This is a genomic window from Ferruginibacter paludis, assembly GCF_030409685.1.
Classification (GTDB): Bacteria; Bacteroidota; Bacteroidia; order Chitinophagales; family Chitinophagaceae; genus Ferruginibacter; species Ferruginibacter paludis.
The window spans coordinates 1-230,686 of sequence record NZ_JAUFQJ010000005.1; the positions used below are offsets into that span (position 1 = coordinate 1).

At 41.1% G+C, this 230,686-nt stretch carries 175 protein-coding genes (1 of these 175 cut by a window edge); 44 read left to right on the forward strand and 131 right to left on the reverse strand.

Going from position 1 to position 230,686, the window contains the following annotated elements:
- Positions 1 to 59: 59 nt before the first annotated feature.
- The 49 genes from QWZ08_RS09375 to QWZ08_RS09615 all read right to left on the reverse strand — a co-directional run bounded on the left by QWZ08_RS09375 (position 60) and on the right by QWZ08_RS09615 (position 55,472).
- Positions 60 to 1,310, reverse strand: coding sequence for a glycosyltransferase family 4 protein (locus QWZ08_RS09375; RefSeq protein ID WP_290337137.1), 1,251 nt, complete (start codon positions 1,308 to 1,310; stop codon positions 60 to 62).
- A 138-nt stretch (positions 1,311 to 1,448) separates the two neighbouring features.
- Complete coding sequence (locus tag QWZ08_RS09380; protein ID WP_290337138.1) at positions 1,449 to 2,624, reverse strand: glycosyltransferase family 4 protein; 1,176 nt, start codon at positions 2,622 to 2,624, stop codon at positions 1,449 to 1,451.
- 86 nt (positions 2,625 to 2,710) lie between these two features.
- Positions 2,711 to 3,604 carry a glycosyltransferase gene (locus tag QWZ08_RS09385; RefSeq protein ID WP_290337139.1) on the reverse strand — a complete coding sequence of 298 codons (894 nt, stop codon included), beginning with the start codon at positions 3,602 to 3,604 and terminating at the stop codon, positions 2,711 to 2,713.
- A gap of 40 nt (positions 3,605 to 3,644) precedes the next feature.
- The gene (locus tag QWZ08_RS09390) at positions 3,645 to 4,388 is read right to left on the reverse strand and encodes a glycosyltransferase (RefSeq protein ID WP_290337140.1); all 744 of its coding nucleotides are present in this window, start codon (positions 4,386 to 4,388) and stop codon (positions 3,645 to 3,647) included.
- A 459-nt stretch (positions 4,389 to 4,847) separates the two neighbouring features.
- Entirely contained in the window at positions 4,848 to 6,110 is a 1,263-nt protein-coding gene (locus QWZ08_RS09395) for a glycosyltransferase family 4 protein (RefSeq protein WP_290337141.1), read from the reverse strand.
- Positions 6,111 to 6,199: 89 nt separating this feature from the next.
- Entirely contained in the window at positions 6,200 to 7,318 is a 1,119-nt protein-coding gene (locus QWZ08_RS09400; protein WP_290337142.1) for an O-antigen ligase family protein, read from the reverse strand.
- Between the two features lie 374 nt (positions 7,319 to 7,692).
- Positions 7,693 to 9,084 (reverse strand): undecaprenyl-phosphate glucose phosphotransferase, encoded by a 1,392-nt coding sequence (locus QWZ08_RS09405; RefSeq protein WP_290337143.1) that lies wholly within the window; start codon positions 9,082 to 9,084, stop codon positions 7,693 to 7,695.
- A gap of 82 nt (positions 9,085 to 9,166) precedes the next feature.
- Positions 9,167 to 10,042 carry a glucosamine inositolphosphorylceramide transferase family protein gene (locus QWZ08_RS09410; RefSeq protein WP_290337144.1) on the reverse strand — a complete coding sequence of 292 codons (876 nt, stop codon included), beginning with the start codon at positions 10,040 to 10,042 and terminating at the stop codon, positions 9,167 to 9,169.
- A 59-nt stretch (positions 10,043 to 10,101) separates the two neighbouring features.
- Entirely contained in the window at positions 10,102 to 10,716 is a 615-nt protein-coding gene (locus QWZ08_RS09415; protein WP_290337145.1) for a GNAT family N-acetyltransferase, read from the reverse strand.
- Positions 10,717 to 10,974: 258 nt separating this feature from the next.
- Positions 10,975 to 12,123: a glycosyltransferase family 4 protein gene (locus tag QWZ08_RS09420; RefSeq protein ID WP_290337146.1), complete on the reverse strand. Its 1,149-nt coding sequence runs from the start codon at positions 12,121 to 12,123 to the stop codon at positions 10,975 to 10,977.
- A 73-nt stretch (positions 12,124 to 12,196) separates the two neighbouring features.
- The gene (locus QWZ08_RS09425) at positions 12,197 to 12,715 is read right to left on the reverse strand and encodes a transcription termination/antitermination NusG family protein (protein WP_290337147.1); all 519 of its coding nucleotides are present in this window, start codon (positions 12,713 to 12,715) and stop codon (positions 12,197 to 12,199) included.
- Positions 12,716 to 12,824: 109 nt separating this feature from the next.
- The gene (locus tag QWZ08_RS09430; RefSeq protein ID WP_290337148.1) at positions 12,825 to 15,143 is read right to left on the reverse strand and encodes a GumC family protein; all 2,319 of its coding nucleotides are present in this window, start codon (positions 15,141 to 15,143) and stop codon (positions 12,825 to 12,827) included.
- 20 nt (positions 15,144 to 15,163) lie between these two features.
- On the reverse strand, positions 15,164 to 15,955 hold the full coding sequence (locus QWZ08_RS09435; RefSeq protein ID WP_290337149.1) for a polysaccharide biosynthesis/export family protein: 792 nt from the start codon (positions 15,953 to 15,955) through the stop codon (positions 15,164 to 15,166).
- 409 nt (positions 15,956 to 16,364) lie between these two features.
- Positions 16,365 to 16,826: a DUF3276 family protein gene (locus QWZ08_RS09440; protein ID WP_290337150.1), complete on the reverse strand. Its 462-nt coding sequence runs from the start codon at positions 16,824 to 16,826 to the stop codon at positions 16,365 to 16,367.
- A gap of 1,102 nt (positions 16,827 to 17,928) precedes the next feature.
- Positions 17,929 to 19,752 carry an ABC transporter ATP-binding protein gene (locus QWZ08_RS09445; RefSeq protein ID WP_290337151.1) on the reverse strand — a complete coding sequence of 608 codons (1,824 nt, stop codon included), beginning with the start codon at positions 19,750 to 19,752 and terminating at the stop codon, positions 17,929 to 17,931.
- Positions 19,753 to 20,121: 369 nt separating this feature from the next.
- Positions 20,122 to 20,865: a tyrosine-protein phosphatase gene (locus QWZ08_RS09450; protein ID WP_290337152.1), complete on the reverse strand. Its 744-nt coding sequence runs from the start codon at positions 20,863 to 20,865 to the stop codon at positions 20,122 to 20,124.
- Positions 20,866 to 20,895: 30 nt separating this feature from the next.
- Entirely contained in the window at positions 20,896 to 21,663 is a 768-nt protein-coding gene (locus tag QWZ08_RS09455; protein WP_290337153.1) for a glycosyltransferase family 2 protein, read from the reverse strand.
- Between the two features lie 2,067 nt (positions 21,664 to 23,730).
- Positions 23,731 to 25,461 carry a carbamoyltransferase family protein gene (locus QWZ08_RS09460; protein ID WP_290337154.1) on the reverse strand — a complete coding sequence of 577 codons (1,731 nt, stop codon included), beginning with the start codon at positions 25,459 to 25,461 and terminating at the stop codon, positions 23,731 to 23,733.
- Positions 25,462 to 25,476: 15 nt separating this feature from the next.
- Positions 25,477 to 26,094: an exosortase/archaeosortase family protein gene (locus QWZ08_RS09465; RefSeq protein WP_290337155.1), complete on the reverse strand. Its 618-nt coding sequence runs from the start codon at positions 26,092 to 26,094 to the stop codon at positions 25,477 to 25,479.
- A 125-nt stretch (positions 26,095 to 26,219) separates the two neighbouring features.
- The gene (locus QWZ08_RS09470) at positions 26,220 to 27,365 is read right to left on the reverse strand and encodes a glycosyltransferase (RefSeq protein WP_290337156.1); all 1,146 of its coding nucleotides are present in this window, start codon (positions 27,363 to 27,365) and stop codon (positions 26,220 to 26,222) included.
- On the reverse strand, positions 27,362 to 28,543 hold the full coding sequence (locus QWZ08_RS09475; RefSeq protein ID WP_290337157.1) for an O-antigen polysaccharide polymerase Wzy: 1,182 nt from the start codon (positions 28,541 to 28,543) through the stop codon (positions 27,362 to 27,364). Before QWZ08_RS09475 ends, QWZ08_RS09470 begins: the two co-directional genes overlap by 4 nt.
- A 218-nt stretch (positions 28,544 to 28,761) precedes the next feature.
- Positions 28,762 to 29,940, reverse strand: a complete 1,179-nt coding sequence (locus tag QWZ08_RS09480) for a glycosyltransferase family 4 protein (protein WP_290337158.1) — start codon at positions 29,938 to 29,940, stop codon at positions 28,762 to 28,764.
- A 91-nt stretch (positions 29,941 to 30,031) separates the two neighbouring features.
- On the reverse strand, positions 30,032 to 30,868 hold the full coding sequence (locus QWZ08_RS09485; RefSeq protein ID WP_290337159.1) for an FkbM family methyltransferase: 837 nt from the start codon (positions 30,866 to 30,868) through the stop codon (positions 30,032 to 30,034).
- Positions 30,865 to 32,154 carry a glycosyltransferase family protein gene (locus QWZ08_RS09490; RefSeq protein WP_290337160.1) on the reverse strand — a complete coding sequence of 430 codons (1,290 nt, stop codon included), beginning with the start codon at positions 32,152 to 32,154 and terminating at the stop codon, positions 30,865 to 30,867. Before QWZ08_RS09490 ends, QWZ08_RS09485 begins: the two co-directional genes overlap by 4 nt.
- Positions 32,155 to 32,982 (reverse strand): FkbM family methyltransferase, encoded by an 828-nt coding sequence (locus QWZ08_RS09495; protein WP_290337161.1) that lies wholly within the window; start codon positions 32,980 to 32,982, stop codon positions 32,155 to 32,157.
- Complete coding sequence (locus QWZ08_RS09500) at positions 32,979 to 34,148, reverse strand: glycosyltransferase family protein (protein ID WP_290337162.1); 1,170 nt, start codon at positions 34,146 to 34,148, stop codon at positions 32,979 to 32,981. Before QWZ08_RS09500 ends, QWZ08_RS09495 begins: the two co-directional genes overlap by 4 nt.
- A gap of 69 nt (positions 34,149 to 34,217) precedes the next feature.
- The gene (locus QWZ08_RS09505) at positions 34,218 to 35,219 is read right to left on the reverse strand and encodes a glycosyltransferase family 2 protein (RefSeq protein ID WP_353960479.1); all 1,002 of its coding nucleotides are present in this window, start codon (positions 35,217 to 35,219) and stop codon (positions 34,218 to 34,220) included.
- Positions 35,220 to 35,260: 41 nt separating this feature from the next.
- A complete protein-coding gene (locus QWZ08_RS09510) occupies positions 35,261 to 36,118 on the reverse strand; it encodes a glycosyltransferase family 2 protein (protein ID WP_290337164.1) in 858 nt (285 codons plus the stop codon).
- Positions 36,119 to 36,177: 59 nt separating this feature from the next.
- Positions 36,178 to 37,110, reverse strand: a complete 933-nt coding sequence (locus QWZ08_RS09515; RefSeq protein ID WP_290337165.1) for a glycosyltransferase family 10 domain-containing protein — start codon at positions 37,108 to 37,110, stop codon at positions 36,178 to 36,180.
- A gap of 40 nt (positions 37,111 to 37,150) precedes the next feature.
- Positions 37,151 to 38,347, reverse strand: a complete 1,197-nt coding sequence (locus QWZ08_RS09520) for a glycosyltransferase family 4 protein (RefSeq protein ID WP_290337166.1) — start codon at positions 38,345 to 38,347, stop codon at positions 37,151 to 37,153.
- Between the two features lie 37 nt (positions 38,348 to 38,384).
- Complete coding sequence (locus QWZ08_RS09525; RefSeq protein ID WP_290337167.1) at positions 38,385 to 39,113, reverse strand: FkbM family methyltransferase; 729 nt, start codon at positions 39,111 to 39,113, stop codon at positions 38,385 to 38,387.
- A gap of 19 nt (positions 39,114 to 39,132) precedes the next feature.
- Positions 39,133 to 40,176, reverse strand: a complete 1,044-nt coding sequence (locus QWZ08_RS09530; protein WP_290337168.1) for a hypothetical protein — start codon at positions 40,174 to 40,176, stop codon at positions 39,133 to 39,135.
- Positions 40,177 to 40,193: 17 nt separating this feature from the next.
- The gene (locus QWZ08_RS09535) at positions 40,194 to 41,111 is read right to left on the reverse strand and encodes an FkbM family methyltransferase (RefSeq protein ID WP_290337169.1); all 918 of its coding nucleotides are present in this window, start codon (positions 41,109 to 41,111) and stop codon (positions 40,194 to 40,196) included.
- A complete protein-coding gene (locus QWZ08_RS09540; RefSeq protein ID WP_290337170.1) occupies positions 41,108 to 42,079 on the reverse strand; it encodes a glycosyltransferase family 2 protein in 972 nt (323 codons plus the stop codon). Before QWZ08_RS09540 ends, QWZ08_RS09535 begins: the two co-directional genes overlap by 4 nt.
- The gene (locus QWZ08_RS09545; RefSeq protein WP_290337171.1) at positions 42,076 to 43,143 is read right to left on the reverse strand and encodes a glycosyltransferase family 2 protein; all 1,068 of its coding nucleotides are present in this window, start codon (positions 43,141 to 43,143) and stop codon (positions 42,076 to 42,078) included. Before QWZ08_RS09545 ends, QWZ08_RS09540 begins: the two co-directional genes overlap by 4 nt.
- Before the next feature lie 9 nt (positions 43,144 to 43,152).
- A complete protein-coding gene (locus tag QWZ08_RS09550) occupies positions 43,153 to 43,806 on the reverse strand; it encodes a DUF1919 domain-containing protein (protein ID WP_290337172.1) in 654 nt (217 codons plus the stop codon).
- Positions 43,807 to 43,820: 14 nt separating this feature from the next.
- Positions 43,821 to 44,960, reverse strand: a complete 1,140-nt coding sequence (locus QWZ08_RS09555; RefSeq protein ID WP_290337173.1) for a glycosyltransferase family 4 protein — start codon at positions 44,958 to 44,960, stop codon at positions 43,821 to 43,823.
- Positions 44,933 to 45,832 (reverse strand): NAD-dependent epimerase/dehydratase family protein, encoded by a 900-nt coding sequence (locus QWZ08_RS09560; protein ID WP_290337174.1) that lies wholly within the window; start codon positions 45,830 to 45,832, stop codon positions 44,933 to 44,935. Before QWZ08_RS09560 ends, QWZ08_RS09555 begins: the two co-directional genes overlap by 28 nt.
- 8 nt (positions 45,833 to 45,840) lie before the next feature.
- Positions 45,841 to 46,731 (reverse strand): class I SAM-dependent methyltransferase, encoded by an 891-nt coding sequence (locus tag QWZ08_RS09565; RefSeq protein ID WP_290337175.1) that lies wholly within the window; start codon positions 46,729 to 46,731, stop codon positions 45,841 to 45,843.
- A gap of 87 nt (positions 46,732 to 46,818) precedes the next feature.
- Complete coding sequence (locus QWZ08_RS09570; RefSeq protein ID WP_290337176.1) at positions 46,819 to 47,433, reverse strand: acyltransferase; 615 nt, start codon at positions 47,431 to 47,433, stop codon at positions 46,819 to 46,821.
- Positions 47,434 to 47,450: 17 nt separating this feature from the next.
- Entirely contained in the window at positions 47,451 to 48,398 is a 948-nt protein-coding gene (locus QWZ08_RS09575; RefSeq protein ID WP_290337177.1) for a sugar transferase, read from the reverse strand.
- Positions 48,395 to 49,357, reverse strand: coding sequence for a glycosyltransferase family 2 protein (locus QWZ08_RS09580; protein WP_290337178.1), 963 nt, complete (start codon positions 49,355 to 49,357; stop codon positions 48,395 to 48,397). The genes QWZ08_RS09575 and QWZ08_RS09580 overlap by 4 nt, the downstream gene beginning before the upstream one ends.
- A complete protein-coding gene (locus QWZ08_RS09585) occupies positions 49,354 to 50,259 on the reverse strand; it encodes a glycosyltransferase family 2 protein (RefSeq protein ID WP_290337179.1) in 906 nt (301 codons plus the stop codon). Before QWZ08_RS09585 ends, QWZ08_RS09580 begins: the two co-directional genes overlap by 4 nt.
- The gene (locus QWZ08_RS09590; protein WP_290337180.1) at positions 50,249 to 50,668 is read right to left on the reverse strand and encodes a GNAT family N-acetyltransferase; all 420 of its coding nucleotides are present in this window, start codon (positions 50,666 to 50,668) and stop codon (positions 50,249 to 50,251) included. The genes QWZ08_RS09585 and QWZ08_RS09590 overlap by 11 nt, the downstream gene beginning before the upstream one ends.
- Positions 50,665 to 51,372 carry a WbqC family protein gene (locus tag QWZ08_RS09595; RefSeq protein WP_290337181.1) on the reverse strand — a complete coding sequence of 236 codons (708 nt, stop codon included), beginning with the start codon at positions 51,370 to 51,372 and terminating at the stop codon, positions 50,665 to 50,667. Before QWZ08_RS09595 ends, QWZ08_RS09590 begins: the two co-directional genes overlap by 4 nt.
- 2 nt (positions 51,373 to 51,374) lie before the next feature.
- Complete coding sequence (locus QWZ08_RS09600) at positions 51,375 to 52,448, reverse strand: DegT/DnrJ/EryC1/StrS family aminotransferase (RefSeq protein ID WP_290337182.1); 1,074 nt, start codon at positions 52,446 to 52,448, stop codon at positions 51,375 to 51,377.
- A gap of 4 nt (positions 52,449 to 52,452) precedes the next feature.
- Entirely contained in the window at positions 52,453 to 53,715 is a 1,263-nt protein-coding gene (locus QWZ08_RS09605) for an ABC transporter ATP-binding protein (protein WP_290337183.1), read from the reverse strand.
- 207 nt (positions 53,716 to 53,922) lie between these two features.
- Positions 53,923 to 54,795 (reverse strand): ABC transporter permease, encoded by an 873-nt coding sequence (locus QWZ08_RS09610; RefSeq protein ID WP_290337184.1) that lies wholly within the window; start codon positions 54,793 to 54,795, stop codon positions 53,923 to 53,925.
- Positions 54,796 to 55,205: 410 nt separating this feature from the next.
- Entirely contained in the window at positions 55,206 to 55,472 is a 267-nt protein-coding gene (locus QWZ08_RS09615) for a hypothetical protein (RefSeq protein ID WP_290337185.1), read from the reverse strand.
- Positions 55,473 to 56,035: 563 nt separating this feature from the next.
- Between QWZ08_RS09615 and QWZ08_RS09620 the strand changes: the two genes are divergently transcribed.
- Positions 56,036 to 56,674, forward strand: a complete 639-nt coding sequence (locus tag QWZ08_RS09620; RefSeq protein ID WP_290337186.1) for a DUF6266 family protein — start codon at positions 56,036 to 56,038, stop codon at positions 56,672 to 56,674.
- Between the two features lie 134 nt (positions 56,675 to 56,808).
- On the opposite strand, the gene QWZ08_RS09625 is transcribed toward QWZ08_RS09620, so the two are convergent.
- The 9 genes from QWZ08_RS09625 to hutU all read right to left on the reverse strand — a co-directional run bounded on the left by QWZ08_RS09625 (position 56,809) and on the right by hutU (position 74,919).
- The gene (locus QWZ08_RS09625; protein WP_290337187.1) at positions 56,809 to 57,375 is read right to left on the reverse strand and encodes an acyltransferase; all 567 of its coding nucleotides are present in this window, start codon (positions 57,373 to 57,375) and stop codon (positions 56,809 to 56,811) included.
- 418 nt (positions 57,376 to 57,793) lie between these two features.
- Positions 57,794 to 58,903 (reverse strand): glycosyltransferase family 4 protein, encoded by a 1,110-nt coding sequence (locus QWZ08_RS09630; RefSeq protein ID WP_290337188.1) that lies wholly within the window; start codon positions 58,901 to 58,903, stop codon positions 57,794 to 57,796.
- On the reverse strand, positions 58,896 to 60,683 hold the full coding sequence (gene asnB, locus QWZ08_RS09635) for an asparagine synthase (glutamine-hydrolyzing) (protein ID WP_290337189.1): 1,788 nt from the start codon (positions 60,681 to 60,683) through the stop codon (positions 58,896 to 58,898). Before asnB ends, QWZ08_RS09630 begins: the two co-directional genes overlap by 8 nt.
- Before the next feature lie 934 nt (positions 60,684 to 61,617).
- On the reverse strand, positions 61,618 to 62,145 hold the full coding sequence (locus tag QWZ08_RS09640; RefSeq protein ID WP_290337190.1) for a UpxY family transcription antiterminator: 528 nt from the start codon (positions 62,143 to 62,145) through the stop codon (positions 61,618 to 61,620).
- A 239-nt stretch (positions 62,146 to 62,384) separates the two neighbouring features.
- Complete coding sequence (locus tag QWZ08_RS09645; protein ID WP_290337191.1) at positions 62,385 to 64,796, reverse strand: GumC family protein; 2,412 nt, start codon at positions 64,794 to 64,796, stop codon at positions 62,385 to 62,387.
- A 19-nt stretch (positions 64,797 to 64,815) separates the two neighbouring features.
- The gene (locus QWZ08_RS09650) at positions 64,816 to 65,640 is read right to left on the reverse strand and encodes a polysaccharide biosynthesis/export family protein (RefSeq protein ID WP_290337192.1); all 825 of its coding nucleotides are present in this window, start codon (positions 65,638 to 65,640) and stop codon (positions 64,816 to 64,818) included.
- A gap of 200 nt (positions 65,641 to 65,840) precedes the next feature.
- The gene (locus QWZ08_RS09655; RefSeq protein WP_290337193.1) at positions 65,841 to 66,074 is read right to left on the reverse strand and encodes a PID-CTERM protein-sorting domain-containing protein; all 234 of its coding nucleotides are present in this window, start codon (positions 66,072 to 66,074) and stop codon (positions 65,841 to 65,843) included.
- A gap of 2,024 nt (positions 66,075 to 68,098) precedes the next feature.
- A complete protein-coding gene (locus QWZ08_RS09660; RefSeq protein ID WP_290337194.1) occupies positions 68,099 to 72,823 on the reverse strand; it encodes a beta strand repeat-containing protein in 4,725 nt (1,574 codons plus the stop codon).
- 410 nt (positions 72,824 to 73,233) lie between these two features.
- A complete protein-coding gene (gene hutU / locus QWZ08_RS09665) occupies positions 73,234 to 74,919 on the reverse strand; it encodes a urocanate hydratase (RefSeq protein ID WP_290337195.1) in 1,686 nt (561 codons plus the stop codon).
- 930 nt (positions 74,920 to 75,849) lie between these two features.
- Here hutU and QWZ08_RS09670 point away from each other — a divergent pair.
- Complete coding sequence (locus tag QWZ08_RS09670; RefSeq protein WP_290337196.1) at positions 75,850 to 76,458, forward strand: sugar O-acetyltransferase; 609 nt, start codon at positions 75,850 to 75,852, stop codon at positions 76,456 to 76,458.
- A 2,136-nt stretch (positions 76,459 to 78,594) separates the two neighbouring features.
- Here QWZ08_RS09670 and groL read toward each other — a convergent pair.
- On the reverse strand, positions 78,595 to 80,235 hold the full coding sequence (gene groL, locus QWZ08_RS09675; protein WP_290337197.1) for a chaperonin GroEL: 1,641 nt from the start codon (positions 80,233 to 80,235) through the stop codon (positions 78,595 to 78,597).
- Between the two features lie 86 nt (positions 80,236 to 80,321).
- Positions 80,322 to 80,603, reverse strand: a complete 282-nt coding sequence (locus tag QWZ08_RS09680) for a co-chaperone GroES (protein ID WP_290337198.1) — start codon at positions 80,601 to 80,603, stop codon at positions 80,322 to 80,324.
- A 283-nt stretch (positions 80,604 to 80,886) separates the two neighbouring features.
- Here QWZ08_RS09680 and nusB point away from each other — a divergent pair, with 283 nt between their 5' ends.
- The 4 genes from nusB to coaE all read left to right on the forward strand — a co-directional run bounded on the left by nusB (position 80,887) and on the right by coaE (position 83,533).
- Complete coding sequence (gene nusB, locus QWZ08_RS09685) at positions 80,887 to 81,819, forward strand: transcription antitermination factor NusB (RefSeq protein WP_290337199.1); 933 nt, start codon at positions 80,887 to 80,889, stop codon at positions 81,817 to 81,819.
- A 109-nt stretch (positions 81,820 to 81,928) separates the two neighbouring features.
- Positions 81,929 to 82,363, forward strand: coding sequence for a DUF1573 domain-containing protein (locus tag QWZ08_RS09690; protein WP_290337200.1), 435 nt, complete (start codon positions 81,929 to 81,931; stop codon positions 82,361 to 82,363).
- 36 nt (positions 82,364 to 82,399) lie between these two features.
- Complete coding sequence (gene yajC / locus QWZ08_RS09695) at positions 82,400 to 82,741, forward strand: preprotein translocase subunit YajC (protein WP_290337201.1); 342 nt, start codon at positions 82,400 to 82,402, stop codon at positions 82,739 to 82,741.
- Between the two features lie 171 nt (positions 82,742 to 82,912).
- The gene (coaE, locus tag QWZ08_RS09700) at positions 82,913 to 83,533 is read left to right on the forward strand and encodes a dephospho-CoA kinase (protein ID WP_290337202.1); all 621 of its coding nucleotides are present in this window, start codon (positions 82,913 to 82,915) and stop codon (positions 83,531 to 83,533) included.
- Positions 83,534 to 83,689: 156 nt separating this feature from the next.
- Here the strand turns inward: coaE and QWZ08_RS09705 are convergent, their stop codons facing one another.
- Positions 83,690 to 84,880, reverse strand: coding sequence for a pyridoxal phosphate-dependent aminotransferase (locus tag QWZ08_RS09705; protein ID WP_290337203.1), 1,191 nt, complete (start codon positions 84,878 to 84,880; stop codon positions 83,690 to 83,692).
- Between the two features lie 289 nt (positions 84,881 to 85,169).
- Between QWZ08_RS09705 and QWZ08_RS09710 the strand changes: the two genes are divergently transcribed.
- Positions 85,170 to 85,898 carry an MORN repeat-containing protein gene (locus tag QWZ08_RS09710; protein WP_290337204.1) on the forward strand — a complete coding sequence of 243 codons (729 nt, stop codon included), beginning with the start codon at positions 85,170 to 85,172 and terminating at the stop codon, positions 85,896 to 85,898.
- Between the two features lie 38 nt (positions 85,899 to 85,936).
- Here the strand turns inward: QWZ08_RS09710 and QWZ08_RS09715 are convergent, their stop codons facing one another.
- A complete protein-coding gene (locus QWZ08_RS09715) occupies positions 85,937 to 86,425 on the reverse strand; it encodes a hypothetical protein (protein WP_290337205.1) in 489 nt (162 codons plus the stop codon).
- A 180-nt stretch (positions 86,426 to 86,605) separates the two neighbouring features.
- Positions 86,606 to 86,935 (reverse strand): hypothetical protein, encoded by a 330-nt coding sequence (locus tag QWZ08_RS09720; RefSeq protein WP_290337206.1) that lies wholly within the window; start codon positions 86,933 to 86,935, stop codon positions 86,606 to 86,608.
- Positions 86,936 to 87,259: 324 nt separating this feature from the next.
- Between QWZ08_RS09720 and QWZ08_RS09725 the strand changes: the two genes are divergently transcribed.
- Positions 87,260 to 87,952 carry a 3-keto-disaccharide hydrolase gene (locus QWZ08_RS09725; protein WP_290337207.1) on the forward strand — a complete coding sequence of 231 codons (693 nt, stop codon included), beginning with the start codon at positions 87,260 to 87,262 and terminating at the stop codon, positions 87,950 to 87,952.
- A 276-nt stretch (positions 87,953 to 88,228) separates the two neighbouring features.
- On the forward strand, positions 88,229 to 88,855 hold the full coding sequence (locus QWZ08_RS09730; protein ID WP_290337208.1) for an endonuclease III domain-containing protein: 627 nt from the start codon (positions 88,229 to 88,231) through the stop codon (positions 88,853 to 88,855).
- 113 nt (positions 88,856 to 88,968) lie between these two features.
- Here the strand turns inward: QWZ08_RS09730 and QWZ08_RS09735 are convergent, their stop codons facing one another.
- The 6 genes from QWZ08_RS09735 to QWZ08_RS09760 all read right to left on the reverse strand — a co-directional run bounded on the left by QWZ08_RS09735 (position 88,969) and on the right by QWZ08_RS09760 (position 94,493).
- On the reverse strand, positions 88,969 to 90,210 hold the full coding sequence (locus QWZ08_RS09735; protein ID WP_290337209.1) for a M24 family metallopeptidase: 1,242 nt from the start codon (positions 90,208 to 90,210) through the stop codon (positions 88,969 to 88,971).
- A gap of 233 nt (positions 90,211 to 90,443) precedes the next feature.
- Positions 90,444 to 91,280, reverse strand: coding sequence for a rhomboid family intramembrane serine protease (locus QWZ08_RS09740; protein WP_290337210.1), 837 nt, complete (start codon positions 91,278 to 91,280; stop codon positions 90,444 to 90,446).
- A gap of 256 nt (positions 91,281 to 91,536) precedes the next feature.
- Positions 91,537 to 91,734: a hypothetical protein gene (locus tag QWZ08_RS09745; protein WP_290337211.1), complete on the reverse strand. Its 198-nt coding sequence runs from the start codon at positions 91,732 to 91,734 to the stop codon at positions 91,537 to 91,539.
- A gap of 158 nt (positions 91,735 to 91,892) precedes the next feature.
- Positions 91,893 to 92,267, reverse strand: a complete 375-nt coding sequence (locus QWZ08_RS09750) for a hypothetical protein (RefSeq protein WP_290337212.1) — start codon at positions 92,265 to 92,267, stop codon at positions 91,893 to 91,895.
- Positions 92,268 to 92,511: 244 nt separating this feature from the next.
- Positions 92,512 to 93,756, reverse strand: coding sequence for a PQQ-dependent sugar dehydrogenase (locus tag QWZ08_RS09755; RefSeq protein ID WP_290337213.1), 1,245 nt, complete (start codon positions 93,754 to 93,756; stop codon positions 92,512 to 92,514).
- A gap of 62 nt (positions 93,757 to 93,818) precedes the next feature.
- Positions 93,819 to 94,493, reverse strand: coding sequence for a DsrE family protein (locus QWZ08_RS09760; protein WP_290337214.1), 675 nt, complete (start codon positions 94,491 to 94,493; stop codon positions 93,819 to 93,821).
- A gap of 101 nt (positions 94,494 to 94,594) precedes the next feature.
- On the opposite strand from QWZ08_RS09760, the gene QWZ08_RS09765 reads away from it, so the two are divergent.
- Positions 94,595 to 95,560, forward strand: a complete 966-nt coding sequence (locus tag QWZ08_RS09765) for a c-type cytochrome (protein WP_290337215.1) — start codon at positions 94,595 to 94,597, stop codon at positions 95,558 to 95,560.
- Positions 95,561 to 95,815: 255 nt separating this feature from the next.
- Here QWZ08_RS09765 and QWZ08_RS09770 read toward each other — a convergent pair whose 3' ends face one another.
- Positions 95,816 to 96,292 (reverse strand): nuclear transport factor 2 family protein, encoded by a 477-nt coding sequence (locus tag QWZ08_RS09770; protein WP_290337216.1) that lies wholly within the window; start codon positions 96,290 to 96,292, stop codon positions 95,816 to 95,818.
- A 51-nt stretch (positions 96,293 to 96,343) separates the two neighbouring features.
- On the opposite strand from QWZ08_RS09770, the gene QWZ08_RS09775 reads away from it, so the two are divergent.
- From QWZ08_RS09775 to QWZ08_RS09785, 3 genes are all read left to right on the forward strand, one after another.
- Entirely contained in the window at positions 96,344 to 98,215 is a 1,872-nt protein-coding gene (locus QWZ08_RS09775) for a CocE/NonD family hydrolase (protein WP_290337217.1), read from the forward strand.
- Between the two features lie 254 nt (positions 98,216 to 98,469).
- Complete coding sequence (locus QWZ08_RS09780) at positions 98,470 to 99,408, forward strand: cation diffusion facilitator family transporter (protein WP_290337218.1); 939 nt, start codon at positions 98,470 to 98,472, stop codon at positions 99,406 to 99,408.
- A 240-nt stretch (positions 99,409 to 99,648) separates the two neighbouring features.
- The gene (locus QWZ08_RS09785) at positions 99,649 to 100,089 is read left to right on the forward strand and encodes an SET domain-containing protein-lysine N-methyltransferase (RefSeq protein ID WP_290337219.1); all 441 of its coding nucleotides are present in this window, start codon (positions 99,649 to 99,651) and stop codon (positions 100,087 to 100,089) included.
- Positions 100,090 to 100,108: 19 nt separating this feature from the next.
- Here QWZ08_RS09785 and QWZ08_RS09790 read toward each other — a convergent pair whose 3' ends face one another.
- The 3 genes from QWZ08_RS09790 to QWZ08_RS09800 all read right to left on the reverse strand — a co-directional run bounded on the left by QWZ08_RS09790 (position 100,109) and on the right by QWZ08_RS09800 (position 105,782).
- Positions 100,109 to 100,774 (reverse strand): ABC transporter ATP-binding protein, encoded by a 666-nt coding sequence (locus QWZ08_RS09790; protein ID WP_290337220.1) that lies wholly within the window; start codon positions 100,772 to 100,774, stop codon positions 100,109 to 100,111.
- Positions 100,775 to 100,938: 164 nt separating this feature from the next.
- Positions 100,939 to 103,326 (reverse strand): ABC transporter permease, encoded by a 2,388-nt coding sequence (locus QWZ08_RS09795; RefSeq protein WP_290337221.1) that lies wholly within the window; start codon positions 103,324 to 103,326, stop codon positions 100,939 to 100,941.
- A gap of 50 nt (positions 103,327 to 103,376) precedes the next feature.
- Complete coding sequence (locus tag QWZ08_RS09800) at positions 103,377 to 105,782, reverse strand: ABC transporter permease (RefSeq protein ID WP_290337222.1); 2,406 nt, start codon at positions 105,780 to 105,782, stop codon at positions 103,377 to 103,379.
- A 183-nt stretch (positions 105,783 to 105,965) separates the two neighbouring features.
- On the opposite strand from QWZ08_RS09800, the gene QWZ08_RS09805 reads away from it, so the two are divergent.
- Both QWZ08_RS09805 and QWZ08_RS09810 read left to right on the forward strand, forming a co-directional pair.
- On the forward strand, positions 105,966 to 106,193 hold the full coding sequence (locus QWZ08_RS09805) for a hypothetical protein (protein ID WP_290337223.1): 228 nt from the start codon (positions 105,966 to 105,968) through the stop codon (positions 106,191 to 106,193).
- Positions 106,183 to 106,593: a putative toxin-antitoxin system toxin component, PIN family gene (locus QWZ08_RS09810; RefSeq protein ID WP_290337224.1), complete on the forward strand. Its 411-nt coding sequence runs from the start codon at positions 106,183 to 106,185 to the stop codon at positions 106,591 to 106,593. Before QWZ08_RS09805 ends, QWZ08_RS09810 begins: the two co-directional genes overlap by 11 nt.
- An 84-nt stretch (positions 106,594 to 106,677) precedes the next feature.
- On the opposite strand, the gene QWZ08_RS09815 is transcribed toward QWZ08_RS09810, so the two are convergent.
- The 27 genes from QWZ08_RS09815 to QWZ08_RS09945 all read right to left on the reverse strand — a co-directional run bounded on the left by QWZ08_RS09815 (position 106,678) and on the right by QWZ08_RS09945 (position 161,774).
- Positions 106,678 to 109,062, reverse strand: a complete 2,385-nt coding sequence (locus QWZ08_RS09815; protein WP_290337225.1) for an ABC transporter permease — start codon at positions 109,060 to 109,062, stop codon at positions 106,678 to 106,680.
- 154 nt (positions 109,063 to 109,216) lie between these two features.
- Positions 109,217 to 111,655 (reverse strand): ABC transporter permease, encoded by a 2,439-nt coding sequence (locus QWZ08_RS09820; RefSeq protein WP_290337226.1) that lies wholly within the window; start codon positions 111,653 to 111,655, stop codon positions 109,217 to 109,219.
- Positions 111,656 to 112,053: 398 nt separating this feature from the next.
- The gene (locus tag QWZ08_RS09825; RefSeq protein WP_290337227.1) at positions 112,054 to 114,504 is read right to left on the reverse strand and encodes an ABC transporter permease; all 2,451 of its coding nucleotides are present in this window, start codon (positions 114,502 to 114,504) and stop codon (positions 112,054 to 112,056) included.
- Between the two features lie 157 nt (positions 114,505 to 114,661).
- Positions 114,662 to 117,046, reverse strand: coding sequence for an ABC transporter permease (locus QWZ08_RS09830; protein ID WP_290337228.1), 2,385 nt, complete (start codon positions 117,044 to 117,046; stop codon positions 114,662 to 114,664).
- A 192-nt stretch (positions 117,047 to 117,238) separates the two neighbouring features.
- Positions 117,239 to 119,662, reverse strand: coding sequence for an ABC transporter permease (locus tag QWZ08_RS09835; RefSeq protein WP_290337229.1), 2,424 nt, complete (start codon positions 119,660 to 119,662; stop codon positions 117,239 to 117,241).
- Between the two features lie 276 nt (positions 119,663 to 119,938).
- Entirely contained in the window at positions 119,939 to 122,356 is a 2,418-nt protein-coding gene (locus tag QWZ08_RS09840; protein WP_290337230.1) for an ABC transporter permease, read from the reverse strand.
- Between the two features lie 221 nt (positions 122,357 to 122,577).
- Positions 122,578 to 124,953 (reverse strand): ABC transporter permease, encoded by a 2,376-nt coding sequence (locus QWZ08_RS09845; protein ID WP_290337231.1) that lies wholly within the window; start codon positions 124,951 to 124,953, stop codon positions 122,578 to 122,580.
- Between the two features lie 219 nt (positions 124,954 to 125,172).
- On the reverse strand, positions 125,173 to 126,216 hold the full coding sequence (locus tag QWZ08_RS09850; protein WP_290337232.1) for a DUF4097 family beta strand repeat-containing protein: 1,044 nt from the start codon (positions 126,214 to 126,216) through the stop codon (positions 125,173 to 125,175).
- Positions 126,217 to 126,619: 403 nt separating this feature from the next.
- Entirely contained in the window at positions 126,620 to 126,865 is a 246-nt protein-coding gene (locus QWZ08_RS09855; RefSeq protein WP_290337233.1) for a VanZ family protein, read from the reverse strand.
- Positions 126,849 to 127,235 carry a VanZ family protein gene (locus tag QWZ08_RS09860; RefSeq protein WP_290337234.1) on the reverse strand — a complete coding sequence of 129 codons (387 nt, stop codon included), beginning with the start codon at positions 127,233 to 127,235 and terminating at the stop codon, positions 126,849 to 126,851. The genes QWZ08_RS09855 and QWZ08_RS09860 overlap by 17 nt, the downstream gene beginning before the upstream one ends.
- A gap of 139 nt (positions 127,236 to 127,374) precedes the next feature.
- On the reverse strand, positions 127,375 to 129,798 hold the full coding sequence (locus tag QWZ08_RS09865) for an ABC transporter permease (RefSeq protein WP_290337235.1): 2,424 nt from the start codon (positions 129,796 to 129,798) through the stop codon (positions 127,375 to 127,377).
- A gap of 397 nt (positions 129,799 to 130,195) precedes the next feature.
- Positions 130,196 to 132,601 (reverse strand): ABC transporter permease, encoded by a 2,406-nt coding sequence (locus tag QWZ08_RS09870; protein WP_290337236.1) that lies wholly within the window; start codon positions 132,599 to 132,601, stop codon positions 130,196 to 130,198.
- 67 nt (positions 132,602 to 132,668) lie between these two features.
- A complete protein-coding gene (locus tag QWZ08_RS09875) occupies positions 132,669 to 135,128 on the reverse strand; it encodes an ABC transporter permease (RefSeq protein ID WP_290337237.1) in 2,460 nt (819 codons plus the stop codon).
- A 398-nt stretch (positions 135,129 to 135,526) separates the two neighbouring features.
- Positions 135,527 to 137,887, reverse strand: coding sequence for an ABC transporter permease (locus tag QWZ08_RS09880; RefSeq protein WP_290337238.1), 2,361 nt, complete (start codon positions 137,885 to 137,887; stop codon positions 135,527 to 135,529).
- A gap of 106 nt (positions 137,888 to 137,993) precedes the next feature.
- Positions 137,994 to 139,421 (reverse strand): ABC transporter permease, encoded by a 1,428-nt coding sequence (locus tag QWZ08_RS09885; RefSeq protein ID WP_290337239.1) that lies wholly within the window; start codon positions 139,419 to 139,421, stop codon positions 137,994 to 137,996.
- Entirely contained in the window at positions 139,412 to 140,374 is a 963-nt protein-coding gene (locus QWZ08_RS09890; RefSeq protein ID WP_290337240.1) for an ABC transporter permease, read from the reverse strand. The genes QWZ08_RS09885 and QWZ08_RS09890 overlap by 10 nt, the downstream gene beginning before the upstream one ends.
- Before the next feature lie 362 nt (positions 140,375 to 140,736).
- On the reverse strand, positions 140,737 to 143,166 hold the full coding sequence (locus QWZ08_RS09895; protein ID WP_290337241.1) for an ABC transporter permease: 2,430 nt from the start codon (positions 143,164 to 143,166) through the stop codon (positions 140,737 to 140,739).
- A 120-nt stretch (positions 143,167 to 143,286) separates the two neighbouring features.
- The gene (locus QWZ08_RS09900; RefSeq protein ID WP_290337242.1) at positions 143,287 to 144,027 is read right to left on the reverse strand and encodes a GIN domain-containing protein; all 741 of its coding nucleotides are present in this window, start codon (positions 144,025 to 144,027) and stop codon (positions 143,287 to 143,289) included.
- A gap of 322 nt (positions 144,028 to 144,349) precedes the next feature.
- The gene (locus QWZ08_RS09905) at positions 144,350 to 146,716 is read right to left on the reverse strand and encodes an ABC transporter permease (protein WP_290337243.1); all 2,367 of its coding nucleotides are present in this window, start codon (positions 146,714 to 146,716) and stop codon (positions 144,350 to 144,352) included.
- Between the two features lie 180 nt (positions 146,717 to 146,896).
- On the reverse strand, positions 146,897 to 149,260 hold the full coding sequence (locus QWZ08_RS09910) for an ABC transporter permease (RefSeq protein WP_290337244.1): 2,364 nt from the start codon (positions 149,258 to 149,260) through the stop codon (positions 146,897 to 146,899).
- 169 nt (positions 149,261 to 149,429) lie between these two features.
- A complete protein-coding gene (locus tag QWZ08_RS09915; RefSeq protein WP_290337245.1) occupies positions 149,430 to 151,859 on the reverse strand; it encodes an ABC transporter permease in 2,430 nt (809 codons plus the stop codon).
- Positions 151,860 to 152,034: 175 nt separating this feature from the next.
- Positions 152,035 to 154,425, reverse strand: coding sequence for an ABC transporter permease (locus QWZ08_RS09920; protein ID WP_290337246.1), 2,391 nt, complete (start codon positions 154,423 to 154,425; stop codon positions 152,035 to 152,037).
- Positions 154,426 to 154,578: 153 nt separating this feature from the next.
- Positions 154,579 to 156,993, reverse strand: coding sequence for an ABC transporter permease (locus QWZ08_RS09925; protein WP_290337247.1), 2,415 nt, complete (start codon positions 156,991 to 156,993; stop codon positions 154,579 to 154,581).
- Positions 156,994 to 157,197: 204 nt separating this feature from the next.
- Entirely contained in the window at positions 157,198 to 159,570 is a 2,373-nt protein-coding gene (locus QWZ08_RS09930) for an ABC transporter permease (protein WP_290337248.1), read from the reverse strand.
- A gap of 32 nt (positions 159,571 to 159,602) precedes the next feature.
- The gene (locus QWZ08_RS09935) at positions 159,603 to 160,280 is read right to left on the reverse strand and encodes an ABC transporter ATP-binding protein (protein WP_290337249.1); all 678 of its coding nucleotides are present in this window, start codon (positions 160,278 to 160,280) and stop codon (positions 159,603 to 159,605) included.
- A 38-nt stretch (positions 160,281 to 160,318) separates the two neighbouring features.
- Positions 160,319 to 160,492, reverse strand: coding sequence for a hypothetical protein (locus QWZ08_RS09940; RefSeq protein WP_290337250.1), 174 nt, complete (start codon positions 160,490 to 160,492; stop codon positions 160,319 to 160,321).
- A gap of 34 nt (positions 160,493 to 160,526) precedes the next feature.
- Complete coding sequence (locus QWZ08_RS09945; RefSeq protein ID WP_290337251.1) at positions 160,527 to 161,774, reverse strand: efflux RND transporter periplasmic adaptor subunit; 1,248 nt, start codon at positions 161,772 to 161,774, stop codon at positions 160,527 to 160,529.
- Between the two features lie 237 nt (positions 161,775 to 162,011).
- On the opposite strand from QWZ08_RS09945, the gene QWZ08_RS09950 reads away from it, so the two are divergent.
- The gene (locus tag QWZ08_RS09950; RefSeq protein WP_290337252.1) at positions 162,012 to 163,388 is read left to right on the forward strand and encodes a sigma-54-dependent transcriptional regulator; all 1,377 of its coding nucleotides are present in this window, start codon (positions 162,012 to 162,014) and stop codon (positions 163,386 to 163,388) included.
- A 179-nt stretch (positions 163,389 to 163,567) separates the two neighbouring features.
- Positions 163,568 to 164,608 carry a patatin-like phospholipase family protein gene (locus QWZ08_RS09955; RefSeq protein WP_290337253.1) on the forward strand — a complete coding sequence of 347 codons (1,041 nt, stop codon included), beginning with the start codon at positions 163,568 to 163,570 and terminating at the stop codon, positions 164,606 to 164,608.
- Positions 164,609 to 164,727: 119 nt separating this feature from the next.
- Here QWZ08_RS09955 and QWZ08_RS09960 read toward each other — a convergent pair whose 3' ends face one another.
- Together QWZ08_RS09960 and QWZ08_RS09965 are read right to left on the reverse strand one after the other, a co-directional pair.
- The gene (locus QWZ08_RS09960) at positions 164,728 to 165,207 is read right to left on the reverse strand and encodes a threonine/serine exporter family protein (protein WP_290337254.1); all 480 of its coding nucleotides are present in this window, start codon (positions 165,205 to 165,207) and stop codon (positions 164,728 to 164,730) included.
- 8 nt (positions 165,208 to 165,215) lie between these two features.
- Positions 165,216 to 165,989, reverse strand: a complete 774-nt coding sequence (locus tag QWZ08_RS09965) for a threonine/serine exporter family protein (RefSeq protein ID WP_290337255.1) — start codon at positions 165,987 to 165,989, stop codon at positions 165,216 to 165,218.
- Between the two features lie 339 nt (positions 165,990 to 166,328).
- On the opposite strand from QWZ08_RS09965, the gene QWZ08_RS09970 reads away from it, so the two are divergent.
- Entirely contained in the window at positions 166,329 to 166,670 is a 342-nt protein-coding gene (locus tag QWZ08_RS09970; RefSeq protein WP_290337256.1) for a c-type cytochrome, read from the forward strand.
- 164 nt (positions 166,671 to 166,834) lie between these two features.
- Here QWZ08_RS09970 and QWZ08_RS09975 read toward each other — a convergent pair whose 3' ends face one another.
- On the reverse strand, positions 166,835 to 167,929 hold the full coding sequence (locus tag QWZ08_RS09975) for an amidohydrolase family protein (protein ID WP_290337257.1): 1,095 nt from the start codon (positions 167,927 to 167,929) through the stop codon (positions 166,835 to 166,837).
- Positions 167,930 to 168,280: 351 nt separating this feature from the next.
- On the opposite strand from QWZ08_RS09975, the gene QWZ08_RS09980 reads away from it, so the two are divergent.
- A complete protein-coding gene (locus QWZ08_RS09980) occupies positions 168,281 to 168,883 on the forward strand; it encodes a hypothetical protein (protein WP_290337258.1) in 603 nt (200 codons plus the stop codon).
- A gap of 301 nt (positions 168,884 to 169,184) precedes the next feature.
- On the forward strand, positions 169,185 to 169,460 hold the full coding sequence (locus tag QWZ08_RS09985; RefSeq protein WP_290337259.1) for a DUF6582 domain-containing protein: 276 nt from the start codon (positions 169,185 to 169,187) through the stop codon (positions 169,458 to 169,460).
- Between the two features lie 27 nt (positions 169,461 to 169,487).
- Here QWZ08_RS09985 and QWZ08_RS09990 read toward each other — a convergent pair whose 3' ends face one another.
- Positions 169,488 to 170,447 (reverse strand): ion channel, encoded by a 960-nt coding sequence (locus QWZ08_RS09990; RefSeq protein WP_290337260.1) that lies wholly within the window; start codon positions 170,445 to 170,447, stop codon positions 169,488 to 169,490.
- Between the two features lie 330 nt (positions 170,448 to 170,777).
- Here QWZ08_RS09990 and QWZ08_RS09995 point away from each other — a divergent pair, with 330 nt between their 5' ends.
- Positions 170,778 to 170,993 (forward strand): hypothetical protein, encoded by a 216-nt coding sequence (locus tag QWZ08_RS09995; protein WP_290337261.1) that lies wholly within the window; start codon positions 170,778 to 170,780, stop codon positions 170,991 to 170,993.
- Positions 170,994 to 171,035: 42 nt separating this feature from the next.
- Positions 171,036 to 171,509 carry a Dps family protein gene (locus tag QWZ08_RS10000; protein ID WP_290337262.1) on the forward strand — a complete coding sequence of 158 codons (474 nt, stop codon included), beginning with the start codon at positions 171,036 to 171,038 and terminating at the stop codon, positions 171,507 to 171,509.
- Positions 171,510 to 171,768: 259 nt separating this feature from the next.
- Here QWZ08_RS10000 and QWZ08_RS10005 read toward each other — a convergent pair whose 3' ends face one another.
- Both QWZ08_RS10005 and QWZ08_RS10010 read right to left on the reverse strand, forming a co-directional pair.
- Complete coding sequence (locus tag QWZ08_RS10005) at positions 171,769 to 172,425, reverse strand: hypothetical protein (protein WP_290337263.1); 657 nt, start codon at positions 172,423 to 172,425, stop codon at positions 171,769 to 171,771.
- 184 nt (positions 172,426 to 172,609) lie between these two features.
- A complete protein-coding gene (locus tag QWZ08_RS10010; protein WP_290337264.1) occupies positions 172,610 to 174,145 on the reverse strand; it encodes a M20/M25/M40 family metallo-hydrolase in 1,536 nt (511 codons plus the stop codon).
- 343 nt (positions 174,146 to 174,488) lie between these two features.
- Here QWZ08_RS10010 and QWZ08_RS10015 point away from each other — a divergent pair, with 343 nt between their 5' ends.
- Positions 174,489 to 175,487, forward strand: a complete 999-nt coding sequence (locus tag QWZ08_RS10015) for a phosphotransferase (RefSeq protein WP_290337265.1) — start codon at positions 174,489 to 174,491, stop codon at positions 175,485 to 175,487.
- Positions 175,488 to 175,644: 157 nt separating this feature from the next.
- On the opposite strand, the gene QWZ08_RS10020 is transcribed toward QWZ08_RS10015, so the two are convergent.
- The 5 genes from QWZ08_RS10020 to QWZ08_RS10040 form a co-directional block, all read right to left on the reverse strand.
- Positions 175,645 to 176,112 carry a serine hydrolase domain-containing protein gene (locus tag QWZ08_RS10020; RefSeq protein WP_290337266.1) on the reverse strand — a complete coding sequence of 156 codons (468 nt, stop codon included), beginning with the start codon at positions 176,110 to 176,112 and terminating at the stop codon, positions 175,645 to 175,647.
- Positions 176,113 to 176,169: 57 nt separating this feature from the next.
- Positions 176,170 to 176,904 carry a pepsin/retropepsin-like aspartic protease family protein gene (locus QWZ08_RS10025; RefSeq protein WP_290337267.1) on the reverse strand — a complete coding sequence of 245 codons (735 nt, stop codon included), beginning with the start codon at positions 176,902 to 176,904 and terminating at the stop codon, positions 176,170 to 176,172.
- 270 nt (positions 176,905 to 177,174) lie between these two features.
- Positions 177,175 to 178,845 carry an N-acyl-D-amino-acid deacylase family protein gene (locus tag QWZ08_RS10030; protein WP_290337268.1) on the reverse strand — a complete coding sequence of 557 codons (1,671 nt, stop codon included), beginning with the start codon at positions 178,843 to 178,845 and terminating at the stop codon, positions 177,175 to 177,177.
- Between the two features lie 224 nt (positions 178,846 to 179,069).
- Positions 179,070 to 179,552, reverse strand: coding sequence for a methyltransferase family protein (locus QWZ08_RS10035; RefSeq protein WP_290337269.1), 483 nt, complete (start codon positions 179,550 to 179,552; stop codon positions 179,070 to 179,072).
- A gap of 156 nt (positions 179,553 to 179,708) precedes the next feature.
- Positions 179,709 to 181,058 (reverse strand): vanadium-dependent haloperoxidase, encoded by a 1,350-nt coding sequence (locus tag QWZ08_RS10040; RefSeq protein WP_290337270.1) that lies wholly within the window; start codon positions 181,056 to 181,058, stop codon positions 179,709 to 179,711.
- 266 nt (positions 181,059 to 181,324) lie between these two features.
- Here QWZ08_RS10040 and QWZ08_RS10045 point away from each other — a divergent pair, with 266 nt between their 5' ends.
- Positions 181,325 to 182,449 (forward strand): sensor histidine kinase, encoded by a 1,125-nt coding sequence (locus QWZ08_RS10045; protein WP_290337271.1) that lies wholly within the window; start codon positions 181,325 to 181,327, stop codon positions 182,447 to 182,449.
- Positions 182,450 to 183,166 carry a LytR/AlgR family response regulator transcription factor gene (locus tag QWZ08_RS10050; RefSeq protein ID WP_290337272.1) on the forward strand — a complete coding sequence of 239 codons (717 nt, stop codon included), beginning with the start codon at positions 182,450 to 182,452 and terminating at the stop codon, positions 183,164 to 183,166.
- Positions 183,167 to 183,422: 256 nt separating this feature from the next.
- Here the strand turns inward: QWZ08_RS10050 and QWZ08_RS10055 are convergent, their stop codons facing one another.
- The 4 genes from QWZ08_RS10055 to QWZ08_RS10070 all read right to left on the reverse strand — a co-directional run bounded on the left by QWZ08_RS10055 (position 183,423) and on the right by QWZ08_RS10070 (position 187,132).
- Positions 183,423 to 183,860: a DoxX family membrane protein gene (locus QWZ08_RS10055; RefSeq protein ID WP_290337273.1), complete on the reverse strand. Its 438-nt coding sequence runs from the start codon at positions 183,858 to 183,860 to the stop codon at positions 183,423 to 183,425.
- A gap of 19 nt (positions 183,861 to 183,879) precedes the next feature.
- Positions 183,880 to 184,239, reverse strand: a complete 360-nt coding sequence (locus QWZ08_RS10060; protein ID WP_290337274.1) for a cupin domain-containing protein — start codon at positions 184,237 to 184,239, stop codon at positions 183,880 to 183,882.
- 95 nt (positions 184,240 to 184,334) lie between these two features.
- A complete protein-coding gene (locus QWZ08_RS10065; protein WP_290337275.1) occupies positions 184,335 to 185,123 on the reverse strand; it encodes an AraC family transcriptional regulator in 789 nt (262 codons plus the stop codon).
- 122 nt (positions 185,124 to 185,245) lie between these two features.
- Complete coding sequence (locus QWZ08_RS10070) at positions 185,246 to 187,132, reverse strand: gamma-glutamyltransferase family protein (protein ID WP_290337276.1); 1,887 nt, start codon at positions 187,130 to 187,132, stop codon at positions 185,246 to 185,248.
- A gap of 371 nt (positions 187,133 to 187,503) precedes the next feature.
- Between QWZ08_RS10070 and QWZ08_RS10075 the strand changes: the two genes are divergently transcribed.
- Positions 187,504 to 189,801, forward strand: a complete 2,298-nt coding sequence (locus QWZ08_RS10075) for a hypothetical protein (protein WP_290337277.1) — start codon at positions 187,504 to 187,506, stop codon at positions 189,799 to 189,801.
- A gap of 29 nt (positions 189,802 to 189,830) precedes the next feature.
- On the opposite strand, the gene QWZ08_RS10080 is transcribed toward QWZ08_RS10075, so the two are convergent.
- From QWZ08_RS10080 to QWZ08_RS10090, 3 genes are all read right to left on the reverse strand, one after another.
- Positions 189,831 to 190,241 carry a hypothetical protein gene (locus QWZ08_RS10080; RefSeq protein ID WP_290337278.1) on the reverse strand — a complete coding sequence of 137 codons (411 nt, stop codon included), beginning with the start codon at positions 190,239 to 190,241 and terminating at the stop codon, positions 189,831 to 189,833.
- A 435-nt stretch (positions 190,242 to 190,676) separates the two neighbouring features.
- Complete coding sequence (locus QWZ08_RS10085; RefSeq protein WP_290337279.1) at positions 190,677 to 191,024, reverse strand: hypothetical protein; 348 nt, start codon at positions 191,022 to 191,024, stop codon at positions 190,677 to 190,679.
- A 276-nt stretch (positions 191,025 to 191,300) separates the two neighbouring features.
- Entirely contained in the window at positions 191,301 to 192,941 is a 1,641-nt protein-coding gene (locus QWZ08_RS10090; protein WP_290337280.1) for a glycoside hydrolase, read from the reverse strand.
- A 440-nt stretch (positions 192,942 to 193,381) separates the two neighbouring features.
- On the opposite strand from QWZ08_RS10090, the gene QWZ08_RS10095 reads away from it, so the two are divergent.
- Positions 193,382 to 194,032, forward strand: a complete 651-nt coding sequence (locus QWZ08_RS10095) for a YdcF family protein (RefSeq protein ID WP_290337281.1) — start codon at positions 193,382 to 193,384, stop codon at positions 194,030 to 194,032.
- A gap of 34 nt (positions 194,033 to 194,066) precedes the next feature.
- Here QWZ08_RS10095 and QWZ08_RS10100 read toward each other — a convergent pair whose 3' ends face one another.
- Positions 194,067 to 194,720 (reverse strand): VOC family protein, encoded by a 654-nt coding sequence (locus QWZ08_RS10100; RefSeq protein ID WP_290337282.1) that lies wholly within the window; start codon positions 194,718 to 194,720, stop codon positions 194,067 to 194,069.
- 64 nt (positions 194,721 to 194,784) lie between these two features.
- Entirely contained in the window at positions 194,785 to 196,242 is a 1,458-nt protein-coding gene (cls, locus tag QWZ08_RS10105) for a cardiolipin synthase (RefSeq protein WP_290337283.1), read from the reverse strand.
- Positions 196,243 to 196,933: 691 nt separating this feature from the next.
- Between cls and QWZ08_RS10110 the strand changes: the two genes are divergently transcribed.
- From QWZ08_RS10110 to QWZ08_RS10130, 5 genes are all read left to right on the forward strand, one after another.
- Positions 196,934 to 197,365: a small multi-drug export protein gene (locus tag QWZ08_RS10110; RefSeq protein ID WP_290337284.1), complete on the forward strand. Its 432-nt coding sequence runs from the start codon at positions 196,934 to 196,936 to the stop codon at positions 197,363 to 197,365.
- 212 nt (positions 197,366 to 197,577) lie between these two features.
- Positions 197,578 to 197,955, forward strand: a complete 378-nt coding sequence (locus tag QWZ08_RS10115) for a hypothetical protein (RefSeq protein ID WP_290337285.1) — start codon at positions 197,578 to 197,580, stop codon at positions 197,953 to 197,955.
- A gap of 104 nt (positions 197,956 to 198,059) precedes the next feature.
- Positions 198,060 to 198,551, forward strand: a complete 492-nt coding sequence (locus tag QWZ08_RS10120) for a hypothetical protein (RefSeq protein ID WP_290337286.1) — start codon at positions 198,060 to 198,062, stop codon at positions 198,549 to 198,551.
- A gap of 70 nt (positions 198,552 to 198,621) precedes the next feature.
- Entirely contained in the window at positions 198,622 to 199,596 is a 975-nt protein-coding gene (locus QWZ08_RS10125) for a YitT family protein (protein WP_290337287.1), read from the forward strand.
- Positions 199,597 to 199,771: 175 nt separating this feature from the next.
- Positions 199,772 to 200,266, forward strand: coding sequence for a YdeI/OmpD-associated family protein (locus QWZ08_RS10130; RefSeq protein WP_290337288.1), 495 nt, complete (start codon positions 199,772 to 199,774; stop codon positions 200,264 to 200,266).
- Between the two features lie 12 nt (positions 200,267 to 200,278).
- Here the strand turns inward: QWZ08_RS10130 and tpx are convergent, their stop codons facing one another.
- Both tpx and QWZ08_RS10140 read right to left on the reverse strand, forming a co-directional pair.
- Positions 200,279 to 200,872 carry a thiol peroxidase gene (tpx, locus tag QWZ08_RS10135; protein WP_290337289.1) on the reverse strand — a complete coding sequence of 198 codons (594 nt, stop codon included), beginning with the start codon at positions 200,870 to 200,872 and terminating at the stop codon, positions 200,279 to 200,281.
- Positions 200,873 to 201,037: 165 nt separating this feature from the next.
- Positions 201,038 to 201,802: a YdcF family protein gene (locus QWZ08_RS10140; protein WP_290337290.1), complete on the reverse strand. Its 765-nt coding sequence runs from the start codon at positions 201,800 to 201,802 to the stop codon at positions 201,038 to 201,040.
- Positions 201,803 to 202,117: 315 nt separating this feature from the next.
- On the opposite strand from QWZ08_RS10140, the gene QWZ08_RS10145 reads away from it, so the two are divergent.
- Positions 202,118 to 204,016, forward strand: a complete 1,899-nt coding sequence (locus tag QWZ08_RS10145) for a T9SS type B sorting domain-containing protein (RefSeq protein WP_290337291.1) — start codon at positions 202,118 to 202,120, stop codon at positions 204,014 to 204,016.
- A 75-nt stretch (positions 204,017 to 204,091) separates the two neighbouring features.
- Here QWZ08_RS10145 and QWZ08_RS10150 read toward each other — a convergent pair whose 3' ends face one another.
- The 3 genes from QWZ08_RS10150 to QWZ08_RS10160 all read right to left on the reverse strand — a co-directional run bounded on the left by QWZ08_RS10150 (position 204,092) and on the right by QWZ08_RS10160 (position 206,545).
- Entirely contained in the window at positions 204,092 to 204,220 is a 129-nt protein-coding gene (locus QWZ08_RS10150; RefSeq protein ID WP_290337292.1) for a hypothetical protein, read from the reverse strand.
- Between the two features lie 701 nt (positions 204,221 to 204,921).
- Entirely contained in the window at positions 204,922 to 205,656 is a 735-nt protein-coding gene (locus tag QWZ08_RS10155) for a YqjF family protein (RefSeq protein WP_290337293.1), read from the reverse strand.
- Positions 205,657 to 206,065: 409 nt separating this feature from the next.
- Positions 206,066 to 206,545 (reverse strand): VOC family protein, encoded by a 480-nt coding sequence (locus tag QWZ08_RS10160; RefSeq protein WP_290337294.1) that lies wholly within the window; start codon positions 206,543 to 206,545, stop codon positions 206,066 to 206,068.
- 526 nt (positions 206,546 to 207,071) lie between these two features.
- On the opposite strand from QWZ08_RS10160, the gene QWZ08_RS10165 reads away from it, so the two are divergent.
- Positions 207,072 to 208,901 (forward strand): 3-keto-alpha-glucoside-1,2-lyase-like domain-containing protein, encoded by a 1,830-nt coding sequence (locus QWZ08_RS10165; RefSeq protein WP_290337295.1) that lies wholly within the window; start codon positions 207,072 to 207,074, stop codon positions 208,899 to 208,901.
- Positions 208,902 to 208,920: 19 nt separating this feature from the next.
- Complete coding sequence (locus QWZ08_RS10170) at positions 208,921 to 210,840, forward strand: hypothetical protein (RefSeq protein WP_290337296.1); 1,920 nt, start codon at positions 208,921 to 208,923, stop codon at positions 210,838 to 210,840.
- A gap of 169 nt (positions 210,841 to 211,009) precedes the next feature.
- Here the strand turns inward: QWZ08_RS10170 and QWZ08_RS10175 are convergent, their stop codons facing one another.
- Together QWZ08_RS10175 and QWZ08_RS10180 are read right to left on the reverse strand one after the other, a co-directional pair.
- Positions 211,010 to 213,100 carry an alpha-L-fucosidase gene (locus QWZ08_RS10175; RefSeq protein WP_290337297.1) on the reverse strand — a complete coding sequence of 697 codons (2,091 nt, stop codon included), beginning with the start codon at positions 213,098 to 213,100 and terminating at the stop codon, positions 211,010 to 211,012.
- A 383-nt stretch (positions 213,101 to 213,483) separates the two neighbouring features.
- Positions 213,484 to 213,918 carry a nuclear transport factor 2 family protein gene (locus tag QWZ08_RS10180; protein WP_290337298.1) on the reverse strand — a complete coding sequence of 145 codons (435 nt, stop codon included), beginning with the start codon at positions 213,916 to 213,918 and terminating at the stop codon, positions 213,484 to 213,486.
- 394 nt (positions 213,919 to 214,312) lie between these two features.
- Between QWZ08_RS10180 and QWZ08_RS10185 the strand changes: the two genes are divergently transcribed.
- From QWZ08_RS10185 to QWZ08_RS10195, 3 genes are read left to right on the forward strand one after another with little or no spacing between them, the layout of a single operon-like run.
- A complete protein-coding gene (locus QWZ08_RS10185; protein ID WP_290337299.1) occupies positions 214,313 to 215,893 on the forward strand; it encodes an L-serine ammonia-lyase, iron-sulfur-dependent, subunit alpha in 1,581 nt (526 codons plus the stop codon).
- Between the two features lie 37 nt (positions 215,894 to 215,930).
- Positions 215,931 to 216,824, forward strand: coding sequence for a sulfite exporter TauE/SafE family protein (locus QWZ08_RS10190; protein ID WP_290337300.1), 894 nt, complete (start codon positions 215,931 to 215,933; stop codon positions 216,822 to 216,824).
- Positions 216,793 to 219,315 (forward strand): glycoside hydrolase family 95 protein, encoded by a 2,523-nt coding sequence (locus QWZ08_RS10195; RefSeq protein ID WP_290337301.1) that lies wholly within the window; start codon positions 216,793 to 216,795, stop codon positions 219,313 to 219,315. Before QWZ08_RS10190 ends, QWZ08_RS10195 begins: the two co-directional genes overlap by 32 nt.
- 330 nt (positions 219,316 to 219,645) lie before the next feature.
- On the opposite strand, the gene QWZ08_RS10200 is transcribed toward QWZ08_RS10195, so the two are convergent.
- Together QWZ08_RS10200 and QWZ08_RS10205 are read right to left on the reverse strand one after the other, a co-directional pair.
- Complete coding sequence (locus QWZ08_RS10200; RefSeq protein ID WP_290337302.1) at positions 219,646 to 220,239, reverse strand: dihydrofolate reductase family protein; 594 nt, start codon at positions 220,237 to 220,239, stop codon at positions 219,646 to 219,648.
- Between the two features lie 354 nt (positions 220,240 to 220,593).
- Positions 220,594 to 221,418, reverse strand: a complete 825-nt coding sequence (locus QWZ08_RS10205; protein WP_290337303.1) for a glycoside hydrolase family 16 protein — start codon at positions 221,416 to 221,418, stop codon at positions 220,594 to 220,596.
- A gap of 325 nt (positions 221,419 to 221,743) precedes the next feature.
- On the opposite strand from QWZ08_RS10205, the gene QWZ08_RS10210 reads away from it, so the two are divergent.
- The gene (locus tag QWZ08_RS10210; protein WP_290337304.1) at positions 221,744 to 222,853 is read left to right on the forward strand and encodes a glycoside hydrolase family protein; all 1,110 of its coding nucleotides are present in this window, start codon (positions 221,744 to 221,746) and stop codon (positions 222,851 to 222,853) included.
- A gap of 748 nt (positions 222,854 to 223,601) precedes the next feature.
- Complete coding sequence (locus QWZ08_RS10215; RefSeq protein ID WP_290337305.1) at positions 223,602 to 223,937, forward strand: DUF6616 family protein; 336 nt, start codon at positions 223,602 to 223,604, stop codon at positions 223,935 to 223,937.
- A 309-nt stretch (positions 223,938 to 224,246) separates the two neighbouring features.
- Here the strand turns inward: QWZ08_RS10215 and QWZ08_RS10220 are convergent, their stop codons facing one another.
- Both QWZ08_RS10220 and QWZ08_RS10225 read right to left on the reverse strand, forming a co-directional pair.
- On the reverse strand, positions 224,247 to 224,630 hold the full coding sequence (locus tag QWZ08_RS10220; RefSeq protein WP_290337306.1) for a response regulator: 384 nt from the start codon (positions 224,628 to 224,630) through the stop codon (positions 224,247 to 224,249).
- 14 nt (positions 224,631 to 224,644) lie between these two features.
- Positions 224,645 to 225,796, reverse strand: coding sequence for a sensor histidine kinase (locus QWZ08_RS10225; RefSeq protein ID WP_290337307.1), 1,152 nt, complete (start codon positions 225,794 to 225,796; stop codon positions 224,645 to 224,647).
- Positions 225,797 to 226,597: 801 nt separating this feature from the next.
- Here QWZ08_RS10225 and QWZ08_RS10230 point away from each other — a divergent pair.
- The 4 genes from QWZ08_RS10230 to QWZ08_RS10245 form a co-directional block, all read left to right on the forward strand.
- Entirely contained in the window at positions 226,598 to 229,213 is a 2,616-nt protein-coding gene (locus QWZ08_RS10230) for a PAS domain S-box protein (RefSeq protein WP_290337308.1), read from the forward strand.
- Positions 229,210 to 229,842: a response regulator gene (locus QWZ08_RS10235; protein ID WP_290337309.1), complete on the forward strand. Its 633-nt coding sequence runs from the start codon at positions 229,210 to 229,212 to the stop codon at positions 229,840 to 229,842. Before QWZ08_RS10230 ends, QWZ08_RS10235 begins: the two co-directional genes overlap by 4 nt.
- A gap of 156 nt (positions 229,843 to 229,998) precedes the next feature.
- Positions 229,999 to 230,379, forward strand: coding sequence for a response regulator (locus tag QWZ08_RS10240; protein WP_290337310.1), 381 nt, complete (start codon positions 229,999 to 230,001; stop codon positions 230,377 to 230,379).
- Between the two features lie 276 nt (positions 230,380 to 230,655).
- Positions 230,656 to 230,686, forward strand: the 5' portion of a protein-coding gene (locus QWZ08_RS10245; RefSeq protein WP_290337311.1) for a response regulator. The gene runs 398 nt beyond the window's last position; only the first 31 of its 429 coding nucleotides appear in the window; its start codon is at positions 230,656 to 230,658; the stop codon falls past the right edge of the window.

Here is a 230,686-nt window from a genome sequence, read left to right on the forward strand (position 1 = left end):
CTTCGCCTAACATCCCGCCGCAACCGGCCAGGTAGATTCTTTTTTTCATTGCTGAGGGTTTATATAAAAAGGTTGTCCAGAACAGCCTGGAGCTTTTTCCAGTGTGTTGTAAAATTTACCATATCCCAGGCGTGCTTTCTGGCCGCTACTCCTAACTCTGCCAACACACTTTCATTATTCCACAAATAGTTCATTTTTTCGCAAAGGTGGGCTGCGTTCTCGGGTTCAAAAAGCAGACCAGTTTTTCCATCAATCACCAGTTCAGGAATGCCACCTATTTCCGCTCCGATTACTGGTTTAGAAAACAAAAAGCTTTCGATTACTGAAAAGGGCAGGTTTTCATAACAGATGGAGGGACACACCACAAACAGAGAATCCATCGTGAGAGAAAATACTTCCGCCTTATTTTTAAAGCCAAGAAATTCAATGTTGGTGCAATCTTTCGCCATAGCTTTTAGCTTAGCTTCTTCTGAACCGGCTCCCACGATCTTCAATCGCATTCCTGTGTCTGCGATTGCTTCAATCAAAGTATGTACTCCTTTAATTTCTTCCAGGCGGCCTACATACAGCACATATTTTTGTTTCGCAACCTGAAGATCATCCTTTTTATTTTCGACGATAAATTCATCGATGATTCCTATGTCGTAGCAGGAATTGGCTACGCAGAATTTTGATTCATTAAAACCGAATTGAACGAATTTTTTCATCAAAAATTCAGAAGGACACAAATAAAAGTCAACGAGGTTATACGTTTTCTTTTTATGGTAATAATAGGCTTCAAAACTGGCAAGACTACTTGCGAGGAAAGATTTTTTTTTGCAAAGATTTACGGCACAATGATAGAAATCGCCGGTTATGCACTTTTCACAGAGTTTTCCATTCGATATGAAACTGTTTTCAGGACAAATGATCTTGAAATCATGCAATGTCCATATTATTTTGATGTTTCGCTTGTGTAACTGTTCTACAATAACCGGGGTAATATAATGATGTATATTATGCAGGTGCGCTACTTTAATATCATTGTGGTCGTTAAAAAAATGATCGAACTTGATTACGGCATCTCTGGAAATAATGGAAGTTCTTAAAACTTTAATGCCGTTGGACAAATTTTTCCTTTTGTTTAACTCTTTAAAATCATACGATTTTACAAAATAGTCATTGTACCCGGAAGGCTCATTTTTTATATTCTGGGTAGAAAAAGGAATTACCTCATGACCATTTTGTTCATATAATTTTTTTAAATTCTCAATATAGGTCCAATCTCCGCCAGTGGCATACCAGGACCAGTTTACGAGCAGTATTTTCATTGATAATAAAAGTTAAGGATAATGAACGGATTAAATATCATTCCGACAATAATTGCCGTGAATTGAAGATTTTTTAATTTAAAAATCATTAAAAGCACTTAAACCATCAGATAATTCACGCGCTTCTTATGTTCACTGTTAGACTGATTCAAAAATGTCAAACAATTTTTTGCTGAGCACGGCATCATCAAAATATTCGAGTGCCGTTTTCCTGGCTTCGGCGCCCAGTTTTTGCCTTAATTCATTTTTATTTTCAATGCATAAAATTAAAGCGTTCACTATCTCGTCTGTAGATTCCGGTGATATTAAAAGGGCATTGCGGTTATTTTCAAGATAAAGCGGAACATCTCCTACATTTGTTGCAATGATGGCTTTACCAGCAGCTAAAAACTCGCCCAATTTAAACGGAAAGCCTGCATTAGCATATAGAGAATTATTCCTGGTCATGCAGCAGATATCACTACTTTTTAATGCTTCGTAATATAGATCGGTAGAAAGAAACCCGCGGTAATCTACCTTTTCATTGTGCTTTACCATGTCAAAAAAAAGTTCCATATCCGGCGCCTGGCCCACTCCCGTAAGTATCAACTTTAAATTGGAATATGTTGTACAAACCTTATCAAACGCCTTAAGCAAATATTCCAACCCATCTTTTGGTGCAAATGATCCCCCGTAGAATATGCTGATGCCGTTCTCCTTCGAAACGGGAGCCTCCGGATTTTCAAATTTTTTTATATCGACTGTAATTGGTATGTTGTAAACAGCTATTTTATTAAGATACATGGCATTCAGCCATTTTTCCAGTGGATTGGAAATGACAACTATTGCATCTCCAAAATGAGGAATTTGTTTAACCAAAAATAGTGCAGTATTATTACGGATTTTGCCGGCAATTCCATGAAAATTTTGCTGGTGCCGGTTATCTTCCACTATATCAAAAATGACTTTGCAGTTTTTAAATTTCGCATACAATATAAACAGTAAGTTTTTTAGATCAGGGTATCCATAATAGTAGATGACATTTTTTGACTGAGACCTTAAGTTTTTCCTGATAAACCGGATGCCCTGCCGGTAGAATTTAATGACAGAAAATAAATTGACAAAAGACGAATAGCCAACATACCGATATTTTATTCCATCAATAGTTCCGTTTTCTCCAATTCTGTCCTTTTCTGAAATATCTATGATGGCAAGATTACTTATAGTGATTTGTTGGCTTTTATACAAAGGCAGCATTAAATTTTTTACCCGCTTTGTACCAGCCATTCCTTCATGAAAAGGAACATCAAGAACTAATACATTTATTTTTTCCATCTATTATATTTAGAATAATGGGTTAGCGATTAAGGCTAAATTATTGTTTAAGCTATATAGCCCCGGGAAATAAGAATGTGTTGAATTCAGGGAATAATTGTAGTATAAGATTTTTTTACAGTTACTACATTGTCCGCCAAGTCAATATAATCAACGGGTTTAAAGTAGTAAACACTGATCAGGTAGTAAAAGAATTTATATTTAAAAAGGTGTTTCAAAATATACTTATACAGTAAGCCATTGAATTTCCAATAGGATGTTTTACTGCCCTGAATAATTGTATCACATTCCTGCATGTATTTTTCCAAGGCGCCCGATTTCTGATCTGCGTGTATCCTGAAGCAACTTGTATAAGTTGTCAATTGAATTAATGTTGCATGTTTTGCGAAATTATGCCAAAGGTAAAAATCCCCTGCATATCTGTAGTTAATATCTATCCCAACTTTTTTTGTAAGGTCTTTTCTCCAAAACATGGTTTCCTGACTGGTAAAAGAATTAAAAAAACCATGATAACCGTTTACAATATACCTGTTTAAATAAATTAATTTCTTTTCAAACTTTTGCACTGCAGAAAATTCATCTATATAACAAACATTTCCCCGAATCCATGAGAATGAAGTATTTGTAAAAGCTGTATGTACAGATTCCAGCGCCCCGGGCAAAAACAGGTCACTTGCATTGAGGTAACAATGGATATCCCCTGTGGCGATTCGTAATCCTTTACTTAGTGCATCATACATGCCAGTATCTTTTTCAGAAATATGTATGATAGAAACACTGTTGCATTGAATAAAGGCACTTTCTTCCTTAATACTTTTTTTATATCTTTCAATAATCAGGTTGGTACTATCTGTTGATTTACCATCCACAACAATATATTCAATATCGAAATTTCCTTTCTGAAGAATAATTGACTGGATGGTTTCCCCAATATATGCTTCGCTGTTATATACCGGTGTTATAATTGATATTGTAGCCATAGTACTTTAAAACTAACAAACCATTTTATTCTGGGCGGGTTTAAACCGCCGGTAGAGAATCAATAAATGCTTTTAATTTTTCTCCCTGGCCCCTGAAATCAAAGTTGGATTTCCCGATAGCTTGACCTTCCCGGCCGATTTGATCCAGTTTTTGCCTGGAAGAAATGAAAGGCAGAATTTTATGATAATAGGATTCCACACTGTAAGCGTCCGCAAGTATGGCTGAAACCCCGTCTGTAAAATAATTCTTTAATTCGCCCACATTGGTGGAAAGCAGGGGGCGACCAGCGGCAGTATATTCGCCAATTTTATGCGGAAACCTGGCAATATCCTGAACGGTATCTCTTAACGGGATTAATAATACATCTGCAGACTTGTAATAGCCGAATAGTTCAGTTTCAGGAATATCACTTTTGATTATAATGTCCTTTCTGAAGCTAACATTTTTAAGAAATTCGTCCAATTTATCCTGGTTTTCCGAATGATCGCCTGAAACAATCAGTAGCAGCGCCCCTTCATATACGCCATTGCTCTTTAGCAATACAAACAGTGAAATTATAAATTCTATCACTTCTTCGTAGTAGATAGTTCCACAGTACATCAGGTAATTTTTCTCCTTGGAAGCAGCAAGTTCGGCTATTTTCGCATAGTCTGAATTGACCGGGATTTTTATCACAGGGGTGAGCGGGCTTAGCAGCGTCAGATGTTCAACAAGATAGTTACTGATCGCAATAACGCCATCGCAAAACCGCCAAAGATAGCGGTCAATTAATCTGTCATTCATTTTTGTGAAAAAAGAATTTCGTCCGGGAATGGATGAAAACATTTCCACATATTGAACAACCAACTTAAAGCGGAAAAGTCTGGAGAGTATGAAATAATAGGGATACTCCAAAAAATACGTGCTATATAATATTGCAGACTGGATTTTTTTCCTTTTCCTGTACAAAAAATACAATTCCCCAATATAACCTGAAAGCTTGTTAAGATTTCTTCCGACAAAGGAAGCTGGCTTTGAATCAAGTAGCGAAGTATTGATATAGACAATATCCTCGAATTGGTAAACCTTCTTATTGGCTGGAAACTGGTGATGACTTATTTTATTTATCACCAAAGGATCTTCTCCGGACAATTTCAACCCCTTAAAGGTTAACATTGTTCGCTGTACAGACGCCCGGCCGTATGGAAAGCCAGAAAATCCCAAATGTATTATGTACATAACGCCGTTTTCATTGTAGCGATTCTATATAATTTCATTTTTTACATCATAATACATTTTATTTATATCTGCAATAATAGTATCGCTGTCATGTCTTTTCACAGCGGTTGCTCTCGCGTTTTTCCCGGCATCCGTTGCTTTATTGTAATTGTGTATCAGATGAACAATAAGGCCAGCTAAGTCATATTTATCGTGTGGATTAAATAAGTAGCCATTCTCACCATTATTGATAAGTGTTTTTATACCTCCCACGGAGGAGGCCAGCACCGGCATTCCCAGTAACATGGCTTCACAGACACTGTTCGGGCTGTTGTCGATATATGAAGGATGAATAAAAAAATGACATTTCTTTAATTGCGTAACGAGCGTATCCGCATTGACAGAGCCGTGAAAGCGAACAGATGGTATCCTGATTTCCGCAGCTAGCGTCTTTTTTATCACCCTATTGAAATTATTGCTTTCAGCTACCCCAAAAATATTCCATTCTATATCATAGTCATCCAGCAAGGCAAGTGCCCTGTAAATTACGTCCAGGCCCTTATAAATATTAGGATTAACAGTTGTCCCGATAACGATTCTTGCTTTCGCTGCTGGTAAACCCGGAGATCTCCACTCCGTTTTAAAAAATTCCGGCCTTAATAATTCCTCACAATGAAAGTAAGTGGCGGTGCTATGTAACAATTGTACATAGTTTCGGTCAAAGTCGGTTCTCCCGCTAAAATATTTCCAGGTTTTGACTATATTTATTTCCCGTTGCACTCTTTTGCTGAAAATATGATATCCATGAAAAAAGGTCAATCCTCTTATAATATTGTTCAAACTGTCTTTGCGCAGTGCCTGCCATTTTGAGACATTCGGTGGGAAATAGACTTCGTAATAAGGCGCGGCAAGTCCTTGTAAATGAAAAATAACCTTTTCGAATTTGTTCTGCAAAATTTTGCCATAACCGTTTTCTGTTCCAAAGACGTGAATCAGATCGGGCTGAAATTCTTTTATAACTTCATCATATATGGGCGATTCAAATTCATCTTCAATCTTAAAAAGTTGCCTGTTGAGAATGCGCTCCAGTCCATTTCTTTTTTTTGACGGAATTCCGTAATAAACAACCTTATCCTTTATGATCTTTTTATACTCATGGCCTTCGTATATAAAACAGATGCCCAATTCATGTTCTCCGGAACCAACTATAATTGTTTCCAAAGCAGATATCCATCCGCATCCCTGGTGGGAATAGCCAAATTCGGCCGCAGCGTTCGACGGCGACGTGGTAAACCACAAAACTTTCATGTATTTATTTTAATGTATATTGAATTATAAAGAAACAGCTCATATTGTCAAGGGCAAAAAGCAATTTGACCCTGGCATTTATTCTCCAGTCAATTTAATCCGACTGCGTCAAAACATTCTGCTATCTCATCGTCCGTTTTGTTTCTGAAACTCTTTTTATAACAGATACCGACACACATCCAGACCAAGATATATTGCAGCAAAAGACGTGGCATCCCATATACACTCATATCCACTAACCAAAGTAATATCATAATACCACAAATCCGTGTAAGTTGGTTCTTTGCTTTAAATAGACCTAAAACACCAGCAGGTAAGAGTGTTAGCCCAAAAAGGATCACATTTATATAGCCTCCGTTTAACACCAGCTGCAGATACCCATTTTCAATAACATCCCTGTTATTTACTGCATCATACACTACACCATCGTCCGTAACCTGGTGGTCAATGGGGCTGTAATAGGTTCCCCTCATTCCGCGCCCGAAAAACATATCTTCTTCCATACTCTTGAAAAAATTATCAAATACGTAGGATCGGGAATCTTCTGCAAGACGGTCATTGAGTTTTTCTGTAAGCGATAAAGGTAATTTATCCGCAGATGAAAGACCAACAATAGCTATCAGGCAAAAGATTGGTATAAATCTTATAAACCTTCCAGCATGCATGTTTCGCAACAAGAAATAAAAGCCAGTAAGTAACAGGACTGCAAAGGATCCCAGGGCATTGCGCCTTGCAAGATAAGTAAACGATAAAAGCCCTATCAACAAAGAAACAAAAGCCACCCAGGTTATTTTGCGGGAAGTATATTTTGAACTTAAGAATAAAAAACCGCAAGTAAAGGCAAACGGCAGTATAAAACCTTCAGCAGTACCCCGCTGAGTTATCAGGAAGCGATCAAGCAAGCTGAACAGAAGAAAGACGACGGCGAGCAAATAAAAAGATCTGATCAAATAAAAAAAAGTGAGATCATCCTTGTTAAAAAATACAATAAGCGGGATAATTAACGGGTAAAATATGTAGTCAATCTGAAAATAATATTTCAGTGCCTGGTAATCAAACTGAATTCCCCGCACGAGAATACTCAGCTGGTAAGCCATAAACAGAAAAAAAATAAATTTGAAATATAAACTTTCAAAAGTAAAATCAGTAAGAAATTTCCTGATATTGGCGATCATTACCACTGCAGCAGCAGCCTGTACAAACGTCATCAGTTTATCGTTTATAATGCCAAATTGAAATTGTATGACTTGTACAAATGAGTAAAATGTAAGTGCAAAAACAAAAACATAAACAGGATTTTGCTTTGATGATATGTGTTTAAAGTAGAACAAACTTATGTTTTATTAATGGCGGTGAAAAGAAGATAACTGTTTGGTATTATTTAATGCCCCGGTGTTGACTTTCATGGATAGGCGGCTACATCCCTGTCTCAACTTAAGTAAGAAAAGGATGGATTTTATATGGCTTCGCCTGTCTAAGTCACATTCGGGGTGCTTAAATCGTTCAATTCCAACTTTGTCCCTTGCTTAAATATTCCATCTGCACCGGCTAAAAACCCGGAGGGAACACTTATTACAACCGGCTAAAAGGCCATTTCATCGCCCTTGAATACCTTATACACCGTCAAAAAAATAATTCTTATATCCAGCCAGATATTCCAGTTCTCCAGATACCACAAATCGTTGTTAACCCTCATTTTAAGCTGTGTTTCATCGGTTATTTCCCCACGATAACCATTTATTTGCGCCCAGCCTGTAATGCCGGGTTTCAAGAATTGGCGAATCATAAACTGGTCAATTATTTTCGAATAGTCATCGGTATGTTTCACCATGTGAGGCCGGGGACCCACCAAACTCATCTCCCCCTTTAATACATTAATGAATTGTGGAAATTCGTCCAGGCTGGTTTTCCTGATAAATCTGCCGATCCTGGTGATTCGCTGGTCATTTTTAGTAGCCTGTTTAAGATCCGAATCTTTGTTAACCTTCATGCTTCTAAACTTAAGGCAGCGAAAGCCCTTGTTGTTTTTGCCAGTGCGAATTTGGGAAAAGAAAATTGGTCCCTTTGACTCGAGATAAATAAGCAGGCCCAAAATTGGCACCAACCAGGAAAGTATAAATACTACAACAAACAGACTTACTGTAATATCAAGAATCCTTTTTTTAATCCTGTTACCTACATCGTCCAGCGGCTCACTTCTCAATGACAATACAGGCATATCCCTTATATAATCAATGTGTACAGGTTTATCTATAAAAACAGAAAAATCAGGCACCACTTTAAAACGGATACATGCCTTTTCTGCCTCTTCAATCATATTATAAACGTACCTGTTTTGTTCGGGCGTTATAGTCGAAAAAATTTCCTGCACGTCCATTTGCTTTGCAATATCAATGGTATTATTTACCGAAGACAGGATGGGATAACGGGTTAGCTCGGTCACATTTTTTGCATCTTCAGTAAAGCCAATCAGCTTGCTGTTAATACCTTCTTCTTCAAAAAACGCCTCCAGCTTTTTAGCCGTTTGGTTATAGCCTATAATCAATACCTTGTTAATAAGGTAGTCTTTCGATTTAAAATGGTAGTATATACCGAGGTATAAGAATCGGTTGAAGATTAAACCGATGGCAAATGATGACAATAATGCAAATAGAAAGTAGCGGGATATCTGAAACTTACGTAAAAAGAAAAGGTAAAAAAGGACGGTAATTACCCAAATAATATAAATTTTCAATGTGCGCTTTGTAAAAGCTTCAAAATTGATTATAATATTGTCTGAATACGATCTGCTTCCAATAGAGATCAAAAGCCACACCAGATTTAACACCGCCCATAATTCAAAATATGCTTTTACATCCTCCGGATATATCACTGCCCTTAATATAAACCTCAGCATAAAGAAAGCAAGATTAAGCACTATCACATCCAAAACTACCAGCGAGAGCTGCAAATAATATCTAAACTGTTTGTTCATTCCGGTGTATAATTACTTTTTGGCATTGACAGGACGAATTTGATTCATTTTTATTTTGTGGATTTATAAAAATATTTAATAGTTAGATTTTTATAACTTTTTTGAACACTTTCTTAAGAAAAAGCCGTGTTTTAGTAAAAGGCATAAATAATAACTTAACGCCATCGATCACAATAATATCTCCCAACACGTTGATTGTATGTAATCCGGCACTGTATTCACTTTTATGGTCGGCCGAAATTTCGCAATGATGCCTCTCTTCGAATTCATCCGGCGTGAGATGTATTATCTCGCTGATCGTTATTGATTTGCCATAATATTTTCCACAATTTTGCGATGGCCGGTATAAAATACCATCAACCACAATAAAATTACCCGCAGGCCTCGTACCATCTAAATTATTGCGGACGGGGTTGAGTGAATGAGGTTTATACTCACCACGCAAGGCATCCGAATAGTAAATGTAGAGTTTATTGTTGTCATCAATGCCATCACCATAATTAGCAAAAAGCCAATAGGTATCTTTTATCTTAACGATCGTTGTATCCAGCAAGGGTAAATCCACCAGTATTTTTCCGTTTACCAACTCATCTTTTAAAAAATCATATTCATAAACAAATACCTTGCCCTGCTGGTGCGACTCTGGAATTACATACGTAATTCCGTTTTCCCTGAATACAAAAGGGTAAGAAAGATGACTGCTGCTTTCCAGTACCTTCTTTTCAGCAATCAAGTTGTATTGATCATCAAGCACCTTGAGACCAATAAATCCATCTCTTTCTACTGAAAAATCCTCAAATAACAAATTAATATTATTATCCTGATTTCTAAAAATAAAAGGGTCTGCAATAAAGTGCAGTCTCTCATCGTGGGCTATCCAGGTAAAATTGCCATCCAGCCGCTTATTTCTTATGACGTCTTCTATGTTAGCCCTGCAAAAACCGATGCCCCATTGCATCACGCTGCATTTTTTTTGAAATATACCAAGTAACCCCATCGGCAAAAATTATCAAAAATTTAAACTGTTCCGGTTAATCCCATTAGTTTACCTATTCTTTTTATTACCCAATAAGGAAATGAATAATAATCCCTGCACTCTTTTATTTGTCCGCCAAACTTAAGCTTGTAATTGTTGATGCCTAAAAGACTTGGGTTTGTTGTATTGGCCGCATAGCCCCCGAAATCAAATATATTATAGCCTTCATCCTTAAATTTCAACAAATTATGCACCAGCAAATATTTGTTTGCCTGCCCTACAAAATTCTTATTCAGGTCGTTTTCAAACCGTTTGTTGGCGGTTTGATAATGCCTTACAATTTTTAACTCCTTATCAACCAAATAACTTTGAGCTGCAATAATATTATTCTCAAATTTGGCAAAACTCAATACCAGATAATCTTTTTTCTCTAATATCCGGTTTTTTGATGTTTGAAATGTTCCCTTTTTTGCAGCGAAATCATTAAAAAATGTGACAAAGGAGTCGATATCGTTACAAATTTCAATTACAACCCCTTCCTCTTCGGCCTTCCTTATTTGTTGCCTGTTAGCTTTTGAAAAATTAGCCAGAATAGTCTGTTTATCATTTTGCAAATCTAATTCTATCGTATGGCTAATCTCAGGTACCGCAAACATTTTTTTCTCGGTCTTCAAATGATATATAACCTTAAATGTAAATAAGTCCCAAAAACCAATATTTCCGTCAAACCAGGACTCTTGAATATTAAGAAAAGATATTTTTTTATAATATTTGATCATTCAGACTTTGCTTTTAATTTCTACTTAATTGGACCTATACTATCTTTTGGTAATGATCAGATGGTAAACGGCATTATTTTCTTTATATTGGATAAATTGTAACATTGCTATTTAAATTATAATAAATAAGTAACATTAATTCCGATGTTTATTATGAAGACTTCTGTAAAACTCAATTGTTCGGTCTGCAACGCTCCCGCAATGGTATACTGAGACAGCAGTTTGCTTCGCAGCCAACTGAATGGTCTGCATAAGTTGATTATTATTATACAATCTTTCCAATATATCGATGGCCATTTCCGGCTGGTTAAGATCAAACAAAAAGCCATTCATTCTATCAGTGATCATTTCGGGTGTTCCCCCGGTAATAGATGACACTACTACCTTCCCTGCGCTCATGGCTTCTGCAATTACCATCGGAAGAGACTCCTGTCTGGAAGAAACCATCAGTATATCGCATTTTACAAGTTCACGCTGAAAGTTTTCCTGGCTTAGCCAGCCATGAAACATGACGTTTTGTTCCAATTGATTGTTGCTTATATAATCCAATACTTCTTTTTTATAATGGTCATCGGTAAAATCCCCCACCACATTTAGAAAATAAAAAATATTTTTGGCTTTCAGGGAACTTAAGGTTTTTAAAAGGAAAATGATATTTTTATTAGCATCAATGCTACCTGCATAAATAATTCGACTGTCTGTTGCTGTTTTTAAAGGCAAATCAAAAAAAACCGGATTCACAGCATTGGGTATGATAGTGACACAACCTTTTTTACTGGCCGGCAACAGGGAATAAGAATAGTTTGAAAGATGGATGATATTTGCAGGGCGCAATAACAACTCTACAAGTCCATTAGAATACCACACCAGTTTTTCCCTTAATCTTTCCTTTTGCCTGGCCTCCTTAAAGGCGATTCCATGTATAGTTACGAGCGCGTGTTTTTTTCTAAGGCCAAACAACCCGGTAAGCAAAATATAACCACTCATCGCAAAGTGCACTACATCGGGATTAAATTCCTTTATGTGCCTCCTTACTACGCGGGATCCATTAAATGCAAAGTTAAATACATGTGGCAGACCACTTTCCGGAATGTAGTAAATTTCGACGTTGGGAGAGAATTGAGTTAAGCTTACCGATGTCATATCCCTGTTGAATGACAGTACCCTTACGGTAACCATTTTTTTTGAAAATCCGGTTAAAAGATTGATTAAGGCTGAATTAACACCACCTTTTATATCGTTTATATTAACCGGTAACCCCGGAATGAGAATTAAGACTTTCATTTATTTTCAGTCTGCCATGTCAGCTGTTATATATCCTGGCGATAACAAACCCACCACCTTAGTTTTATTAATCTCACATTGCAAAACTACTTTTATTTTCTTCCGCCAGTGGATCGATCACCTTAACGGTAGCTGTTTCAATCAACGCCATCAATAAAAAGCCAAGAGACGGAAGCAGCATTTTCACCACCGTATGGCCTGCTGACATGTTATCCTTGTGAGAATAACTCGTTATTTGTGATTGCAATTGAGGGTTAACAGTTGTTTTTTCTATTTTAATTTGATTGTAATCGTTGGCAAACCTTTCCAGGTTGCGGATTTCTTCATCACTTATCTGTGCCGGCCCTCCGAGCCAAAAGAGGAAATTTACCACGTCGCCCGTTTGTTTAACCAATTGCATTTCTGCCTCTGTAATACGCACAAAAACCAATTGTTGAAATAAAGGAACAGCGGTCCACCTTCGTTTAAAACCCGTATTTACACTTAGGTTATTTACCGGACATAAATTTTCTATTTTTTTTCGGCTCAACTGGGAAGAAACCCTTAACTCGCAATTTAATTTTGTGTAAACCGCGTACCAATTTTTTTTCATCTGTAATTTTTTTTAATTAAAAAAAAAGCAGATTTTCAATGGATTAGATACTTAGGTTGTTTAATGAGATATTGGAGTATGACACAGCCAGGGCTTTGCTTGTATTTAATTAGACCCTGGCACTTTTTTTATTATTGTAACTATATACATAATTGTATCCGTAACCATAATTGTTTTTAAAAAATCCCCTGGTATGCACACCGTTAAAGATAATGCCAGGATTTTTTATAGGGTTAATTTCCATATTGCCATCCATTCGCTTAATCAGCATTTTTGGCGTAAATTTATGCCTTACCACAAATAAGGTAGCATCACAAAGGGATGACAACAGGTAGGCATCGGTAATTAGTACAACCGGTGCTGTATCAATAATCACCATATCAAAATCAGCATCCAGGCGGGAGATTAATTGGTTTACTTTACCATTTTCTAATAATTCTGATGCATCCTGTTCCAAACTTCCGGATGAAATATAGTAAAGGTGGTCATTTGAAGGAACGGAGTAAATAATGTTCTCCAGGGAGGCTTTCCCCGCCAGGTATTCGCTTACACCAGTTTGCTGTTTTATATTACATATTTTTCCCAAACCAGGATTGTGCAAATCTAAATCTACTAATATTACCTTTTTGCCGGTTAATGCAATACTGTGGGCGAGGTTTGCGGCAATAAAACTTTTGCCCTCCCCGGAAATATTAGATGTTACAAGTACTTTTTTATGTTGGGCATTAATTCCCAGCGATAAAAGTGACACCCTCACCTTTCTAAATTCTTCAGCAATTACTGTACGTACTCCTTTTTGAACAACCAACCCTTCCTTGGATTTATTATTAGATACTTCTCCAATAACGGGAATTTTCGTCAGGTCTTCTATTTCACTCCGGTACAGAATTTTCGGGCTGAGAGATTCCCTGGCCGTTATAATGGCGATCGGGCAGCCCAGCGCAAGGGCAAAAGCGATGGCATATATCATCAGCCTATTGGGGCTAACCGGGGAGTTGGATGCCATCGCATAGTTAACGACCTTGCTATCTGGTATATTTGAATTGAAGGAAAGCTGGCTTTCTTCTCTTTTTTGCAAAAGGAAGGCATATATGCCATTTTTTATATTCTGATCTCTTGTAATTTCTACCAACTGACGTTCTTTTTGAGGGATTGCTGATAATACTGCATTATCTGACCCCCTTGCCGCATACAAATTCTCCCTGCTTTTCTCCAGGCTTCTTTGCTGACTTTCAATATTACTTAAGATGGTAGGCTTTATCTGGTTAATTTGCTCTTTAACTGATAACAAAACAGGGTTATTTTCAGCTACAGTCGTTTTAAGATTTTCATACTCCGACTGTAGAGCACTTAACTTGTTTACCTGGTTAATTAATGCCGGATCGGTAACTCCCAGGGTAGAAGGCAATACCCCTGTATTTCCCGGCGTGGTGGCTGATTTTTTTAACTGGTTCATTATATCAGCCTGCATATTCAAATCGCTGATCCTTCTATCGTTGGCACTCACATTATCCAGATAAAGCTGCCCCTGCCTGCTAATGTCGACTGCTCCTTTTCCTGCTTTATACCGTTGCAGTTTTGATTCGATAGAGTCAAGATCTTGTGAAACAATATTTAACCTCTCTTCAATACTCACCAGTGCATTTTTTGCCAGGTTATTTTTTTCCCTTAGCGCAGCCTCTCCATACGAAATCAGCAGCCCGTTTAACACATCTTCGGCCAGCGTTGGAGATTCTTCGCGGTAGCTTAAATTGATAACGCTGGACTGTTTGCTGGACGCTGCCACCTTCAAATTGCCCAGCAGCCAGGCGGCCATATTTTCCACCGGAATAAGAGAAAAATAGTAGGGCTTATTATTGGGTGCAGATGGAATGTATTTTGAATTATGGACAAATTTCAATGTGCCATAGGGCGTTTTAAGCCATTCATTGATTGAACCTTTGAATGTTTTATTCAGTAAAACTGTGCCCTGGGCTTCATCAATATCAAGGCTTATTTTCTTTGCCGGAACAAGAGAGTCCGGATTGCTTACCTCTATCTGCAAAGGTGAAACCTGGTAAGCAGAAATGGTTTTGATCTTTCCTTCCTGAGAAACGGGCGCATATAAATGGAGTTTCTTAACCACGTCGCTCATTAACGACCTGGATTGCAATACCTCAATTTCATTTTCAATAATCTTATTGGAATTTACCAGGTTAAGAGATTGCACCAGCCTTGAATCATCTGCTCCCTTTCTTTCATCCTTTATAATGATGGTTGCATAGGCTTCGTACTTGGGATTAGTATACCGCAGGTATAAAAATGCGCCCACAGCCGACAGAATGAAAAAGATAAGAAAAAGCGGCCAGTAGGGCACGTACGACAATAACGACAGAATAATGGAATTATCCTGTTTTGATGCCGCGGGTTTATGTTGTTTTTGTTGCATTATAAGTGATCCGGCTATTATTATTTTTTTATCAATTGAATAGTTATTAAAACTACCGATAAGGCAGACAGCAAAGTTGGTAAGGACTGCCTGAAAGAACTGGAAAGTGCCACCTTATCCTTATTTGCTTCTACGTAAACCAAATCGTTGGGTTGCAGGTAATAATAGGGAGAGGTAAGAAAACTGGCTTCGTTTAAATTAACGCGTTTAACTACCCGCTTTCCACTTATTTCTCTTATCAGCAGCACATTGTCTTTTTTTCCAAAAATGGTAATATCACCCGCTAAGCCAATAGCCTTTAAAAGCGATATTTTTTCACTCGGTACATTTATCACGGCTGGCTTACCAACTTCACCCAATACAGTTACTTCATAATTTAAATGCCTGATGTTTACAATAGGGTCCAAGAGCAATTTCTGATTAGTCAGCATATCTATAATTATATTTTTCACCTCATTGCTGGTCCGTCCTGCAACTTTTATTGCTCCCAGGCCCGGTACCTGGATATATCCTTCTGAGTTAACCAAATACCCGGCCCCACTCTGGCCATTGGTGCTGGTTATTGTGCTGCTGTTAAAAGAACTGTTGGGCAAATTAAATAAAGCAGATGCCTTTTCATTGGGACTGGTAATAGTAATGCTCAGGATATCATTTTTTTGAATGATTGGCATTATTGTATCCGACAAATTAGGAACAATAACAGCATCCTGGGCGTTATTGAAATAAGTTGTCTTCTTTGTATTGGTACAGGCTACCATAAAAAGCATAGAACCAGCCAGCAGCCAAAAGTTTACATATTTTCTGTACATCATTTTTTATTATTATTTCCAAACGAAATAAGTATCATTTTATTGGGAACGCCAACCAACTCTCAATATTACATATGGCTCATCATAACCATTAATGGGGATATTCGTAGGAATCAGGGTAACACATGAAGCAATGCGGTAGTAACCGGTCTTTAGGTAAGATTTGGATCAGAGTGTAATTAAGTAAGTGTCCATTACTATTGGTCAAAAATAGTAATAATTGATCAACATTCCAAAAACGCCCTATTTATTAATTGTTACCGAATGTTTTAGCCGTACCACAATTATAAGTCGTACAGGGTTCATAAAAAACCGGACCGGTTCCTTATGAACATTCCCAATTACTACTTATGCCAGCGCATTAGCCAACATCGTACCAGAAGTTAAAATAACTATATAGAAGCGTATAATATTACCATTTGTCCACTTCTTCCGTACTGCCATTATCAAGCGGAGGCTGTTCTGTTACCGGGGCTGTCACAGCAACTGGTTCACTGTCTGTAACTGCAAGGGGCGCTGCTGTCGTGGCGGGTTCATTTTCAGCAGCAAAGGTGGAAGGTTGTCCATCCTCCCCTTCGTAAGGTGTATCATGATTAAAGGCATCAAAGTCAAAATCAGGCATCAACTCTGTTTTTACATGGTCAATGGCTTCTGCTAACCCTTTAATAAATTTATTGAAGTCTTCTTTGTAAAGAAAAATTTTATGCCTGTCATACCCGTCGGAGTCAAAACGTTTGCGGCTTTCTGTAATAGTGAGATAATAGTCACTTCCCCTGGTTTCTCTAACATCAAAAAAATAGGTTCTTCTTTTGCCAGCCCTGATACGTTTGCTATAAACGCTTTCCATTTTTTTGTCATTGTTGTCGTACGCCACAGTTATAAAATTTTTTATTAAAAGATGTTACAAAATAATCAGATACTCAGCAAAGATAAAATTGTTTTCCAAATAGCAAAATAAACCTGCAAAAGGGCATTTATATATTGTTGCCTTATAGTAAGTGAAGCTATTCACAAAGGCTTTCGTTTATATGTTGGTCGTAACAAGTTTAAAGCTGAATTACCAAAACTGCAATCACCACACACAAAACTTCAACAAAGCTATACGGCAGCAAGGGAAAATCGGTTCGCCATCATTTAATTGTTGAAATTAAACACGAATGCTGTTACTGCACGTTGGCCTTAACGACCTGACAGTAGAATTATCAAAGCTGAATTTACCATGTACAAAAGTTTAATAAAACTGCCCGGCAGCAACGGGCTGTATTCGTTGCTGCCTTGACTTTTTTTTGTTAGTTTTTTTGTGTTCAAGACAAAAAAAGTAACAAAGAATCATTGATCAAATAAAACACCTGCGATCCCAATATCCAATCTATACAAATCAAAAAAACTAAAAAAACAGCTTCTGGATTACGCTAATAATAATAAGACTTTTATTTATACTTCGGCCGTAACAATCCTAACAGTAGAATTACCAAAGCTGAAATTACCATGCACAAAAGTTCAACAAAGCTACCCGGCAGCAACGGGCTGTATTCGTTGCTGACCTGACTTTTTTTTGTTACTTTTTTTGTGTTCAAGACAAAAAAAGTAACAAAGAATCATTGATCAAATAAAAGACCTGCGATCCCAATATCCAATCTATACAAATCAAAAAAACTAAAAAAAATAGCTTCTGGATTACACTAATAATAAGACTTTTATTTATACTTCGGCCATAACAATCCTAACAGTAGAATTACCAAAGCTGAAATTACCATGCACAAAAGTTCAACAAGGCTACCCGGCAGCAACGGGCTGTATTCGTTGCTGCCTTGACTTTTTTTGTTACTTTTTTTGTGTTCAAGACAAAAAAAGTAACAAAGAATCATTGATCAAATAAAAGACCTGCGATCAGAACACTCATTTTTGACAAAAGGATACAGACGTTACTTCATAAAAGGTGCTGCGATCTAAATACACCATGCTGTATAAACGCATCAATGATGTGCCTGTTGCTGTTGCCGGGCGTACATTTCTGCATAGTAGCCTTTCTGCTGCAGCAAGGTTTCATGCTTTCCCTGCTCTACAATCCTGCCATCATCCAATACAATGATTGTATCAAAATCAAAGAGCGAAAAAATACGGTGCGTAATAATAATAGCCGTTTTATCCTGGAGGTAGACGTTCAGGTTGTTGAGCACCGCTTTTTCTGTTTTAGCATCTACGGCACTGAGGCAGTCATCAAAAATCACAATGGACGGATCTTTAATAAGTGCCCTTGCGATGGATATCCGTTGTTTTTGCCCGCCGCTCAGGGTTACACCCCGCTCCCCTATCATGGTTTGGTATCCCGCCGGAAACTGTTCTATTTCTGTTGCAATATGTGCCTGCCGGGCTGCCTGTACAACCTGCTGATTTGTTGCAGCCGCTACACCAAAACCGATATTGTTTTCGATGGTTTCACTGAACAAAAAAACATCCTGCGGCACATAACTGATATTGCTGCGCAGGTAGGCTGTATCTATCCGGGATATTGGTACACCGCCATAGGTAATCAGGCCACTGTCGGCGTCGTACATACGCAGCAGCAATTGTGCTACAGTTGATTTGCCCGAACCTGTTTTACCAATGATGGCAATTTTTTCTCCGGCATTGATGTGCAGGGAAAAATCTTTTAACGCCTGTATGCCCGTGTGCTGGTAAGTGAAATTTACCTTGTCCAGCAGGATGGATGTATTCAGTGGAGGCCGGGCTGCATTGCCAGGTAATTGTATATCAGCCTTCGTGTCTAAAAATTCGTTGATGCGCTTTTGGGATGCGGCTGCCCGTTGCGTCATACTGGCCGTCCAGCCGATGGCGCTTACGGGGAAAGTAAGCATCTGTATGTACATCACAAATTCGGCGATGGTACCAACCGTGTTATGTGCAGGATCTTTTATTACATCCAGCGCCCCTACCAGGATAGTGATCAACGTACTCACGCCAATCAGCAACGCCATACTCGGAAAATAGATGGCTTCCGTTTTGGCCAGGCTGAGTGCATTTTTTTTATATGCTTCACTGTTTTGGGCAAAGAAACCCAGCATGGCTTTTTCCTGTACAAATGATTTAATCACCCTGATGCCGCTGTAAGACTCCTGAGCATTGGTAGTAAGGTCGCTTAACAGCGCCTGTATCCGTTCGCTCTTTTTATGGATGATGGTATTTACAAAATAAATAGTAATGGCCAGTATCGGCAGTGGCGAAAGTGCCACCAGCGTTAATTTAGGGCTTGATTTCAGCATAAAAAAAATACTGAACCCCAGCACCGCTGCCAGGTTAATAAAATACATAATGGCCGGGCCTACATACATTCTCACCCTGCTTACGTCTTCAGATATACGGTTCATCAGGTCGCCCGTACTGTGGGTTTTATAAAAACTGCTGTCCAGTTGCTGATAATGGGTAAACACCTGGTTCTTCTGGTCATACTCAATCAGCCTGCTCATTACGATGATGGTTTGCCGCATAAAAAACATAAACACACCACTGATGATGGCCATAACCAGTAAGGTGATACCGCACCATAAAAATTGCTGCCCAAAACTCTTTGTATCAAGAATAGCAATGATTTTATATACAATGAAATCGTATTTTTTTTGCTCCCCGGCAAGACGGGCCGCCTCACCGCCCGCTTTTTGCACTACCGTATTTACCACATACCCGGTAAGCTGGGGGGCGAGTATTTTAAAATAGTTACTGAGGATAATAAACAAGATGCCCAATAGTAGCCGCACACGGTATTTCCAAAAATACGGATTAAGAGATGCCAGGTATTTCATTGTGTAAAATTAATGCAAAAGGGCTGGAAAATTGTGAGTGGTGAATAGTCAATGGTCAATGGTCAATAGTCAATGGTCAATGGTGAGTCAATGTTGTTTATTTAAGCTTCGTCTCGTGTCTAATCAACCGCCGTGGGTGTGAACGCAGCCCGTCAGGGGTTGAAAGCCCTGGCGGCGGCTTCGTTAAGTAAATGACATTGGCTAGTGGCCAACGGACTATTGCCTATTGCCTATTGACTATTGCCTATTGACTATTGCCTATTGACTATTGCCTATTGCCCATTGCCCATTGCCTATTGCCTATTGACTATTGACTATTGCCTATTGACTATTGACTATTGCCCATTGCCCATTGCCTATTGCCTGCCCTCATATCTCTGCCAGGTTATTCCACTTCTTTTTACCCAGCAGTTCATTCAGTGTTTGCAGGTTCTTTTTGTCTTTCAGCATATCCAGGTGACGTGTATGGTGCATATCAGTCCCTACCAGGTCGGCCAGGTTATTTTCAACAAGGTACCTGGCTGCTTTAGCCACCGGTTTGCCGTAATACCCGGTTAGGGACAGGAGGTTCACCTGTAATAAAAAGCCAATGTCTTTTAGCGTGCCGTAAGCACTATAATCATCATGGTAAAAATGATACCGCTCCGGATGCGCCATAATGGGGCGATAGCCCGAGGTAACAATTTCAAAGGCAATACGGTGAACGTTGGGTGATGGCGATGCAAAAGGCTGCTCGGTTAAAATAATATTGTTGTATATGGTGAGCAGCGGTGCCGGGCCTTTTAACAACTGCACAAAATAATCATCCAGCATGTATTCGGCCGCAGCGGTTATTTTTATATCCATGCTGTTGTGGGCACAGGCGTCAGTCAATTGTGCAAGCGCATTGTGAATCGTGTCAGGCGTATTGCGGTATAAATCGCAAATAACGTGCGGCGTCGCCACCGTTTCCCTGATGCCCAGCTCATAAATACCCCTTACCAGTTGCAGCGATGTATTGATATCCGGAGATCCGTCATCAATGCCCGGCAGAATATGGGAATGGATGTCTGTTGTAAAAGGCAGCGTGTCGTAAACAGTACGCTTATTGGCAGACTTAAAAAAATCGAACATAGTATAGAAAGAGAATCAGAAAAACCGTGACTAAATATTTTTACGAAAAAAAGTATAATAATACTGATGCAGTTTAATGATCGGTTTTAAAATGGATGCTGCTAAAGGAAAAGGTATTTTATTTTTTTTCATGGCCAGGTAATCCCGCCTGTTGGCCCTCAGCCTGATGGCAAGGGTTTTATTGCTTTGCCCGCCGCTCCGCATCTTTACAATCAGTTTGGGCAGGTACCGGGCATTGATACGAAACCGGTACAGGTACCGGGCCATAAATTCATAATCTGCCGCCGTATAATAATGCGATTCGTATCCCCCAAGTTCTGCAATCAGGCTGGTTCGTACATAAAAAGTGGGATGTGCCGGCATCCAGCCGTAGTTAAACCGGTATCGTTTGTAGCTAAACCCTTTCCAGTACCGCAGCACGCGGGAGGTGTTCTTTTTTTCTACATATACCAGGTCACCGTATACCGCATCCACGTGCTGATCAGTAAAACAATGAACAATATCACTGATCACGTCAGGCGCCGCCAGTTTGTCGTCACTGTTGAGAATACCAATGATACCACCTGTAGCCATTGTAATACCCTTGTTGATGGCATCATACATACCATTGTCTTTTTCAGAAACCCATTGCGCAATGTGGCCATTGTATTTCCGGATAATTTCCAGTGTGCCATCGGTTGAAGCTGCATCTACAATAATATGTTCAATGTCGGGATGTGTTTGTGCTATGACAGAATTGATACATTCTTCCAGGTAGTTTTCAGAATTATACGTTACTGTAAGCAGTGTGACTTTCATTGCAGATTTACCCTCTTTAATAAGAGATAAATTTTAATTTGTCACCAAATTTAAACAATAGGCAGAGAAAACATTTATTTATCGATACAAATATTTAAAGCAATATAACATGCATGTTAGCGAAGTATGGGAAGAGATGCTGAATAGTCCATGAGATGAAATTGTATAAGTGCGACGTGCAGAACATTGCATCATTCAAATAATAATTTCAGCTTTAGCTAAAAACCATATTTCTTTCTTTTACAAGGGCAGTGATTGTATTTCACAGACCTGCATGACAACTGTCCATAATGGAATTTTTACAAATTCTGCAGGGTTTCAACTGGCGTTGCAACCTCATCCGCCCTCCGGGCACCTTCTCCTGAAGGAGAAGGACGATTTGCAGCTTATTAGTTTATCAACCGCGTTTGATTGGGATGGCTTCGCTTCCCAGGAGCCGATTTTTTCCTCCTGGCACTTCTACCAATAAATCAGCAAGAGTTTATTTACACTCCATCTGTAACAATGCTAAGATTAGAATTACCAAAGCTCAAACTACCATGCAAAAAAGTTAACAAAGTTATCCGGCAACAACGGGTTGTATTCGTTGCTGCCTTGACTTTTTTTGTTTCTTTTTTTGTGTCAAGAAAAAAAAGGAAAGAGTAGTCTGCAATTAAATAAAAGAGTTGCTGACCTGAACACAATGCATAAAACTGAAATAATAAACAGAAAACAGTTATCTATATACGGGCTGTAACAATCCTAACAATAGAATTACCAAAGCTGAAATCACCATGCATTAAAGTTCAACAAAGCTACACTGCAGCAACGGGCTGTATTTGTTGCTGCCCTGACTTTCTTTTGTTATCTTTTTTGTGTCAAGATAAAAAAAGGAAAGAGTAAACATTGATTAAAAAGATATCGACCTAACTGTCTATTTTCTACAAATCAAAAAATATAAACCATTCAGAAAATATTTCGGCAATCTCAGCAATTAGGCGGATAAAATGTGCTCCGGCAGATCACGCCGATAAACGCAGATAAGAATAAGACTGTTGTTAATACTTCGGCTGTAACAAAACTAAGAGTAGAATTACCAAAGCCGAAACTACCATGCAAAAAAGTTCAACAAAGCTACACGGCAGCAACGGGCCGTATTCGTTGCTGCCTTGACTTTTTTTTGTTACCTTTTTTTGTGTCAAGACAAAAAAAGTAAAGAGTAGTCTGCAATTAAAGAAAAGAGTTGCTGACCTGAACACAATGCATAAAACTGAAATAATAAACAGAAAGACGGTTATCAATACTGGTACTGTAACAAACCTAAGAGTAGAATTACAAAAGCCGAAACTATCATGCACAAGAGCTCAACAAAGCTACACGGCAGCAACGGGCCGTATTCGTTGCTGCCTTGACTTTTTTTTGTTACTTTTTTTGTGTCAAGACAAAAAAAGGAAAGAGTAGTCTGCAATTAAAGAAAAGAGTTGCTGACCTGAACACAATGCATAAAACTGAAATAATAAACAGAAAACAGTTATCTATATACGGGCTGTAACAATCCTAACAATAGAATTACCAAAGCTGAAATCACCATGCATAAAAGTTCAATAAAGCTACACGGCAGTAACGGGCTGTATTCCTTGCTGCCTTGACTTTTTTTTGTTACTTTTTTTGTGTCAAGACAAAAAAAGTAAAGAGTAGTCTGCAATTAAAGAAAAGAGTTGCTGACCTGAACACAATGCATAAAACTGAAATAATAAAGACGGTTATCAATACTGGGGATGTAACAAAACTAAGAGTAGAATTACCAAAGCCGAAACTACCATGCAAAAAAGTTCAACAAAGCTATACGGCAGCAACGGGCTGTATTCGTTGCTGCCTTGACTTTTTTTTGTTACTTTTTTTGTCTCCAAGACAAAAAAAGTAAAGAAGAGACTCCGATTGAATAAAAGAAATGCCGACCTAAATACAACAAGCTGTATGGAAGTTAATCAATTAAATACTTAATGCCGGCCCTTACACAATTGTAAAGCATGCCACAGAAAGAAAAAAGCCAACCCAAATAACAGGAATGCTTCAGTAACGATGTTTCTACCGGGAAGAAACAATAATATTCTCCATCACCAGCATATCCATACTGGTTCTAAGATAACAATTCAACGCCTCTTCCGGTTGATTCACAATCGGTTCGTTTTCGTTAAAAGAAGTATTCAATAAAATGGGGATGCCCGTTTTTTGCCGGAAGGCTTCAATGAGGGCGTAATAGCGGGGACTGATATTTTTATCTACTGTTTGCAATCTGCCGGTACCATCCGCATGCGTAACGGCAGGGATCAGCGGTTGTTTGTCTGCCTTTATCCGGAACACTTTTTCCATAAAAGGCACTTCTTCTGTGCGTTCAAAAAAATCAGCAACGTACTCTTTTAAAATGGAGGGTGCAAAGGGGCGAAAACTTTCCCTGCGTTTTATTTTGGTATTCAGTATCGCTTTGGCGTCGGCCCTGCGGGGGTCCGCAATAATTGACCGTCCTCCAAGCGCCCTGGGCCCGAATTCTGCCCGGCCGCTAAACCACCCCACTACCCCGCCGTTTACCAGGCAGTTGGTGATGGTGTCATAGAGGTCAGCATCATAGTATTCTGTAAAAGCAATCCCCCTGCCGGTTAATAATTGTTTAATCTGTTCGTTGGTAAAATGGCTGCCGGTGTAGGCACTCATGATGGCGGGTTGCCGGGACATTTTTTCCAGCTGGTGCTGTACATACAAGGCAGCACCCATCGAAATACCGGCATCATGACCTGCCGAAGGAATATAGACGTTTTTGAAACCGGTATTGCTGGTAATCTTGCCGTTGGCCACACTGTTCTGCGCAACGCCACCTGCAATACACACGTTCTCCAAACCAGTCTTTTTGTGCAGGCTCTCCAGGATATGAAAAATTACTGTTTCGGTGGTCCGTTGTACTGAAGCAGCCAGGTCTTTATGATATTGTGTCAGCGGCTCCTCTGGCTTCCGGGGCGCACCAAACAAAGCCACCATTTTTTCGCTGTACATGGAGGCTACCACCGGCACGTTATTATCTCCATAACTAATCACGCCCTGCACTGCGCTCCTGAAATAACTAAGGTCCAGTTTAAACAAACCATCGGTTGTGAGCTGAATTACTTTTTTTAATTGCTCCGTGTGTACCGGTTGTCCATAAGGCGCCATACCCATTACCTTATACTCATCACCATAGTGCGGAAAGCCGAGCAGTTGCGTAAACGCAGTATAAAAAATACCCAGTGAATGCGGAAAGTCTACTGAATCCAATATGGTGATATCATTGCCATTACCAGTGCCAATCATGGTGGTGGTAAAATCGCCGGATCCATCAATGCTGCAGCAGGCTGCTTTATCAAAGGGCGATGCAAAAAAAGCGGAGGCAATATGACTGCGGTGATGCTCTACCTGCCTGATCTTACCGGTAAAAAACGCTTTCGGCTTGCCCGAAATAAGGGCCAGTTCCGTTTCAATGGAAGCTACTTTTTTGCTGTTGGCAAGTCGGTCTTTTATCACACCAACACTGCCAGACGGATTAGATGCCAGGTAAAATAGCTTCTTAAAAAACTTGGCTTTCGGGTCACGGCCGATGGCAAAATAATTAACCTGGTCGAACCAGATGCCTGCTTCCTGTAAACAAAATTGTATAGATAATGCCGGAAACCCGGCCCAGTGTTTTACTCTTGTAAACCGCTCTTCCTCGATGGCTGCAATCAGTTGGCCGTTTACAAAAATGGCCGCAGATGCATCCGCATGATAAGCGTTGATTCCGATAATGATCATTGATTGTGGAATAGGTTAGTTGGGTAAAATGTTATTGTGGTCACTCACTGGTGCCTGCTCTGCAGCTTCTTTGACTGCCTGCTTTTTTTCTGCCCGGTTAAACAACCAGATCATACAAAAGATAGCAATGTAAACCGTAATATTAAATAAGGTATGATGATCCATGGTAACGGGCGTTTTCCATTGCTGATAATTGGAAATCAGTACCAGCGTAATTCTTACTACGTTAATCAACCAGATAAAAAAACAACCGGCCAGCATCCATCCTGCCTTTTTTAACCAACTCCCATTATTGGCGAAAATAAAGGCAATCCAAAAGCTCAACAATCCATATCCCAGGCAACTGTACACTAACCGCACACCCGTACCATTTACAATGCGGATAACATAACTGTCAACCTTGAAAGTATCAAATCCTGCAATGGCAGCCAATACCCTCGTTCCCTGCAACAGGGAAGATCTCAGCAGGCCGGGGTAATCAAAATAACGGGCAACAAACGGACTATAATAACCGCCGGGTACAGTGATCCCGATAATGAATTTGGTACCAAAATACAGTACACAAAATGCCCCGGTAAATTTAATAAAATAAGCGCTGTTGCTATAAAGCGTCCTGAAGTTAAAAGCTTGCACAGTGGTTATTTAAAAAGAAAAGAAGATTGTTAGATAACTGCAAAACCGCCCTATTCAATAATGTATAACTCAGCTATTCAAATACATCAAAAATGAGCAAACACTAACCACTCACTACTCACCATTCACGATTCACCATTCACCACCTCCCCCCCAAACATCCCATCATACTGTTTCTTTAAAACAGCCAGGTCCACTTGTTTGATTGCATACACATGTGCACCCTTATTCCATGCCGAAAACTCAGTTGCAGACATCGCCGCGAAGGTATCCACTGCAGCAGTGATTTCCAAAGCATTTTCAATGGAAACATTTTTGCCGGCTTTGTTTAACTGCAATTCATTGAACGGGGTAAAATGGCTGGTGATCACCGGCTTTCCTGCGGACAGTGCCTCGAATAACGCATGTCCAAAATTCTCGCTTTTACTGGGCAACACTACCACTTCATAAAGCCCCAGCGTTGCTGCTGTTTGCGCAGGTTCAATAGCTCCCTTGAATTGAACCCGGATATTGTCCGGCATATTCCTGATCAATGCAACACATTGCTGCCAGTAAGCCTGGTCTTTAACGGGTCCGTAAATGTCATAGTCAACTTGCAGACGGCAGTGTTGCAATGCCTGCAGTACCAGCAGGATATTTTTCATGGGGCTTATCAGTGCGATGGAAACCATTTTCAGTACACCTGCTTTTTTTTCTGATGCCTGTTGCCAACTAAATATACGTGGATAATTGCCTGCTATCAGTACATTGGTTTGGTTGCCAAATGCAGCCTGTATAAAACCAGCTTCAGTATCATCTGTCGCATGAAATGTACAACGTTGTTGAACGCCTGAAAGCTTTAACAAAGCCAGGTAGATTCGTTTCTTAAATCCCTTCTGAGAAAGCGCACCGGGGTGCAGCATGCCCCTTGCCGAAAGAATTTTCATTTTTGTATCGCCAAAGAGTAGCGGTACAATATTAAAATACCAGGAATAAATGCCAATGATAAAAAGTACCGTTGCACCTGAATCCTTTATTTCCCTCCGGATCGTTTTTACATTCGTGCTCTTTTTAGATGCGTACCAAACCTGAGTGCAATCATTATAGCTGGTCCAGCAATCAAATGCCACACCTGCCAATTCACTGCCATCCAAATCGGTATTGCCGCACAATATTCTGAACCTCGTCTCGGGCTGCTGATATTGCTCTACCAGGTTGGCAATTGATTGCACCGGGCCGCCGGCTTTGTAGGCGGGGAGAAACCAATCGATGGTTATGAAAATGGTTTTCAATTAGCGGTAGCCGTTTGTACCCGAAAAGTCTTTTTGAAAAAATAGATGATACAGGCAATTAAAAAGCAGGATTTAAACAAATGGCCTAAGATGGTTTGCAGCTCACAATCCGGACGAATCGGGTAATAAAAAACCAATGCAGTAAATAATATTAATACAGGATAGTTTTTACTCTGTTTATAAAAAATATTTAAAATAGCGCTGTACATCAACCCCAGCAGGAACATAAAAAAGCACCCCCCGTAGATACCATAATTTAAATAGGCGTCGCCCAGGGAACTAAGTCCCATTGAAGTACCGGCCCTAATCTGAAGTCCGGAATACTTCATAAATATGGTTCTATCACCGGCATTTAATTTGTTAGGCGCCAATATCCTCGGCATGATAGCAGCCTCAAATAACTGGTACATTTCTTCACCATTGGAAAAAGGAATTCTCGCCGGAACATTAACCATTATATTGGTAATAATAAATCCCTGGTTGATGCGAACAGTTGCAGGCGCCAATTTTGCAGCGCTAAAAATGCTGCCGTTTTCATTCTGCTTTTCGTATAAATTTGAAAAGGTTTCAATACCTGCTTCCTCTTTTCCAGTTCCGGTAGCTGCACGGTAACTTGCTTTTAAAACCTGGATAGTAACTGCTAAAAATATAAAGACTGCGCAGGCAATCACTTTGGTATTAAATCCTATCTTATACTTTATGGCAAATATTGATCCCGTAAAAATGATCCAGGTTATAAGGTCATGAAACATTCCTTCACCCAATGATGAGGACACAATAGAGCCGATGACTACTACTAAAGAGAGTGTCTTTAATTCCTTCGTCCCTAGTATCAATAAAAATAAACCAATGAACTTAAAACTTCCCAGCAAGTAAAAAACAAATGCTAATTCCGAACCAAAAAATCCGGACAGAACGCTGGTCAAAAATCCTATAATTATAAAGAGGTAGGGTAATTTAGGATTCTTTTCGACAAACAAAGTTATTTTCCGCTCATCCACTATTTCACCATCTAACTTGCCTGCTTTGATATGTAAACCCATTATAAATAAACAAACAGCTGGGATAGCATAAGCGAAATAGTCTGATTCCGGAATTTTCATTTTATAATGGAAGTATTGATAGGCGTCCAGGCCATTGTATGCGAGTATAGGGCCAATAAAAAACTGTACACACATAAACGCACCTAATAAATAACGAACTGGCACTACATAACCAATTGAATTAAATAATAGTGCAAATTGGTGAAGCGACAACAAAAGTGCGAAATACGAAGGCCAATTCATGTCTAAAAATATCACCCGTAATGAAATTGCGATTAAGACAAAAAGGGGCCAGTTTATATTTGTTCGAAAAAGCGTTTTCAAGTTAGTAGAAATTATGTTCCTGAGATATGTTATAGTTTTGCCATGGCACGCTCAATTCCTGAGCATATTTCACCAAAATTCCACTGTGATATCTTATTTAAGGATTGGATTCCCATTTCTTGTAGTTTAGAACGGTGTGATAAAAGTGATTTCATTTTAGCAATCAGGCCTTCCTTATCAGTGCTCTTAAATGTATAACCATTTACTCCTTCATCAATAAGATCTGGAGCACAACCGCATTTGTCACTCACCAGTACAGCTTTCCCACATGCCATCGCCTCATTAACAGCCAACCCCCAGGTTTCACCGGGCCCTTTGGAAGGCAAAACTAATACATCTCCCACATGGTATATGGAAGGCATTTGCAATTGATTTTGAAAAGGAAGAAAGTGAATACGTTCACTCAGTAAGGCGGGCAGGTTATTTACTGTCGTTTTTAATTCCGTCTCCAATACCCCATTGCCAACGAACAACAGGTGTGCAATAGCATCGTCAAGTTCTATAAAAGAATTCAATAGCAAAAACGGATTCTTCTTTCGTTCCATTTTTCCAACAAAAATAAAAACTGCCGCGGCATTTGGTATACCTAATGCCATCCTGTCTATTTTTGACACGGGCTTCATGAATCGCTCATTGTCGATCGCATGCGGAGCAAAAATCAACTGGCGCTCAGCCAAACCATATTTATTGTAATATGCCTTGTTTGCTGTTCCTACATACAGGGCGATATTTATGTGACTGTATATCCAGGATAAAAACGTTTTTCTCGCCATCTTTTTTATAGAAAATGCCGGCACTTCATCTATTAAAGTAGAGTCTCCCCGAAATATAACAGGCTTCTTTCCCTTGAAATGTCGTAACACTTTCAAATGACTTTTAAAACACCATCCCAATATTAATATCGCATCAGGATACCAGAACTCAATTTCGTTTATTAGCCCCGGATTATCAATGCCATTAAAGTGATGTGAGCCCGGTTTAGCTGATACATTTTCCACAAACTGATATGGATAGCCGTCCAGCAGCGGGATATCCCAGTCTACGTTTTTACCAAAGTCAGGATCAAGTTTCTGCTGGTGCTCCAATTGCCCCCAGGTATAAAAAACTTTCACATTAATAGTTCCCCTTTCGTTCAGTAGTTTAAACCAGGGGGCATTATACTGGATAGGATGAGTGGTTATAATCGCAAGTTTTTTCAAAGGCGGCATGCTGTGGCTTTAAAATATATCACTTGATAAAAAAAAGAATTGTGAAAGCCGATAGGAAAACAATTAAATGATATAAATACCTATCCAACAATTAAAACAATTTCTCATTTTTGCCTGATGGCTTTCCCCAAATCATCGCTCTACCTTCCCGAATTGTCTCTGTTAAGGCAACTCCATCCATAGTAAACAATGAATACCCCATTGCTTTGATGTAGTCCTGTGCGGCGCCTTTTTCCAACCCTGCGTCCGCTTCTGCCCAGTATTCAAACTCGAATAAAATATTATCCACCTGCTTATTTTGTAACAGCCCATGCATACCTTTAAAAACAAATAATTCAAATCCTTGTACATCTATTTTTATCCAGCTGATATGTTGGATTTGTTTAGCCGAGCAAAATGAATCCAGTGAAATGGAATTCACTAAAATAGACTTCTTCGTATAGGTCGGTGCCAGTGAACTTTTACCATAGTGTTCACTCTGATAAAATCGCATGGGGTGCATATCATTGTCATACACTACAAAATTGTGTAATTCATAATTGGTTATTTTGTTTTCGCTAAAATTTTTCTCCAGGTAGCTATATGTTAATGGCGATGCTTCAAACCCGATGTACTTTATGCCCGGTTTTTGTTTCACCACTGGCAAACCGAGTGCGCCTATGTTAGCGCCGATATCAAAATAAAAACTGCCTTCTTCTATGTGTTTAATTAAAAACTCGACTTCCTTTTTTTGATATACTCCTGATATTAATAAAACAATTCCCAAGCTTTCAACCGTGTTGGGAAGATTGTAAAGAAGGTCATAATGTGCAGTAAAAGAAACGGGATCTGGTTGATGGATATAATCATTAAAAAAATATTGCCCAATCCTTAATTTGCCTCTAAACCATGGCAGTTGCCTGAATTGGTTCAACAGGGTTCTGCTCATTTGGTTTCATTTTTTAAAATAGCACTGTTTAGTAATTCTGTTAGCTGCCCGGTAATAGATTTTGCTGACCAGTCATCAAATACTGTTTGATTGATCTGTTGAGGACTGAATTGTCTGGCAAAAACAAAAAATCTTTGTAAAAAGGAAGGAAATTTATCTGCAATTACCACCGCATTACTTTCTTCATCAATAGTCAGTACAATCCCCGCATTGGACTGCTGCAATACATTTACTGCCGTGCTTTTTTTATGCAAAACTGCTAGTATGGGCTTGCCCGACAATATGCCTTGGTAGGCTTTGGACGGTGTATAATGGGGCTCGGTACTTCCTAAAATAAATACTCCATCCGCCTGCTTCAAGTGAACCAGTACATCCAGGTAGGGTATGCGTTTGGGATATTCAAATACAACCGATTGATATAGGCCATAGTTTTCCGCAAGCGGCTTTATATTAAATCCTTGCGGATCATTGGTTGCTTTACCAGTACCAATAAAATGAAACTCAACCTGCCCAACCAATTCCGGCTGCGCCTGCATGCTTTTAAAAATCGCCTCCAGTAAGCTGTAAGCCTTGGGAAGCATTGCACCGGCATAAACCAATTGTATTTTGTTTGTTTTCTTACTAAACAAATATGGTTGAATATCCAGTTGGGTTAACTGATCATGATCCGCTCGCTCACCTCCATATGGCATTGCACCACATACAGCTTGATGTTTCAATTTCGGATTACGATCCAATACCGGTTCATAATAACCAGCTGCAACACCCGTAATTAGTGATGCCTTCTTTACCGCAATCGGTTCTAATAATTGGGCAACTTTTGTACTAAACCAATGACGGGAAAATAAGCGATCGCTTCCGGGAAAATAATGTACCCAGGGATCAATATAATCAATCCCGTATTGAATTCCAGTTGAATGATGCAACCTGCGCCCCAATAACGCACAATAAAAAGACGGAATGGGGATGTATAAAAAATCAATCCTTTCGGATTGAATCATTTGTTTGGCTCTTTTGTACAATTGAAAAAAAGCACGCAAGCCTATGTCTCCTATGATCCTTGGACGGATAACTTGGAATGCTTTTACTTTTTCAATTCGTAAACTGGATGGTAAGAGTTTTACTAAATTATAATCCAGCGGCTCTTCATAATATTCCTCATTCACTGTTAATATGACGGGCTCCCATCCAAAGAACGGCAGGTGTTGTGCAAATAGCCTGGGGCGATGCACACCTGCTAGATTACTTGGTGGAAAATGAGGATATAAAATAAGTAGCTTTTTCACTTAAACAGACGCAATATAATGGCAGATTTCCGGTGATCCTTGGTCGGGACTTAAACCGGTTTCAAGTACCGTGATGTTGGAATAATGATTTGACAGTATAGCCTGGCATCTTTTACCTATTTCAGGTGAATGGACTTCTATCATCAAATAGGGCCGCTTCCTTTGCAGTAATTCAACAGCACCCTTTAAAACAAATTCTTCAGCTCCTTCCACATCAATTTTGATAAAGTCAGGCTCAGGAATACCCCTTTTCATCAATTCGTCAAGGGTGACACATTCCACTGATAATTTTTTTATCTCCTCATCTTCCCTTTGAAAAGAACTGGCTTCAAGTTTTCCCATTGTTTCTTCCGGCATTAGTTTAAACACAGCTTTACCGCAGGTATCCGAAATGGCCAACTCTTGTAACCTGATTGGCAAAGAAGCATTTAATTCAATCAGCTTCTTTATTTTAGTTGCGTTGGCCGGCATTGGTTCAAATATAAATACCTCCGAAGCGCCCTTAAGCGCCATCACGCCTCCGTAATATCCCTTGTATCCACCAATATCGAAGCATACCCAACCCGGTTTTACAGCATTGCGTAATGCCTCCGCAAATTCAATTTCCCATGTACCAATCCACATCAATTTGTCCTGTGGCATCTGCACGGGAAATACCAGCCCTTTTGCCGGGCCCCCGGAGATAACCGCTACGAAGGCTTCATTATTGATCCATTTGCTTAAAAGTATTGACTGTAACTGTTTTAGCCCTGGCATATTCTTTATTCTTGTCCTCAAACTAAACGGAACCATTTCAACCAGTTTAATTACCCAATTTTGTATAATCATAAAAACTTTTCTATCAAACTATTTAATTTAATCTCCTGGGCTTCCCATGAAAATATCGATTCAAATTTTTCCTTTTGCTGACAGGTATTGATATCCTTTTTCTTGCTTAATTGAACAATCGCCATTGCCAATGCTTCAGGGTTATGGATATCCACAATAGTTACGGCCCCAGGAAACAGCTCAGCCACCTCCCGCTGGCCTTTGGTATCGGATGCCAGCACCATCAAACCTGCCTGCAAATATTGTAAAATTTTATTTGATACCGTAAGTCGCTTATTGTCATTGATATTCTCTTCAATGGCTAACCCTATTTTAAACTGGCTTATAAAATCATCCAATTTAGCATGAGGTATAAAAGGATGTATAACCAAATTATGTAAAGATTGATTCGCAAATTCCCTTTCTAAAAAATCCAGATATCCTGCTTTCATTTCTCCCAATAAATGCAACTCAATGCCAGCATTACAAACCAACAAACCCTTTAATAATAATTCAAGGCCCCTGCCGGCTCCAATAGTCCTCGAAAACCAAAGCAATTTTATTCTTTCATTGCCTTCATCTTTAATGAAATTGCTTCGTATCTTACTTTTTATTGAAAAGCCATTGTAAATAACAGTGATTTTATTTTCTGAATTGTAGCATTCTTTTAAAGCAATTGCCATGGAGTTTGATGCAGCGGTGCAAAACAAGCCATTTTGCAGGGCATATTTTTCAGCAGCTTTCAATAATTTCACCGGTCTTGCAGGCACAAGGTAATCTCTGGAATACCAATCCTCAAAATCGAAAATTACTTTTTTTCCCGCTTTAATTAGATCCCTGCCAACATAAAAAGCACATTCCAAATGAGCTACATACAAGACGGCATCTTCCTGTAGAGCTTTTTTAAACATCAATCCGGGAGAATAACTAATAGCCCAGCCCGTTCCATATTTACCCAAACGCTGCAATTCGCCTGCTAACCTTTTTCTTAACCGATAAAAAAAAAGTGACAGGGGATTGATTTCACCAGGTATAAGATTAAGATAAGCCTTATATTTTATGAGATGGCCATCTACTATTTGCCAATCCTTTTTCAACGATTCTTTTGAATGCCACATGGAAAGAATCACCACATCAAATCCCTTTTTTTCATAGAAGAACGCCTCCTTCCACAAACGCGGGTTCATGCACAAATGATGATCGGAGAGAAAGCAGATTTTCCGCTTACTTAACATATTGGTATCGTTTTTTTGTCCTCACTTAAAATTATTGACTGGCTTATACCCCATTTTGTAAAAAAGGGCTTGCATTCTGCTTGCGATTTTCCAACCAACAATTGCCTTTATTAATTTAAATATCCTACCCCCATTTGGTTTTACTGTGCCAAATCCATACAATTTAATTTTTTCTTCGTGTGCACGAATAAGATCGGGAAAATGAGGATACATGCGATAATACTGGTTTAAATAAGTATTGGAAATGAGATTCCTTATGCGGTAAGTATCTTCTAAAGCCAGGAGCTGTTCAGCGATTAAATTGGTTGCCAAAAAAGTGGACTCAAAAAATTTACGTGTAACCTGGGCGGAGATGCTACCGTTTTGAGCTGAACGATAAAATAGTCTAGCACCTTCGCAAAAAAGAACTCCCTTTGATTTAAGTATCACCCTGTTAAAAAATTCAGTATCATTAAACAGAATCAATCTTTCGTCCCATAAGCCTGCTTTTTCAATTAGCTTTCTTGGTATTAACATAATGCCACATTGTAGCATCACACCTTCAGGTCTTGCCGTTAAAAAATCCAGGGGACTCATGTCCTTCCAGTAATCAAGCTTGGTAAAATCAGCCAAGCTTGGTTCATCATTATAAAATCTTCCCCACTCGCCATATGCAACATGATCAGTTGAATAATTAAGAATATTGATCTGTCTTGAAATCATTTCAGGGTTAATAAGGTCGTCAGAATCCATGAATTTGATATAGTCGCCTTTGCAATTAGAGTAACCGAAATTTAGGGCGGCGTCTTGTCCCTTATTAGTTTGACTTAACACAGTAATCCCCTTTTTTTTATATCGTTCTAGTATAACTGCCGTGTTATCTGTTGACCCATCATTTATCACTATAATCTCCATGGATTGCCAGGTTTGATCTAAAACGGACAATAATGTCTGTTCAATATGTTTACCTGCATTATACGCTGAAATTATAATTGAAACAAATGGTTGGCTATGCAAGTTTTGGGTATTAAAATGATGGGACAAAACGATTACAAGAAATAATCGTGAAACAATCCTGAGTAGATTTAATGGAAAATTCCCTCCAAAAAATCAAAAAATGTAAACTTTGATTTAGCACACGCTGATCTTATCTTCGAAACGTCTAGGGAGGTAGCAAATACCTTTATCAAATTAACTGCAAAACGCCGTTTATTTTTTTTGATAATCCATGCTTTTTGACTATCATTTAACGGTAATGGAAGTTCTGCAATTGCATCTTTTAGATATAGGTATGTATTATGAAGATAACTTGTGGTGTTGTTGATTTCTTGACCCGCATGTCTGCGATACCACATAAATTCAAAAGGCAACAGAACAATTTCCGAATAACAACAAACTTTCAAATTATAGTACATGTCATTTGCAGGTCCATATTTTTCAGGATATCCGTTTACTTCTCTAAAAAAACTAAGGCGTTGAATAGTGCCGCCGGGCCCCATCATTAAAAAAGGCTTTTTAAAAAAATGTTCATGAATTGCTGCTGTAGAATTAAGTACAAATGGGGCGCCCGATAATCGAGAATACATTCCAAATGAAGCAAGAGGAAAAGAATTCATGCATTTTACCAAATTCGAAATTCCGTTAGATAATATTTTATCGTCTGAATCCACATAAATAATAAATTCTCCGTTTGCTAAGGACGCTGCATAATTCCTGTTCGGATAATCCCCCAAATTTTTTTTGTTTTCATATATCTTTATGCGGGCATCACCTTTTGCATATTCGCCGGCAATTTGGACAGTTTTATCCTTAGAACAATCATCAATTATAATCAGTTCCCAATTTTTATAAGTAGACACCAAAACACTTTCGATCGCTTCCCTGATATAATGTTCGCGGTTATAGGCAGTCATCAAAATGCTCACCAATAAATTCTCTTCCATTTTATTTCGGCCTAGCTTATTTGTTATTAATAATTAACTATTATGGGAATTACATATCCTCATTTTCTATGTTCAACCCACTGCTTAAGCTCGGATATTTTTGTATGAGTTTTATAAGCTAAATATTCAATCCTATCCTTAAAGCAATTTATAAATTTCCTTTTTCCTGTCGTACAAAAAATATGATTAAAGAATGCGATGAATTTCTCAACGCGGAATTTTGATGGTATTTCATTACCTAAAAAAGGGCTTTCCTCTAACATGAGTTTATATGCTTCTGTATTTTCATCCAGATACTGAATGTATCTAATGAGTGCTTCGGTAGATTCAAAATTGTGAACATTTATAAACGCCCTTGCATTAAAATCTTCACTGACCCTTGGATTACCCCAATAAATAGGAATGGAATTAGCAAGAAAAGCATCAAATATTTTTTCTGTTGTATATCCCAAAAACGAAACGTTTTCAAATGCGATATTAAATTTTGATTGTTTTAGGAAATCTAGTTTGTCATTAACTGGTCCTCCAATGTTATTTAAAAATCTTCCTCCAGAATCAACCTTTTTATAGTCACTTAGCTTTAAAAAAAAATCAATGCGCTTCTTTGCATCCCCATTACTTACGACAAATGAACAAAATCTTTTTTTCTCTGCCATTATTTTATCAATATCTTTTTTGTTTAAAAGATATTCTGGCATAAAACGTCCCATCAGAAAAAGGGGCCATCTCAAATAGGTAGGACTGTCAATATAATCAAAACCAATATGGAAATCGCTTCGCTTAAAGTCGGGTCTAATATTTTCACCACTGATACAAATGCGGCAACAATTATATTTTAAAAAATTTTTTCCATATACAGAATGAATTAAAAAATCTGGTTTAGGATCAAATTCAATATTAAAATTTCGGCGTAAATGAATGGTAAAATAATTATTTTGAACATCAAAACCACTCCACATATCCGAGAACCAAATTTTTATAGGTTTTTGCAATACTTTCTTAATTTATTTGACCACTATAATTTTACTGATTTCATTTTAACTCAATCAATTCTTTCATCAAGTTGCTGACAATAATATCCCATGAATATTTTCTTTCAACCAGTTCTCTTGCATTTTCGCTAATACATTTTAGCACTTGTGGTTTGTCAAAAAACTTAATTGCCCTATTAAATTCACATGGACTATTTGCAATCAATATATTTTTATCGGCTTCATATTCCAGCCCCTCTGCTCCAGCTGTTGTACTGATTACGGGTATACCTAAACTCATTGCTTCCAATATTTTCATCCGGGTTCCACTACCATGTAATATTGGAACTATAGCGAAATGTGCTTTACGATAGTATTGAACAACATTATCAACTTCACCAATAAAAATAATCCTTGAGTTTTTTTGCAAGAGATTTTTCAAAACAATACTTATTTTGCCACGTCCTACAATCGATAAATTTATAGACGGATGTCTTTCAACAATAGCTGGCCATATATTTTCTAAAAACCAACATAGACCTTGAATATTCGGATCATAATCAAGCGATCCACAAAAAATCAAATTTAAATTTTCCGAAAAATCAGGAAAGTTATAAGAATTCATCTTGGTATCTATTCCATTAGGAACAACCCTAACAGGTATTTTATACTGATTTAATTGAGCAAAAACATTTGCATCATTAATACTACATGCTATAATCAAATCGCATTTTAAAAACAAAGATGATTCTTGTGCCCTGATTCTGTTAAGTTGGGTTTTTGTAAGTTTCCCGGATAATAGCACATGATCAACATTATGTGCATCAAAAACTATAACGGCTGTTGGAAATATTTTTTTTATTTTTCTCCATAGCATTAATGACTCAAGATGCTCGAAAATAATTAAATCATATTTATTATTTTCTATATTTTTTACTATGGGTATTATTCTTAAAAAATTTGAGTCTGTACTTGAAAACGTACGATAAAACCAGCGATAAATAAACCCATCTAAAACTTTCGTAACAAATGACTTTTCGGGTATTAAAGATTTCTTTGCGGGAAATAAAAAATTTGTAGAAGAGTTAATTACTTCATGACTACTTATTTTTTCTTGGATATCGCTTTGCAAGGTCAAAACATCAAGTTCTGTATATTTTGAAAGTTGGTTCACCAGATTCCAGCATCGCAGCATGCCTCCATTCATTGGAGGAAACAATTGTTCATAGCCAATAATATGAAGAACTTTTAATTTCATTATGTGCTAACGATATCTAATAAAATACCCTGTTTCATTAAGGTTTGCCTGGCTTTAATAGCTTTTTAATGTTCTGTTTTTGCTGCTTAAAATAATTATTGAACAGTTTAACTTTTAACATGATCATCATGTGATACCTAACCGATTTTCTTTCGTAAACTTCGTCAGCACCCAATATTTCAATTAGCGAATATCCATGGTTTTTTAAAAAATTTCTTACACTATTGGAGCGATAATTATTTTCAATTGTAAAAATCTTTATATCCACTTTCGAAAAATCAATTGAATTCAAAACGCTAATTTCCCCTCCTTCAACATCTATATTGCAATAATCGATAGTTTTAAGGCCATAATTTTCAAATATATCACTTAGTGGCAGTCCTTCTATATCGACAATTTCCTTTTTACCACCATGATCATTTATAGTTTGGTCAATTCGTTCAAGGTGCCTTTGGTCAAACATTTCAACTATCCCACTTAGCATAATACCCCATCCACTCACTGACAGAAATTTTAATATCCCTCTTTTATTTAAAATACAGCAATTAAGAGTAATGCAGGTCCTATTCTTCTTCAATTGCTCGTATGCTTGAGGGTTTGGTTCAATGCAAATCCCTGTCCACCCTAAGTGTTTTTCCAAACAATAAGTATTACTTAATGCAACTCCATCGTATGCACCTACATCTACAAAGCACCCTCCAACTTTGTACTTAACCAATTTCTCAACAATAAATTTGTCCTGACCATCCTGAGAGTAAAATTTCATTTTTATTAAATTTAAAATTCTATTTTTTTACTGTATACTTTTCCTTATTGAAATGCTTGATAAATTTTAATATTTCGGCAATTCCGGCTGTGTTTCCAAAATAGGACGTATGGTAATGTTTTATAAAATCGTCATATACTTTTTGTGGCGTTTTTACTAAATCATAGCCCCGCTTAAATTCATTTAGTTTATTTGCAAGATCATCATCTGTGTCGTATACAGAAAAACATTTCGGAAGTTCGCCCTTTCCATGTGGCATTGGCTGTTCATCCAATCGCCATGACATTGGCCAGCCGGAATCCGGCGTAAATATTTGCACCCCACATGCCAAACATTCTGCAATTGGAAGCCCAAAAGCTTCAGGAAACTGTATAAAAAAAACTGAAGCCACTTTATACAATCCTCTTATTTCTTCAATTGTATAATGTCTGTCAAGAATGATCGTTTTTATTTTAAGCTGAGTAAGGGTTGCTATTTGCAGAGCGTGAATATGTTCGTACCCTGGTTGTTTAAAATCAACCAAAGCAATAAATTCCTCTTTAGAAACAGGTTGCAAACCTGTATCTGATAAATCAAACCCAACAGCGGTATAATCTTTGCCTGGTTCTGTTTTGATCTCTGTTACATCAGTTACCGATAAATGCCAATCATATCGTTCAAATAGAGGATCACCCGAATTGATTAATTGAGCAATTTGTGATGGTGCATTTCCTAAATAGTAAACTTCATAAAACAAAACAGGTTTTTTAATGATTGCTTTTAATCTTTCAACATTGTACAATCGTTTCCAAAAACCATTAGGTATACATTCGCTGATAACAACAGCATCGTATTTTTTCAATCTCTTTAAAATCCGTCTATCTGAAAAATAATTAGCAATTTTTTCCCCTAACCAAAAATGAAAACTAAGTGTATTATTTTTAAATGAAACCAGGCGGTTTAATACATTTATTTCATCAAATAAATCAATTTGTACACCAGCTTCTTCAAACTGCTTTTGTAGTGATTGAGCCAATATCAATGGGCTACTATTTTCTGGTCTGGTTAAAATAGCTATTTTCACAACTTTAGTTGGTTATACTAATTTACAATTGATTTGTATTGAGCAAATTTTGCAATCGGTATACATAAAATATCGTATTGGTGATCCTTTAGTTCTGTATTATTAGAGATTTCCTTGATCTCTTCTCCCGCAATAAAAATTCTGTAAGCTTGCTCACGATAAAAATTTAGAACATTTGATGCTGATTCTCCCAATTGCTGTAAATAGCAATCTGAAAGTTCCATTATAAAAATAGGTCGATCTCTTTTTATTAGATTTTTCATACCCTTCAATGCCATCGCTTCTGCACCCTCAATATCCATTTTTATTAAATGAACAGGCTGGATTTCATCTAGAATGGAATCCAGTGTGATCGTTTGCACTTCAACTGTTAGATTATTTTCTTCAATATTCCTAAAAGAGGCACGACCGCTATTTTTAACCATGCCTATCGGAATTTTAAACAATGCTTTTCCATTATGATCAGATACCGCTTTGTTATAGACCATTATATTAGAAGAATTATTTAGACTAATATTTTTATTCAATTTGTGAAGTGTTAACGGTGTAGGTTCAAAGGAATAAACTTTTCCTGACACCCCCACAAGCTTTGATGCGATCAAAGAGAAATAACCAATGTTAGCTCCAATATCCAACACATTATTTCCTTTCTTCAATATCTTAAGAAAAAGTCTAACTACATGTGGTTCAAAATCCGCGCCGGTATATAGCCAGTGATCAATGTAATCATTGGTTTGCAACTCCATCTTTCCTGCATGTCGCAGAACAATTTGTTTCGAACCAAGCTCATTGACAAAACGATCATTTCTTTTAATTATATTTTTTAAAAAACTACGACTTCTGATCACCAAAAACTGCAGATACCGATTTTGGGAATTGCCGTATCTTAAATTTCGGTTGAAATAACAAACAATTGGAAGAAATGCTTTTCTCATTTTTTCTTCAATAATTTTAAACATATCTCTTTAAAAAAAACGACGCTCTTCAATGGAGTAAGAATAATTTTCCCTATTTTAAAAGTCACGCTATTTTCATAACTGGCTTGTAGACTGTTTAATTGTTTAATTTTAACGAGCAGGGCTTCTTCGCAAGACTCTAATTCTAGTACTTGTAATTCTTTCTTCTTTTCCGGAATTAAAACATCAATCCCTTCATGAATATCTTTATATATTATTTTCGAAAGCAGTTGCCAGGAGTAGGCGTATTTTGCATTCTTTCCAGCGCTTTGAATTTGAGTAAATGATCCCTCTCTTACAGAATAATTGTATAATACTTTATCAACAGTGCCCCCCTTGAACTCCTTTAATATGCGGTAAATCCATTGAATATCTTCGGCTACTCTACCTGCAAAGTAAGGATGATATCCACCAGTACTCTCCAGCGCTTTTTGGGTAATCATCATCGTTGGGCAACTGGTAGGATCAAAGTCCTTATTTTTTTTATTGCCAAATTGTAGAAATTCATCTCTAAGCTCCTCATTTGATAGAGCTACCCGGCCTGGTAAACCTTTTTTTAAACCTGAAAAGCGATACCGGGTAAAACAAATACCCAATTCTGGCTGTAACTTAAACTCACTCAACTGTAACTCTAAACGCAATGGCTCCGACCAATCATCTGCATCCTGAAAACAAATGTATTCTCCCTTTGCGTGGCTTAAAGTTTCATTAACAGCTCCTACTTTTTGTGTGTTTTTTTCGTAGGCAACTACCCTGATCCGATCATCTTTAACAGAGCGTATTTTTTGAAGTGTATCATCTGTTGACGCATCATCAATTACCAGTATCTCCAGGTTGCTATATGTTTGCACCACAATAGACCTAATGGCCCTTTCCACAAAAGCACTCACATTGTAACAGGGAATAATTACCGAAACCAATGGCTGCTCAGTATTCTTCGGTGTCATCGTTTCCAAAGTAATTTTAAAATACTCTTAACTAGAAAATAATCAAAAGCCCTATTTTCCATCAGTTGCTTTATTCCCCAATAAGCACGGGCACGATTATTCCGTCTAAACTGTTTCATCACATACTTTTGGGTAAAGTAAAGCCATAAATGTCTTCTTGTAATGACCGATTCATTCAAAATCCATTTCCTGTCCAATTGATATACTTTAGGACTTTTATAAATAGTATCCACATAGTAGTCTACGATGTCATCGTGTACCCCCGCAAAACGTTGTAGATCTGTTACAATACTACATCGCTCAAAAAGAAAATTATTTACAAGACTGTTACTGACTGTTTTTGAATTTTCATGAAAACGAAAATTTACAACTGTTGTTTTCAGTTTTCTAAAATTAACCTGCCCATACATCAATAAAAATTTCACCCACATCTCTCCATCCATAATATAATGCAGATCTTCGGAAACGCCATTTACCTTCATTATACAACTTAGCCTGAAAAATGTAGAAGGCTGCGAAATTTCGCAAAGTTCAATTGTTTCCTCAAGCGTTTCAGCTAACACGGTGCCCTGGTACAAACTTAACTGACCGGCGCTACTAATATGATTTTCAAAACCGGAAACTACTTTCAAATCCGGGTCAGCAATAAATGCATTGGCTACGTTGTAAAATGTGTCATGCAAATAACTATCGTCACTGTTTAGCCAATTAAAAATCTCTCCGGTGCATTTTTCAAGCCCTTTGTTTATTGCATGGCTTTGCCCACGATCGGGTTCTGTTTCCCAGTAGGTAATCCATGGCTCGTACTTTTTTATGATGGATACAGATTCATCTGTGCTACCCCCATCAATTATTATATATTCAAGATTCGGATAATTCTGTAATAAAACTGAACGGATGGTTTCTTCAATATATTTACCCTGGTTAAATGAAGGAGTTACGATCGAAATTTTTGGCCATGTTATTAAAGGGTCAAAACTAATTCCATCCAGATTTCCTGTCCATGGCCAACCAAAAAGCTCTTGCGCCGGAGTTGGTAATTCATAAAAAACGTTGCTGCTCATTTAACTCTATTATACACCCGAATTTAACCAGTTTACTACATCAAAATATTGCCTGTGATGCCATCTGTTATCATACATATCACCCACAACTTGTTGCTTGCGGAATGACTTTATAAAGATCAATGATTTAATCCCCAGTATTTTTTTTGCACTAAAGAATACCTTTTTACCCGGTAGTTGATCAAAAGCCTCAATCTCATCAATACCACATTCCTCATTGTCGGAGAACGAAAAAAACAGGTTATCAAAGTTAACGCGACTGACTCTTCTATTCCATTTTTCCATTGCCTCAGCCTCAGATTGATAATGTAAAAAATGAATTTCAATCTCTTTATTTAACAGGCCAATCGGGTACGCATTCAATGTTTGTAAATAATTACCCTTTTCATATTTTGATTGTTTTACAAACTCCAGTTCAGCATTCAAGTTTTCACGCAAAGCTGAAATAAACCTGATATAACAGGGAGCAAAAAAGAAAAGGCCTATTGTTGGGCTGGTGTAAGGGATACTTAAATCTTCATATATACTCCCACCCCAACAATTATTTGAAATGATCGTAAAGTTTTTGTTCCTGATATTTCGCCTGATTCTCTTCAAATAGAAAGATTCTCTAACTGCATTAATCTGATGAATAATTGCTCGCCGATAAAAGCCAAATTTCATTTTAAAATACCCAATCACTTCAGTACATTAATAAATGAATGACCAAATTTTTTAATTGAATCAACATATTCGAGCTTCAATACGGGAAGCTGCTTTAACAAAGTTGTACAAATCAATTCCGCAAGGAAATCACTGTCATGTGGTGCAAAAAAGCAACCACCCCATGGCAACTGCTCTCTATGTACAGCAATATCTGATGCAATAACAAATTTTCCCAATGATTTAGCATCTTCAATTACAGTACTCCAGCCTTCAAATAAAGATGGTTGAATAACTGCAATTGAGTGTTGCATTAACTTCAATTGCTTTCTGCGATCTATCAGGCCAAGCATTTTTATATTATCATTCAAACGATGCTGATCAATAAAATGAAGGATGGAGCTAAAGTATCCCGGATTGCGATAATCATCTTCTTTACCGGTAAATACAAATTGAAATTTGACCCCCCTCTTTAGTAGTTCCACCGCTGCATTTAAAACTACCTGGTGGTTCTTATGTTTCCAAAATTGATTGGATATTATAAAATAGTCTTTATCAATTTCAAGCTCTTTCAACAAGTCATTAATCTTCAAATCGGCAATTGCAGGATGAGTTACCGCAAATGGTATTACATGCACTTCGCAATGGCCGGTTAGCTCAAGAGATTCCCAATCACTCTTTGCAGCCTCGCTGCTTAAAACCAATTTTTTATTACTATCTGCAATTTCCTTAATCACATGATTGCGTGCCGCTAATTCACTGGCCTTAAAAAAATCAGGATAAACAATATGTTGGAAATCGGGAAACCAAAATACTTTATTTGCTATTCTGTCAAAACAAGTATCATTGCTCGCAGGAAAAAGTACATCGATCCTTTTTTCTGAAATTCTTTTATCTATGATATCCCTTCCTGTAAAAAACTTTGCCAGTTTATTGATTGCAGCCTCCGCCAGGTTTCTTTTATAATCAAATGGATTTTGATAATCCAAATATGGATACCCTGTTTTTTGTGCTGCTGTTAAATCTGTTTTCCTTTTACTTAGAATAGTAATAAATGGTTGCTTTTCTACCGGTAGTGTACTTAAAGCACTGATAAGATTTAAAATATAATAAGTACCCCCAATCCAGTTTTCATCCACCGAAAATATTAATCCAAGTCGAATTCTTTTATCCATGCTATATACCCTTTTAAACCTTCAGAAAGTGTTATTTTATTTTCGTATCCCCAGTTGCGGATGGCAGATATGTCTGCACACCAGTTAAGCGGATCACCTTTTTTTATTTCACCCGAAAATGCATAGTCGCTGTTTAGCAGTCCTAAATAAAGCGCTGCTATATCTTTTAAAAACACCTCTTCCCCATTCCCAACATTTACTGCTTCCCCATTAAATCCTCCATGTTGTATGGCCAGTTCAAATACCTGTACAAGGTCCTCTACATGAATAAAGTCCCGGCTTTCATTGCCCGTGCCATAAATTTTCACGGTGCCCGTCAATCTTGATTTTTGATACAGGTCCCAAAACAATTGTTTTTTTAAGCCAGGGCCATATGCTGAAAATATACGAAGGCAAAGCGTCTGAACGCCAAAAAAATCGTGATACTCCCGGCACAGTTGCTCGCTGTATAATTTATGCCAGCCGTAAGGCGAAAGCGGCTGCGGTGTTGAAAGCACATTAACAGGCAATACTGAAGGATTACCATACACGGCGGCGCTCGACAAATGAATGTACTTGCATAATGGAGCATACCTCCGAATGGCTTCCAGAATTTTACCTGCCGTAAAAACATTCAATGTAAAATCTCTCAATGGATGCACCAGTGAATCGGGTACACTGGCTGCGCCGCTACAATTAATACAAACATCAAATCTCTCCTGTTCAAAAAGGTCATTGAAATCACTGTTGGTACTGTCAAGTAAAATATAATGATCATCAATATAATCTACCACTACATCGCAGCCCCATGTTTCATCTTTGTTTAAATTAGAAAAGTGATGATAGGCATGGCTGCCAATAAATCCTTTTGAACCGATGATGAGTATTTTCAAAACAGCGACTATTTATTTTTTTGAATTTTCATAAAGCAAATTGCCCGGCTATGAGCGGCATTATCACTCCCTTTACCACGGCCGGTATGTGGGTTATAAGAAATGGCGTTTTCACTTTCACTTTGTAATACAAATTGCCATCCATCTTGATTGTACTTTGCAAATGACTTTTTACACATACACGTAGCAATGATAGCATCCTCTATTTTTTGAACCATTTCTGAATTAAATTGCTGAAAAAAGCCATGATTCTCGAATTTGCCATAAGGAAAAGTTAGTAATATTTGTCCACCTGGCTTTGCTACCCTTACCAACTCTTCAATAACATTCAAATACTCGAAGCTTTTATTTTGAGAATCCTGCAGATGGGCAATATCATATCCATACATTGAATTGTCCATATCGATATGCTCCAGTGTTGAATGGCAAACTATCTGATCAAAACAATCATTTTTAAAAGGTAATTCCCTTAGGTCCCCATACACATAAGATATACGTTTGTTCGCAAAATTATTACTCTCAGGATAGTAGGTATAAATGTAAACATCCTTATCGGTTAACACAGAATGAGCCAATATATCCCCGAAATTAAAGGTTGAGCCTGCATCAAGAAATTTACCGTGACCTGGCCGAATATGGGATAATAACCAAGGATATTCAATTACTCTTTCATCTAATCCAACACCATAACCTGATGGCAACAGTTCATTTTCAAACTGTGTCAAAACATCTTGAGAATGAATCGCACCTTCAATATATTTCCATTTATATTCATGATACCCCACTGACCAAGGTTCAGAACCTGATGCTTTGTAAGAAGCAATAATCTCATCTTTTGACTTCCCCTTTTTAGCCTTCACAAATAGATGTTTCAATTTATTCTTTATTCTCGACTTCATAATTTCAGTAACAAGTGATAAACGCTATTCTATTTTCTATTTTTAAAGAATTATCAACGAGAGCAAATAATAATAAAAGATAAAAAATCATTTTAAATATCTAACAACCCTCCCTGGATTCCCAACAACAAGAGAATATGGAGGCACTTCCCTAGTTACAACACTATTGGCACCTATTATAGCCCCCTTTCCAATTTTTACTCCTTTAAGGATAGTAACGTTAAAGCTTATCCATGAATTATCTTCAATAATAACAGGTGCTGTAATAACACTACCTTTCTCACTCCATGGGCCATTTTTTAGCAAATCCTTGTATCTGTATGCACGTTCCCCCGAATCAAACTCGTGGGCACTAGTATCTATAATATTTACATTATGAGAAATCAAAACATCGTTGCCAATTATGACATTTTCTCCAGACCATATTCTCGAATGGTCACCGATATAGCAATTATCCCCAATCAATATTTTACCACCATATTTAAAAATCAGCAACAGACCAGCTACATTGGTCCCTTTACCAATAACTATCTTACCTGGATCATTCTGTTGATTTTCAACGCTGGCACCGGCCAGAAAAGTTCCACCATTATTAGTAACCCTTTTGTTACAAGCTTTGATATTATCTTCAATCTGCAAAGCTTCAACAACCTGTTGCAACTGGTATCGTTTGATAATCCATATAAGAAAATTTTTAATCATTCTTTAATTATACGATTTCAAATAATTATTAAAAAATTGCCTTTAAAAAAGGACTTCAGTTTAGTTAATAAAATTTGATTATTACTTTTCTCGTGGCCATTAATTAAGTAGCCCTGCAATTTCCTTAACATGTTCGTATCCGGGGCAATTAGTTGAGGAAAACTACTGATTTGATAATTGCAATCAAATTCCACAACCGAATGCCCGTTATCATATTTTGTATGAGTACCTTCCTCATCATACCCAATATTATTAACCAGACTTTTATCAGGAAATAGCGTCAAAGCATTATGAATAAAAATTGACCACCACCAGCGGATTGCCCAGGAATCAATATTTTTTTGTTCCATTTGGTTAAGTAACATAGCGGTGTAAGGATAACTGCCATTTATATCAAAATGATAAGCAAGTTCCTTTTCAGTTTTCAGCCGGCTGTAGCCTTCCGATAGTGGGTCAAAATGCTTCCATGCCCTTTGCCAGGTAGCCCATCCCCAGGAAGAGGCAAAGGTTAAAAAAAATGAACTACTACTGCTCCTGATATTTTTTAGTGGGAAAAAATATCCGGATACCTGCCATACTCTTTCTTCGTTTTCATACTGCTCCAAAGCATCATTCATAAACCGTAGAAATCCGCTGCCCGTTACCAGGTCGTCTTCCAATACAATGACTCTACCAAATTTATTTACTATTTCCGTAACTCCGGAAATAACAGATGCGGCAAGACCAATATTGTTATCCCGTTCGATAATATGAACCTCCTTACACCAGTTTTTGTTTCGTATTACTTGTCTTGTCTTTTCTACTTTTTCTATGTCCTTATCAGTAGCATTCGGTTTAATACCATCTGCAAAAATGTACAACACAGATTCAGCTGCCAGTTCATTTACTGCAAGAGCTTCCAGCGTTTGCTGCGTATGCAAGGGCCGGTTGTAAACGAATAAAACTATGGGAGCCAATTCTTTCATAAAAACGATATCCCTTTAGTTCCTGTCCGAATTATCCTTGTTAAAAAACGAAGCATCTGGTTATATCCGATCATGTTACCTGCATAACGCCTGAACGCATTTGAATGAAAAAAAACATAACCGGGATCTGCAATAATTATTCTCAGAACAAGATGCATTTTATTTATTCCATTCCTGTTTATCTGTGCTAAATGAAAAAATAAACTACTCAATACCATGTCTTTTCGTGAATTTACCAAATGCACCATTTTGCAATATTCAAACAACTTAAACCACATCAGCTCAAAGTTCTTTTCAACTAATTTACTATTAGAAGTTAAACTAATAAAGCCTCTTTCGGCTATAGTAACGGGAAACCTGATATTACCAGGAACCAATTTGGCAACCGCCGCCATCTTAAACCATTGTAAAGTATCTTCAGATGTTTTTAAGGTTTCATCAAAAAAACCAGCCTTGTTGAAAATTGTCTTTTTTACAGTAAGCCCGTCTATGCTAAACCATAGTTTATTTCCCAAAGGTTGCAAGTTTTCAAAAAGTTTACCGGGTTGAACGTCCTGTATTTCCGAGTAATTTATTATTCCACTAATTGAATGCACACCTATCATTTCATATACTCCGTCCACCGTTTCATCTTCTTCAAAACACAGAGAAGTTGCACTAAAACGAAGTGGCAGATAATAATCATCTGCATCTAAAAATGCAATGAAGGGTTCACTTGCTTTTTGAATTCCTAAATTTCTAGTCGCCGATACGCCCTTGTTTTTATTGCCAGGATGTTGCAGGATTAAAATCCTTTTATCCACCTCAGCTTGCTGCCTGCATATTTGCAAACTGCTGTCTGTTGACCCATCGTCAACTAAAATCAACTCAGTTACTTCAGGTTGAATAAGTACAGATTCAATGGCTCTAAACAGGAAATTTTCAGCATTAAAAACAGGAATAATTACTGAAATTTTCATTTAATAAAAAGCTTTTTTAATATCCTCCGAAATACTAGCCAGGCCTTTCCGTAGTGCCCGGCAAACAAACAAAATTTCAGGTAATTATAATTGTATCGGTACCAGTAGCCTGGCGAATCAAAAGAAACGGCATCTACTGCCGCCATTTCGTAAGTATTTACATATTGGTCAAAAACCTCATTCCGGAGCTTTCTATTCAAACTCTTAAAAATTAAAAACCTTGTATGTAAAATTTTACTCCATTTTTCAGGAAGTTCCCTTGTACTCCAAAGGCCACCAGCATGCACCCTTACAATAGCTTCCTTTATTTCACTATGGTATTTTGATTTACCTTTTTGGGTTAAGAAGGATAGTAAAAGACTATCTCCATTATCTGATTTTTTAAAGGCCCCCGGTAGATCTTTAAATACATTTCTATATACAAGCGTTGGTGTGGGCAGATAAACTCCCAACAATTCATTTTGATCAAAATTTCGCTTATTTGATGTTGGCTGCCGGTTATCATCTTTTGGGGTACCGTTTTCATCCAATATTTTTATATCATGAAAACTAAGTACATAATCTATATTGGTCTCTAAAAAATCTACCTGCTGCTGAAGCTTGTTTAAGTCAGTCCAGTAATCATCTCCTTCGCACATGGCAATATATTTGCCTGTTGCCTGTGAATATGCCTTTATAAAATTAAATCTCGGTCCCAGGTTCTTTTCATTGCAAAACCCTTTTACGATTACCGGGTACTTCATGCGATATTGCTCAATAACCTGCTCAGTTTGGTCCTTAGAATGATCATTGGCAATTATGAGTTCAATATCGAAATTTGTTTTTTGCAATACAACTCCTTCAATAGCATCTTTAATAAACTTTTCATGATTGTATGCCAACATAATTACACTAACCTTCATGGCTCAAATCCTTTTTCATTAAAAATAGTTTGTCCATAGAACTGATAACTTCAAAACCTGCACGTTCATATAAATGAATAGCAAGCTGGTTATCTTTACTTACTTCCAGGTGGAAACTTGTAAACCCTTTACTCTTTACATCCTCAATTGAACAGTTTAGCAAATGTTGCCCGATTCCCTTTCCGGCAAATTCAGGCTTCACACAAAGCAGCGTTAAAAAGGCAATCTTACTTACAATATCATTACAATAATAGGCAATGAATCCAGCAAGCTGTCCCTGTGTATGATACGTTACAAGGATGGCAAAATTTAAAATCTTTTCAACATAAGGCACCACAGGTTTATCAATGAACCTGCCATTCGTCACTGTATTTTGGTCATTGATAATATCTATTAATTCCTGTTTCAAACAAGTGAATACATTGGTAAAAAATCATTTTTAACCTTTTCAGGTGAGTTAAACATCATCACATCTATAATTGATAAGCCATTTATAAATTCCCTGTCAAATTGCTCATATGCTGGCAATGTCGATTTTATAAAATACAAATTGATCTTCTTTTGGGCAAAGGTTTCCTGCTTATAGAGCTGCTGCCCTCCGATGGCATTTATATATGCGATGGCATTTTCTTTTGTGCAAATATCAATAACACGGTCTGTATTTTTTAAATGATCGTTTTCATAAATGGAGGAAGACAACTGTATATCCGTTTTAATGGACAGATATTTCACTACGGCTTCAATACTTTCGGTTGCAACCTGCGCTATCGGCTTATCTGTGCTTTGTGAAATTATTGACTCCACCATTGGAAACACGTCTTTAAAAAAAGGAGCCTTTCTATAGGCCTGAATAATGGTTTGTTGTAATTTTTGTTGCCAGTTAAACGGGGTTTTCGATACAAACGTTTCATTTATCGGGGCATTTGAACTAATACTTTTTACAGGAAACGTGAATAAATATTTCCGGCCATTGAGCAGCAAAAAATTCCTGTTGATCCAGCCTTGCTTTATAAAAGCAACATCATCATACACAACAAATTTATCAACGGCATTGATTAGTTGAAAATATCCCAGGTAGGGGAATAAATAAGGCTGCATAATGGATAACTTCAAAACTACAGTTGCTGATTTATAATTGCTGCAATACGCCTTGTATCTGTTTCAGAAAGATCGTAAAACAGGGGAATAGTTAACACACACTTACTAGTAGCTTCCGATATTAAACAGGGCTGGTATTCTTTCAAAAAAGGCAATTGATTCAATGAAGGATAAAAGTATCGCCTGGCAGCAATATTGTTTTGAAGTAAGGCATCCAATACCCTTAAAACTATTTGCTCGCTTTTGAAAATCACCGGATAATAACCATAATTAAAAACAGTTTCAGCCGGAATTACCGGCTTATTTATCTCATTAAAATTAAGCAGCGTATCATATAATTCCGAAACGGCTTTGCGTTTTAATATAATATCACTTATTTTGGGCAATACTGCTAACCCCATGGCAGCATGAAATTCAGAGTTTTTGCCGTTGATGCCCATGGAATAATAATCCTCGCCAATATGTCCGAACTGGCGATATAACAATAGCTTTCGGGCAAGTTCGTCATCATTGCAAATAATGCAGCCTCCCTCTACTGTATGAAATAATTTCGTTGCATGAAAACTACATGTCGTTATATCCCCAAAGCTCAATAATGACTTCCCTTTATACTTTGCTCCAAATGCATGGGCTCCGTCATAAATAACTTTCAGCTTATGTTTCACAGCTATTACTTCAATTTTATCGACATCACACGGAAATCCATAAACATGAGTTACCAAAATAGCCTCTGTTCTTTCTGTTATTGCCGCTTCTATTTTAGATACATCTATGCAACATGCCGTAGGTTCAATATCTACAAAAACTGGTTGACATCCCTCCCATAAAATTGCATTGGTAGTCGCCACGTATGAAAAAGGTGTAGTTATTACTTCTTTCGTAATATTTAATGCTTTCAATGCTATTTGCAGTACGACTGTTCCATTAGAAGTAAATAACAGGTGATTGACACATAATTGCTCCTTGAGTTTTTTCTCCAGTTCCTGAACTAACTCCCCATTATTGGTTATCCAGCTTTTATCCCATGCCCGTTTAAGAATATCAGTATATTCTCCGAATGGCGGCAGATATGTTTTTGTTACGTTTATCATTCAACTAGTCTAAAGTAAAATCAAGTTGTGGTCTTATAAATCCGGGCCATTTTCCATGCCACCCTCCCGGGGTCCTGTTTTCATTTACTTCAAAAGAAACGGCGTTTTCATAGTTAAACAATGCATGTGACCGATCAATCACAATCATCATAGAAACCATATACAAGCCATCATTTAGTAAATTGGAAGGTATTAAGCAAATGCCCTTATGGAGGCCCTTTGTTAATATTTTAGCAGGAGATCCAACGTTGAAAACACATTCCTGTGCAATGGTAAACAAATGCAGGCTTAGGTTAATTTCTTTATCATCCACCTCATTCCAAAACTCAAACTCAACATTTATGTGGGTATTTACCGTAATTGGTTCATTTAATTCATTGAGTACAGGACAAATTTCCAATCGCTTTACTTTGACAAATTCGTTTCCAGGTGCTGTTAACTGGTCGTCAAAAGATTGCAGCAAACTACTATTGGCATTGTGAGAAAGATAATTATTGATAACTTTTTCTGTATGATCGTATTGTATTTTTTGCCCATTGCCCAGGTACAAAACTTTACTGCATAAACTTTTAATGGCCGTCATATTATGACTTACAAATAAAACAGTCCTCCCATCCTGTCTACTGACATCCTTCATCTTTCCCAATGCCTTCTTCTGAAACTCAGCATCGCCCACAGCCAAAACCTCATCCACGATTAAAATTTCAGGTTCCAAATGGGCCGCCACTCCAAAAGCCAGACGCACATACATCCCTGAAGAGTATCTTTTAACCGGCGTGTCAATGTAACGCTCTACACCCGCAAAATCCACGATCTCCTCAAACTTACTTTTTATTTCCTGTTTGCTCATGCCCAGAATAGCTCCATTTAAAAAGATGTTTTCCCGGCCACTTAACTCAGGATGAAAGCCGGTACCCACTTCCAATAAGCTGGCTACCCTTCCTTTTATTTTCACGGAACCTGTTGTAGGTGTAGTGGTTCGGCTAAGAATTTTTAAGAGTGTACTTTTACCTGCACCATTGCGGCCTATAATTCCCAATACTTCGCCATGGTTCACATCAAAATTTATATCCTGTAACGCCCACACGTAATCGCTGTTGCCCTTCTGCGTACGGTCATTTACTTCTCCAATTTTAAGATAAGGATCTTCTTTGCCCCGCACAAGGTACCATGTTCTGTTTAGATCTTGAATCAACGAGCCTGTACCAACACTGCCCAACCTGTACTGTTTACTCAAATTTTCAACTCTGATTACTATATCGGTCATTTGAGTTTTTTCATTTTACTTTCTTATAATATCCATCATTGGTGAAACGTTGCTGCAAGGAGAGCGAATTTCCGCTGAAGGCGGTCTGCCAGCGGCTTATCACCGGTGCTTGCAATATACTTAAGCGCCAAGGTTAGAATTTGGAGGTTTCCAGGTTTACAAACGACTGGTAGGGTAATTTGTTGCAGAGGTACCGACACCGCAGGCCTATACCGTATCCATAAATGTCCTTTCAACTTTACTAAAAACTAACAAACCTAAAAATAGTAACAGAGCAATTACTCCACCGCTATACACCAGACCCGTACCATAAGCAGACCCCGTGCCGAACAAAGCAAAGCGAAATGCCTCTACAATAGGCGTTAATGGATTCCAGGAAATCCAGGCAGCAAAACTTTTCCCACTTAAATAGGATAATGGATATGCTACCGGGGTGGCATACATCAGCAATTGAACAGCGAAACCTATCAATACACTAAAATCGCGATACTTGGTGGTAAGGGACGAAATGATAATACCCAACCCAAGACCAAGGCCAGCCATCATTAAGACCAATAATGGTATTAACAACCAACTTACTCCAAAATAAAAATGCCCCGTTTTTATGCCATACCAACTCATAACTGCAAGTAGCAAAAAGAACTGGATTACAAACTTTACAATATTGCTCAATACAGTACTCAAAGGAATGACCAGCCGGGGAAAATAGACTTTACCAAAAATACCGGCGTTGGCAACAAAAGTATTACTGGTAGCAGTAAGGCAGGCGCTAAAGTAATTCCAGATGCTGATTCCACTCATATAAAACAAAACGGGGTTTATGCCATCTGTTGGAATATTGGCTATTTTACCAAATACCAGTAGAAATACGATGGTTGTAAATATGGGTTGTATAAAATGCCAGAGTGGGCCCAGAATGGTTTGTTTGTATTGGGCTACAAAATCACGTTTTACAAACAGCACCAGCAAATCGCGGTATTTCCATACTTCCTTTAGCTGCAAATCGAACAACGCGGCTTTAGGTTTTAAAATCAGGTCCCAATGCTCTGTGGGGTTTTCGGTGTTAGAGTGTTTTGACAAAGTTGAAAGTGAAAATTAAAAAGTAAAAAGTAAAAAAAGCGGAACGCTCAATCCTAAAAGCACAACCAAATTATTTGAAATTGATTTTTATGATCAATTCATTTTATGATTGGCAATTTAAAACTTCTGGCACACGTGGCCAGTTTGTATGAAAATGCTAGGATTCCGTACTTTCTTATCAAAGCGTTTTCCCTTCAGACTTGCGATCGTCAATTAGAAAAGCTGTGCTGAAAATGACCCTTATAAGGGCCGCCCAGAATATTTGACAGGCATTATTTTTTATCTAAGCTGCACATTGCCACCCGCAAAACTTGCAGGAAAAAATATGTTTAATGCAATAATAAATTGTAAAAGCACAGCGGTTTGCAGCCTGGGAATCGTACCCCGGAAGGGGCTGAAAAGCTGGTACTTTATTCTTCGGGCTTTTCCCCCGGTTTTTTCCCTGGCTTTCTTTTTGGTATTCTCTTCGATTTGTTAGATTCCATATACTTTTTCAATTCAAGCATGTCGTACATTTTTTTTCCACCTAAATCTCGGGGCACCAATATGTTGGATTTTTCCAGATAGTAAAGTTTGGTTCTTCCAATTCCAACAATCTTTTGAAGTTGAGACGAGTCCACAAATCTGATTGCAAAGGGATGTTTTGGCTGTTCAGGTTGATGTTTTTTGTCAGGCATCTGGATGCATTTTTAAGTTATAAATAGGGATAAATAACAATCCTGTGTAACCGGAACAACTCAGATTACAGAAGATAATGCATCAAGATAAAAATTATTTTTAATATTTACAATATTTCATATTATTTATTTCTAATGTCATGTGGGGCACTGTTTTAAATTGTCTTTTCCAAGTTGTTGAAAGGAACCAAAAAATGCTTCGTGTTTGCTTCGGACCTGCTTCGGGAATGCTTCGGGAATGCTTCGGCAATACTTTTCACTGTTTTGAAGCGGTATTGAATGAATTACAAGTAACCTGTAAAACTAATTGATTCGATCTAATGCACTGACTGCCTGCCTGGAATTCTACATGTATTGCTGTTGTTTAAAACTGTTCATAATTGGTTATCTGTGTTCTACTTTGTTCAATATTGTTCAACCATGTTCTAAATTGTTCACTTGCAAACAACTACATATTAATTGTATGTTAACCGCGTTATACTGTAGAACAACTGTGTGCCTTTACACGATCGGGTAAAATAAGTATACAGTATTTTTTAAAATCTAAAACCCAATTAAAAATCATGGGAAAATTTTCAAAAGGAATCCTTGGCGGATTCTCAGGCAAAGTAGGCAATGTAGTCGGCGGCAACTGGAAAGGCGTTGATTACATGCGAAGTAAAAGTTCTTTCAAAAATCTCAATCCCAGCGATGCCCAACTGGCGCAGCAGCTGAAATTCGGGATGTGCATCCGTTTTGTACAAAGCATGAGCGGTTTGCTGGAAATGACCTTTAACAACTTCGCCGTTAAAAAAACAGGTGTTAACAGCGCCCTGAGTTATACACTCAAAAATGCTGTTACTGGTGTGTACCCCATTTTCAGCATTGACTATGCCAGTGTGCTGGTAAGCCGCGGCGATTTGCCGAACGTGCTGGCACCGGGCGTTATAATGGGAGTAGGCAGCCAGCTTGTTTACAGCTGGACGGACAACACAGGCGTGGGCGTAGCAAAGGCTACCGATAAAGCCGTTCCGGTTGCTTACTGCCCCAGCCTGAACCAATGCATCTACGTTACCAGTGGTGCAGACCGTAGTTCACTAACTGAAACCCTTAACCTGGCTGCCTTTAGTGGCAGGGCGGTAGAAACCTACCTGGGTTTTATAAGTGAAACAGGGTTGAATATTGCCAGCAGTTTGTACACTGGCTCTGTTCTGGTATCCTAATCCTATGCTGAAAAACCGCCAGCATTACTATGATGCGCTGCCTTACCCGTGGCGCATCATTTTTTTGTTTTAAAGCGGAAGGCTGAAAGCCGAAAGCTTAAGGCTTAAGGCGAAGGCAGCAGACGTTTATTCGATTATAACTTTTTTACTGTTTCGTTTTTTAGTTCGTATTGCTCGCCGCTTTCGGGGCAGGTGGCTTTTCCTTCGGGTGAAAAATGCAGGGTGTGCCCGTACTCACTTACCCAGCCTTTTTGCCGGGCGGGGTTACCCATCATCAAGGCATAGGGTTTTACCGGTTTGGTAATTACAGCGCCTGCACCAATCATACAAAACTCCCCGAGCTCATTACCACAGATGATGGTTGCATTCGCCCCAATACTTGCGCCTCTTTTTACCCAGGTTTTTTTAAATTGATTTTTGCGTTCAATGGCACTGCGGGGATTGATGACATTGGTAAATACCATCGATGGCCCCAGGAAGACGTCGTCTTCACACACCACGCCGGTATAGACTGACACATTATTCTGCACTTTTACTTTATTCCCCAACACCACCTCGGGCCCTATGAATACATTCTGACCAATATTGCAATTACTGCCCACCGTACATCCGCTCATCAAGTGCGTAAAATGCCAGATACTGGTACCGTCGCCGATATTGCAGCCTTCTTCTACTATTGCGGTATCGTGTTTGAAATACATCGTTGTGAGTGGTGAGTGGTCAGTTGTGAGTGTGAAGTCGGCTGGTTAGGAAGACTCCCCTTTCAAACCGGTCTTTCTTCTTTTAAAATCTTCGTTTTATTGAAGAACCTGTTCCCTGGTAATCATTTTAATCAAATTAATCATCCAAAATCACAGTTCAGACCCCCTTTTAAGGTTATAAGTTATAAGTTCTTGGGCGTTTGCTGATCGGAGATAATACTTTTTCATTGCACACCTGGTCCGTTATAAATTGTCGTATTACTGAAAGAGTTTGAAGTTAGATAGATCATGTAAATCAAGTGAATCCTATAAATCATGTTCAGACAATGTTAGCAGTTATAAGTTGTAGGTTATAAGTTATAACTTTTGGGGCCTTTGCTGATCCGAATAATAATCCTAACAATAACCTTAACAAAAATTATTGCAGCACCGCCTTCAACTTTTGTTTGTATGCTTCAAAACCAAAATAACGCTGCACCTCTTCTGTTTCCGGTGTTACTTGTTTGCTGCCGTTTAATACTGCTTCAATGGCCTCCGTTATTTGATGCTGGTTATTTGGATCTACCAGTATCCCCAACCTTCCGTTTTGCAATGCATCTACCGAACCGTCCACATTGCCAGCTATTACCGGCTTACCGTAAAACATAGCTTCTATAAATACAATACCAAATCCTTCCTTCTGGCTGGGCATGATGTACAGATCGGCGAGGGCGTAATGCGCTGCCAGTTCTGCATCGGGGATGAATCCGGAAAAAATAATATTTTGTTGCACACCTAATTTGGTGATTAAGGCATCCAGTCTCGCTTTTTCCGCGGCATCGTATTTACCTACCAGCATGTATTTTATGCAAGGGATGCTTTTCTTTAAATCACTCACAGACCGGATTACCTGCTCATAGCCTTTGTACTGTTCGTTGTAAGCCATGCGGGTGAGTGTTAAAACCACTTTATCAGCCGCTTCAATTCCATATCTTGCCAGCAACGATGCAGGTTTGCCACCGGTTAACGGAACGGGGAGAAATGGATCCAGGCAATTGTTCAGCACCGTAATTTTATTTTCAGGCAAATTGTTTTCACTGATCAGCTTCTGCTTTGTAAACTGGCTTACAGCCAGGATCAGATCACATTTACGTAAGGCCATCCGCTTCCACCAGGGAAAGGCCTGCCATACTTCGATGCCGTGCGCCATTAATACAAGCTTAGTTTTCGGCGAACATAATTTAATGATATAACCAATCAGCAATAAGTTAACGTGACTTAACAGTATGCGCTCGCACCCCATTCCCATTTTGAAAACGCAATTAAAGAACCGAAACCGGTTTTTACCAAAACCCCTGAAAATAGTGGCGGGGAAATAGGCTGTATTGATATCCGCCGACTCATCGTACAACGAATAAATTGTTATCTTTTTAGGGCTGTCCTGCTCAAACAACTCCTGCATGGCTTTACCAGCCACCCTGCAAACTTTTTCAATACCACCCGTGGCTGAAAAAACCCGGAGCGTACAAAATATAGTGGTATTATGCATGCAACTGGTTTTCCATTAAATAGATAGTAAAAAACTGCGACCAGTGCAGGTTGCCACGGGTAAACTCCTTATGAAACAGGGCAGTCTTTGACCCTGGTTTACCTTCGGAATACCGGTTGTTACCCAGCCATTCTTTAAACGGAAAAGAAAAACCCATCTTGGGCCGGTTCCAGACTGCTGCCGGAATTTCCTCCTTAAAACTATCAATCAGTAATTGCTTGTTAAACGACCCTGAATATTTGATATTACTGCACAATTGCAGCACCAGTTTCACAAAGTTAGCGTCTAAAAAAGGTACCCTGATCTCTACCCCGTGTGCCATACTCATTACATCTGCATCCCTCAGTAACTGGTTTTGCATATACAGGTTGGTCTCCAGCCAGCTTGCCTGGTTTTTAGGGGTTAAATTCGCAATGTCGGGCACCTGTGGTTGTTGCTGCAAAATGTCCCAAACGGCCGGTTCCGGCATATCCAGGTAGGCGGCTATCTCTGATGGGATAAATTGGCCCCGTAAGAACAGATACATACCCACCGAACCCGGTAAACTAAGGTAACAGAGCCGGCGCAATTTTTTCAATCCCGGCAGCCTGCTGTTTCTTAACATTGCTGGCGGCAGGTATTGTTTTACCTGCAATGCGGTGGCAATGCGGTTAAATGAAGGATACCCTCCAAACAACTCGTCTCCGCCAATACCAGAAAGCACCGCTTTCAGGCCTTGCTGCCTGGCATATTTACTGATAAACCAGGTATTGATACCATCACTGCAGGGCAGGTCCATCGCCTGCATGATCGCTGGCATATCTGCATGGAAGTCGGCCTCTTTTAACAGGTGCTGGTGCTGCTTTCCCTGTAAGCCCAGCTGCACCATGTCCTGGTATTTTTTTTCGGAGTACAAAGCCTCGTCAAAAACGAGTGAAATGGTATTGAGATCGGTTATTTCTTTATTGGCCAGGCTGGCAATTATACTTGAATCCAGACCGCCGCTTAAAAAAACGCCGATGGGCGCATCGCTTAACAAGTGCCGTTTTACCGAAGCAGCCAGGGACTGCTGCACCAGTTCGATGGCCTGCTGCCGGTCATTGATTTGCTCTACATAATTAAAGCGGTTGAACGGCTCCTGGCGGCATTCGCCGGACTGCACACTGTAGTGCAGGAACCAGCCTTTTTTCAACGGTTGTACTTCTTTTAACGTAGTAACCGGTTCGGGCAGATGGCCATAAGCCATCAGGTAAACCTGCCAGTGCGGGTTAGTATCCTGCAGGTAAGCCAGTCCTTTAAAGGCCCTTACTTCCGAAGCAAAAGCCAGCCCTTCTTTTGTATGTGCAAAATATAGCGGTTTGATACCCGCTGGATCTCTTACCAGGTAGACAGCGCCTTTTTGATTGTCCCAAAGGGCAAAGGCAAACATGCCGTTGAATTGCTGAAAAGCTGCTACGCCCCAGTATGCAAATGCCGCCAGTATTACTTCCGTATCGCTGTGCGTGGTAAAGGCAGCGCCAGCTTTTTGCAGTTTGGCCTTTAACTCCAGGTAATTGTACAATTCTCCATTGTAGCTGATAGTATAACGTCCGCTGCCATAACTCATCGGCTGGTGCCCGGCAGCAGACAGATCAATTAAACTCAGTCGCCGGTGCCCCAATACCAAATGGTTATCCACATCGGTAAACATCCCCTCATCATCCGGCCCGCCGTGCTTTTGCACCGTACACATCTCCTTAACCGCAGCTTCAATTGCAGCAACAGGCATGGAGGGGTTTATAAGGCCGGCGATTCTACACACTTTTTGAGTTATGAGTTATAAGTGATAAGTGACAAAAAGTTATGAGTTATAGGTTGTAAGTTATAAGTTGTTCGGTTCGGGAACCCTTGCTTATTCCTGAAACAAAAACAGTTTTAAGTGATAGGTGATAGGTAATAAGGTACGGGTACCCCGTCTGGATCAACAGGATCTTTAAATATATTGTTATTTTTCAGGGCATAAAACCCAAAAGCTCTTATCTAAACTTTGGCCCTAACAATCCTAACAGTAGAATTACCAAAGCCGAAACCACTATGCACAAAGGTTCAACAAAGCTGTACGGCAGCAACGGGGTGTATTCGTTGCTGCCTTGACTTTTTTTTGTTACTTTTTTTGTGTCAAGTAAAAAAAAGTAAACTGGAAAATAACGATTGAATAAAAAGCTTGCGACCTAAATATTCAATCCGAAGTGAACCAATTACCTAACCTATCCTTGAGTGGTAGCAAGCCTAACTATAGAATTACCAAAGCCGAAATCACTATGCACGACAGTTCAACAAAGCTGTACGGCAGCAACGGGGTGTATTCGTTGCTGCCTTGACTTTTTTTTGTTACTTTTTTTGTGTCAAGAAAAAAAAAGTAAAGTGGAAAATAACGATTGAATAAAAAGCTTGCGACCTAAATATTCAATCCGAAGTGAACCAATTACCTAACCTATCCTTGAGTGGTAGCAAGCCTAACTATAAAATTACCAAAGCCGAAATCACTATGCACTACAGTTCAACAAAGCTGTACGGCAGCAACGGGCTGTATTCGTTGCTGCCTTGACTTTTTTTTGTTACTTTTTTTGTGTCCAAGACAAAAAAAGTAAAGAAGAAACTGCGAATAAATTAAAGCGGTTCTGACCTAAATACAACTAACTATATTTTCGCCTTCCTGAATAATTTTAGAAAGGAAAATTTGAAAGCATTATCAATTAAATACTTTCCAAATTTCGTTTATCAAACTGCGCACTCAACTGTAACCCCATACTCTCAATTCTAACCCTCGCCTTATTACCCACCAGTTCTACCAATATACCCTGGTAATTCATCAACACCCCCGTTTTAATACGCACCGTACTATTTACTTTCAGCGAAAGATCAGTTACTTCCACATCCGTAAATTCATTTAAAAACTTACGAATGGTTTGAATTTCGTCTTCGCGGATAGTAGCGGGCTTGCCCAGCCAGTATACATAGTTAAGTACACCATTTACTTTCCGTATATCCCATTTATCCTCCTCGCTCACTTTTACAAAAACGTAGCCTTTGAAAACAGGTTCAAGCACTACTTTTTTGCGGTCGCTCCATTGCCGGGTAACCTTGTTAATGGGACAGTAATTTTCAATGCCCTGTTCATCCAGCAATTTCGCCACTTTTTTCTCCCAGCGTGGCTTTGTATACAGTGCATACCATTGTCCGTTATTCTCCGTCATCGCATAGCTTCGCTTAGCCTCAGTCACATTGTTTTTGTAAGAAGCTGATGAAATAATATTTTTTATCCGCTGGTCCGCAGTTGATTACTGCTTTGTTTTAATTAAATAGCGCTTCAAATTTACCCAAATTAAGATCCGCTCGCTTCTTTAAAAAACGGTGAATACAGATCAACTCATCAAAAGAGGTTGGGAAATATTTGAAGGGTGTTATAAACCAACTAAAGCCAGTATTTTTCTTAAATTGTCGTCTCTTCCCCACATTTCAATTATCTTCCATAAATAACGCCCTTTATCTTGCGCCACCAGCGTTTCATGTTAAAAAAGCCGGGTTGGGCATCATCCACGGCATAACCATACCCATAGCCGTATCCATACCCATATCCATATCCGTATCCATATCCGTAACCATATCCATAACTCTTACTGATATTGCCGATATTGATGCCCCGCTTTTTAACCCCGTTAAACACAATACACATGTTATTGAACTTTTTCGCCTCGTGCAATTCATTGATGGTTTTGATAAATACTTTGGGCGTACGGTCATGCCGGGTTACATAAAGTGTCACATCGCAATAATCTTTCAGTAACAGCGCATCTGTAACCGGCCCAATGGGAGCAGTATCTAAAATAACATAATCAAAGTCTTTTTTCAATTTTTCCATCAGGTCGGTAAAGCCGGGTTTGCCAATCAGTTCTGTAGGATTGGGTGGTATTACCCCTGCCGGAACGATAAATAAGTTGGCGATCGAAGACGCATGTACAACCTGCTGATAGGTCGCTTTACCAACAATATAATTGGAAATACCCGGATCACGGGTTATGCCCATCAGGTTACTGAGTTTAGGTTTGCGCAGATCCATTTCCATCAGCGCCACTTTTTTACCGGTCAATGTAAGGCTGATGGCAAAATTGATGGCGATAAAACTCTTGCCTTCACCTGATATGCTGGAAGTGACCAGCATGGTTTTATTTTGTTCATTTAAACCGATATAAGCCAGGTTGGTACGCAAAGCCCTGAACTGTTCAGCAATGACCGTTCTTTTGCCTTCCAGGATGACAACTGGTGTTTTGGTGCCGGCTTGTACAATTTCACCGGCAAAAGGCACAGAAGTTTTCCCCTCAATTTCGTCCCGGAATAAAATCCTGCTTTTAAATTGCTCCTTCAATAAAACCAGGAATACTGCTGACAGCAGCCCCACGATAAATCCGGTTAAATAAAAGTTTTTAGCTACCGGACTTACAGGGCCGTAAGAATTAGCTTTTTCAATCACTCTTAGATCTGAGGAAGTCGATGCGGAGGACAATGCGGTCTCCTCTCTTTTCTGCAGCAAATAGGAATAAATTGTGCTTTTTACTTCCTGTTCCCGGCTTATTTCCAACAATCCCCTTTCTTTTTGAGGTATCTGGCTAAGTAAGCCATTGTTTAAGTTGGTTTTGGCAACGATATTATTTTTTACTGTCAGCAGGTTGGCCCTGATATTGTTCAGGTTCTCCTGAACATCGGATTTTAACCGGTTCACTTTTTCTTTGGCAATCAGCACGGGTTCACTCTGCTCGCCGGTAATTGAAATGGCATTGTCCCGGTCAAACTCCGCCTGGTATAACTGACCAAGCAATGTGCTCAGTGTTGCATCAGTAATCAGGTTCAAAGATGGAACTGTTCCATTATTTTTTCCTTTTCGCTGAATATAAGTCTTTACATCATTTAATATTTCTAATTGTAAATCAATTTCCCCTTTCTGCTTGTCTAAATCCTGCACTTTATCTAAAAAAAGTTGTGCCTGCGATCCAACGGCATATAAAGATTCCTTAGATTTAAAAGAAACGATGTTTTTTTCTACACTATCCAGTTGTCCGTTCAATAAACGCAGCCTGCCATCAATAAAATTGAGTGTACGCAACGCAATTTGATTCTTATCTTCAATACCTTCCTTGTTGTACACCGCAAAAAGCTTGGTTAAAATGGCTTCTCCTTTTAGCGGTTCCGGAGTGGAAAAAGAAACATCCAGCACAGTAGAAGCATTGGAGAGTGGAACCGCCTTAATCGCACCTGATATTCCCCCGGCTACTGCAGCCACCGGTCTGAATAAGACAAAATAGTTTTTCCCGGTAACAGCCTTATTATAATTATCGTTAATCACAATTCGATAACTGGTGTTGCCTAATAAAACCGTGGAGCCAAAATGTATAGATTGATTATTAATAGAAATTGTTCTCTTTTGCCAATCTATAGAGAAAAAATATTTATTGTAAGAAAGTATACTGTCTTCATCGAGGGCAATAAAACTTACAGGAGAGTTTTGACCATACAATTCTTCCAGTCTTACCTTGCCTTGGTTGTATACTGTAGCGTACAGGTCCAGTTCCTTTACTACCTGCTGCACTATACTGGAAGATTTTAATACCAGTATTTCATTATCTACAATCTTTTTTTCACTGAATATATTCAAGGCATCCAGTACTTTACTGTCGCCGGAACCTTTATTCGGGTCCTTTAATAATACTTTTGCAGAAGCAACATAAACAGGAATTTGTGAACGCAGGTAAACATAACTCACACTCATGGCAATGGGAATGGTCAACGCAAACAACGGCCAAAAAGGCAGGTATTTTTGCAACACCTGTATAAAAATATTGGTCTCCTGTTTTTCCTGAAATAATGGTTGATCATTCATGCTAAATATGGCTCTTTAGTTATTTAACAAATCTATTCAGGAGAATTAAAGTAATTGATATCAGCGATAATGTAGTCGACAATAGTTGAATGTTTCTTGTACGTCTTGCTTCCGTATATAGTTTTTCTTCATTTGGATTTACTATCAATACATCTTTTGGCTGTAAATAATACCATGGAGATGTAATGATAGAAGCATTTTCCAGGTTCAGGTGCTTGAACTGCTTAGCTCCTGCTGTTTCCCGTATTACCATGACATCTTTTAAGGTGCCATTTATTGTGACATGCCCGCTTAACGCCAGTGCATCCAAAATGGAAAGCTTTTCTGCGGGCATATTTAATTTTTGGGAAGTACCGGCTTCACCCATAATCGTAATAAAATGATTGGCAAAACTTACATTTACGATAGGGTCTTTTAAATAGGGCAGCAGGTCTTTTTCGAGGCTACTTTTAACCTCTTTAGTCGTCATACCCACTACAGCAATCGATCCCAGTTTGTGCATGTAAATATTCCCCTCTTTACTAACCAGGTAACCTGCCCCGCCAGCATCCGATTTACCTGGAGCAGCTGCAGCCCCCATTGCCGAATTAAATAAAGCATCTTCCGCCGGATTAAGACTGGAAATGGTGAGATTCAGCAAATCATCTTTTTGAATTTTTAATTCTACATTGGTATCAACAAACCCCTGTATGGTGGTATCTTTTTTGATGTCTTTAAAAATATAGGTAGGTTTTGTAATGGCGCAGGAGGATAATAGAGCAGCTGCCAAAAATATACCTGCAAATAATTGTACACCAGTAATAAAAGCCTGTTTAGCAAATGGACAAAATGCAGGTATTTCCATAATGAATTCTTTAGGATGCGCAATAATAGTTAAATAATAAATAACTACCGGCTGCACAACAATCTTTGTATTTAAATAGTAAAAGATTATGGTCAAATTTCGCATAAAAAAATGACTGTGCCAACAAATTGATGAGGGTTGTTTTAGTGATGAAAAAAGATGATAGCAGCTATCAGCTTCAAGGGCTTTAATGTCCCGGGTTATATAGTATTAACGGCATTTTTATTGCGGGTATCTCTTGCTTTTTTTGCACCATAGGCAATGCCTGCTACCACAAGCAAACTTAATCCTCCGTCAACAGGGCAAGGTGGCAAATCCGGATCCTGGTTACCACAATCGCCGGGATTAGGCTGAGCCATCATAACAGCGGGCATACAGGTCATTGATATAAAAATTAGTCCGCACACCAGCCAGTATCTGTAATTTCTTTTCATGTACATTTTCAGTTTTTCATCCTTTAAAATTCCATCCACCCCGGTAAAATTAACGATTGTTTTGATATTATAGTTTTCATACAGCTACTGCAAGGCTTTTTGTTTTCCCCACCTGTGGGAATCTTGCTGTATTATCAAGGCAACCGTTTTGCTGCTGGTCGTGTCTGACTCAAAATAGCGACAGGCAGGCAACAGCATAGTAAAGCGCAACTACAAGACAGGGCGCCCTGCAATTACATACCTGGCTGGCTATCCTTTGTTCCCTGCAAGGCTCAACGAATTAAAATGGTTTTTATTACTTAGAGGGTCTCGAGCCATCTTTTAAGAGACTGTCTAGCAACGAGTGCTATCATTATTTTTGTTCCGGATAAAAAAAGAATAAACCATGATTAAGTAAAAAACTGACAAGCTGAATACCAATCTCCCCAATCAAAGAATAAGGGTGTAACCTATACTTTGACTGTAACAAACCTACCAGTAGCATTACCAAAGCTGAAACTACCATGTACCAACGCCCAACAAAGCTATACGGCAGCAACGGGCAGTATTCGTTGCTGACTTGACTTTTTTTTGTTATCTTTTTTTGTGTCAAGACAAAAAAAGTAAAGAAGAGATTGCTGGCAAATAAAGCGCTCTGTCACCTAAACACTTCAGCCCACAGAACTATCAAAAAATAAGAACACAAATATAATCAGTACGCAAAACACGTTAACAGTCAACCAGAAACCTCCAATCTATACCCGGGCTGTAACAAGTCGAAGAGTAGAATTACAAAAGCTGAAACCACTATGCACAACAGTTCCACAAAGCCACCTGTCAGCAACGGGCCGTATTCGTTGCTGACTTGACTTTTTTTTGTTACTTTTTTGGTGTCAAGACAAAAAAAGTAAAGAAGAAGCGACGATTAGCTAAAAGACTGGCAACCTGAATAACCAATCTCTGAATCAAAAGAATATAAACCCATTATCAAATAGCGCCGGGAAATACACCAACGAGAATAAGACTTTAAATCTTATTTTGGCTATAACAAACCAAAAGTAGCATTACCAATGCTGAAACTACCATGCACCAATGCTCAACAAAGCTATACGGCAGCAACGGGCTGTATTCGTTGCTGCCTTGACTTTTTTTTGTTACTTTTTTGGTGTCAAGACAAAAAAAGTAAAGAACAAGCGACGATAAACTAAAAGACTTGCAACCTGAATAACCAATCTCTGAATCAAAAAGTATAAACCCATTATCAAATAGCGCCGGGAAATACACCAATGAGAATAACACTTTAAATCATTTGTTGGCTGTAACGAACCTAACAGTAGTATTACCAATGCTGAAACTACCATGTACCAACGCCCAACAAAGCTATACGGCAGCAACGGGCTGTATCCGTTGCCGCCTTGACTTTTTTTTGTTACCTTTTTTTGTGTCAAGACAAAAAAAGTAAAGAACAAGCGACGATAAACTAAAAGACTTGCAACCTGAATAACCAATCTCTAAATCAAAAAATATAAACCCATTATCAAATAGCGCCGGGAAATACACCAATGAGAATAACACTTTAAATCATATGTTGGCTGTAACGAACCTAACAGTAGTATTACCAATGCTGAAACTACCATGTACCAACGCCCAACAAAGCTATACGGCAGCAACGGGCTGTATCCGTTGCTGCCTTGACTTTTTTTTGTTACCTTTTTTTGTGTCAAGACAAAAAAAGTAAAGAACAAGCGGCGATTAACTAAAAGATTTCCCGCAGGAATACCAATTTCCCAATCAAAGAATCAGGATGTAAGCTATGCTTTGACTGTAACAAACCTAACAGTAGCATTACCAAAGCTGAAACTACCATGCACCAACGCCCAACAAAGCTACCTGTCAGCAACGGGCTGTATTCGTTGCTGCCTTGACTTTTTTTGTTACCTTTTTTTGTGTCAAGACAAAAAAAGTAAAGAACAAGCGGCGATTAACTAAACAACTTGCGACCTGGATAACGAATTGCCACAAATCAAAAAAAATATAATCAGTGATCACCGCATTGTAATTTTCAGCATTTTAACCCGATTATCCGGACTGACAATTTGCAATAACCCAACAGTTGTACAGGCGATATCCGCAGGCAAAGCGATGGCCACATGACGGCCAAATCCATTGTAGTCAACTTTTCTTTCCATGATTAATTGCCCCGTTTCACTATACATTTTTATAAGGTAGGCACCGGCGGGTTGTTTCAAAAAATGCAGGTTGATGATATAATTTGTTACCGGGTTGGGATATACAAGCATGTCTTTTTCTTTCTCCTGCCAGCGCAAAGCAACGGTAGCGGTATAGGTCGCTTCTCCATTTTGGTTAATGGTCTGCACCCGGTAAAAATTATTACCGGCAACGGGATTTTCATCCAGCACAGCATAGCGCAGTGGTATAGGTTTACCTGCAGCCTTCACCAATCTGAGCGTATTAAAAATGACTCCGTCGAGCGATTTTTGTACTGCATAACGGGATATGCCGGTTTCATTTTCAACTTTCCATGATACCTGAATCGTTTGACCCAGTTTTTCGGCGCTGATACTGGTACTGATTATTGCCAGTGCTTTGGCAGACCTGGTAAGTACAATGCGGAAGCGATCAGGGGCTGCGCTGGATTTTTCCCCGGTGATGGTAAATGAAATTTGCGTATTTCCCTGCGTGTTGATGGGTGTACTTGCGCCAGTGTACTTGTCTGACAGGCGTGCAGTAACCAGGGGATCTATATTCGTTGCGGTGAATACAAACTGGTAACTACGGGCCGTAGTTCTGGTGAGGTTTAGTACCAGGGTATCAGTTACCGCAAAGACGCTTCGTCGCTCTACGGTGATTGATTTATTTTGTCTGTATAAAGCAAGGACCTCGCCGAGGTTGGGCATTTTTGCTGCATCATTGTAATCAATACCATTGTTGTAACCTTCGCTATATTCAGCCAATATCCCATCGGCTAAAGTTGTTGTGCTATCAGTATTAAGCAAGTATAAATCTGTGCGCAAAGAAAATCCTGCTGGCACGCTGCCGCCCAGTGGGCGAAAAACCGCGGGATTGCCCGTGCGCCATTTATCTGCCTCCGTAAACGCAATGGTGGCCGAAGGTGCAGCCGCTTGTACAAAAAAAGCCTGGCCTGACTGTATAATGCTGTCCTGTTTGCCAACGGGGCTGGGTGGTGTGGCTATCCAGTTGCCTCCGGCAACGTCACTATAAGTCATTGCGATATAGCCCCCGTGTTGTGCATTCAGATTGGGATCCCAGGTGTAAAATATGCCGTTGTTGATACCCGTTGTTGCAGCCACCAGGCGGGAGGCATACACTGGTGAAGCGTATGGATTGCCGGCCAGGTAATAGGCGCCTGGCGTTAGACCGCTAAATGTGAATGACTGATTTTTGATTAAGATTTTGCCGGTGTCTCTCAACACGGTTGCATTGGCAAAGGGTGGGTTAAAAAGATTGTTTGTACTCCGGTCGCCCCTGACAAAAATAAAATAGCCCCTGTTATCCGCTGAGCCCGTAGTGCCTGAAATCAATTGTGTCCTGGTGTTCGTGACTTCTTCCAGTAACTGCGTGGCGGCATTAAATGTTTTTAAAGAACTGTTGTTAAAAGGAGATGGATCCAACCCATTCACCGCGGGAGCAGGATTTTTGCCGGTTATAAATGTGCCGCTTTGGCTGGTTGCCAATCCCCGGTTTTGCCAGGAATTAAAGATAGTGCCGGTAGATGCATCCGCTGTAACAGGGGCAGTAATCAATCGCCAGGCACGTTTGGGGGGATAATATCTTTCTATTACAAACCGGCCATTGGTACCGTAATTTATTTTTACGCCGGCTACATCAGGGATGGCCCCCACCCTGGCAGTATTAGTGGCGCCGGATAGCAACGTAATATAATTTTCACCCAGCGACAATTCTGTTGCCGGTGTAGTAAGCAGGTTACTGATTTGAATGGAATCGGCAATGCTGGCGTTACCTGTGAGTGTTTTAACTCCGGTATTATCAAGCAATAGATTATTGTATGGCAGACCTGCAAAAGACTGGTTGCCGCCATTCAGCAACACCGTGCCATTATTATGTGCAAATACGGGTGTACCGGTTTTTATAAAATCACCTTTTACAGTCAGTATACCTGCAGGCGCTGTTTTAATACCGGCTGAGCCAGCAATCACGAGGTGCTGATAAGGAATGGTATTGGTGATTGACTGATCGCCACTTACCTGCGGCGGATTGGATCTTGAATAATTGACGGTGCTGCCGGGCTGTAAAATAATCGTCTCTATATTATCCCTGATAGCCGGCGAGTTTAACCCGGACAGCGGGCCGTTGAAGCCAAGGGCGTTGCCGCATTTAAAGGTGGCGCCGGTTTCCACCGTAACGGTTTGAATGCCGGAAGGGCCAATGATGGCATTGTCATTCATCTCAAACACGCTGCCGGTTTTTACCGTAAAGGTTCCGTTTGAACTCAATGTGATGTTGCCGTTGGAGTTACCGGTGTACAAGCCGGTAGTTTCAATATTTTTATAGGTTTCACTGCGGATGGTTTGGCCGCTGGCACTGTTGCAATCAAATTGCACCACGCCACCCGTCAGGTTGTAAGTGCCGCCCATGTGGGGTTGGGGATTGCTGGTACCCCTTAAAATCAGGCGGCCATTATCCATAGAAAGACTGGTTAACAGGTTTCCAAACACATGAATGCCCGCATCTACAGTGGTATTGCCTTTTATAAAAACAGTTCCGGCCGGGCTGCAGGCATTGGCCAGCGCCTTTACTCCGCCCCCGGAAAAAACAACATCATTATAATCGTCCCGTTTGGTGATCACCTGATTTCCTGCGAGGGCATACTCAACGGTACTGCCGGGCATCAATGTAGTCGTAACCCCGGGTATGGCTCCATTGGTGCCGGTAAAATTATCTTTATCACGATTGATAAATGTACCGCTAACGGTAACGAAACCACCATTGTATATAACCTGGCTTTCACCGCCGTTGTCAAAAACAGCACCGGCATCAACCAATAAACTGCCGGATAAAGTGAGATTGCTGGTACCGTTTAGTGCCAACGTTCTTGTACCACCAACAGTAACATTTTTCAGGCTGATATTGGACGGCAATACAACAGTGCCACCTGTTACACCTCTTACTGTAAAGTCAGCCGAAGCATTGCCTGCAAGCGTCCCTGTGCCAACAATTAAATCTGCACCATTTAAATCAAGCAAACCACCTGCTCCGATGGTAAAAGTTCCGGCAGATAATACAAGACTGCCGGTGACGGAACCTGTAATGGGTAATGCGACACCGGCGCTGTTATTACAAATCACCGTGGCAGGCACATTTACCAGCGGCCATTCTTCTGCACTAATAATTGTAGCATTATTTCCTGAGTATTTTAGGATGCCGGCGGGGCCATAGGCAATTTTTCCGCTGCCCGTGAGGGTTATAGACGCTGCGGGAAAATAATCCAGCGTGCCATTAATAGTTAGCGTAACACCATTATCTACAGTGATATTGCCCGCCACCAAACTCATATTATTGAGTGTTTGGTTACGGCTTATTTGCAGCACGCCACCATTTACCACTACATCATTTGTTGCAGGAATGGTATTGCCCCCAATTTTATTTAACTGCAGGGTACCTCCCCGAGCCGGGAGCATTGTTGTACCGGTAAAAGTATTCGCACCAGTTAATGTTAGTATACCAGCACCTTTTTTTATAAGGTTTCCGGCACCAGATTTATCAGCGATTGTGCCGCTGATTGTGAGGTTACCTGCAGGGGTATTTATTGCAGTTCCGGGCGCCGGGCCCAACTGAAGATTGTGTGCAAGGGTAAATGTGGCGTTGGTACGCAGAACGCCGCCATCCATTACAATCACGTTCGCCGGATTGCCGAAACTACCATCGGCAGCAAAACGTACTTCACCACCATTCAGGTTTACCGGTCCGGAAAAAGTATTGGCTGCATTGGTAATATCAAATAGTCCGCTGCCATTGCTGTTGGCTGAAAAGCTGATACCGGCCGGAGCGCTGTTGGAAATAATTCCACCAAAAGATACCGTACCGGCATTGCCTAAAGTCAGGGTACGGTTGGCATTGCCGAGATCAATGTTATCGCTGAAAATCAGACTGGCTGCTGCTGCAGCAGGAGCAGCAGTTTCTCCAAATTGTACATTGCCTCCAATGGTTATGCCCCCGGGGTATTTTGCTGCAAGGGCCATATTTCCAGTTGAACAAAGTGTACCACCGTTTAAAGTAAGCGTATTGCCTGGAGTTGCCCCCATCGCATTGATACCATTTACTACCATGGTTCCTGCAGTCAGCGTAAACCCTCCACTGTAGTTGCCACCAGTGCCGAAAACCAGCGTACCTGTGCCTGTTTTATTAAAACCCGTACCTCCAGCAGTTGATACAGCCTGGTTCATATTCAGTATAGCCCCGGCTCCTACTGTTATTGGAATGACCGTTCCGCCGGTACCTAAAGTACCCCCGTTCGCCCAGGCGGATACGTTGGCATTGGCGTTGATACCCGCCACAGTTATAGTTCCACCGGTTACTGGTGCGGGGTTATTGAAATAGATGATGGCGCCCCCGCTTGTATTTAACGCAGCGGTATACGGGCCTACGGGTGCTGTGCTCCAGACATTTCCGTTCAGGATGCCGGAAGCACCGAAATAATTGTTTGTCTGGCCTGAGCTGCAAATGCATAACAGCAGGCCAACTGCAGGGAGGAAAATATATGTTTTCATGACGACTTATTTTCACCGGAACAGGACATACGATTCCCCTGTAAAAAAGTGAGTTTTTTTACATAGCGTATGCTCAGGAACTTATCTTGGAAGGGAGGTAGAGCAGCAGGATCACAATTACAGGTACACTATTTCATTCAGCAGATATATGGATTAACTTAAAAACGACGAGTGAATGTGAGGTAAGAAATTCAGCCCAGTGGAGTTTGCCTCCTAAAGCATTTGACGAACTGATATGGACGAACGGCTATAAAAATATAAATTATTTTGAATAATGTATATAAATTATAAAATATTTTTTACAAATAATATAATATGCCCATTCTGAAATTTATAACCAATTGATTTTTGGCTAATTAGCAGGTGTGGGCTGACAAAAAATAGTTGTAACAACGGAGCAGCAGGGTCGCTTAAAGATTATTTTCAAGCCGGTCTTTGATATCCAGTCCAAATTTGCGGCTGGTATCTTTCGCTACATCATAGCCTGCATCTGCATGGCGGATTACGCCTAAGCCGGGATCGTTACGCAATACACGGCTTAACCGTGCGGCAGCTTCAGGTGTGCCATCTGCCACAATTACCATGCCTGCATGAATACTGTACCCCATGCCAACGCCGCCACCATGATGGAGACTTACCCAGCTTGCTCCACCGGCCGTATTTACCAAGGCATTTAGCACGGGCCAGTCGGCAATTGCATCGCTGCCATCCAGCATCGCTTCTGTTTCGCGGTTAGGACTGGCTACCGAACCCGTGTCAAGGTGATCTCTTCCAATAACAATCGGTGCTTTTACTTTTCCCGTGCGTACGAGCTCATTAAATGCAAGGCCGGCTTTTTCTCTTTCCCCCTGTCCTATCCAGCAGATGCGTGCCGGCAGGCCCTGGAATGCGATGCGTTGCTGTGCCATTTTTATCCAGCGGATCATGCTTTCATTTTCGGGAAACAATTCCATCATAACGGTATCAGTTACCCGGATATCTTCAGGATCGCCACTCAGTGCTACCCAGCGAAACGGGCCCATCCCCAGGCAAAACAATGGCCGGATATAGGCCGGCACAAAACCAGGAAAATCAAACGCATTGGCCAGCCCCTTCTCCTGTGCCCTGGCCCTTATATTATTGCCATAATCGAATGTAACGGCGCCGAGTTGCTGTAACTGCAGCATCAGCGTTACATGCAGTTTCATACTTTGATAACTTAATTCAATATACTGCTGCGGATTTTGTTTACGCAATACATTCGCCTGTTCATTGGACAGCGTATGCGGTACATACCCTACCAGCGGGTCATGTGCCGACGTTTGATCGGTTAAGGTATCAGGGATAATATTTCTTTCTACCAGTCTTTGCAAAAGTGTAACGGCATTGCACAACACGCCTATAGATAAAGCTTGTCCCTGTTGTTTTGCTTCCAGCGCAGCGTCAATGGCAGTGTCTATGTCCGTAATTTTTACATCCAGGTACCTGGTTTCAATGCGTTTATCGATGCGCCATTCTTCTACCTCTGCAATCAGCGCCACCCCTTCATTCATGGTAATGGCCAATGGCTGAGCTCCTCCCATTCCGCCAAGCCCCGCAGTAACATTCAAAGTGCCTTTTAATGTGCCCCCGAAGTCTTTATTGGCAGCGGCGGCATATGTTTCATAAGTACCTTGTACTATGCCTTGCGAACCGATATAGATCCACGAGCCGGCCGTCATCTGACCATACATGATAAGACCTTTTTTTTCCAGCTCATCAAAATGATCCCAGTCGGCCCATTTGGGTACCAGCTGGCTGTTGGAGATTAATACCCTCGGCGCATCTTTATGCGTCTTCAGCATAGCAACCGGTTTGCCGCTTTGTACCAGCAGGGTCTCATCTTCATTCAAATCTTTCAATGCTTTTAAGATCAGGTCAAGGCTTTCAAAATTACGTGCCGCCTTGCCGCGACCGCCGTATACAATCAACTCTTCGGGCCTTTCCGCCACTTCAGGATCGAGGTTATTCAACAGCATTCTGTAGGCTGCTTCTGCGATCCAGTTTTTACAGGTCAGTGTAATACCAGCGGGCGTTTTGTATTTTGCTGCGCTGTATTGTGGTTGAATGGTTGGCATATGATTTTATTATTTCGATTTACTGTTCATACCTGCAAACTTCTGATGGTATGCGCTTACTATAATTGAACTGTGATGATTTGTTTCCCGTGTGAATACTCAAATTTACATTTATTTTTACCGGGTTGAATGGTTAGAATAGTTTTACATTGAACAATACGGTCAGCGGTTATTAATCCCGCCTTAATGAACAGGAAAACCTGGGAGCGGCAGATTAAAACGAATCTGCATACGCGCCGTCAGCGGTTATAAACCCTGACGGCAGTTAATGAAAAAGGCTGCCTTATCCACTTTTAGCATTGATAAAACCGGGACGACCTGACTAGCCCGGTTGAAGTTAATCAATCAACGTATATCCGAAGATATCACTTAACCGCCGCCGGGGCCGGAAGCCGCCGGCGGGGTGTTTGAGAAGTCTGTCGTTTAGATGGATAATACACCCAAACACTTGAAAAATTCAGGGCAATAAAAAACCTCCACTGGGGAGGCTTTTCAGGAGTAATATTCAATTCAGGACAAACTCAGGGACGGACACGGTTTTGAAATAGTATTGGATTTTTGCTTTAGTAAAATTGGTTGATTTAAAGAAGCTAAATTGTAGAGAAGAAAGTATATTGAGGGTAAGTGTTTTTCGATTTTTATGCCGGTTGCTGCAGTTTAGTGAGAATAACTAAGCATGGATCAATGATAAAGAGCTTTCTAACAATTGCAGCACTATGATCTGTCTCTTCAATAAACCTTAGTAGTATTATTTTTAGAATATGGTAACCTTATTACATTATTAGCCTTCAGAATATGGTAATAAGGTTTATCAGTTCTTTTGTTAATTTCTACTAAGGTTGTTAAAGACGAAGTTGTCAGATTTTCAGAAAGCTATAGCGGGCATTACCTTCAAAATAAATGACCACTCTATCAAATAAAAATACTCTTATGCAAAGTGAAAAAGACAAGATGTTATCCGGTAAATTATACAAGGCATCTGATGCAATGCTTACAGCAGAGCGGTTGCACGCCAAAGAACTGGTGTTTGATTTCAATAACCAGCGGCCCGCCGAAGCTGCTGCCCGGATACAAATTATCCGGCAATTGTTTGGCAGAACAGGTACAAATTTTTTGATTGAGCCACCCTTTCATTGCGATTACGGGTACAACATTTTTGCAGGAGACAATTTCTATGTCAATTACAACTGCGTGATACTGGACTGCGCCAAAGTGACCATTGGTAACAATGTTTTTATTGCACCCAACGTAAGCATTTTTACGGCCGGCCATCCCATTAATGCGAGTACAAGAAATGCGGAATGGGAATATGCTTTTCCTGTTACCATTGGCAATGATGTATGGATCGGTGGTAATACGGTAATCAACCCTGGCGTAACTATTGGCGACAATGTGGTGATTGGATCTGGTAGCGTTGTTACAAAAGATATTCCTGCTGATTCAGTCGCAGCAGGAAATCCCTGTAAAGTACTGCGGCCGATTAATGAAGCAGATGCGTTGTATTATTTTAAACAACATCGCATTAACAATGTTGATTGAACAATATTATCGATATCCTTGCTTTAATCTTTTAGGATCAGGCTTTTATTCGCAGCCTGAATTTTTTGTTTTTTTATCAAAAAGTAAAATATGGTTTATCGAAGCAAATATTGTTGACAAACATTAGGCAATACGCACAGCTTTCTAGTTGTAGATTCGCCTCTGCCGCCGGCGGGGCTGCGTAACTGCAACGATGCTGCTTTCGCTTCTTTCAAAAAATATTGCTGCGCATTTTTTGAATTCCGGCAAGCCGTCACCGAACCGAAAGAGGCATCTTAAGCAGTTACTGTGTTCAACCCGAAGGAAGGATTGAAGCGCTTTATTTTTCCCAATCTCTTTAAGGTCGCAAACTCCATATAAAGCCTTTCTGTAACGCATACTCTTCAAACGGCCTCGAATAAAAAGTGCTAAAAATTAGCAGGATAGGCCGTCAAGAAGTGAACGCTGTCTGAGCCAGCGTAAAGCACAAAGTGTTAATCTCTTACGGCGAGATCCTTGATTGCAGGATTGTGTTGGAAATTTCAGCCTTTTTATTCGCAGCCTTGATTTTTTTTGTTTCTTTTTTGTATCAAGACAAAAAAAGAAAAGTAAGCAGTACCAAAAGCAAAAGGTCTGCCTGCGACTCACGGCAATCTGAATATCTTTCTGTGGGAGGATTCGCCTCTGCCGCCGGCGGGGCTGCGTAACTGCAACGATGCTGCTTTCGCTTCTTTCAAAAAATATTGCTGCGCATTTTTTGAATGCCGGCAAGCCGTCACTGAACCGAAAGAGGTATCTTTTGCAGTTACTGTGTTCAACCCGAAGGAAGGATTGAAGGGCATTATTTTTCCGTAATTTCTTTAAGCACGCCAACTTCATACACATGCTTTCCACAAGCCATACTCTTCAAACGGCCTCGAATAAAAAGTGCTAGAAAATTTCCAACACAAGCCGTTAAGCAATCAAGGCTGTTTGATCCGGCATAACCTGCAAAGTATTTTTCTCTGGCGGCGAGTTCCCTGATTGTAGGATTGCATTGAAAATTTCAGCCTTTTTATTCGCAGCCTTGATTTTTTTTGTTTCTTTTTTGTATCAAGACAAAAAAAGAAAAGTAAGCAGTACCAAAAGCAAAAGGTTTGCCTGCGACTCATGGCAATCTGAATATCTTTCTGTAGGAGGATTCGCCTCTGCCGCCGGCGGGGCTGCGTAACTGCAACGATGCTGCTTTCGCTTCTTTCAAAAAATATTGCTGCGCATTTTTTGAATGCCGGCAAGCCGTCACTGAACCGAAAGAGGCATCTTATGCAGTTACTGTGTTCAACTCGAAGGTTGTATTGAAGCGCTTTATTTTTCCCAATCTCTTTAAGGTCGCAAACTCCATATAAAGCCTTTCTGTAACGCCTACTCTTCAAACGGCCTCGAATAAAAAGTGCTAGAAATTTTCAATGTAATCCGTTAAGCAATCAAGGCTGTTTGAGCACGCATGTACTGCAAAGTATTATACGCTTCAAGCGAGTTCCTTGATTGTAGGATTGCATTGAAAATTTCAGCCTTTTTATTCGCAGCCTTGATTTTTTTTGTTTCTTTTTTGTATCAAGACAAAAAAGAAAAGTAAGCTGTACCAAAAGCAAAAGGTTTGCCTGCGACTCACGGCAATCTGAATATCTTTCTGTAGGAGGATTCGCCTCTGCCGCCGGCGGGGCTGCGTAACTGCAACGATGCTGCTTTCGCTTCTTTCAAAAAATATTGCTGCGCATTTTTTGAATGCCGGCAAGCCGTCACTTAACCGAAAGAGGTATCTTTTGCAGTTACTGTGTTCAACCCGAAGGAAGGATTGAAGCGCTTACATTTATGCAAGTCTGTTAAGCCTGAAACTTCATACGCCCGCTTTCCGACATGAATACGCTTCAAACGGCTCCGAATAAAAATTTAAGCCTTTTATTCGCAGTCTTAATTCTTTTGCTTCCTTTTTGTATCAAGCAAAAAAAATGAGGACTAAAACATATGCCTAAGAACTTTGCCAGTGAATACCTGGTCTATAATTTTATTACAGACCGCTGACCATTTAATAATACCAGTTTGGCGTCAAACGTTTAAACAAAAAAAATCCCCTCCAAAAATTGAAGGGGATCTTTTATATTTTGAAATGCGGTTGTATTAGTAACCTCCCATTCCACCCATATCAGGAGCACCACCATGACTATGGCCTGCATCTTCTTTAGGTTTGTCGGCTATTACACATTCTGTTGTTAACAACATACCTGCAATAGATGCTGCATTTTCAAGGGCAACGCGGGCAACTTTAGTTGGATCAATTACACCAGCCTTAAACATATTTTCATATACTTCAGTGCGGGCATTGAAACCATAATCTCCTTCGCCTTCTTTAATATTCTGTACAACGATTGAACCTTCGATACCGCAGTTGGCAACGATCTGGCGCAATGGCTCTTCAATAGCACGGCGAACAATCGCAATACCAGTTGCTTCATCCGCATTCAATGCACCTTTCAGTTTTTCCAAACCTGCAATGGCACGAATGTAGGCAACACCACCACCTGGTACAATACCTTCTTCAACCGCAGCTCTTGTAGCATGCAATGCATCATCCACACGGTCTTTCTTTTCTTTCATTTCTACTTCTGTAGCAGCACCTACATACAATACAGCAACACCACCGGCCAGTTTAGCCAAACGTTCCTGTAATTTTTCTTTATCGTAATCAGAAGTGGTATTTTCTACCTGTGCCTTGATTTGATTGACACGTGAAACGATATCGGATTTTTTTCCTTTACCACCAACGATCACGGTATTGTCTTTATCAATAGTGATAGATGAAGCCTGGCCCAAAGAAGTCAGTTCAACACCTTCCAGTTTATTACCCAAATCTTCACTGATAACAGTACCGCCGGTTAAAGCAGCCAGGTCATTCAACATTTCTTTTCTTCTGTCACCAAAGCCTGGTGCTTTTACTGCAGCCACTTTAATGGTACCACGTAATTTGTTTACCACCAGTGTTGCCAGTGCTTCACCATCCAAATCTTCTGCAATGATCATCAACGGACGACCACTCTGGGCTACTTTTTCCAGTACGCTCAAAATATCTTTCATAGCAGAGATCTTTTTATCATAAATAAGGATAAAAGGATTCTGTAATTCAGCCTGCATTTTTTCGCTGTTGGTAACGAAATAAGGAGAAATGTATCCCCTGTCGAACTGCATACCTTCCACTACATCAACTGTAGTATCTGTACCTTTTGCTTCTTCAACAGTAATAACACCTTCTTTACCTACTTTAGCCATTGCCTGAGCAATCAGCTTACCGATTTCATTATCATTGTTGGCAGAAATGGTTGCAACCTGCTCAATCATTTTACTGTTGTTGCCAACATCTTTTTTCTGGGCAACCAGGTTTTCAACTACGGCTCTAACTGCTTTGTCGATACCACGTTTCAAATCCATTGGATTTGCACCGGCTGCTACCATTTTCAATCCTTCGCTGATGATGCTCTGCGCCAAAACAGTTGCAGTTGTAGTACCGTCACCGGCAATATCTGCAGTTTTAGAAGCCACTTCTTTCACCATCTGGGCACCCATATTTTCAATCGGGTCTTCCAGTTCAATTTCTTTTGCAACCGTAACACCATCTTTAGTTACCTGCGGTGCGCCGAACTTTTTTTCGATTACCACGTTGCGACCTTTTGGTCCAAGGGTTACTTTAACTGCATTAGCTAAAGTATCCACGCCCTTTTTCATTTTGTTGCGGGCTTCTATATCGAAGAATATCATTTTTGCCATAATACTTAATTTGAAAATTTAAAAAATTTGAAAATTTGAAAATGAGGAAGACAATGCTTTACTTTTTACATTGAGCCATTTTCGCTTTAAACTATTGCCAGTATATCACTTTCTCTCATGATCAGGTATTCAACACCTTCAAATGTAATTTCTGTACCGGAATATTTGCCATACAATACAGCATCTCCGGCCTTTACAGTTACGGGTTCGTCTTTTTTACCTGGACCTGCCGCCACTACAATACCACGCTGTGGTTTTTCTTTAGCTGTATCAGGAATAATAATACCTCCTGCAGATTTTTCTTCCGCAGCCGCTGGTTTCACAATCACCCTGTCATGCAAAGGCGTAATGTTTAACTTCTTAGCCATAATAATGTTGATTTTTTGTTTGTTTAAAGTAGATGCCTCGTTTATTACGGGCAATGCACTTGCACTAATTTTATACCAAACATGAATATTGGCATAGTTGTCAGTTTACAAGGATGATTGTCAGTAATAAGACAGGTATTGGCAGACATTTTTTCATAGGCCGGACAGTTTGCTGCTATAATAGCTACCTGTGTCAACCGCCGCTGGAATGGTTTGCCGCCGCTAGTTTGGGTTGCCAAATTTTAATCCCTTAAATTTGCCATCCAAATAAAGTTCTTTTAGCATGATCAGCAGACGAAATATACGGGTTAAGGTAATGCAGAGCCTGTACACAATTGACAGTATGAGCAATGAAGTAGCTCCTGCAGAGGCCGTTCGCCTTTTAAGAAAACAAATAGACCAGAGCCGTAAATTATTTGTTTACCTCGTTTACTTTGTAAGCGAAGTAGCCCGGTACTCCGAGAAAGACGCACTCAAAAAAGCATCCAAACATTTACCTTCCGAAGAGGACCTGAATATCAATACCAAAATAGCCGGTAACGAGTTACTCTGGAAAATTGTTGAAGAACCTGGTTATGCGGCGGCATGTGCTGAAACCAAGCCGCAGCTGATGATGGATGAGGAATTGCTGAAAAAGACCTACCAGGCGATGGCCCAGTCTGAAGAATACGCCGATTACACGGAGGCACAAAGCAGGGATAAGAAATCAGAAAAAGATATCCTTGAATTCATTTTCACTAACCTGATGCTGCCCAACGAAAATTTCATCAGCCATGTAGAAGAACATTTTATTAACTGGGATGATGATGCGGAAATGATGAACATTCTGATGCTGAATTTTTTACAAAAGCCCGGCAGTTATAATTTCAATGAATTCGTAAGCAAAGAAAAGTGGGACTTTGCAAAAGGCCTGCTGGAAACCACGCTGGAGAAAAAAGAAGTGAGTATGGAATTGCTGAAACCCAAGTTAAAAAACTGGGATGCAGACCGTATTGCCGCCCTCGACCTGATCATTATCCAGATGGGCATTTGTGAGTTTCTATTTTTTGAAACCATCCCTACCAGGGTAACCATCAACGAATACATTGATCTGGCAAAAGAATACAGCACCCCGCAGAGCGGCCAGTTTATCAATGGCATCCTGGATAATATTCATAAAGAGCTGAGTGCCGAAGGAAAGATTAACAAGAAGACATTTAAGAACAGCACGCTTTAATGGATAATTTTTTAATGGATAATTGATAATGAACGCACTGATGCCTTGCTTTTCCGCTTTCAGCCTTTTGCTTTCAGCTTTTAAATTATAACTTTGCAAAAAACTACGAATGAAAAAATATGTTTTATTCTTTTTAATAAGTGCCGGTATTGTTAGTTGTGATGTGCGGAGAAAAGATAAGGTGGCAGATGGCATGGCTTCTATGGCAGAAATGGCAGCAATGGATAGTACTACCGTTCAGATCATTGACACCGCTTATAATTTTGGTACTGCCACTGAAGGAGAAAAAGTATCCTATAATTTCAGGTTTAAAAATTCAGGTGACAAACCTTTGATAGTTACCAATGCCCATGCCAGCTGTGGTTGTACGGTTCCCGAAAAACCTGAAAAGCCGGTAATGCCCGGTGAAACAAGTTTTATAAAAGTTGTATTTAACAGCCAGGGTAAAGTGGGACACAATGAAAAAACGATCACCGTAATTTCGAATGCCAACCCTGCCTTTCCTCCCTTGATTTTAAGAGGAGATATCACAGCCAAAAAATAAAAAACATTTCATTTTTAATAATCAATTTCACAACACATGCATTCACTTAGTATTTTTTTGATGATGGATCCCCAGGGAAAAGGCAGCAGCAGTTTTTCTTTAATTTTTATGGGCCTGATGATTTTAGTTTTCTGGATGTTTATGATTCGTCCGCAGGCGAAAAAAGCAAAGCAACAAAAAACCTTTATATCCGATCTTAAAAAAGGCGATAAAGTAGTAACCATCGCGGGCATACATGGCACGGTTAATAAAGTAAACGAAGACGGTACCCTGAGCCTTGAAGTGAGCCCGGGCAGTTATCTTAAAATTGAGAAGAGCACGGTAAGTATGGAAATGACTGCAGCGATCAATAAGCCGGCAGCTGAAACAAAAGCATAATCTCTGTTCCCGGAAAGGGAATTAATACAGGAATACAATATTTAATTAATAATTTTAACCGGTCGTAAAACGACCGGTTTTTTTAGCAGTTACCATCCGGGAAAATGCTGCAAACAATAATACACGGGTTTTAATTATCAATTATCAATTAAAAAATTATCCATTAAAACGTTGGTTTTAAAAGTTGGCATAACAGGAGGCATCGGCAGCGGTAAGAGCACGGTTGCAAAGATATTCGGGTTGCTGGGCATCCCTGTTTTTTATGCAGATGATGCTGCCAAAAAATTGATGAATGAAGATGAGCATCTTAAAGCAAAAATTATCGGCGCATTTGGCACAGATAGCTATAGGAACGGCACATTGAACAGACCATTCATTGCAGAGAAAGTGTTTAATAACCCGGCACAGCTTACCTTGCTAAACAGCATTGTACATCCCGCCACAATTGCCAATGCGGACAAATGGATGCAGCAACAAACCGCTCCCTATGCCATCAAAGAAGCCGCCCTGATATTTGAAAGCGGAGCCGAAAAATGGCTGGATAAAGTAATCGGTGTATTTGCCCCTGCTCCCCTGCGGATACAACGGGTAATGCAAAGAGATGGTATAACGGAACAAGAGGTTACGGCCCGGCTAAACAAGCAAATGAACGAAGATGACAAAATGCATTTATGTGATTATATAATCAACAACGATGAGCAGGAACTTTTAATACCACAGGTGTTAAAGCTGGATGCGATTTTAAGGGAGGAAGCTGGAAGCAAAAGCAAAAGGCTGAAAGCTGAAAGCTAAAGGCTGAAAGCTGAAGGCTAAGGCTGAAGGCTAAAGGCTGAAAGCTGAACGCTTGTGCAAATACAAAGGCGGAAGACGATCACTTTTTACGACCGTCTTCCGCCTTTGTATTATCCTTTTGCTTTAGGCCTTCAGCCTTACGCTTTAAGCTTTCACTTACTTCAATTTAGCCAACGCATCAATAATACGTACCCAGGCTCTTTCAATGTTTGTCATGCTGTTGGCGAAAGAAAAGCGAACACATTTTGGCTCGCCAAATGCATCCCCCATTACAGAAGATACATGCGCTGTATTTAACAGGTACATCGAAAAATCGGCCGAATTGGTAATTACATTTTCACCGTCTGATTTACCAAAATAAGAAGATACATCAGGAAAAATATAAAAAGCGCCTTCCGGTTCGCTGCATTTAATGCCGGGAACATCTTTTATTATTTCCATTACTTTAGCCCTTCTGCGGGTAAATTCAGTCGTCATATCCATAGAAGGTTTCAGATCACCGGTTAATGCTGCTACTGCGGCTTTTTGGGTGATAGAACAAGTGGCACTTGTGAACTGGCCCTGTAATTTTTCGCATGCCTTAGCTACTTCCACATTGGCCGCGATATAGCCAAGTCGCCAGCCGGTCATGGCAAAACCCTTACTCAGACCATTGATCAGGATAATCCTTTCTTTCAGGTCGGTAAATTGCGCAATGCTTTCATGCTTGCCTACAAAATTGATGTATTCGTAAATCTCATCTGCAATGATATAAACATTCGGGTATTTTCTTAACACGTTGGCCAGACCTTCCAGTTCCGCTTTACTGTACACTGCGCCGGATGGGTTGCAGGGAGAGGAAAACATGAACAAGGTTGTTTTATCCGTAATGGCTGCTTCCAGTTGTTCGGGTGTAACTTTAAAACCACTTTCCAGGCTGGTACTTACCTGCACCACAACACCACGGGCTATTTTAACCAGTTCTGAATAAGTAACCCAGTATGGCGTAGGAATTACCACTTCGTTACCGTCGTCTACCACCGCTAAAATGGCATTGGCCAGGCTCTGTTTTGCCCCCGTAGAAGTAACAATATTTTCAGGCTTATAATCCAGGTTATTGTCGCGTTTTAATTTGGTGCAAACTGCTTCTCTTAAATCTGCAAAACCCGCTACCGGAGTATAATGACTCCAGTTGTCGTTGATAGCTTTTATAGCCGCATCCTTGATGAACTGAGGTGTATCAAAATCAGGTTCTCCAAGGCTAAGGTCAATTACGTCAACTCCTTTTGCCCTTAATTCACGACCCAGTTTGGCCATTTTAAGTGTTTCAGGTTCTGCAAAGCGATCCAATAAAGAAGAAATGTGCATGTAGTTTAATTTTAGGATTGCGAAATTACAGGAAACCAGACATTTATTGCATAGATAAATACAGAAATCATTTTTTGGGTAAAAGTTTTTGAACCGGCAAGGTGAATTCTTAGAAAAAATCTACAGGATGGCTACCAATTTCATCCTCCGGATGAACATAACGTGCACCTGTTTTCCTTCAACCTGATTAGCCGGCCTGCTTATGAGTTGAGAGTATTATCCGGCTAATCGTAATAATCATTATCTTTAAAAAATGCGCAGCTGATTCGCTTCGCTAACCCATTGTCATATGAAAAATAGCTTTGCAATCCTTCTTTTAGTTTTACTGCTCCATTGCGGTGTGATTGCCGCACAGGATTCCTCCCAGGCCTGTAAAGTACTTACTCCAACATTGAATATGCGCTACACAGGTGAGTGTAAAAACGGCCTTGCCAGCGGGCAGGGCGAAGCCTTCGGCCAGCATCATTATAAAGGCACATTTGCGAATGGCAAACCAAACGGAGCCGGTGTTTATTATTATGACGACAGTACTTACCATGCCGGCTTTTTCCAGGACGGCCAAATGGAAGGCAAAGGCGAAACGCATTATATGCACAATGGAAAAGCTGACAGCACCATCAAAGGGTTCTGGAGCGGCAATACCTACCGTGGTAAAGATTATAAAACCTACGATTTTAACGGCGCCACCATGTTTGACCGGTATGAGATTAAAGCTACACCTCAGTCAGGCCGCACCATCAGCTTTGAAATATCTACAACTTCAGGTTCTCCAACCGGTGTCCCTTCCGATTTTCAGGGACAGCCCGGCTATGTTTTAAGACTGGAAGATATTGTTGCGGGTGACCAGGCGATCATAAGAAAGTTATCTACAGTAGAAACTCCTACCAGGTTTCATGTTACATATGATATTGACAGGTTCCCCGTAAAGTTATACGTCACCATGTCGAACGGAAACAACTTTACGCTGAACCTGTATAAAGCGGCCACCTGGTCGGTACGGTTGTATGTAAATAAGTAATATTCCAGTCTGAAAACGGTAAACCCCACTCCGATCCTCTATTCACACAATTTCAATGTGGCTGCGTTGCGGTTGCTCATTTGTATTTTGTTGATTTTTGAAGCCTTGTCGAAATATACAATCAGGATACCGTATTTGGTTTGGTAAGCATCCCAGGTTACATCTTTTATAGAAGGGTTACCCAGCACATTAAATAAACTGGTTCTGGCAGCCCCTATCAGCGGAATGCTTAGCTTGCCTTTAAAATGTGCCCCGATCTCTATATAATTCCTTTCAGTAAAAAAAGAAATGTCTTTGTCTTTAAAAAAAACACCGCCACAGGTGCTGCCATTGGTTTCAGGCGTGGCACTGGTAAAACAGGGGAATTGCTTTTCAACATCTGCCAGGGTTGAATAAGTAAATATCCGGTTCACAGTACCTTCCAGCACATCCACGTCAAATGGCGGGCAAACGACAGTGGTCTTAAGCTGAGCCTGCAAAAGCATTGAACTTATTAACCCTGCCACTAAAAGAATACTTGTTTTCATACTGATATTGTTTTAAATAATGATTGAACCAATTTTGAAATTAACTTGTGCAATGCCCTGTAATGCAAATTCCTTGCTACAATTCATTTAAACAATTATCTTTTTTAAAAATGGAATGAAACTCAATTCAGGCGCATCCTGCTACGAGTTCCAGGTAAAACTTTGCGGATTAAATTTATGTTACTCAAATACCAGGTACATCCCCAGGCAAATTATGCAAATGGCTACGGAAGTAAGTCCGAATAAAATAAGATTGTACAAAGCAGGAAAAGGATTTAGGATGGTAAGCAGACAACTTACAAAGCCCAGAAAAGCGCCTGCTGCCATACAAATAAACCCTGCCTGTAATTTTTTAGCATTTTTTAATTTTCTGAACGCCCTTAAATGAGTGCTGATGGAAGCTGCATCCAGCCCGCTTTCTTTTAATTTTTGTTCTACGACTTCTGGTTCCAGTTTAGCGGCTATCCATTGCCGAATAATGGCAAGATCAACTGATAAAGTATCTGACATGGCGGTGGATTTGACAATCGTAAATGCGTAATGGCTTCTGAAATTGACAATTAAAATAGCAAGATTTTTTTAAACTGGCAAATTGGCCGGCATTTTTTTTAAACGAAAAAAGTAAACCGATGAAGTCTGGTCAGTCACTGAAACTTTCTTATTAACCCGGTGCCCCTGCTGAGTTATTCATTATGACGCCCAGTTTAGGAAGAACAACATGCAACTCTTTTTCAACATTCGCTCCCGGTATTGATGCGTATGCAAATGGGAATCATTGAAGCTTATTTTACCAAGATGTGCTATCTTTAGTTGAACGGTTTAAAAAATTGCAATATGAAAAAAATCACACTGCTTGTCCTTGGCTTTTGCAGTTGCTCTGTTACAAAAGTAGCGGCACAGGATACAGCATACATACATCCCAATACAAAAGAAAAAGGCTGGCAGGATGTTTTTACAAAAGGGCTCACCAACGCTGTTTTCCCTGCAGGTGTATGGAAAGATTCTGCCGGTATTTTTACCGCGTCAAAAGATGAAGCATTGTGGAGCAAAGATCAGTATGATGATTTTGTTGTTGACCTGGAATTTCAAACAGCTGAGGGTACCAATAGTGGTGTGATAGTGCATGCTACTGATATTAAAGACTGGATACCGCACTCCGTTGAAATACAGATTGCGGATGATTATTCAAAAGAATGGAGCAACGTATCACCCAACTGGCAATGCGGCGCCGTGTTCGGTCATAAACCGGCTACCAATAAAACATTAAAGCATCCGGGAGAATGGAATCATTTTACCATTACCTGCCGTGGCAAAATGATCTGGATTGTGTTAAACGGAACGCTGGTAAACGAATGCAATATGGAGTTGTTTACTTCTGCCAAAACAAATCCGGATGGCTCGGAAGTACCTGCCTGGCTGCCTAACCCGATGTCAACACTGCCGCTGCATGGTTATATCGGCTTCCAGGGAAAACATGCGGGTGCTCCTATTTATTTCAGAAATATTAAGATCAAGAAACTCAGTTAGCATTTTCACACCACGGAACGACGGATACAAAGGGAACAACGAAATACAGCGAAAGCTTATATACTCTTTCGGAGAGACCCCGTCAGCGGTTATAAACCCCTGACGGTGGTTGATAAAACTCCTTCCTATTTTACTGAGCTTTTCTAACCGCCGACGGGGCATGGAGCCGCCGTCGGGGTTATGCGTTTCCGGTTACGATAAGGTGATAAAAAATTGTCCTTTCTTTTCCAAAATGATTGCAATTTATTGTAGGTTTAACTTCATAAAAATTTATACATGGCAACAGTAAACTGGCCGGAAGCAGTAAAACCTTTATTAAAAAAATACCTTGGCAAAAAACACCCGCTGGAGTATAAAAGTGTGTACCAGTTAATGGTGATGGTGGTGTTGTCTGCACAGGATTCTGACAAACATATTAACCAGATAGCGCCTAAGTTTTTCACAGCTTTTCCAAACATGAAAGCGCTTTCACAGGCCACACCGGAAGCCATACAGGAGCAAATAAGTGATGTAAGAAATTTTGGCAATAAATCTAAATGGCTGAGTGAACTGTCGAAGAAAATAAAAGACGATAAAAACATTCCGCTTTCGCTCGATGAGTTGACAGAGCTGCCGGGCATTGGACGTAAATCTGCCAATGTAATCAAGCGGGAAGCTGGCGCCGCTCCTGAAGGCATTATCGTAGACTTACATGTGGTGCGTGTAGCGCCACGCCTGGGGATTGCTACCGGAGCTGACCCAAAGAAAATTGAAAAACAACTGATGGAAGCATTGCCTGCCAAACAATGGGACGCAGGTATGGCCATGTCATTTTTAGGGAGAGAAATCTGCCGGCCAACCAACCCACAATGTGAAGTATGTGTGATGAATCCGGTTTGTGCTTATTATAACGGAAGCAAATAAATTGCCTGGCTATGCAAAGACACTTATAAACGAATACCTCCCGCAAAATGCAGGAGGTATTTTTGTTTTGATGGTATTCGATACTAGTAAATGTATAGCAGCTAAAGTGAGTATTAAAAAGGTTCCATAATAGATTTGCTTTGTCCTGAAAACCATTTGGGTCCTTCCTCCGTCATGTAAGCGCAATCTTCCAGCCGTATACCAAATTCGCCTGGTATTGAAATTGTTGGCTCTATACTAAAACACATGCCCGGCTGTAATTTTTGCTGGTTGTCTTTTACCATATTGCCCCATTCGTGCCCGTCCATACCAATACCATGACCGGTACGGTGCGGCAAGCCGGGGAGTTGATATCCGGGCCCAAAACCTGCATCCGTAATTACTTTCCGTGCAGCAGCATCTACCATTCCACAGGCGCCACCAATTTTAGCGGCAGCAAATCCGGCAGCCTGCGACTGCTTTTCCAGGTTCCATATGTCTGTTTGCCTTTTCGTTGGTTCAGCTCCAAACACAGTCGTACGCGTAATGTCGGATGTATACCCTTCTACCCTGCAACCACAATCCATTAAAACAATATCTCCCTTCTTTAATAGCCTTGGTTTGATGGTGCCATGCGGAAATGCAGCAGCTTCTCCAAAAAGACACAATGCCCCATCGGCATCGCCGCCTAAATCACGTTGCGCTTTTCCAATGATGGAAGATAATTCGCCCGGCGACATGCCTTCCCGCAACTGGCTGATGCCAACTTTAATGCCACCCAGTGTAATGTCACTTGCCCTTTGCATCAAGGCTATTTCAGCTGCCGATTTTATCATCCGGCAGTTCATGGTAACAGGTGTACCGCTTGCAAAATTCAGGTGGGTCGCTTCTTTCCTCACGCCATCCATAATAAAAAAACGTACCTGCTCTTCAATGCCAACAGTGCCCGATAAAACACCGGCATCTTTCAACACTTTTGCTATGAGTTTATAAGGACTTTCATCTTCCTGCCAGGCGTATACATCTTTACCGATGATGATCTGCTCCCGAAAACGGGCTTCTTCAAAACCAGGGCATACATATCTTACAGGGCCACTTGCCGGAATAATGGCCACCATCGTACGCTCACTTGGCCACCAGCTGATACCGGTAAAATATTTCAAATTTGTACCGGACTCCATAATCAATGCTCCCATCTTTTGTTCCGTCAGCAGGCGTTGCGCCTTCTCAATCCTTGCCTCCCGTTCTTTTACAGTAATGGGTGCCACATCCCCGGGCATGAATGGAAGCTGATTTGCAGCACCTGCTGCTCTTTCTTTTTCTTCAGGCGTTGTAAACGAGCTCATGCCTGCAACTACTCCTCCGGCAACTGCCATAGCAGACAGATTTATAAAATTTCTTCTTTTTAACGTCATAATAATTGGGATTGTTCGTGATTGATTCCTTTGTCTGAAGATAGTAATTTTATTGTTTCAATAATCCGGTCAGGTAAAACTGTCATTTCATTAATCAACGCAGCGGAAATGAATGTAATTTGTTCGATTGAAGGAAGGCCAAATAGCAGCGTTCTATATTGTTGTAAAAACTTAACAGGCAAAAATTCGTTGCCTCACCTGCTATATTTTTTCAGCTTTTCTTTTTCCGCCTGGCTTAAGCTGTCCATACCGTTTGAATTTATTTTATCCAGAATTTTATCTATCTCTTTTTGCCTGCTGGTTTTTTCAGCATTGTATTTATGATCTATGGAAAAATAATCATCGTGCTTTTTAAAGAAGAAATTGTCTGCCAGTAAAAAATGCGGCTTTGTAATAATCAAATAAATCAAAGCAATTGTTGGAATACAGATGACGAGGATAGTAATATAATTTTCTTCGATAGCCGTCGGCTCAAAAAGCAGTGCTGTGGCCATTCCAACGAGGGCGCCACCCAAATGTGCGTCATGCCCTATATTTCCTTTTTTAGATTTAATTCCATAAATGGCATAGCCAACATACACCATACCGTACAACCATCCCGGCATGGAAAAAGGCAGGCCGAAAAAACCAACACTCATACCAGGATACAAGACGATGGAAGCAAAGATAATTCCGCACACCGCACCTGATGCACCCACAGCACTATAATCACCATGGTTTTTATGTACCAGTAACGAAAGCAAATCTCCCCCGATTAAACTGGCAAAATAGATCACTAAAAATGGCAGCTCCCCAAGGGTGTTTTCAATGTGCCCGCAAAAAGCATACAGGCTGAACATATTAAAAAGGAGGTGTGTCCAGCTCACATGTAAAAAGCCCGAAGTAACCAACCGCTTGTAATCTTTATTGATGAGAATTTTATCTACTTCAAAAGTATAGGCATCAAAAAAACCGGGGTTGGTAAATCCCTTGTACGAGAAAGCGATATTGGCAACAATCATCAGCAAGCCGGCAAGACCAATGTTTGTCATAAGTGGGGCGGTTATTATATAACACAAAAATTTCCGGTGCTCAATATACACTTAATACAAATTCAAAAACAAGCTGTCATATGCCATATCTTAAAATGAAATACCCGGGATTGTACGTGGAACATCTGAAATGCAGATTGCTTTAAAAATATTTTATGCATTGACTCAACGGTAAAAATAAAGGTTGCCAGTCTTCCGGGAATATCATTTTTTCCTTTGACTGACAACATTTCAATCAGCAGTGACGCTGCGTTATTTATTTATCCCTGCGGTCGCCTCTGTCGCGATCGTGACCGTAATCCCTGTCATAATCTCTGTCATATCCGCGATGATGATGATGCCGTTCGTGGCGTTCATCGCTGTAATCCCGGTGGCGGTAATTGTATTGTGTACAACTGGAAAACGATATCACCGCAACGATGGCAATTGCAAAGCCGGTAAGTAATTTTTTCATATCGATCGATTTTTATACCCTTATGACTAAAATTACTTACCAGCGTTACTATTGATATTTCTTATTAACGAAAGTTTACCAGTGGAGATGGCGTTACTACAGTTGTAAATACGTGGGATCAAATTTCAACTTTTGTTAATACCTATGCCGGACGTGGTTTACCATACTATTTGTTCTGTCGTAGGTTTGTTGATATAATCTTTAAAATCTTTTACTTTAAAAATATTGATTGGGTTTTCTAATATGTTTACAGGGCTTGTTAATTTGATCGAATCAATTTCTATTTTCCAAATTGAAGCTTTCTGTGACCAAGGATTAATCAATATTTGAGCTGAGTAATCATTAACTATTTTAAACTGGTAAATATTTTTAAAATCATGAAAAATCCTTACACAGTCATCAGCCAATGTCCTTAGAACTAGAACGTTTCCTCCCACTAAACACCAATCATTATTTCTCCCAATTAACCCACATGTTGGTTTTCTTTTAAATTTAAAAATGCTGTATTCTTCAGAGGTTTGTTTATTAAACATAAAAGATGAATTAAAAACATGCCCCAGGACCATAACTGAAGTTTCAGTCAACTTTATGAAGTCGGGATCAGTTTTCATATGCATCGTACTCACATGGACTATCATGTTATCTAAATTATTTTCAAAGTTTAACCCATTTTTTAGTCGAAATGCCAACTAAAACACATTCCGCTACCTGTTTATTTGCTCTAAAATAAATTCTCCATTACAATTAAAATTATCTGATTGCTCAATCCAAATCTCCCTACTTCTTATACTTCACCTGATAAACATTTCCCGTAAAATCATCAGCTATGTAAATACTGCCATCAGGGCCTTGTGCCAGTCCGCAGGGTCTTGGCTGGCTGGTGCCGACTGCAAAATTGTCTGCAAAAATTTCCCATTTACCGGAGGGTTTGTTTTTATTAAAAGGTACAAACGCTACCAGGTAGCCCTTTTGCAGTACCGGCGATTTACCATGAAAAGCAATAAAAGCACCCTGCCGGTATTTTGCCGGAAATTGGTTGCCGGAATAAAATAGTAATCCATTGGGGGCCAGATGTGCCGGAAAATCCATCACGGGGTTTTGGGCTTTTGCACCACCTGTTTTTTTACCGTCGCCGCCATATTCTGGTGCCAGTATTTTTTTGTGCAATTTAGCATCATAATACACATACGGCCATCCGCCATCACTGCCCTGGTGTACCTCGTACATGGTTTCTGCAGGCTGACTTTTGGAATCTTCTTCGCTGTACAGGGCAGGGTAAAGGTCATGAAACTGATCCCGGCCATGCTGCATAATAAACAACGAATGGGTATTGACGTTCCAATCTAATCCCACTACATTTTTAAATCCGGTGGCATAGCGAATACCTTCTTTATAGCCCTGGTTTAAACGGTTGGTTTTAAATTTCCAGATGCCACCTACTGAATCCAGCAAGGGGCAGGGCATTGGCGCCTGCAGTGAAGTACCATTAATTAAACAACTGTTGCTATAGGATCCGCAGTTTACATACAGGTTACCTGCATCATCTACAGCAATGGATTTGGAGTTATCGCGGTTATGGTTCACCAGGCCGGTAATAATTTTTTCCGGTTTGCCGCGGTCAATCACTTCCCCCATGGCATTTAATTTATACCGGTATACATCCTCATTGCTGGAAGCATAGAGATAATTATTTTTTACGAAAATACCTGTACCGGCATAGTCGCCAAAACCATACTGCACGTTGATGTGGCCCTGTTTATCCGCTTTTAAAAAGTAAATGCCTTTACCATCCTTTAAACGCCCGAGTTTAACATAGATGCCGCCTTGTTTGGTGACAGCCAAATGACGGGCTCCGTCCATTCCGGTGGCAATGACGGTTGATGTAAATCCTGCGGGCAACTTCAACCCTTCAACCAGCTGATGGGTTGAATCGGTCAAAACATTTTCAGGGTTAGCGGCAAAAATAGTTGTTGTACTAAGAAGCAAACAGAGACAACTGGTAAGCAAGGCTGATTTTTTCATTGGTTTATTTTTAGAGCGCAAAGATGCGCTTTTAAATGATTTATGAACAGCAGAAGAAGTTGTTATTTTCTTTCACTCAAATTATAGAGCACATAACCCTTAAGCTGGTAGCCGGATAAAACTGTTTGGGCAGTAAGTGATATTTTCACTTCCGGCAACATATCTTCTTTAGCAAATTTTTTGAAAGCCATTGCCTGGCCACAGGCAATAAAACGGGCGCCGATATTTTTAAGTTCACTGATTAATTTCAGGTTCGGATTACCTGTTTTATATTTTTCTTTATACCGTTCACTGGTGCAAAATGCATTCAGTGCGCCGGCATGCACCACAATTACCGGCAAAATTTTGGCAATTGGTATACCGGAAGCCACGTGCAGGTTGATGATACGTGCCACTTCAACCAAACCATAATTGGCTTCCTTAATTACAGAGTCTGCATTATTGTCTGTCAGTTCAAAAAGTAATTTATAAGTAATGGTGGGGTCGGGAATTTCTGCCGGATCTTTTACCGGCACCACTCCGGAAAACTCACCTGCATTAAAAACAGGATAGACTGCACTGGCTCTTAGTTTATCCCAGCGTTCTATTTCGGCATACTGTTTTTCAATTTTTAAAGAGTCTGCATGTAACAGTGCCCTCAGGCTGCTGTCTTTTGAAAACTGGATGGAAGGCGGTGTTTGAGCCATACCTGTAAAACATAGTACAGCACCAGTGATGGTAGCGATTATTTTTTTCATTCGTTGCTGGTTTAAAAAGAAAGATACATTTTTTTGTCCTGCATTTTTTACCGGATTCTGGTTAAATTTGTTCAGCAGCCTGAAGCGCAGCGCAACGTATTATGATGTACATACTAAACAGCCGGCAAGGCGGCATTTGGGGTTTATTGTTTTTGATAGTGGTTATATCTGCAGGGTGTGGTGAACAATCCGGTCACAAACAAAACTTAACAACAGCGTCAACGGATGTGTGGCAGGCACCCGATACCGCTGCGCTTGCATCCATGCCGGACGGTAATTTAATAAAATATGGCAGGGAGCTGATTGCTAATACGGCGGCCTATCTTGGCCCTAAAGGCAAGGTGGCCCAAATAAGCAATGGAATGAACTGTGGCAACTGCCACCTGGATGCCGGCACCCGCCCAAATGGAAATAACTTTGCATCGGTAGCATTTACTTATCCCCGGTTCAGAATGCGCAGCGGCAAAAAAGAGTCAATACAGTTTAGAGTAGAAGATTGTATGCAGCGAAGTTTAAACGGAAACACACTCGACAGCAATGGCAAAGAAATGAAAGCCATGGTGGCCTATATCAAGTGGCTCGGTAAGGACGTTACTTCGAATACAGTAATAAAAAAAGATCCTGATTTACCATTCATCGAAAGGGCTGCTTCCATAAAAAACGGAGCTGCTGTGTATGCCTTGCGTTGCACCACTTGCCATGGTGCAAATGGAAATGGCCTGGCGAAACCAGATTCTACCGGGTACATTTATCCGCCATTGTGGGGTCCTGACAGTTATAATACTAGTGCCGGTAACTATATGCTTTCGCGGCTGGCGGGTTTTGTAAAACACAATATGCCTTATACCGTTGCACCACAGGCACCGGTACTCACAGATGAAGAAGCATGGGATGTGGCTGCATTCATCAATTCACAAAAAAGACCGGTTAAAGTTTTTCCCGGCGACTGGCCAGTGTTAGCTACCAAACCTGTGGACTATCCCTTCGGTCCTTATGCAGATACTTTTTCTGAATTGCAACATAAGTATGGGCCGTTTACGGCGATTAAAAAAGCATCCCACAAATAGGCAGGTGATAGCTTGATTGATTTTTGATGATTGGTGAATCAATGTCGTTTACTTAGCGAATGAAGGTGGTCGACCTTTTTATAGTTGTCAGTTTTTAATAAGGTCGGCCACCTTTTCCACGTCACTGAAATTCCTTAAGTAAACGACATTGATTGGTGAATACTTACGAATTGGAAGCGATCCACAAAATTATAAAAGCACAAGAGTGCGACGCCAATGCAGTTCCACAAAGCTTCTTAGCCCGGTTAAAAAAAACTATTTGTTCTTTGCTTCCATAAATTTCATCAGATTTTTTCGGGCGGTATTTTTAATTTTATTTTGAAAGAAGCTGTTCCAGCCGAAGAGTGTGCCGGTTAGACCAAATGCCTGTTTGCTCCATTTGTGTACACTGAAGCCATCACTATGTTCAATAATTTTGCCGCCGGCGAAACGCATGTTGGCCTTTACTTTATTTACAACCTGCTTACCGGTAGCAGAAAAAATATAAGTCGCCGTCCAGTCGCAGGTACTGTACTCATCATCCAGCGCAACAATGTTGCCGTAGGTTAACGAAAATTGCCTGGCATTTTTACACAGCATTTCCCACATGCTCCTCACCTCTCCTCCTTTCAGCAATCCAAACACGGGATCAAAAAAAACAATGTCTTCACTGTAACAACTATTCATGGCAGCTGCATCCAGTTGCTGAAAAGCGGTATAGAATTTTTCAATCAGTTGCGTGTTGGTGTCCATCTTTTTTTATCTGGTATGTTTCGCTAAATTGAGCAATCTAAATGATGTAACATGAAAAAATGGGTATTTCTTTTTTTACTGGCAGGCTTTTCTTTTTCAGCAACGGCGCAAAATGAAGACAGCAGCTGGTTTGCAAACAATTATTACAAGATAGAACGTATGGTGCCGATGAGAGATGGCATCCGTTTATTTACTGCTTTTTATATTCCGAAAGACAGCGCAGCGAGGCATCCCTTTCTGATGACCCGTACGCCTTATTCCTGCGCACCTTATGGTGAAAATAAATTTTCGGGCTTATGGAGAAGTTACCGCATGGCCTACCTGAAAGAAAAATACATCATCGTTACACAGGATGTACGTGGCCGTTATATGAGCGAAGGCGTGTTTGCGGATGTGCGCCCGTTTAATAAAAATAAAAAAACAAAGAAGGATATTGATGAGGCCAGCGATACATACGATGCCATTGCCTGGATGCTGAAAAACATCCCGGGAAACAATGGTAAAGTAGGTGTGCTGGGTACCAGTTATCCCGGCTTTTATGCAACAGAAGCTGCGCTGAGCGGGCATCCGGCGTTAAAGGCGGTGAGTCCGCAGGCGCCGGTTACTGATTGGTTTATCGGGGATGACTTTCACCACAATGGCGCTTTCTTTGCGCTGGACGGATTTTCTTTTTATTCTTCATTTGGCAAGCCGCATCCGGTACCCACCAAAGATTATGGCCCCGGATTCAGCACACCCATCAAAGACAATTATCAATTTTACCTGCAGGCTGGTGCGGTAAAAAACTTAGCTGCTATGATTGGGGACAGCATTAAGTTCTGGCACGAGATGTACAAGCACCCCACTTATGATGCGTGGTGGCAGGCCAGGAATGCAAGGGTTGGTTTATACAATGTGCAGCCTGCTATGTTGTATGTAGGCGGATTGTTTGATGCCGAAGATTGCTTTGGTGCCTGGAACTGTTACAAGGCAACCAGGAAACAAAGTCCGGCTACCAATACCAAAATAGTAATGGGCCCCTGGTTTCACGGGCAATGGAGCGGTGAAGGAAGTTATATGGGCAATGTGCGTTTTGCTTCCAACACCAGCGCCTGGTACCAGCAAACCATGGAAGTGCCTTTTTTTAACTATTACCTAAAAGGGATAGGCAATGCGGATACCATCTCGCAGGCCAATATATTTTTCACGGGGGAAAACAGCTGGAAAAAACTACCCCAGTGGCCACCGGCAAATATTGAAAACAAAGCCCTGTATTTTCATGCCGGTGGTAAATTGTCTTTTGATAAACCTGTTGTAAAAACTGCTGCCTTTACAGAGTATACAAGCGACCCGGCTCACCCCGTGCCTTACGCTGATGGCGTTCATGAAGGAAGGACAAGAGAATACATGACCGATGACCAGCGTTTTGCTTCCAGGAGGCCCGATGTGCTTAGCTTTGAGACCGACACACTTACAGAAGAACTGACACTGGCCGGACCGGTGCTTGCTGATTTAATGACCAGCATAACCACAACAGATGCTGATTTTGTTGTGAAGGTAATAGATGTTTTTCCGGATGATTTTAAATATGATCCTTCTTTAAAAGGCAATGGTAAAGACTACCCGATGGGCGGTTACCATATGCTGGTGCGGGCAGAAATTATGCGGGGCAAATTCAGGAACAGTTATGAAAACCCGGAACCTTTTGCACCTGATAAAATAACGGAAGTGAAATATGCTTTGCCGGACGTGGCGCATACATTTAAAAAAGGTCACCGCCTGATGATACAGGTACAAAGTACCTGGTTTCCGCTGGCAGACAGGAACCCGCAAAAGTTCATCAATATTTATACAGCCAATGACAGCGACTTTCAAAAGGCCAGCATTAAAATATACCATGATGGAGTAAATGCATCGGCTGTTATTTTACCTGTTTTAAAATAATAGCGACTAGTAGTTTGTTGGTAAATCGTTTGATATAAACAGCTTACATTCTTTTTTTTCTTGAAAAAAAAAAGAAACAAGATCAAGGCTGCGAATAAAAAAAGTGTTTGATTAATGAAGGCTTAGCAAACCTCTTTTTCAATTGTTAACCCATTTTCTGCAATGATAAAAACAACAAAATATCAAGATTGCTAAAAAAATAATTTAGTGAAGCAGTAATCATTTATAAAATTGAGAACTGTTTTTGCTATGGGATGAGGAAAGCAAATAGTTCCCCGCTAAGAGGTATGGCTAAATCAAATCTTTCTATTTACAGTGCATTACTGGCAAACCTGGTGATTGCCGTTACAAAATTTGTTGCGGGAATTTTTAGTAATAGTTCGGCTATGATCGCCGAAGGCGTGCACTCACTGGCTGATACCATCAACCAGTTACTGATATTATTTGGCATCCGGCAAAGTAAAAAACCGCCGGATGCGTTGCGGCCTTTTGGTTATGGCAAGGAATTGTATTTCTGGTCATTTATTGTTTCTATTATCATTTTTGGGTTGGGTGGCGGTGTGTCTGTTTACCAGGGCTATGAGCATATCATTCATCCAAAAATGTCGGGCGATATCACCTGGAATTACCTGGTGCTGGCCATATCGTTTGTTTTTGAAGGCAGCTCCTTAATAATAGCTGCTAAAGAATTTAATAAGGTACGCAAAGGTGAAAGCTGGTGGCGGGCCATTGTAAAAAGTAAAGATCCTTCTGCATTTCTGGTATTGTTTGAAGATGGTGCGGCCGTGCTTGGACTCATCATTGTTGCCATTTGTTTATTTGCCGGGCACCAATTAAACCTTCCATACCTGGATGGCGTTGCTTCGCTGCTGGTGGGTATTTTACTGGTTGGGGTTTCCCTTATACTTGCAAGAGAAAGCAGAAGTTTGTTGATGGGTGAAGGCATTGCTTCATCAACACGTCAACGGATCAGCACACTGATACAACAAGACCCCGCTGTAGAAAAAACGGTGCATATTTTATCCACCTATCAATCGCCGGAGGAAGTATTGCTGATGCTGATTGTTGCATTTAAAGCCGATCTTGATACAGCAGAAATAAACGATTCCATTGTGCGGATAAGGGCAGCTATTAAAAAGGAATTTTCTTTTGTACGCTTCATTATTATTCAGCCGGAATTATTTGAAAAATAAAAAAATGATTTTTAGATTTGGTAATACATTGCAATACCATTCCAAAATTCATTTTATCTGTACCCTTCGAAACTGAAACTGGTATGTTACTTGCCTTGTTGATAAAAATAGTATTCCCCATAAAAACAATAACGCATTTTTAGCAAAGGTTCTGTATCTTTCGCCGGATTGTACCACACGACGACAGATGCAGTTGCCTGCCAGCTACATGCAGTATTATTAACCAATACATTTTACCATATGAACGTAGCAGAACGCAAGCTGGTCGTTAAAGAATCTATGTTGCCTGGCGCAGGCAAGGGGTTGTATACAGAAGAATTAATTGAGAAGGGCAGTTGTATCATTGAGTACAAAGGCACGGTTACAACCTGGAAAAATGTGGCACACGATGATGGAAAAAATGCCTACGTTTTTTATGTAAACCGCAACCATGTTACGGACGCAAGGGATCATCCGCATGAACTGGCCCGCTATGTAAATGATGCAAAAGGCATTCAGCAGGTAAAGGGGATTACCAACAATGCGGAGTATGTTGTTATTAAGAGACGCATTTATATCTACGCTACTAAAAATATTCCTGCCGGCGCTGAAATTTTTGTTGGCTATGGAAAAGGTTACTGGGATACTATCCGGGGCTACCTGAAAGAGGCAGCACAAAACAGTACCGCAGCAACCGTTTAATGTTTATTAAAGTTTAACCTTAGCGCTGTATCAATCCGTCTTTCAGGCGTATAACCCGGTTACCGTACGTGGCGTTATGTTCACTGTGCGTAACCTGCACGATGGTTACTTTTTCCTGTTCATTTAATTTTTTAAACAGTTCCATAATTTCAGTGGCCTGGTCGCTGTGCAGGTTACCCGTAGGCTCATCTGCAAAAATTACTTTGGGATTACCGGCGATGGCCCTTGCGATTCCCACCAGTTGCTGTTGACCTCCCGACAGCTGTGACGGAAACAAATCTTTTCTTCCCACAATGTTGAATTTATCCAGCAGCTCTGCTACCCTGCTTTTTCTTTCAGACGAATTGAGGCCTTTGTACAACAGCGGCGTTTCAATGTTTTCATACACCGTCAGTTCATCAATCAGGTGATAGGCCTGGAACACAAAGCCAATCTGGTTGCGGTGCAGTTCGGTTCGTTTCTTTTCTGTAAGCTTTGAAACGTTTTCACCCAGAAACAAATATTCGCCTTCATTGGCTTCTTCCAGCAGCCCTAAAATGTGCAGCAGTGTTGACTTTCCCGAACCTGAAGGTCCCATGATGGAAACAAATTCGCCTTCAGCAATATCAAGGCTTACATCGCTTAATACATAAGCTTTTTTTGAACCGGTGTTGTAGTACTTGTAGATCTTTTTTAGTTGTATCATGTTTTATTTTGCCATTCAGGCGTTTAGATATTTATGTTTATGTGTTTGCGGTTGTCAGGTCATTGTCTTTTTTGATGACAATACTTATTTTTTTGTGCTTCAAATTTCTCATTATTTCAACAAACCTGCGTGTGAATTTTCTTCCGCAACGGCGGAGATGGCGCTCATTCTGTTTTTAAAGTTTTTACCGGATTGGCAATGGCAGCTTTTACTGACTGAACACTGAGTGTCAGCAATGCAACCAGCATAGCCAGCATCCCGGCCATTAAAAAATATTGCGCCTTTATCGGGATATGATACGCAAAATCATTCAGCCAATACTTCATGCTAATTGCTGCTATTGGTGTTGCGACGACCAACGCAATCAATACCATCCCTATAAATTCTTTTGTAAGCAACGCAATAATGCTGGCAACAGAAGCACCCAATACTTTTCTTATGCCAATTTCCTTTGTACGCTGAACAGTACTAAAGGAAGTGAGGCCAAGCAAACCGAGGCAGGAGATGAAGACAGAGAGCACGGCGAAGCAGATAAATAATTTTCCAAACTGGTTGTCGGCCTTGTACTGCGCATTAAATGTATCGTCTGCAAAATTATAAACCAGCGGTAATCCTGGTGCGATAGCAGACCATTTTTTTTGAAGGGCACTAACCGTTGATGCCATATTCTCTGATGCAACATCCAGCGTTAAAAACGTAAAGAAACCCGGTGATACCTGCATGGTGAGTGGCATGATCGCCTCGTGCAGCGAATGAAAATGAAAGTCTTTGATCACGCCGATAACTAAGCCATTGCCGCCCCGCTGTGAAAATGGTTTTCCGATTGCATCCGCAGCATTATTAAAGCCAAGCCGCTTTACGGCAGACTCATTAATCACCATGGCATCCCGCATATCGCCGGCAAAATCTTTAGAAAATCCCCTGCCGGCAACTAGTTCCAGACCATATTGTTTTAAAAAATTATAATCAACAAAATAAGCATCTGCCTGAAGTTCCTGCGGCTCTTTATTTTCACCTTCAATGGTGGTAGGATATTTTGTATTGCTGCGGCCCGGGATGCTGGAAGATATACTTGATGAATGTATCCCCGGAATGCCGGTTAATTCAGCCATTACAGTTTCTCCGTGTTCGCTAATCCTCTCATCGTAGTGGAAATCTATTACAAGGTTATGCTCTTTTTTAAATCCCAGATTTTCATTTTGCATAAAGTTCAACTGGCTGTAAACAACAATGGTCGCAATGATCAGTACAATTGAAATTGTGAACTGGGTAATCACCAATCCCTTTCTTAAAATCAGTCCCTTTACATTGTTGACAAACTTGCCCTTAAGATTGCTGACTGGTTTAAAACGGGCAAGCACCAACGCGGGGTAAAGTCCGGAAAGCAGGCCCATAGCAATGGCCAGCAGTAAAAACAATCCGGCAAATTTTATATTACCAGCCATCCCGGTCGTGATAACTTTACCGGTTATGTTATTGACAAAAGGTTGCAATGCAGTACACAAAATAACTGCTATTGCAAATGCAATCAGGGATACGGTTAAGGCGTCGGTAAGAAACTGGTAAGTCAGCTGTTGTCTTGTTGCGCCGGTCACTTTTCTTACACCAATTTCTTTTGCTCTTTTTAAAGAAAGTGCAGTGGTAAGATTGATAAAATTAAAACAGGCGATAAACAATACAAAGATGGCTACAATTGAAAAAACATAGATGTTGGTGTAGTTACCCGAAGCAGTGGCACCCGCCTTGTTGCCTCTTGCCTGGCCATGCAGGTAAAGACTGTTAAGCGGCTCTGCCACCAGCGAATACTGCAAATTATTTTTTAACGGATGTTCTTTTGCAAAGCCGGCTAGTTTTGCGGTAAAGCCCGCTGCACTTGTATTTTCCTTTAAGAGAACATAGGTTGAAAAACCGAACCTGCTCCAGTTGGTCATCCAGTTTGTGCCTTCTTTAATTAAGGAAGACATTGAGAGAAAAATGTCAGTCCGGAAGTGCGAATTTTGTGGAATGTCTTTCATCACGCCTGTCACAGTCGCCGTGATTTTACCATCAAGCGTTAATGTTTTATTGATGCAATCGGTGGTGCCAAAATATTTTTTGGCAGCTGTTTCCGATAGCACCATGGCATAGGGATTATTAAAAACCGTTGCAGCATTGCCACTTATCAACGGAAAAGAAAAAACGCTGAAAACAGAGGGATCAGCATAAGCCAGTGTTTCCTCCCCGTAAGCATCCTGATCCTTTTGAACAATATAATAATCCAAAAAAATCCGGGTGGTGTTTTCTACTTCGGGAAAGGTGCTTTGCACTGCACCGGCAACAGCACCCGCCGATGTTTCGTGCGTAATTCCAGCCGGAGTTTCAACGTTGGTGCTTAGCCGCAGGATACGGTCGGCATTGGTATTAAACTGATCATAACTCAATTCGAAGTGAACAAAAAGCACGGCATAATAAACTACGGAAAAGGCAACCGCCAAACCAACCAGGTTAATGGCTGAAAACAATTTGTATGCCCTGAGATACCTGAACGTTGTTTTAAAATAATGTTTAATCATAACTCCAATTGAAACCCGTTATGCCGTGTTATTGTTACTAAAAATGCTTCCTACTCACTCTTTAAATTTTTCATCGGGTTGGCCAGTGCAGCTTTTAATGTTTGCAAAACAATCAGTAAAAGCGTTATCAAACCTAAGGCAATAATGGGCAACAAAAAAGGTTGTGCTGTTAAATTAATGCGGTAAGCATAATTGCTTAGCCAGCCGCTCATCAGGTAACAGGCAATGGGCACCGCCACAAAAGCTGCGAGTAGTACGATTGCCGCGAATTCTTTTATAAATAAGATTGTGATATGGGGTACCGATGCGCCTAATACTTTGCGGATGCTAATCTCCTTTACACGTTTGTGCACACTTAATGAAATTAAACCCAGCACGCCCAGCAACACAATGATGAGCGACAGAATGGTAGCAGTAAAAGCCGCTTTCTTTAATTGAATTTCATTGGCGTACAGGTTCTTCAATGTGTCATCCATAAACTGGTACTCGAAAGAACTGCCGGGCATTAACTGCGACCATTTTTTTTGAATGGCATCAATACTGGCCGTTGTGTTGCCGGGCTTCAATTTAAAAGAAAGATAGCGATGCACAACTGCCGTGTATACATTAAAAAATATGATCGGGCCCATTGCATTTTGCATACTGAAGAAATGAAAATTACCCGTAACGCCTTTAATGGTAAATGTAGTAGGATCGCCTGGAATACGCAGCTGCTGGCCAATGGCGGCGCCGGGCGTTTTATAGCCCAAGGCTGCAACCGCCTTTTCGTTGATGATTACTTTGCCGGAGTCTAACATACGGCTGTCAAAAAATTCACCACTCTGTAAAGGTATCTGGTAAGTGCTGAGGTAATTTTCATCCGTCACCAATGCCTGCATGCCGATTGTTTTGGTTGAATCGCCCCCGCTTTTATACACCTGCGGTTCATTGCCATTGTTGCCATTGGGTATTTCATAACTCAGTGTAACCGCACTTACCTGTGGCATCGCGGCAAACTCATTTCTGATGGTTTGCATTTTCTTTACACCGGCAGGGCTCCAGTCCCTCGGCACCTGCGACGCCACTACAAATTCTTTATTGTATCCTAAACTTTTGCTGAAAAAAAGTGATACCTGTTGTGTAACAATCACTGCCGCTATCAGCACAACCAATGCAATGGCGAATTGAAAACCAACGAGTGATTTGCGGAGTACAATATTTTCTTTTACCGTTTTTAATTTTCCTTTCAGTGAGCTGACCGTGTTATTGGCAGATAATACAAACGCAGGGTAAACGCCCGCCAGCAAAGCGATCAGCAATACCATCACCAACGGTACCATTAAAAAATAAAGTGGCAAAGATGACAATGCCGGAATTGCTTTTCCAACTATCCCTGCGAAAACAGGGCTTGCCAAAGGGTAAGCAGCCAGTGCCAATAATGTGGCCACCAACACCAATACAAACGACTCTGTGAGGAACTGCATGATAAACTGAATGCGCAAACCACCCAGCACTTTTCTTACACCAATCTCCCGCATGCGGCTGCCTGCATTGCTGATGGAAATATTGATAAAATTCACAACGGCCATCAGCAAAATAAACAGCGCAATAAAGGAGAGTGTATACAACATGCGTTTCACCAAGCCATTGTCTTTTTGAAGATAATACTCAGTTAGCGCAATGGGCCGGATGGTTAGATTTGCTCTTATTCCATCAGGCGCATTGGTTTGTATCAGTTGTTGAATGGCTTTTTCAACACCGGCGATGGTGGCTCCTTCCTTCAATTCAATGTAAGAAGGAATCCAGGTGTTGTTCCAGTCTTCAAGACTGGTACGTCCGAAAAAAGCATAAGTATTCGTCGGGATAAAGATGGTATTGTTGTTATTGTTATTCAGGTTGGTGACAGAGTTTTTTGGCGGGTCTTTTAAAACGCCGGTGATAGTAAAATCATTTTTACCACCGGAAAAGCTTTGGATGGAAATGGATTGTCCTACCGCATCTTTTTTTCCAAAATATTTGATGGCGGTGGCTGCTGTAATAACAGCTGTGTAAGGTTCTTTCAAAGCCGTGGCCGGATTGCCAGCTAACAATTCAAAGCCATACATGGATAGCATCGTACTGTCGCCTAATTGTATGCTTTCCCTGAAAGCCTTATCACCTTTGGTCACTCCAGAAGTAATGCCATCCCAACGGTAATAGTTCGCAACCAAAGATGGATAATCTTCTTTCAATCTTTTGGCAATGGGGGAAAGTGTTGTAACAGCATAATGTATATTCTCCCCTTTCCACTCGCTTTGCAAAAAGTATTGTCGTCCGGAATGATTTAATTTTTTATTTACCTGCAACTCTCCCCACACATACGCCCCTATAAGCAAGGTAAATGTAATGCCGGCAAAAAGCCCCAACACGTTTACAATGGAATAGAAACGATGTTTAATAATGTTTCTCCAGGCTGTTTTGAAATAGTTTTTTATCATGGCTGATAATTAAAATTAAGTTAACGTTATAATACCTTACAGGCACTTATACAAAATATGGTTGAAATTTTTGGACGCTACTATGGAGCAAGCCGGTATAACAAAATGGCTAAATTCACTTTGTAAAATTCTCATTTCAAAGGATTTATTTTTTTGTAATTTTATAAGAACAAAATGTTTTTTATGGAACGCATTGTAATTGAAGTAGCTGATGAAACCGCAAAAAAATGGCAGAATGTTTCTCCTAAGATAAAAAGCCATCTTGAAAAAAGTTTTGAAAAACAAATTGATGAGATTGTTCAACAATTGAAAGTAATTGAATTTGATAATCTGCTGCAATCTGCAGGCGAAGAAGCTGCCAGAAATGGCCTTACCGAAGAAACGCTTCAACAACTGCTGAATGAAGAATAATTTTTTCATCATAGATACCAATACACTTATCAGTGCATTTTTACTTCCCGATTCAGTAACAAAACAAGCATATAATAAAGCTGTACGATTGGGGAAATTATCGGCAAGTATTGAAACATACGACGAATTGCGGGAAGTATTTTTACGGCCTAAGTTTGATAAATATGTTTCGCCTGAAAAAAGATTGCTTATCATCAATGACATAAAGGAACTCCTGGTATTTATTGAGCCAACTGAAAAAATATTGGATTGCAGAGATCCAAAAGATAATAAATTTCTTGAGCTCGCAATCGTTGCAGGTGCATCCTGCCTTATCTCCGGCGACAAAGACCTGCTGATACTCCATCCATTTCGCAATATTCCCATTTTAAATGCCATCGATTTTATAAATAATTTTTGATTCCTCAAGGTGAACAGATTGATCATCCTGATTTATTCGGATGCCTTACATTATCAATTATCAACTAAAAATTATCCCATTAATTTACTCTGCTCTCAAACTTTTCACTGGGTTATGAATTGCTATCCGGAACGTTTGCCATACGATGGTAAAGCCGCCAACCAGCAGCATTGAAAAAAAGCCGGTCAGCAAAGTACCTGCACCAACCGCTACATGATAAGTAAAGTTGTGTAAAAATAATTGTGCTGCAATGTATCCAACAGGCACTGCAATACAACCTGCAATCACCAATAACCAGACAAAGTCTTTTGATAACAACAGCAACAACTGCACGATTTTGGCACCCATTACTTTTCTTACACCCACTTCTTTTGTTCTTATTTCTGAACTATAAGTTACCATGCCCAATAAACCAAGACAGGCGATGCAAAGCACGATACTGCATAACAACACCATTAATAACTGGTCGCTTCCGTGAAAATGATGAGCGTACAATGCCTTGTCATACCATTGCGCGGTAAATTCCTGGTGAGGGTTCAATTGCTTCCATAGGGCAGCAACAGAGCTTTTAAATTGATCTGCATTTACAGCCGGATTTGCTTTCACCTGCAGTACCGAAAAGTAAGCCGGGGTCTGCCGGATGATCATCGGAAAGATCGGGAAGAACATACTCATGGAATGAAAATCTTTTAACACACCTGCGACACGGACTTCACTGCTGTCACCTAAACGTATCAATTGTCCAACGGCTGACTGCGCATTGTCAAAATGAAGGCTGGCAACCGCCCGTTCATTGATCAGCACCGAACTCCCTGCAGAATCATTTGTTGCGGGCAATATATTATTTCCCGCGACCAGCTTCAATTGCATTACTGAAATAAAATGCTCATCGGCAGAAAGTATTTCCGCTGATGAGTAAAAATCTTTTTCTATACGAAATGCTTTTTGCTGATTTCCCCCATTTATCCCGAGTGTGTAAGACGTGGCTGTCACTTCCTCCACGCCGGGAATTTTCTTCAGTTCATTCGCCAGTTTTTGATGATCACTTCCGTACAGTTCAATATTTAAAATATTGCTTTTTGCGAAACCGTATTCAGCGGTAGCCATAAATTTTTGTTGCTGGTACATGGCCAGCATAAAGATGATGCCGGTGAGTAACATGGCAAATTGTGTTACCACTAGTGCTTTGCGGATTGTAATACCTTTCATCACCGTCAACGCCTTTTGCCCTTTTATCGCTACCGCGGGGCGGATGGCTGATAATATTCTTGCCGGAATGCAGCCAGCAACAATGCCAGCTATGATTGCAAATAAAAACAAGCTTGAATAAAAGGCTATCGAAAGTTGAGCGTCATTAAAAACATCCTGGATAACGTTCATAGGTTTCAACAGCCCCAGCACCAGCAAAGCCAGTAATAAGGCCAGCAAACTGAAGCAAACAGATTCTACAATAAACTGCGCAAAAACCTGCCCTGGCCCTGCACCGATCACTTTGCGCAAACCAATTTCTTTAGACCTGGTAAGTGATCTTGCCAATGTAAGATTGATATAATTAAACCCGGCCAGTATCAGCGTGATCAACCCGATGCCTATTTCAACCAGCAGTTTTCCGTAAGTAGTGCCTGCAGGAAAATTTAAAAGGTCTTCACGGGAAGGGTTGATGTCATTTAGCAATTGACACCGGTAAGCAAAAGAGCGCTGGTCATTATTTGCGCCGATAGCAGATGTAGAGATATTGGCCACTTGTGCAATGGCTGCATCCAGGCGACTTTTTACACCACCCCGTTTTAACAGCACATACGTGTACGATGCCCAGGGGTTCGTCCAGTTATTGGTTTCTGCGATGTTGACACCGTTTTTTTCAATCGCTGTAATAGTACTGGAAGCAGCCAGCATATCAAATACCAAATGCGATTTTTTAACGGGTGTTGCAACAATACCCGTCACTAAAAAATCGCCCCAGTCTTTATGGTGTAATATTTTCCCAACGGCATTGGCGGTGCCAAAAAAGCGGCTGGCTGTTTCGGCGGTAACAACCGCTGTATGTGGCGCATCGTTAAATGCCCCCAATAACAATTTAAATCCGAAGACCTTAAAAAAAGAGACGTCAGCAAAAGAAGTGGATGTTTTTAGTATCTTACCCGCTGCCTCAAATTCCGCTTTCCTAGCCGGTACCACATGTACAATCTCTTCAACAAAAGGATAATTATTTTTTAATTGTGTTGCAACCGGATAGGGCGTACTGGCGTACGCCTCCCGTTGATTTTCTTTAAATGTTACATCCGTTATAATGCGGTAAGTACGTTCCGGCATCGGATGGAAAGTATCATAGTTATATGCCTTATTAAAATCAATCAATGCAATAATGCAGATCACCATCCCGGCGGCCAGACCAACAATATTGATGAATGAAAACAACCGGTGTTTCCACAAACTCCGCAAGGCGATTTTAAAATAGTTTCTAATCATTAGTTTGGCCGCTACGGCGTTTAAACGTTTATTATTTTTTGCTCTGCCGGTGAGATGTTAAGACGTTTTTAATTTTTAATTTCCAGTATCTAAAAACTCTTCACCAAATATGCTACGCCTTTCACCCCCCTTGTGGGGCAGGAGGGGTTCGCTTCTACTCACTCCTCAAACTCTTCACCGGGTTAGTCAACGCCGCTTTAATACTCTGGTAACTCACTGTAAGCAAAGCAATCAGCATCGCCGAAAGACCAGCCGCAACAAATACCCACCAGGGCATATTGATGCGGAAGGCAAAATCTTTTAACCAGAAATGCATCAACGTCCATGCAACTGGAACGGCTACAATCAATGCAATTAAAACCAGCCGTAAAAAATCAGCAGACAATAATTTCACCAGGCTTTCTGTAGTAGCACCCAGCACTTTCCGCACGCCCATTTCTTTGGTGCGCTGTTCAGCCATATAAGTAGCAAGACCAAATAATCCAAGACAGGCAATCAATATGGCAACAATGGAAAGACTGAGGCCCAGCTTGCCTGTGCGCTGTTCTACCTTATACATTTCATTAAAGGAGTCATCTAAAAACTGGTAGCTGAAAGGCATTGCCGGCGACAATTTTTTCCATTCTGTTTCTATGTTAGCAACCAACCCTTTTACATCCGCAGTGCTAACTTTAAACGCAGTCGCCCAGCCCGCATCACCCAAACGAAAACAAAGTGGCGCTACCGTTTGCCGCAATGATTCGTAATGAAAGTTTTTCACCACGCCGATGATATTGTATGCAAAAAGTTGCTTTGAAAACTGTCCTTCCCCATAACTATAAATCTTATTACCAATCGGATCTTTATAGCCCAGCAATGCTGCCGTACTTTCATTAATGATCACTGCGCCGGAGTCTGCACCAAAGTCTTTTGAAAAATTTCTTCCCTGTATAATCTCCATCCCCATCGTTTTGATGTAGTCATAATCAATGCGCCAGGTCTGCATGTTCAACCCACTTTTAGAATCCATCACGGCACTTTTCGAATAAGTAAAATCGCTTCTTGAAGAATTGGATACCGGTAGAAAGCCCGCAGAACTGGCGCCGTTTACGCCGGTGATTTTGGCTACTTCATTCTTAAACACTTCACTGTTCTTGCCAAGTGAACCAGTACCGTTTACAATCAGCAACTGGTCTTTATTAAAGCCCAGTTTTTTTGTCTGAATATAATTGAGCTGGCGATATACCACCATCGTTCCAACAATCAAAATAATGGATGTACTGAATTGAATTACAACAAGCGCATTTCTTAAGCCGCTCTTTTTTACGCCTGCATTCATCTTTCCCTTTAATACTGTTATTGGCTTAAAGCCCGATAAATAAAATGCAGGGTAACCACCGGCCACTACGCCAACCGCTAGCGGCAGCAAGATTAAAAATGTAAGATAACCCGGTCGCAGCAAGTCAGTAATAGCAAGGCTTTTACCAGATAGCGCGTTAAAATATTGCATGCAAAAAGCAGCAATCACCAGGGCGATTAACAGTGAAACAAAAGTCATTAAAACAGACTCGGTAAGAAACTGCCCGATTAACGCTTTCCTTTGCGTGCCCATCACTTTCCGCATGCCCACTTCCTTTGCCCTGCCAGCTGAACGGGCCGTTGACAGATTCATAAAATTGACACAGGCCAGCAGCAACACAAAAAAAGCAACGGCAGAAAAAATATACACATACTCCACGCTGCCATTAATACCCAGCTCCGGACTGCGGTCGGAATGCAGGTGAATATCCGTTAACGGCATCAAAGTGTATTCTAATTTATTACCGGCTTTTTTAAAGTCTGCCAATGAACTGATATTCAAAAATTGACTGGCCTGTGGCAGTACATATTTCTCGGCTACCTGCGCAAAGTTTTTTTCAAATACCTTGTAGTCTGTACCTTCTTTCAACACGATATAGGTCTGGTGATTACAACTTAAATAGTTGCCAAAATCGTACTGCACATTGTCCATCGAAAAAATAAAATCAAAATTAAAATGGGCGTTGTGGGGTATGTCTTTTATCACTGCGGTCACCTTGTATAAGGTGCTGTTGTTTTCATTGGTTTCAATGGTTTTACCAACAGCATCGGTGGTGCCAAAATATTTCATTGCCGTTGAAGCGTTGATTACCACCGTGTTTGGCTCGTTTAAAGCAGTCTTCGTATTACCCCCAACAGCTGGTAATGTAAACACATCAAACAGCGTCGAATCCGCATGCACCACATTGTTTTCATTGATAAATTCATTGCCTTTTTTTACCAGCTTCGAGCCATTCGAATTGTAAAACCGAACATATTCTTCCACCTGCGGGTAATCTCTTTTTAAGGTAGCGCCCATCGGGTCGCAGGTGGTGGCCATGTGCAGGTTCGTGCCTCCAAAAACAATATCTGTATTCACCCGGTAAATCCGGTTGGCCTTTTCATTAAACCGGTCATAGCTCAGCTCATCCGCCACATACAACGCAATCAGAATAAAACAAGCCAGGCCAGATGCAAGGCCGGTAATATTGATGACAGAGAAGGCTTTGTTTTTCACCAAATTTCTCCAGGCTATTTTAAAGTAATTTTTCAGCATCGGTTACAATTTTATTGTTTAAAGTATTTGTTTTAAATCATTTTTTGCCCAAACTAAAACCACAGCAATGGTCATCATCGTTGCGTCGCCCTCTTGTACATTTTAAGCTTTGTGGTACTGCCCCTCAATTTGCTACTGCCTTAATTTTATTTATAATCATTTTCAAAAAAACGGAAACTCCTGCGGAGTTAAATACAGAAAAACAATGTTCACATTCTACAAAGCCGTAGCTCCGATGGAGCCGAAAACTATCAGGTATTTGCAATCCACACCTGACTCAAAAAATAGCCAACAAAAAATTGAACACCCAAAATCAGCCCCGCCCGACCGTGTCATCCGGGCGGGCATCGAAAAATCAGACCCGTCCTACCGGGCCATCCGGGCGGGCATCAGACATCTCACTCACTTCGCAAACTCTTTACAGGATTCACCGTCGCCGCCTGGAAACTCCGGATGCACAATATCAGTAGCGCCATTGAAAACATAATCATCCCTCCTGCCAGAAATATCCATACACTGATATCCGTTTTATAAGCAAAGTTGTTGAGCCATTGAACAGAACCCCACCAGGTAATGGGCACCGCAATCACAAATGCAATAATAACAAGCCGTAAAAAATCTTTTGACAAGAGCGTGACGATTTGCGTTACCGTTGCACCTACTGTTTTACGGACACCTATTTCTTTTGTACGTTGGTTGGTGATGTAAATAACCAGTCCCAATAAACCAAGACAACTGATAAAAATAGCAAGACCAGTAGCCCACATCAGCAGGCTGGCAATGTGCTGCTCAGCGGTATAATATTGGGCGATACTTTCATCAAAAAAGCTGTATTCAAAATCGTCTTCAGGATATAATTTTTTCCACTCCACTTCCATTTTTGCCAGCGCCTTCTTCCAGTCACCGGGTTGCTTTTCAGGGTGCAGGGCTATATTGAATGTACGCTGGCTTCCGGGCCAGGTACCCATTGCAATGGGCCGCACCTTTTCCCGTAAAGACCGTTGATTAAAGTCGGCGACAACCCCTGTAATTTGTATCTTTTTGTTACTCCATTCAACAAATTTCCCCACAACATCCTGTGGATTTGTAAAACCAAGAGCGTGCAGGTAAGTTTCATTTATTACAAAAGCATTTACCGAATCAGAAGCAGGATAATTGGTGCCGGCCAGCAATTTTATTTTGAACAGATTGAGGTAATTGGTGTCTGCATATTTCTGCTCAACATCTGTTTCTATTTCTTTTTTACCATCGTTATATTTCATTGTGCCGCTCCAGGTACTGTTGGATGATGGCGGGCTTGTACTCAGGCTGATATTTGCAACTGCCGGTATGGCTTTAAAGGCATCCACCAATACAAGTCTTTTTAACCTTGCTGTATCATAGAAGTTAGTCTGGAGCGTAACGATGGCATCTTTTTTAAAACCCATATCCTTGCTGAGGGAAAAGCTGATTTGCTTGCCGACAAGTATGGTTGCAATGATGAACACCTGGGCAATTACAAACTGCGAAACAGTCAGCGATTTACGTAACCACGCACTTCTTGATTTTCCTGAACTAACATACGCCTGGTTTTTCAAAACTTTCACAGGTTGGTACGAAGACAAAATCAAGGCAGGATAAAAGCCTGAAAACAAACTAACCAAAGGTATTAGTAACAATAAAAAAATAATGACAGCAGGTTCTTTAGTCAAATCAAAATGTAAGCCGGGTGGAATAAAATCTGCAAACACTTTTAATAACAACGGCGCAATCAGCAGTGACAAAACAGTCGCAATCAATGTTAGCAAAAAGGTCTCACTTAAAAACTGCTGAATCAATTGTTTCCTGGAGCTTCCCATTGTTTTTTTAACCCCGATTTCTTTAGCTCTTTGGGATGCCTGGGCGGTGGTTAGATTGATAAAATTGATACAAGCCAGTAATAATAAAAACGCGGCCACTGCAAGTAACCCATACAAAGTGGGCTTATGACTGAGTGGCAAATCATATCCCCCATAAGTTGCGTTGTAATGCAGGTCACTTAACGGTTGCAGCGAATGATTGGTGATGCTGTGATCCTGTACTTTTGGTTTATAGTTCTTATTAAATAATGTTTTAAGCGCCTGCTCCACCTGCGTTTTTTTTGAACCGGGAGATAGTCTCACCAGCAATTGTGACGATCCACTGGTATTGCCCCACTCCTCCCAGTCAAAAGGTTTTAAGGTGGTTTGTGCCAGCGTGGCCCTGGAAATAAATACCTTGAAGTTAAAATCAGTATTGTAAGAAAGATCTTTTACAACACCCGACACAGTCGTAATAACCGTATCATTAAAATAAAGCTGCTTACCTATAACCTGGTCAGCGCTCAATTGAGGAAAATACGTAGCAGCAGCCGAGGATGTCAAAACCACTTTTGATGGCGCAGTCAGCGATGCAGCAGGACTGCCTGCGATCCAATCATACTTAATAAGATCAAAATAATCCGGATCTGCAAATATGATATTCTTCTGCTTTCTGAAAACAACAGCATCCTCTTTACCCGGCGCAGCCAATGATATTTTTGCCTCATCATAATTGGTATTAAAAGGAACGGCTTTATCTATGCCGGTAAGCTCTTTACCAACAGTATTCGCCAGCGGAAGTGGCACACCAGCGTTGTGATAATCTTCCCCGGAAAATTTAAAATCCGACACGACCCTGTAGATGCGGTCTTTATCCGGAATGGATGTATTAAAACTATAATCGTAACTGACAATTAAAAATATTACGAGCGATGCACTGATGCCAATGGCCAGGCCAATGATATTAATAAAAGAGAAAACTTTGTTCTTACGAAAACTTCTCCAGGCGGTTTTTAGATTATTTTTTATCATAGTCAGGCCATTTTGATGTTTATATTTTTTGCCGCTAAGGCGTTAAGACGTTTTTTGTATTTTACTTAGAACATCGAAGATCAGGCGGATATGAGCAGATTGTATTGGTTAAAAAATCCGCCCAAATCGGTTCAATTCCGTGTCATCAGCGTTCCCATCACTCACTCTTCAAACTCTTCACCGGGTTCATCAGTGCAGCTTTAATGCTTTGATAACTCACCGTTAGTAAAGTAATCAGCAATGCGCCCAAACAAACCACCACAAAAATCCACCCCGAAATACCGGTTTTATACTCGTATGTTTTTAGCCAGTTGTGCATACTGTACCAGGCAATGGGTGTAGCAATTAAAAAAGAAATAAATACCAGCACCACAAAATCTTTTGAAAGCAACTGCCACAGATTAAATACAGAAGCGCCATTTACTTTGCGTACACCAATTTCTTTGGTGCGTTGTTCTGCGGTAAAGGAAGCCAGTCCGAAAATACCGAGACATGAAATGAATGTAGCAAGAATAGCAAAACAACTGGCCAGTGTACCAATGCGTTTTTCATCACCAAATTTCCGGGCATATTCATCATTGGTAAACTGGTATCCAAAAGGCTGATCGGGATTGTAGGCTTTAAAGACCTTCTCAATTTTTGCAAGCGCAGCAGCTGTGCTGGCAGCGGGATTGATTCGGATATTGATAACAGACTGCGGATCGGTGTTGGTTACAAAAACCGTCCGGAACACCGGTTCATAGGGCGATTGCATTACCATATCTTTTACAACACCTACTACATGATATGCCTTACCATCCCAGTTGATGACTTCATCTACCGGATGCTGCAGGCCCATAAATTTCACGGCCGTTTCATTGAGTATAATTCCGGAAGAATCTGTTTTAAATTCTTTGGAAAAATCTCGTCCTTCTTTAATATGCCAGCCGATGGTTTTACCAAAATCGGGCGACACATACACTACGCCAAAATCCCCCTGAACGGAAGGCGGCTTTCCTTTCCAGTCAAATCCATTGTCCTGCTCATCAACATAAGTAGTTGCACCGGAAGCTTCTGCAATTTCGGAAACAGCTCCGGAGCTTTTCAATTCGTCGCTTACGGCATCAAAATGCTTGTGTATATTTTCAGTGCGCAGGTAAATGCTTAACAAACCGTCCCGGCTGTAACCTACGGGGCGGTTTCTTGCATATTGTATCTGGTTAAAAACAACGATGGTACCAATGATGAGCACCACCGAAACCGTGAATTGCAGTACCACCAGTACTTTGCGGGGAACAGCAGCAAAACGGCCCACCTGGAAAGTACCCTTTAAAATCTTTACCGGCTTAAAAGAGGATAAGTATAAAGCAGGATAACTGCCGGCCATAAAACCGGTGATCAATACAAAGGCAGCACCAAGCGACCAGAACAATGGATTGCTCCAGAGAATGGCCACTTTCTTATCAGCTATCTCATTAAAAAATGGCAGCACGAGTTGCACGATCAGCAAGGCAAACAAAAAAGCCAGCGAAGTCACCAATAGTGACTCAGCAAAAAATTGGCCTATCAGCTGCCCGCGCTGGGATCCTATTGCTTTTCGGATACCCACTTCCTTTGCTCTCTTTTGAGAACGTGCCGTGCTGAGGTTCATAAAATTGATACAGGCAAGCAGCAAAACAAAAAAACCGATGATAGCGAACAACCAGACAAATTGTATTCTTCCGCCGGACTGAATGCCATTTTTAAATTCAGCATACAAATGCCATTTACTCATAGGATGCAGAAATACCTCCGGTTTAAATTCGGCATCAGCTTTGGAAACCCTTCTTAATTTCAGGTCTTTTATTTGCGTTGAAACCTTATCCAGGTCTACATGATCGGCCAGTTGCACAAAAGCCTGGAAAGAATTATTGCGCCATGGATTGGTCGCTTTCTCCGACCAATAATTATCATCAATATACAACTGCCAGGGTGCTATAAAAGTGAGGTTGCTGAAGTCAGAGTTATAAGGAAGGTCTTCATACACACCAGTCACTTTTACATCAAACTTGCTGTCAAGTTTGATTATTTTATCAACAGGATCAACCGTTCCAAACAACGCTTTAGCGGTTGATGCAGACAGAATAACTGAATGAATATCCTTCAAAGCAGCACGGGTACCGCTGAGCATTTTCAACGACAACATCTCCGTAATCTGCGGTTCTAAAAAATTGCCGCTTTTGGTTATTTTCTGTTCACCAAAAGCAAGGATATGATTATTCGTCCACGTGGCCATGGAGACATACTTAAAATTATCGCCGTAATTTTTTTTAAGTTCTTCACCGGTTAAATACGGCAGGGAAGTTTGCGTGCCAACATCACCGTTGAAGGTTTGGTGCTGCATCACTTTCGCAAGGCGGCTATAATTGTCAAAATTTTTGTTGAAGGTCACTTCATCCCAAACCCACAAGCCAATCAGGATAGCAACGCTCATACCCACCGCAAGTCCGCTGATGTTAATGAAAGAATAGCCCATGTTTTTCAACAAGCTTCTCCAGGCAGTTTTGAAAAAATTTTGTATCATGATCAGCCGTTTATTTTTTGCCGTTAAGGCGTTAAGACGTTTTTACTTTTTTGTTGGACTTCCTGTTTAAAGTATAGAATCGCTGATTAAGCTGAAGGGGGTAATTTGAATAATTCAATTTAGACGTAGATTCTGCATTATCAATTATCAATTATTAATTATCAATTATCAATTAAATAATTATCCATTACCCTACTCCGCTTTTAAACTTTTTACCGGGTTCATCAGTGCCGCCTTCACCGTCTGGAAACTTACGGTAGCAGCGGCTATCAGCATGGCTGCTACACCTGCAATAAAAAATATCTGCCAGTGAATGCTGATGCGGTAGGCATATTGCTTCAGCCAGTTATCCATTACAAACCAGGCCACCGGGAAAGCAACGAGGCAGGAAAATCCAACCAGCTTTAAAAAATCTTTTGACAGCAAACCTGCCAGGCCGCTTGCGGATGCACCAAGCACTTTACGCACGCCGATTTCTTTAGTCCTCCGTTCGGCTGTATATGCTGCCAGGCCAAATAAACCAAGACAGGAAATAAGGATGGCCAGTGATGCAAACACCTGCGACAGTTTACTGATGAGCATTTCACTCATAAACATTCCATTAAACTGGTCATCTACAAATTTGTATTCAAAGGGATAAGCAGGATTGTCTTTTTTCATCACCGTTTCCATTTTAGCTAACAACTGCTCAGGATTGCCGGATGGTTTTGTACGCACATACATCAGTGTGGTGAATTTTGGGATACAATAAAATATCACGGGCGACGACTTGCCGTACATATTGCCGTACACATAATCATTTACAACACCGGTGACATTTAAATGAAAATATTCATTTTCTTTCTGCCCTGGCAATTGCATTGTTTTGCCGATGGCACTGCCATTGCCCAATATTTTTTCCATGGATTGGGTGATGATCACATTGAAAACCTGGTTAGCATCTTTAGGTGTAAAGTTATCACCCATCTCTACGATATCCGTTTCCTGGAAATCCCTGCCGGATGCAATATGCAAACCAGCAGTGGAAATAAATTCAGGACTCACCACACGTTGGGATATTAATATGTTGCTGTTAGGCGCTTTGCCCGGCCACTCAACAGCCGTGGTATTATTGCCGTCGTAAATGGTTTCATGATCAGTGACCGCTACATTTTCTGCAATGCCTGCACTCATCATATCCTGTTTGATAACGCTGAAATTTTTAAGCATATCACCCTGCAGGTTCATCTGCACCAGGTTGTTTTTATTAAAACCGAGGTTACGGCTTTTTACATGCTGTATCTGCTGATAAATAACAACCGTACCAATGATCAGTACGATGGAAACAGTAAACTGCGCAATCACCAAACCTTTTCGGATATAGGCTGCACTGCCAGTTTTTAATTTCAACCCTTTTAAGACAAATATGGGGTTAAAGGAGGATAAATAAAACGAAGGATAACTGCCCGCAACAAAGCCGCAGACGAGTATCAGCGCGACAATTGAAATAATATGCATTGGGTTGTTTAATCCCGGTGTTAGCTGTTTTTGTACCAGTGAATTGAAAGCCGGCAACAAAAGTATCATAATAACAATGGCAGCTATCGCTGCAAGAAAGGCCATCAAAAATGCTTCGCTGATAAACTGGATAACAAGTCTTTTTTTACCTGCACCCATTACTTTTCTTACGCCTACTTCCCTTGCTCTTTTTTCACTGCGGGCGGTTGCCAGGTTCATAAAATTGATACAGGCAATGAAGAGGATGATCCAGGCGATGGTTGAGAAAAGCCGTACATAAACGATACGGCCGTTACCGCTTTTTTCACCGTTATCAAAATCGTCGTACAGGTGCCAGTCGTTCATGCTGAATAAAAAAGCGTGTGACGTCGCCGTAGTGGTTCCCTGCTTTTGTTGCAGGTAATTGTACAACTGTTTATTTACTGAAGCCAGATCAGCGCCTTGTTTTAGTTCAACATAACTGCTTACGCAGGAGTTACCCCATTTTTGCGCCCAGGGTGATTGCTTATAATACACTTCAAATGGCGCCACCCACTCAAACTGCAAGGTGGAATTTGGAGGCAGGTCTTTTAAAATACCTGTCACGACATAATCCTGTTTGTTGTCAATTTTAACGGTTTTGCCAAGTACATTTTTGTCATCACCAAAAAATTTTGTCGCCGTTTTCTCCGTTAAAACAATTGAATACAGCTGGCTGAAAGCTACAGCAGCATTGCCTTGCACAAATGGCAATGTAAACATGCTGAACAAAGATGGATCCGCATATTTACCGGAGGCATACACCGCTTTATCACCAATCTTAAACAATAACGAAGTCTGATCTTCGGTTACCCGGCAGGTATTTTCAATGCCGGTGATGTCCGCCTGCATGGCCGGCGCCATTACGCCTGGCGTTGACCCAAATGTAGCAGTATACGTATCGTATTTTTGATTGACTTTGGTGAAATAGATACGGTCTTTTTTCTGATTAAACTTGTCATAATTCACTTCATCTTCTACCCATAAAAAAATAAGGCCCGCACATACCATACCTACAGATAAGCCCAGAATATTGAGGGAATTGTAGACTTTGTTATTTAAAAAACTTCTCCAGGCTATTTTAAAATAATTATACATCATGCGGTGGGTGTTTTGGCGCCTGCCTGCCGGACAGGCAGGTTTAAACGTTTTAACAAGTGTTACAACAGCCATGCCACGCTACAACCCTTTACTGCAAAGGGTTACAGACAGCCCTTAAAATAAAGTGTACGAAAACGGACAGCCGGTGTCTGATTTCGTACATAGAATTATTGCTTAAATGCCGGCTTGATAAGTTGAGGCTCGTTATCGCCGTACACTTGCTTTATAAACACTGCGGCAAGTTCCGGATGAACTAACACCAGAGGCGATACTTTATTATTCTGATTGCAAACTTTTAACCGGGTTCATCAATGCAGCCCGCATACTCTGATAGCCGACTGTAAGTACAGCGATAGCGATTGCCAAAACTGCCATCAAGACAAACACCCACCACTCAATAGTTATTTTATAAGGAAAAGTTTTTAGCCAGTTACTCATCAAAAACCAAGCTCCTGCTGAAGCAATAAGAATCGCAATTAATACAAGTTTCAGGTAATCTTTTGATAGTAATAAGAGGATAGCCGGTATTCCTGCACCAAGTACTTTCCTTACGCCTATTTCTTTGGTTCGCTGCTGAATGATGAGCCAGGCGATTGCAAATAATCCCATGCAGGATAAGAGGATTGCAACAAAGGAAGATGCCCCGATTACTTTTCCCACCATCTGATCTTCCGTAAACCATTTGTCTACATTCATGTCCATAAATGAAGCTTTGAACACACTGTTGGGTGCAATGTCTTTATATAATTTCGTTACCAGGTTCATGCTGCTTTCCATATTTTGTGGCAGCACTTTTACAAAAACATAGTTCACATTCGCGTCCTGAAAAATATGCAGGGTAACCGGTGTCATTTTATTTTTAAGGGAGTACAAATGAAAGTCGGGTATCACACCAATCACCTCTAATTTGGGACGGCTGCTATCAGGCCATAGAAATTTTCCAACGGCGTTTTTTTCACCCATGGCATCCGCCATACTTTGTGTAATGATGACGGAACTGGATGTGTCAGTAGTGTATTGCGGATTAAAATCCCGGCCCTGCAGCAGCGGAATGTTGAGTGTTTTAAGGTAATCAAAATCTACCCTCAGCCAGTCTGTACTTACATTTCTATCCTTGTATTCAAAGCCAACTGTTGCCCTTGCTGTGCGGTTATCCAGGCCTTTGCCTATATTAATATCGCTGCCCGTTACGCTCACAATACCCGCCTGCCCGGCAAGCGCCTGCCGGAATTTTGTCAATACCAGGTTACCGTTATCCTCATTGGTAACGGGTATGCTGATAATTTGTTCCTTATTAAAACCCAGCGGTATTCTACGCATGTAAGCTGTTTGCTGAGATACAATGATGGTACAGCAAATAAGCAAACAGGCAATGGTAAACTGGGTGATGATGATGGTATTGCGCAAAAGGCCGGGCCGCTTTAATGATAGCTTTCCTTTTAAAACTTCCAGCGCATTGAAGCGGCTGACCGACCATGCCGGGTAACCACCTGCCAGCAATGTAATAGCCGCAAAACCTGCCAGCTGCAACGCAATAATTTGCGGCTGAAAAATAAAACCCAATGACATATTTATTTTAAAAACCTTTGCTGCTTCTATCAGCAGGACAGCGGCTACGATAACTCCGATTAACCATCCCGATAAAAACACCAGGAAAGATTCGCCAAACAACTGGTAAAACACCTGCTTCTTTTGCGCACCCAGCGACTTGCGTACGCCCATTTCTTTTGCACGGGTGAAAGACAAGGCGATACTGAGGTTGATAAAGTTAAAACCCGCAATCATTAAAATCACCAGTGCGATGCTCATCATGGTATACACCAATGGCTTTGCAGAACCATCGCCCAAAATATCACCTGCAAAATGAATCTCATTCAGCGGCAGTAAACCCAGGCTTTTATAGTGGCCATTTTTATCCGGTGCTATCCCATCTTTTTTTACATCTTCCGGCGAAGTGGGTAAATATTTTTCAACAAATGCCTGTACTTTATTTTGAAAAACCGCTGCATTTACACCGGACTTTAATTTTACGTAGGCGGCATGGTTGTAGGCAGTCCATTGATTCTGCTGACCAGCATAGTTGGAAGCATTTTCAATCCGCACCAATGCTTCAAAACGAAGCGAAGAATTTTCGGGCGGGTCTTTTAGTACACCTGTCACCATAAAATTCTGCCAGTGATGATCTATCTGCAACTGGATGGTTTTATCCATAGGATCTTCCTTGTCAAAAACTTTTTTAGCCATCTGCTCCGTGATTACAATATTGCTAAAGCCTTTAAGGGCGGAAGCTTTGCTTCCCTGCAACAACGGGAAACTAAAAATATCCAGCATGTCTTCATCCGTGCCTGTCACAAAGTCTTCATACACTTTATCCTTATACCTCACAATACCTGCAACATTCATTACCCGTGCGGCTTTTTCAACATCAGGATATTCCGCTTTTAAATTAGGCGTGAGCGGAAAGCACATGTTGCCGCTCTTTTTTATTCCTTCTTTAGAGCTAAAATTAAAATAGAGTTGAAAAATACGGATACCATCCGCATGAAAATTATCGAAAGATAACTGGAAAGAACAGAATAAAAAGATAATGATACTGCACGCAAAAGCAATACCCAACCCGGCGATATTGACGAACGTGTAACCCTTGTTTTTACCAAGATTACGCCACGCTATTTTAAAGTAATTTTTTATCATGATATGGTCATTTAGACGTTTTGCCCCCATCCCTAAAGGGGGGTAATTTGAATACTTCGGTACGCTTGTAGTCGCTGCATTTTAATTATCCATTATCCACCTGCCAGCCGCACAGGCAGGTCAAGACGTTTTCATTTGTTATTATTTTTTTACTCTTCAACGCTATCAACCAACACCAAAATTGAACGATGCATTTCACTGCTCCCTTTAGGGGATGGGGGTTACTCGCTTTTCAAACTTCTCACCGGGTCTAACAATGCCGCCCTGACGGCCTGGAAACTCACTGTCAGAAACGCTATCAGCAATGCAAACAAACCAGCCAATGCAAACATCCACCAGCTGATATCAATGCGGTAAGCGAAGTTCTGCATCCACCTTTGCATAACCCACCATGCAACCGGTGACGCTATCACGATGGCGATACCAACCAGCTTTACAAAATCTTTTGTCAACAGCTTTGCGATGCCTGCAACCGTAGCACCCAACACTTTTCTTACACCAATCTCTTTGGTGCGTTGTGCTGCTTCAAATGCAGCAAGGCTAAACAATCCCAGCGCTGAAATCACGATGGCAATAACAGCAAACACAATCATGAGGAAAGAAGTCTGCTGGTCTTGTTTATATAAATTATTGAACGTGTCATCTAAAAAATTGTATTCCAGCGGACTGTCGCTCACATATTTTTTCCAGACAGTGTTGATGGCGCTCAATCCCATTGCAGCTTTTTCCCCGGCAATTCTCACCGTAAAAAAATTTCTCCATTTAGCATTGTTGAATATTACCACCGGGCCCGACTTTTCATGCAGGCTCTTATAAGAAAAATCATTTACCACGCCAATTACACGGCCGGTATCCCCTTTAAAAACAAACCAGGTTCCTGTTGCCGGTACCGGCAGTTTAAAATCTTTCACGGCTGTTTCGTTCAATATAAAACCGTGTGCTCCGTTGTTGTTGCTTTCGCCAAACCACTCTCCTTCTTTCATTTTCAGTTGCATGGTATTTGCAAAATCCATGTCGGCGGAAAGTTGTGTGATCTTAGGATTGTAGCTGGTATCACGCCCTTTCCAATCGGCGCATTCCGTACACACGCTGCCAAGGTTTACCAGTGGCTGGTTGGAAGTGGCCACTTTTTCGATGCTGCTTTCAGCAAGCAGGTCCTGCTTCATCGCCGCCATCACCGATTCCCGCTTTCCTCTTTCGATGGTTTGAGGCAACATAAACGACAGGGTTTGCGACCTGTTATAGCCCGGGTTTTTATGCTGGATAAACTGAAGCTGGGAGTAGATTACAATGGTGCCCGCAATTAATATCACAGAAACGGTAAACTGCAATACCACCAGGCCTTTGCGGAAAGTGGCGTCTTTTACTTTCAGTACCGTGTTGCCACGGAACACATTCAATGGCTTAAAAGAGGATAGCAACAAGGCAGGATAAATACTGTTGAGCAGCAGGGCCGCCAATAATGTGCAACCCAATACCTTCCATATGTTCAGGGAGGTCAGCGGCAGTTCAAATGATTTTTCTGTTAGCTGGTTAAATACCGGCAGGCAGCATTTTATCAGCACCAGTGTTGCAAACAACGACAGGAGACTGATCAATAAAGACTCCGTAATAAATTGCAGGAAGAGGTGTGACTTATCAGCTCCATTTATTTTTCTTACGCTCACCTCTCTTGCCCGCAGGCTGGCCCTTGCCGTGGTAAGGTTTACATAATTGATACAGGCAATCAGCAACAGTAAAAAACCAAGTATGGAAAATACATACACCGTATTGAGGTTGCCATGTATAAAAACAGAATTGTCTATTTCTGTTTCAAAGTGCATGTCTTTTAAAGCGATCATCGATATCGGCGTGGCATCTCCCTTGCTTTTTGAGGCCATCAAATCCGTTATCTTTTTTTCAATAATGCCCGGTTTACTCCCCGCACTGGTTTTTACAAAAGTGATGTAGTTGGCATTGCCCCACTGCTCATCGTTTTCCCTTATCTGCGCATTGGTAAGCAGGGCACTAATAGGTATAAAAGAAGTGTATTGAAAACTGGAATTGGTAGGTGCATCTGCCACCACACCTCTTACCTGGTAATTCACTGAATCCACCCTGATCGTTTGCCCTACAGCAGCCGAATTACCAAAATATTTTTTGGCTTCCGCATTCGTTAAGATGATGCTGAAGGGGTTGGAATCAAACGCAGCGGCATTGCCTTCTTTAAAATCGTACTTAAAGATTTTGAACCAGGCCTCATCAACATAGGCACAGCCTTTACTGTAAAACTGGTTGTCTTTAATGGTAAATATGGGCCAGTTGCTGGTGTACAAGCGAGCTGCATTATTAATTTCAGGCACTTCTTTTTTTATGGCGTCTGCCAGCAAAAGCGGGGTGCTCTCCCAAACCCAGCCCTGTAAGGGCAGCCTTGTGGTAAGCCGGTAAATACTGCTTTCTTCTTTGTGGTAATCATCAAAATTCATTTCGTTCTGTACCCACAGCAGTATAAATACCGCAGCCGTCATACCCACGGATAAACCAAGTATGTTGATGGCTGTGGTGCCTTTATTTTTCAGCAAACTGCGCCAGGCAATTGTAAAGTAGTTTTTTATCATGCTGTTGCCACTTGGATGTTTGCAGATTGGTTACAACAGCCATGCCACGCTACAATGCTTAACTGCAAAGGGTTTCAGGCATCTCTTAAAAAAAAGTGTACGAAACCGGACAGCCAGTGTCTGATTTCGTACATGTGTATATTTATAAAAGGCAGTCTGTCAGATTATCAATGTCGGGGAATTATTTACTTATCACTTGTAGATTATCCAATCCATCTGCTATTTAAAAGTAAGCACCAACTTACCACTATTGGCATTCACTTTTACCTGCGTGCCACCGCCATTTACCTGGCCATTGATTTCATTTTCATCAATCTTTCCTTTAAAATTTCCCAGGTCATCAGCTTTAATTTTATCGGCACTTAAATCCATATCATAGCCTTTGCCGGCAGGCAATTGCAACTCAACTTTACCACTGCTGTTACCAATCTTTATAAACTTGCCGGCTGTTGTGATGGCCACTTTTATATCTCCGCCACTGGTGCCCGTTGTAAGGTTGCAGGCAAGGCCAGCCATATCAACATTACCCCCCGAAGTATGAGCGGTCAGATCACCTTTTATATCATTGGCCCTTACATTGCCACCACTGGTAGTTGCCTTGATGTCACCATTTAAGTTAACCAGTTTTAAATCGCCACCGGAGGTAGAAAGTTCTACTTTGCCGGTACAATTATTGGCTTCAATATTACCACCACTTGTGGTTAAATCAATATCATCATCTGAATCTTTCACGTCAATATTTCCACCACTTGTTACGCCTTTTAATTTTCCTTTCACATTGTCTATATTAATATTTCCGCCGCTGGTAGTAACGCGTTGCTGACCTGCGATGGCTTTCAGGTCAATGTTTCCGCCACTTGTTGTAAGGTGCGTGGCAATATTCTTATTGGTATAAATCCTGAACGAAATAGACAACCCATTTTTCCAGTTCATGTTCTGACGTTTGGGTTTTGCGGTGGCTGTTAATTTATTGCCAGCAACCTCAACCGATAAATCATAGTATTCATCCAGTCTTTTTTGTATCTCTTCTTTTGAAACAGATGCGCCCTTGTTTCTGTTGGAGGGCCAGATAAATACGTCAACTTTTTCCTGGCCTGCAGCCACGCTTTCCACCGAAACATTGCCGCCCGATGTGGTGGCTTCTACTTCGCTTACATTTTGCCCCGCCAGCGATTTGGTTGAGTATGGCGTTTCATACTCCTTTTGTGCCCATGCCATGCTGCAGCTGCAGCTTACCAATAAAATCAGCAATATTCGTTTCATGTTGTGTTGTTTTTATGTTTTAAAGAGTGTATTTATTTTTTTGTCCGGGCTAAAAGCCTTGTGGATCATCGTTGCGTCGCCCTCTTGTACTGTTCCAACTTTTGGCAACACGTTTTCAATTTGAGGTTTATTGCTTTCCCCGGCACTTCAACTTTTTATAATTTCGTTCCTTCCCTTTCAGCCGCCGTCAGGGTTTATAACCGCTGACGGGGCTTCGTTTCCGTTCAGTCTTCGCCAGTACCTATAAATATCAACCGTTGACAGATTTCGTTTGGCTTTACGTTTATCTTCCTTATTTGTTACAGAACAATCCACTTCTTTTCAAAAAATAATTCTAAAAAAACTAACTGGCTGCAAACCGACAGAAATCAGACATCAGACATAGTTTGCTATTTCCCTGTGTTCACAAAGGCTCCGCCAGTTGACCATTCCTTTTGGCACCCGGCCCGAAATCTCTCTGGTGCTGCCCCTTTGGATAAAATGCATATACCGCAGCAGCGGCAACAGCAATAACAATGAGTGCGGCAAAAACAATCGTTTTAAATTTCCCCGAACGCACCCAGTTCATCACCATCAAAAACGTCCAGTAGCCAACCATAACACCCAACCCATTCAGTATTACATCGTCGATATCAAATATGCCAAACATGTAACACCACCTGCATTCCTTCAATCAACAAACCACTTGCAACAGCAATGGCCAGCATTTTCTTCCACGTCATGCTCCTGAAAATCAGCGGAACAAGAAACCCTATGGGTACAAGCAAGACAATGTTTCCCACAATATTAAGGCCACCGATAATCAATCCCTGTCCGCCAAACAGGTAAGGCAAAATAGTCTTGAACGGCACTAAGTTGGCAGGCCCTTCGTGCGTTCCTCCAAACTTAAACATCAGCGGGCCTATCCTGATCATTGGCAGATCTTTAAACACCATGACCTTAATCAGCAGCAGACTATAAACTATGAGCAGTAAGGCAGATAACAAATGTTTCTTCACTGTTTTCAGGTTATCGTCCATTATTATTTTTTCATTGCTATTGGGTAATTGCTACATTTTTAAATCCCCATCCTTTAAAGGGGGTAATTTTAATAGTTCAGTGCTTTTGCAGTTACTGCATTTCTAATTATCCATTAACCCATTATCAATTATCCATTGCTTACTCCGCTTTCAAACTCTTCACCGGGTTCACCAAGGCCGCCTTCACTGCCTGGAAGCTTACCGTTGACAAAGCAATCAGCGAAGCTGCAACGCCTGCCCCTGCAAATACCCACCAGCTGATAGTTGTCTGGTAGGCAAAATCCTGCAGCCATTTGTGCATGGCCCACCAGGCCAGCGGAAATGCGATGATGCAGGCGATCAGCACCAGTTTTAAAAATTCTTTGGAAAGCATATTGGTTACTTCCAGCACACTGGCCCCAAGCACTTTTCGTACGCCAATTTCTTTGGTGCGTTGTTGTGCTGTAAACATGGCCAAACCAAACAGGCCAAGACAGGCAACCAAAATGGTAAGGCCTGCAAAAATGCCGAGGATGGTTCCGATTTTTTGTTCGCCTTTATAGGTGTTGTTAAAACGATCATCTAAAAAAGAATAGCTTAACGGATCTTCCGAACCCAGTTCTGTCCAGCGTTTAGCCAGCATATTGGTTAAGCCTGCAACATCTGTCGTTTTCAGTTTTGCAATCAATGTACCGCGGTTGGGCGCATACGACATCACCAGCGGAGAAATACGTTCATGCAATGATTTGAAATTAAAGTCCTTCACTACGCCTATCACATGATAATTAATTTTTTCGCCTTTATTGTTGCTGTATAAAATGTTCTGTCCTACGGCGCCTTTCTCCCAGCCCATTACTTTAGCGGCTGTTTCATTCAATATAACAGCAGATGAATCAGTAGAAAAATCTTTTGAAAAATTTCTGCCGGCTTGCAGGTGAATGCCCAACGTAGCGATATAATTTTCATCCACATCATAGCGCAGCGTCTTTATCATCTGCCCGGGATTCTGTTCAGGCGATACAAAGAAATTATTGTTATCGCTTGGCCCCGCTGGTAAATAGCCCGAGCCACTCACACTCGCCACGCGGCTGTCATTCACCAGTTGCTGATAGAATGTTTCCTGGTTTTTTCCAAGTGTCCATACGTTGGGTATGATGAGCACCTGGTCTTTGTTATACCCGATATCTTTATGCTGCAAAAAGTAAAGCTGTTTAAAAACCACTGTGGTACCCACCGCCAATATAATGGAAATAAAAAACTGGAATACTACCAAACTGCCTCTTAAACCAAGCCCTTTTTTACCGTTGATAAATTTGCCTTTTAATACCGCGATTGGCTTAAATGAAGAGAGATAAAAAGCGGGATAACTTCCGGCCAACACGCCTGTAAACAATACAAATAATACCAGCCCGGGTAATAAGAACGGATGATCTGCAAAGCGAAGGCTGAGGCTCTGCCCGGTTAATTTATTAAAGACGGGTAAGGCTGTGTAAATACAGGTAATAGCCAGCAATAAGGCGATTGCAGAAATGATAATGGATTCAAACAAAAACTGCTTTACCAATTCCGATTTTAATGAACCCAGTACTTTACGAATACCTACTTCACGGGCACGTTTAGATGCTCCCGCGGTTGAAAGATTCATAAAATTAATACAGGCTATCAGCAGCATGAAAACCGCAATGGCACCAAAAATATACACGTTGCGCACATCACCCGCCGGGCTCATTTCGTTGGGATAATCAGGATCCAGGTGAATGGCGGTAATTGGTTTTAAATGAAAGCTGATGTCGTTGCCTTTTTTCCTGAAGTCTGTAAGGCTGGTTCCCATGGCCTTCAGCATTTGCGGGCCGATGTACTTATCCACCACCTGCGGTAATTTCACTTCCAGCTTTTTATAGTCATAATTCTTTGCCAGTAACAGGTAAGTGTGAAAATTAGACCTCATCCAATCATCTACTCCAGCTTCAGCAAGACCCGACATGGAAGCAAAAATTTCAAAATGAAAATTGGAATTCACCGGCACTTCATTGATCATCCCGGTTACTTTAAGCACCGTATTTTTATCGCCATTTAAAGTGATGACTTTTCCTATCGGATCTTCATCGCCAAAATATTTATGTGCCATCGCTTTTGTAAGCACAACTGTATTGGGTTCCCGTAAAGCGGTTGCTTCATCACCGGCTATCAGCGGCAAAGTAAACACCTGGAAAAAATTGGCATCAACAAAAGCAAAGGCATCTTCTTTAAAAGACTTGTTGCCAACGGTAATTTTAGGTGTGCCGAAATTGCGCAAACGAGTAGATGCTTCTACTTCCGGATAATCTGCTTTTAATGTTTGTGCTACCGGCGGCATTACCGTTCCTTCATTCATTTTTTCTCCCTGTATATTTCCCTGGAAGGAAACGGCAAATATGCGGTCTGCCTTTGTATTGTACCGGTCAAAGCTCAGTTCGTTGTTTACAAAAAGCATGATGATCAGGCAAGTAGCAATACCAATGGCCAGCCCAAGAATATTGATGGCAGAGAACGCTTTGTTTCTCCAGAGGTTGCGCCAGGCGATCTTGAAATAATTTTTTATCATGGTGTGGTTGTATAGATGTTTACTGCAATCAATTGCTTACAACAGCCATGCCACGCTAAAACCCTTGCCAGTAAAGGATTGTGAAATGGCGGACGCTAAAAGGTGTACGATTGCGGACAGTCAATGTCTGATTCCGTACAGCGGAGGATGGGTGTGCGGAGGATGGAACGCGGATGACATGGATTTGGGCGGATGGCCGCAGATTTTAGATGGAACACGGATGACACTGATCAGACAGATGCACACGAATTTTAATAGATACGCTGATTACGCAGATTCTACCAGATGTGTACGGATAAGAAAACGGATAAAAACAAATCCGGTCAATCTGCTTTTATCCGTGTCATCTGCGTATCTATCATTATCAATTATCCATTAAATAATTATCCACTAAAAACTATTCTGCTTTCAAACTTTTAACCGGGTTGGCTACCGCTGCTTTTATTGCCTGGTAACTTACCGTTACAAAGGCTATGGCTACCGCGATCAGGGAAGCAATGGCGAATTGCCACCAGCTGATATCTATTTTATAAGCGAAGCCCTGCAACCATTTGTGCATGATGTAATAGCCGGCGGGTACTGCTATCAGTGTTCCGATGAGCACCGGTTTCAGCAAGTCTTTCGATAGCAGCAATACTATTTTTTGAACCGATGACCCCACCACTTTCCTGATGCCGATTTCTTTTGTTCTTTTTACTGCCGTGAAAGATGCCAGTCCGAATAAACCCAGGCAGGCGATACAAACTGCAATGATGGAGAAGATGCTTAAGAGTGTTTCCTGCCTTACTTCTGACTTATAGAGCTGGTTGAATTTTTCATCCAGAAAAGTATATTCAAAAGGATAATCGGGTGCAGCGGCAGAGTACATTTTTTTGATGCGATTGATGGCCGGTGAAAGTTCAGCTGTTTTTAACTGCACCAACGCAAGGCGCCGGTCACCTGCTTTGGTTGATATTACCAACGGGTTGATGGGCTCTTTGAGAGAGGTAAAATGATAATCTTTTACAACACCAACGATGGTACGGCGCAGGCTGTCCTGCGAAATATTCTTTACCCATTTGCCGATGGCCTGTTCCGGCGAATAGCCCAGTTTTACCGCGGCAGATTCATTGATAATAACAGCATCTGTAGAATCTGTTGGAAAGGAGGAGGAAAAATCCCTGCCCGCTACAATTTTAAGCCCCAACGTTTTTACATATTCAAAATCCGCGAACTCGGTATTGAGACTTAACTTTTCACCAGGCTTTCCTTCTGCTTCAAAACCATAACTATCATGAAAGCCGCCCGGCTCTCCCGACATTAAAGACACGTTGCTTACCGATGGATCTCCCTGCAGCTGGTTTTTAAAAAGCTGTTTGTTGTCATAAATTTTACCATTGTCTATGCGCACAATCATCGTCTGTTCTTTATTAAAACCAAGGTCAGTACTTTTTACATAATGCATTTGATTCACCACGATCGTTACGCTGATGATAAGCAATACCGAAATAGCGAATTGAAAAACAACCAACGCCTTCCTGAAAAAAGCCCCTTGCTTACCGACCTTCAATTTTCCTTTGAGGGATTCAATGGGAGAAAAAGAGGGCAGCAGCAAAGCCGGGTAACTGCCGGCCAATACACCCACCACAATGATGACACCCGCGATAAAAAGATAGAAACGGGCATCTTTATAATAAGGCGGCAATTGGTAGCCAAGAAAATTAGTATACGCCGGCATCAGCACCTGTAACAAACCAACCGCCAGCAAGGCGGCCAGTACTGCAAATAACAGCGATTCAAATAAAAATTGTGTTGCCAGCTGCCCTTTTACCGCACCCAATACTTTGCGTAAGCCCACTTCCTTCGAACGGTCGGAAGCCCTTGCTGTAGAGAGGTTCATAAAATTGATGCAGGCAATCAGCAGTATTAATATTGCGATGCTCATGAAGATATAGACCATTTTTTTACTGCCATGCTTTACATGATCAAATGGCGATTCACCTTCAAAATAAATACCATTGAGCGGGTTAATGGTAAGGCTGGTTTTAAAACCATTTTCCCTGTAAAACTTACCCATGTATTTTTCCATAAAATCAGGAAAAAGACTTACCAGCTTAACTGGATTTACTGCCGGATTCAACTGCACATACACAAACAAACTGTTGGAGGGCCATTGATTAAACCAAGCCTCATTGCGCCAGTTGGAGATTGGCACTACCATATCAAAATCAAGATGGGAATTTACCGGCACATCGGCAGCAACACCGGTCACAGTTAATTTCAATTTTTTGTTCAGCTCAACTACTTTGCCAATAGGTTCTTCATCTCCAAAATATTTTTTAGCCGCAGATGCCGTCATCACAATACTCTGTGGATTATTCAGCACGGTCGCAGGATCTCCTTTTAATAAATGAAAGTTAAAAAACTGGAAGAAATTGCTATCAGTGAGATAAATCTTTTTCTCGTTAAACGAAACCTCTTTATAAGTCACCAGGTCATTATCCGGCGATACACGCAAAGAATTTTTAATGGCATCGGGATAATCATTCTTCAGCGCAGTCGCATACGGTGGTGACAGATAAGGTATCTGCCGGGTAACGCCATTCATGTTACTCACCCGCATTACCCGGTAAATATCTTTTCCATTTTTATGAAAATTATCATAACTGAATTCATTCATGATAAAAAGAAAAATCATGAGGCAACAGGTAATGCCAATGGTTAACCCAAGAATATTAATCAGCGAAAACAATTTTTGTTTCCTGAAATTTTTTACTGCGAGTGATAAATAATTTTTAAACATAGTTGTAAGTTTTGTACCCATTCCCTGACGGGCATAATTTGACGACTTCAATTAGTTTGCAGTGTTTGCAGTATCAATTATCTATTAATTAATCTGCTTTTAAACTTTTTACCGGGTTAACAATGGCTGCTTTGATCGCCTGGAAACTTACCGTCATCAGGGTGATCAGCATGGTGCCGGCACCCGCCAGTATGAACATCCACCAGCTAAGGCTGATACGGTACGGATAATTCTGTAACCAGTTGTGCATAAAATACCAGGCAACCACCGATGCTACTACAAATGCAATTATTACGAGCATGATAAACTCTCTCGAAAACAAATACACGATGCTTCCTTCCGATGCACCAAGCACTTTGCGGATGCCTACTTCTTTGGTGCGTTGCACCGCCATGAAGGAGGCTAGTCCGTATAAACCAAGACAGCTAAGGAATATAGCGATGGCCGCAAAGATTTTATACAACTGTGCTAACTGGCTTTCCTGCTTGTAAAAGCTTTCAATTTTATCATCCAGAAACCTGTAGTCATATACCTGGTTCGGCAATGTTGTCTCCCATATTTTTTTGATGGCTTGCATGCAAGAAGCAATGTTTGTGGTAGACAATTTTATGGAAGCCTGCCGGTACATAGTTGAGTTGGTGGCAATAAGCAATGGAGACAAATCCTGTCGCAACGACCTGTTGTTAAAATCTTTCAATACACCTACAACAGGGCATTTTATCAGCCCTCCCATTATGCTGACTTCCTTGTTCAGTACATCTGCCGGATTTTTAAATCCCAAACTTTTAACGAATGATTCATTCACTAAAAATTCTCTCGTCCATCCCGAAGGCTGCAAATTTCTTCCGGCTACAAGTTGCAATTTATAGGTCGGCACATAATCTTCATCGGCGAATTTGGTGATCGCCTGGAAGTCTGCATCTTTCGCCGCATGATCAAATTTGAAATTGCTGAACATGTTGTTATTGTCTTCGACCGGCGTGTTGGAACTGAAGCTGACCGCCTGTATACCGTTTGATAATAACTGCTGTTTTAAATAGTCTGTCATCTTACCACCGGTACTGTCTGCACGAAAAGCAACATTTACGATGGCGTCCTTATCGAAGCCCAGCGGCTGTTTCATAAAATAATTCATTTGCTGTACAATGGTGAGCGTGCCAATAATGAGTGCCTGTGCAATGATGAATTGAAACACCACCAATCCCCTTCTCAATGAAATACCCCCGGCGGTATTGGCGGCTTGTTTACTCTTTAATGCTGTTACAGGATTAAAACGGGATAACACAATAGAAGGATAAAAACCGGCCAATGCGGTTACCACAATGGCCACAACCAACAAAAATAAAATAACTGTTGGATTGCTCAGTATGCTGAATGAAAGCGACAATTCCAGCAACTGATTGATATAAGGCAACGCAAGCAGTGTAATGCCTGTCGCCAATATTACAGCAACGGTCACTATCATAAATGTTTCAACAACAAACTGAATTTGCAGTTGCGATTTATTGGTGCCCAATACTTTTCTTACACCCACTTCTTTTGCACGATTGACGGCTTGTGCAGTAGACAGGTTGATGAAGTTTACACAGGCGATCAACAGGATAAAAGCTGCAATCAGCCACAATACATTAATCAGTTGATGGCTGATGATTTTACCGCTGTAATTACCTGCTGCTGCGTCGTAATGCACCGCATTGATTGGCTGGAGGATATAGCTGTCCTTATTGTCGGCTGGCTGCACCTTTCTTGTAAACGCACTCAATTGCTGATTGAAATTTTCAGCAGACATATTTTGCGGCAATAGCATATAGCAACCAAAATCAGGCGCTGACTGATTCCAAAGCGGCTGATTAAATCCGTACTGTTTATCGCCGGTAAAATCTGTTCCGTAAGCAACCACCAATTTTAGCTGAAAGTCAGTATTAGCAGGTATTGTGGCGAGAATTCCCGAGACTTTAAGCGGCGTCGCCGGGAACTGAAACAATCCAGCGCCCATGCTATAATAACCTTTTATTTTAATTATTTTACCGACGGCTGTTTTCCAGTCGCCAAAATAATTTTCGGCAACTTCTTTTGTAAGCAATACATTGTCCGGATCTTTTAATGATTCGTATGAACCGGCAAGCAGTGGAAAATTAAACATCTTAAAAAAAGCCGGCGATGTATAAAACACACCACTTTGTTCTTTGAAGTTTTTTACACCTGTGCCGGTAGCATCCACTACCTGTAATTCATCATTGTGGCTTGCATACACCGGGGCAACTTCTTCCAATTGAGGGAACTCCGTTTTCAAGGCGGCGGGCATCGGAAAGGGTACGCTTTTTCCATAAGTAATTGTCGCAGCGTCCGCATGATGAGATTCTGTCAACACCCGGTAAATGCGATCTTTTTTTGCATGAAAATTATCATAGCTGGTCTGAAATTGTATAATGATAAAAATTATCATGCAAACGGCGATACCGGCTGCAAGACCGGTAATATTTACAATAGCAAATCCCTTGTTACGGGATAGATTGCGCCAGGCTATTTTGAAATAATTTTTTATCATGGTTTAGTTATATCGATGTTATTTTCTGCAACTGAATGGTAACAACAGCCATGCCACGCTAAAACCTTTACCAGTAAAGGATCATAGAGTGATGAACAAAGAAAGGTGTACGATAGCGGACAGTGAATGTCTGATTCCGTACATACATCGGTGGATGGGAACACGGATGATGCTGATTTTTACGGATGTGAATGAATTTTAATGGGTACGCTGATTATGCAGCTTTAACGGATATTGACGGATAAAACTACAGCGGTGGATTGGAAGACGAACGACACGAATTTCAACAATGTGCACGGATAAAAAAAAGTATAAACCAAATCCGGCAAATCTGTTTCTATCCCCCTTACCTGCGTTGCTGTCATTATCAATTATCCATTAAAAAATTATCCATTCAATCAGTCTGCTTTTAAACTCTTCACCGGGTTGCGCATGGCTGCACTGATCGTATTGAGGCCTACCACCGCCATCGTTAACAGCAACATTAAAATGCCGACGATTACAAATACCCAAATACTGATGTTTACCCGGTAATCGTATTTCAACAACCAGTTGTGCATAAACCACCATGTAAGCGGAACTGCTATGATGAATGCTATAGCAACCAGCTTTAAAAATTCTTTGGAGATGAGGAGCAGCAATTGCTGAATGGTAGCACCCAATACTTTTCTTACGCCAATTTCACGAAGGCGTTTAATAATGGTGAAAGAAGCCAAGCCAGCTAAACCAATACAACAAATAAAAATGGCGAGCAGCGCAAAAATGTTCGCCAGCTTACTGATGAGATCTTCCGTTAAAAACTTGCGCTGAAATTCTTTATCAACAAACCGGTACTCAAATGGTACTGCAGGATTGTACTTTTTGAAAACCGTTTCTATGGCCGTAAGCGCTTGCTGTGGTTGTACATCCTTATTCAACCGCATACTGATCCAGTTGGAATTGTCAGGGTTATAAAAAGCCATCATCGGATCAACCGGAGTAAAAGGAGATTCCATCACGATATTATCTACTACCCCAATCACCGTAAACTCCTTATTGCCGTTACGTATCTGCATGCCAACCGGATCTTTTATATTCATAGCTTGTACAGCCGCCGCATTCAACAAAACGGAGGAACTGTCAACCGGGGCGCCTGAAAAATCTTTGCCCTGCAATACCTTAATACCCATCGTTTTTGTAAAATCATTGTCAGTTGTAAGGCCTGTAAAAATAAGATTGAGATTGGCCGGTTTGCCCGTCCAGTCTGGTGCAGGCGACTTCCAGTAAATTTCAGTAATGGGCGACATGGTTCTTGTTACCGAACTAATCAGGCCAGTCTGTAACAGTTCATTTTTTATAACTGTATAATTTTTTTGCGTTTCGGGTGAACCAGGAATGGAGATCAGGTTATTGGGGTTGTATCCCGTTGCCCTGTTTTTTACGAGGTTGATTTGCTGGTATACGATGATGGTGGCAGAGATGAGCAGGATAGAAATTACGAACTGACCGACGATCAAAAAATGCCTTGGCAATACCGCATTTTTCCCGGGATTGAAAGTGCCCTTCAACACTTTGATGGGGCTGAAAGAAGACAGGTATATTGCAGGATAACTGCCCGCTACCACACCGGTAAATACAATGATGGCAAAGGCTGCCAGCCAGAATTGAGGTTGCGTAAAATCAAGAAACAGTTGCTTCTCAACGAGGGTATTAAATGCCGGTAACAACAGGTATACCGCCAAAATTGAAAACACAAAAGAGATAAGCGCCAGTATGATGGATTCAAAAAAGAATTGTATCACGAGCTGCTTTTTTTCTGAACCCAGTGTTTTACGGATGCCGACTTCTTTCGCTCTTTTTTCTGAGCGGGCGGTTGACAGGTTCATGAAATTGATGCAGGCTATCAGCAATATTATGATGGCGATGATGGTAAACAACCGCACATACTCTATCATGCCGCCTACATTTTTTCCGTCTTTAAAATCACTGTACAGCCGCCACTTACTCATAGGGAAAGCAAAGTAAGATGTGATCTTTTTATCACCGGGATCATGCAACACTTTTATCTCGTTGATCTTTTTTTCTATAGCAGCTATACCAGCGCCGGGTAAGGTTTGCAGGTACACCTGCCAGGATGAATTTTGCCAGTTGGCCATGGATCGCTTCAGGCTTTCGTCTGAATAATTGAACGGCATAATGCAATCGAATTGTATGCTTGAATTACCGGGCACGTCTGCGACAACAGCGGTTACTTTAGCATCCCTTTCATTATCTACCTTCACTGTTTTGTTGATTGGGTCGGCGTCACCAAATAAAGCTTTGGCCGCAGATTCCGTGAGCACAATAGAAGCTGGCTCCCGGATGGCATTGATCGCATTTCCCCTGATAAATTTATAAGAGAACACATCAAAGAAATGTTCACTTACAGTATAACCATCTTTCTTCAGTTTGGCTTCACCATTGGTCAGTATATAAGGCTGACGAAAGGTAGTAACAACTGCGTGTTTTACCTGTGGTATCTGTTGCTCTAAAGATGCGGCCAACGGCAGCACCATGGCCTCATCTGTAAAAATGGTATTGTTGAAATTGCGATGGCCCATTACCTTGTACACTTCGCTGTAGTTCTTTTGCGACTTATCGTAATTCACCTCATCCTTTACCCATAACAGGATGAGTATGGCACAAGTGATGCCAATGGTTAGGCCAAGCAAATTGGTAAGGGAGAAACCCTTATTCCTGAATAAATTTCTCCAGGCAATTTTGAAATAATTTTTTATCATGGTGATTTGCCGTTAATGCTTTTAGACGTTTTTATTTCCAACGATTAATTTGACAACTTCAGTTTATGTGGGTCTTTACATTATCCATTAAAAATTGTCTATTACCCTAATCTGCTTTTAAACTTTTTATTGGATTGGCTACAGCTGTTTTTATTGCCTGGAAACTCACTGTCAGCAATGTAATGACGAGCGAGCCAACGATCGCTACACCAAAGATCCACCAACTGATAGCCGTTCTGTAATCGTATTTCTGCAGCCATTGGTGCATACCATACCATGCCAGCGGCATTGCTATTATACAGGAAATGATGACAAGCATTAGAAAATCCCTGGATAGTAATTTCCATAAAGTAAAAACAGAAGCGCCTACTACTTTTCTAACACCGATCTCTTTTGTACGTTGCTCGGCAACAAACGATGCCAGACCAAATAATCCCAGACACGAAATAAAAATGGCCAGTATGGCAAATACACTTGCCAGTTTACCAATGCGTTCTTCATCGCCGAATTTCTTGGCAAAATCATCGTCTACAAATTTGAATTCAAATGCAGTGGCAGGATCAAACTTTTTAAAAACCGCATCTATTTTACTGATGGCGTCATTGGGCGCAAGTGCAGGATTTATTTTTAACGTCATGATATTGCCCTGTTCATAAGTGCAATGAAACATAGCCGCACGAACAGGCTTGTAAACAGATTCCGTGAGCATATCTTTTACAATGCCAATTACCTTAAAGGGTTTACCATCCCAGGTAATGATCTTATTGATGGGATCTTTTATACCAATGAATTTAACCGCAGATTCATTTAAAATAAATGCAGCAGAATCGGTTTTGAATTCCCTTGAAAAATCACGGCCTTCTTTTATTTGCCAGCCGATCACTTTGCCATATTCCGGCGTAACGCCTGAATTGGGAAAGTCAACCGCCAGATTAGGATCTTTCCCTTCCCAGTTAAAACCACCGTTGCTGTTCCATACATCTGTAACGGGGCTGGTAGATTGCGTCATCTCAACTATCACATTACTGCTCTTCAATTCATTTCGCAGCGCTTCATATTTTCCCTGCAACGCTTCATTCATACCGGCAGTAACAAGGCTTTCCCGGTTGTAACCAACAGGTCTGTTTTTGGCATGCTGTATCTGGCGGTGCACTACCAGGGTTCCGATAATTAAAATAACCGACACGGAAAACTGTAACACCACCAATACTTTGCGGGGGATGGCAGCAAAACGGCCAGCCCTGAATGTTCCCTTTAAAACTTTTACCGGCTGAAAGGAGGATAAATACAATGCCGGGTAGCTGCCGGCAATTAAACCGGTAAAGATGCTAAACCCGATTCCCATTGACCAAAACACCGGGTTGAGCCATAACATCGTTAATTTTTTATCAGCGATCTCATTAAAGAAGGGAATAAATATTACTACTAGGAACAAGGAGATAATAAAAGCAATAGCCACCACCAAAAACGATTCACTGAAAAACTGTGCGATCAACTGACCTCTCTCCGAACCAATAGCTTTTCTTACACCCACTTCTTTCGCCCGTTTTCACTACGTGCCGTACTCAAATTCATAAAATTGATGCAGGCCAGCAGCAATACAAACAGGCCAATTATTCCAAACATCCATACATACTGTATCCGGCCACCGGAGTTGATGCCATTTTTAAAATCGGCATACAAATGCCATTTTTTCATTGGCTGCAAAAACATTGCTGCATTAAATTTTTTCTCCTCAGCCCCAACAGCATTCAGTTTTACATTTTTAATTTTGGCAGATACTTTTTCCATATCTGCATTATCTGCCAACTGTGCAAAAGTTTGTGTAAAGTTCCTCCCCCAGGGTTGTTCCATTTTTTTTATCCAGGGATTTTGAATCAGATATAATTCCCAGGGCATAATGTAAGTAAGTTCCCTGAAAGAAGTGTTGTAGGGCAGGTCTTCGTAAACAGCAGTTACTTTCAGGTTTACTTTATTATCAAGTTTCAATACTTTATCAATGGGGTCTTCATTACCAAAATAAGCATTGGCCACTGATGATGAAAGTATGATCGAATAGGGATCTTTTAACCCATTATCGGTTCCTTTTATAATTTTTAGCGACAGCATGTCCACAATGCCTGTCTCAATAAAAGAACCCGTCTTTAAAAGTTTCTTTTCGCCATACGCCAATGTATGTTGGATATTCCAGGAAGACTGAATTACATATTTAAAATCGCTCCCGTATTTATTTCTAATCTCCTGGGAGAGTACAGCCGGGTTAGAAAATTGGGTACTGACCTCACCATTAAAATTCTGGTTCTGCATTACCCTTGCAATACGGTCATAATTCTTGTGGTATTTATCATAATTGATTTCATCATAGATCCAAAGGCCGATCATCATTGCCACGGCCATACCCACAGCAAGGCCGCCGATATTTATAGCACTATACCCTTTGCTGTTTATAAGGTTGCGCCACGCAATTTTGAAATAATTTTTTATCATAGTGATTTACCGTTAAGGCGTTTAAGACGTTTTCATCCTACTACCATGAAGCATAACAACAGCCATGCCACGATAAAACCCTTGCCAGTAAAGGATTGTAAAATGACGAATGTTAAAAGATGTACGATAGCGGACAGTTAATGTCTGTTTCCGTACAGAGGAGAATGTTAACTCTGATGACACGGATATGGGCGGATGTACACTAATTTTAATAGGTACGCTGATTGCGCAGATGTTATTGGATATGTAGGAATAAGAAAACGGATAAAAATAAATCCGGTAAATTTGTTTTTATCCGCTTCATCTGTGTATCGATCATTAACCACCCCCTCCCGCTATCCACTAAAAAAATTACCGATCAACTACTCCGCTTTCAAACTCTTAACCGGGTTGGTAACTGCCGCCCTTACTGCCTGGTAAAAAACAGTAGACAAAGCAATCACCACAGCAATGCAACCTGCCAAGGCGAAAACCCACCAGCCGATGTTGATTCTGTAAGCAAAATCCTGAAGCCAGCGGTGCATAAAATACCAGGCCAGCGGTGATGCAATTAATAAGGCAATTAATACGAGTGATAAAAAATCTTTTGACAAAAGCGTTACAATACTCTGCACACTTGCACCCAATACTTTTCTTACACCAATCTCTTTAATGCGGCTTTCAACTGTAAAAGTGGTTAGACCAAATAGCCCAAGGCAGGCGATAAAGATGGCCCAGATGGCAGCCGTCGAAAAAAGGTCGCCATACTGTTTTTCAGACAGGTAACTTTTGTTGTAGTTATCATCCACAAAAAAGAATTCAAAAGGATTGCCACTGAAACTTTTTTTATACAGCTTTTCCAGGAAAGCCATTTTTTCCTGCATCTTATCAGCCGTTAAACGAACGGTAAAAAACGTGCTGTTGTTTTGCGGATAAAAAATAACCGGGTCGATGGCATTCTGCAGGCTTTTATGATGATAATCTTTTACTACGCCCACCACATCCAGCGCCCGTTCGTCCCATTGAATTTTGGTGTGTAAGATATCTTCGGGGTTTTGAAAGCCCAGTTGCTTTACTGCCGTTTCATTCATCAGCACTTTGCTGTTGGCATTCCATTCCACATTACATTCTGCTGCGGTAAAATTTCTTCCGGCAACCAGGCCAATATCATACGCCTTTAAAAACCGGTCGCCAATGATAGCAAAGGCATAGGTTTTTAATTCATCTCCTTTTTTTGAGTTGGGCTGCGTAAATCCACTGGTGGCAAAGTTGTAGCCTTTGCTGGGTACGGCGCCGGAAGTGGCATAATCTTTTATGAAACTTTGCTGCGACAATTCATCCCAGAAAGCAGAACGGCGGTTTTTAAATGTACTGTCCTTGCCGGTTTCAGGCCCTTGTATTACCAGTAGCTGACTGGTATTGATGCCCAGTTGCTGATTCTTCATGTAGCTGAGCTGGGTGTAAATAAGTATGGTCGCAATGATGAGCACAATGGAAATAACAAACTGCGCTACCACCAGCGACTTGCGTAAAAAAATACCTTTGGCAGTAGAACCTATTTTGCCTTTTAGCGTCTCAACAGGGTTGTATTTTGACAAAGAAAAGGCAGTGTAGGCACCTGAAAAAACAGAACCCGCCACCAGCAATGCCAAAGCAAACAACCATGTTTTTGTGGTAGCCAATGTTTGCAGCGAAATGGTTTTGTTGATGAGTTGATTAAACAAAGGTTGTATCAGTATTACCAGCGCAATCGCAACGGTAAATCCAATTAAATTGATCAGTACAGACTCGCCCATAAATTGTGCTACCAGGCTTTGCCTGCTGGCACCAATTGCTTTCCTGATGCCTACTTCACCCGCCCGTTTGATGGAGTTGGCGGTGGATAAGTTAATATAGTTGAACCAGGCAATCAGCAGAATTAAGAATGCAATAGCACCCAGCATGTACACATATTTCAGGTTGCCGTAAGTAAGGTAACGGTCACTTAAAGAAGCAGCCAAATGAACATTGGAAAAAGCCTGCAAATGAAACTGCACACCATCTTTATCCTTCTTTAATTCATTGCGCATGGCAGTAAGCTTTTTTTCAAAGCTGGCTGCGTTTACGCCTTCATTCAATTCAAAATAGGTGTTGATGTATTGCGATGAAAGATTGTCTAGTCTGGCCCAATCGTTATCATTTAAATTGGCTGGATTTTTTAAGGTTTCCAGCGAAAACACCATGTCGTAATGGATGTCACTGTTGTTGCCCATATCGGCATATACACCTTCCACTGTATAAAGTGCAGCGCCAAACTGGTTGTTTAAAGTAAGCATTTTGCCAATCGGGTCTGTATCGCCAAAATATTTTTTGGCAGCTGATGCAGACATAAAACAGGTATTGGTTTTATTGAAGTCCGCAGGCGATCCCTGCTTTAAAGGAAAGCTGAAAAAATTGAAAAAATTACCTTCTGCATAACCAATTTGGTTTTCCCGGTAAGCCTGGTTGCTGTTGTCGTTTTTACTTACAATGCCTTTGGCAACATCATCAGCAAAGCGGCAATATTCTTTTACTTCCGGAAAACGCTGCCTGGCCTGCAAGGCCCAGCCAGGCTCCTGTTCAGGCCATGTTTTACCGGCTGCATCTTCATTGATGAGCCGGTATGTGGTGGATAAATTTTTATGAAACTGGTTAACACTTTTCTCCAGGCTAATATACTCTGCCAGCAATAAAAAAGCCGCAATGCCCATGGCCAATCCGGCGATGTTGATGGCCGCATATACCTTGTTACGGAAGATATTTCTGAAGGCGATTTTTAAAAAATTTTTAAACATGGCAGTTGGTTGATGTGTCTTTAAATTGATTACACTGATTTTTTTAATTACAATAATTCGTGTAATTGATTTTAATTAGTGTAATAAAAAACGCCGTTACAGATAATATGTCAGTAGCCTTTAGTTTATTTTATCTATCAGCATGTCGCCGATATGTATTCCCTTTACAATTTCGGGATCGCCTTTGTAATGCAATTTTGCATCGCCGAATGCGGTCACTTTAATTTTATCTGCTGCGTTCAATGTAAAATCTGATTCGCCATAACTTACCACATAACCACTGCGGCCGTTAACAGCAATCGTGTTTATTTTGCTTTCGCCATACGATGTATAGTGCTGCTCCTTGATGGTGCCGGCTTTTATTTCCAGCGTATTTTCACCGTATAATTTGGTGTGCAGTTCACCAAAATTCACCTCGTTCATGGTAAATTTTGTGTCACCATATAATTTCAGATCAAATTCATCTGCAGCAACAGGGCTTTTAAACAATTGCGTTTCATCACCCCGGATAGAAAGGCTGTTCAGCGTTTTATACGTGATGGTTGCTGTGACCACCGTACCATTGTAAATGGAATGTTTCTCCTTGTATCCATTTTCATAAGAGGTTTCATTTTTTGGAATTTGCTTGGCGCCATCGAGGTATACCCAAAGCGTTTTATTATTGACTTCCATGTGCAGTTTACTCTTGTCTACCGAACAGTTTTCAACATTTACTTCTTCCTTATCGCCCTCCACAAATGTTACCCGTATGTACGGACTTACAATAATCTTTTCAAAATGCTTAACGCTTGTAACCTGCGCCTGCAGGGCGGATGAAGTCATCATCAGCAAGACTGCGGCAAAAAATTTGATCTTTTTCATATCTGTCAATTTATTAGTTGTTATAAAATATTATTCGGTTTGTAAACTTTTTGTCCGGGCTAAAAACAGCTTTATTCAACATTGTTGTGTCACTCACTTGTACTTTTTCAGCTTTGTGCCACTCGCCCTAAATTCGCACTCTGTCTGTTTTATTTGCTACCAAGCGATAACTCCCCGGAGTTAAAAAACAATGGCAAATTTCCACAAAGCGGCAGATTCTACGGAGCTAAAAACAAATAACATCAACAGCCTTCCTATTTTAAAAACTCAACCGGATTTAAAAAAATCAGACATTAAAAAATCAGACATCAGACATAGCATTTTATTCGCTTCTCAAACTTTTAACCGGGTTTAACACCGCCGCTTTGATGGCTTGAAAACTTACTGTAACAACCGTAATGAAAATGGCCATCATGGCTGAAACAATGAACACACCTGCGCCAATATTGATGCGGTACTGGTACTGCTGCAACCAATGTTGTAAAAAATACATGGCAATGGGTGATGCAATCAAACAACTGATTACTACCAGCAAAATGAAATCTTTGGACAACATGAGCCATACCTGCGGGATGGATGCACCCAATACCTTTCGTACACCGATCTCCTTGGTTTTTTGTTTGGCCGTGTAAGCCGACAAGCCAAACAATCCGAGGCAGGAAATAAAAATAGCGAGACCGGTAAAGATGCCTGCCAGTCTGCCTATCAGCACTTCCACGTTAAATTTAGCCGCATAGCTGTCATCTGCAAACTGGTACTTGTATGGATATGCTGCATTGTATTTATTAAAAATGGTGGTCAGTTTTGCAATGGCATCCTGGGTGGGTATGGATGGTGATAAACGATACAACAATACACCCGCCGGCCCGTCGTTGCAAAAAAACATGGTAGGGTCTGCCGCACCAAAAGGCGACACCATCAGGGCATCTTTAACCACACCCTTTATCAGCGCCTGCCTTCCCTGCACGGTGATCATTTTATTAACCGGATCTTTTAACCGCAACCTTTTAACGGCTGCTTCATTAAACAATACGCTCGTGGTATCGTGCTCACCGGAAAAATCGGAGCCTTCCTTTATCGACATGCCAAGCGTTGCGAAATAATCTTTTGTTACACCGATCATACCCATCTCTACCGTTTCACCGGCATTTTTACCGGGCCAGTTATCTATATCAGAATGCCAGGAAATATCGGTGGCGTTGCTGGTGGCGGTGGCCACATCAGACACCACTCCATTAGCAATCAGTTCATCTTTAAGCGCTGTGTAATTGTGACTGAGCTCATCACTCATATCAGTCACCATCAGCCGGTTTACATTGTAACCGCTTGGCCTGTTGCGGGCATGTTCTATTTGCTGGTAAATAATTACGGTGCTGATGATTAATGCAACAGAACAGCTAAACTGCAAAACCACCAGCACTTTGCGGGGAAGCGTTGCCAGCCTGCCCAACTGCATGGTGCCTTTCAACACTTTTACCGGACTGAAAGATGACAGGTAAAATGCAGGTCTGCTACCGGCAAGGATGGCCGTTGCAATTAAAAATGCCAGCATGCCGGCCCAGAAAAAGATGCTGGAAAAAGGAATGCTGATGGAAGTACCGGCCAAAGAATTAAAGAATGGCAATGCCAGTTGTACCATTGCCAGGGCAAACAACAAAGCAATCGCCGTGAGCAGAAATGACTCCATTAAAAATTGAAAAATGAGTTCTTTGCGTTTGGATCCAATGGCTTTTCTGATGCCAACTTCTTTGGCTCTTTTTTGCGAACCAGCGGTGGTTAAATTAATGAAATTGATGCAAGCAATCAGTAACACCAGCAGCCCAATGACACTGAACATGCGTACATAATCCAGAAAGCCTCCTGTTTCTTTTCCATTAACATAATTGCCATAGAGGTGCCAGTTAAGCAGAGGTTGAAGAATTACAAAAGACTTCATTGCATTGTTGCTTTCTTTTTCTGTGTGCTCTATGTTCCTGATTTTTGGTGCGACCTGCGCATAGGAAACACCAGGTTTTAATTGGACAAATTGTTGCCAGCCATTGCTGCTGTAACTTCCGTAAGGGTCCGTTACACCTGCTGTTTGCAGCAAATAGGTAAAAGGCACTAAAAATTTAAACTGAAAACTGGAAGCCGCCGGCAGATCTTTTAAAACCCCGGTCACTTTCAGTTCATTTTTATTATCGAAGCGTAGCGTTTTGTTGATGGCATCTTCTGTACCGAACAAGGCTTTGGCGGTGGAAGCGGTCAATACAATTGAATAGGGATCCGTAAAAACAGTATTTGCATTTCCCTGCACGAACGGGAATTGAAACATCATTAAAAAGTCGGTGCCTACCTGGCCACCATTCATGTACAACTTTGTAGTGCCCACTACCAAACCATGTGAGCCCATCCAATCTGCCTCCGTTACATATTCAATTTCGGGTACCTGGCTGCGTAATGTTTGCGCCAGCTTTAAAGACGTGCTGGCAAAAGTGAGTGTATCTCCATTGCTGTTGAAGTTACGCTGCACCCGGTAGAGTTGTTTGTTATTGGGTAAAAACTTGTCGTATGAAAACTGGTACAATACCCATAAGCCGATGATCAATGCCACGGCCATACCCGTAGCAAGGCCAAGAATATTTAATGCACTATAGCCTTTACTTTTCAGGATATTGCGCCAGGCAATCTTTAAATAATTTTTCAGCATACCAGTTCTTTTAATTTTTTTGATCTCTCAATTTTCTTCGCTTTGATAAAAGTTTATCAAAGCTGTTTTTGTACAAGAGGGCGACGCAACGATGATCCACATTGGTTCTTAGCCCGGACAAATATTTTTAAAACTTTTAGCCGCCTCCCCCCTGCATTGCTCCCCTTTAGGGGACGGGCGTTATTCGCTTCGCAAACTTTTTACCGGGTTTACAAGTGCCGCTCTTATTGCCTGGTAACTGACCGTACTCAGGGCTATAAAGACTGATAACAAACCGGTAGCTACAAACACCCACCACTCTACGCTTATATGATAGGTAAATGCCTTTAACCATTTTGTCATTGCCCACCATGCTATCGGTGATGCGATGACAAAGGATATAATCACCAGCCTTAAAAAATCTTTAGATAAAAGTGTGGTGATATTGGAAACACTTGCGCCCAGTGCTTTACGAACGCCGATTTCTTTGATGCGGTTTTCTGCCATGTAGGTGGCAAGTCCAAATAAACCGAGGCAGGATATAAAAATGGTGAGACCAGCAAACAGCGCCGCCAGCATTCCAATCCGTTTCTCATCGTCAAACTTTTTGGCGTAACTATCATCCACAAATTTGTATTCAAAGGGATATTGTGTATTATACTTTTTAAAAGTATTTTCCATCAATGCTATATCTTCCGTAACGGGTTTTGCAGGATTAAGTTTTACATGAATTGTGTTGAACCATGACTTTGGCCCCATGACTACCAGCTGCGAAATCTTCTCATACGGGGATTGATAAATGAAGTCTTTTAAAACACCTACTATATGCCATTCCTGACCATCTGCTCTGATGATTTGCCCAAGCGGATCCTTTAACCGCATAATTTTTACCGCAGTTTCGTTTAGCAGCATAGCAGTGGAATCAGCTACATTACTGTTGACATCAATATCTCTTCCCTGCACCAGCTGCACCCCCATTGTTTTTACAAAATCCGCGTCTGAAGACATCCTGATAAAATCAGTTTTTTCATCTTCTTCGTTACTGCCCGGCCATTTAAAACCCCACCCATCGCTGTAGTGTTGTGTGATGGGACTCATTGATTTTGTTACGGCCACTGCAGCACCTGTGCTAAGCAATTCAGTCTTTATAAGATTATAATTTTTATCAGCTTCGCCCTGCAACGAAGTGTACACCAGGTTACTGCGGGAGTAGCCGCTATCCCGCTGCTGTGCATACCTGATTTGATTGCGGACAATAATTGTGCAAATGATGAGCGCAATGGCAAATGTAAATTGCAACACTACCAAAATTTTACGTGGCGTAACCAATGCGTTCTCTGCCTTAAATGTGCCCTTCAACACTTTAACCGGCTGATAAGCAGAAAGGCAGAATGCAGGATAACTGCCGGCAAGCAGGCCTGTAATTAAAATAAAACTGATGGCAAGCAACCAGTACCATGGATTCAGGAAATCGATGAACAATTGTTTATCGACCAGCTTATTGAAACTACCCAATGTTAGTTGTACGATTACAATGGCGATGATACCGGCAAAAAACGAAAGCAAAATACTTTCGCCGATGAACTGCCCGATGAGCGAGCTTTTATTTGCGCCTACTGCCTTTCGCACACCCACTTCCCTGGCTCTTTTTTCACTTCGGGCTGTACTCAGGTTCATAAAATTAATGCAGGCAATCAGCAAGATAAATACAGCAATGATGGAGAACAATCTGACTCTCTCTATGCGACCTCCGACATACCTTCCATTCTCCGAACGTGAATACAACCAGGAGTCGCTGAACAATTGTGTGAATACCTGTGTGGTTGATTTCTCCGTGCTTTTGGTGTGATCGATTGTGATGTTCCGGATCTTTGCATCAAAGGCTGCCTGCGTTGCATGTGGCTTCAGTGATACAAAAGTCCTGATCCCGTTATTCGTCCAGCTGCTATCATCGCCACCAATTTTACTGAGGTAAGGCCAGGGAATGATGTATTCAAAATTAAAGGAAGTGTTGTTTGGTAAATCCTTCAGAATACCGGCCACGGTAAAATAATCTGTGCTGTCAACCCTGATAGATTTGCCCATGGCTTCTTCATCACCGAATAATTTTTTTGCCAGCTTTTGCGTAAGCACAATATTGTAATTGCCCTTCAACGCATCCGGATTACCCTTGATCAACGGAAAGCTAAACATGTGTAGAAATCCGGTGTCGCTGAAGATGCCGGAAACGTTCAGGTGCTTTTCGCCCAGGGTTAATAAAAAATCAGCATTACGCACCCGTACGGCATCTTCCACTTCCGGATAGCCCTGTTTTAGTGCAGGGCCGAGGGGTTTTGATGTAGTACCCCATGCCCATACCTCGCCATTAAATTTATCCCTGTTATTGGCAACATACAAACGATCCTTTTTTGCATGAAACCGGTCGTAACTCAGCTCATTATCGATCCATAAAAAAATAAGAATGGCACTGGCCATACCAATGGCCAGTCCTAAAATGTTGATGAAGGAAAACCCTTTGTTGCGACCTAAATTGCGCCAGGCAACCTTGAAATAATTTTTCAGCATACAAGTTCTTTATTTTTTTAGTTCGTTTTTTTTACGCTTTAATAAAAGTTCATCAAAGATGTTATTGTACAAGAGGGCGACGCAAGGATGATGCACATTGCTTCCCGGCCCCGACAAATATGCTTGATTTATGAACACCACATTTTTTCCCTTTAGGAAATGAATAGAATTATTCGCTTCGTAAACTTTTTACAGGATCTGCCACCGCTGCTCTTAATGCCTGTGCGCTCACCGTAAAGAATGCTACCAATGCAGCCAATACTCCGGCAACAATAAACACCCACCATTGTATATCGATGCGATATGCAAAATCTTTCAGCCAGTTATGCATGGCGTACCATGCCACGGGGAAGGCCAGTATGGCTGCCACTGCTACCAGTATGAGGAAATCTTTCGACAGCAGTCCGACGATGCTGTTGACATTTGCACCCAACACTTTTCTTACGCCAATTTCTTTTATACGTTGCGTGATGGCAAAGGCTGAGAGTCCGAACAAACCAAGGCAGGCAATGAATATGGCGATGCAGGCGAAAGAAATGAAGAGCGTTGCCTGGCGCTGTTCTGAATCGTATAGCTTATCAAACTGGTCGTCTAAAAAATGGTACTCAAAAGGTGTTTCAGGAAAATATTTTGTCCATATACTGCTTAAATGATTGAGTGACGCAGTCAGATTACTGCTGGCAATTTTTACAGAAAAATTATTGAAGTAAACCTGGCTGGGTGGCAGCAATAACAACACCATGGGAACAATGGGCTGGTGCATGGATTCAAAATGAAAGTCGTTGATGACACCAATAATATGGCCCTTTGTATTGCCGTATTTGAACTCTTTATTGACTGCTTCACCGGCATCTTTAAAACCCATTGCCTTTACTGCAGATTCATTCACTACAAAGCTGGAAGTATCGGTACCATAGTTTCGTGAGAAGAAGCGGCCCTGTTTAACGGGTATACCAAAAGTGGATACAAAATCATGATCGACACTGACGAATTTAATATCGGTGGTGATGGGCATGGCTGAATCATTGGCAAACAAAAATGCCCCCATATTATCCAGCAAGCGGCCGGTTGGTATTCTTGATGAACGGGTAACATCCTTAAATGCCACATCCTGCAGCAGTTCATTTCTGAATGGTTCGTATTGCTTGCTGATGGCATTGGTGTATGACATGGTAACAATGCGGTCTTTATCAAAACCCAGCGATTTTTTTTGCATGTAGTGTAGCTGCTGAAACACTACAATTGTTGTGATGATGAGAATAATGCTTACTGCAAATTGTGTAACCACCAGTGCCTTTCTAAACGAAATACTTCCGCCATTTACTTTAAATAAACCTTTAAGTGTTTTAATAGGCTGGTAAGAAGACATGAACAGCGCAGGATAAATACCTGAGACGATGCCAATGAAAAAGGGCGTTAACAGCAAAGGAACAATCACCTGCCATTTTAAAAGCACCGATAATGAAATGGATTTGCCAGACACAGTATTCAGCAGCGGCAAACTAAAGTAAGTGCATGCGAAAGCCAGCAACGTTGCCACCCAGCAAATTAACACAGACTCACCAAGGAACTGGAGAATGAGTTCTTTTTTGTTTGCTCCGATTACTTTACGGATACCGATTTCACGGGCACGTAAAGCAGAACGGGCTGTAGATAAATTAACGTAGTTGATACAGGCGATCAGCAGGATAAACAAGGCGATGATGGAAAAAATATACACGCGGCTGATGTCGCTATTTTGTTCAGCTTCATAATCTGTATGCGAGTGCAGGTGGATGTCGGTTAATTTTTGCAGTTCCAGTTTTGTAAACAGGGATGGATTTTTGCCCTGGTAATCTTTATGATCCATGTGCTTGTCAACGAAGGCCGGAAACTGCGCCTCTATGCGTTGTGCGGTGAATTTATCCGGCAACAGCAGGTAGGTAAAAAATGCATTATTGCCCCAGCTGGTACGCAGCGCTTCTTCGCCATACAATACAGAATCCCGCAGGGAACTAAACGACAATAACATGCCAGGATGCATGTGGGCGTTGGATGGAAAGGCTTTATAAACGCCGGTTACTTTAAAATCGAACTGGCTGTTTACCCTTACCAGTTTATCGATCGGGTCTTCATCGCCAAAATATTTTGTTGCTTCTTCTTCTGACAGCATCATTGAAAACGGATCTGTCAACGCTTTCTTCGGACTGCCTTTTACCACCTTCACTGTAAAAACATCAAACAGGTTTTCATCCGCAAAAAAGATGCTCTTTTCATTAAACTTTTTTTCACCATAACGTACCGGTGTAAGGCCATTGTCCAGCAACCTGGTCATCTTTTGTATCTCCGGAAAATCGGTCGGAAAATAATAACCAAAAGCAGGCGCCACGGTGCTCAGCTTGAGCGATACAGCGCCATTGCCATTATTAAAAGTCCTGGTTACGCGGTAAATATTGTCTGCGTTTTTGTTATACCTATCATAACTCAGTTCATCTAAAATATATGTTGTAATTAAGAGGCAACATGTTAAACCCACAGTTAACCCAAACAGGTTGATGAAAGAAATAAATTTATATTTCATCAGGTTGCGCCACGCAATTTTGAAATAATTTTTAATCATTTTTTTTGGCCTTTAGAAGTTGAGATGTTTTAAAGTTTTGTTTTTGCCGGTAAAACGTCAGGGTGATGTTTTAGTTACTATATTTTAATGTTTATTTTATAGTTATTCAATTTTCTCGATGCATCCAAAAGTTGGCTATGCATTCCACAACCCGTTGGGGGCAGGGGCTCCGCTCCTACTCACTCCTCAAACTTTTCACGGGGTTCATCAGTGCGGCTTTAGCTGCCTGAAAACTTACGGTTATAATGGTGATGAGCATAGCCATTACTGCAGGTAACACAAACATCCACCAACTGATAGTGATGCGGTATTCATAATCGAGTAACCATTTATGCATAAAATACCAGGCCAGCGGAAATGCCAGCAGGCAGGAAATACCGACCAACCTTACAAATTCCTTTGATAAGAGTGAACCCAGGCTTTGCACAGAAGCGCCCAGTACTTTCCGTATACCAATCTCCTTTACTCTTCTTTCTGCTGTGTAAGCCGAAAGACCAAACAAACCAAGACAGGAAATGAAAATCGCCAGCACGGCAAAAAGGCCTGCGAGCTTTCCGATTAAATTTTCGTTGATAAATAATTCTTTAAAACTGTCACTGGCAAATTCGTATTCAAAAGGGTAAGTTGGGTTGTAGGTTTTAATAACGCTTTCCACTTTGGCAAGTGCGGTTTTATAATCCTGCCGGGGTTTAAAACGGATGAGCAGGTTGCTGGTATTGGCTGCTTTTTTATCGTTAAAAATAATTAATGGCGCTACACCGCCATACACATTATTGTATACATAATCTTTTATTACACCTACTACTTCAAAGTTTGTACTATCCCTTTCAATCTGCGTACCTACCACAGCCGACTGTTTTGGTGTTATCATTTTTGCAAGTGTTTCATTGATGATCACCGTATTGCTGTCAGCAAAGCCATCCTGGTGAAAGTCACGTCCGGCAAGCAACTGCATGCCCATGGTATTAATGTAACCTGGCGTAACCCAGTTCATAGAAATCAATACGTCTTTTGTGGCTTCCTTTCCTTTCCAGTTAAAACTGGAAGAATTACTGCCGACAGAAAACGCCCCGCTGCTGCTGAGTGCGGCCTGCTCTACGACCCCAGTCTGCACCAGGTCATTTTTGATGTTTTCAAAATGTGAACCGATGTCACCCTTACCGGAAGTACTGATGATTTGCTGGTTCAGCATTACCAGGTTATCCTTGTTCATGCCAAGCTCGCGGTTTTTGGTATGCATTACCTGCTCATAAATAATGATGGTACAAATGATCAGTGCTACGGAAATAACAAACTGTGTAATCACCAGGCCCTTGCGGATAAAGCCGGCTCCATTGCCCTGTAGCTTCAAGCCTTTTAAAACAGCCAGCGGTTGAAACGAAGAAAGATAAAAGGCAGGATAACTGCCCGCAATGAAACCGCACAACAGCCCGATTACAACCAATGAAATAAAATGCGCTGGTTGCAACAATCCAAGTGACAATTGTTTTTCCACCAGCAGATTAAATGCAGGTAAAAGCAATGCAACAATGCCGACGGCAATCACCACACCTATAAAAGCCATGAGTATAGCCTCGCAAATAAACTGCCATACCAGCATGCTTTTAGCCGAACCCATTACTTTGCGTACGCCCACTTCCTTTGCCCTCGGGCCGCTTTTGGCGGTGGACAAATTCATAAAATTGATGCAGGCAATTATTAAGATGATCCAGGCAATAATGGTAAACAGTTTCACTATTTTTATTTTGCCACCGCTTTGTTTACCATCTACAAAATTGCTGCGCAGCCGCCAGTCTTTAACGGCCAGCAAAAAGGGCATGGCGCTGGCATCTTTATCTTTTGCTTTTATAAAACCATACATTTTGCTGTTGACCGCGGCTTCATTAGCAGTAGGTTCCAGCTCAATAAAATTCTGAATGCCATTGTTGCCCCAGCTTGTCAGCCAGTTGTTTTGCTTTTCAAAAATTTCAAATGGTGCCAGCCATTCCTGCCTGGCAAAGCGGGTGTTTAAAGGCATATCCTTTACAACTGCAGTAATGGTATAGTCCTGCTGGTTTTCCATTTTCAATTGCCTGCCAATTACATCCGTGCTGTTGAATATTTTTTTTGCCATTGATTCGGTAACTACCAGCGAGTACAACTGGCTGAATGCATTGGCAGCATTGCCCTGGATGAATTCATAGTTAAACATTTTAAGAAAAGCTGAATCTGTATACATGCCATTGGCATACACACCTTTTTCCTGGTAGTTAAAGAGTGCCCGGTTGCCCCAGTTAGTTCTAACTATATTTTTAATACCAGGAATTTCTTCTTTAGCCGCCTTTGCGAACGGTCCGGGCAAAGATGCAAACGTATAGGTTTTTCCATCGTACACCTGGTTATCCATTACCTGGTACAGGTGATCCCTGTTGGTAAAATAATCATTGTAAGTATACTCATCTTCTACCCATAAAAAGATCAATGCGGCACAGGATATACCAACCGCCAACCCTGAAATATTCAACAGGCTGAACGTGCGGTTCTTCCAAAGATTTCGCCAGGCTGTCTTAAAATAATTCCTGAACATAGATATGATGTTTACATGTTTTCAGTTGTTAGTTTACCGGCACGACGTTAGGTCTTGGCAGAGATACTGGAGTTTGAATTTTAAACTTTTCTATTTTCTACCGAGCCCCCGATACAGCGGCTCCTGGCCCCCATGGCGGCAGGGAGCCGCTTTTTACTCACTCCTCAAACTCTTCACCGGATTCATCAGCGCCGCACGAATACTCTGATAGCTTACTGTTAGCACGGCAATAGTAATGGCCGTCAGACCGGTTAACACGAATACCCACCATTGAATACTGATGTGATATGCAAAATCTTTCAACCAATTATTCATGGCATACCAGGCAATGGGTGATGCGATGAGGATGGATACCAGCACGAGTTTTATAAAGTCTTTACTAAGCATGGTTACGATGGCCTGCACACTTGCACCCAACGATTTGCGGACACCAATTTCTTTAATGCGCTGTTCTATCATCAGCAAGGCAATGGCAAATAAGCCCATGCAGGAAATGATGATGGCAATGCCGGCAGCAATACTGTAAATAGTTGATAGCTGTTGTTCTTTCCTGAACCAGCGCTCCGTATTTTCATCCAGGAAAGAGCCGAGGAATTCTTTATCGGGCAGTTCGCTTTTCCAAAACTTTTTAACCTTATCCATCATAGTGACCATATTGCCGGGCTTAAGCCTCAGTAATGCATAACTCATTGATGAGCCTCTGCCAATTTGCATTGTAAGCGGGTCTACTTTTTCATGCAGCGAATACAAATGAAAATCAGGGATCACGCCAATCACCTGCATTTTTGGTTGCGCAGTATCAGGCCACAAAAATTTTCCCACTACATCTTTATCGCCCATTTGCTTCGCCATGCTTTCATTTACCACTACTGATGTAATGGAATCTGTCGCAAAATTTCTGTCAAAATCCCTTCCTGCTTTTAACGGAATATCCAGTGTTTTCAAATAATCGTAATCAACATACAGCCAATCGGTTTGTACATTTTTATCTCCGTAATTAAATCCATAACTCTGTCGGTTGCCACTGTTGTCAAGCCCGTCACCAATATTGATATTTGTACCAGAAACCGCTACCACGTTGGGGTCCATTAAAAACTCATTTCTCATTCTTTGAATAAATGTACCGGCATCTACCGTATTACTAACAGGCACACTGATCACCTCCTGTTTGTTATACCCCAGTGGCATACTGCGTAAATAATTCAATTGCTGTAGTACAATCACCGTGCTGCAGATCAATAAAACAGCGATGGAGAATTGTACAACGATCAGGCTGTTGCGCAGGCCTCCTCTTTTTTTCAACGTAAGTTTTCCCTTTAAAATTTCTATTGTATTAAAACCAGACATTATCAATGCCGGATAGCCGCCGGATATTAACGACACCAGTACAAAACAAGCCAGGATACATAACAACGTAACAGGCTGCGCAATGAATGAAAATGGCAATACCGTATTAAACAGTGACCGAAAGCCGGGCAGTAAAAAGTAAGCAACCGCTAAACCAATAATAAAAGCAATAGCACAAATCAGCAGCGATTCGCCCCATATTTGCAAAAACATCTGGCCCTTGTTGGCGCCAATTGATTTGCGAACACCCACTTCTTTGGCTCTTGTAAAGGAGCGGGCAATGGATAGGTTAATAAAATTAATACTCGCTATCAGCATAATAAAAAATGCCAGTAAAAACAACGTGTACACGTAGCCTTTTTTTGTACCACCGGTGCTATCATCGTAAAAGTGAACGTCTTTCAGGGGCGTTAGTAAAAGCGTTGCGTAATTGCCGTTGGCGTCGGGCTTAAGATGCGCCTTTTGAATATCATCCACACTCGGCGGATTATTTTTTAATAAAAAATGGAGCGCTTTTTTTTCAAATTGCGCCTGGTCTACATTATCAGCCAGCTGAATAAAAACGTTGTGATTCTGCATATTCCATTCGTTTTTATTGGCAACATAATCCCCCGAATTTTCAATACGAATAAGCCCATCATATTCAATGGAAGAATTTTGCGGAAAATCGTCAATAATGGCTGTTACAATAAAGTCTGTCCACTTGTTATTCAGCTTTAACTGGATGGTTTTGTTAATTGGTTCTTCGTCACCAAAAATGCTTTTTGCAAAAGACTTACTTAAAACAACATTGCTCAGTTCGTTTAACGCTGTGTTGGCATCGCCCTTAATTACCGGAAACGAAAACATCTTCAAAAAATCAGGATCAGTTGTGCGGATGGATTTGTTGTAATCTTTCCCTTTATACCGTACGGCACTGCCTCCGTATTTAAGCCTTGCAGCATACTTTACTTCAGGAAATGCTTGTTTTAATGCCGGAGCCAACGGATAGGCACTTGAATTACCGTAGCGGACGCCTTCGGGTGTCTGCACTTTGCTATAAGTACGAAAAATATGGTTACTGTTGGTATGAAAACGATCAAAAGACAGATCAAAATAAGCCGCTAAAAAAACGAGTATACTACTGCTGAAGGCCACCACCAGCCCCACTAAATTGATGGCAGTATAAGCTTTGTGTTTTTTAAGATTGCGCCAGGCAATTGTGAGATAGTTTTTAAACATGGTATTATGCCGTTAAGGCGTTTTTAATAAGCTGAAAGCAAACGCATAAAGCTGAAGGCTTTCCCCTTGTAGTTATTTATACTTTTTTTCAGGTTATATATTTTAGGTCTTAAGACTTTCGCTTTTTAATCACCCGAATCTGCAAACAGTTTAAATCATGGAACTATACAAAAGTCCTCTGCCGCGGCGGAGATTTAGGAGGCCCTACTCGCTTCTCAAACTTTTAACCGGGTTCATCAGGGCTGCTTTTACACTTTGAAAACCCACGGTAAATAACACAATCAAAATTGCGATCACGCTCGTCAATACCAGCATCCACCATTTTATTTCAATGCGGTAAGCAAAATCATTCAGCCAGTTATGCATGGCGTACCAGGCAACAGGCAAAGCGATGATGCTCGCCACCAATACCAGTTTTAAAAAATCCTTCGACAGCATCGCTACAATATTTTGTATGCTTGCACCCAACACTTTCCGTACGCCTATCTCTTTTATTTTTTGTTTTGCCAGCAAAGCAATCAGTCCAAACATACCCATGCTTGCCACCAATATTGTCAAAAAGGCGATGAAGTTGGTGGTAGACAAAATACCGTTCAATAGAATATATTGTTGATTCACCAAATCGCTCATGTAATCGTATTTAAACGGTCTCCGGCTGGGCATCGCGGCAAAGTCTTTCTGCAGCCGTTGCAGCAACTGCTGCTGATAAGCAGAAGTTGCATTAATACTTAAGTAATTATTACCTGCCAGCTTTTGTTTGCCTGTGTACCAGTGCAGTAATGGTTCAATCGGCCCCTGTGTGTTCTGATAGTTGAAGTCATCCATTACACCTACAACTGTAGCTGTCTCATCACCTCCTTTTGATGTAAGCTTTTTACCAATTGCCGAGGTCCAGCCAAAAGCCTTCATTGCTGTTTTATTAATGATGATCGAACTGCCTTCTGTGGCAGCCAGGGCATCATCAAAATCACGGCCTTCTACCAATGGTATTTCAAAAGTCTTCAGGTAACCTGCGTCGGTACCGGCGTGTTTTAATTTTACCTCTTTGCCACTCGCTGTCTCAATATAAGTATTGTAATTATCCCAATAAGCTGTAGGTATGGTACTCGTAGTTGAAAAGGATTTTACATTCGCATCTGCTTTCAACTGGTTTAGCAAACTTTCAAAGTGAACTCCGGCGGCAGCAGGATTTTTGAATGCCAGGTCTGTTTTTACCACCACCACATTTTCCCTGTTGAAGCCGATAGATACCGACCGCATATAATTGATCTGCCGGTTAAGAATGACCGTAATACCAATAAATACAATGGCCAACGTAAACTGAACGGTAATGAAAACATTACGCGTACCGTGCCCGCTGTTAATATTACCCAGTTTACCTTTTACAACATCGATTATTTTAAAAGCCGTAAGCCTTGAGGCAGGCAGGCTACCGGCTACCAGGGTAATCACCGCACCTACTAAAATAAAGAGGAGTAAAAAAGGATAATCCTGCTTTATATTCAGCACGCTTTCGGCTAAGTTGTCACCGGTAAATTTGTTCATCTGCGGCAGCAGCAGGTATATAAACAATAACCCGCCGCATATGAGTGAAAACAGCACCAACAGGCCATTCTCCACACAAAACTGCAGGATAATATTTTTCTTTCCGCCTCCCATCATCTGCCGCACGCCCACTTCTTTAGAGCGGGTGTACATAGTGGCGGCATTCAGATTAACCAGGTTAACCACAATGATGAGCAGGATAAAAATGGCAGCACCAACAGAACCCTTAATGATGATACCAATCAATGGCCCTGACTCCTCTTTTATGTTACTATAGGAGACTGCCTTTATGATACTCTGCTTGTTTTCAGGCGCATAATTGGCAGCTACAATTTTTGCAAGTTTGGCTTCAAAAGCTGGTATACTGGTACCCTTTTTTAACCGCAAAAAATTGCTGGCAAAAGTGTTATACCAGTTGGCTCCCCCAATAAAATCTTTATTATCCTTCAGTAATGCGATAGATAATAAAACATCGGCTTTAACGGTGTTATTATTGGCCTGTGGCGCCAACACGCCGGTAACAGTTAGTTGCAGGGAGTCGTCGGCAGTAATGGTTTTGCCCATTGGATTTTCGGTACCAAATAATTGCCGCGCAATTTTATCGGATATCACTGCCGAAAATTTATCACCCAATGCATTGGCAGCGTTGCCAGCCGTTAAAGGAAAAGTAAACACTTTAAAAAAGTCTTTTTCTACATACATTGTTCTTTCCTGCGCTTCCTTTTCACCATACTTCAACCAGGGAGTGTTCCATGTTTGCGTATGGGTGGCCGCTTCCACCTCAGGGCAAGTTCTGACAACTTCATCCAGGAGCGGAAAGGTTGTCTGCATATAATTGTCACCAGAAGGCAGGGACGTTTTAAGGTAATACAAATCTGCCTTTCCCTTAAAAACCCTGTCAGTAGTAATGTACTGGTAAACCGAAAAAGACAAGGCCATTACGCTGGCAATACCAACTGATAAACCGATGATGTTTACGGCCGTAAACAGTTTATTTTTTTTAAGATTGCGTATCGCCAGTTTAAAATACATGTTACCTGATCTGTATTGTTTTGAAAATTAATTTATACATGAAAGTTTTCTGTTACCACCTTACCATCAAACAAATTCACAATGCGGTGAGAAAATCCAGCATCATAAGGACTGTGCGTTACCATGATGATAGTAGTACCTTCTTCATTCAACTGCTGCAATAACTTCATTACTTCTTCCCCGTTTTTACTGTCGAGGTTACCGGTAGGCTCATCCGCTAAAATCAGTTTTGGTTTTGCTACAACGGCCCGCGCAATCGCTACACGTTGCTGCTGACCACCACTTAATTGCTGCGGAAAGTGATTGCGGCGGTGCATGATGTTCATTCGTTCCAGCACAGTTTCCACTTTTGCTTTTCGCTCTTTGGCAGGCATGTTCATGTAGATTAAAGGCAGTTCTACATTTTCAAAAACAGTCAGCTCATCAATCAGGTTAAAACTCTGAAAAACGAAGCCTATATTACCTTTCCGCAACTGGGCTCTTTTACGTTCCGTCATTTTGGCAACTTCGGTTCCAAAAAAATTGTAATCGCCGCCGGATGGATTATCCAGCAACCCGACAATATTGAGCAGGGTTGACTTACCGCAACCGCTCGGCCCCATGATGGCAACAAATTCACCTTCTTTAATTTCCAGGTTGATGCCGTTAAGGGCAGTGGTCTCCACTTCTTCGGTTGAAAATAATTTCTGCAGTTCTTTAATCTGAATCATATTGTTTGGTTTTTGTCGGCCCTGTCAGGGTATAGTTATTAAAAAAAATATTTAATGAAAATAAGATTGTGATTTTCGTAATAATCATCCGCAGCAGCTACGCTTTGCTTTTTTACGCAGCAGGCAGCTTTGGTTGTTTTAATGGCGCATTCGGTCGCTGTTCCAACAGATACGAATGCCAGCATCGCAGATAGTAAAAGGTATTTTTTCATAACCATCATTTTATAATAAATTAACAGTCGGTTGCTAAAATTGGAGTACATCATTTTTGCCATAATTTTCATAGCTGCTGGTGATTACTTTTTCGCCCGGTTTCAATCCTTCCAGCACCTGGAAAAATTCGGGGTTGCGCATGCCAAGCGTAATGTTTCGTTTAACGGCTTTTTTGCCACTGGCATCCATCACATATATCCAGTTGCCGCCGGTTTCAGAAAAGAATCCACCTACCGGAATCAGTATGGACTTGGATGATTTACCCAGCTCCATACGGATAGAAGCAGATTGTCCGCGGCGGATGCCATCCGGTGTTTTTCCAGCGAACGTCATGTCTACTTCAAAACGCCCAGCCTTTACTTCGGGGTAAACTTTGGCTATTACCAGGTCGTAGTTTTGGTTGTTAAATTCCATCGTACCCTTCAGGCCTACAAAAATTCTGTTGATATAATGTTCATCTACACCGGCACGCATTTTAAAACCATTCAGGTCATCAATCTGGCCAATGTTCTGTCCTGCTGTAATGCTGCTGCCGACTTCAGCTTCGATAGAAGATAACAACCCGCTCACCGGTGCTTTTACTACCAGGTTGCTTAAATTTTCCTTCATCAGTTCCAGGTTTTTCTGCGAGTGCTGCAGCGTTCCTGTCAGCTGCTGCACCTGTAATTTACTGTTGTCGTTTTGATAGGTCTGCGATTCTACTTCAATGGTTTGCTGCGCCTTCAATTTTTCGTAGTCTCTTTTTGTTTTCAGGTATTCCTGCTCACTGATTACTTTGTCTTTAAAAAGCTTTTCGTTACGGTCATTGTAGTCTTTTGCCTGCGACAACTGATAGTCTACATCGTTCATGGTGCGTTGCAATCCAAACTTATCCGTTTTCAGTTTCAGGCGGGTATTTTGCAGTTCATTGATCAGCCTGTTGATCTCAGTCTCCTGCTGTACAAATTCCATTTGCAGGCGGTTATTTTCCAGTTTCAAAATCACATCGCCGGCTTTTACAGTGTTGCCACCTTCAATCACTTTTTCCTTTACATAACCGCCTTCAATAGCATCGATGCGATACGTTTTAATTGGGTTCACTACCCCGCTAACCACGATAAATTCATCAAAAATTCCCTGGGTAACATCGGATACGGTAATCTTTTCCTTGTCTACATTTAAACTCGATCTTCTGTCTGCAAAAATCAATTGATACACCAGCAAAGCCACCACCAGGGTACCGCCGCTGATCCAAACAATCCGTTTAGAATTCCAGAATTTCTTTTCAATTTTTTTGTCCATTGCTGTTGTTGATTATTTTCTGGTTCACCTGTGCCAATAGCTATGCCAAACCATATAACCCTTTACAGGCAAGGAGTATGCTTTTTACAACCCTTTAAAGTGTCCGCTATCGGACACCTTGTTGTACAGCAGCGAACAGCAATAAAAACTTGCCTGATTGGAAAATTTTTGCAATACTTTTAACCGCATATCAATATTTTTGAACCCAAGAGCTACCGGCTAAAAATTACAGGCAACATGACAGCAAACATTGAAGGAAAAATATTAATTGTAGATGATGATGCCGGCGTATTGAGTGCCGCCAATTTACTATTGAAACGGCATTTTAGGCAAGTGGATACAGAAAAAAATCCCTTGCGGATTCCATATTGGGTGAACAGTGGCGGGTATGATGTAATACTCCTGGATATGAATTTTACCCGCGACCTCAGCAGTGGCAAGGAAGGCTTTGAATGGCTGGATAAAATACTCGATCTTGACCCTTCGGTTTCGGTTGTATTATTTACTGCATATGGCGATGTTGAAATGGCTGTACGGGCCATCAAATCGGGCGCAAAGGATTTTGTTTTGAAACCCTGGCAAAATGATAAACTGGTAGCGACCTTAAAAAACGCAATGGAAGCGGCGAGAGAAAAAAGGGCTTCCAAAACAAAAGTTACCGGCGACCGCAATCAAAGAAACACCTCCTCTTTTGCCGAACATCCCTTTATTGGTAACAGCGAAGGCATACTGCAAATTCTTACAACCATCGAACGGGTTGCGGCAACAGATGCCAACATTTTAATACTGGGTGAAAACGGAACTGGTAAAGACCTGGTGGCAAAAAACATTCACCAGCAATCCAAAAGAAAAGACAAACCTTTTGTAACGGTAGACCTTGGCGCCATTTCTGAATCGCTGTTTGAAAGTGAATTGTTTGGTCATGTAAAAGGTTCCTTTACCGATGCTAAAGAAGACCGTACCGGCAAGCTGGAAGAAGCTGATGGCGGCACTATTTTTTTAGATGAAATAGGTAATATTTCTCTGCCGATGCAGGCTAAGTTACTTACCGTTTTACAAAACCGCACCATAACAAAAGTAGGCAGCAATAAAGCAAAGCCCATTGATGTAAGGCTTGTGTGTGCTACCAATAAAGCGGTGTATAAAATGGTAAACGATCAGCAGTTCCGGCAGGATTTATTGTACCGCATCAACACCATTGAAATTCAGTTGCCGCCGCTTCGGGAACGGAAGGATGATATTCCCCTGCTGGCAGATTATTTTGTACACGTGTATGCAAAAAAATACAACCGTACCGTTGCCTCTCTGAATGCCACGGTGGTAAAACAATTACAAAAACATCACTGGCCTGGTAATGTACGGGAATTGCAGCATGCCATTGAAAGAGCCGTGATCCTTTCTCAGGGTGATACATTGCAGCCAGAAGATTTTAAAGGGTTCCGCATGGCCAATGAAGATGCGCCGGTAATTGAAACGCTGCAGCTGGAAGATATGGAAGTGTTACTGATAAAAAAAGCCCTGCAAAAATTTAATGGCAACATCACAGAGACCGCACGGGAACTGGGTTTAACGAGGGCTTCATTGTACAGAAGATTGGAGAAGTATGGTATTTGACTGCGTTTTTTTAGCTTTTAAAACTCCTGATTGCAGCTACCGGCATTTTGTACTACTACATAACATTCTTGTTTTTGCAATTATTTTTCCTCCTGATAAATTAAAAAGAACACTTGTAATTGCACCCATAAAAAAGTATATTTAGTAAACGTATTTTTTAGTCTAATCAGTTACGGCGTATGAAAAAAATAAGGATCTTATCAATTGATGGTGGCGGCATCAGGGGCATTATACCAGGCACTATCCTGATGCAGTTGGAAAAGATTTTACAAAAGATGGATAATAACAGCTCCTGCAAACTCGGGGACTATTTCGATATGATTGCAGGCACCAGCACCGGCGGCATTTTATCATGCCTGTATTTAGTACCCGGTGAAAATGGTAAGGCCCGCTACTCCGCACAGGAAGCGCTTGATCTCTATTTAAAGAAAGGGCATGTCATCTTTGACCGGCCGCTGATAGAAAAAATAACCAGTGCCGGCGGCATTATACATGAGCGCTATTCTGCCGGGCCTTTGTACGGTTTATTAAAACATTATTTTGGCGAAGAAACCCTGGACAATTTTATAAAACCCAGCCTTATCACCTCCTACGAGATCACAGACCGCAACGCCATTTTTTTTACCAGTACCGATGCACGCGAAAATGCGCTGTACAATTTTAAGGTAGCTGATGTGGCAAGAGCCACTTCCGCAGCGCCTACTTATTTTCCGCCGGCACATATTGAATCTGTTTCCGGTCAGTCATTTACTTTGGTAGATGGCGGCATGTATGCCAACAACCCTGCACTGTGCGCTTATGCGGAGGCGAGGAAAATTGACTTCTCGAAATTTTTAAATGATCCGGAAAAAACAAACAAGCCTTCTGCCAAAGACATGATCATCCTCTCGCTGGGAACAGGTTCTGTAAAGAAAAAATACAGCTACAAACATTTTGAACATGCCGGGGAAATTCAATGGCTGGAACCTGTGATCGATATCCTTATGTCGGGCAATTCTGAAACCGTTTCTTACCAGTTAACACAAATGTTTCTAACCCTGGACAAAGAGAACCAGGATAATTATTACCGCGTGGAGCCGGGATTAAAAGAAGCCTGTTCGGAAATGGATATTGCCACACCTGAAAACATCAGCAACCTTTACCAGGCCGGGCTTACCTATGTGCATGATAATTTTAGCAAACTGGAAAAAATTGCACGGGTTCTGCTGGAGCATCAATAGGCTCAGCAAAAATGGACGGCCATTCAGCTGATATAAAGAAAGTAAGACAGGTTTGTCACATTGTAATACTTCCCGGACTTATTTGGTTTTAACTCCGGGAGGCACTATCAACCGGCTGTTTACCGCAGGCGAATGTTCTTTACAGATTCTTTGCGCATCAAATGCATTGGCACGGCCACACCCATGGCGAGGGACATAATGACGAATAGTGTTTTTGCGCCATTGTTTACGGTGTCAGAAATGATCGCCTGGTAATCGGGGCCGATGGCTCCTGTTAGTTTGATTAACCCCAGCATGGTACGGTAGGCGAATACTCCCGGGATAAGTGGTATTACAGATGGAATAGCAAATACCATCGGTGGCGCATGCCTGAAATGAGCCGTAGGAATACTTGAAATACCAATTGCCAGCGCACCGGCAAATGAAGCAGATACAACGCCCGCCCCCAGTAGCAGCAGATTAAATTTCAGGAAGCCACCGAGTGCGCCACATATCCAGATAGCAAATAAAGTTCTTAGTGGTACATTAAATAAAATGCCAAAACCCACAGCGCCCCAGCCACACCAAAAAGCTTTAGCCAATATTGTTATCCAGTCCATTCCACGTTTTATTTAAGATTATAAATAAACATTGTTGTCAGCAAGCCCAGCGCAATAGCCAATGCAAACATCACAGCATTGATGCCCCGTACAATTCCATTGAGTGTATTGCCATCAATCAAATCGGTAAAACAATTAATCAGCGGTACGCCGGGGATTAAAAATAAAACGGAGGTCGCAAAAGCATGTTCAAAATTAATATTAAGGCCAGCCTTAATAAAAGCGCCGGCAAATAACGACGCCACCAGCGAACCAATGTATACACAGATAAAGGGATTAAAGCGGTGCTTTACAGCTTCCTGCCGAACAAATAAGCCACAGCATGTTGCGCCAAAAGCAATCACCATTTCAGGCAGCTTGCCGCCAAATGAAAAGCAAAACCCTGAACCGGCAAGACTTACAAAAAACAGTATTACCAACCGCGGATAGTGTGGCAGGGCCATCAGTCTATCCAGTTCATCCCTTACCTGCTGAATGGAATATTGTTTTTCAAGTACATCCCAGCTAAGCCTGCTGATACCGGATATAGTTTTAAAATTTACACCTTGTGCGGTAATGCTCCGCATGCCGTTAAATACCAAGGCATCTGCTTCATTATTCAGTGTAAGGGAAACTGATTTGGGCGCTATGGAAATGTGTGCTGTGTACTTAAAAGAGGCTGCCAGCCTTTTCATCGTAAGTCGTATCCTGGCACAACTGGCGCCGGAACTTAACAGGTTGACACCTGCTTCCAGCAATACACCTCCCAATTCATTTATATCCTTTTCATGTGGATGGTTCATTCAAAAAATTGTATAAAATGGCAAAGCTTTACCACGGTTAAACATCCGGCACTCAATTGCCTGCGCAGGCTGCTTTTTTTAAAATTATTCACAGCAAAGATCCCCGAAATTATTGTCCCCGTACCTTCTTATGAATCACTACCACGAATGATACAGATCATATATGGCCATGTTGAATGCCTGCTATGTTTCAATAATGCTACCTGACATTTTCAAATGAGATGCCGTATTGCGGTATTCGTCGCATCATTTCTGATTTTCATCTCTTTTTTTTGTACATAAAATAAAAGATGCTATTTTCAATATGTCAATACTTTTTCATTACTAAAACATTCACTCATGCGAAAAATTGTAACAACCTTGCTGCTGCTAACTGCGGTATTATTTTTTCAGTTTTGTTCCCATTCAAAAAAACTCGCCGCTCCGGTTGCCGTTAATTACCAAACTAACGTACTACCAATCATTCAGACAAGTTGTACTCCCTGTCATATCGCTGGTAAGGGCAACAAAAAATCGCTGGATAATTATTTAGCCGCCAAAGACAATGTGGATGAAATTCTGGCACGCATTCAAAAAAATCCAACAGAAAAAGGATTTATGCCTGCCATGCATGATAAATTACCCGACGCAACAATTGCCGTTATTGCTGACTGGAAAAAAGCGGGCACACTGGAAAAATAATTTACACCTGCCATTTTATATATTAAAAAAGCTGGTTTGCGATTGCAAGCCAGCTTTTTTAATATGGGGATGAAATATAAAAATTCCCATTGGTGCGACAGGGAGAAAACGGATTTCAACTCTACCCGGAATACCTGCACACTTTACATCGCATTAAACTTACTTTAATCCGGAAACCTTGCCCGGTCGATATTCGGGATGACACGGAGGGCATTTTTGTAATATACTTTTTTCAGAATCGAATCCTGCAGCCCCATGCCATACATGCGCCAGAAGGCATGGTACTTTTTATGATAAGGAAAGTATTCATCTTCCGTTTCCAGCACCCTGAAATAGGTGGTGTATTCTTCCGGTGCCCAACTGTCTTTACCAAACAAAATCCTGTCCTGGTATTTTTCAAAGAATTTTTTGGCAGTTTTGGGTTGTCTTCCCAATTCTGCAATCACCGCACCAAACTCAACAACTACATTGGGCATTCGGGTAAGCAGGCTATCGAGCTTATTTAAATTATTGGCATACCATCCAAAATGCGCCGCGATAAAAGTTGTGTTCGGATGTTTCATAAACAAGCGGTGCTGTTCTTCTATCAACGTTTCCCAGGGAGCTGGGTCGGTGGCACTGCGCTTGCGGCCGGGATGTGTTTTAATTTCCAGCCAGCGTTCATTGTGTTCATCTTCGGCGTCCCAAAACGGTTTTGGATCAGCGGTATGAATGATGACCGGTATTTTAAGTTCACCGGCTTTGTCCCAGATAGGATCGAGCCTGGCATCATCTACAGTTACCCTCTTCCCATTCACATCCTTTACATTCAAACCCAGATCTTTAAATATTTTCAAACCATTGGCCCCGTTTTGTACATCCGTTTCCAGTTGGCGCACTGCTTTCTCCGTCCACCCGGGTGCACCCACATTATCAAAACTGATGTTTGCAAAAATGATAAAGCGGTTTGGATAATTAGCCTTTACATCGCCTGCCATTTTTTTCAATCCATTGCCATTGCCTCCGCTCAGGTTAACCATTACCTGCATATTCAATTTGTCCATATCTGCAGTCAACGTTTTTAGATTGGAGGGCGACATCGCATTGCCCCATTGATGATTGTGAACATCTATAAAAGGGAATTTTGCCCTGGTAACCTGGTGGCCCGGAACAACCAAAGTTGAAACCGGATCATAGGATTCAAAATCCATTTTGTCATCCGATTGTGCGAGGGCTTGCAATGTGGTAACAAAAGCCAGTAATGTCAATACATGTTTCATTATAAAAATTGAATTGCAGTAAAGCTATCGATAACCTGTCTACAATAAAAACCAATCATCCAATTTTCCATGGTCCGGCAGTCAGCTTGACTAATTACCGGCCGGGAAACCTGTAGTAAAGTGTCGAATGCCTACCTTAAAATAATGACATTTACTTTCCCTGATTTGGAAAATGGCTCCGCCACATAGAAAATCGTACAGAGAAGCTAAATATAACCGATTGGTTATCAAACCAAAATACAGTTGGCATGAAACTGTATGATGAGTTGTAACCTTAAAATGTACACTACAATGAAAACGTTTCAACAACTTGTTTTACCTCTTGTTCTTGCCTTAATGACCGTATCATGTATGGCCCCTAAACAAATGGCCAGCCAGATGAAAGAGGAACTTAAAAAAGGCAGGGATACCAGTTCAGGATTATTTATAATTAAGACTGACGGTGAAGTAGTGGAAGCAAAAAAAATAAGCTACCAACACAGGTCACCGTTATTTAAAAGTGCGGCGCTGGCTGATAAAGCTGTGATGGCAGATGGAAAAAAAATCAACCCCGGTCAGTATGAGGCCATCCAAACCGCAAAGGCATTTAAGATTTTATATTTCCCCGAAGACAAGGGTGAAATATGCAAAGGCATCTACATTAACCGGTTAAGATTCGGTAAAATCAGTCTTTATCATTATGAGTCTGTATTGCCTGCCAGCCGCAGTTATCAAACCAAACACTTTGCACAGAACTATGTTTTTCAGAAAGAAAATGGCAGGCCTGTTCCACTGGATTACAAAGCGTTTTTGAAAGCAGTAAAAGACAACAGAACTGCACTAAATAAATTGAAAGAGTTGTTTCCTTCGGGCTCAATACCAACAGACAATGGAAAGCAAACACTGAAAGACTTAACCACTGTTGCAGAAATTTACAACCATACAGAGACTGATCCCTTAAATGTTAGTTTATAGATAGAGAAGCATACAACATCAAATCATCCCCGGCTTAATATCGGGGATGATTTGTTTAATTGAACATATGCAGTACGGCCAGGCATTTATTAAGAACAAAAAATAGCAGTGGTTGCCGGCAAAACTGGCTGATTATTTTTAAGCCGGGTACAATAATATTTTCAGTAAAGCTGCTGGTATTTTGAAAGCGCCGGGAGATAATTGTCCCCCCAGGTTCGAAAAAAAAGCATTTTCAATATTGTTTGCGGCATACAATATGTATTGGAATTCGTAACCTTTTTATTATTTAAACGAATAAACCATGACAACAAAATCAGCCACAAAATCTGGTGGTAAATTAGATGCTGCCGACAAAAAAACATTGAAGGATAGTGCCTATGCATTTCCTGCAAAAAGAAAAGAGCCACTTAATAATGCCACGCACGTTCGTAACGCTATGGCCCGTTTTGACCAGGTAAAAGGCGTAACCGATGAAGAACGGAAAGCGGCTTTTGACAATATAAAAAAAGCTGCCAAACGTTTTGGTGTAGAGGTAAATGAAAAAGACTGGAAAGAATTAGCACATAAAAAACAGTAAGACTTTACGTTTCGGTTGGCCACCTGTTTAATTGTCGACTGCATGGTGCATATTTATTTTGTGCAGTTCCAGGATCGTGGTTTTACCATCCTCACTTTCCCTGTACATGGGCGCAAATTTGCGGTTATGGTGAATTTCACTAAATGTATAGGATGTGCGTTGCTGTACATAATTGCTAAACACATCATCAAACCCACGCAGCATTACATACAACTCCAGGTCAGCAGTCTTCATATCTTCTTCCGTAAACCCGTGCAGCGGACTATTTTCATCAATAGGATGTACCACCGTCCAACTCATCGGCATACTTTCCACGCGGCTACGTTCCAGGTTAAGGCTGAAATATTTATAATCCGCTTTACCCTCTTCTGCCACCAATAAACCTGCGTTCACCCTTATTTCCACATCGGTCAGTGCATGTTTGTCTTTAAATGCCGCAAAGCGAAACATCAACGCCTTGCCCTCTTTATATGGCGACACCAATGCGTTGTCACTAAAGATCAGATAACTTCTCGGCCTGGAGAAACGGCCATAGATTAAACCCGTTGCAATAGCAAGTGACAGAAAACCGGTAAGTGCTTCAATACCAGCAACCATATTGGCGCCATCCCCTGAGGGATTTACATGGCCATACCCAACGGTGGTAAAAGTTTGGGTACTGAAATAAAATATCTCCCTGAATATTTTCCAGTTACTGCCCCTGATCAGTCCGTCAAGCTGTTCATAGCCAATTAACAAATAAAGAGCTGTAAACAAGCAATTAATCAGCAGAAAAAAAATAAAAATGACAGAGATAAACTTCCATAAAGGCAGGTTAAGCATATCGTTAAAGATGCTAAACCGTTTATGGAACGGCATGCCTTCTTTTATCAGGTTATAGCTGCCATCTTTATTGATAAAGCGGCCACCGGTATCATTGCTGTTACTTGCAAAACCGGTATCATTGTTTCTTTTGGAGAAAGGGTTTATGTTTTTATAAGCCGCCATTGTATTGTTCGTTTATGCAAATTTAAAACGCTGTGCAATTTAACCGCAATACCTGGTGTACGCACAAGCTCAATTTTAAGAAAAAAGTTGTAATGAATATTTGCCAGATTGCGGTTGAACCCCCTACGCAGTAATTAACTGTGACCAGAAAGCTTCCGTTGCAGCACAGGCTGCTCATTTCAAGCGACGGGTTTTGTCATGTCTTGCTATGTGCCCTGGTAAGTGTAGATTTTTTTGCCCATTAATTTTTGAATGCTTTAAAAACGAACCTTATTCTATGTGCTTTCAATATGGCATGGTATTTTAACATGATGCATAAAATAATTTAAAATGAAAGTATTCGGAATTATATTAATTGTTGCAGGCATCCTTATGTTCGTGTTTGGAAAAGTAAGCTTTACCAAAAAAGAAAAAGTAGTAGACCTCGGACCGATTGAAATAAACAAGCAAGAAAAAAAGACGCTGAACTGGCCGGATTATGCGGGCGGCATTGCCCTGCTGGCAGGCGTAGTTGTACTGGTAATGGATCGTAAAAATAATGCCTGAAATATTTTAGCTCACCCATAATTAACCCTTAAAATAAACACCATGAATGCAAACATTGGAATTTCGCAAAAAAACCTGAAAGGCGTAAACGACGTTTTGACGGCAGTACTTTCAGATACCGTATTGTTGTACATGAAAGCAAGAAAATTTCACTGGAACGTTAGCGGCAACAGTTTTATGGAGTTGCATAAACTGTTTGAAAAACACTATGAAGAATTGGACGAAGCGATGGACCTGATTGCTGAGCGGATCAGTAAACTCGGTTTTATAGTTCCTGCAACACTGGCTGAATTTTTACAGATGACTTCAATTAAAGAAACGCCGGGCAAAAACCCCGACCAGGCTGGCATGATCAAAGAACTATTGAAAGATCATGAAAGCGTTATTGTTGGTTTACGTAAGGGAATTGATGACTGTGAAGATAAATTTAAAGACAAGGGAACAGCCGACTTTTTAACCGGGCTGATGCAGCAACATGAAACGCTGGCATGGACGTTAAGGCGCTACGTTAAATAACATTTCAGCATCAGGCAATAAAGCTCCAGGGTATGGCCCCGGAGTTTTTACTGCTATTTTTTTGCAAATAAATTACGTACCTCTTTGTCACACATTGTTTGTAAGCCGGCAAACTCATAGGGTGGATCATTTTTTTTGGCGTAACTGCAAGCTCAACTGCATGCAGGACGCTAACGGCCACATATTCTACACCATTATCTTCAGAACACTTTATGTCATAGCAGTTTCCACCTTTTTTACAGGATACTTAATACGGAATTTAATGATAACTACCATTAACCTTGTTTTCAGATTTTTTAAAGAAAATTGCCAGCATTAGCATGGCCGATGGTGCTGTAATACCCCAGGGAAAACCAAGTAACAAAAGCCTGTCAGAAAAATCAGGGTAAAAGTAAACCACGGCAATTAATGGCGTAACTAAGCCGTTCGCTAAAAATGCAAACCTCACCCATTTTTCAAATCCTGTTTTGCAAAACACCTGCAACGCCGCAAGCATTGCTATTCCCATAAAAATATAACCAATGGCGTCAAAGTCCCAAAAAAGTGAGTGTGGTGTCTGGTCCAGTATTTTTACCAGCTCATAAGTACCCTTTAATTTATTGGGCAGCACGGTAGCCAGCTGAACAATGTAGTTTGCAGTAACAAATACCGCATACATCGTTGTAAAAATCAATGCTGCATGGCTCCAGAATTTTTTATCCGGAGGCGTTATATAGTGCAATGCAAGCATTTCAAGCGTAAAGGGAATTACAATGCCAAGAGAGGTGCCATAAATCAATACTTCATCCAGAGGAAAATCAATCATTTTAAGTACCTGCAGTATTTGTACCAGCACATACGCAATTGTAAAGCAAAATGCGCCCAGCCCGGCTATGAAACCAGCTTTATTTACAGAATTGTTTTGAGAAGTATTCATAGCGTTGTAATACAGACGTTATGCCGCTGAATAAATAACGCAAAGGAAAGGATGTGCAATGCAACAAACAATGATCACTGTCATTTGCTTTTAGGAAACATACCAATGCAATTGAGCCCGGCAAAACCAGCAGGCGTACATATCCACGGAACAGCTGCCTGGTACATGTATCACTTTGCCGCGTTTACTTAACCATCATCAGTGCTCCCATCGTTTCTATTCCATCAAACAAATTACCGATGCGGATATTTTCATTCTCTGCATGCTGGTTGTTATCATGATTGGCTATAGGAACGGTAACAGTATGGGCGTTCAGCAATTTTTCAAACAAGAAAAGTGGAAGGGTACCGCCGGAAGTAGGCTGCAATACGACCTGTTCACCGGAAGTTGATTTAACTGCCGCAATTACTTTTTGAAGCACGGGGAGGTCCATAGACGTACGTTGCGCATTCATTCCATCTTCCCCGGGTATTATTTTGATGATCTTTGCGTACTTTTTTCTTTCTTCATCCGCAGGCTCATTGGTAGTTACGAAATAGCCTTTTGATTTGATATGATCTATTACTTTTTGCTGCTGCCGTTTCCAGTCATTTCCCATCACCAGCCTGAGGTCGATTACAGCAGTTGCATAGGTAGGTATCTGATTGGACGCCATTTTACCAACATTACCACTTTGCATGCCGTTGATGTTTAGCGAAGGCTGGTTGATAGATTCGCTTAATGATAGTCCCTCCATTTCAACGGCGCTGATGCCCAGTTCATTTTCCATTTGTTCATCAGCGGAAGGCACTTCTGCAAGTGCTTTTTTTTCTGAAACGGTTAAAGGCGTCACATCATCGTAAAATCCTTTAATGGCCACTCTCCCATTTTCGTCTTTCATAGAAGCCAACAATTTAGCAAGCATCATCGCAGGGTTAGGCGCCCAGTTTCCATAATGTCCACTGTGCAAGGGCCGTTTGGATGCATATACTGTGAGATCAAGGTGTGCATCGCCGCGAACACCAAATACAATCTGCTTTTTCCCCGACTGATGTACAGGCCCGTCACACATGATCCACAGATCAGACTGGAGCAATGACCGGTATTTATCCAATATTTCATGCAGGTGTGGTGAACCAGCTTCCTCTTCTCCCTCAAAGAAAAATTTCAGATTGCAACCAGGCGTAGCGCCAGTTTTAACAAGGGCGTCATATCCATTTAAAATGGCGTCAACACCTGCCTTGTCGTCAGATGCACTGCGGGAGTATATCCTCCAATCGCTTTTGTAATTGTTATCAACGGGAAAAGGAATAAGGGCGCCACCTTGATCAATGGCACCAGTAAATAAGGTAGCCTGAAAAGGGTCAAGTCCTTTGGCCCATTGAGCAGGATTCACCGGCTGGCCATCATAGTGCGCATAAAAAATTAAGGTTTGTTTTGCACCAGGCACCAATACTTCGCCATACACTGCCGGCGGCGTGCCCGGTGCGGAAGCTGCCAACAGCTGCACTTTTCGAATCCCTCTTTTGTTCATCATAGCCATAATAAAGGCTGCAGTTTTTTGCTGACCGGCAGGGTTAGCTGCTACATTGGGAGTGGAAAGTAATTCAGCAAATTCGCTTATAATTTTACCGCTATTATTAGTCGTGTATTTTCTGATGGCAAGGACATCCATTGACTGGGCTGATATCATGTGCTGAATTATCAAACTGAAAACAAAAAGTAAGAGGGATTTTTTCATGAGATGAAATTAAATCTATTGCGCAAATATTGGAAGCATATTTTGATAGTGACATGTTGGAAAAAATGCTCAGTCTGACGGGAGTGATTTGATTTTTTTTTTACGTGTCGTAAAAGTTTTACTTAACAACATTGTCTTATAACTATAATAATTGAAGCGCTAAGACTGGTTTTGATAAGACAACCCAGACATATAAGAAATGCTTGAAGAGAAGTAGTAACATAGTCATTAACAGACCGCCCACAACATTGTTCAGCCCAAAAAATATATTTTTCCGGCATGCAAAAAAGAGACATGCCTATGTAATTTTAACTTTTCTTCACCCACTTTTTAACTGCCTTTTATGATCCCGGAAGCAAAAATAACAGCCGTAGCAAATGCGCTGCAGGTAACGTTTGGAGTCAGTGATTTTGAGACGATCAGTCAATTAACGGCTGGTCTCTCATCAGCGCTGATTTTTCGCATCGTGGTGAAGGGAAAACCATACCTGTTGCGTATTATTACCCGTGCAGATGCCCCCGGTGATCCTTCGCACTATTATGGCTGCATGAAGGCGGCTGCTGACGCTGGAATTGCACCACATGTTTTGTACTCGGGTGTAGCAGACAGAATTTCTATCACGGATTTTATTGAGGCTAAGCCTTTTCCACAGGAGCAGGCGAAAGTGCTGATGCCGGATGTACTGAGGCGATTGCATGCGCTGCCCCGTTTTCCTTTCCGCTTAAATTATTTTGATTTTGCAAACAGCAGTGTCAGGAAATTCCAGGCGTCAAAAATTCTACCTGAAAGCGTAACAAACAATGTCTTTCAACAATACGAACAAATTATCAAAGTGTATCCGCATAAAGAAGAAGACCTGGTATCATGTCACAACGATCTGAAACCAGACAATGTACTTTTCGACGGAAAGCAGGTTTGGTTGGTGGACTGGGAAGGGGCATTTTTAAATGACCGTTATACCGAATTGGCGGTTGTCTCCAATTTTGTACTGAAAAACGAAGATGATGAAAAGGAATATTTGAAAAGCTATTTTGGCAAAGAAGTAACGACCTACCAGCAGGCCCGGTTTTTCCTGGCGTGCCAGCTAATGCATATCATTTACTTTAGTTTCTTTATGTCATTAGGTACAGCCGGTGACAACCAGGTTAATGTAGATTTGACAATACCCGGATTTTCTGAATTACATAATCGTTTATGGAAAGGTGAAGTCAATTTATTAAATCATCATTCGCAGCAACAATATGCATTTGTTCACCTGGAAAAAGTAAAGCAACATTTGCAGTTGAAAAGATTTGAAGAAGCAGTGAATATAGTAGCTGAGCTCCATTCAGAAACTCAATAAAATAGTTGTATTTTTATTCAGCAGATCCCGTTGCTTCTTTAAATAAAAGGTATTTAAAAATTCAATCTATTCAAGGTTCTGGCCACCAATTCCATACTATTTATCAACTCCGCTTACATAAAAGTTCATTAACAGTATTCAGTACAAGAGGGCGATGCTACGATGTTCCGCATAGCTTCTCGGCCCGGACAAAACCGAGGCCTGCATTGTGCGAAAATAAATCCCGGATGGTTACTTCTGCATTGGCATAATTGTCATAGAGTTTGAAGGCGGGATATATTTCACTTACTTTATCCGTCCATTTTATTTTGCCTTCATCTACCAGCATGCCCATACAAACTGCCGTCATAGCCTTGGTGGTGGAGGCACAGATGGATAAAGTGGAAGTTGTAAATGACTGCGGTTTACCAACCTCTGCAACGCCATAGGCTTTTTTAAAAACAACTTTTCCATCCTTTACAACAGCAATGGAAAGCCCCGGTGTCTTCCATAAGGCCATCGATTGCTGAATGTATTTATCAAAGCTGGCGGATGGATCGCCATTCATTTTTATTGATTTTTTTTGAGCGGTCAGCTGCAGGCAAAGGAGTGCCAGCACTGTAAAGACAGACAGGAATTTTCTCATGAACGGTTGTTTTAAGCAGTAGAGCAGTTATAGAATGTAATTAGAAAGCGATTAAACTTATCTTATTATCTTAGGTATCAACAGTTTTTTGTTTTTAAAATCCAGTATTATAAATTTAAAGCGTTTAAAAAACTGCAGGCCAACCAGGCTTTCTTCATTATTTTCAGCTGCCAATACCGAAGTTACAAACCTGTTATCACCAATTTTAATTGTATCAACTGTGGCGAATGCGGTTACATGCTGACTGTCGGATGCGGTAGTGAATTTTGCATCACTTAAAACGTAGACGTTCTTTTTGCCAATATCTTTATAGTCCTTATGAGGAAGCATCATTCCCTGGTTAAAACCTAAATCAACTGATATTCGCTTTGTGACGCCATTTGAAAACTTAACATTTAACGTTATTGAATTTTCCCGAAAAGTCGCCTGTAACGGTTCGCAACCGGCGGCGTCCGGCAGTGAATCAATAGATGAAGTAAAAATGAGTTCGTCTTTAGAAAAGTTGATTTCCCAGATTCCCTTGTTCATCAGTTCGCTGCCTAATACACCATCGAAGTCCGAAGGGGTAGCTTCATCTTTCATTACATAAAAAGGACATTGCTCAAACATAACATGGCCAAAAATCAAGGTATCGCAAATACCTACCGGACCGGTCGCAGGTCGTCCGCTTGCAGTATGTGTGTTAAAATGAAAGTCAGTTTTTGTTAACAGCGAAGGATCAGATTCAGTCACTGATTGCTTTATCCAGGAAGGGGAAAAATTGTCAACTAATAAAACATGGCGCTTTTTCATTGGTCCCCAATAAGTGTTAATCAGAATACCTTGTTGCGCAGTTAAAAAGAGCGTAGAAAATTTGAAATTGCCTGGCTGGACTTGAATAGCTGAGTATGGGTTTCTGTTGCATGAACAAGCCATTGCCATTATTAATAAAATGCAAAAGCCAATCACCTGTATTTTTTGATTGTAATACTGCATCGATGCCTGGTTTTACTTTTGCCTTATTTATATCCCTTACACAACGCCAGGAATTGCCGTTAAAGCCACCATATATAATTATCAAAACTATTTCTTGTTGTAACCGGGGCCCTTTACAAATTGACCTGGCGTGGCATTCGTGGGGTCTCCGTCTTTTAAAATCAATTTTCCGTTTACCAAAACGTCTATCATTCCGGTAGCGAATTGTTGCGGCTTATCATAGGTGGCCAGGTCATTTACTTTAGCCGGATCGAAGATGATGATATCTGCATAATTGCCCACTTTCAGTTCGCCACGTTTTTTAATTTTTAATGTTTCAATGGGCAGCTTTGCCAGCTGGTAAATGGCTTGTTGTAAAGTGAGCTCTTTTTCATCGCGGGAATAATGGCCCAATACCCTTGCAAAATTTCCATACGCTCTTGGATGCGGCTGGGATTTCAGGAACACGCCTTCGGGAGCATAGGAACCTTCATCAGATCCGAAGCTTACCCATGGCAATGCCACCTGCTTTTTTACATTGTCTTCTGTCATTAAAAAATAAGCCACGCCTACCCGTGTGCTGTCGCTGATGATGAGGTCCATGGCAGTTGCTTCCGGAGACTTGCCCTGCAGCTTTGCCACTTCGGCCAATGTTTTTCCGGTATATTTTTTTAGTGAATCCTGTTTAAAGGAAAGCAACAATACATGGTCTGCTCCACCGCACCCATAATACAAATTTTCCCAGCCGGCTGCGTTGGTGTTCATGGCTGCGGCCATTTGTTTTCTTATAGCAACATCATGCAGGCGCTCCCATAATTTGCCAAAGCCGCCGTCCTGCAAAGTCGGTGGAAAGGAAGATGTTAATCCGGTTGCACCCGCAAGGTAAGTGTACATGTCAGCGCTTATCTGCAAGCCGTTTGCTCTTGCATCGTTTACCATTTTAATCACGCTGTCCATTTTATTCCAGTTGTTTTTACCAGCCGCTTTCAGGTGATAAATATGTACGGGTATATTGGCTTCCTTACCAATGGTGATAATTTCGTTGACTGCTTCCACCAACCGGTTGCCTTCGCTGCGCATGTGGCTTGAATAAGTGCCGCCATACTTAGCCGCCTCTTTCGATAAGGCAATCAGTTCATCCGTTTTGGCAAAAAAGTCCGGCGGATAAATCAATGCATTGGTAACCCCCAATGCACCTTCTTCCATCGCCTGGCGAACCAGCCTTTTCATACTGTCGAGCTGTTGTGCTGTGGGTGCAACATTGCCTTCTCCAATTATATTTTGTCTTACAGTGCCTGTTCCAACGAAAGAGGAAATGTTTACGGCAATACCTCTTTTCTCCAGTGTGTTCATGTATTCTCCAAGCGTGTTCCAGCTTACAGTGTATTTAACATCCCCCTGCCCCTCCTGTGCCTGCCTTTTCATGGTTGCATTCAGCGGGGCAAAACTAGATTCGCCAAATACTTCCATCGTTACGCCCTGTTTCACATCGCTCAATGCACGGCTGTCCTGGAAAAGGGATTCCTCCGAATGCCCCATCATATTGCTGAAGCCCGGCGCCACGGCCATCCCTTTTGCATCACTTTCTTCGCTGGCTTTGCTTTTACTTAAATCACCCATGGCCGCGATGGTATCGGCATTAACAGCAATATCGCCTTTATAGGGAGCACCGCCATTGCCATCATAGATCATGGCGTTGCGGATGATGGTGTCGTACTTCGTTGTATTGGTGCAGGCATGCAGGGCAGGAATCACTAATAACAGCAGGTATTTTTTCATGTACTTGTTTTGATGATTAAATATAAGTATTAGCGCTTAGATATAATATATGAAAGCTGTCCGTTATTGGAACAGGCTTTTACGCTGATGGGCAATGTGCTCCTTTCGACTGGTTGATTACAAGCGGGAGCGTAATTCACATCCTGCAGTCGTTTACCGGTATGCAATGTACCCCGTTAATAAACGGGCCTGGCCGGAGATCCTGCAGGTAAAGAATCAAGCTGTCATAACCACCTTCTGACATTTTTTTTATAGTCTTTATATTCCTCACCAAATTCAAGTTCCAGATATTTCTCTTCACGTTTGATTATGTATTCCTGAACAATGATAAAAAGTAACGGAAAGAGAATCAAATTCCACCAGTTTCCTAACAGGCAGGTAATTCCAAAGTACAAAATAGCGAGTCCTGTATACATTGGGTTTCTTGAAATTTTATAGATCCCGGTTATCTGGAGAGATGTAGCAGGCTTAATCAGCACCAGCGTGTTTTTTGTCAGAAAAAATTGCCTCAAACTTCTTACTAAAAAATACAAGGCGGTCATTAAAAAAAATACGCCTGTACCTTTTAATGCTGTAAGGTTAAACAATGCATTATTAATCGGAATTATTTTTTGTATGCGTACAGCAGCTATAAAAGTTAAAACATACAATAATGGCGGTGGAATATAAACGCCCGGCCCTTTCAATTTGTTCATTGTACTGTTCATAGTAAATGTATTTGCTTAAAGATACTGTATTGCAATGATGTTAACATTGAGCCGTAGAAGACGCAGGCTTCAGGCTGAAGCGTTTTTACCCGCAACTGAAGCCGCCTATAATAAAACGGCGGCCCAAAAGGGCCGCCGTTTAAAAGCATAAAGATTTTAATTTTCCTTCAGATAATTTTCGAAAACATATTTACCAACCTTATAGCCCTGGTCAACGCCCTTTAGGCATGCATTGCGGAAATGATAACCCACATACACCCTTGACAATGCATTTTCCATAGCCGACTGGGAAAATCCTGTCAGCGTTCTCGTAACACCCGGCAGAGAACTGCTTGTTTGTGTATAGCTGATATTATCTGTGCCAAAATATTGCATCAGGATTGCTGCCCCCGCGCCACCATTTACAGCGTGATTGGAAGGATAATCCGGCACAGGAGGTGTTGGAGGTGCCAGCACATTCCACGTAGCATCACCCGTAGTATTAGCATTGCCATCTGTATCACCCAAATGTACCGCGGTAATTGGCCGCCAGAAGTTATAATAAAATTTGGCATTTAAACACGCGATATTTGCATCAGCTTCCGCCAGTTGAAGCAGTGCCAGTAGTCTTGCACTTTTCCAGGGATCCAGTTTGTACTTTTCAATCATTGCCCGGGCAATGCGGTTAAAGTGTAACGGGGCATTTTCAAGATAAAAAATAGCAATCTCTGTTTGATCTGCAGTTCTTGTACTGCCGGCAGCTGCACCTAAACTTTTTATGTCATTATAATCTGCAGTGTATTCAGCGCTGTTAATTGCGTAAGGCGGAACGGGCCGGAACTGAGAGCCGCTTGTTAAGCAAAACGGTGTAATATTACCCCATCCCGGTACCGCAACAAACCCATTGAAGGGGGGGCCATCAAAAGGAGGCGTGGCCCTGTATTGACCAGGTAAGGTTCCCTGTATGTAAGGAAATTGTGCAACATTAGCTCCGTCATTCATACGCAAATTCAATATTGCTTTTGCTGCAGCTTTCCCCAAACCAATACCCCTTGTTTTTGAGTCGCCGTCGGTAACGGATGCAAGAGATGCTATTAGCAAGTTATCTGCAAATGGCTGTTGCGGAGGTAACATGGCAGCTATTACATCGTGTGCTGCCTGGGCAACCGCTGCGTTTGCATCGGCATCCTTGTCTCTCGCATCCTTCAATGCATAGGTTTGATACCTTGGTACAATATTATTCAGCGCATCGTGCATAGCCACATTGATCATGGCGTAAATCCTGGATTCAGGCATCGGTGGAAGTGGGCCGCTGCCGGTAAAGGGCGCCATATTGGCAATGGCCTGCGTAGCTGCTTCGTTCCATTTTAAAACCATGGTTGAACTAATTGTTCCATAAGCATGGCCATCTGACCTGGCAGAAGTTTCACCTGCCAGTTTTTTTGAATTAAGTGCATTTTCAGGCTGCTTTTGGCATGACAGGAAAATAATGGCTGAAAGCAGCAGAAGATTTAATAGTTTCTTCATGATGTAGTTTTTAAAATGTGAATGATTGAGATGATACAACGATGGCGGTTCTTCTATGGGAGCGAAAGCACAACAATTTTAGTTTGAATAATTAATTTAAAAAAGCAAAAATGCCAGACAACGAAATTGGCCTATACACAACGGTACCATTGACGCTAATGTCGTTTGTTGGCTAAAATTGTCGTTCATCTTTTAATGAACACTTTTTTACTGAATTCATTAAAATGTGGTTGAAATGTTCCTTCAAAAAAAAGTAACTTTCGGGTGTGAATGGAAAAAGCAATTTCATCAAACGATTTATTTTTGAAAGCAAATTTTCGCTGCCCAGGCATATTGTATTCTGGTTAGTGAGTTATGTTTTTCTGGTAGGAATGGGTTCACAAGACTCGCCATATAAAGAACTTTTCCGCACGGGACTTATTTATCTTCCGTTCAATATCCTGTATGCCTATGTAGTGATTTATTGTTTCGTGCCATGGTTTTTAATAAAAGAAAAATATGTTGCTTTTCTGCTGGCCTATTTAGCCTGGATGATGATAGGAGTTCTTATAAATTTCGGGATCAGGTATTTCATTCTTTTGCCTTTGCGGGTGCCGCCGGAAATGCTGGATAAAGTGAGGGCTGACTCTTCCCAGGTATTTCGCATTGCCGGCTTTTTGCTGATGAATATGATGGCGATGTTTGCATTGCCGATAAAGCTGTTTAAGCAATGGGTAATCAAGCAGGAAATGGCATCCCGCCTGGAAAAAGAAAAAATAAATGCAGAGTTGCAATTACTGAAAGCGCAACTGCATCCGCATTTTTTATTCAACACACTAAATAACCTTTATTTGCTGGTACGTGAAAAATCAGAAAAAGCACCAAAGATGTTGCTACGTTTATCGGGCTTATTAAGTTATGTTTTGTATGAATGCAAGGTGGATGAAGTACTGTTGTCAAAAGAAATCAGCGTGTTGAAAGATTATGTTGCACTGGAACAGGAACGATATGGAGACCGCCTGGATATTTCGTTGAATTTCTCAGGCGACATCGTAGGCAAGACCATTGTGCCACTCCTTTTTCAACCTTTTATTGAAAATGCATTCAAGCATGGAACATCGGAGCAATTGGGAAAAGTATGGATGAGCATAGATTTATCTGTTCATAAAAATCAATTGTATTTTAAGCTCATCAATAGTTTTGATAATAATAATAACGGTAGTCAGAAAGATGACCGGATAGGTATCAATAATGTCAGAAAACGGCTGGAGCTTCTTTATCCGAAGAAATTTGAATTACAGCATGGCATTGAGGAAGATGTTTATATCGTATCGATGAGCATTGAATTGCAAAGCTCGCCGCTGGCAAAAAATTTCACTGAAGAAAATAGTGGCATACTAAATCATGCATAAATGAATATTCATTGTTTGATAGTAGATGATGAGCCGCTGGCGGTAAGGCTGGTAAGCTCTTATATTCAACAAGTGCCGGGGCTTGAAATCGCTGCTGCCTGCAACAGCGCCATTGATGCCTTCAAAATTTTACAGGAACAGAAGATAGACCTCATTTTTTTGGATATTAAAATGCCAAAGCTGATTGGCACAGATTTTCTGCGAAGCATTCCTAACCCTCCTAAAATAATTTTCATTACGGCATACCGTGATTATGCATTCGACGGTTATGAATTGGGTATAGTTGATTATCTTTTAAAACCTGTTTCTTTCGCACGCTTTATGAAAGCAGTTGCAAAAGCGGTCAAACTCATTTCAATTGACAGTAATTTATCTTCTTCCAATGCTGAGTACAAAGGCAACCAGGATTCCTTTCTGTATTTCAAGATAGATAAAGAAATGTGTAAAGTGTTGCTGCATGAAATTCTTTTTATCGAGAGCAATAAGGAATATGTTAAACTGTATCTCGAAAATGGCAAATCGCTTGTTGTGAAACAAAGTATCAGTTCGCTGGAGAAATTGCTTTCACCGCACCGGTTTCTAAGAGTGCATCGTTCATTTATTGCTACGATTGAAAAAATATCATCTTTCAATTCAACGCATGTATCAATCAGCGATCATAAAATACCGATTGGACGATTGTATAAAAACCACGTGGAAGAAGTTTTGAGGGTTTGATAGCCTAAACACACATTGCTCATTTTTTAAAATCATTATCCATCCAGGCACCTGTTGTACCTGGATAACACAATGGCCGGGGGGAATTTCCAGCCTGGGTATTTTATCTCCGGCTGCGTCGGGAAATTTCAAACCGGTTGAATGCATTTTTTTCGGAACCCACTCTTTTTCGTTCATAAAATAATTTTATCATCAAAAACTGCCATTGCTTCGCAAATAGCGGTGCAGCCCAGTTTAAGTTTGTTCGTTCTTTCCTTCATATTTTGTCTCTGTTGATTTTTGATAATTTTTCATCAATACTCCAACGATAACAGGGCATTGTTGACAATAAAAATGCACCAGTACAAACGCCGAACACGGAATAATCCAGTGGTTCTTTTACGCCAAAAGAAACGGACATTGCCAGCGCAAAGAAAAGGGTGAGTACAGTTGCACCTAAAGCTGCCAGTTTTGTTTTATATCCCACCAGCAGTGTAATTGCTATCAGCGTTTCCAGTACAGTGCTTGTAAATGCTAAAGATGGAATAACACTTTTTGGTGCAAAAGAATTTACCTCGGCAGTATAGGTTAAAAAATTCTTCCAACCAGATGAACGGCTGCCCCACAATGAAAGTCTGCTTGCCACGGCAGATAAAAAGCCGGCTGCCAATGCAAGTCTTAGCAACAGCGACGCAATTGCCTGATGTTTTTTCATAAATGCTTTGTTTAAAGTTTTACTTCTCTATAATTTCCACTTCTTCGGGTACAATAAAAATCATCTCACAGCCGCTATCTGTTTTTACAAAATGTTTAAAACCCGGTGGAGTATAGAGGTAATCACCGGCATTCAGTAAAGTATTATTTACCAAACAACTTCCTTTGGTTACAAATATTTCTTCACCACCAGGGTGGTTATGATATGGATATTTTGCGCCAGGCTCAAATTTCAACAGAATGCTGGGTGGCCGTTGCTGCTGCTCATCAAAGCGAAGTATTTTTACGAAAATTCCGGTTGTGTCAACACCTTCTTCCTGCAAAGGTGTCCAGTTCATTTTGCCCGTGCTGGCAACATAGTTTTGCATGTCAGTATTCATAATAATTGTGTTTTAACTGATTAATAGTTACAACACAAAAATACTTTTGCCGCGTGAACTGAACCATAGACAATGTTGAGAAAAGCATGTAAGATTTAAAGAGAATAACTGCTTTGATAGGACTTTGGGGAAATCCTGGTGTGTTTCTTAAAAAATTTTGAGAAGTAAAATGGATCGCTAAACCCGAGTTTATAAGCAACTTGCTTTACTGATAAATCGTTATAGGTGAGCAGCCTTTTTGCTTCCGAGGCGATGAGACCGTAGATAACATTTTGGGCTGTTTTACCTGCGTGTAGTTTCGCCAGTTCATTCAATTTTATTTCCGTAGTGCCCAACATTTTTGCAAATTCGGCAAGTGTATAGTTATGCTCAAAATTATCTCTTACCGCTTCTAAAAACTTCAGGAATAACGCATCGGGTTTCCAGATTTCATCTCCCCTTTTTACTTTGGCCCTGTTAATTTCAACTAATATTAATTCAATCCTGGAATGAACAGAAATGAGGTATTGATAAGGCTGTGTTTCTAATTCCCCGGTAATAAAGTTTAGCTCACTTTCAATGATGTTTTTGTCTGCGGCTATCACTTCATTCATTGCAAAATGACAAAACAGTCCATTGTGAAAAATCAGTTCAATATCATTATCATTTTTACAAAAAAAGTCTAATGTAAATTCAAGCACAAAGCCTTTTGCTTTAGTTGTTTTTTTTATACTGTGAATTTGCCCGGACGTAATTGTGATTACTTCACCAGTGGTTAATTTAAATTCTTTTTCATCAACAGTTATACTCACATTACCCGCAGTACAATAAACCAAGACATATTTCATGATACGCCTTGGTTTACTCAGCTCAGCTGCTTTTTCTAACGCTGTTATTGCAATCATTTGGTTTCGTTAAAGTAATCTCAATTATGGTACAGCAGGCTCAACTTCTTTCCATTTTTCATTGCTACTCTTTTACCCCACACGTTTTGTCACTGCAGTACCTTCTTCTGTGGTAGGTCGTCTTACCACCCAATTCCGTAATCTTCCCCATTATTAGAAGAACCGCCCCAGAAGGAGCCGTGTTTCCAGTCGAACCAGATGGCATTGATAGGCCCGCTTGATCTGTCATCGAATGACAAGGTGTAGCCCATCCTTTTTAATTCGGTTTGTACAGCTTCGGGTGTGCGGCTGTTTAATAATAAACTGCCAGGCCTGGGTTTGCGGTCATCTGTTTTTGTACCACCGAGCGAGAGCCATAGCTGATTGGAATTGATATTAGCCGCCTCGCAGGCTTGCTGCACCGTCATACCAAACTCTGCCATATTTAAAAAGAATTGTAACAGGTTTTGATCCTGGGTATCGCCGCCCTGCACAGCGAAACTTGCATATGGCTTTCCATCTTTCATTGCGAGCGAAGGCGTAAGGGTAACCCGTGGCCTTTTACCCGGCGCAACTACATTAAAAGGATTGAGTACAGAATCCAGTACAAAACTTTGCATCCGCTGGCTCATGCCGACACCGGTATGGCCCGCAATGCAGGCAGGGAGCCAGCCACCTGAAGGGGTAATGGAAACAACCCATCCGTCTTTATCTGCGGCTTCCACCGATGTAGTGCCGCGCCATAAACGATCCATGTAAGCTGTATCCGGCATAGTGAAAGCGTTTTCCCGTACATCATGCCGCGGAACAAAATTTCTTTTGCTGGTGTCGGGCGTAAATCCTCTTTGTTGTAATAAATTGATGTACGGATTTGTTTTTCCTTCAAAGGGATATGGGTTGCCGGGCCCGATAGTGCTGTCATTTTTACCCCAGTCAATTAAACCGGCTCTTTGTTTGGCATACGCTTTACTTAATAAGCCTTTCATGGGCTGGTTAGTGGCAAAGCGGGGATCTCCATAATAAAAATCACGGTCAGCAAAGGTGAGGCTCATGGCCTGGTACAACGTATGAATATATTTAGCGCTGTTATACCCCATCGCTTTCAGGTCAAAATTTTCCAGCACATTCAACGCCTGCAACATAACAGGTCCCTGCGTCCATTGCTGCAATTTATATACTTCAATGCCTTTGTAATTAACATGGGTTGGTTCTTCTTCTACGGGCTTCCATCTTGCCAAATCTTCCATCGTTATTAAGCCCCCCTGCTCCCGGCAACCACGCACAAATTCTTTGGCAATATCACCTTTATAAAAGCGATCATAAGCAGCCATAATCGCATCTTTGCGTTGCTTCCCTTTTTTTAATGCTTCCTGTTCGGCTGCTATCATTTTCGTCAGCGTTTGCAATAAATCTTTTTGTACAAAAATTTCACCCGCTTCCGGCGCTTCCCTTTTTTCGCCCAAATGCGGAAAGAAAACGGCTTTGCTGTACGGCCATTCTTTCAACATTGCTTTATTACGCTCCATACTATTGGCCGTTTGTGCTTCTATGGGGTAACCGGCAGCGAGTTCCATAGCGGGCGCCAATACTTCTTTCAAACTCATGGTGCCGTATTGGGATAACATGTAGCATAGGCCACCAACGGTACCGGGCGTTGTAGCTGCCAGCGCACCATATTCAGGAGGGAAATTATATCCCTTGCTTTTAAAAAATTCAACCGTTGCGCCCGTGGGTGCCACGCCCATTGCATTAATAGCAATTACTTTTTTTGTTTTTGGATTATAAATCAATGCCTGGGTTTCGCCTCCCCAGCTCAATACATCCCACATGGTACAAGTAGAAGCCAGCATGGCACAGGCAGCATCCACCGCATTACCGCCTCTTTGAAATATAATAGCCCCCGCGGTTGCTGCCAATGGCTTGCCGGTAACGGCCATCCAGTTTTTTCCATGCAAAGGCGGCTTCTGTGTAGGTTGTGCCGTAACTATCACAGATAAACAAACGATAAATAAAAGGAATGGCAGTTTCATGTGTGTTGTGTTTAATGTACTAAAGATAAAGTTTATAATGGCCACACGAATAACGCTGATTGAGCTACTGACAGAAGCAATTTTTCCTGGCATTTAATGAAACATTCCCTGAAGTTTTTTTGCTTGCATTAGCCAAAAGAAAAAGCAATGCAATTAAAGAAAGAATCCGCATGGTATTGTAATTAACATGTGATGTTGGTTTCTTCGATCCTGGTATGCTTAAATTTTTCAGCGCTGTCGTGATAATTTAATCAGGTATCCTGAAGATATACAAATTTGTCTTTTCATACAAATGGATATCAAAGTCAGGCTTCAATTGTATACTTTTATGAATTGTTTGATAACGAGCTTACCAGTACCGCAATAAAAATATGTATCAGAAATTGACCCATCATCTCAAAGAAATTGTCTTGCTGCTTCTTATATCAGCCTGTTTGTTGGTAACAACAATGTATGCACAAACCAACCTTGCAACGGATTATTTTAAAATCAGTATTAACAGCAAAGGGTTTATTACCAGTATGAAAAATAGTACGGTACAACCTAACCGGGAGTTTGGTATTCCCGGCAAACCATCTCCCTTGCTATGCCTGTATAACAGCCGCAAAAAAATCTATTACGAACCACAAAAAGCATCTTTTTCACGAGGCAACACAATGCTTTTTTTAAAGTACATCAACGGCTCCGTGGCTAAACTTAAAATAGAAACAAAAGCAAAGTATTTTACATTCACCCTGCTATCACTTAGCAACCGCAGCGGCATTGATGATGTGCAGTGGGGATCGTATTACACCAATATTACCAACCTTTTTGGTGAAGTGATTGGAGTAGCAAGGGATACCAGCGATGCAGGTAATTATGCCATTGGCGTTTTATCCCTTAACGATCAAACTACAGGCGGTAAATCAACCAACGTGGGTGATTGTGCACCCTTTCAATATGTAATTCACAGCCCTGATAAAAAGCGGTTTTCCCTGCCGGCGAATTTGCATGAAGGACAGGTATTTTCAATTGGCGGCGACGGAATAAGTGATGTAGCTTTTTACTCACACCCTGAACCGTATTACAGAATTTTGTACGGCAATTCAGCAGAAGTAAATGAACAGGGGCAGATTTCAATCGCATATCATGCGGCTGACAGAACAAAGGGCAAAACAATTTTATTCTCCTTAATTCCGCAATTGCCCACCAATGCCCCCAATCACATTGAAGCAGAACCGTTGCCTGGTGTAGATTTCATTGGCTCATCCATAGCCCTGTGGGGTTGTGCGGATAGTATCGCATTACTATCAGTGATTAAAAGCATTGTTCAGTCAGAAGGGTTGCCCTGGCTTACGGTTAATGGTAAATGGATAAAAGATCCTGCGGCTTATGTGCCTGATGTTGCCAGTTATGGGAATAATTACGACAGTATCATTTCCTATACCCAACAACTGGGGTTTAAGGCGATCCAGTTGGAGGATTTGCCCATGTTTGGTGCAGACAGAAACAACAATGGATATATCGACGGTACCACCTTTCAAAACAAACCGCTTGTGTTCACGTCTGGTAACCAATCTCACAAAGAATTTACGGACAGCTCCAACCGGATAGGTATATGGGCAGGGAGGCATACCATCATGACCTCATTAAGACGCGGCACAAAAGATGTTAGCCCGATTCCATCTGATAACCTCTGCTACCAGTTTAAAAAAGTGCTGGCTAACAAACTCTCTTCAAGTGATACTGTAATTGAAGTTGCAAACCCGGCTTACCTGGAGGAAACTGGAAGCTGGGAAGGGCATGAAAAAAGTTTGAACATCCTGAAAATTGGAAAAGAACTGATCTATTATGCAGGTGTTACAAAAACCAATCCTTATACACTGCAACATGTTACCCGGGGTTACTGGGGCACAACACCAGCAAAACATCAGCAAGGCGACACGATATATAAACTGCAGGTGACCATTGGGTATGGATACGATGGCTTGATACCAGGCATGCAGTTGCAGGATTCTATTGCCGCTTATTATGCGGATATGAGCAACATCAACGGCCTCTATTTTCATGATTGGGATGGGCAGGAATTTTTGTTTAACCAGGGACATGGATATTACTCGGTTAAAAGGTTTCACCGGAAATTATTTGAAAAAGCAGCCGCTTATCACCTGCCTGATTTACGCATAACAGGCGCTACACTTTCCGAAGGTTCATGGCATTATCAAAGCGTTTGGAATGTTGGCGGAGGAACCAATATGTACGACCTGGTATCGCGGAAATGGGGAAGCACCACATCGGAAGGAAAAGACCTGCGGGATGTTGCCTATGCGAATTATTTTCCGGCAAGTTTTGGTATCAATTTCGGTTTGGATTCTTTATCTACCGTTGCAAACTATAACCATATTGAAGCCATTGCAATTGGCTCTGGTGCAACCTACCAGATACCACTTTCAAAATTATCAGTGGAAGCCTGTACCAGTAAATATGCCATATTCAGCACCATCAAAATTTGGGAGCAGGCAAGGGCTGCCAACGCTTTTTCCCGGACAGTAAAAAAGCAATTGGCCGATCCGGCAAGAAACTGGCAACTGGAACAAGTAGATAACAACCATTGGAAATTGTATCCAATCACTGATGACACACGCTCTTCTTTCATGCTGCTGACAAGGGATACTGCAGGAGGTTATTAATTTACAAAACCATTGAAAAGCTTGCCTGGTCAACGGCTTGCAGGAACTTTCTCCTCCTTTTTAAAAGGATTGGGAATGCTTGTATGCTTATTTAAATCTCCCGACGTTTGTTTCAACGTTGGCATATTGCTATGAAAATCTTTACCTGGCAAAAGGCACGGCATATTATCTATTGGAAGCTTATATACCCCGGGGTAGCCATTGCCTGCAATCAAAACTACCTTTCCTGTCGTATCTGATACAACGGCCTCACTGCTTTTTGAGGGCAACAGTTTCTCTGCGCCAAACAGCAATGTTTGGGATGTTCCATCAATAAAATTGACCGAGGGGGAATTGTTCACCAACTTATCAGCGGGCTTTGCCGCGGTTTGTGCCATACAAATATTTGCCGTACAAAAATGAATGAGTAATCCGAAAAATAACAATAGTCTTGTCTTCATAAATAGCGCATTTTAAAACGTAGCGTCAATGGAGTGCTGGTTTAGACACCGTTTGATTAAGCAGTGTGTAGTGAAACTACAAAAAAATATCAAGAATAATATGCCTGTGTCATCCTTTTATGGTAATCCGGCTGGTGAAAAGCATTTTTAAATTTCTATAAGCAGATGATCTTGTAAGATTGCAGTGATGACTTTGCCGTTGGAGGAGTATAATTCGCCAAAGATAAAAATGTACAGCTAACGAATAAGCTGCAAACCATCCTTTTCCTGAAGCAAAAGTGCCAGTGTAGATGAGCAACCTTGAAAGGCAGGCTTTTGACAACCCGGTACGTTGTAAAAAATAAATTTGAGAGCTGTATTGATGAGTTTATTTTTTCTGACGCAGTCAAAGAATTTAGGATTAATATCAGTTATCTAAAAATTATCATAAAGCTGTCAGGCAGTCATAAACCTGCACTTTAGTACAGCTGAAACCGCATCATCAAATGCGCAGAACCGTTCGTTTGTCAATGCCAGTATTTCATCCAGGTAGTTGGTTCCGGCATACTCGGCAGTGATTCTGTCAACGTAATCTTCTTTTGCCGCAGTGTACTGAATAATAAACCGTTTTTCGTTTTCTTTCCTATCGGGATAGCCTGCATCGCTGCTGTAAAATTCCATGAGTTTTGTAAAGTAGGAGAATACACCATCCAACACCCCGTTCTCCTTCTCTGTGAAGTACTCCTCTTCTGATTGATTTGGTTTTAAAACCGGATTCAGCACCCTGTACACAACCTTCATCATTGCATAATTATTTGGTTACTACAAAGCTATCCGGTAATCAGTAAACGTTATATGTTTATGACAAAGTTCATATTATAAACTGACGAAGATCAAAACACCAGCTGACTTAGCCGGCTGGTGCAATCGGTTGGAGATTTGTAACTTTCGTTAAGCTGCTTTATAGTAAAGACAACCAATTTTGAATAGCCAGTGCTACTATCATCTGATCAGCTACTATTTCGACAGTGGCGGTTTACACCCTGCTGCTTTACCCGGTTTTGGATATGGTTGGTCCTTTTAGAAGTAATTTGCAGACAGCGTGGTAACCGACTTTGCTTCGATGATAATATTATCTGCAGGCAATACAGACCTCGCAAGATTTTTAGCGCCGCTCGTTGTATACACATCAAAAGTATTGCCCGCAATATGAATGGAATTACCCAATCCATCCAGCGTAATTTTTTTGATGTCATTGCTCATATTGATAATTACTATCACGATTTTTTTTGTACGCTCATCCTTATAGGCAGACACCATGAACGACCCCGCAGCAGTGGCATCATTGGTTCCGGCAATACTGGCCGAAACTCTTTTCATACCGGGGCGAACAAACCTGGAAAAGTTACCCATACACCAAAGTTGTTTTGAATCCAGAACCAGGCCATCTGTCCTGCAACCATTCACGTTTATATTACCGGAAGGATCATTGATGTATACCAACCCGTCACTGTAATCGTAAGGATTTATTGCCAGCCACCAAGACCAGGAACTGACATTTGCAAAAACCAGGTCGTGGTGAATTGTTTTGGCTACATATAAGCCGTAATCGATTGTTGCGTGCCTGGGAGAACCGCTGTACTTACCGCACACATCACCTAAAATACCAAACTCTGTTTGCCAGATGCCGAGCGAGGTATCTGTTGCGTTTCTTTTATTGTTTAAATCAATCCTGGTTGCAATCAAAATATTGTCGGGGCAGGTGGTAAAATAACTATGACCAGCTACTACTTTTTCCACCTGGGTCACGTTGCCAAGATAATTGGCAGAAGCCTTGTTAAACCAGTTGTAAACCTGGTCGCCACGATCGCCTGCATAAGGATTTGTGATAAAATTTAACTGCGCAGCCTCCCCCAATATAATTTTAGTGCCGCTGCCGGCTGACTGCAACCCAGGGCCCAGTAATTTTGCCAGGCCAGCCATCTCTGTATTGGTTGCCGCACTTCCTTCCTGGCTGGCATTGGCCCCACCCCAGTTCCATTGCGGCTCATTAAAGGGGCTCAGGTAATCAAAATGAAAGTGGGCTGACACAGTGCTTAAAAACCTGGCATAGTCAGCCATCTTACCCGGTTGAATATTTAAGCTGGTACCACCTCCGCCATGCGCCATGCCATCTTTTGTAAAATAAACGGGTGGAGAAACACTAAACCCATGAACATACTTTACCCCCATGGCTTTGGCCGCGGCTAAAAACCATTGAGCCCCTTCCTGCTTTGACCAATTGTAAGTACCATCCGCATTTAAGAAACACTCCTCTCTTCTCCACTCATCCGATATACCGCTGGTGCCACCCTGTTCATAACTGCCAGCACCAATATTAAATCGCCAGAGCGATAATCCGATTCCTTTGGGAGCACCATCTGCCGCCGTATCCAGGCTAAACAGGTAGCCGGCAATTTTATTTTTTTTGCTCACATCGCTCCATTTGCCAATGTACTTCGCAGTCCAGCTATCAGAAGCACCAAAACTATGAATGGTTTGTTTAACATCTGCCAGCTGAATGCTGATTGTTGTTTTTATATTAAGCAGGCAGGTATCAACACCATTGTATAAACAAACACTTGCTGGCGGTGAGCCCGGGGTCTTGTTACATCCGGCCAATAGTAATATAACAGCTGTTTGCCATAGCGGAAATCTTCTAACTAAATTTATTGTTTTCATTTTTAGTAATTGTTGTACAAGTTACCTGGCACTTTACCAATCAGCGCCGAATTTATTGATAACAGGAATGCTTTTCAATAAACATGCGCATAGCCCTGCCGTTGCGCACTAGTTAGGTAACGACGTAAAACCTGCAATGCGTCGCTACTCTTGTTAAAGATGGGTAGCTATTAATTAATTGTACCGCCGCAAGATAATCTTTTGCACCAATTGAGGTGTTTTTGGATACCTGCATGCTGGCAACTGGCATCGGATTGCGATTTGATGACTGCTGATAGCATTACAGGCATACCCTTTTTGGAGGGAATTCATTTTGTCCCGCTGCAATCCCATCTGCAGCTAATAATTCAGCAGGCTGCAGAAGGCATCTTTATTTATGTAACTGTTAATATCTTTGACCTTCAAATCACGACCTTTTTGATTTAAAACACTGACTATATATGCTCCCACCCGAAATAAATACACTGGCACAACAACTATGGAATTACCACCATATGCACCATGATCTGGTAAAAGCGGATTGCATACTTGCGTTGGGTAGTCATGATTTAAGAGTAGCTGACAGGGCAGCAGAATTGTACCTGCAAGGCTGGGCTCCTTTGGTTATCATGTCTGGTGGGCTGGGCAACCTTACGCAAAACATGTGGACAGAAAGTGAGGCCGACAAATTTGCGAGGATAGCCATAGAAAAAGGTGTACCTGCTGACGCCATTTTGGTAGAAAACAAGTCAACCAATACCGGCGAAAACATTTTATTTACGCAACAGTTGCTGCAACAAAAAGGTCTTGACCTGCACAATTTTATAGTGGTACAAAAGCCATATATGGAACGACGTTCTTATGCTACTTTTAAAAAACACTGGCCTGGTAAAAACCTGCTGGTGACCTCGCCACAAATTGATTTGGTTGATTACCCTACAGATGATATCCCCATGGAAAGGGTAATTAATATTATGGTCGGCGACCTGCAACGCATCCGCTTTTATCCCGGAAAAGGTTTCCAAATTTACCAGGATATTCCTGCTGATGTTTGGGCTGCGTATGAACAGCTGATAGCGTTAGGTTTTGATAAGCATTTGATGAAGGACTAAGGTTTTGCATCCATGGTAATATGAAAAGGACAAATTAGTTTACAGTAATTTCTTTTTGCCGGCCATGTATGTTCATGCTTATTTTTGTATAATACTTTCCCGCCGGTTGTTCCGTAGGGTACCAGGTTCTGTTGGTGGCTACAATTATCAACAAGCCATTGTCATCACCGAGTGTGACAAATTGTGTTGTACGCGAGCCCTTCTCAAATACAGGTATATCATTTTCTTTTGACAACGCATCTGCAAGTTGTAACGGGTCATCAGTTACGATCCCTATTTCACTGATTGATTGAATAGATGAACTGCTGAATGACCGGTCAGAATGATTGCTGAGATCATAACGGGCAATGAATTCCAGGATATTTCCGTTGTTGTCAAAAAAGTAAAATGCTTTTGCATTCCAGCTATCAAAATTGGCTACTAACTCATCACCCACAATTTTAATAAGGCCAAATTTTGAAGCCGCCCACGCAAGTGCATCATTTAGTTTATTAAAGGGAATATTAAATGCAAAATGATACTGCGGCCTTAGTTGAGTTGGTTTTATAAAAGTAAGCATTGTGTGACCGGCTACAAATGCAATCGAGTTAGTGTCTTCTTTACCTGTTCTAAATCCTAAAACACCGGCATAAAACTTTTTTGTTGCGGCAAGGTCATCCGTTAGTATATCGATTGCATTAATTACCATCTGGTTATTTACTGTGCGAATTAATTTCTGATTCAATATTAATTTCTGAAAAAGACCGGTTGTTTTATAAAACCGGCGAAAACAAACGGCAGGCTCTTTCAGGAAGCACCCTGTACCATGGACGATTTACCCATGCTTCCTTATCTATTTTTACCGCATCCTCAAGGTCCTTGAAAAATACATTGCGCATGTCTGCTGCTACCTTTATGTCGTATATAATGGCATTCACCTCAAAGTTCAGTTCAAAGCTGCGGTGATCCATATTGGCTGTCCCTGCTACTGTCAGTCTGCCATCAGTCACCAATGTTTTAGCATGCACAAATCCTCTCTGGTACAGGTAAATTTCCACGCCTGCAATCAGCAGATCTGTATAATTACTTTTAGAGGCGGCATTTACTATCCTGGAATCTGCTTTACCCGGCACCAGCAGTTTTACAGTCAATCCGCTGATAGCGGCCACTCTCAATGCTTCCAGCACACTGTCACCGGGGATAAAATACGGAGTGGTAATTAATATCTCTTCTTTGGCAAGATATATTGCCTGTAAAATGGAAAACAAGATAGCTGGCTGGCTGGAGTCAGGCCCGCTGGCTGCAATCTGTACATAAGTTCCACATGCAGTTTCAACTGAACCGGTAAAATAATCCAATGTGGGTGTCAATGGTTGCGGGCAGCAGAAGTTCCAGTCGCACATAAAAAGATATTGGAGGTAATTCACAGCAGGCCCGTCAATCCTGACATGTGTATCACGCCAAAACAACTTACCTGAAAATTGCGGGCCGCTTTTATTTACATATTTATCACTCACGTTGATACCTCCCACAAAACCAGTCCTCCCGTCAATTACCACTATCTTCCGGTGATTGCGGTAGTTGATCCTGTTGGCTAAAAAGTAAAAATGTACTTTATGAAAAGGATGTATCTCCACCCCTGCCTTCCGCATCCGTTCCTCTGTTTTCTTTTTGATGGAAGGACTTCCAAAATCGTCATAAATAAACCTTACCTGTACACCCTGCTCCGCTTTTTGAATCAGCAGGTTCACCAGGGCAGTGCCTGTTTCATCATATTCGTAAATGTAGTACTCCACATGCACATGATGCTTCGCTTCTCGGATGGCTTGCATCAAAACGGGAAACTTTTGCTCTCCGTTTATCAGTAATTGAATGCGATTATTAGTTGTAAGCGGACTGCCGGGATCTTTGATGAGCATAGCTGCCAGTTCTGTATACTCCGCAGCGTTTTTATCAACCTTTCCTGTTGATGTTTCATCAAAATCCGGGATGGTGCTTTTGAGTTGTTCGAGTAACCTCACAGCTTGCTCCTTTTTTGTATTGTATTTTTTTATCCGCCAGTAATTGATGCCGAACGTAAGGTAAAAAGCAATACCAACCACCGGTATAAAAAAACAGAAAAGTAAATAAGCCAGTGTTTTATTGGTACTGTGTGTTTCAAAAATAATACGCAGGCAAACGGCGATCAGCACAACCAGGTATATTCCCACGGCAACTATTGTCCAGTTCATTCAATTAATTTTAAAGCAGATTTGATGACTACCGTTCCAATACTAAAAAACAACAATCAAAGTATGACCACATCAGTGAGGCTGATATCAAATGTACTCCATCTTCGATGTTCAACATCAAAGAATATACATGTAAATTTTAAAGAAGGTGTACCATGGATGACTGCTACTCCCTTTTATGGCTTTGGTTGCCACAGGCAGCAAAGGACACCCCCATCTTCTTTTTTGCATGCCAGATTTACCTGCACTTCAATATTATGCTTCTAGAATATCCGGAGAACTATCATTGCATTCCTTTACTCATTCCAGCATACATCATTTGCCTTACTTCAGACACAACTGCCGTTGCAAAAAAGAACTCACCATTTAAATAGTATAAATGACCACGTTTTTTTCCGGGGCAAGCTTCATAACACGCTCCTTTGTTTCATTTTTGTCAAACTAAATAGTGCAGGTGCTTGTCCTTTCAACTGAATTTTACCAGCCTTAAGCACGTCGTTGCATTAACCCGTTGTAGCATCCTTTATTACAATTAAATTTGCCGTCTGCAAGTTAAGGAATCAGCGATCTGGTAAGAGACGGCTCATACCAGCAAGTTTTATGAATATAATAACAGCAATCAAAACATCCAGGCCATGCAAACGGCCAACTGCCGGATGAAAATAGCTTAATATTGCCGAAAACACATTGAATGTTATATAAGATACTTACTGTTGCCGGACTGGCCACTTTTGAAATTTATGCAGCTATTCCTGCAGGCTTTGCATTTGGGCTAACGCCGTGGACGATTTTTTTTGCCAGCCTTGCAGGCGGTATCGTGGGTGTATTTGTTGCGGCATTTTTAGGGGGCGCCATTGAAAAATTAATCACTCGTTTCAGAAAGCCCAAAGCAGCAGCAGCAAAGGAGGCGAAGCCCAACCTGGCGCATAAACTCTGGCAAAAATATGGCATTATAGGCCTGGGCTTCTTGGGCACTTTTACCGTTGGCGCACCGGTAAGCATCGCGGTAGGGGTAGGCTTTAATGTTAACATGCACCGGCTGGCTACCTGGTGCTGCATTGGTGTACTCGCCCGCTACGCAGTTTTTACACTGCTGGGATATTACGGAACCAAATTGTTTTAGAACACGACACCCTGGTTGCATTAAGATGTGGAGAAAGCTGCACACATTTTATATCGTCCTTGATCTTTCGCATAATAAGGGCTGAGTGAAGTTATGGAAAACTACAAGTGTGCTCACTTTTAGTTATTAATTCATTTTACAACAACACTGTGCGGCTACCATAATTACCCCGCTGTCACCCGCATGCCTTCCAAACCACCTATCTTTGCACCTTGAAGAACTGTTTAAAAAATATTGGTATACTCGGGGTGTTAGCACTGTATTGCTTCGTTGTAAGCGTGTACAGTGGTATTGCCATTGGCAATGCCGATGCTTTTTTTAAATCCGTTTCCGCTGAACAGCCGGGCTATAAAAAGGCTGTTGCTGCCGCGTCATTTTTTCATACTACCCAATCTGATATCTCAGGTGCATTTGTCAATGCCTGCAAAACTGCACCATTTAAAAATACCCACGACGAAATCCTCTCTGGATTAAAAGCAGCTGAACAACTATTTTCACAACGTTTTTTGCAATACAATTTGTATTCAAAAAACTGCCTGATAAGGTTACAGAAAACGGCGCTCATTTTTCCTTTCCACTATTTCTGGTAGCTTTTTTTATTTTTTCTTTCAATTAAGTACATTTTTTTCATCGTACTCCCCCACCCGGTTACATGCCGGGAGGGAGTACTTTATTAATTAAAAAAAAAATAAAAATGGATATAGGAACATCTGTTACCGCAATACTTATTGTAATTGCCTGCATTATACCTTTTGTAATAATGAATAAAATAAATGCCCGCCGGGAACGGCAATTTTTGCAACCGCTTTTTAACCTGGCGGAACATCACCAATCCAGGCTTTCGCAATATGATACCTGGAGCCACTCAGCCATAGGCATTGATCATACAAACGGCATTGTTTTCTTTTTCAAAAAGATAAATAACATCGAAACATCCCGTGAGATAAGACTTTCAGCAATCAAAAAATGCCGGGTGATTCATGTTTCAAAAACTGTAAACGACGGGCAGGAAAATTTTAAAGGCATTGCCAGGCTTACACTCGCATTTGAACATTTGGACAACACCAAAGCAGATGAGTTGCTGGAATTTTACAATGCAGATTCAGATGGCGAGTCGTTAACCGGAGAGTTGCAATTGGTAGAAAAGTGGCGGCACCTTATTGATAATAAAATGAACCCGAAATAGAACAAAGCAAATAAACATAGGTGCCGCAAACAGTGTGGCGCTTATATTTTTAACTGTTAAAATAAGCAGTATGACTCCCATCACCCAAATAATTGCCCAAACAGTTTTGCGGCAAAGCAAAAAGAAACAGCAGGAAAGCGAAAACTTCTCCAGTTACCGCCTTGCTAAAAAGCACCGTGAATTCTTAATTACAATTAAAGGGTACTTTAAAGATTTTCTGCTGATAACTGCGGGCATATTTTCAGCCTCCTTTGGCTTTAAAGGCTTTTTGCTTACCAATCATTTTATTGACGGTGGTGCAACAGGTATCTCGTTACTAATTTCAGCCTTGACACAAATTCCGTTGTACATCTTAATTATTTGTGTGAACATTCCGTTTATTCTGCTGGCCTATAATGTGGTGGGGAAACAGTTTGCAGTAAAAACGGCGCTGTCCATTGCCGGCCTGGCCATCTGCCTGGCCACCGTGCATTTTCCTAACATCACCAACGACAATTTACTGGTAGCTGTATTCGGCGGTTTCTTTTTGGGCGCCGGCATTGGCCTTGCAGTTCGAGGAGGTGCTGTTATTGATGGTACAGAAGTACTGGCCATTTTTTTAAGCCGAAAATTTGGCACCACCATTGGCGACATCATTATTGTAATCAATGTGTTTATATTTTCGGTAGCAGCTTATTTTTTGTCAATTGAAGTAGCACTTTATTCCATGATCACTTATTTGTCAGCTTCCAAAACGCTTGACTTTATTGTTGAGGGTATTGATGAATACATGGGCGTTACAATCATATCCTCCCACAGCAATGAAATACGGCAAATGATTATTGATGTAATGGGCCGTGGCGTTACTGTGTACAGCGGCAAACGTGGCTATGGTAAAACTGGGGAAACAACAGAAGTGGATATTATTTATACTGTAATTACACGGCTGGAGTTGAACAAACTAAATACTGAGATTCAAAAAATCGAACCCTCTGCTTTTGTGGTAATCAATACTGTAAAAGATACAAAGGGTGGCATGATTAAGAAACGGCCTTTGCAGCACTGATCAATAAGAATGAAAATAAAATGCCCCGGGATAGTGTATCATTCCGGAGCATTTTGTTTATATCATTGATACTAGTGTTTGTCATTTGGCAATCATACCTTTCGGTATATTTTCAAATCTCTTTTATAACAGATCCTTTTTTGCTGAAGGTGTACGACTAAAAGAAAGAATAACAATGAAAAAATTACTTGTCAACGAACAATATCAAATCAAAAAACAAGCGGGCAAAGGTGGCTGGAACTATGTTGTCATTACGGCAATTCCGGCGGATAAAAGAAATCACCTGGGTCTGATAAGGGTAAGCGGTTTTATCGACACTTATGAGCTGAAACAGTTTAATTTACTCCCCATGAAGGACGGCAATATGATGTTGCCATTAAAGACAGTTGTACGCAAACAAATTGCTAAAAAAGACGGTGACCAGGTGCATGTAAAATTATACACTGATGACTCGCCTGTTGTTATTCCGGACGAAATACTGCTTTGTTTGCTGGACTCGCCAAAAGCCCACCAGTTCTTTCTATCGCTAACCTCCAGCAATCAAAAATATTATATCGACTGGATTGAAGATGCCAAAAGACTGGAAACAAAGGCAGAAAGAATTATTAAAACAATCGGCCGTTTGGAAAAAGGGCTGAAATTTTATGATTGGTTGAGGAAGGAATTATAATTCAACTTTGTTTTATTTTACTGCAGCAATTGCAGCCGCATAGTCAGGCTCCTGGCCTATTTCAGGCACTTGTTGCTCGTACACAATTTTACCTTCCGGATTCACAACCACCACTGCACGGCTCAACAAGCCTCTCATAGGACCATCAGCTATTTGTACACCATACATGTTGCCAAAATCAGTTCTGAAATCAGATAACATTACTACGTGATCTATGCCTTCGGCACCACAAAATTGCTTTTGTGCAAAGGGCAAATCTTTAGAAATACATAGCACTACAGCATTATTCAGCCCCGCAGCATCTTCGTTAAATTTTCTAACAGACTTGGAACACACGCCGGTATTAACACTCGGAAAAATATTCATGATAATGAATTTTCCTTTATAGTCAGCCAGGGCTTTTTCTTTAAGATCAACACCGGTTAATGTAAAGTCTTTAACGGGAGTACCTACAGCGGGCAATTTTCCAACTGTGTGAATCACTTTGCCACCCAGGGTAATAGCTGTACCGCTTTGTTGTGCAAAACAACTGAAAGAAAGGTATGTACCAAGGAGTAGAATAATGAAGGCTTTCGCAAAAAATGCGGCGTTATTGTTTCTGGTCATAAAGAGTGAATTATGTATGTTGTATTCAAATATACCCCATAAACATGTATCGCGGAATTGTCGTTTACTTACAAACTAATTTATTGTATAATTAATCCAACGTTCACTGTGTACCTATAAGTTTTTGGTGATATAACATACGGGAAGGCGGTAAAGGTTACTATATCAGTTTTGCAACGTCGCTTTTAAATTGCCAAGGTATTCGTGAATCACATAATTCATTAACCCGATACGTTCAAAAGAAGGTAACCATTTTATATCCTCCTGAACCGGTCCTTCATTTATTTTATAATTTGTTGGAGCAGCAATGGGATTAAATCCCTGTGCAGCAAATAGTTTTATTGCCCTCGGCATATGGATTGCGTCGGTGACAATAATTACATGAGATTTTTTACTGTAATGGGCAGACAACTCACTTGCTTCTTCCTGGGTAGTGCTGGGTAAATTAAGTGTTTCCAGCTGACTGGAATCCACACCTAATACGATGGCTGCCCGTTTGGTAACCTGTGCCTGCGTTTCCAGGCCAAGTGAAGAATACCCCGAGCAAATAATGGTGCTGTTCTTTATCATCCTGTGCACACGGATAGCCTCAGCCAACCGGCCTAAAGCACACCATCCAATTTGCGCATTCGGGGGCAAACGCTTGTCCAATACATATCCACTTCCCAGCACGTGAATCAATACCCTTTCTGAATCATTGAAATTGGTTGCTGCCGGGTAAGGCAGGTATTTGCTTTCTAACTTACCGGCCAGGTAATTGGGTAAATAGGCTGTAGAACAAATTAAAAATATCAAAATAGCGCCGCTGATAAAAATGATCGCTGTTCTTCTTCTTTTGTACCTGTTAAAAATAAACGCAAGCGCCAGCAAAAGTATAAGCAAATTGAGAACAGTAAACTGACCCTTAAGGGCATATAAAAAATTCGACATCAGAATAAAAAATGAAAGCGAAGGTATTGATTATCTACTGTTTTTATTTTATCAATTTGAACTTTGATACTGTCACCATGCGCCGGAAAAACATAGGTTATAAACATGCAGATCTTTTTCGCAAATGATTTCTTGTAAAATACCAATTAGCCTCATTTCTTCGTTATGTAAAATAAACACCGATAGGCAGGGATGAATAATAGCACGGAGACATATTAAAAAACAATTGTACCTTTATCATTTTCAACAAACAGTGAAAACCAGGAAAGCCACTTGTTTTGGCGATACACGACAAAGCAACTTCTTTCTTTAGTCATGAAAAAAATTACGGTTAAATTTTTTCCTACCCGATGTATAGCAATACTTCTATTGCTGTCGTTTACTATTTCGTTATCTATTACCACTAAGGCACAGCATCGCGATTATGGAATTGCCTATTCAGGTAATTTAAAAGGAGGCATCAGCATTTTTGGAAATACCTTACTTCATTTGGTTAAAGCCGATGGCACGGTTAACATTGATGCCATGAACGGTAACAGTGCAGATGGAAACAGTTCATACGATAACGGTGCATTTGGAACCGCAGATATGCAGTTTGTTGATATTGACGGCAACTCAGGCAATGGTGCAGGCACTAGAAATTCTTCTTCTGCCGATTTGATTTTACCTGCCGGAACTAACAATATTAAATTTGCCCGCTTATATTGGGGCGGCAGGGTTGTAAAGTCCGATTTTGATATGACCCTTACCCAAAATCAAACCATCAAAATAAGAAAAGGTGCATCAGGTGCTTACCAGGAGTTTGCTGCGGCTCAACTGGATAGAGATATTTCCAATCCGGGGCAGGCTGGTGAGTTTTGCTTTTACCAGGCATTTACGGATATCACCGCCCTGGTACAACAGAATGGAAACGGTACTTATGCGGTGGGCAATGCTGCGCTTTCAAACGGCCTCGGCGGAGATTTTGGAAACTACGGTGCCTGGAGTATTGTGGTGGTGTACGAAAATGCTTCGGTGCCATATAACAGTGTAAGGGTTTATGATGGTTTTCAGCAAATTTATGAACACAGCGCTTCCACGGTAACCCATATTACACTAACCGGTTTGAATGTGCCGGGTGGAGCACTTGCTTCCAAAGATGCTAAACTGGGTATCATTACCTGGGAAGGCGACGCAAAATACACCGGAGATGTGTTCAGCATCAATGGAAATAATTTTAGCAATGCCATTAACCCGGTAAATAATGTTTGGAATGGTACCATCTCTGATGACGGTAAACATGTTACTACTAAAAATCCCAATTATACAGATCAGATGGGCATTGACATTGACCAGTTTTATGTTGGTACCGGCTATGGCATTTTACCCAATGCTACCAGTGTAAACCTTGACCTGGGCACCACCGAAGACCAATATTTTTGTGGCGTAATAACCATGGTGATTAAAATGAAGGACCCTTCCCTCAAGGTGGTGAAGACAGTAGCTGATGCCAATAAAAATGGCACTGCCGAACCCGGTGAAGTATTGACTTATCAGTTAAAAGGCGCCAATATTGGTTATGGAAAAGCGACTGGAGTTCTGGTTACAGATACATTGCCGGCCGGCATAACCTTCCAGCGCAATTCGTTGATTGTAATGTATGGCCCGGGCGAAGTGCCGGGATTAAAAACAGACAGGTCGGATGATGATGTAGCAGAATATAACGCTTCAACCAACTCAGTTACATTCAGAATGGGGTTTAATGCCAGTGCAACTGACGGAGGTTACCTGGATCATGGCGATTCATTCCTTGTAGCATTTAATGTAATTGTAAATGTGCCTGACAACAAGCTGGAGGCACCAATTACCAATGTTGCCCGGGTAGTTGCCGAATCTGAAAGTGGAGACCGTTTTGTGGATGAAGGCTCCGCTGTGATCTACCTGCATTTTCCGCCTGTGCCAGAAGATAAAAACATTCATATACCAAATGCCTTTACACCCAACGACGACAATTTAAATGACCGTTGGCAAATCCCCTGGCTCATCTATTATCCGCTTGCCGAAATATCCATATTCAACCGGTATGGACAACTGGTATTTTTTGACAAGGGCAATACCAAACAATGGGATGGAAAAACGAATGGCAAAAAACAACCCATCGGCGCCTATGTGTACAGGATAGATTTTAAAAATGGTGCTAAAATAAAAGGCGGAACCGTTTTGCTCCTGCGCTAAATTACCTGGCACATGCCTGCTACTGTTTCTGAAAAGTTAGCCCCCGGGACAAGGAGGCGCAACCCAAGTCGAATATCAATACCCGCTGAAGCCCCGGTTACTAACGCCGTGGTTGTGCATTGACTGCCGGGAGCCGTTGCAAGCTGACAACAATAGCACAGCAATTACCAGCATTGACAGCCATTTGTAATAGTTCTTTTTCATAGGATTATTTTAGGTTTGGGTTATGCGGATGTTGAGTAAACAGGTAATAATTAAACGGTTTTTAAAGGCCCTTTATTGTAACAACCGGGAATGCTTTTTACGATATGGTAACATAATTAAAGTTGATCTTCCTTTCCTCCCCGCCAATGCCATACGTTTTAATTAACCGAAGTATTTTTCACGGTTTCTTCCAGCAGTTTTTTCCGGGACAGGCTCGTCTTGATTCACTGTTTTATTAATCAGCAGTTGCAGGTTATTAATAAAATTGAAGGTAAAAATGCTGCCAGGTTCAGGATCCGAAACAAAAATAACGAACAGTTAAGGCAGGCAGAACTGACAGAACAAAAATAACCGAATAGGTATTTTCGGTTGCAGCTGCCGGTAACCGCCCTTTGCATACTGCTGCTTTTTTGTTCCCTCTTTTTATGAGCCGTATCAAAATTAAGACTGCCATCATCAGGCAGACGGGCATTACTTCGCGTTAGACTTCCTTACACTGCTTGTACATGCCCTGGCTGTTTTTTTTCCTGCCTGTTTTCCTGCAGCGTGACGGTGCTCTTGCGGTAGCAATTAAGTCAAAAACTACCTTTAAACCCCTCCTGTTGCTCAAACAACCAGGTCTTTGCTGCAGTTGAAAAGAACAGTATGTATCCAGCTAAAGTAAGTTGTGTGTTGCCTGAAACACTGCTCCTTTAGCCTATTTATGAATCAGCTTTTATTTTCAAAGGCTTACGTACAATAACTGCCGATCCCCTGGCAAGAAAAACAGAACGGGGCTCTACACCATCAATAAACTGCACAAATGTTTTTCCGTATAGCTTGGCTATATCGGCCTGCAGCAAATAACTTGTCACCGGATATACCTGCCAGCGGGGATGCTCCACAGCATATTCAATAGTGGTATTTTTATTAAGCTGGTTATACCCATAATAGTGCTCCAAAATAAATTCGGCTTCACTGCCTGGTTCAATTTCCTGTAAATCTGTTCCCGCTTCTACCGTAATAAAATTCCACTGCTGGTTTCTTTTCTTCCAGTGATAGTTTACAAACAGTTGATTCTTCTCTTTCTTTATGCTGTGAAACATTTTAGCAGTACTGTAGTGTTCATTATACAAAATATTAGCGCAGGCTGCAATAGCCCTTTTTGGTACAATTTCAGAAATAAACACAGTTCCTCTTTTCCAGTTTTTGCCATCAGAATACCGCACATAAAAGCGAAGATTTACTTCTTCAAAATTGGTATGCCAGGGCCATGAAATACCCAGCACTTTAGTATCGTTGAATAAAAAACCTACAACACTTACCAGTGCCTTGCCATGGTATAAATCAAGGGTTGTGTAGGGTGGCAAGTATGGTTGCAGTACAGATGCATCTACTTCATAATTCAGCATAGCCAGGTATTCCCAGGCTGCAGATAAAAATATTTTCTTTTGCATACTTATTTATTTTCCAGCAGCCATCAAAGTGAGTATAAAGTAATCTCCGCAGATGAATTACAACATGTGCCATTTTGTACTTTTCTAAAAGTTACTGAACAAACTTCAAAAAAAACATTTCAAGCCTGGACTACATACTACCTGTAATTACCCGTTATAAGAAGCAGGTTGGTGTTGTTACGGCTCGCTTTTTTTCAATCATTGACCATGTAGCTTTCGTCGGTGCAGACTTCTTCAGTGTGATAAACACATACAAAGTCAAAAAGTTGAAACGATGGCAAAATGCCAAAGATATTTCAGCAACCCAGTTGTTTATTTTGGCAAAATTTTATAAGGTATACATCCGTTAATTTAGTTGAACAAATGCAACGTCTGCTAATTTTTTATCTGCAAATATTTTTTTGCGCACTCAGCCTTTTGGCTCCCATAATTCAACCTTGTTACCTTCTGCATCAAGGATGTGTACAAATTTACCGTAATCGTAAGTTTCAATCGTATCGACAATGATAACACCATTCTTTGTTAATTCTTCAACAAGTGCCTCCAGGTTTTCAACCCTGTAGTTTATCATAAAATCTTTTGTTGAAGGTTCAAAGTATTTGGTTGTTTCGGCAAAAGGCGTCCATTGGGTTTGCGCCTTCTTTGTACTATCTGCACCTTCATACCATTCAAAACTTGCCCCATATGGGTTGGTGTTTAAACCAAGATGCTGCTGGTACCACGCCGTCATTTTTTTGGGATCTTTGCATTTAAAAAAAATACCACCAATGCCAGTTACTTTCTTCATTTTGATTGTTTGTTTATTTTGTTTGGAAATGACAGACTTGAATGCAAAACCAGAAAGAAAGGCTGCGGCAAAAACTAACATAGTAAATAGTATCTTTCTCATTTGCTTAATTTTTGTAGTTTGTTGTATCGTTCAGTAGTTTACTTTAAACGGGTAAATTTATGCAATACTGTCCTAAATAAGTATGGTCAATCTTGCAGTAACCTGCACGGAAAAATGTGTCAATAAACCTGTGCCAGTTGATGGCTTTTCACCTTGTTGTCATCCATTCGACGGCACACCAGCGATGATCGATTCTCAAAACGGGCCATTGAAAATGTTGCTTTTGGATTGCTTAATCAGGTATTGCGGCACCAATGTTTATTGATGATCTGTACCATTGCAAAAGCAACTAAACAAAACCATAATTAGGCAAAAAGTACAATGGCTGTTGCAACACAGATTTACAACCAGTTAAAATTGCAATGGTCATTATAAACAATGCTTTCAAAATAGCATCTAAGCAACATAACTTTCTGTACAATGGATAAAATAACTCACTAAAAAAGCAAATAAATATCAGATCAAACCAAGTTTTTTGTTGATTTTTACCACCGCTAACTGTTAATCAAACAACAAATTATTGCTTATGCCATTTACCCGTTTCAGTTTTTGCCTTACTACCCTGGCATGTTTTGCAGCGGGCATGTGCTTGCTTCATGATGCACAAGCCCAAAACAAGCTTACACTTTCAAACCTGGGCGATTTTAAAAATGCAGGTGCCAACTGGCATATTGCCGGTACTGTAAAAGCAGATCTTACTCAGAAAAATACCCTGAATTATTCAACCGGAGTGGGCGTATTGGTGAACCTGCCAACAGATGCCGCACGGGAAGATTTGTTTACGAATTTGCAGCACGGCGACCTGGATATAGAACTGGACTATTTGATGGCAAAGGGCTCCAATTCCGGCATTTATTTGCAGGGCAGGTATGAAGTGCAGCTGCTGGACAGCTGGGGAGTGTTGAAGCCCCATTCTGGCGACAACGGTGGGATTTATGAAAGGTGGGATGATGCCAAGCCCGAAGAAAAAAAAGGGTATGACGGGCATGCACCAAGGCAAAATGTTAGCCGGGCGCCGGGCTTGTGGCAACACCTGACAATCAGCTTCCAGGCACCGAAGTTTGAAGGTGGCGTAAAAATCACCAATGCAAAAATGATTGGTGTAACACTGAACGGCGTATTAATACAAGAGAATGTGGAATTAAGTGGACCTACCCGTGGCGCTGTCGCAAATGATGAAGTAGCGGAGGCTGCTTTGCGCTTACAGGGCGATCATGGACCTGTAGCTTTCAGGAATATAGTGCTCAGTAATTACAATAAAGGAAGGCCTTCATTAACAGGCATTCATTACGCCGTGTATAAAGGCAAATATGTGGTGGAGCCCAACTACAACACCCTTAAACCAATGATGCAAAAAGCCGCTCCCATTATCAGCTCTGCTATCAGTGGATTACCCGATAATGAATATATCCTGCGGTACACGGGTATGCTGCATGTACAGGAGCCGGGTGAATATAATTTTAGCATCAATACTTTTGGCGGAGGGGGCACATTAAAAATTAACAATGCTACAGTGATTCCATTTAGCAACTGGCGTGGCAAGGGTACAGCAAATTTAGCAGCAGGTGATATCCCTTTTGAACTGAGCTATTCAAAATATATCGATTGGGCAAAACCTGCGGTTGGCGTCAGTATAAAGGGGCCCGGTGTAAGGGAGTTTCTTATTTCAGATGCCAACATTTCAACTGGTGACGATGCTGATCCGGTCCTGGTGGATGCACCCGATAATATTATTTTGCGCAGCTTTATGGATTTGCCGGAAGGTGGCCGGGTGGTGCATGCCGTAAATGTTGGCAGCCCCGAAAAAATTCACTACACCTATGACATGGACAATGGAATGATGGTGCAGTTATGGCGGGGAAATTTTTTAGATGCAACGCCCATGTGGCATGAAAGAGGCGACGGATCTTCCAGGCCAACAGGCGCCATTCAATATTTTGGTAAACCTGGATTGAGTATAGCAAAACTAACCGATGCGAATGCCCGTTGGGCAACGGATACAAGTAACTCCGGATACCGGGCTAAAGGCTATGAACTGGATGAAAAAGGCCGGCCGACATTTAAATACCTGTTGTACGGAACTTCCGTAAGCGATGCCACCACAGTTACTGAAAATGGCCAGGGTATTCACCGGCAAATCAGTCTGCAGGATGCAACGGACAATGTTTACATGCGGTTAGCCAGGGCAAATTCCATTGAAGACATGGGCAACGGATGGTATCTTATAAATGACCAGTCTTATTATTTAAAATTGGACGATGTTGCTACTGCAAAACCGTTGATCCGCGGGCAGGATGGGTCAAAGGAACTCATTGTTCCGGTTCATAAAAGCATCGGCTATTCAATTCTTTTTTAATCTCTACAGCTTTTACATTATGATAGCATTTATATCCCGTTTTACTTCCAGGCGCTTTAAACAGATTCTGTTAGCGGGGCTGGTATTGGTCGGTTGGCATAGCGCTGTTTTATGCCAGGAACCTGCCAAAGAAGAAGATTTTTTCAAAATTAACAAAGTGCGCTCACCCGAAGGAACATTGCTGGAAGTGGGCGGACTATGCACATTGCCGAATGGAGATTTGGCAGTGACCACCCGCCGGGGAGATATTTTTATTGTCGAGAATCCAACCAGTGCAAAACCTTTCTTTCGAAAGTTTGCCTCCGGTTTGCATGAGGTGTTGGGTGTGGCTTACAAAAACGGTTCGCTGTATGTGGTACAACGGGGCGAATTGACGAGACTATTTGATTCCAACATGGATGGCAAAGCCGATGTATTTGAAACGGTTTACGCCTGGCCGATCTCCGGCAATTATCATGAATATAGTTTTGGCCCTAAACTGGCGCCCGATGGTTCTTTTTTCGTTACGCTGAACCTTGGCTTTCCTGCTGCCTGGTGGCATCCCGAAAGCATGGTTCCATGGCGGGGCTGGACCTTACACATTTTTGATGACGGCCGCATGGAACCCTGGGCCGCAGGCATGCGTTCTCCCTGTGGTATCAGCATGATAGATGGTGAATTATTTTATACTGATAACCAGGGCGACTGGGTTGCTTCGGGCAGTATTATGCCGGTTAAAAAAGGCGCTTTTATGGGGCATCCGGCAAGCCTGGTTTGGACGGGTATGAAAAATTCTCCATTGAGTTTAACCCAGCAACAAATATTCAGCAAGGTAAATCCGCGGATAGAATTTGGACCAGATGGTGAACAGGTAAAACCAGAAAATAAAGAGAGCGAAAAATTTTTAACAGCATTTGAAATGAAAAAGAATATCCCGGAAATGCAGTTGCCGGCCGTTTGGCTACCACATGGCATCCTGGGAATTTCCACCTCCGAAATTGTTAAAGTGCCCAAAGGTGTTTTTGGCCCTTTTGAAGGACAATTACTGGTTGGAGACCAGGGCCAAAGTAAATTAAGCCGTGTATTTATGGAAACTGTAAATGGCGTGCTGCAGGGTTGCGCATGGGATTTTAGAAGTGGTTTTCAGTCAGGCGTGGTACGGCTGGCCTGGGCTAATGACGGCTCTCTGTTTATTGGTGAAACCAACAGAGGCTGGGGATCCGCCGGCGATGCCAATGAAGGATTGCAGCGACTGACATGGAACAACAGGGTGCCTTTTGAAATGAGAACAGTAAAAGCGATGCCGGACGGATTTGAAATAGAATTTACCAAACCGGTAGATAAAAAATATGCTGCGGATCTTGCATCCTACGCCATTGAAAGTTTCATCTACAAATACCACGGTGTGTACGGCAGCCCACCGGTGAACAAACAGAAATGTGTGGTTAAAGGTGTAAAGGTGGCAGCCGATGGAATGAGTGTTCGGTTGATTGTGAGTAACCTCCGGCAATACTATATTCACACTATTACCCTGGATGGCATCAGGGAAAAAGAGAATGCTTATTCATTGGTGCATCCAACAGGTTATTATACCCTCAACAATATTCCGGAAGGTGCAAAGCTTTCCATGAAAGAAGTAAGCACCGTCAATACTGCCAAACCCATCATGGCTGCCGGTAAAGCACCAGCGGGCACGGCCACCTACGCACAAATAAAACCGTTGCTGGTGAAGTATACCTGTGTGGCTTGTCACAATCCTGATAAAAAGCAGGTTGGCCCCGGTTTTATTGATGTTGCAAAAAGAAACTATCCGGTAGATAAAATATTGCAGCTGATAAAAAATCCCCAGCCGCAAAACTGGCCGGGATACGCCACACCAATGGCGCCTATGCCACAGGTACCAGCAACTGATGCCCGAAGAATTGCAGCCTGGATCAATTCGCTTGACGATAAAAAATAAATGTCATATACTTACTTAAAAGCGCCCATACGATTGCTTTGCAGAAGACATTATTGATCGGCTGATAATCGCTAAAAAACAAAATGGACAAACCGGATTATATTTCCATTTGTCCATTTTGTTTTTTTTATTGTGTTGTATATACCCAGGCTTGTGCAGCAACCTGATATCACTCCGTAATTACCTCCAATTCGGCATACCCTACCCTATTGTCACCTTGCGTATTTTGAAGCGCCTGTAGTTTTATGAAGCGTGCCTTTTGGGGAGCAAATGATTTTGATTGCAACAAAGGATTGTTTTTAATATTGGCAAATTCGCCTTCATTCACTTTTGTCCATTTAACGCCATCCTGAGAAATAAAAAAAGCATATTTGGTGATAATACCCGAAGCCCACCAGTTTTGATCTGGCAGGTATTTAAAGCCACTCACGTTTTCCATCTTACCTAAATCGATTACCAGGTCAACCGGTAGTTGCATGCTATTGTTTTGGTACCATTGTGTGCCCGGGTTGCCATCCAATATGTTATTGACAGTCGTATCAATAATGCCAATTATTTTCCAGTTCTTCCTGGCTATCTCAAAACTTTCTTCTGTTACCGAACTGGACTTCCCCGTTTTTGCATCCCAGGCAATCGCCTTTATCATCACTTTGCCATCACCCGTTTTAACCGGACCGGTGTATTTTGCAGCTGTTGCCGGCGTAGGATTACTGCCACTTGTTGTGTAATAAATTTGAGATTCAGCATCTGCAGGTTTGATAGTGATATCTCCTGACCGCTCACGAACTACAACCGGCGGCGCCAATATTTGTGGTGCATTATAGATACCCATGCTGGAAATAAGCGGGCTGCTTTTGGCATCAGTAACAGTAAAGCGAAGTTTGGTGGCGGTCACTGTTGGAAAGCGAAGGATGCGCTTGTATCCAATGGTGGTTTGTTTTGCCAGTTCTTCCCATGCACCATTTACAAATCCTTCAACCGTAAATGATTTTACACGCTGGCCCAATGGTATATATTCCTGCACCATGAAACGGTTGAAAGTAACGGGCTTTGTAAACTGCATCGTCAACGAACCTGTCTTCACATCATCGTCTGTTGCCCAATAACTCTTGTTGCTTTGGTCAATGGCTTTATCCCCTGCAAATTTTTTGTCTTTTCCGCGAAAATTGGAGGCTGCAGTTTTGCAACCGGTCAGCAGGTTTACAGCAAATGCTTTTTTAACTGCCTGTGCAAATGCTGTTACTACTTTTTCGTCTTTGGGATGGATTAATCCATTGGGCATTATAGGAAAGTTCAACAACAAAGTAGCGTTGCGACCAATGGAGTTATAATAGATCTCCATCAGCTGCGGCAATGTTTTTACTTTACCATCCTCTTTTTTATGGTAAAACCATTCGGGCCTGATGGAAGTGTTTACTTCACCGGGAACCCATTTGTTGCCATTTTCTACACCATGGCGAAGCATATCTTCAGGCACATCACCGGTTGAGTCCAGCAGGCTCCAGTTTGTTTCGCCCACATAGCCGGCTTCTGTACCCACCCAGCGCAAGTCTGCCCTTCTTCCACCATCGTTCCAGATCACTATTTTGGGTTGCAGTTGCCGTACCAGTTTATAAGTATTCTCCCAATCATAATAGGTGGTGCGGTCAATTTTACGTGTTTCGTTGGCACCGCCATAATAGCCATTGCCACCATTGGCTCCATCAAACCATACTTCAAAAATATCCCCGTAGTTGGTCAGCAATTCCCGCAGCTGGTTTCGGAAATACGTAATGTATTCCGGCTTACCATAGTCTGCCCGGTTTCTATCCCAGGGTGATAAATAAATACCCAGTTTCAATCCATATTCTTTACATGCTTCAGACATCTCCCTGACAATATCGCCCTTGCCATTTTTCCAGGGACAATTTTTTACAGAGTATTCCGTATATTTTGAAGGCCATAAACAAAAGCCGCTATGGTGCTTGGCGGTAATGATAATGCCCTTCATTCCAGCCTCCTTCGCAATACGGGCCCACTGGCGGCAATCCAGCGAAACCGGGTTAAAGGTTTTTGGATCTTCATCGCCATTTCCCCAGGCCATATCGGTATAAGTATTCACGGAAAAGTGAACAAAAGCATAGTACTCCATTTGCTGCCATTCCAGCTGGTTTGCTGTAGGCAATGGTCCGAAAGGCGCTGGCGTGTTTGACTGGCCAACGGCATAAAAATGTACAGTAGCAAAAAGGAGAACGGCTGAAAAAATATTTTTATAATTCATCTGATTGGTGGCAGGTAAGCTGTTACTTTTTAATCGGTTTAAGTTGTGATTTTAAATGGAAATTTACATCCTTTCGCTTTAAACTTTACCATTTTTTAATTTCATTCAAATAAAATTATCTAAATTTCAATCGGCCACAACGTTCGGTATTGACGGATGTTCCTTATTTGATGCCCGCCGGCTAGTTAGCCAGCCTGTTGAAGAACAAAAGGCAAATGAAACAAAGCTGCCGGTTCTTGTTACGGCCAGCTTTACTGCTAAAACATTTAAGGGGTGGTGTATTATTTTCTTGATTATTTAAAGTGAATCGATATTCTCAACTCTTTGTATGGCCAGTGTAATTGAAAGAACTGTCTTGTTTCACTTCAATAATGGCTCATTTACTATTTCTTTTCCGGAATTTTCCCCACGCTGGCCAGCACGCATTTCCACTTACCCCGTTCTTTGATAAAAATATCCTGCGAAAAATAATTGGCACTAAATGGAATTCCATTTGCAACTCCTTTTTCTTTCGACTTACATAAAACGATCACCGTATTTTTGTATATCCTGTATTCAAAATCGTAAGGAGTACAATATTCGTAAAGGGAGCTATCCTTCCTGAAATTTTCAAGGGTTTGCTGCCGGTTATTTCGTCCGCCGGTTCTTCCTAAATTAATAAAATCATCCGCTAATACGCCGCTTATTAAATTAATATCATGGGAAACATAGGCATTATGCCAATCCAATTCAAGACGCTCTATCGTCCTGATATCTTTATTTACTTTTTGTGCCTGCACATTTGTACCTGCAAACAAAACAATAAGTAAAATTAACATGCAGATCAGGGATTTAAAATTTTGTTTTTCCATAATTCATTAAATGTTGGATGTTTGTCAGCACTGCCAGCCGATACGATAATGGTTGTATCATCCGCAAGTAAAACAAAAATTATGGTTTATACCAACGCTTCAATCTAATCAACCCCATTTGCCGCTGGCATATCCTGCCTCCTATTAATAATTGTATTGTAACAAGGTGATTGTAAGACGGGGGTGCACTTTTTACCAAAGGTTGTTTGACTGCACCCAAACCAATTTCAATTGTAACATTTCCGGGCAATGCTTTTAAAGAAGTGTTGCAGCAAAGCCGGAGTGTAGCAACAATTCCGATGTATACTTTGCCTGAATTAAAAATAACTTGTAGATTTAGGAGACTTAAATGCCATACTGTATGCGCAACTATCCCAGTATATTCAACGATGTGATTGGCCCGGTAATGCGGGGGCCATCCAGTTCACACTGTGCTGCTTCTTTACGAATTGGCAAATTATGCCGCGATTTGATGGACGGTCAGATGAGTCATATTTTAATTGAGTTTGACCCACATGGCTCCCTGGCTACCACGCACACCAGCCAAGGTTCAGATATGGGATTGTTTGGTGGCTTTTTGGGATGGGAAGCCTATGATGAAAGACTACCGGCTTCAGCTGACCACATCGACCGGGCAGGCATTAAAATCGAAATTGAAATCAGCCCGTTAACTGCCAGCAATCACCCCAATACCTACCAGCTCACATTGAGTTCAAAAGAGGAATGCAGGCGAATGGTAGCTATCTCCACCGGCGGCGGAATGATTGAAGTGATCTCGATAGATGGCGCTGCTGTATCTATGGCAGGTGATTATTTTGAAACACTGATATACTGTGATCACCCTGAAAATGTTACGGCCTTTTTGCAGGAAGCAGCGGATGTTGATGCACTGGAATGGCATCCCGGTGAACATTCCTTTATTGAAATAAAAGCACAGCAATTTTTACCCGGCAATTTATGCAACGAGCTGCTTGCATTTACTGAAGTACACCGCATTAAAAAGCTGGCACCGGTGTTACCCATCATGGCAAGAAAAAATATTTCCGTACCCTTTATTACCTGCCGGGAAATGTTGCAATACAACCAGGATAAAAATTTTTCTCTTTGGGAACTGGCGGTGGAGTATGAAAGTGAAAGAGGCGGCATTACCAAAGAAGCTGTGTTTGAAAAAATGCGTGCTATTTTTCGCATCATGGAAAATGCCATTCAACTGGGTTTGAAAGGAACGCACTACGATGACAGAATATTAGGAAGCCAGTCTCTGCAATTTAAAGAACAGTTACAAAAAAAACGGTTGCCCGGCGGTGATGCCAGTAATACCATCATCATGTATGTGTCGGCAATGATGGAAGTTAAAAGTTCAATGGGGGTAATTGTGGCAGCGCCAACGGCCGGCTCATGCGGTGCTTTGCCCGGGGCAATTATAGGCATGGGAGAATCGCTTGGCTTATCCGAAGATGAAAAAGTAAAAGGCCTGTTAGCAGCTGGTTTAATAGGTGTATTTATTGCCGCACATGCCACCTTTGCCGCGGAAGTGGGCGGCTGTATGGCGGAGACAGGCAGTGGCGGAGGCATGGCCGCTGCGGGAATTGTGGTAATGGCAAATGGTTCATTAAACCAGTCGCTGGCTGCAGCATCGCTGGCTTTGCAAAATTCATTGGGGCTAATATGCGACCCCATCGGTAACCGGGTAGAAGCACCCTGCCTGGGGCGAAATGTAATGGCAGCAACCAACGCAGTGGCCTGCGCTAACATGGCTTTGTCTGATTACAATCATTTAATTCCATTGGATGAAGTAATTGACACCATGCAAAAAGTAGGAAATGAAATTCATCATACACTCCGTTGCACCAATTTAGGCGGCTTGTCAGTTACAGCTGCAGCAAAAGAAATAGAAGCACAACTGGAGATGCAATCCGCCCCATTTTTTAAAGTATGTTAAACCAATCGCAGTTTTAAAGTGTAACAATTTTAAAGATATGATTACAATAATCTGGGTGACACTTTTACTATTGGGGATTGGATATATAATACTGTTGGCCCGTGATGTACTTAAACATAAAGCTGTTTTAGAAAATATAAACATTTACATAACCGCCATCATTGGCTTTGTAGTAAACTTCTTTGATGTACTGGGCATTGGCGCTTTTGCCCCACAAACTGCTCTTTTAAAATTCACCAAACAAACTGACGACGCCATACTACCAGGCACGTTGAACGTAACCAACACTATCCCGGTCGTCATCCAGGCGCTTATATTTATTCAAATCATTGAAGTAGATGTATTAACACTGGTATTGATGCTGGTGGCCGCAACAATGGGTGCCTTAATGGGCGCAGGTTTCATTGCAGCGTTGCCGGTAAAATCAATCCGCCTCATTATGGGTTTTGCATTACTGGTTACTGTTGGTTTTATGCTGGCGACAAAAATGAATTGGATACAGGGCGGCGGCGATGCCATTGCCCTGACCGGGTATAAATTAATGATAGCAGTGGCAGTGAACTTTTTGCTGGGTGCTTTAATGACCGCAGGCATCGGGTTGTATGCTCCATGTATGGCGCTGGTATTTGCGTTAGGTATGTCGCCACAGGTGGCGTTTCCGGTAATGATGGGCTCATGTGCCTTTTTGATGCCGCCTGCATCTGCAAAATTTATCAGTAAAGGGGCTTACAACAGAAAAGCTACCGTTGCGATGGCAATCCCCGGATCGGTCGCGGTATTAATTGCTGCTTACTTTGTAAAATCACTGCCACTCGATCATTTAAAAACGGTGGTGATGATCGTTATTTTAATTACCAGCGCCATCATGTTTAAAGATGCATTTAAAAAACCAACTACAAATGAACTTACCTCACATCCAGACAAAATCTAAAACCGGTTCTTTAAAAAAACGAAGCAAAATAATTTTGTTATGCAAGGGTTTCATCATCTTATTCTGCCATATGCCCGCTTTATTATTTGCACAGGAGCAACCAATGTCAGCCAGGATAGACCAACAAAACTTTTCGCCCGCAACCCTGATGTGGTATAAAAAACCCGCCGCAAAATGGGAAGATGCTCTGCCTGTGGGGAATGGAAGGTTGGGTGCAATGGTATACGGTAAAACCGATGAAGAAATTATACAACTCAATGAAGATACTTACTGGTCAGGCGGCCCTTATTCAACCGTAGTAAAAGATGGATATAAAACATTGCCCGTCATTCAACAACTGGTTTTTGACGGCGAGTTCTTAAAGGCGCATAATTTGTTTGGCAGAAAATTAATGGGCTATCCTGTGGAACAACAGAAATACCAGTCGCTGGCTAATTTGCATTTCTTATTTCCAAAACAGGATTCGGTTAGTAACTATAAGCGCTGGCTCAACCTTGAAACCGCCACTACCGGCGTATCTTATTCAATGGGTGGTGTACAGTACCAGCGGGAAATTTTTGCTTCTGCACCAGACCAGGTAATCGTTATCAGGTTTACTGCGGATAAACCCGGCAGTATCAGTTTTTCAGCCAGCCTGCACGGAGAAAGAAATCAGACACACTCCAACTATGCTACCGATTACTTTCAGATGGATAGTTATGGAAAGGATGGTTTGAAATTAACTGGTAAGAGCGCCGATTATATGGGTGTAAAAGGTCAGTTAAAATACGAAGCCATTGTAAAAGCCATACCCGAAGGCGGCAGGATAACAATGGATGATGCCACTTTGACCATTGAAAACGCAAATGCCGTAACGTTGTATTTTGCAGCAGCTACCAACTTTGTAAACTACCAGGATGTATCTGCCAATGCGCACGAGCGTGTGCAAAATTACCTTGGCAATGTGCAGCAAAAAAAGTTCACGGATATAAGAGCTGCGCATATAACCGATCATCAACTTTTATTTAAAAGAGCAGTGCTTACTTTTCCCGGCACTACCAATGCTTTCCTGCCAACAGATGAAAGACTGCACCAAATACAAACAACCAGCGATCCACAGTTGGCGGCTTTATGTTACCAGTTTGGCAGGTATATCCTGATCGCTTCGTCAAGAGAGGGTACGCAGGCAGCCAACCTGCAGGGCATTTGGAATAACAATATGAACCCTCCATGGGATGCAAAATATACAACCAATATAAATACCCAGATGAACTACTGGGCGGTGGAGTCTGCAAACCTCTCTGAATGTGCATCGCCATTGTATCAATTGGTAAAAGACGTTACCGAGCAGGGTGCGCAGGTTGCCAAAGAACATTATGGAGCCAGCGGTTGGGTATTACACCAAAACACTGATCTGTGGCGGGTGGCAGCTCCCATGGACGGCCCTACCTGGGGTACCTTTACAGTGGGTGGTGCCTGGCTGGTCAATGAATTGTGGGAACATTACAAATTCACAAGAGACATTGATTATGTAAAAGATCTTTACCCCATCTTAAAAGGTTCAGTAGATTTTTTTATGCATTTCCTCGTGAAGCATCCCAACGGAAAATGGTTGGTTACCAATCCTTCTACATCGCCGGAAAATTTTCCGGGCAGTCCTAAAAACGGCCCCTATTTCGATGAAGTTACCGGGAGCACATTGCCCGGCACAACCATCTGTGCAGGGTCATCTATTGACATGCAGATTTTATCCGACCTCTTCACCAATTATGAGCAGGCAAGTAAGTTATTGGGTAAGGATACCGCATATGCAGTGGAAGTGGCAGCGGCAAGAAAACAATTGGTGCCGCCGCAAACAGGCAAGGATGGTTCCCTGCAGGAATGGAGTGAAGACTGGCCGCAGCTTGAAAAAAATCACCGGCATTTTTCTCACCTGTATGGTTTGTACCCGGGCAATGTATTGTCAGTTAAAAAAACGCCGCAATGGGTAGATGCATGCAAAGCGGTGTTAAACCAACGCGGCGATGAAGGAGCAGGCTGGTCAAGAGCATGGAAGATGTCGCTGTGGGCAAGATTGTACGATGGTGAAAGAGCCTATAAAATTTTTAAAGGCTATTTAAAAGACCAATGTTTTTTGCAATTGTTCGCAAAATGCTTCACGCCTATGCAGGTAGATGGTTCGTTGGGTGTAACGGCCGGCATTACCGAAATGTTGGTACAATCGCATGAAGACGCCATTGATTTTTTACCCGCATTACCAAAGGAATGGAGTACCGGTAGTTTTGAAGGCGTTTGTGTAAGAGGTGGCTTTGAGCTAAATTTTAGCTGGCAAAATAATCGGTTAATCCATGCGGGCATCCTGTCGAAGGCCGGGGCAATCTGTACACTTCATTTACCAGGCAAAGTAAAAGTAACCCACAACGGAAAGCCGGTTAAATTAACAATGTTGCCAGGTAATATTGCTGGTTTTCAAACACAAAAAAATGCGGTTTATCAGGTATTAATTTTATAGTTGAAAATTGCAAGCTGAGAGATTTAAAATATAAGCAATCAGCGACATCCGGAAGAGTACGGCCGCTGTTTTAAATAGTTAATTGGCAGATGAAAACCATGCAAAAAACTTACCTAAATGGCTGGCTTCTGATGAAGCATGCTGCTGCATCAGAAGCCAGCGACACATTGATTAACCATGTACCAAAGAACAGATGGTATTCATCGTTACACCTTTCTTTGTTTACTTATATCAATCGCCAACAAAAGCTGCCGCAGAAGTGGCAGCTTTTTTATACCAGACATTAAGAATCAAATTATCCGTCCAACAAGTTCGTTCCCTGTTTTTATTTTACACTTCAATAGTACCTGTTTTAACTCGGCCGGCCCGATTGTAACAGGCAATAATAACCCCGGTTGTTGTAATCACACTTTCTGTTAATTTGAATGCTGCCGGAATTGGTCCATTGCCAAATAACTTTTTTCCGTTACCAAGCGTTAATGGATAAATTTTTAGCCGGAGTTGATCCACTAAATCATGCTTAAATAGCAGCTGGACAAGCTCACTACTGCCCCATACCTGGATGTCCGCACCAGCCGACTTTTTAAGTTGTTCAATATCTGTCAAGTTGTTGAGGAAAACTGAGTTTTTCCAATCTGATGCTTTCCTGGTTGCGGACATCACGTATTTGGTGCCTTCATTAATACCCGGCCAAAATTCTGCATGTTCTGGCCAGTAATTTTCCCAAAGCTCGAATGTTTTTCTGCCCAGCAAATAATCTGCGGGCTGAAGCTCTTTTTGCAGCGCCTTACCAAAAGCTTCGTCCGTGTAAGGTGCGGTCCAGCCGCCATATTTAAAGTCGCCTGATGTATCTTCCCCTGGTCCGCCGGGGGCCTGCAGTACGCCATCTAGTGTTATCATTGATAAGACTGTTATTGTTCTCATGTTGCTTGTCCTCCTTTAATTTTTTAAAATGCTTAAAATGGCTTGGTAGCCTTCCTCCATTTTCGAGGCATACAAATTTCGCCAATAAAAACCAGCTAACATTGTGTAAATGCGACATTCCTGGTGGCGGTTTACGTCAAGTCAGGAAAGGAAGCGCAGCGCCGGCAAATAGGGTCGTGCCGTTCGCATGATCATAAACCTTGCCCCCCCGTAAAAACAGATAATCATTGAACAGGCCTACCCTCACAACTTTCCCCATTGAAACATTGTTGACGTTATGAAGCAAGGTCAGAATAATATACCGGCTTCAAATTCATCCAGCAGATTGTAAGGGGCATAACCAGGCCTGCATTTTTATTGCTGCTGGTACACCCGCACATAATCCACTTCAAACTTTCGTGGAAAACTTGTGCGGCATGGATCACCACCATTCATACCACCTACGGCCAGGTTGAGCAACATGTAATGCGGTTGTTTAAAAGGATTGAAACCATTGCCATCTTTATTCCCGAGCGAATCAAGTGCTACCTTGTTCAGCAGCTGCCCATCCACGTACAAGGCGATAAATGCAGGTGTCCAGTCCATCTTCCACACATGAAACCTGGATGACCAGGCGGTACCACCCATTGAGTCAACGGGAACCCGATGGCTAAACCATTCGGGGTTGCCATCCTTACCCAGGCAGGCAATATTTGCCAGCAGCTTTCCTTTGTAATATTCCATGATATCTATCTCGCCGTTGGCAGGCCAGGACTTTTCAACACCCAGTGTCCACCAGGCAGGCCACATGCCTTGGCTGACGTCAATGCGTGCCCTTAGTTCGAAGCGGCCGTACGTCCAGCTTTTCTTACCTGCTGTTACCAGGCACGATGAAGTGTAATTGATCAGGGCTCTTTTTTTTGCCCAGTTATTGCTACCTGGTACATAACCAGGATTGGGCTTTTGCTCACGCTTTGCTTCAATTACCAGCATGCCGTTTTTATACCATGCATTTTCGGGTTGGTACCACTGCGCTTCTTCGTTCCGCACAAAGCCATGCTCGTATCCCCATTTAGTGGAATCTGGTCGTCCCTCCTTTTCAAACTCATCTGACCATACAAGTTTATAGTTTGATTGCTGCTGCGCCGCTGAAGTTAAATAAATTCCAGCAAGTAATACCATGAGCACTAATCTGTACATAAAAATAAATGAGTGGTTTAAAATAAAACAGATGATACTTACACTTACACAAATGTAGCCATCCATTGCCAGGAAACAGGGTTGAAAGGCAGCTGATTGTAACACTTACCGGTAGCTGTATTATAAGCGACTGTGCAGGCTGTAACAGCCCTGTGCAATAAGAAAACCTACCTTTATGCTGTTCCATTTTTCAGCATCCGTACTAAAGTGTCCATTCATCCTGCAATCGCAGGTAACGTTAAAATGAGTAGCTTGCATTTCGTTTACCAACAGTGCTACAACCGTAGCATCAAACAATCACCCCAAAAAAATAGTCTCAAGTAGTATGAAGCATCAGCAACGCTGCCCCGGTTTAACCATCCTTTTCCTGTTAATTTTTTCTTTCGTACGGGCGCAGAACAACAACATACAGGTACCGGAGGAAGTGATGCAAAAAGTGTACAATGAAGTAAAGACGCCCTATAAGTATGGACTGGTAATGGTTCCGCCGGATGATGGTAAAAAACTGGATTGCCCTACCATTTTTAAAAAAGGAAAAAGCTGGTATATGACCTACATTGTTTATGATGGCAGGGGCTATGAAACATGGCTGGCAAAAAGCAGTAACCTGTTACGATGGAAAACCCTTGGAAAAATCCTGTCGTTTGCTGATACTCCTGGCTGGGATGCCAACCAAAAAGCAGGTTATAATGCCCTGCAGGATATGCATTGGGGTGGTAACTACCAGCTGCAGCAATATGATAACAAATACTGGATGTCTTACCTCGGAGGTAATACAACAGGTTACGAAGCAGGCCGGCTGTCCATTGGTATGGCCTGGACTGACAAAGATCCTGCCGTTGCGCATGAATGGCAACGCACAGGTTCGCCAGTGTTAAAATCAACTGACGCCGATGCCAGATGGTATGATAATGGTACGTTATTTAAATCCTCGGTTATATGGGATGCATCGAAAAAAACGGGTCACCCTTTTGTGATGTATTACAACGCACGCGGCGATAGCGCGAACCCCGGCAAAGCTGCTGAGAGAATCAGCATGGCGGTATCCGATAATATGGTTGACTGGAAACGGTACGGTACCTCGCCGGTTATAGATCATCATGCAGGAATTTCCGGCGATGCCATCATTCAAAAAATAGATGATTGTTATGTGATGTTTTATTTCGGCGCATTCTGGAAAGAGCGCAAAAAATATGCTGCCTTCAATCGCTTTGCCTGTTCGTACGACCTGGTTAACTGGACCGACTGGACGGGCGAAGACCTGGTAAAACCAAGCGAGCCCTATGACGAAACCTATGCCCACAAATCTTTTGTAATAAAATATAAGGGCATAGTATACCATTTCTATTGTGCTGTTAACAGCAAAGAGCAACGGGGTATCGCCGTAGCAACCTCTGCAGATAAAGGAAAGAGCAATATCACATTTTCAAAATAGTTTTATATAATGGCTTTGTATGGCTGGTCGTTACTTATTCCGGGAATGTTGGCTGAAGTTGATTGAATGGAATCAGTGAATTTTAAATGCACTGATTCCATTTACTGCGCATAACCGAAACGCTGCGCCAGCAAATATGTGCGTCGCTTGAATTAAAGACCACCGTTTGTTGCGCACTGCTTATTGGCTTGTTTTTACGTTTGGCGCAGGGACAAGCCAAATTAGTTCAATTATTCTTTCGCCGTAAAAAATCAAAGCGCTTGAATCAATTATGACGTTGCCATCAGTAAATTTTTGATTCAACTTTTAAAAATACTTTTTTTTATTTTTCTTGCACCCTCTTATCTGCTAACCCAGCTACAGTAGCTTGACCCCCGGTTTACCCTACTGGTGCCGCACTTTCCCACTTTGCAGAAGATTAAATGAAACGGGTGCACAGAAAGAACAATGAATATTTCTTGTTACATTTATTGCCGGTTACGGGGTATGGTTTTTCAATTATCTGTATAACGGCAATCCCCACCGTCAGCATAAATGCAAAGAGCAAACGTTCCGTAATATGGCTCACAAAAGGTTTTAGCAAAATGTGGTTTTATAAAAACTGGTGTAGAAAAAGGATTTGTCAGCGTTCGCCAAACAGAAATTAAAGAATATATTTATCAAATTACAGATTGATAGTTGTCAGAAGATACTTTTCAGGCAGACGATAAAAAGCTATATTCCATATTAAAATAAAAATTACAAAAAAATGATTACTTACATTGAACTTTGGAAATCAAAACCAACATGGAAAAATATGTCCGGTGAAGAAAGAGGAAAATACCTTACAGCGCTGGGCCCCGCGATTCAACAATTAATGGATTCCGGCGTGCAAATTATAAGTTGGGGTAAAAATGAGTCCGCTACATTTAGCAGAGTGGACTATGATTACTTTGCTGTCTGGACTTTCCCGAATATCGAAACTGCGCAACAATTTGAACAAATGGTTGAAGGTGCCGGATGGTACAACTACTTTGAACAGGTGAATGCTATGGGGAATGCAACCAATCCGCAGGAAATTATGGGCGATATGATTAATGCTTAGCGAACGACTTCAGTAGATTAGTCTTTGCGCTTTTGCATTGCGCTTACCGGCGTATTTTACGTCGCTCATTTAACTCCATTACATATGTTGAGTTGTATCGTGCTTATAATATACCACAGCTTATAATAAAAAAATAGTTTTAATAAACCCGGTTTTAATAAAACCAAAACGGCTTTATTAAAACGACGGGTGCTGAATTGATATAGTGCAATGGGAAGAACGTAATTTTTGTTTAATTATGCAACGGTCAGGCTATGCGTTACCAGTACAATTACCTTGCCGGAGGCAATATATTTTAGTATATGTATTTTATAGCAAAGACACTACCTTTTCCTCTGTGAGAGGCTTTTCAATGTAGCCTACCACATTCTTATTTTCTACCGCTCTTAGTTTATCATTGTTGTCGATAGAAGAGGAAAGTATATAAATCTTAAACCTGTTTTTAATTTTTTCGTCCAGTTCTTCAAAATGGTCAACAAAGTCCCACCCTGTCCAGGTGGGCATATTGATATCCAGCAATACAATTTTTTTATTATTATTACTTTCAGTGTCTTTACTGATGTATTCGAAAGCTTTAACAGGTTCAGTGAAATCAATAATACCGGCATCGGCGACTGCATCTTTAATGGCCAAATCACATAGCAGGTTATTCACCGGATCGTTATCAATTATAATAAATTGCAAGGGTGTCATTGTGCCGGGATTTATCAGGAATTAAATTCAATTCTAAATTGTGTGCCTGCATTTACCTCGCTACTGATGCTGATTTTTCCACCCATAGATTCTACCTGTGTTTTTACCATATAAAGTCCCATTCCCTTTCCATCGGCCTTGTCAGTATGAAAGCGTTTGTACAATCCAAATACATGCTCCCCCACTTTTGAAAGGTCAATCCCAATTCCGTTATCTTCAAACAGCAAAACAATTTTGTCATTTTCTCTACTGCTGGTAATTTTTATCATGGGTGGCACTTCCGGCTGCCTGTATTTTAAACTATTGGAAATAAGGTTAAAGAAAATACTGTGCAGGTAGCTTTTGATGGTAACAATTTCTTCGGCTGCTGTAAAATTCCACAAAATAACAGCCTTCTCATGCTCAATCATTTTTTCAATACTCAGCTGAATATCTGCGGCAAACTTTGCAAAGTTGATTAACTGTTTACTTTCATCCACCTTCTGCCTTATTTTTAAAATATCATTCAGGTCCCTGATCACTTCATCCAGTTTGGTAACTGATGTAGAAAGGCCGGCGCCTATCTGGCTTCTCAAATCATCCGGAAGGCCTGTTTGCTGAAGCCGGTAAGAAAGGCCAATGATATTAGCTACCGGGGCCCGCAGGTTGTGAGAAATAATATAGGTAAATTGTTCCAGGTCTTTATTGCGCTGAATTAAGTCGGTGGTCATCTTTTCCTTTTGGTCGTTTTGGAACACCAGTTCCGCATTTGCGATAACTAATTCGGCAGCACGTTTTTCTTTCTCCTGGTTTTGAAATATGAGCTCTTTATTCGCTATCACTAATTCTGCATCTCTTTTTTCCCGCTCTGCATTTTGAAAAACAAGTTCCTTGTTGGCGATGATCAGCTCGGCAGCACGTTTCTCTTTTTCTTCATTTTGAAAGAGCAGTTCTTTATTGGCGATCACTAATTCTTCTGCACGTTTCTCTTTCTCTTCATTTTGAAAGAGCAGTTCTTTGTTAGCAATCACCAGTTCTTCTGCACGTTTTCCTTTTTCCGCATTTTGAAAAACCAGTTCCTTATTTGCAATGGCTAATTCTGCCGCCCGTTGCTTTTTTTCTTCCTTCTGAAATGCAAGTTCCTTGTTAACATTAATTAACTCGTCGGATTTACTTATGCGATCCATAATGCAGGTTTGTTTTAAAGGTAATCTTTAAAAACTGCTACAACAATTATTATTAAAGAAAAGGCAGGCAATCCATTGTATCTAATAAAGCCCCAACTGTACAAGGATTTTCCGTCGCGGCAACCTGTTCTACCGGGCTTTGCAGACTTGTAACAAATATTCCGTACAAAAAAGGGATTTGTTAATGGTCGGCTTACTTTTGACACTGGCTCTATCAGCTGGCTGAAAAGGGTTTAAACTTACACAACACATTGTCAGACACCCATGAACACGCGATACTATGGCGCTTCCTGCATACCATTGTCGTGCGGGGGTGTTTATTCTGACTGCTGTCGTCAATAAGGTGATGATTATGGCCGGTGACGGCATAAAAAATTGCCGGTACTACAAAAAAACAAGTTGACTGTTTCAATAATCCAACCACCGGGTAATTTATAAAAATAACGTTTACCGGATTGCTGAAATCAGAAAAGGTAAAAGTGGTTACCAGTTTGAAGCTGATCGCCGGGAAGGCCCCCTCCAGAAATTATCAGTTGGAGTCGCAGTATCAGTGCAACATTTAAGGAACATTTCATTTACGCTGGCAGGAATTAAAACGGGTATTACAAATAATTTTATCATAGAGCGATGGATCTGTGTTTTGCAGCGCTGATTCCGTTTTATCGATAGCGCCTGACTGTTACCCGCAGATAAATAAATTAAATGTGAATTTATGCTTAACTTTAAAGTACTACAATTGAACAGGCTACATAAGTTATATTACAGTGCAGTCTTTTTGCATGGCTGAAAATTGTCAATTTTATGAAACCCTTGTCATCACGCAATCAACAGCTTCGGCTAATCAGGTTCCTGCTTTTTCTTGCCATTGCTACCATTGTTGTTTTTATACTGCCGGGATTTGAAAAAAAAGGTTACTGGTTAAACAACGTGTTGCCATTAGCGGCATTTTTACTGCTGCTGGCAGCTATCTTTTTTATTAATAAAGCAATACGGCATTTTTCAACCTCATTGCCTAATAACGATAATACAACCGATGAGCTGCCGCTTGAAGGAAAAGCCAATGTACCAGCACCGGACCTTGTGGAAAAACGATTCCAGGCACTGATACAAAATAGCCAGGGCATCACTGCGCTGATTGATAAAAATTTCAATTTCCTTTTCCGCAGTTCGTCTGCCGCCCGCATTACTGGCTGGACGAATGAAGACATTGCCAGTATTCCAAAGCAGTACGTACATCCCGAAGATTGGGAGCCCCTGAAAAAAATGATTACAAATTCAATCGCCCATCAAGGCGAGGTACTGCCGGTTGTAACCAGGTTGAAACATAAGGAAGGCCACTATATCTGGCTGGAAGGGACCGTGAAAAATATGTTGAATGATCCGCATGTGGGTGGAATTGTAATCAATTTGCATGATGCTACCAGGCAAAAAGAATCAGAAGAAAAAATCATCAAAGCAAATCGCCTATACCTTTTTATAAGCCAGGTTAACCAGGTAATTGTAAAATTATCTGACGAAGCAAGTCTTTTTAATGAAGTATGCCGGATTGCAGTTGATATCGGGCAATTTAAAATGGCATGGATAGGTTTAACAGATGAAGCCAGCCAATACCTTGTACCAGCAGTATATGCAGGCAATGGAAAAGATTATCTTGCTAATCTGTCTATTCCTGCCACCGCAAATGGCTCGCAATCTCATGGACCAACAGGTACTGCTATCAGGCAGGGCATGCACGTTGTTTGCAACGATATACAAACTGCACCTGAAATGGCACCCTGGCGAATTTCGGCCCTTGACCATGGGTACTTATCTTCTATCGCTTTACCAATAAAAAAATCAGGCAAGGTCATTGGTGCTTTTTCTTTATATGCTGCTGTAAAAAATTTTTTTAGTAAAGAAGAAATTGATTTACTGCTGGAAGTAACAGAAGACATCTCATTCGGACTGGAAATTTTTGAAAGAGAAAAATTACGTACCGAAGCGGAAGCAATGGTATTAAAAAGTAAACAGCAATACACGATGCTTACTGAAATTTCTCCTGTCGGCATTTTTCATACAGATGAATCGGGTAACACTACTTTCGTTAATCCCAGGTGGTGCCAGATTGCAGGTTTGCCTGCTGAACAAGCATTGGGAAATGGCTGGCTGCAGGCTGTTCATGAACACGATAGGACTAACGTGCTGGCCAATTGGCAGGAAGCTACAAAAAATCACCAGCCTTCTTCAATGGAATACCGTTTTGTGCATAACGATACCTCTGTCAGGTGGGTGTTGGGACAAGCCTCCCCGGAAAAAGATGCTACCGGTGAAACCATTGGATATGTTGGTACGGCAACCGATATTACTGCTTTGAAAAATGCGGAGAATGCCATTGCAAAAGAAAAAGAATTATCCGATTCCATCATCAATAGCCTGCCGAGCATTTTTTTTCTTTACAATAAAGCAGGTAAATTTTTACGTTGGAGCAAGAACATGGAAAATGTAACGAAGTATACACCTCAAGAAATTGCCCGGATGCACCCGCTGGATTTTTATGATGACAGCGATAAACCAATGATTGCTGAAAAAATAGCCAACACGCTGCAAACTGGAGCAGATGCAGTACAGGCTGATCTTCTTTTAAAAACAGGTGAAAAAATCCCCTATTATTTCACCGCCAAAACGGTTGAATATGAAGGCGACGTGTGCCTGGCTGGTGTAGCGATAGATTTTACAGAACGTACAAAAGTTCAGGAAGAAATTAAACTAACAACAGAAAAATTGCGGCGCTTAACAGATCACCTGCAAAACATACGCGAAGAAGAAAGGAAAAAGATTGGCCGCGAAATACATGATGAACTGGGTCAGCAATTAACGGCCATTAATATGGACGTTGCCTGGATTGATAAAAAAATTCCGGAAGAAAATGTACTGGTAAAAATGAAATTAAAAAACATTATCCAGTTATTGAATGGCAGCAACCAGGCAGTAAGAAGAATACTGACTGAACTGCGGCCATTGATGCTGGATGATTATGGCCTTACGGATGCCATCGCCAAACTGGCGAAACAATTTACAGACACAACAGGCATTCCGGTGCACTTGCTGGATGAAGCCGGGGAAATAAATGTAACCGAGCAGGTTGCCAATTGCATTTTTAGAGCTTGCCAGGAAAGTTTTACCAATATTACCCGTTATGCACAAGCCAATAATGTGATGATGCGGCTAAGTACTACGCACAATACCGTTCATGTATCAATAACAGATGACGGCATTGGTTTTGATATTGCGTCCATCCAGTATGGAAAATCATTTGGTATTTTAGGAATGAAAGAACGGGTAATTTCCCAGGGTGGTATCTTTGACATTACAAGTACGGCAGGCAAAGGAACAAAAATTGCCTTCAGCTTACCGTTAAAAAATAAATCAGTAGGATGAGACGCATTATTATTGCAGATGATCACAGCTTTGTTCGTTTGGGAATTATACAGATACTGAAAGATGAATACCCTGGCGTTGAAATAACAGAGGTGGAAGACGGGGAATCGCTGGTGAATGCGGTAATGAAAAACGATTTTGACCTCGTGATATCCGACCTGGATATGCCGGGCAGAAGCGGTCTGGAAGCATTGGAACAAATTAAACAGATTAAGCCCGGGTTGCCGGTATTGATACTTAGCATTTTTACTGAGGAGCTGTATGCTATAAGGGTATTAAAGGCAGGCGCAGCCGGTTTTTTGAATAAAAACGCTGCACCGTATGAATTAATAAAAGCCATTGAGCGGATCGGCCGGGGTAAAAAGCATATAACACCGGAAATAGCCGAGAAATTATTAAACAGCCATGGAGTTAACAAGGAGCCGCATGAGTTGTTAAGTAACCGCGAATTTGAAATATTTAAATTACTTGCCAACGGAAAAACACTAACCCAGGTTGCAGCCCTGCTTTCGCTGGCGCTTACAACGGTAAGTACCCACAGGGGAAAAATAATGGATAAATTAAAATTATCTACCAACTCCGATCTTACCCGTTATGCCATCACCCACCACATCATTACAGATATTTAAAACTTATTCTGGCATTTGCACGTCCATAGCTGCACGGCACTGAATAGTATAACTACTATGCCCAACACCCTGTTTTATACTATGCTATAAAAGCAACGCCTACTATCAAAAGCAGTTTTTTTATGTGGGTACTTTGCAATTACCAAATTGCGGCTCATGAAGGTGCTAATTGTTGACAGCTCAATTGATATTATCGAACGGCTGGAAGAAATGCTTTCGGAAACAACAATTGCCAGTACGGTATATACTGCAATTACATACGACGAAGCTATTCACCTTTATATCACGCATCAGCCAGATGCAGTTTTTCTGGACGAAGGGTTACCCGGTAATCATTCTATCCAGCTACTGGCAGCTTTTAAACAATTGAAAAAAGATACTACGGTGATTATGATATCGATTATAGAGGATGCTGATAAAGAGGAGAAATGCCGTTTGCTGGGTGCTGATTTTTTTTGCGACCTGTACCATCATTACCAGGAAATACCGCAAATAATGTACAGCATCGTGGACAGCAGATTAAAACGGCCCTATTAAATTAATTACCACCATGAAAAGCCAGCTATACAAAAGGCATCAACTGTTAAAAACATTGCCGGGTTATTTACTCAGCCAAAGTTTACGGTTGGTGCATTTTTTTAATCTTTTTTTTATGCGGCGGTGGTATACTGTAAAGTTAGCCGGATAAATAAATGGTGCACTACAAGCCTGCAGTTTGAACCCCACAGTTGTTGCTGGAGGTTTGTTGTAGTTGGAACCGATGCTCCTCATGCCACCAAAGGAATTTTGTATTAAGTAAAGAAAAAGCAGCTTATGAAACCATTTCATATTTTACTGGTGGAAG

Coding starts and splice junctions, on each gene's coding strand:
- QWZ08_RS09375 (WP_290337137.1), bottom strand. CDS start 1,310: ATGAAAATACTGCTCGTAAACTGGTCCTGGTATGCCACTGGCGGAGAT.
- QWZ08_RS09380 (WP_290337138.1), bottom strand. CDS start 2,624: ATGGAAAAAATAAATGTATTAGTTCTTGATGTTCCTTTTCATGAAGGA.
- QWZ08_RS09385 (WP_290337139.1), bottom strand. CDS start 3,604: ATGGCTACAATATCAATTATAACACCGGTATATAACAGCGAAGCATAT.
- QWZ08_RS09390 (WP_290337140.1), bottom strand. CDS start 4,388: ATGAATGACAGATTAATTGACCGCTATCTTTGGCGGTTTTGCGATGGC.
- QWZ08_RS09395 (WP_290337141.1), bottom strand. CDS start 6,110: ATGAAAGTTTTGTGGTTTACCACGTCGCCGTCGAACGCTGCGGCCGAA.
- QWZ08_RS09400 (WP_290337142.1), bottom strand. CDS start 7,318: ATGACGTTTGTACAGGCTGCTGCTGCAGTGGTAATGATCGCCAATATC.
- QWZ08_RS09405 (WP_290337143.1), bottom strand. CDS start 9,084: ATGAACAAACAGTTTAGATATTATTTGCAGCTCTCGCTGGTAGTTTTG.
- QWZ08_RS09410 (WP_290337144.1), bottom strand. CDS start 10,042: ATGCAATGGGGCATCGGTTTTTGCAGGGCTAACATAGAAGACGTCATA.
- QWZ08_RS09415 (WP_290337145.1), bottom strand. CDS start 10,716: ATGTTTGCGGTACCTGAGATTAGCCATACGATAGAATTAGATTTGCAA.
- QWZ08_RS09420 (WP_290337146.1), bottom strand. CDS start 12,123: ATGAAAGTCTTAATTCTCATTCCGGGGTTACCGGTTAATATAAACGAT.
- QWZ08_RS09425 (WP_290337147.1), bottom strand. CDS start 12,715: ATGAAAAAAAATTGGTACGCGGTTTACACAAAATTAAATTGCGAGTTA.
- QWZ08_RS09430 (WP_290337148.1), bottom strand. CDS start 15,143: ATGCAACAAAAACAACATAAACCCGCGGCATCAAAACAGGATAATTCC.
- QWZ08_RS09435 (WP_290337149.1), bottom strand. CDS start 15,955: ATGATGTACAGAAAATATGTAAACTTTTGGCTGCTGGCTGGTTCTATG.
- QWZ08_RS09445 (WP_290337151.1), bottom strand. CDS start 19,752: ATGAAATACCTGGCATCTCTTAATCCGTATTTTTGGAAATACCGTGTG.
- QWZ08_RS09450 (WP_290337152.1), bottom strand. CDS start 20,865: ATGTTCGATTTTTTTAAGTCTGCCAATAAGCGTACTGTTTACGACACG.
- QWZ08_RS09455 (WP_290337153.1), bottom strand. CDS start 21,663: ATGAAAGTCACACTGCTTACAGTAACGTATAATTCTGAAAACTACCTG.
- QWZ08_RS09460 (WP_290337154.1), bottom strand. CDS start 25,461: ATGATCATTATCGGAATCAACGCTTATCATGCGGATGCATCTGCGGCC.
- QWZ08_RS09475 (WP_290337157.1), bottom strand. CDS start 28,543: ATGTGTGTACAGTTTTTTATTGGCCCTATACTCGCATACAATGGCCTG.
- QWZ08_RS09480 (WP_290337158.1), bottom strand. CDS start 29,940: ATGCCGCCTTTGAAAAAACTTGCGATTATAACCACTCATCCTATCCAG.
- QWZ08_RS09485 (WP_290337159.1), bottom strand. CDS start 30,868: ATGAGCAGAACCCTGTTGAACCAATTCAGGCAACTGCCATGGTTTAGA.
- QWZ08_RS09495 (WP_290337161.1), bottom strand. CDS start 32,982: ATGATTATACAAAATTGGGTAATTAAACTGGTTGAAATGGTTCCGTTT.
- QWZ08_RS09500 (WP_290337162.1), bottom strand. CDS start 34,148: ATGAACCCGCGTTTGTGGAAGGAGGCGTTCTTCTATGAAAAAAAGGGA.
- QWZ08_RS09510 (WP_290337164.1), bottom strand. CDS start 36,118: ATGGAAGAGAATTTATTGGTGAGCATTTTGATGACTGCCTATAACCGC.
- QWZ08_RS09520 (WP_290337166.1), bottom strand. CDS start 38,347: ATGAAATTAAAAGTTCTTCATATTATTGGCTATGAACAATTGTTTCCT.
- QWZ08_RS09525 (WP_290337167.1), bottom strand. CDS start 39,113: ATGAAATTTTACTCTCAGGATGGTCAGGACAAATTTATTGTTGAGAAA.
- QWZ08_RS09535 (WP_290337169.1), bottom strand. CDS start 41,111: ATGAGAAAAGCATTTCTTCCAATTGTTTGTTATTTCAACCGAAATTTA.
- QWZ08_RS09540 (WP_290337170.1), bottom strand. CDS start 42,079: ATGACACCGAAGAATACTGAGCAGCCATTGGTTTCGGTAATTATTCCC.
- QWZ08_RS09545 (WP_290337171.1), bottom strand. CDS start 43,143: ATGAGCAGCAACGTTTTTTATGAATTACCAACTCCGGCGCAAGAGCTT.
- QWZ08_RS09550 (WP_290337172.1), bottom strand. CDS start 43,806: ATGAAATTTGGCTTTTATCGGCGAGCAATTATTCATCAGATTAATGCA.
- QWZ08_RS09555 (WP_290337173.1), bottom strand. CDS start 44,960: ATGGATAAAAGAATTCGACTTGGATTAATATTTTCGGTGGATGAAAAC.
- QWZ08_RS09565 (WP_290337175.1), bottom strand. CDS start 46,731: ATGAAGTCGAGAATAAAGAATAAATTGAAACATCTATTTGTGAAGGCT.
- QWZ08_RS09570 (WP_290337176.1), bottom strand. CDS start 47,433: ATGATTAAAAATTTTCTTATATGGATTATCAAACGATACCAGTTGCAA.
- QWZ08_RS09575 (WP_290337177.1), bottom strand. CDS start 48,398: ATGAAAGAATTGGCTCCCATAGTTTTATTCGTTTACAACCGGCCCTTG.
- QWZ08_RS09580 (WP_290337178.1), bottom strand. CDS start 49,357: ATGAAAATTTCAGTAATTATTCCTGTTTTTAATGCTGAAAATTTCCTG.
- QWZ08_RS09585 (WP_290337179.1), bottom strand. CDS start 50,259: ATGAAGGTTAGTGTAATTATGTTGGCATACAATCATGAAAAGTTTATT.
- QWZ08_RS09600 (WP_290337182.1), bottom strand. CDS start 52,448: ATGATAAACGTAACAAAAACATATCTGCCGCCATTCGGAGAATATACT.
- QWZ08_RS09605 (WP_290337183.1), bottom strand. CDS start 53,715: ATGACCGATATAGTAATCAGAGTTGAAAATTTGAGTAAACAGTACAGG.
- QWZ08_RS09615 (WP_290337185.1), bottom strand. CDS start 55,472: ATGCCTGACAAAAAACATCAACCTGAACAGCCAAAACATCCCTTTGCA.
- QWZ08_RS09620 (WP_290337186.1), top strand. CDS start 56,036: ATGGGAAAATTTTCAAAAGGAATCCTTGGCGGATTCTCAGGCAAAGTA.
- QWZ08_RS09625 (WP_290337187.1), bottom strand. CDS start 57,375: ATGTATTTCAAACACGATACCGCAATAGTAGAAGAAGGCTGCAATATC.
- QWZ08_RS09630 (WP_290337188.1), bottom strand. CDS start 58,903: ATGCATAATACCACTATATTTTGTACGCTCCGGGTTTTTTCAGCCACG.
- QWZ08_RS09645 (WP_290337191.1), bottom strand. CDS start 64,796: ATGAATGATCAACCATTATTTCAGGAAAAACAGGAGACCAATATTTTT.
- QWZ08_RS09650 (WP_290337192.1), bottom strand. CDS start 65,640: ATGGAAATACCTGCATTTTGTCCATTTGCTAAACAGGCTTTTATTACT.
- QWZ08_RS09655 (WP_290337193.1), bottom strand. CDS start 66,074: ATGAAAAGAAATTACAGATACTGGCTGGTGTGCGGACTAATTTTTATA.
- QWZ08_RS09660 (WP_290337194.1), bottom strand. CDS start 72,823: ATGAAAACATATATTTTCCTCCCTGCAGTTGGCCTGCTGTTATGCATT.
- hutU (WP_290337195.1), bottom strand. CDS start 74,919: ATGCCAACCATTCAACCACAATACAGCGCAGCAAAATACAAAACGCCC.
- QWZ08_RS09670 (WP_290337196.1), top strand. CDS start 75,850: ATGCAAAGTGAAAAAGACAAGATGTTATCCGGTAAATTATACAAGGCA.
- groL (WP_290337197.1), bottom strand. CDS start 80,235: ATGGCAAAAATGATATTCTTCGATATAGAAGCCCGCAACAAAATGAAA.
- QWZ08_RS09680 (WP_290337198.1), bottom strand. CDS start 80,603: ATGGCTAAGAAGTTAAACATTACGCCTTTGCATGACAGGGTGATTGTG.
- nusB (WP_290337199.1), top strand. CDS start 80,887: ATGATCAGCAGACGAAATATACGGGTTAAGGTAATGCAGAGCCTGTAC.
- QWZ08_RS09690 (WP_290337200.1), top strand. CDS start 81,929: ATGAAAAAATATGTTTTATTCTTTTTAATAAGTGCCGGTATTGTTAGT.
- yajC (WP_290337201.1), top strand. CDS start 82,400: ATGCATTCACTTAGTATTTTTTTGATGATGGATCCCCAGGGAAAAGGC.
- QWZ08_RS09705 (WP_290337203.1), bottom strand. CDS start 84,880: ATGCACATTTCTTCTTTATTGGATCGCTTTGCAGAACCTGAAACACTT.
- QWZ08_RS09710 (WP_290337204.1), top strand. CDS start 85,170: ATGAAAAATAGCTTTGCAATCCTTCTTTTAGTTTTACTGCTCCATTGC.
- QWZ08_RS09715 (WP_290337205.1), bottom strand. CDS start 86,425: ATGAAAACAAGTATTCTTTTAGTGGCAGGGTTAATAAGTTCAATGCTT.
- QWZ08_RS09720 (WP_290337206.1), bottom strand. CDS start 86,935: ATGTCAGATACTTTATCAGTTGATCTTGCCATTATTCGGCAATGGATA.
- QWZ08_RS09725 (WP_290337207.1), top strand. CDS start 87,260: ATGAAAAAAATCACACTGCTTGTCCTTGGCTTTTGCAGTTGCTCTGTT.
- QWZ08_RS09730 (WP_290337208.1), top strand. CDS start 88,229: ATGGCAACAGTAAACTGGCCGGAAGCAGTAAAACCTTTATTAAAAAAA.
- QWZ08_RS09735 (WP_290337209.1), bottom strand. CDS start 90,210: ATGGCAGTTGCCGGAGGAGTAGTTGCAGGCATGAGCTCGTTTACAACG.
- QWZ08_RS09740 (WP_290337210.1), bottom strand. CDS start 91,280: ATGACAAACATTGGTCTTGCCGGCTTGCTGATGATTGTTGCCAATATC.
- QWZ08_RS09745 (WP_290337211.1), bottom strand. CDS start 91,734: ATGAAAAAATTACTTACCGGCTTTGCAATTGCCATCGTTGCGGTGATA.
- QWZ08_RS09750 (WP_290337212.1), bottom strand. CDS start 92,267: ATGTTTAATAAACAAACCTCTGAAGAATACAGCATTTTTAAATTTAAA.
- QWZ08_RS09755 (WP_290337213.1), bottom strand. CDS start 93,756: ATGAAAAAATCAGCCTTGCTTACCAGTTGTCTCTGTTTGCTTCTTAGT.
- QWZ08_RS09760 (WP_290337214.1), bottom strand. CDS start 94,493: ATGAAAAAAATAATCGCTACCATCACTGGTGCTGTACTATGTTTTACA.
- QWZ08_RS09765 (WP_290337215.1), top strand. CDS start 94,595: ATGATGTACATACTAAACAGCCGGCAAGGCGGCATTTGGGGTTTATTG.
- QWZ08_RS09770 (WP_290337216.1), bottom strand. CDS start 96,292: ATGGACACCAACACGCAACTGATTGAAAAATTCTATACCGCTTTTCAG.
- QWZ08_RS09775 (WP_290337217.1), top strand. CDS start 96,344: ATGAAAAAATGGGTATTTCTTTTTTTACTGGCAGGCTTTTCTTTTTCA.
- QWZ08_RS09780 (WP_290337218.1), top strand. CDS start 98,470: ATGAGGAAAGCAAATAGTTCCCCGCTAAGAGGTATGGCTAAATCAAAT.
- QWZ08_RS09785 (WP_290337219.1), top strand. CDS start 99,649: ATGAACGTAGCAGAACGCAAGCTGGTCGTTAAAGAATCTATGTTGCCT.
- QWZ08_RS09790 (WP_290337220.1), bottom strand. CDS start 100,774: ATGATACAACTAAAAAAGATCTACAAGTACTACAACACCGGTTCAAAA.
- QWZ08_RS09795 (WP_290337221.1), bottom strand. CDS start 103,326: ATGATTAAACATTATTTTAAAACAACGTTCAGGTATCTCAGGGCATAC.
- QWZ08_RS09800 (WP_290337222.1), bottom strand. CDS start 105,782: ATGATAAAAAACTATTTCAAAACAGCCTGGAGAAACATTATTAAACAT.
- QWZ08_RS09805 (WP_290337223.1), top strand. CDS start 105,966: ATGGAACGCATTGTAATTGAAGTAGCTGATGAAACCGCAAAAAAATGG.
- QWZ08_RS09810 (WP_290337224.1), top strand. CDS start 106,183: ATGAAGAATAATTTTTTCATCATAGATACCAATACACTTATCAGTGCA.
- QWZ08_RS09815 (WP_290337225.1), bottom strand. CDS start 109,062: ATGATTAGAAACTATTTTAAAATCGCCTTGCGGAGTTTGTGGAAACAC.
- QWZ08_RS09820 (WP_290337226.1), bottom strand. CDS start 111,655: ATGCTGAAAAATTACTTTAAAATAGCCTGGAGAAATTTGGTGAAAAAC.
- QWZ08_RS09825 (WP_290337227.1), bottom strand. CDS start 114,504: ATGATAAAAAATAATCTAAAAACCGCCTGGAGAAGTTTTCGTAAGAAC.
- QWZ08_RS09830 (WP_290337228.1), bottom strand. CDS start 117,046: ATGATACAAAATTTTTTCAAAACTGCCTGGAGAAGCTTGTTGAAAAAC.
- QWZ08_RS09835 (WP_290337229.1), bottom strand. CDS start 119,662: ATGATGTATAATTATTTTAAAATAGCCTGGAGAAGTTTTTTAAATAAC.
- QWZ08_RS09840 (WP_290337230.1), bottom strand. CDS start 122,356: ATGATAAAAAATTACTTTAAAATAGCGTGGCGTAATCTTGGTAAAAAC.
- QWZ08_RS09845 (WP_290337231.1), bottom strand. CDS start 124,953: ATGATAAAAAACTACTTTACAATTGCCTGGCGCAGTTTGCTGAAAAAT.
- QWZ08_RS09850 (WP_290337232.1), bottom strand. CDS start 126,216: ATGAAACGAATATTGCTGATTTTATTGGTAAGCTGCAGCTGCAGCATG.
- QWZ08_RS09855 (WP_290337233.1), bottom strand. CDS start 126,865: ATGTTTGGCATATTTGATATCGACGATGTAATACTGAATGGGTTGGGT.
- QWZ08_RS09860 (WP_290337234.1), bottom strand. CDS start 127,235: ATGGACGATAACCTGAAAACAGTGAAGAAACATTTGTTATCTGCCTTA.
- QWZ08_RS09865 (WP_290337235.1), bottom strand. CDS start 129,798: ATGATAAAAAATTATTTCAAGATCGCCTGGCGCAACCTCTGGAGAAAC.
- QWZ08_RS09870 (WP_290337236.1), bottom strand. CDS start 132,601: ATGGGTACAAAACTTACAACTATGTTTAAAAATTATTTATCACTCGCA.
- QWZ08_RS09875 (WP_290337237.1), bottom strand. CDS start 135,128: ATGATAAAAAATTATTTCAAAATAGCCTGGCGCAATCTATCCCGTAAC.
- QWZ08_RS09880 (WP_290337238.1), bottom strand. CDS start 137,887: ATGATAAAAAATTATTTCAAAATTGCCTGGAGAAATTTATTCAGGAAT.
- QWZ08_RS09890 (WP_290337240.1), bottom strand. CDS start 140,374: ATGATAAAAAATTATTTCAAAATTGCGTGGCGCAACCTTATAAACAGC.
- QWZ08_RS09895 (WP_290337241.1), bottom strand. CDS start 143,166: ATGTTTAAAAATTTTTTAAAAATCGCCTTCAGAAATATCTTCCGTAAC.
- QWZ08_RS09900 (WP_290337242.1), bottom strand. CDS start 144,027: ATGAAAAAGATCAAATTTTTTGCCGCAGTCTTGCTGATGATGACTTCA.
- QWZ08_RS09905 (WP_290337243.1), bottom strand. CDS start 146,716: ATGCTGAAAAATTATTTAAAGATTGCCTGGCGCAATATCCTGAAAAGT.
- QWZ08_RS09910 (WP_290337244.1), bottom strand. CDS start 149,260: ATGCTGAAAAATTATTTCAAGGTTGCCTGGCGCAATTTAGGTCGCAAC.
- QWZ08_RS09915 (WP_290337245.1), bottom strand. CDS start 151,859: ATGATTAAAAATTATTTCAAAATTGCGTGGCGCAACCTGATGAAATAT.
- QWZ08_RS09920 (WP_290337246.1), bottom strand. CDS start 154,425: ATGTTCAGGAATTATTTTAAGACAGCCTGGCGAAATCTTTGGAAGAAC.
- QWZ08_RS09925 (WP_290337247.1), bottom strand. CDS start 156,993: ATGTTTAAAAACTATCTCACAATTGCCTGGCGCAATCTTAAAAAACAC.
- QWZ08_RS09930 (WP_290337248.1), bottom strand. CDS start 159,570: ATGTATTTTAAACTGGCGATACGCAATCTTAAAAAAAATAAACTGTTT.
- QWZ08_RS09935 (WP_290337249.1), bottom strand. CDS start 160,280: ATGATTCAGATTAAAGAACTGCAGAAATTATTTTCAACCGAAGAAGTG.
- QWZ08_RS09940 (WP_290337250.1), bottom strand. CDS start 160,492: ATGAAAAAATACCTTTTACTATCTGCGATGCTGGCATTCGTATCTGTT.
- QWZ08_RS09945 (WP_290337251.1), bottom strand. CDS start 161,774: ATGGACAAAAAAATTGAAAAGAAATTCTGGAATTCTAAACGGATTGTT.
- QWZ08_RS09950 (WP_290337252.1), top strand. CDS start 162,012: ATGACAGCAAACATTGAAGGAAAAATATTAATTGTAGATGATGATGCC.
- QWZ08_RS09955 (WP_290337253.1), top strand. CDS start 163,568: ATGAAAAAAATAAGGATCTTATCAATTGATGGTGGCGGCATCAGGGGC.
- QWZ08_RS09960 (WP_290337254.1), bottom strand. CDS start 165,207: ATGGACTGGATAACAATATTGGCTAAAGCTTTTTGGTGTGGCTGGGGC.
- QWZ08_RS09965 (WP_290337255.1), bottom strand. CDS start 165,989: ATGAACCATCCACATGAAAAGGATATAAATGAATTGGGAGGTGTATTG.
- QWZ08_RS09970 (WP_290337256.1), top strand. CDS start 166,329: ATGCGAAAAATTGTAACAACCTTGCTGCTGCTAACTGCGGTATTATTT.
- QWZ08_RS09975 (WP_290337257.1), bottom strand. CDS start 167,929: ATGAAACATGTATTGACATTACTGGCTTTTGTTACCACATTGCAAGCC.
- QWZ08_RS09980 (WP_290337258.1), top strand. CDS start 168,281: ATGGCCCCTAAACAAATGGCCAGCCAGATGAAAGAGGAACTTAAAAAA.
- QWZ08_RS09985 (WP_290337259.1), top strand. CDS start 169,185: ATGACAACAAAATCAGCCACAAAATCTGGTGGTAAATTAGATGCTGCC.
- QWZ08_RS09990 (WP_290337260.1), bottom strand. CDS start 170,447: ATGGCGGCTTATAAAAACATAAACCCTTTCTCCAAAAGAAACAATGAT.
- QWZ08_RS09995 (WP_290337261.1), top strand. CDS start 170,778: ATGAAAGTATTCGGAATTATATTAATTGTTGCAGGCATCCTTATGTTC.
- QWZ08_RS10000 (WP_290337262.1), top strand. CDS start 171,036: ATGAATGCAAACATTGGAATTTCGCAAAAAAACCTGAAAGGCGTAAAC.
- QWZ08_RS10005 (WP_290337263.1), bottom strand. CDS start 172,425: ATGAATACTTCTCAAAACAATTCTGTAAATAAAGCTGGTTTCATAGCC.
- QWZ08_RS10010 (WP_290337264.1), bottom strand. CDS start 174,145: ATGAAAAAATCCCTCTTACTTTTTGTTTTCAGTTTGATAATTCAGCAC.
- QWZ08_RS10015 (WP_290337265.1), top strand. CDS start 174,489: ATGATCCCGGAAGCAAAAATAACAGCCGTAGCAAATGCGCTGCAGGTA.
- QWZ08_RS10020 (WP_290337266.1), bottom strand. CDS start 176,112: ATGAGAAAATTCCTGTCTGTCTTTACAGTGCTGGCACTCCTTTGCCTG.
- QWZ08_RS10025 (WP_290337267.1), bottom strand. CDS start 176,904: ATGAAAAAGCGCCATGTTTTATTAGTTGACAATTTTTCCCCTTCCTGG.
- QWZ08_RS10030 (WP_290337268.1), bottom strand. CDS start 178,845: ATGAAAAAATACCTGCTGTTATTAGTGATTCCTGCCCTGCATGCCTGC.
- QWZ08_RS10035 (WP_290337269.1), bottom strand. CDS start 179,552: ATGAACAGTACAATGAACAAATTGAAAGGGCCGGGCGTTTATATTCCA.
- QWZ08_RS10040 (WP_290337270.1), bottom strand. CDS start 181,058: ATGAAGAAACTATTAAATCTTCTGCTGCTTTCAGCCATTATTTTCCTG.
- QWZ08_RS10050 (WP_290337272.1), top strand. CDS start 182,450: ATGAATATTCATTGTTTGATAGTAGATGATGAGCCGCTGGCGGTAAGG.
- QWZ08_RS10055 (WP_290337273.1), bottom strand. CDS start 183,860: ATGAAAAAACATCAGGCAATTGCGTCGCTGTTGCTAAGACTTGCATTG.
- QWZ08_RS10060 (WP_290337274.1), bottom strand. CDS start 184,239: ATGAATACTGACATGCAAAACTATGTTGCCAGCACGGGCAAAATGAAC.
- QWZ08_RS10065 (WP_290337275.1), bottom strand. CDS start 185,123: ATGATTGCAATAACAGCGTTAGAAAAAGCAGCTGAGCTGAGTAAACCA.
- QWZ08_RS10070 (WP_290337276.1), bottom strand. CDS start 187,132: ATGAAACTGCCATTCCTTTTATTTATCGTTTGTTTATCTGTGATAGTT.
- QWZ08_RS10075 (WP_290337277.1), top strand. CDS start 187,504: ATGTATCAGAAATTGACCCATCATCTCAAAGAAATTGTCTTGCTGCTT.
- QWZ08_RS10080 (WP_290337278.1), bottom strand. CDS start 190,241: ATGAAGACAAGACTATTGTTATTTTTCGGATTACTCATTCATTTTTGT.
- QWZ08_RS10085 (WP_290337279.1), bottom strand. CDS start 191,024: ATGATGAAGGTTGTGTACAGGGTGCTGAATCCGGTTTTAAAACCAAAT.
- QWZ08_RS10090 (WP_290337280.1), bottom strand. CDS start 192,941: ATGAAAACAATAAATTTAGTTAGAAGATTTCCGCTATGGCAAACAGCT.
- QWZ08_RS10095 (WP_290337281.1), top strand. CDS start 193,382: ATGCTCCCACCCGAAATAAATACACTGGCACAACAACTATGGAATTAC.
- QWZ08_RS10100 (WP_290337282.1), bottom strand. CDS start 194,720: ATGGTAATTAATGCAATCGATATACTAACGGATGACCTTGCCGCAACA.
- cls (WP_290337283.1), bottom strand. CDS start 196,242: ATGAACTGGACAATAGTTGCCGTGGGAATATACCTGGTTGTGCTGATC.
- QWZ08_RS10110 (WP_290337284.1), top strand. CDS start 196,934: ATGTTATATAAGATACTTACTGTTGCCGGACTGGCCACTTTTGAAATT.
- QWZ08_RS10120 (WP_290337286.1), top strand. CDS start 198,060: ATGGATATAGGAACATCTGTTACCGCAATACTTATTGTAATTGCCTGC.
- QWZ08_RS10125 (WP_290337287.1), top strand. CDS start 198,622: ATGACTCCCATCACCCAAATAATTGCCCAAACAGTTTTGCGGCAAAGC.
- QWZ08_RS10130 (WP_290337288.1), top strand. CDS start 199,772: ATGAAAAAATTACTTGTCAACGAACAATATCAAATCAAAAAACAAGCG.
- tpx (WP_290337289.1), bottom strand. CDS start 200,872: ATGACCAGAAACAATAACGCCGCATTTTTTGCGAAAGCCTTCATTATT.
- QWZ08_RS10140 (WP_290337290.1), bottom strand. CDS start 201,802: ATGTCGAATTTTTTATATGCCCTTAAGGGTCAGTTTACTGTTCTCAAT.
- QWZ08_RS10145 (WP_290337291.1), top strand. CDS start 202,118: ATGAAAAAAATTACGGTTAAATTTTTTCCTACCCGATGTATAGCAATA.
- QWZ08_RS10150 (WP_290337292.1), bottom strand. CDS start 204,220: ATGAAAAAGAACTATTACAAATGGCTGTCAATGCTGGTAATTGCTGTG.
- QWZ08_RS10155 (WP_290337293.1), bottom strand. CDS start 205,656: ATGCAAAAGAAAATATTTTTATCTGCAGCCTGGGAATACCTGGCTATG.
- QWZ08_RS10160 (WP_290337294.1), bottom strand. CDS start 206,545: ATGAGAAAGATACTATTTACTATGTTAGTTTTTGCCGCAGCCTTTCTT.
- QWZ08_RS10165 (WP_290337295.1), top strand. CDS start 207,072: ATGCCATTTACCCGTTTCAGTTTTTGCCTTACTACCCTGGCATGTTTT.
- QWZ08_RS10170 (WP_290337296.1), top strand. CDS start 208,921: ATGATAGCATTTATATCCCGTTTTACTTCCAGGCGCTTTAAACAGATT.
- QWZ08_RS10175 (WP_290337297.1), bottom strand. CDS start 213,100: ATGAATTATAAAAATATTTTTTCAGCCGTTCTCCTTTTTGCTACTGTA.
- QWZ08_RS10180 (WP_290337298.1), bottom strand. CDS start 213,918: ATGTTAATTTTACTTATTGTTTTGTTTGCAGGTACAAATGTGCAGGCA.
- QWZ08_RS10185 (WP_290337299.1), top strand. CDS start 214,313: ATGCGCAACTATCCCAGTATATTCAACGATGTGATTGGCCCGGTAATG.
- QWZ08_RS10190 (WP_290337300.1), top strand. CDS start 215,931: ATGATTACAATAATCTGGGTGACACTTTTACTATTGGGGATTGGATAT.
- QWZ08_RS10195 (WP_290337301.1), top strand. CDS start 216,793: ATGAACTTACCTCACATCCAGACAAAATCTAAAACCGGTTCTTTAAAA.
- QWZ08_RS10200 (WP_290337302.1), bottom strand. CDS start 220,239: ATGAGAACAATAACAGTCTTATCAATGATAACACTAGATGGCGTACTG.
- QWZ08_RS10205 (WP_290337303.1), bottom strand. CDS start 221,418: ATGTACAGATTAGTGCTCATGGTATTACTTGCTGGAATTTATTTAACT.
- QWZ08_RS10210 (WP_290337304.1), top strand. CDS start 221,744: ATGAAGCATCAGCAACGCTGCCCCGGTTTAACCATCCTTTTCCTGTTA.
- QWZ08_RS10215 (WP_290337305.1), top strand. CDS start 223,602: ATGATTACTTACATTGAACTTTGGAAATCAAAACCAACATGGAAAAAT.
- QWZ08_RS10220 (WP_290337306.1), bottom strand. CDS start 224,630: ATGACACCCTTGCAATTTATTATAATTGATAACGATCCGGTGAATAAC.
- QWZ08_RS10225 (WP_290337307.1), bottom strand. CDS start 225,796: ATGGATCGCATAAGTAAATCCGACGAGTTAATTAATGTTAACAAGGAA.
- QWZ08_RS10230 (WP_290337308.1), top strand. CDS start 226,598: ATGAAACCCTTGTCATCACGCAATCAACAGCTTCGGCTAATCAGGTTC.
- QWZ08_RS10235 (WP_290337309.1), top strand. CDS start 229,210: ATGAGACGCATTATTATTGCAGATGATCACAGCTTTGTTCGTTTGGGA.
- QWZ08_RS10240 (WP_290337310.1), top strand. CDS start 229,999: ATGAAGGTGCTAATTGTTGACAGCTCAATTGATATTATCGAACGGCTG.